The 230686-nt window shown below is 49.8% G+C and carries 191 protein-coding genes, 1 tRNA gene and 1 other RNA gene (2 of these 193 cut by a window edge); 59 read left to right on the forward strand and 134 right to left on the reverse strand.

Going from position 1 to position 230686, the window contains the following annotated elements; genetic code table 11:
• Nucleotides 1-285: the 3' portion of a glutathione peroxidase gene (locus ACO0K4_RS05500; RefSeq protein WP_422955619.1), read on the forward strand. Its footprint begins 198 nt before the window's first position; only the last 285 of its 483 coding nucleotides appear in the window; its start codon lies off the left edge, out of view; its stop codon occupies nucleotides 283-285.
• 124 nt (nucleotides 286-409) lie between these two features.
• On the opposite strand, the gene glcF is transcribed toward ACO0K4_RS05500, so the two are convergent.
• From glcF to ACO0K4_RS05570, 14 genes are all read right to left on the reverse strand, one after another.
• Nucleotides 410-1651: a glycolate oxidase subunit GlcF gene (gene glcF, locus ACO0K4_RS05505; RefSeq protein ID WP_422955620.1), complete on the reverse strand. Its 1242-nt coding sequence runs from the start codon at nucleotides 1649-1651 to the stop codon at nucleotides 410-412.
• 17 nt (nucleotides 1652-1668) lie between these two features.
• Nucleotides 1669-2745, reverse strand: a complete 1077-nt coding sequence (gene glcE, locus ACO0K4_RS05510) for a glycolate oxidase subunit GlcE (protein ID WP_422955621.1) — start codon at nucleotides 2743-2745, stop codon at nucleotides 1669-1671.
• Nucleotides 2746-3040: 295 nt separating this feature from the next.
• Nucleotides 3041-4606 carry an FAD-linked oxidase C-terminal domain-containing protein gene (locus ACO0K4_RS05515; protein ID WP_422955622.1) on the reverse strand — a complete coding sequence of 522 codons (1566 nt, stop codon included), beginning with the start codon at nucleotides 4604-4606 and terminating at the stop codon, nucleotides 3041-3043.
• A gap of 169 nt (nucleotides 4607-4775) precedes the next feature.
• Nucleotides 4776-5126 (reverse strand): iron-sulfur cluster insertion protein ErpA, encoded by a 351-nt coding sequence (gene erpA / locus ACO0K4_RS05520; protein ID WP_262835249.1) that lies wholly within the window; start codon nucleotides 5124-5126, stop codon nucleotides 4776-4778.
• An 85-nt stretch (nucleotides 5127-5211) separates the two neighbouring features.
• Nucleotides 5212-5601, reverse strand: coding sequence for a bactofilin family protein (locus ACO0K4_RS05525; RefSeq protein ID WP_422955623.1), 390 nt, complete (start codon nucleotides 5599-5601; stop codon nucleotides 5212-5214).
• Between the two features lie 10 nt (nucleotides 5602-5611).
• Nucleotides 5612-6334, reverse strand: coding sequence for a DUF6776 family protein (locus ACO0K4_RS05530; RefSeq protein ID WP_422955624.1), 723 nt, complete (start codon nucleotides 6332-6334; stop codon nucleotides 5612-5614).
• 1 nt (nucleotide 6335) lies between these two features.
• Nucleotides 6336-7373 carry an N-acetyl-gamma-glutamyl-phosphate reductase gene (gene argC / locus ACO0K4_RS05535; protein WP_422955625.1) on the reverse strand — a complete coding sequence of 346 codons (1038 nt, stop codon included), beginning with the start codon at nucleotides 7371-7373 and terminating at the stop codon, nucleotides 6336-6338.
• Nucleotides 7374-7506: 133 nt separating this feature from the next.
• Nucleotides 7507-7899, reverse strand: coding sequence for a 30S ribosomal protein S9 (gene rpsI / locus ACO0K4_RS05540; RefSeq protein ID WP_188566679.1), 393 nt, complete (start codon nucleotides 7897-7899; stop codon nucleotides 7507-7509).
• Between the two features lie 9 nt (nucleotides 7900-7908).
• Complete coding sequence (gene rplM, locus ACO0K4_RS05545; RefSeq protein ID WP_262835245.1) at nucleotides 7909-8337, reverse strand: 50S ribosomal protein L13; 429 nt, start codon at nucleotides 8335-8337, stop codon at nucleotides 7909-7911.
• Nucleotides 8338-8761: 424 nt separating this feature from the next.
• Entirely contained in the window at nucleotides 8762-9424 is a 663-nt protein-coding gene (locus ACO0K4_RS05550) for a prepilin-type N-terminal cleavage/methylation domain-containing protein (protein WP_422955626.1), read from the reverse strand.
• Between the two features lie 440 nt (nucleotides 9425-9864).
• The gene (locus ACO0K4_RS05555) at nucleotides 9865-10941 is read right to left on the reverse strand and encodes a sensor histidine kinase (RefSeq protein WP_422955627.1); all 1077 of its coding nucleotides are present in this window, start codon (nucleotides 10939-10941) and stop codon (nucleotides 9865-9867) included.
• Complete coding sequence (locus ACO0K4_RS05560) at nucleotides 10934-11545, reverse strand: response regulator (RefSeq protein ID WP_422955628.1); 612 nt, start codon at nucleotides 11543-11545, stop codon at nucleotides 10934-10936. The genes ACO0K4_RS05555 and ACO0K4_RS05560 overlap by 8 nt, the downstream gene beginning before the upstream one ends.
• Nucleotides 11542-12252, reverse strand: a complete 711-nt coding sequence (locus tag ACO0K4_RS05565; RefSeq protein WP_422955629.1) for a hypothetical protein — start codon at nucleotides 12250-12252, stop codon at nucleotides 11542-11544. Before ACO0K4_RS05565 ends, ACO0K4_RS05560 begins: the two co-directional genes overlap by 4 nt.
• A gap of 2 nt (nucleotides 12253-12254) precedes the next feature.
• Nucleotides 12255-13022 carry an ABC transporter permease gene (locus tag ACO0K4_RS05570; protein WP_422955630.1) on the reverse strand — a complete coding sequence of 256 codons (768 nt, stop codon included), beginning with the start codon at nucleotides 13020-13022 and terminating at the stop codon, nucleotides 12255-12257.
• A 237-nt stretch (nucleotides 13023-13259) separates the two neighbouring features.
• Between ACO0K4_RS05570 and ACO0K4_RS05575 the strand changes: the two genes are divergently transcribed.
• Nucleotides 13260-14264 carry a type II secretion system protein gene (locus tag ACO0K4_RS05575; protein WP_422955631.1) on the forward strand — a complete coding sequence of 335 codons (1005 nt, stop codon included), beginning with the start codon at nucleotides 13260-13262 and terminating at the stop codon, nucleotides 14262-14264.
• Complete coding sequence (locus ACO0K4_RS05580) at nucleotides 14245-15180, forward strand: hypothetical protein (protein ID WP_422955632.1); 936 nt, start codon at nucleotides 14245-14247, stop codon at nucleotides 15178-15180. The genes ACO0K4_RS05575 and ACO0K4_RS05580 overlap by 20 nt, the downstream gene beginning before the upstream one ends.
• Before the next feature lie 23 nt (nucleotides 15181-15203).
• On the opposite strand, the gene ACO0K4_RS05585 is transcribed toward ACO0K4_RS05580, so the two are convergent.
• The 8 genes from ACO0K4_RS05585 to ACO0K4_RS05620 form a co-directional block, all read right to left on the reverse strand.
• Nucleotides 15204-15650: a hypothetical protein gene (locus ACO0K4_RS05585; RefSeq protein WP_422955633.1), complete on the reverse strand. Its 447-nt coding sequence runs from the start codon at nucleotides 15648-15650 to the stop codon at nucleotides 15204-15206.
• 62 nt (nucleotides 15651-15712) lie between these two features.
• The gene (locus ACO0K4_RS05590) at nucleotides 15713-16423 is read right to left on the reverse strand and encodes a hypothetical protein (RefSeq protein WP_422955634.1); all 711 of its coding nucleotides are present in this window, start codon (nucleotides 16421-16423) and stop codon (nucleotides 15713-15715) included.
• A 14-nt stretch (nucleotides 16424-16437) separates the two neighbouring features.
• Complete coding sequence (locus ACO0K4_RS05595; protein WP_422955635.1) at nucleotides 16438-17994, reverse strand: hypothetical protein; 1557 nt, start codon at nucleotides 17992-17994, stop codon at nucleotides 16438-16440.
• 75 nt (nucleotides 17995-18069) lie between these two features.
• Nucleotides 18070-19275, reverse strand: a complete 1206-nt coding sequence (locus ACO0K4_RS05600) for a type II secretion system F family protein (RefSeq protein WP_422955636.1) — start codon at nucleotides 19273-19275, stop codon at nucleotides 18070-18072.
• The gene (locus ACO0K4_RS05605) at nucleotides 19272-20978 is read right to left on the reverse strand and encodes a GspE/PulE family protein (RefSeq protein WP_422955637.1); all 1707 of its coding nucleotides are present in this window, start codon (nucleotides 20976-20978) and stop codon (nucleotides 19272-19274) included. Before ACO0K4_RS05605 ends, ACO0K4_RS05600 begins: the two co-directional genes overlap by 4 nt.
• Before the next feature lie 108 nt (nucleotides 20979-21086).
• Nucleotides 21087-22808, reverse strand: a complete 1722-nt coding sequence (locus ACO0K4_RS05610; RefSeq protein ID WP_422955638.1) for a tetratricopeptide repeat protein — start codon at nucleotides 22806-22808, stop codon at nucleotides 21087-21089.
• Nucleotides 22805-24571 (reverse strand): type II secretion system protein GspD, encoded by a 1767-nt coding sequence (locus tag ACO0K4_RS05615; RefSeq protein WP_422955639.1) that lies wholly within the window; start codon nucleotides 24569-24571, stop codon nucleotides 22805-22807. The genes ACO0K4_RS05610 and ACO0K4_RS05615 overlap by 4 nt, the downstream gene beginning before the upstream one ends.
• A 238-nt stretch (nucleotides 24572-24809) precedes the next feature.
• The gene (locus ACO0K4_RS05620; RefSeq protein WP_422955640.1) at nucleotides 24810-26351 is read right to left on the reverse strand and encodes an AAA family ATPase; all 1542 of its coding nucleotides are present in this window, start codon (nucleotides 26349-26351) and stop codon (nucleotides 24810-24812) included.
• Nucleotides 26352-26654: 303 nt separating this feature from the next.
• On the opposite strand from ACO0K4_RS05620, the gene ACO0K4_RS05625 reads away from it, so the two are divergent.
• Entirely contained in the window at nucleotides 26655-28133 is a 1479-nt protein-coding gene (locus tag ACO0K4_RS05625) for a beta strand repeat-containing protein (protein WP_422955641.1), read from the forward strand.
• A 77-nt stretch (nucleotides 28134-28210) separates the two neighbouring features.
• Here ACO0K4_RS05625 and ACO0K4_RS05630 read toward each other — a convergent pair whose 3' ends face one another.
• Complete coding sequence (locus tag ACO0K4_RS05630) at nucleotides 28211-28927, reverse strand: ABC transporter ATP-binding protein (protein ID WP_422955642.1); 717 nt, start codon at nucleotides 28925-28927, stop codon at nucleotides 28211-28213.
• Nucleotides 28928-29104: 177 nt separating this feature from the next.
• On the opposite strand from ACO0K4_RS05630, the gene ACO0K4_RS05635 reads away from it, so the two are divergent.
• Nucleotides 29105-29560 carry an OsmC family protein gene (locus ACO0K4_RS05635; RefSeq protein WP_422955643.1) on the forward strand — a complete coding sequence of 152 codons (456 nt, stop codon included), beginning with the start codon at nucleotides 29105-29107 and terminating at the stop codon, nucleotides 29558-29560.
• A gap of 52 nt (nucleotides 29561-29612) precedes the next feature.
• Here ACO0K4_RS05635 and ACO0K4_RS05640 read toward each other — a convergent pair whose 3' ends face one another.
• From ACO0K4_RS05640 to ACO0K4_RS05655, 4 genes are all read right to left on the reverse strand, one after another.
• Nucleotides 29613-30395: a BPSS1780 family membrane protein gene (locus tag ACO0K4_RS05640; protein WP_422955644.1), complete on the reverse strand. Its 783-nt coding sequence runs from the start codon at nucleotides 30393-30395 to the stop codon at nucleotides 29613-29615.
• Nucleotides 30395-31357 carry a homoserine kinase gene (locus tag ACO0K4_RS05645; protein WP_422955645.1) on the reverse strand — a complete coding sequence of 321 codons (963 nt, stop codon included), beginning with the start codon at nucleotides 31355-31357 and terminating at the stop codon, nucleotides 30395-30397. The genes ACO0K4_RS05640 and ACO0K4_RS05645 overlap by 1 nt, the downstream gene beginning before the upstream one ends.
• 64 nt (nucleotides 31358-31421) lie before the next feature.
• On the reverse strand, nucleotides 31422-31910 hold the full coding sequence (locus tag ACO0K4_RS05650; protein ID WP_422955646.1) for a hypothetical protein: 489 nt from the start codon (nucleotides 31908-31910) through the stop codon (nucleotides 31422-31424).
• A 172-nt stretch (nucleotides 31911-32082) separates the two neighbouring features.
• Nucleotides 32083-32820, reverse strand: coding sequence for a TIGR00730 family Rossman fold protein (locus tag ACO0K4_RS05655; protein ID WP_422955647.1), 738 nt, complete (start codon nucleotides 32818-32820; stop codon nucleotides 32083-32085).
• 13 nt (nucleotides 32821-32833) lie between these two features.
• Here ACO0K4_RS05655 and polA point away from each other — a divergent pair, with 13 nt between their 5' ends.
• From polA to ACO0K4_RS05675, 4 genes are all read left to right on the forward strand, one after another.
• Nucleotides 32834-35665 (forward strand): DNA polymerase I, encoded by a 2832-nt coding sequence (gene polA / locus ACO0K4_RS05660; protein WP_422955648.1) that lies wholly within the window; start codon nucleotides 32834-32836, stop codon nucleotides 35663-35665.
• A gap of 283 nt (nucleotides 35666-35948) precedes the next feature.
• Entirely contained in the window at nucleotides 35949-36719 is a 771-nt protein-coding gene (locus tag ACO0K4_RS05665) for a hypothetical protein (RefSeq protein ID WP_422955649.1), read from the forward strand.
• Nucleotides 36720-37046: 327 nt separating this feature from the next.
• A complete protein-coding gene (locus tag ACO0K4_RS05670) occupies nucleotides 37047-37394 on the forward strand; it encodes a hypothetical protein (RefSeq protein WP_422955650.1) in 348 nt (115 codons plus the stop codon).
• 275 nt (nucleotides 37395-37669) lie between these two features.
• Nucleotides 37670-38434: a hypothetical protein gene (locus ACO0K4_RS05675; RefSeq protein ID WP_422955651.1), complete on the forward strand. Its 765-nt coding sequence runs from the start codon at nucleotides 37670-37672 to the stop codon at nucleotides 38432-38434.
• Between the two features lie 133 nt (nucleotides 38435-38567).
• On the opposite strand, the gene ACO0K4_RS05680 is transcribed toward ACO0K4_RS05675, so the two are convergent.
• From ACO0K4_RS05680 to ACO0K4_RS05695, 4 genes are all read right to left on the reverse strand, one after another.
• A complete protein-coding gene (locus tag ACO0K4_RS05680) occupies nucleotides 38568-39563 on the reverse strand; it encodes an alpha/beta fold hydrolase (RefSeq protein ID WP_422955652.1) in 996 nt (331 codons plus the stop codon).
• A 117-nt stretch (nucleotides 39564-39680) separates the two neighbouring features.
• A complete protein-coding gene (locus ACO0K4_RS05685; protein WP_422955653.1) occupies nucleotides 39681-39872 on the reverse strand; it encodes a helix-turn-helix transcriptional regulator in 192 nt (63 codons plus the stop codon).
• On the reverse strand, nucleotides 39869-40282 hold the full coding sequence (locus tag ACO0K4_RS05690) for a hypothetical protein (RefSeq protein ID WP_422955654.1): 414 nt from the start codon (nucleotides 40280-40282) through the stop codon (nucleotides 39869-39871). The genes ACO0K4_RS05685 and ACO0K4_RS05690 overlap by 4 nt, the downstream gene beginning before the upstream one ends.
• Before the next feature lie 408 nt (nucleotides 40283-40690).
• A complete protein-coding gene (locus tag ACO0K4_RS05695) occupies nucleotides 40691-41623 on the reverse strand; it encodes a LysR family transcriptional regulator (RefSeq protein ID WP_422955655.1) in 933 nt (310 codons plus the stop codon).
• Nucleotides 41624-41776: 153 nt separating this feature from the next.
• Between ACO0K4_RS05695 and ACO0K4_RS05700 the strand changes: the two genes are divergently transcribed.
• A complete protein-coding gene (locus ACO0K4_RS05700; RefSeq protein ID WP_422955656.1) occupies nucleotides 41777-42535 on the forward strand; it encodes an SDR family NAD(P)-dependent oxidoreductase in 759 nt (252 codons plus the stop codon).
• A gap of 470 nt (nucleotides 42536-43005) precedes the next feature.
• On the opposite strand, the gene ACO0K4_RS05705 is transcribed toward ACO0K4_RS05700, so the two are convergent.
• The 10 genes from ACO0K4_RS05705 to ACO0K4_RS05750 all read right to left on the reverse strand — a co-directional run bounded on the left by ACO0K4_RS05705 (nucleotide 43006) and on the right by ACO0K4_RS05750 (nucleotide 59801).
• Nucleotides 43006-44457: a DUF4139 domain-containing protein gene (locus tag ACO0K4_RS05705; protein ID WP_422955657.1), complete on the reverse strand. Its 1452-nt coding sequence runs from the start codon at nucleotides 44455-44457 to the stop codon at nucleotides 43006-43008.
• A gap of 153 nt (nucleotides 44458-44610) precedes the next feature.
• Nucleotides 44611-45885: an amidohydrolase family protein gene (locus ACO0K4_RS05710; protein WP_422955658.1), complete on the reverse strand. Its 1275-nt coding sequence runs from the start codon at nucleotides 45883-45885 to the stop codon at nucleotides 44611-44613.
• 282 nt (nucleotides 45886-46167) lie between these two features.
• Nucleotides 46168-48987 (reverse strand): M16 family metallopeptidase, encoded by a 2820-nt coding sequence (locus ACO0K4_RS05715; RefSeq protein WP_422955659.1) that lies wholly within the window; start codon nucleotides 48985-48987, stop codon nucleotides 46168-46170.
• A 228-nt stretch (nucleotides 48988-49215) separates the two neighbouring features.
• Nucleotides 49216-50460, reverse strand: a complete 1245-nt coding sequence (locus ACO0K4_RS05720) for a Zn-dependent hydrolase (RefSeq protein WP_422955660.1) — start codon at nucleotides 50458-50460, stop codon at nucleotides 49216-49218.
• An 83-nt stretch (nucleotides 50461-50543) separates the two neighbouring features.
• Nucleotides 50544-51983 carry a dihydropyrimidinase gene (gene hydA / locus ACO0K4_RS05725; RefSeq protein WP_422955661.1) on the reverse strand — a complete coding sequence of 480 codons (1440 nt, stop codon included), beginning with the start codon at nucleotides 51981-51983 and terminating at the stop codon, nucleotides 50544-50546.
• 57 nt (nucleotides 51984-52040) lie between these two features.
• Entirely contained in the window at nucleotides 52041-53522 is a 1482-nt protein-coding gene (locus tag ACO0K4_RS05730) for an NCS1 family nucleobase:cation symporter-1 (RefSeq protein WP_422955662.1), read from the reverse strand.
• Nucleotides 53523-53645: 123 nt separating this feature from the next.
• A complete protein-coding gene (gene preA / locus ACO0K4_RS05735) occupies nucleotides 53646-54929 on the reverse strand; it encodes an NAD-dependent dihydropyrimidine dehydrogenase subunit PreA (protein WP_422955663.1) in 1284 nt (427 codons plus the stop codon).
• Nucleotides 54929-56383, reverse strand: a complete 1455-nt coding sequence (locus ACO0K4_RS05740; protein ID WP_422955664.1) for an NAD(P)-dependent oxidoreductase — start codon at nucleotides 56381-56383, stop codon at nucleotides 54929-54931. Before ACO0K4_RS05740 ends, preA begins: the two co-directional genes overlap by 1 nt.
• Before the next feature lie 240 nt (nucleotides 56384-56623).
• Nucleotides 56624-58147: a CoA-acylating methylmalonate-semialdehyde dehydrogenase gene (locus tag ACO0K4_RS05745; RefSeq protein WP_422955665.1), complete on the reverse strand. Its 1524-nt coding sequence runs from the start codon at nucleotides 58145-58147 to the stop codon at nucleotides 56624-56626.
• A gap of 337 nt (nucleotides 58148-58484) precedes the next feature.
• Complete coding sequence (locus ACO0K4_RS05750; protein WP_422955666.1) at nucleotides 58485-59801, reverse strand: aspartate aminotransferase family protein; 1317 nt, start codon at nucleotides 59799-59801, stop codon at nucleotides 58485-58487.
• A gap of 289 nt (nucleotides 59802-60090) precedes the next feature.
• Here ACO0K4_RS05750 and ACO0K4_RS05755 point away from each other — a divergent pair, with 289 nt between their 5' ends.
• The 3 genes from ACO0K4_RS05755 to ACO0K4_RS05765 all read left to right on the forward strand — a co-directional run bounded on the left by ACO0K4_RS05755 (nucleotide 60091) and on the right by ACO0K4_RS05765 (nucleotide 63361).
• Nucleotides 60091-61590: a PLP-dependent aminotransferase family protein gene (locus ACO0K4_RS05755; RefSeq protein WP_422955667.1), complete on the forward strand. Its 1500-nt coding sequence runs from the start codon at nucleotides 60091-60093 to the stop codon at nucleotides 61588-61590.
• The gene (locus tag ACO0K4_RS05760; RefSeq protein ID WP_422955668.1) at nucleotides 61571-62257 is read left to right on the forward strand and encodes a TetR/AcrR family transcriptional regulator; all 687 of its coding nucleotides are present in this window, start codon (nucleotides 61571-61573) and stop codon (nucleotides 62255-62257) included. Before ACO0K4_RS05755 ends, ACO0K4_RS05760 begins: the two co-directional genes overlap by 20 nt.
• A gap of 99 nt (nucleotides 62258-62356) precedes the next feature.
• Complete coding sequence (locus tag ACO0K4_RS05765) at nucleotides 62357-63361, forward strand: LacI family DNA-binding transcriptional regulator (protein WP_422955669.1); 1005 nt, start codon at nucleotides 62357-62359, stop codon at nucleotides 63359-63361.
• Between the two features lie 7 nt (nucleotides 63362-63368).
• Here the strand turns inward: ACO0K4_RS05765 and ACO0K4_RS05770 are convergent, their stop codons facing one another.
• The 15 genes from ACO0K4_RS05770 to ACO0K4_RS05840 form a co-directional block, all read right to left on the reverse strand.
• Entirely contained in the window at nucleotides 63369-63917 is a 549-nt protein-coding gene (locus ACO0K4_RS05770; RefSeq protein ID WP_422955670.1) for a YggT family protein, read from the reverse strand.
• 87 nt (nucleotides 63918-64004) lie between these two features.
• The gene (locus ACO0K4_RS05775) at nucleotides 64005-64769 is read right to left on the reverse strand and encodes a histone (protein WP_422955671.1); all 765 of its coding nucleotides are present in this window, start codon (nucleotides 64767-64769) and stop codon (nucleotides 64005-64007) included.
• A 461-nt stretch (nucleotides 64770-65230) separates the two neighbouring features.
• The gene (locus ACO0K4_RS05780; RefSeq protein ID WP_422955672.1) at nucleotides 65231-66421 is read right to left on the reverse strand and encodes a ribonucleotide-diphosphate reductase subunit beta; all 1191 of its coding nucleotides are present in this window, start codon (nucleotides 66419-66421) and stop codon (nucleotides 65231-65233) included.
• A 114-nt stretch (nucleotides 66422-66535) separates the two neighbouring features.
• Entirely contained in the window at nucleotides 66536-69460 is a 2925-nt protein-coding gene (locus ACO0K4_RS05785) for a ribonucleoside-diphosphate reductase subunit alpha (RefSeq protein WP_422955673.1), read from the reverse strand.
• Between the two features lie 412 nt (nucleotides 69461-69872).
• Nucleotides 69873-70517 (reverse strand): 1,6-anhydro-N-acetylmuramyl-L-alanine amidase AmpD, encoded by a 645-nt coding sequence (ampD, locus tag ACO0K4_RS05790; protein WP_422955674.1) that lies wholly within the window; start codon nucleotides 70515-70517, stop codon nucleotides 69873-69875.
• Nucleotides 70504-72057 (reverse strand): sigma-54-dependent transcriptional regulator, encoded by a 1554-nt coding sequence (locus tag ACO0K4_RS05795; protein ID WP_422955675.1) that lies wholly within the window; start codon nucleotides 72055-72057, stop codon nucleotides 70504-70506. Before ACO0K4_RS05795 ends, ampD begins: the two co-directional genes overlap by 14 nt.
• Nucleotides 72047-73807: a two-component system sensor histidine kinase NtrB gene (locus tag ACO0K4_RS05800; RefSeq protein ID WP_422955676.1), complete on the reverse strand. Its 1761-nt coding sequence runs from the start codon at nucleotides 73805-73807 to the stop codon at nucleotides 72047-72049. The genes ACO0K4_RS05795 and ACO0K4_RS05800 overlap by 11 nt, the downstream gene beginning before the upstream one ends.
• Nucleotides 73808-73860: 53 nt before the next feature.
• The gene (locus tag ACO0K4_RS05805; RefSeq protein WP_422955677.1) at nucleotides 73861-74130 is read right to left on the reverse strand and encodes a PP0621 family protein; all 270 of its coding nucleotides are present in this window, start codon (nucleotides 74128-74130) and stop codon (nucleotides 73861-73863) included.
• Nucleotides 74127-74936 (reverse strand): cytochrome C assembly family protein, encoded by an 810-nt coding sequence (locus tag ACO0K4_RS05810; protein WP_422955678.1) that lies wholly within the window; start codon nucleotides 74934-74936, stop codon nucleotides 74127-74129. Before ACO0K4_RS05810 ends, ACO0K4_RS05805 begins: the two co-directional genes overlap by 4 nt.
• Nucleotides 74937-75052: 116 nt before the next feature.
• Nucleotides 75053-76390: a sigma-54-dependent transcriptional regulator gene (locus ACO0K4_RS05815; RefSeq protein ID WP_422955679.1), complete on the reverse strand. Its 1338-nt coding sequence runs from the start codon at nucleotides 76388-76390 to the stop codon at nucleotides 75053-75055.
• Nucleotides 76391-76575: 185 nt separating this feature from the next.
• Nucleotides 76576-78510 (reverse strand): sensor histidine kinase, encoded by a 1935-nt coding sequence (locus ACO0K4_RS05820; RefSeq protein WP_422955680.1) that lies wholly within the window; start codon nucleotides 78508-78510, stop codon nucleotides 76576-76578.
• Between the two features lie 56 nt (nucleotides 78511-78566).
• Nucleotides 78567-79367 carry an ABC transporter ATP-binding protein gene (locus ACO0K4_RS05825; RefSeq protein ID WP_422955681.1) on the reverse strand — a complete coding sequence of 267 codons (801 nt, stop codon included), beginning with the start codon at nucleotides 79365-79367 and terminating at the stop codon, nucleotides 78567-78569.
• Nucleotide 79368: 1 nt separating this feature from the next.
• Nucleotides 79369-80187, reverse strand: coding sequence for an ABC transporter permease (locus ACO0K4_RS05830; RefSeq protein ID WP_422955682.1), 819 nt, complete (start codon nucleotides 80185-80187; stop codon nucleotides 79369-79371).
• 107 nt (nucleotides 80188-80294) lie between these two features.
• Nucleotides 80295-81224 (reverse strand): ABC transporter substrate-binding protein, encoded by a 930-nt coding sequence (locus ACO0K4_RS05835; protein WP_422955862.1) that lies wholly within the window; start codon nucleotides 81222-81224, stop codon nucleotides 80295-80297.
• Between the two features lie 375 nt (nucleotides 81225-81599).
• Nucleotides 81600-82760: an ABC transporter substrate-binding protein gene (locus ACO0K4_RS05840; protein WP_422955683.1), complete on the reverse strand. Its 1161-nt coding sequence runs from the start codon at nucleotides 82758-82760 to the stop codon at nucleotides 81600-81602.
• Nucleotides 82761-83083: 323 nt separating this feature from the next.
• Here ACO0K4_RS05840 and ffh point away from each other — a divergent pair, with 323 nt between their 5' ends.
• A complete protein-coding gene (gene ffh / locus ACO0K4_RS05845; protein WP_422955684.1) occupies nucleotides 83084-84451 on the forward strand; it encodes a signal recognition particle protein in 1368 nt (455 codons plus the stop codon).
• Between the two features lie 219 nt (nucleotides 84452-84670).
• Nucleotides 84671-85054 (forward strand): SWIB/MDM2 domain-containing protein, encoded by a 384-nt coding sequence (locus tag ACO0K4_RS05850; RefSeq protein ID WP_422955685.1) that lies wholly within the window; start codon nucleotides 84671-84673, stop codon nucleotides 85052-85054.
• Between the two features lie 394 nt (nucleotides 85055-85448).
• Here ACO0K4_RS05850 and ACO0K4_RS05855 read toward each other — a convergent pair whose 3' ends face one another.
• The 3 genes from ACO0K4_RS05855 to ACO0K4_RS05865 all read right to left on the reverse strand — a co-directional run bounded on the left by ACO0K4_RS05855 (nucleotide 85449) and on the right by ACO0K4_RS05865 (nucleotide 88581).
• Nucleotides 85449-86093 (reverse strand): hypothetical protein, encoded by a 645-nt coding sequence (locus ACO0K4_RS05855; protein WP_422955686.1) that lies wholly within the window; start codon nucleotides 86091-86093, stop codon nucleotides 85449-85451.
• A 48-nt stretch (nucleotides 86094-86141) separates the two neighbouring features.
• Nucleotides 86142-86783, reverse strand: coding sequence for a lytic transglycosylase domain-containing protein (locus ACO0K4_RS05860; RefSeq protein WP_422955687.1), 642 nt, complete (start codon nucleotides 86781-86783; stop codon nucleotides 86142-86144).
• 64 nt (nucleotides 86784-86847) lie between these two features.
• A complete protein-coding gene (locus ACO0K4_RS05865; RefSeq protein ID WP_422955688.1) occupies nucleotides 86848-88581 on the reverse strand; it encodes a proline--tRNA ligase in 1734 nt (577 codons plus the stop codon).
• Between the two features lie 270 nt (nucleotides 88582-88851).
• Between ACO0K4_RS05865 and ACO0K4_RS05870 the strand changes: the two genes are divergently transcribed.
• Nucleotides 88852-89496 (forward strand): RNA pyrophosphohydrolase, encoded by a 645-nt coding sequence (locus tag ACO0K4_RS05870; RefSeq protein WP_422955689.1) that lies wholly within the window; start codon nucleotides 88852-88854, stop codon nucleotides 89494-89496.
• 28 nt (nucleotides 89497-89524) lie between these two features.
• Nucleotides 89525-90034, forward strand: a complete 510-nt coding sequence (locus ACO0K4_RS05875; protein WP_422955690.1) for a CNP1-like family protein — start codon at nucleotides 89525-89527, stop codon at nucleotides 90032-90034.
• An 83-nt stretch (nucleotides 90035-90117) separates the two neighbouring features.
• Here the strand turns inward: ACO0K4_RS05875 and proB are convergent, their stop codons facing one another.
• From proB to rplU, 4 genes are all read right to left on the reverse strand, one after another.
• Nucleotides 90118-91236, reverse strand: a complete 1119-nt coding sequence (gene proB / locus ACO0K4_RS05880; RefSeq protein ID WP_422955691.1) for a glutamate 5-kinase — start codon at nucleotides 91234-91236, stop codon at nucleotides 90118-90120.
• Nucleotides 91237-91499: 263 nt separating this feature from the next.
• Nucleotides 91500-92609, reverse strand: a complete 1110-nt coding sequence (obgE, locus tag ACO0K4_RS05885; protein ID WP_422955692.1) for a GTPase ObgE — start codon at nucleotides 92607-92609, stop codon at nucleotides 91500-91502.
• 250 nt (nucleotides 92610-92859) lie between these two features.
• A complete protein-coding gene (gene rpmA, locus ACO0K4_RS05890; protein ID WP_422955693.1) occupies nucleotides 92860-93117 on the reverse strand; it encodes a 50S ribosomal protein L27 in 258 nt (85 codons plus the stop codon).
• Between the two features lie 37 nt (nucleotides 93118-93154).
• Nucleotides 93155-93466, reverse strand: a complete 312-nt coding sequence (rplU, locus tag ACO0K4_RS05895) for a 50S ribosomal protein L21 (RefSeq protein ID WP_262835192.1) — start codon at nucleotides 93464-93466, stop codon at nucleotides 93155-93157.
• 350 nt (nucleotides 93467-93816) lie between these two features.
• Between rplU and ispB the strand changes: the two genes are divergently transcribed.
• The 7 genes from ispB to yacG all read left to right on the forward strand — a co-directional run bounded on the left by ispB (nucleotide 93817) and on the right by yacG (nucleotide 100713).
• On the forward strand, nucleotides 93817-94746 hold the full coding sequence (gene ispB / locus ACO0K4_RS05900; protein ID WP_422955863.1) for an octaprenyl diphosphate synthase: 930 nt from the start codon (nucleotides 93817-93819) through the stop codon (nucleotides 94744-94746).
• A gap of 448 nt (nucleotides 94747-95194) precedes the next feature.
• Nucleotides 95195-96916 (forward strand): type IV-A pilus assembly ATPase PilB, encoded by a 1722-nt coding sequence (gene pilB / locus ACO0K4_RS05905; RefSeq protein ID WP_422955694.1) that lies wholly within the window; start codon nucleotides 95195-95197, stop codon nucleotides 96914-96916.
• Nucleotides 96917-96928: 12 nt separating this feature from the next.
• A complete protein-coding gene (locus ACO0K4_RS05910) occupies nucleotides 96929-98161 on the forward strand; it encodes a type II secretion system F family protein (protein ID WP_422955695.1) in 1233 nt (410 codons plus the stop codon).
• Nucleotides 98161-99027, forward strand: coding sequence for a prepilin peptidase (locus ACO0K4_RS05915; RefSeq protein ID WP_422955696.1), 867 nt, complete (start codon nucleotides 98161-98163; stop codon nucleotides 99025-99027). Before ACO0K4_RS05910 ends, ACO0K4_RS05915 begins: the two co-directional genes overlap by 1 nt.
• On the forward strand, nucleotides 99027-99662 hold the full coding sequence (gene coaE / locus ACO0K4_RS05920; RefSeq protein WP_422955697.1) for a dephospho-CoA kinase: 636 nt from the start codon (nucleotides 99027-99029) through the stop codon (nucleotides 99660-99662). Before ACO0K4_RS05915 ends, coaE begins: the two co-directional genes overlap by 1 nt.
• Before the next feature lie 86 nt (nucleotides 99663-99748).
• Complete coding sequence (gene zapD / locus ACO0K4_RS05925; RefSeq protein ID WP_422955698.1) at nucleotides 99749-100504, forward strand: cell division protein ZapD; 756 nt, start codon at nucleotides 99749-99751, stop codon at nucleotides 100502-100504.
• A 14-nt stretch (nucleotides 100505-100518) separates the two neighbouring features.
• Nucleotides 100519-100713, forward strand: a complete 195-nt coding sequence (yacG, locus tag ACO0K4_RS05930) for a DNA gyrase inhibitor YacG (RefSeq protein WP_422955699.1) — start codon at nucleotides 100519-100521, stop codon at nucleotides 100711-100713.
• Between the two features lie 116 nt (nucleotides 100714-100829).
• Here yacG and ACO0K4_RS05935 read toward each other — a convergent pair whose 3' ends face one another.
• The 10 genes from ACO0K4_RS05935 to ACO0K4_RS05980 all read right to left on the reverse strand — a co-directional run bounded on the left by ACO0K4_RS05935 (nucleotide 100830) and on the right by ACO0K4_RS05980 (nucleotide 112982).
• A complete protein-coding gene (locus ACO0K4_RS05935) occupies nucleotides 100830-102386 on the reverse strand; it encodes a sigma 54-interacting transcriptional regulator (protein WP_422955700.1) in 1557 nt (518 codons plus the stop codon).
• 45 nt (nucleotides 102387-102431) lie between these two features.
• Entirely contained in the window at nucleotides 102432-103070 is a 639-nt protein-coding gene (locus ACO0K4_RS05940; RefSeq protein ID WP_422955701.1) for a hypothetical protein, read from the reverse strand.
• The gene (locus ACO0K4_RS05945) at nucleotides 103067-104362 is read right to left on the reverse strand and encodes a D-amino acid dehydrogenase (protein ID WP_422955702.1); all 1296 of its coding nucleotides are present in this window, start codon (nucleotides 104360-104362) and stop codon (nucleotides 103067-103069) included. Before ACO0K4_RS05945 ends, ACO0K4_RS05940 begins: the two co-directional genes overlap by 4 nt.
• A 47-nt stretch (nucleotides 104363-104409) precedes the next feature.
• Nucleotides 104410-105543, reverse strand: a complete 1134-nt coding sequence (gene alr / locus ACO0K4_RS05950) for an alanine racemase (RefSeq protein ID WP_422955703.1) — start codon at nucleotides 105541-105543, stop codon at nucleotides 104410-104412.
• A gap of 581 nt (nucleotides 105544-106124) precedes the next feature.
• Complete coding sequence (locus ACO0K4_RS05955) at nucleotides 106125-106532, reverse strand: NUDIX domain-containing protein (protein WP_422955704.1); 408 nt, start codon at nucleotides 106530-106532, stop codon at nucleotides 106125-106127.
• Nucleotides 106533-106645: 113 nt separating this feature from the next.
• Nucleotides 106646-107509 carry an ATP-binding protein gene (locus ACO0K4_RS05960; RefSeq protein ID WP_422955705.1) on the reverse strand — a complete coding sequence of 288 codons (864 nt, stop codon included), beginning with the start codon at nucleotides 107507-107509 and terminating at the stop codon, nucleotides 106646-106648.
• 35 nt (nucleotides 107510-107544) lie between these two features.
• Complete coding sequence (argJ, locus tag ACO0K4_RS05965) at nucleotides 107545-108783, reverse strand: bifunctional glutamate N-acetyltransferase/amino-acid acetyltransferase ArgJ (RefSeq protein WP_422955706.1); 1239 nt, start codon at nucleotides 108781-108783, stop codon at nucleotides 107545-107547.
• Nucleotides 108784-108892: 109 nt separating this feature from the next.
• On the reverse strand, nucleotides 108893-110023 hold the full coding sequence (locus tag ACO0K4_RS05970) for an acyl-CoA dehydrogenase family protein (RefSeq protein ID WP_422955707.1): 1131 nt from the start codon (nucleotides 110021-110023) through the stop codon (nucleotides 108893-108895).
• A gap of 23 nt (nucleotides 110024-110046) precedes the next feature.
• Nucleotides 110047-111243 (reverse strand): acyl-CoA dehydrogenase family protein, encoded by a 1197-nt coding sequence (locus ACO0K4_RS05975; RefSeq protein WP_422955708.1) that lies wholly within the window; start codon nucleotides 111241-111243, stop codon nucleotides 110047-110049.
• A gap of 146 nt (nucleotides 111244-111389) precedes the next feature.
• Nucleotides 111390-112982, reverse strand: coding sequence for a 3-hydroxyacyl-CoA dehydrogenase (locus tag ACO0K4_RS05980; RefSeq protein ID WP_422955709.1), 1593 nt, complete (start codon nucleotides 112980-112982; stop codon nucleotides 111390-111392).
• Nucleotides 112983-113352: 370 nt separating this feature from the next.
• On the opposite strand from ACO0K4_RS05980, the gene ACO0K4_RS05985 reads away from it, so the two are divergent.
• A complete protein-coding gene (locus ACO0K4_RS05985) occupies nucleotides 113353-114180 on the forward strand; it encodes an IclR family transcriptional regulator (protein WP_422955710.1) in 828 nt (275 codons plus the stop codon).
• A 19-nt stretch (nucleotides 114181-114199) separates the two neighbouring features.
• Here ACO0K4_RS05985 and ACO0K4_RS05990 read toward each other — a convergent pair whose 3' ends face one another.
• From ACO0K4_RS05990 to ACO0K4_RS06005, 4 genes are all read right to left on the reverse strand, one after another.
• Nucleotides 114200-115837: a CHASE domain-containing protein gene (locus tag ACO0K4_RS05990; protein WP_422955711.1), complete on the reverse strand. Its 1638-nt coding sequence runs from the start codon at nucleotides 115835-115837 to the stop codon at nucleotides 114200-114202.
• The gene (locus ACO0K4_RS05995) at nucleotides 115831-116616 is read right to left on the reverse strand and encodes a substrate-binding periplasmic protein (protein WP_422955712.1); all 786 of its coding nucleotides are present in this window, start codon (nucleotides 116614-116616) and stop codon (nucleotides 115831-115833) included. Before ACO0K4_RS05995 ends, ACO0K4_RS05990 begins: the two co-directional genes overlap by 7 nt.
• A gap of 311 nt (nucleotides 116617-116927) precedes the next feature.
• Nucleotides 116928-119783: a preprotein translocase subunit SecA gene (gene secA / locus ACO0K4_RS06000; protein ID WP_422955713.1), complete on the reverse strand. Its 2856-nt coding sequence runs from the start codon at nucleotides 119781-119783 to the stop codon at nucleotides 116928-116930.
• Nucleotides 119784-119979: 196 nt separating this feature from the next.
• Entirely contained in the window at nucleotides 119980-120930 is a 951-nt protein-coding gene (locus tag ACO0K4_RS06005; RefSeq protein WP_422955714.1) for a M23 family metallopeptidase, read from the reverse strand.
• A 91-nt stretch (nucleotides 120931-121021) separates the two neighbouring features.
• Here ACO0K4_RS06005 and ACO0K4_RS06010 point away from each other — a divergent pair, with 91 nt between their 5' ends.
• On the forward strand, nucleotides 121022-121525 hold the full coding sequence (locus ACO0K4_RS06010) for a DciA family protein (RefSeq protein WP_422955715.1): 504 nt from the start codon (nucleotides 121022-121024) through the stop codon (nucleotides 121523-121525).
• Between the two features lie 278 nt (nucleotides 121526-121803).
• On the opposite strand, the gene lpxC is transcribed toward ACO0K4_RS06010, so the two are convergent.
• The 19 genes from lpxC to rnpB form a co-directional block, all read right to left on the reverse strand.
• Nucleotides 121804-122742, reverse strand: coding sequence for a UDP-3-O-acyl-N-acetylglucosamine deacetylase (gene lpxC / locus ACO0K4_RS06015; protein WP_422955864.1), 939 nt, complete (start codon nucleotides 122740-122742; stop codon nucleotides 121804-121806).
• A 140-nt stretch (nucleotides 122743-122882) separates the two neighbouring features.
• Complete coding sequence (locus ACO0K4_RS06020) at nucleotides 122883-123389, reverse strand: peroxiredoxin (RefSeq protein WP_422955716.1); 507 nt, start codon at nucleotides 123387-123389, stop codon at nucleotides 122883-122885.
• A gap of 188 nt (nucleotides 123390-123577) precedes the next feature.
• The gene (gene ftsZ / locus ACO0K4_RS06025) at nucleotides 123578-124774 is read right to left on the reverse strand and encodes a cell division protein FtsZ (protein WP_422955865.1); all 1197 of its coding nucleotides are present in this window, start codon (nucleotides 124772-124774) and stop codon (nucleotides 123578-123580) included.
• Between the two features lie 145 nt (nucleotides 124775-124919).
• Complete coding sequence (gene ftsA / locus ACO0K4_RS06030) at nucleotides 124920-126152, reverse strand: cell division protein FtsA (RefSeq protein WP_422955717.1); 1233 nt, start codon at nucleotides 126150-126152, stop codon at nucleotides 124920-124922.
• Nucleotides 126153-126156: 4 nt separating this feature from the next.
• Nucleotides 126157-126936, reverse strand: a complete 780-nt coding sequence (locus ACO0K4_RS06035; protein ID WP_422955718.1) for a cell division protein FtsQ/DivIB — start codon at nucleotides 126934-126936, stop codon at nucleotides 126157-126159.
• 3 nt (nucleotides 126937-126939) lie between these two features.
• Nucleotides 126940-127914, reverse strand: coding sequence for a D-alanine--D-alanine ligase (locus tag ACO0K4_RS06040; protein WP_422955719.1), 975 nt, complete (start codon nucleotides 127912-127914; stop codon nucleotides 126940-126942).
• Between the two features lie 151 nt (nucleotides 127915-128065).
• Nucleotides 128066-129472, reverse strand: coding sequence for a UDP-N-acetylmuramate--L-alanine ligase (murC, locus tag ACO0K4_RS06045; RefSeq protein ID WP_422955720.1), 1407 nt, complete (start codon nucleotides 129470-129472; stop codon nucleotides 128066-128068).
• Nucleotides 129473-129507: 35 nt separating this feature from the next.
• On the reverse strand, nucleotides 129508-130602 hold the full coding sequence (gene murG / locus ACO0K4_RS06050; protein ID WP_422955721.1) for an undecaprenyldiphospho-muramoylpentapeptide beta-N-acetylglucosaminyltransferase: 1095 nt from the start codon (nucleotides 130600-130602) through the stop codon (nucleotides 129508-129510).
• Nucleotides 130599-131732: a putative lipid II flippase FtsW gene (gene ftsW / locus ACO0K4_RS06055; protein WP_422955866.1), complete on the reverse strand. Its 1134-nt coding sequence runs from the start codon at nucleotides 131730-131732 to the stop codon at nucleotides 130599-130601. The genes murG and ftsW overlap by 4 nt, the downstream gene beginning before the upstream one ends.
• Nucleotides 131733-131830: 98 nt before the next feature.
• Nucleotides 131831-133384 (reverse strand): UDP-N-acetylmuramoyl-L-alanine--D-glutamate ligase, encoded by a 1554-nt coding sequence (gene murD, locus ACO0K4_RS06060; protein WP_422955722.1) that lies wholly within the window; start codon nucleotides 133382-133384, stop codon nucleotides 131831-131833.
• A gap of 94 nt (nucleotides 133385-133478) precedes the next feature.
• Complete coding sequence (mraY, locus tag ACO0K4_RS06065) at nucleotides 133479-134648, reverse strand: phospho-N-acetylmuramoyl-pentapeptide-transferase (protein WP_422955723.1); 1170 nt, start codon at nucleotides 134646-134648, stop codon at nucleotides 133479-133481.
• A 1-nt stretch (nucleotide 134649) separates the two neighbouring features.
• Nucleotides 134650-136059: a UDP-N-acetylmuramoyl-tripeptide--D-alanyl-D-alanine ligase gene (locus tag ACO0K4_RS06070; protein WP_422955724.1), complete on the reverse strand. Its 1410-nt coding sequence runs from the start codon at nucleotides 136057-136059 to the stop codon at nucleotides 134650-134652.
• Complete coding sequence (locus tag ACO0K4_RS06075) at nucleotides 136059-137621, reverse strand: UDP-N-acetylmuramoyl-L-alanyl-D-glutamate--2,6-diaminopimelate ligase (RefSeq protein WP_422955725.1); 1563 nt, start codon at nucleotides 137619-137621, stop codon at nucleotides 136059-136061. Before ACO0K4_RS06075 ends, ACO0K4_RS06070 begins: the two co-directional genes overlap by 1 nt.
• Nucleotides 137621-139366, reverse strand: coding sequence for a peptidoglycan D,D-transpeptidase FtsI family protein (locus ACO0K4_RS06080; protein ID WP_422955867.1), 1746 nt, complete (start codon nucleotides 139364-139366; stop codon nucleotides 137621-137623). Before ACO0K4_RS06080 ends, ACO0K4_RS06075 begins: the two co-directional genes overlap by 1 nt.
• A gap of 14 nt (nucleotides 139367-139380) precedes the next feature.
• On the reverse strand, nucleotides 139381-139656 hold the full coding sequence (ftsL, locus tag ACO0K4_RS06085; RefSeq protein WP_422955726.1) for a cell division protein FtsL: 276 nt from the start codon (nucleotides 139654-139656) through the stop codon (nucleotides 139381-139383).
• Nucleotides 139653-140612, reverse strand: a complete 960-nt coding sequence (gene rsmH / locus ACO0K4_RS06090; protein ID WP_422955727.1) for a 16S rRNA (cytosine(1402)-N(4))-methyltransferase RsmH — start codon at nucleotides 140610-140612, stop codon at nucleotides 139653-139655. Before rsmH ends, ftsL begins: the two co-directional genes overlap by 4 nt.
• A gap of 7 nt (nucleotides 140613-140619) precedes the next feature.
• Entirely contained in the window at nucleotides 140620-141048 is a 429-nt protein-coding gene (gene mraZ / locus ACO0K4_RS06095) for a division/cell wall cluster transcriptional repressor MraZ (protein WP_422955728.1), read from the reverse strand.
• Nucleotides 141049-141645: 597 nt separating this feature from the next.
• Nucleotides 141646-144837, reverse strand: a complete 3192-nt coding sequence (locus tag ACO0K4_RS06100; protein ID WP_422955729.1) for an EAL domain-containing protein — start codon at nucleotides 144835-144837, stop codon at nucleotides 141646-141648.
• Between the two features lie 235 nt (nucleotides 144838-145072).
• Nucleotides 145073-145420, reverse strand: an RNA gene (gene rnpB / locus ACO0K4_RS06105) — RNase P RNA component class A.
• Between the two features lie 150 nt (nucleotides 145421-145570).
• Between rnpB and ACO0K4_RS06110 the strand changes: the two genes are divergently transcribed.
• From ACO0K4_RS06110 to ACO0K4_RS06135, 6 genes are all read left to right on the forward strand, one after another.
• Nucleotides 145571-147271 (forward strand): thiamine pyrophosphate-binding protein, encoded by a 1701-nt coding sequence (locus ACO0K4_RS06110; protein ID WP_422955730.1) that lies wholly within the window; start codon nucleotides 145571-145573, stop codon nucleotides 147269-147271.
• A gap of 13 nt (nucleotides 147272-147284) precedes the next feature.
• A complete protein-coding gene (locus ACO0K4_RS06115) occupies nucleotides 147285-147665 on the forward strand; it encodes a MerR family transcriptional regulator (protein ID WP_422955731.1) in 381 nt (126 codons plus the stop codon).
• Between the two features lie 80 nt (nucleotides 147666-147745).
• Nucleotides 147746-148144, forward strand: a complete 399-nt coding sequence (locus ACO0K4_RS06120) for a carboxymuconolactone decarboxylase family protein (protein WP_422955732.1) — start codon at nucleotides 147746-147748, stop codon at nucleotides 148142-148144.
• 249 nt (nucleotides 148145-148393) lie between these two features.
• Nucleotides 148394-149362, forward strand: a complete 969-nt coding sequence (locus tag ACO0K4_RS06125; RefSeq protein ID WP_422955733.1) for a hypothetical protein — start codon at nucleotides 148394-148396, stop codon at nucleotides 149360-149362.
• Between the two features lie 661 nt (nucleotides 149363-150023).
• Complete coding sequence (locus ACO0K4_RS06130; RefSeq protein ID WP_422955734.1) at nucleotides 150024-151832, forward strand: TonB C-terminal domain-containing protein; 1809 nt, start codon at nucleotides 150024-150026, stop codon at nucleotides 151830-151832.
• A gap of 330 nt (nucleotides 151833-152162) precedes the next feature.
• The gene (locus ACO0K4_RS06135; RefSeq protein WP_422955735.1) at nucleotides 152163-152708 is read left to right on the forward strand and encodes an STM3941 family protein; all 546 of its coding nucleotides are present in this window, start codon (nucleotides 152163-152165) and stop codon (nucleotides 152706-152708) included.
• A 261-nt stretch (nucleotides 152709-152969) separates the two neighbouring features.
• On the opposite strand, the gene ACO0K4_RS06140 is transcribed toward ACO0K4_RS06135, so the two are convergent.
• The 9 genes from ACO0K4_RS06140 to ACO0K4_RS06180 form a co-directional block, all read right to left on the reverse strand.
• Entirely contained in the window at nucleotides 152970-153449 is a 480-nt protein-coding gene (locus ACO0K4_RS06140; protein ID WP_422955736.1) for a hypothetical protein, read from the reverse strand.
• A 402-nt stretch (nucleotides 153450-153851) separates the two neighbouring features.
• Nucleotides 153852-155021, reverse strand: a complete 1170-nt coding sequence (locus tag ACO0K4_RS06145) for an ABC transporter permease subunit (protein ID WP_422955737.1) — start codon at nucleotides 155019-155021, stop codon at nucleotides 153852-153854.
• Nucleotides 155022-155219: 198 nt separating this feature from the next.
• Nucleotides 155220-155771 (reverse strand): helix-turn-helix domain-containing protein, encoded by a 552-nt coding sequence (locus ACO0K4_RS06150; RefSeq protein ID WP_422955738.1) that lies wholly within the window; start codon nucleotides 155769-155771, stop codon nucleotides 155220-155222.
• Between the two features lie 350 nt (nucleotides 155772-156121).
• Nucleotides 156122-156892 carry an enoyl-CoA hydratase gene (locus ACO0K4_RS06155; RefSeq protein WP_422955739.1) on the reverse strand — a complete coding sequence of 257 codons (771 nt, stop codon included), beginning with the start codon at nucleotides 156890-156892 and terminating at the stop codon, nucleotides 156122-156124.
• Between the two features lie 271 nt (nucleotides 156893-157163).
• Nucleotides 157164-158360: an acetyl-CoA C-acyltransferase gene (locus ACO0K4_RS06160; protein WP_422955740.1), complete on the reverse strand. Its 1197-nt coding sequence runs from the start codon at nucleotides 158358-158360 to the stop codon at nucleotides 157164-157166.
• Between the two features lie 14 nt (nucleotides 158361-158374).
• On the reverse strand, nucleotides 158375-160777 hold the full coding sequence (locus ACO0K4_RS06165) for a 3-hydroxyacyl-CoA dehydrogenase NAD-binding domain-containing protein (protein WP_422955741.1): 2403 nt from the start codon (nucleotides 160775-160777) through the stop codon (nucleotides 158375-158377).
• Between the two features lie 198 nt (nucleotides 160778-160975).
• Nucleotides 160976-162766, reverse strand: a complete 1791-nt coding sequence (locus tag ACO0K4_RS06170; protein WP_422955742.1) for an acyl-CoA dehydrogenase C-terminal domain-containing protein — start codon at nucleotides 162764-162766, stop codon at nucleotides 160976-160978.
• A 112-nt stretch (nucleotides 162767-162878) separates the two neighbouring features.
• The gene (locus ACO0K4_RS06175) at nucleotides 162879-163481 is read right to left on the reverse strand and encodes a TetR/AcrR family transcriptional regulator (protein ID WP_422955868.1); all 603 of its coding nucleotides are present in this window, start codon (nucleotides 163479-163481) and stop codon (nucleotides 162879-162881) included.
• 218 nt (nucleotides 163482-163699) lie between these two features.
• Nucleotides 163700-164077 (reverse strand): RNA-binding S4 domain-containing protein, encoded by a 378-nt coding sequence (locus tag ACO0K4_RS06180; protein ID WP_422955743.1) that lies wholly within the window; start codon nucleotides 164075-164077, stop codon nucleotides 163700-163702.
• 222 nt (nucleotides 164078-164299) lie between these two features.
• On the opposite strand from ACO0K4_RS06180, the gene ACO0K4_RS06185 reads away from it, so the two are divergent.
• The gene (locus ACO0K4_RS06185; RefSeq protein WP_422955744.1) at nucleotides 164300-164998 is read left to right on the forward strand and encodes a TetR/AcrR family transcriptional regulator; all 699 of its coding nucleotides are present in this window, start codon (nucleotides 164300-164302) and stop codon (nucleotides 164996-164998) included.
• A 65-nt stretch (nucleotides 164999-165063) separates the two neighbouring features.
• Here ACO0K4_RS06185 and ACO0K4_RS06190 read toward each other — a convergent pair whose 3' ends face one another.
• From ACO0K4_RS06190 to ACO0K4_RS06270, 17 genes are all read right to left on the reverse strand, one after another.
• A complete protein-coding gene (locus tag ACO0K4_RS06190; protein WP_422955745.1) occupies nucleotides 165064-165894 on the reverse strand; it encodes a DUF429 domain-containing protein in 831 nt (276 codons plus the stop codon).
• A gap of 7 nt (nucleotides 165895-165901) precedes the next feature.
• Nucleotides 165902-167068, reverse strand: coding sequence for a cardiolipin synthase ClsB (gene clsB, locus ACO0K4_RS06195; RefSeq protein WP_422955746.1), 1167 nt, complete (start codon nucleotides 167066-167068; stop codon nucleotides 165902-165904).
• Entirely contained in the window at nucleotides 167061-167864 is an 804-nt protein-coding gene (locus tag ACO0K4_RS06200) for an endonuclease/exonuclease/phosphatase family protein (protein WP_422955747.1), read from the reverse strand. Before ACO0K4_RS06200 ends, clsB begins: the two co-directional genes overlap by 8 nt.
• Nucleotides 167865-167897: 33 nt before the next feature.
• Nucleotides 167898-168356, reverse strand: coding sequence for a dihydroneopterin triphosphate diphosphatase (gene nudB, locus ACO0K4_RS06205; protein WP_422955748.1), 459 nt, complete (start codon nucleotides 168354-168356; stop codon nucleotides 167898-167900).
• A gap of 98 nt (nucleotides 168357-168454) precedes the next feature.
• On the reverse strand, nucleotides 168455-169270 hold the full coding sequence (locus ACO0K4_RS06210; RefSeq protein ID WP_422955869.1) for a CsgG/HfaB family protein: 816 nt from the start codon (nucleotides 169268-169270) through the stop codon (nucleotides 168455-168457).
• A gap of 252 nt (nucleotides 169271-169522) precedes the next feature.
• A complete protein-coding gene (aspS, locus tag ACO0K4_RS06215; RefSeq protein ID WP_422955749.1) occupies nucleotides 169523-171328 on the reverse strand; it encodes an aspartate--tRNA ligase in 1806 nt (601 codons plus the stop codon).
• A gap of 148 nt (nucleotides 171329-171476) precedes the next feature.
• The gene (locus ACO0K4_RS06220; RefSeq protein ID WP_422955750.1) at nucleotides 171477-172088 is read right to left on the reverse strand and encodes a DUF502 domain-containing protein; all 612 of its coding nucleotides are present in this window, start codon (nucleotides 172086-172088) and stop codon (nucleotides 171477-171479) included.
• A gap of 84 nt (nucleotides 172089-172172) precedes the next feature.
• Nucleotides 172173-172511 (reverse strand): FmdB family zinc ribbon protein, encoded by a 339-nt coding sequence (locus ACO0K4_RS06225; RefSeq protein ID WP_422955751.1) that lies wholly within the window; start codon nucleotides 172509-172511, stop codon nucleotides 172173-172175.
• A gap of 81 nt (nucleotides 172512-172592) precedes the next feature.
• Nucleotides 172593-174017 carry a sodium:solute symporter family protein gene (locus ACO0K4_RS06230; protein ID WP_422955752.1) on the reverse strand — a complete coding sequence of 475 codons (1425 nt, stop codon included), beginning with the start codon at nucleotides 174015-174017 and terminating at the stop codon, nucleotides 172593-172595.
• Between the two features lie 235 nt (nucleotides 174018-174252).
• Entirely contained in the window at nucleotides 174253-175407 is a 1155-nt protein-coding gene (locus ACO0K4_RS06235) for a diguanylate cyclase (RefSeq protein WP_422955753.1), read from the reverse strand.
• 138 nt (nucleotides 175408-175545) lie between these two features.
• Complete coding sequence (locus tag ACO0K4_RS06240; RefSeq protein ID WP_422955754.1) at nucleotides 175546-176394, reverse strand: M20/M25/M40 family metallo-hydrolase; 849 nt, start codon at nucleotides 176392-176394, stop codon at nucleotides 175546-175548.
• Between the two features lie 180 nt (nucleotides 176395-176574).
• Nucleotides 176575-177183 (reverse strand): methyltransferase domain-containing protein, encoded by a 609-nt coding sequence (locus ACO0K4_RS06245; protein ID WP_422955755.1) that lies wholly within the window; start codon nucleotides 177181-177183, stop codon nucleotides 176575-176577.
• Between the two features lie 8 nt (nucleotides 177184-177191).
• Complete coding sequence (gene ubiB / locus ACO0K4_RS06250; RefSeq protein ID WP_422955756.1) at nucleotides 177192-178748, reverse strand: ubiquinone biosynthesis regulatory protein kinase UbiB; 1557 nt, start codon at nucleotides 178746-178748, stop codon at nucleotides 177192-177194.
• The gene (locus ACO0K4_RS06255) at nucleotides 178748-179365 is read right to left on the reverse strand and encodes a ubiquinone biosynthesis accessory factor UbiJ (RefSeq protein ID WP_422955870.1); all 618 of its coding nucleotides are present in this window, start codon (nucleotides 179363-179365) and stop codon (nucleotides 178748-178750) included. Before ACO0K4_RS06255 ends, ubiB begins: the two co-directional genes overlap by 1 nt.
• A gap of 101 nt (nucleotides 179366-179466) precedes the next feature.
• Nucleotides 179467-180402 carry a Tim44 domain-containing protein gene (locus ACO0K4_RS06260; protein ID WP_422955757.1) on the reverse strand — a complete coding sequence of 312 codons (936 nt, stop codon included), beginning with the start codon at nucleotides 180400-180402 and terminating at the stop codon, nucleotides 179467-179469.
• An 11-nt stretch (nucleotides 180403-180413) separates the two neighbouring features.
• On the reverse strand, nucleotides 180414-181148 hold the full coding sequence (gene ubiE / locus ACO0K4_RS06265; RefSeq protein ID WP_422955758.1) for a bifunctional demethylmenaquinone methyltransferase/2-methoxy-6-polyprenyl-1,4-benzoquinol methylase UbiE: 735 nt from the start codon (nucleotides 181146-181148) through the stop codon (nucleotides 180414-180416).
• 119 nt (nucleotides 181149-181267) lie between these two features.
• Nucleotides 181268-182239 carry a LysR family transcriptional regulator gene (locus ACO0K4_RS06270; RefSeq protein ID WP_422955759.1) on the reverse strand — a complete coding sequence of 324 codons (972 nt, stop codon included), beginning with the start codon at nucleotides 182237-182239 and terminating at the stop codon, nucleotides 181268-181270.
• Nucleotides 182240-182335: 96 nt separating this feature from the next.
• Here ACO0K4_RS06270 and ACO0K4_RS06275 point away from each other — a divergent pair, with 96 nt between their 5' ends.
• On the forward strand, nucleotides 182336-183385 hold the full coding sequence (locus tag ACO0K4_RS06275; protein ID WP_422955760.1) for an NADP-dependent oxidoreductase: 1050 nt from the start codon (nucleotides 182336-182338) through the stop codon (nucleotides 183383-183385).
• Between the two features lie 4 nt (nucleotides 183386-183389).
• Complete coding sequence (locus tag ACO0K4_RS06280) at nucleotides 183390-184148, forward strand: hypothetical protein (protein ID WP_422955761.1); 759 nt, start codon at nucleotides 183390-183392, stop codon at nucleotides 184146-184148.
• 51 nt (nucleotides 184149-184199) lie between these two features.
• Here ACO0K4_RS06280 and ACO0K4_RS06285 read toward each other — a convergent pair whose 3' ends face one another.
• The 4 genes from ACO0K4_RS06285 to ACO0K4_RS06300 form a co-directional block, all read right to left on the reverse strand.
• A complete protein-coding gene (locus ACO0K4_RS06285; protein WP_422955762.1) occupies nucleotides 184200-184634 on the reverse strand; it encodes a gamma-butyrobetaine hydroxylase-like domain-containing protein in 435 nt (144 codons plus the stop codon).
• Nucleotides 184635-184749: 115 nt separating this feature from the next.
• Nucleotides 184750-185202 carry an HIT family protein gene (locus ACO0K4_RS06290; protein ID WP_422955763.1) on the reverse strand — a complete coding sequence of 151 codons (453 nt, stop codon included), beginning with the start codon at nucleotides 185200-185202 and terminating at the stop codon, nucleotides 184750-184752.
• A gap of 2 nt (nucleotides 185203-185204) precedes the next feature.
• A complete protein-coding gene (locus tag ACO0K4_RS06295; RefSeq protein ID WP_422955764.1) occupies nucleotides 185205-189179 on the reverse strand; it encodes a DUF3683 domain-containing protein in 3975 nt (1324 codons plus the stop codon).
• A gap of 598 nt (nucleotides 189180-189777) precedes the next feature.
• Nucleotides 189778-190269 carry a YqaA family protein gene (locus tag ACO0K4_RS06300; protein WP_422955765.1) on the reverse strand — a complete coding sequence of 164 codons (492 nt, stop codon included), beginning with the start codon at nucleotides 190267-190269 and terminating at the stop codon, nucleotides 189778-189780.
• A 174-nt stretch (nucleotides 190270-190443) separates the two neighbouring features.
• On the opposite strand from ACO0K4_RS06300, the gene ilvA reads away from it, so the two are divergent.
• From ilvA to ACO0K4_RS06350, 10 genes are all read left to right on the forward strand, one after another.
• The gene (ilvA, locus tag ACO0K4_RS06305; protein ID WP_422955766.1) at nucleotides 190444-191979 is read left to right on the forward strand and encodes a threonine ammonia-lyase, biosynthetic; all 1536 of its coding nucleotides are present in this window, start codon (nucleotides 190444-190446) and stop codon (nucleotides 191977-191979) included.
• Between the two features lie 315 nt (nucleotides 191980-192294).
• The gene (queF, locus tag ACO0K4_RS06310; RefSeq protein ID WP_422955767.1) at nucleotides 192295-193152 is read left to right on the forward strand and encodes an NADPH-dependent 7-cyano-7-deazaguanine reductase QueF; all 858 of its coding nucleotides are present in this window, start codon (nucleotides 192295-192297) and stop codon (nucleotides 193150-193152) included.
• A 32-nt stretch (nucleotides 193153-193184) separates the two neighbouring features.
• Nucleotides 193185-193781, forward strand: coding sequence for a hypothetical protein (locus ACO0K4_RS06315; RefSeq protein ID WP_422955768.1), 597 nt, complete (start codon nucleotides 193185-193187; stop codon nucleotides 193779-193781).
• A 66-nt stretch (nucleotides 193782-193847) separates the two neighbouring features.
• Nucleotides 193848-196550 carry an EAL domain-containing protein gene (locus ACO0K4_RS06320; RefSeq protein ID WP_422955769.1) on the forward strand — a complete coding sequence of 901 codons (2703 nt, stop codon included), beginning with the start codon at nucleotides 193848-193850 and terminating at the stop codon, nucleotides 196548-196550.
• A 325-nt stretch (nucleotides 196551-196875) separates the two neighbouring features.
• Nucleotides 196876-197550, forward strand: a complete 675-nt coding sequence (locus ACO0K4_RS06325) for a hypothetical protein (RefSeq protein WP_422955770.1) — start codon at nucleotides 196876-196878, stop codon at nucleotides 197548-197550.
• On the forward strand, nucleotides 197547-198227 hold the full coding sequence (locus ACO0K4_RS06330) for an ABC transporter ATP-binding protein (protein ID WP_422955771.1): 681 nt from the start codon (nucleotides 197547-197549) through the stop codon (nucleotides 198225-198227). Before ACO0K4_RS06325 ends, ACO0K4_RS06330 begins: the two co-directional genes overlap by 4 nt.
• Nucleotides 198224-199456 (forward strand): ABC transporter permease, encoded by a 1233-nt coding sequence (locus ACO0K4_RS06335; protein ID WP_422955772.1) that lies wholly within the window; start codon nucleotides 198224-198226, stop codon nucleotides 199454-199456. The genes ACO0K4_RS06330 and ACO0K4_RS06335 overlap by 4 nt, the downstream gene beginning before the upstream one ends.
• Nucleotides 199457-199469: 13 nt before the next feature.
• Complete coding sequence (locus ACO0K4_RS06340; protein WP_422955773.1) at nucleotides 199470-200240, forward strand: outer membrane lipoprotein-sorting protein; 771 nt, start codon at nucleotides 199470-199472, stop codon at nucleotides 200238-200240.
• A gap of 3 nt (nucleotides 200241-200243) precedes the next feature.
• The gene (locus ACO0K4_RS06345; protein WP_422955774.1) at nucleotides 200244-201539 is read left to right on the forward strand and encodes a hypothetical protein; all 1296 of its coding nucleotides are present in this window, start codon (nucleotides 200244-200246) and stop codon (nucleotides 201537-201539) included.
• A gap of 329 nt (nucleotides 201540-201868) precedes the next feature.
• Nucleotides 201869-203164, forward strand: a complete 1296-nt coding sequence (locus ACO0K4_RS06350) for an acetamidase/formamidase family protein (RefSeq protein ID WP_422955775.1) — start codon at nucleotides 201869-201871, stop codon at nucleotides 203162-203164.
• 170 nt (nucleotides 203165-203334) lie between these two features.
• Here the strand turns inward: ACO0K4_RS06350 and ACO0K4_RS06355 are convergent, their stop codons facing one another.
• A complete protein-coding gene (locus ACO0K4_RS06355) occupies nucleotides 203335-204456 on the reverse strand; it encodes a hypothetical protein (protein WP_422955776.1) in 1122 nt (373 codons plus the stop codon).
• Between the two features lie 145 nt (nucleotides 204457-204601).
• Between ACO0K4_RS06355 and ACO0K4_RS06360 the strand changes: the two genes are divergently transcribed.
• The 5 genes from ACO0K4_RS06360 to rapZ all read left to right on the forward strand — a co-directional run bounded on the left by ACO0K4_RS06360 (nucleotide 204602) and on the right by rapZ (nucleotide 209581).
• Nucleotides 204602-205288 (forward strand): response regulator transcription factor, encoded by a 687-nt coding sequence (locus ACO0K4_RS06360; RefSeq protein ID WP_422955777.1) that lies wholly within the window; start codon nucleotides 204602-204604, stop codon nucleotides 205286-205288.
• On the forward strand, nucleotides 205285-206718 hold the full coding sequence (locus tag ACO0K4_RS06365; RefSeq protein WP_422955778.1) for an ATP-binding protein: 1434 nt from the start codon (nucleotides 205285-205287) through the stop codon (nucleotides 206716-206718). Before ACO0K4_RS06360 ends, ACO0K4_RS06365 begins: the two co-directional genes overlap by 4 nt.
• A gap of 327 nt (nucleotides 206719-207045) precedes the next feature.
• Nucleotides 207046-207519, forward strand: coding sequence for a PTS sugar transporter subunit IIA (locus ACO0K4_RS06370; RefSeq protein WP_422955779.1), 474 nt, complete (start codon nucleotides 207046-207048; stop codon nucleotides 207517-207519).
• Nucleotides 207520-207634: 115 nt separating this feature from the next.
• A complete protein-coding gene (gene hprK, locus ACO0K4_RS06375) occupies nucleotides 207635-208579 on the forward strand; it encodes an HPr(Ser) kinase/phosphatase (RefSeq protein WP_422955780.1) in 945 nt (314 codons plus the stop codon).
• Nucleotides 208580-208717: 138 nt separating this feature from the next.
• On the forward strand, nucleotides 208718-209581 hold the full coding sequence (gene rapZ / locus ACO0K4_RS06380) for an RNase adapter RapZ (RefSeq protein WP_422955781.1): 864 nt from the start codon (nucleotides 208718-208720) through the stop codon (nucleotides 209579-209581).
• 209 nt (nucleotides 209582-209790) lie between these two features.
• Here rapZ and ACO0K4_RS06385 read toward each other — a convergent pair whose 3' ends face one another.
• From ACO0K4_RS06385 to mutY, 5 genes are all read right to left on the reverse strand, one after another.
• Nucleotides 209791-211710 (reverse strand): diguanylate cyclase, encoded by a 1920-nt coding sequence (locus ACO0K4_RS06385; RefSeq protein ID WP_422955782.1) that lies wholly within the window; start codon nucleotides 211708-211710, stop codon nucleotides 209791-209793.
• Nucleotides 211711-211901: 191 nt separating this feature from the next.
• On the reverse strand, nucleotides 211902-213065 hold the full coding sequence (locus ACO0K4_RS06390; RefSeq protein ID WP_422955783.1) for an ABC transporter permease: 1164 nt from the start codon (nucleotides 213063-213065) through the stop codon (nucleotides 211902-211904).
• On the reverse strand, nucleotides 213062-213877 hold the full coding sequence (locus ACO0K4_RS06395; RefSeq protein WP_422955784.1) for an ATP-binding cassette domain-containing protein: 816 nt from the start codon (nucleotides 213875-213877) through the stop codon (nucleotides 213062-213064). The genes ACO0K4_RS06390 and ACO0K4_RS06395 overlap by 4 nt, the downstream gene beginning before the upstream one ends.
• Nucleotides 213874-215382, reverse strand: a complete 1509-nt coding sequence (locus ACO0K4_RS06400; protein ID WP_422955785.1) for an alpha/beta hydrolase — start codon at nucleotides 215380-215382, stop codon at nucleotides 213874-213876. The genes ACO0K4_RS06395 and ACO0K4_RS06400 overlap by 4 nt, the downstream gene beginning before the upstream one ends.
• Before the next feature lie 388 nt (nucleotides 215383-215770).
• Nucleotides 215771-216895, reverse strand: coding sequence for an A/G-specific adenine glycosylase (gene mutY, locus ACO0K4_RS06405; RefSeq protein ID WP_422955786.1), 1125 nt, complete (start codon nucleotides 216893-216895; stop codon nucleotides 215771-215773).
• 648 nt (nucleotides 216896-217543) lie between these two features.
• Here mutY and rpoD point away from each other — a divergent pair.
• Both rpoD and ACO0K4_RS06415 read left to right on the forward strand, forming a co-directional pair.
• Nucleotides 217544-220258 carry an RNA polymerase sigma factor RpoD gene (rpoD, locus tag ACO0K4_RS06410; RefSeq protein WP_422955871.1) on the forward strand — a complete coding sequence of 905 codons (2715 nt, stop codon included), beginning with the start codon at nucleotides 217544-217546 and terminating at the stop codon, nucleotides 220256-220258.
• A 271-nt stretch (nucleotides 220259-220529) separates the two neighbouring features.
• Nucleotides 220530-221264: a substrate-binding periplasmic protein gene (locus tag ACO0K4_RS06415; RefSeq protein ID WP_422955787.1), complete on the forward strand. Its 735-nt coding sequence runs from the start codon at nucleotides 220530-220532 to the stop codon at nucleotides 221262-221264.
• A 101-nt stretch (nucleotides 221265-221365) separates the two neighbouring features.
• On the opposite strand, the gene ACO0K4_RS06420 is transcribed toward ACO0K4_RS06415, so the two are convergent.
• Nucleotides 221366-223300, reverse strand: coding sequence for a dynamin family protein (locus ACO0K4_RS06420; RefSeq protein WP_422955788.1), 1935 nt, complete (start codon nucleotides 223298-223300; stop codon nucleotides 221366-221368).
• Nucleotides 223301-223349: 49 nt separating this feature from the next.
• Entirely contained in the window at nucleotides 223350-224171 is an 822-nt protein-coding gene (gene mutM / locus ACO0K4_RS06425) for a bifunctional DNA-formamidopyrimidine glycosylase/DNA-(apurinic or apyrimidinic site) lyase (protein ID WP_422955789.1), read from the reverse strand.
• Nucleotides 224172-224574: 403 nt separating this feature from the next.
• Here mutM and ACO0K4_RS06430 point away from each other — a divergent pair, with 403 nt between their 5' ends.
• The 7 genes from ACO0K4_RS06430 to ggt form a co-directional block, all read left to right on the forward strand.
• Nucleotides 224575-226344 (forward strand): tetratricopeptide repeat protein, encoded by a 1770-nt coding sequence (locus ACO0K4_RS06430; RefSeq protein WP_422955790.1) that lies wholly within the window; start codon nucleotides 224575-224577, stop codon nucleotides 226342-226344.
• Nucleotides 226345-226532: 188 nt separating this feature from the next.
• Complete coding sequence (gene lolB, locus ACO0K4_RS06435) at nucleotides 226533-227099, forward strand: lipoprotein insertase outer membrane protein LolB (protein WP_422955791.1); 567 nt, start codon at nucleotides 226533-226535, stop codon at nucleotides 227097-227099.
• Complete coding sequence (gene ispE / locus ACO0K4_RS06440) at nucleotides 227096-227965, forward strand: 4-(cytidine 5'-diphospho)-2-C-methyl-D-erythritol kinase (protein ID WP_422955792.1); 870 nt, start codon at nucleotides 227096-227098, stop codon at nucleotides 227963-227965. Before lolB ends, ispE begins: the two co-directional genes overlap by 4 nt.
• 57 nt (nucleotides 227966-228022) lie before the next feature.
• A tRNA-Gln gene (locus tag ACO0K4_RS06445) sits at nucleotides 228023-228099 on the forward strand.
• A 129-nt stretch (nucleotides 228100-228228) separates the two neighbouring features.
• Nucleotides 228229-229191 (forward strand): ribose-phosphate pyrophosphokinase, encoded by a 963-nt coding sequence (locus ACO0K4_RS06450; RefSeq protein ID WP_422955793.1) that lies wholly within the window; start codon nucleotides 228229-228231, stop codon nucleotides 229189-229191.
• 112 nt (nucleotides 229192-229303) lie between these two features.
• Nucleotides 229304-229891, forward strand: coding sequence for a 50S ribosomal protein L25/general stress protein Ctc (locus tag ACO0K4_RS06455; protein WP_422955794.1), 588 nt, complete (start codon nucleotides 229304-229306; stop codon nucleotides 229889-229891).
• A 273-nt stretch (nucleotides 229892-230164) separates the two neighbouring features.
• On the forward strand, nucleotides 230165-230686 hold the 5' portion of the coding sequence (gene ggt / locus ACO0K4_RS06460; protein WP_422955795.1) for a gamma-glutamyltransferase. The gene runs 1284 nt beyond the window's last position; 522 of the gene's 1806 nt are visible here — the first part of the coding sequence; its start codon is at nucleotides 230165-230167; its stop codon lies beyond the right edge, outside the window.

Consider the following 230686-nt stretch of genomic DNA (forward strand, 5'->3'; position numbering starts at 1 on the left):
GGCCATCAGGAGCCGGGGACAGCGGATGAAATCGGCGCATTTTGCGAGAAAAATTATGGCGTTACATTTCCCTTGTTTGCCAAGATCGACGTGAACGGTAAGGATGCACATCCTCTGTATCAATATCTGAAATCCAAAGCACCTGGCTTGTTGGGCAGTGAAGCGATCAAATGGAATTTCACTAAATTTCTGATCAAAAAAGACGGCACGGTTTATAACCGCTATGCACCGCTAACAACACCGGCAGAACTGATTGCTGACATCGAAAAGCTGCTGGCAGAATAAACGTCGATCAACAAAAATAACAATCTGTGAATCTCTGTGTTGAGAAATTCTTGAGAGATTCACAGATTTTTTTTATGCTCATCGTCATGACTGGCTAGCCAGATTTGAAGAAAATCGTAAGCGCTTATTTGTCCTGCTCTGAATTAGACAAACTAACGTCAATCAACTCTACCCAATGCCGCACTGGCGTATCCGTACCGGATTGTAGATGGCTTAGGCATCCGATATTGGCGGACAAAATCATCTCTGCGCCCGTTGCTGCCAGATTCTGTAATTTATTGTCCCGCAACTGATAGGATAATTCTGGCTGCAATACCGAATAAGTCCCGGCAGAACCGCAGCATAAATGGCTGTCTGTACACAGTCGTACATCAACGCCGATTTGACGCAATAGTCCCTCAACCTTACCGCGAATTTGCTGACCATGCTGCAAGGTACAGGGCGGATGCCAGACAATCCTTGTCGCTATTTTCCCAGCTAATTTTTTGACGAGTTCGGTCTCAAAATCAGGCAAAGTCTCACTCAGATCGCGGGTCATCGCGGAAATACGCAGAGCTTTTTCCGCATACGCGTTGTCATGCGCCAGCAGATGCCCGTAATCTTTCACTGTGACGCCACAGCCTGATGCCGTCATGACAATCGCTTCAGCACCAGCCTCTACATAAGGCCACCAGGCATCGATATTTCGCCGCATATCGTCAAGCCCGCCGTCCTGATCATTCAGGTGAAAACGGATCGCACCACAGCAACCGGCTTTCGGTGCGACGATCAATTGCACACCCAGCGCATCAAGCACCCTGGCCGTCGCGGCATTGATATTGGGCGACATCGCTGGTTGTACGCAACCATCAAGCAACAACATCTTGCGCGCATGTTGGGTCTGTGGCCATAGGCCAGCAGGCTGTGCCGCCGGTACTTTGTTTTGCAACACCTTAGGTAACATCGGACGCATGACTTGCCCAAGCTTCATCGCCGGATTAAAAATCGAGGCACGTGGCAACACCTGTTTAAGCGCCGAGCGCATCAGACGCTGCGCCAGTGGCCGTGGCACTTGATCCTCTACGACCTTACGCCCGATATCCAGCAAGCGTCCGTATTGCACACCCGACGGGCAGGTAGATTCGCAATTGCGACAGGTCAGGCAGCGATCCAGATGCTGCTGCGTCTTTGCAGTTGCCTGCTTGCCTTCCAGCACTTGCTTAATCAAATAAATCCGGCCTCGCGGACCATCCAGCTCGTCACCCAACAATTGATAGGTCGGACAAGTCGCTGTACAAAAACCGCAGTGCACACACTTGCGCAGGATCTCCTCTGCCTCCAGGCCTTCACGGGTGTCCTTGATAAAATCAGCGAGATTGGTTTGCATAGAATAGGTCTGGAAAATTACAAATCAAGGTACATGCGTCCAGGATTGAAAATACCTGAAGGATCAAATGCATTTTTTAGATGACGGTGAATCTTGGCCACGGCCGGTGCCAGCGGTGTAAATACATCGGTCCGTTTATCGCCACCACGGAATAAGCTCGCATGACCACCGGCTTTTGTCACAACATCCCGGATATGCTGTGGCGCTTCGTCCGTAAATAACCAGCGCTGCGCCCCACCCCATTCGATCAGGGATTTTCCGGTCAAAGACAGAGGACTTGCACTGGGCGGCAGAGACAGTCGCCACAACCCATGTTCATCATCTTGGGCAAAAAATTCATGCTCTTGCTCGCGTAATGCTGACCAATACCGGCCTGCATCCTGAACCTCTTCGCCGCCTAATTTCTTTTTCGCCGCACGCACCGCGGCCTCTGCACCTGACAGGCGCAACATCAGGCGGCCGACGTGCCAGGCGCTGGCAGAGATGGGCAGAGGCTGGCCACCCCACTGATTTAATTTAGTCAAAGCATCCGCTTCAGACAGCGCAAATACCAGCGTCGTTTCTGCGAAAGGTTTCGGTAACACCTTGACGGAGATATCGGTGATCAAACCCAGGCTTCCCAGTGATCCGGCCAGCAAGCGCGAAACGTCGTAACCAGCAACGTTCTTCATGACCTGCCCGCCAAACGCCAGTAATTCACCGCGTCCATCCATTAAATGTGCGCCCAGAACAAAGTCCCTGACCGCCCCCACCGCAGCCCGACGCGGCCCCGACAAACCAGACGCTACCATGCCACCGAAAGTCGCTGTAGCACCAAAATGCGGCGGCTCAAACGCCAGCATCTGCTGCTGCTCCGCAAGCGCAGCCTCAATCTCCGACAGAGGCGTGCCGCAACGTGCAGTGATCACTAGTTCTGTCGGCTCATAAGCGACAATGCCGGTGTAAGTACGGGTGTCCAGCACTTCGCCGCATAAAGTCTGCCCATACCAATGTTTGCTTGCGCCGCCTTGTATGCATAGCGGTGCTTTCGTGGCCGATGCTGTCAAAATACGATCGCGAAACTCTTGCAGGATATTGTCCATATCAGCGTTCATTCATCATCCGGTGAGCGTTCTGTTTCTTCTTATCAAAATTCATTCAATTTAAAACCAATACCGCAATATCCATGCGGCTTTCCAGCCATTTTCATGCCAGAAGGCGCATAGAATATGCGTACTTGCATGTAGAAATTTCTAAAAATCCTTGGAATCAATATTCCATGGAGCTGCTTACTCCTCTGTATTTTCTCTGTATTTCCGCGTCTCTGCGGTGAACGTTCTTGGTTTTTACATCAGTCCTGTTGATTTGAATTTTCAATGTGGAAGCTTTTAGAAATCCCCATGCGTTTTTTTAAAAACGGGGTAAATCAGGGAATGCCAGTTGTCCGCGCTTGACGTGCATGCGTCCGTATTCAGCACAGCGATGCAACGTAGGAATAGCCTTGTCCGGATTCAGTAAAAATGCGGTATCGAACGCACGCTTCACCGCGCGGAAAGCATCAAGTTCAGCAGCCGAAAACTGGACGCACATCGAATTAATCTTCTCGATACCGACGCCATGTTCGCCGGTAATCGTGCCACCGACTTCGACACATAATTCCAGAATTTCCGCACCAAATAATTCAGCCTGATGAAATTCGCCATCCTTATTCGCATCGAACAAAATCAGCGGATGCAAATTACCGTCACCGGCATGAAATACATTCGCACAACGCAATCCATACTTTTGCTCCATCGCCGCAATACCAAGCAAGACCTGGGATAAATTTTTACGCGGAATCGTGCCGTCCATGCAGTAATAATCGGGGGAGATACGTCCTGCTGCGGGGAAGGCATTTTTTCGCCCCGACCAGAACCGTAAGCGCTCGGCCTCGGTCGTCGACACGGCAATCGCAGTCGCCCCTGCCTGCTCCAGAACCACACTCATGCGCTGAATTTCTTCTTCTACCTCGTCGTCGGTACCATCGGATTCGCATAACAAAATCGCCTCGGCATCGACGTCATAGCCAGCTTTGACGAAAGGTTCCACCATGCGCGACGAGGTCTTGTCCATCATCTCTAATCCTGCTGGAATAATGCCGGCAGCAATCACGTTCGCTACCGCATTACCACCTTTTACCACGTCGTCGAAGGACGCCATGATCACGCGCGCTGCCTGCGGTTTCGGCACCAGTTTGACTGTGACTTCTGTCACCACGCCCAACATTCCCTCCGATCCGATAAATACCGCCAGCAAATCCAGACCTGGCGCATCCAGGGATGCGCCACCCAGTTCAATGACTTCACCATCAATGGTCACCGCACGCACCCGCAACACATTGTGCACCGTGAGCCCATATTTGAGGCAATGCACGCCGCCGGAATTTTCTGCGACGTTGCCACCGATGGTGCAGGCAATTTGCGAAGACGGATCGGGAGCGTAATACAACCCAAGTCCTGCAACTGCATCAGAGATCGCGAGATTGCGTACGCCGGGTTGTACAATGGCCGTACGCGAGTAGGCGTCGAGCTTGAGAATTTTATTTAAGCGGGCGGTTGATAGCACAACACCATCAATGATCGGCATCGCGCCGCCGGACAGTCCTGTGCCTGCGCCACGTGGCACGATAGCTACTTGCAATTCGCGACAAATGTGCATGACCGCGATGACTTGCTGCTCGTTTTCAGGCAAGGTTACGACCATCGGCAATTGACGATAGGCGGCAAGGCCATCGCATTCATAAGGACGGGTATCTTCTTCCTGAAACAAGACGCTACGTTCGGGAAGCGCATTGCGCAGAGCTGCAACGACTTTTCGCTGTCTGTCCAGATAAGTCTGCACTTGCTCTGTCTGCGATAACGGTGATATTGGTGAGGCGGGCGGCATCTGAGGTGGCGGATTACTGTTCTGCTGACTACTATTGATCGTCTGTTCCATCGTAAATCCTCGTGTTGTACAGCGCTCGTCAAGATCGATGAGATCAGTTTTGATTAGTGTAATCAATGCAATCCGGTTTGTGATGAATTGTTGCGCAACCATGTACTGAATTTATTTCAGGCATAAAAAAAAGGACGCCTCAGCGTCCTTTTTTTATCAACTCTACCAATTACGCAGAGAATGAAGATCCACAACCACAAGTCGTCGTCGCATTTGGATTCTTGATCACAAATTGAGCGCCTTCCAGATCGTCTTTGTAGTCGATCTCTGCGCCAACCAGATATTGGTAGCTCATGGAATCGATCAGCAACTGCACGCCGTTTTTGGTCATGGCAGTATCATCTTCATTCACGATTTCATCAAACGTAAAACCGTACTGAAAACCTGAACATCCACCACCCTGGACAAAGACGCGCAGTTTCAAATCAGGATTACCTTCTTCTTCAATCAATTGCGCCACTTTGGCGGCCGCACTTTCGGTAAAAATAATCGGTGCTGGCATTTCGGCTACGGCATTCATTTCGTGCTCCTACTGTTCTGACAAGGCTTTATTATAGACCTATATCCGCCTCCGTGTTTTGGCAAGGATAAGTCTAGGGGTGAGTCTAGTTGTGAGACGAGGCAAGTTTTAAGACAGGCTCTGCAGCTTGATCATGGGTCAGTTTACCCGATACCAGGGCACCACTCATCATTTCCAGGGCTTTATAGTGCACATCACCTGAAATGCGCGCTTTTGGCTGAAGCTCCAGCAATTCGCTTGAAAATACCGGGCCATTGATTTCGCCATTGACAACCACGTGACCAGCACGGACCTCACCGTCAATTTTTGCCTGCTCAGAGATCACCAGCATACTGGATTCATCAGCATCAGCGATGACATTGCCTTTTACGTGACCATCAATGCGCAAACCACCTTTGAAATGCAGATTACCCTCGATACTACTGGATACGCCGATCAGGCTATCAATGGTATTTTTACTTTTACGACTAAACATAGAAAACCCCTTACAGATTGATCGATTGCTGGGCGCGTAACTGACCTTTGTCCATTACTTTGGCTTGTAGCGACTTAACCGTTGCGCCTTCCGGTAAGTTCACCACGCCTTCGAGTCGCTGATAATATCTGAATGACAATTTTAACTTACCAGCTTCGCCCGTCTTCGGATCGGGGAATTGCATCATAACAGGTTTGCCGCCTTGCGCCAGCGTCAGAGATAGTTGCAAATCACCAACAAAATCCCGCCCGCCTTTACCTCCCTGCATCACCAGAACACGGTAACGCATCTGGTTCGGTGTCACCATTTCTGCCTTGACTCTTTGCAGAGTAATTCCTTCTGGCCCCGTAGCAGATGGCATCAGGCTCTCAAAAAAAGCCAGGTCATCTTTTAGCTTCAGGTTTTCCGAAGTCAGATTTTTAACCTGATCCGTTAATTGCTTTTGCGTCGATTTTTCGATATTTTGCTGGCTGTCAGAGGTATTTACCTGTGCTGCAAGTTTATCGCGCTCGATTTTCAGTTCATCGACTTGCTTGTGCAGTGCTTCTACTTCTTCCGGTTTAATCTTAGGGCCGAATGCAAAACTGCGCCCCAGATCATAGGTCCATAAGGCGACCGCCCCCGCCAGACCGATAATGACGGCAACAATCACCAATTTGACAGGCCAGGGTTGGTCCTGGCGTATCGTCATTTTTGAAGCGACCAGGCGTCGCTGCCCTAAGCGTCGGCTCATCTTAAGGCATCACCGCAACATGTTTCAGGCCCGTTGTTTCATCTAGTCCGAACATGATATTCATACACTGCACCGCCTGCCCTGCCGCGCCTTTGACCAGGTTATCCTGGACCACCAGCACGACCACCGTTTTACCGTTATCAGGCCGGTGCAAAGCGAGGCGTAACATATTTGAACCTCGTGTAGAACGCGTTTCCGGATGACTGCCGAATGGCATGACATCGACGAAAGGCTCATCTTTATAGGCATCTTCAAACAAGGCTTGTAAGGCTTCATTGCTGATGTCGCTGGTCAAACGACCATACAGCGTCGAATGCATACCACGTATCATCGGCACCAGATGCGGCGTAAAGAGCAAATCGATCTTGTCGCTACTCATGGCTTGCAATTGCTCTATGGTTTCAGGGATGTGGCGATGACCAGAAACGCTATAAGCTTTAAAACTGTCACTAGCTTCGGAAAACAATAAGCTCATTTCGGCCTTACGTCCTGCGCCGGAGACGCCGGATTTACAGTCGGCAATCAGATTGCCGGCATCAATCACACCCGCTTTCAGTAAAGGATAAAAACCTAATTGCATCGTCGTCGGATAACATCCGGGATTACCAATCACACGCGCAGTCTTTATCCTGGCACGGTTTAGCTCTGGCAACCCATACACGGCTTCTTTAAGAATCTCAGTACAGCTATGTGTCATGCCATACCATTTCTCGAACTGACTAACGTCTTGCAGTCGAAAATCCGCGGCAAGGTCGATCACTTTGACACCTGCAGCCAGCAATTCCGGCGCCTGAGCCATGGCGACCCCATGCGGCGTCGCAAAGAATACAACATCACATTCGGTTAATTTTGCTTTATCGGGGGAAGAAAAAGCCAGATCAACATGACCACGCAAGGACGGGTACATATCAGCAACCGGTAGGCCATCTTCTTTACGTGATGTGATCGCCGTCAATTGCGCAGCGGGATGTGCGGACAGCAAACGCAGCAGTTCAACACCCGTGTAGCCGGTACCGCCGACTATACCTATTTTGATCATCGTATGTTCCTCGACAGAAATTTTGTTCGTATTCTAGCAGCAGAAAGAGTCCTCAATTGTAAATAAGACTCCAAAATGGAAAAAAGCCGCCAGGCTATTAACCTGACGGCTTTCAGAGACAGAGTCCGCGAGATTAACGCTTGGAGAACTGTTTTGCGCGACGTGCTTTGCGCAGACCAACTTTTTTACGCTCAACTTCACGTGCATCACGTGTAACGAAACCAGCTTTTGACAGCTCTGGCTTCAATGTTGCTTCGTAGTCGATCAAGGCACGAGTGATACCGTGACGAACTGCACCAGCTTGGCCAGATTCGCCGCCGCCGTGGACGTTAACCATGATATCGAAAGTTTCGAGGTGGTTAGTCAATTCCAAAGGCTGACGAATGACCATCAGGCCAGTTTCACGAGAAAAATATTCGTTTGCTGGTTTGCCGTTCACAACGATCTTGCCGCTGCCGGATTTCAGGAAGACGCGAGCAACTGCGCTCTTGCGACGGCCAGTACCGTAGTTGTAATTACCGATCATGGCTAATCCTTAGATGTCGAGTACTTGAGGTTGCTGCGCAGTGTGCGGATGAGTTGCCTCAGCATACACTTTCAGCTTCTTGATCATCGCGTAACCGAGTGGGCCTTTAGGCAACATGCCTTTAACAGCCTTCTCGAGTGCACGGCCTGGAAAACGCGCTTGCATTTTCTGGAAATTAGTTTCGTAGATACCGCCTGGGTAGCCAGTGTGACGGTAGTAAGTCTTGTTCAGAGCTTTAGTACCTGTAACACGCAGTTTACCTGCATTGATAACGACGATGAAATCGCCCGTGTCAACGTGAGGAGTAAATTCAGGTTTGTGCTTGCCGCGCAAACGGAGTGCCACTTCGCTGGCAACACGTCCGAGTACTTTGTCCGTCGCGTCAATCACGAACCAGTCGCGCTGCACTTCATGTGCTTTTGCGGAAAAGGTTTTCATGATGAATCCTAGTAAGAGTTAAAAACGCCCTGTAATCTTGGTTGCTTTGGTGGTTCTGCCGACCCTACCTGGCAGACTCTCCCTTGTAACTTCCCTCTTGGGCTAATAGAGAGTCGGAAATTATAGTATTTTCAAAGACTTAGTGCAAGCAGCGTTTTAACGTAGTGCGCAACTACATCAAAAATCAACGCATACGCAATACAGGCAAGAGGCGCAAGAATACTCGACGGCATATCGACTTAGGCGTCATAAATACTATTTAGACAACTCCAGATAATCATGTTTCCAGGACAATCCGATGGTCATAAAAAAGCCCGAAGATCTGGCTTCGGGCTTTTTTGAATGGCACTTAAATACTGATAAATACTGATGTTACCTGCTCTACTATATATCTCGCGCCATCAGTGATGGCTATCGTAATAGTTTACAACGACCGGCACAAAGTCCAGGTATTTACAATCGTAGTTTCATTATAAGCAGTAGCAGCTGGTGCGGCAGCGACTGGTGCCAAAGGATTTGCAGCACCGTTGATGCCGCGGGCATCACCCAGATTATTTGCTTCAGTTCCATCGATAATAGTATCAACACCACGAGCTTGCTTGGTTGTAAGACCGGAAACGCAACCCGCCACACCAGTCAGACCGTACGGCGCAACGGTGACCCCAATCAGCCCTCCTGTACCTGTCTTAGGCAATGCGGCTACACCTGTGGCAGCCGGGTCGCCCGTGGTAAAACCCGCTGCACGTAAAGCTTGCCATAGACCGGTTTGTTCACCCGCATTTGTAAAAGTTTGCGCTGGAGTGATGTTCAGCACATTATTGGCGTTACCAGCTGCCGCAGTTGCAGGCCAGCCACGCGCCGTCATTGTTGCCAGCAACTCATCACCTGGCAAGGCATGGAAGCGATCAACATAACTATTATAAGCAGCGGAAACACCACGCAAATCCGCAGCAACCGATTTAATTCTGGAGTTCTCTATCATCTCCTGCCCTTTGAGGACGCCTCCCAGTAACAGGCCAATAATCACCAGAACAATCGCTATTTCAACTAAGGTAAAACCAGATTGATGTTGTTGTGTCAGTTTCATACGGGCTCCCAAAAGACTGAATAAGCAGAATCACAATGCGACTCTGTACAGCGTCAAATTACCACAGATAAAGTATTTCGCAAGATGTCTAATTTATTTACATGTGGAAATAAATTTACGTCATCCTATTTCACGTCAGCCCAATGACATTTGGACTGTCGTCTGGCTATTATTTTGCCAATGCCAACGTCTGTGATCAATGAAATCGGGTGTCGGAATGCGTCTGAATCGGACCAGATCAGCTAAAGTAACACCCAGAGCAGCATATTGCGGGCATTGTCGGCGACTTGAAAACGCCATGTGCTTTTCACTTCCCCTGTTAAAACCGTTGCTGGAGGATCCATGTCGTACATCAATGGACTGCGTTACCAAGACCTCAGCAGCTATGCATGCAGTGTCATGCTGGATCCTGGTAATGAATACCGATTCAGATTTAATTATTAGCAACTCCTGGATGCGTCATCTTTGCAAATAACAATATGAAACTCCAGATGCCCTGCCGGAACCTGTACAACGTTTATCGTAGAGTTGCATAAAAACAACATTTGTTTCGCCTGATACAAGCCAATCCCCAGGCCCGCTGGATCACTGCTCCAGAATGGCTCAAACAGCCGCTCTATGTTCGTCACCATTACCGTTCCAGCGGCTGCTATAGTGACTTCCACCGTCTGCACATGGTCGCGGATATCAATCGTGATCAGCGGTTTTAATTTATCTTGCCGACCAGCGATATCGCTATAATTTTTTAAAACATTATCGAGCGCACTGTCTAAAGTATTGTCAGGAACCAACGCTGTTGCGGCTCCATGAATGACATGATCGAGTCGGTATAACTTGCAGATTTGTTCTACTTCATCTTGGATTTGTATAGCGCGGCGATGCACCTCGCCAACCGACTCCAGCGTTAGCCGGTTCACGATACGATCAGCACGGTGCAATACCATTGGTGCTGCCATTCGCAAATATTCCAGCAGCAGATGCTCCTTCTCAGTTGGTACAGTTGCCACCTGATCAGCCATCAACTGAATAAATTGCGCGAGGTTTTTCATATCATGCTGCAAAAACAGACTCAGTTTTGCCATGTGAGCGAAACTTGCATCGATCGTTCCTGCTTTGATCCACATATCTGTGCGCAATAACAGCATAAAAGTCTCTATCAGCGCCTCATCAAAATAACGGCGCTCTGTTATCCTTCCTTGCTGAAAAAATATAGCCAACTTCATTTCACCGACTTCGATATTTTTTTTTATCAAAGGCTCTGTCAATACACCAATCTGCCCCTCGCTCACCATCCCAAACCACGTAAGCTGCCATCGCATACCGTTTAAGCCAGATTTTGCCAACAAAGGCCAGGCATTGCGCAAAACAAGAGGCGCATCAAATTGATGGTGTTCATTCAACCGGATTAAAGCCAGGCTAAGATTGCTAGCTGAGCGGGCCTCTCGCCACAAATAGGCAAGCACTAAGCCAATCGTGACGCCAATTAAAATAAGAAGCTGGTAGAGCTGTTCAAGCATCGCGTTCAATACCAAATTTCTTCAAAAAATAGTAGATATTTTCTCGCTTGATTCCTAATCGCTTGGCACTTTTGTTCACATTAAAACCAGTCTCTTTCAACACTTGGCGAACAACGCGTTCCTCGGCATCCGTTCTGACTCCTTTTAACCCTTCGCCAGCTTGGGCATTGATCGCAATACGTGTAATGCCCTGCTCACCGAGTTCGCGCTCCTTCGTCAAAAACAAAGAGGCACGTCTGACCGCACTGAGCAAAGTATCTGCTGCTGCCGGTTTGGTAATGAAATCAAACGCACCTTCACGAATTGCTTGCAACGCTGCAGCATCCTGATCTTGCCCGGTCAGTACCAAAATTTTTACCGGCAAAATATCCGCCTGAATACTTTTCAGAGTGGCGATTCCCTCCTCTATCGTGTGCTCACACGGTGGCAAACCCAAATCCAGAACGACGATAGAAATATCAGGAAAACATTTCAATTTTGCCAATGCACTGAGTCTTGACTCTGCCTCGTCGACGCGATAATCGTTTAGCTCAAAGACACTTCGCAGCATCGTCCGCAAAGCTTGATCATCTTCAACAAGCAATATATGTGTTTGAATCCTCATGGAGCCGCCACTTTACGCTCCAACGCCAGCAAACGCTGCTCGAGAAAATGTAGTTCATGAGGGTCTGTAATTTGTCCGTTTTGCAGTAAGCTGCCCAACAATATTTGGGCACTTTGCAGCTCATTGATATCTTCCAACAAAAAAATTTCCATCTGCGTTACCCAATGTGGTGCTTTATCATGTCCAACATGAGTACGCAGCGCATTTGCATACTTCACTGCGAGGGGTAAATCATTCAGTCTATGCTTTGCCAAAAAAGTAGCATGCGCTAAAGCCGCCCAGCGACGGTCAGGATCTTGCAAAAATGCCTGATATACGAATTCCAGCATTAAGCGTTGTTTTGATTGGTCGGCAATTTCACCATACAAACGACTAGCTACAAACAAAGGATATTGTCCGGCAGGATCCAATTCCAGCGAGCGAGCAAGCCAGGCACGAACTACTGTGTAGTCAAACTGCGCAAGAGACACGTTGAGGCCCGCCTGATTATCAAACGCCTGCAAATACAGCGTCAGTGTTTTTGCCATTGCAATCGGCTCACCGGCACTCATGAGGTTGAGTGTTGTGAATGCAGGCGGTGCTAACAAAGTCTCAACCTGAGCCTGTCGTGACGGCTGAAAAAAACGCCAGGCTAGCTGCGAACACAGGACGCTAAGCAGCAAAACAATAACTAGTCCTGGAACCGAAGAAACAGGGCGTTCGCGCATGATCAGATATTTTTTCTGTAAAAATCAAACAAAGACGCAGCACCCAGCAAGAGTAAGGTCATTGCCGCCTGCAATAAGAGCGCAAGCAGCACCGACCAGCTACCGCTTTGGTATAGCAACCAGTCGGTGCGGGTGAACTCATCAAGGTGAGGTAATACTGCTGATAAACTATTAACTAGAAAACTGATCAGCTGTTGCGAATTTGACGGGATATTCACAGGATCATTCCCAATCAGCTGGATGGCGGAAATCGATCGCGTCAATACATAAAATCCTATTACAGCACTCAAGGCGCCCATCATCTGACTCAAGGTCAGCACACATAACATGCTGAACGCGGCGATTATCCACAATTCAAATAACAAAGAGATAGTCCACCAAATCACCGGCGAAAACGGTGCCAGGAAACTGATGATAGTACCAAATAGCAATGCGATTAAAATAGCAAGTGCAGCAAAACCTGACCACTTGCCCAATAAATATGCGGCGCGCGGCAAAGCAAGGGAGAGCAGCAATTCCAAGCCTTTATCATTAAATTCGCGCAACATACTGCTGACGACAAAGGTTGCCAACAAAAAAACAGCGGCAAAGCGAAAAAAAGCAGCCATCAAAGCCAGTTGAATCTGCCGGCTTTCAGTCAATGCGATTTCATTCAAAAACCCGCTGAAGCCTATACCAATCAATGCAATCAATATAACTGCCCAAATCAGCCGATTACGCAGAGCTTCGATAAAAGTATAAAAGCCGATGGTGGCAATTTGTTTATGCATAAACTCTTGAATACAAGGAAAGGAACGCGATCACCAACAAAATTTATCGAACGATTCCGTGGTCTTTAGCCTGAATATGAAATTTCATGTCGTTTTTTCACAGACTTTCGTATGCATTAAACAGACAATACCTTAGGGAAACGCTTAGATTCATTCTGCTTACATATTTTATCGCCTCAATGCGTAGATATTACCTGCTAAAATCAATTATGCAAAAGTAAGTAGAGACAGACCTGTATGCCGACACCTCATTCCAAGTTAAGCTCTGGTTTTACCCTCGTCGAAATGGCGATGGTGTTACTAATTATTGGCCTGATTTTAGGTTCCGTGCTGAGTGTCTCAGGCAGTATGCGAGAAAGCCAGAATCGCCAGTTAGTGCGAACCCAGCTTGATGCACTCGATACTGCGCTGGCAAATTTTGTGGCTCAAAATAAACGACTCCCCTGCCCAGCCAACGGAACACTTGCCAGCAACACGCTTAACGCCGGGATCGAAACCCTATCGGCCGGCCCGCCGCCTGCTGCTGCCGCACCGAAAGGGACTTGCGGCCCCGCCAATCAGATCAATGGCGTCATTCCTTGGGTGACCTTGGGGTTAAGCGAAAGCGACGCGACGGATCCATGGAATGGCAGATTCACTTACCGCGTCTATCCACCTCTGGCAATGCAGGCGCAGAGCGTAGGTATTTCCCCATTGACGCCTGTAACACCCCCTGCAGGCTTAATGGATATGACGGCTTGCGACCCGGCTAGTACTGTTTCAGGCTCCCCGGTACCGATCACCGGATTATGTGGCGGATTCAATGCGGCAACCGGATGCACGCAATGCAAACCCAATACCGCACCATGCAATACCGCCAACCTCGCCAACTGCGTGTCGCCGACCAATTATCTCGCAAACAAAGGATTAGACGTCTGGAATGGTGTAGGAGCATGGGCGACACGTCAGAATAATCCGGCAGCCGGTACAGGCGCAGCTTATGTGATCATTTCGCATGGACCTAGCGGTAGAGGTGCCTACAATAGTGCTGGCAACCTGCAGCCGGGATCAGCTGTAGCCGGTAGCAATGAAACTCCCAACCTCAATAATCAAGCGCTTGCCCTACCTTCGGCCCTTGGGACTACCTACCGAGATAGCGAACTCAACGATGTCGCCTCTGCAGCACATTTTGATGACTATCTGAGTCATCCGACTATTATGTCCGTTCTAAATAAGGCTAATCTTGGTCCTCGCGCGCATTAAGCAGCAAAGAGGTGTCACGCTGATTATAGTGGTTGGGGTAGTCGCGATTGTTATTCTTACAATGCTGGCAAAATGGGCAATGTCAGACCTTGAGCGAAAGTTGCTGGTACAAACGAATATGCAAAACAAGCTCGCCAAGATCGATAAGGCATTGCTTGATTTTGTAGTGCAGCGTAGACGCCTGCCCTGCCCTGCCGACGGCACCATCCCCAGCGGTGCAATCAATGCCGGGCTTGAAAGCCCATTTCCTGCCACAGGCACTTGTAATCCGGTCAATCAGATTCACGGAGTGATTCCCTGGGTCACACTAGGACTATTGGAAGGTGATGCGATCGATTCCTGGAATGGGCGATTTACTTATCGCGTTGACCCGGCACTGGCAGGCATTGCCCCATTGCTGATGGATATGAGCAACTGCGACAATTCCGGAACTGGTTCTGTTGCAGCTAGCGGTGCATGCAAAAGCCCGGTCTCAAACTGTGCGGCGTCACCATCGACTTGCACTGCGCCTTCCAATTTTTTAACCGGCAAAGGCATTGATGTCTGGGACGGTATTGGCGGTGCCGCAGGCTGGGCAGCAAGACAGAATAATCGCGCTACAGGTACTGGTGCCGCTTATGTCATTATTTCACATGGCGCGACGGGTGCAGGGGCTTACAACAGCAACGGAATCTATCAGCCGGGAACTATAGGTCTGATCGCAAAAATACCCCCCCCTGGCACCCAACTCGCGGGCGATGACGAAATCCCGAACCTGAATAATCAGGCACTTGCACTGCCTTCGTTGATGGCAAACACATATCGAGATGCCCCTTTTGACAAGAGCCGCAGCACAACAAATTTTGATGACTATTTAAGTCATCCTACGATTTCAAGTGTGCTAAAACAAGCCAATCTGGGTGCGCGCATACATTGATGCAATCTGACTCAATGAAGATTTTAATCGTTTTGAGGAGTGGGGGGTGTTTGATAAATATCCGTGATAACCCCCTTATTGATGTCATAGGTCTGACCCGCTTTTAATACCACTCTCTTTCCAGCAGGCGATAAAACGGATACTTCAGGTGATTTTGACTTTTGTTGACGCACTCTGAGAGTTTGCGCAATTTCATTTTCAGTGCGCGCCTCCTGATTAATCCAGGCTGTATTCTTTCCACTACTTCTTTTCACTACGCCGTCTATTGTCAGTTGCACCACCGGCTCTTTGCCTGCTTCAAGTTTCACAGGATCATTTAGCTCCGTTTTCAGGTTTGCAGCTTCGCCTTGTTGTCGCAAATGGTCGAGATTTGCACGCTCAGCAGGGGTGAGGAACAAACGACCCAATGTGACGACATCGGCGCCAGCTACCGGACCAGAAGTCAGTGCTGTTAATAGCAAAGCAAACATGCTTGTGGCTAAGTTCAGTGGAAAGAAAGCGGATCGTCGGATCTGATGCACGTCTGATCTTCCTATTGTGTAGCAGTTGCAGCCAAAGGCGCAGTACCGTCTGCGGCCACCTTTGGTCCTATGGTAATCCAATAAAGGGTGCATTCCGCTTGCAATTGTGCAGCAATTGCACTGTCACGCACACTATCGTTGGGTTTAATTGAACAGGATTGAGGGCTAAACACACCCCGACTATTTAAGTCGCTCACAAAATTCAGTAAATCCATCTCATGTAATAACCGCATACGCAACTGAATTTTACTCCCGTGTATTTCAAGCTCACCGGTCTGTATTGCCGGATCAACGACAGCAATTTGTTGCGGATAAATTTCATAAACAATTGGCAGTAATTTACGATTTTCCTGTATCTGATAAATCTGCTCTATCGTGTCAAGGCGCTTTTCTTGTGCGACAAATCCGCTTTGCACTAACTGTATGTATTTTTGCTGATAATCGCGGATATCATTTTTCTGATTTGTCGCTGCGGTGAATTTTGTCTGCGCATCCATCAGCTCTGTTTGTGCCTGTAGCTTATTCGCCTCCTGCAAAGACAGCACATAACGACTGACACCAAATAGTGACGCCGCTAATACCAGACTGACTCCCAGCGTGATGGCAGCTTTGCGCACAATAAGTAAATCCTCACGCGCGAATGAGGATCCGGGCGCGACCTTACCGGCAAGCTTTGCAGTGGATTGGTTCGACTGAGTCGTTACAATTGGTTTTTGTGCCATATTCAGTCCTGACCCTAGGGTTTCCAGAGCAATTTCAAATTGAATCTTGGCTTAGTCAATTCAGCATCGTTTCCCGCCTGACTCTCAAGTTTGACGCTTGTTCTTATATCTATCGCTGGCTTAACCACCTCAATCTGGAGATGGCTATTTTTTTTGAGTTCCGCAATAAATACATCAATCCGACTTAATGCATCTCGATAATCATTTTTAAACGGCGTTACTTCTGCGTCTAAAAGTACTATTTCTATCGCCTTTACAGGTACGCCCAGCAAGCTCGCATTAAGCGTTGCCAACTCTACGGGCGCAACTGCGGCTGCACCTTGATCAGTCGCTTCCGGCAAACTGGTTTGCCAGTTCAGTTCGTGTACTTTAATTTCAGGTACAGCATTCAATGCTTCAGCAATGCTACCTAGCATTAACGTCAATGACGGTCCATTTTGCCGTATCATTTGTTGTACATCCACCGCAGCTTTCATGTCGTGCGGATTGGCCGTAGTGACTGGCATACTGGTGAGCGTATTTTGATATTTCTTTAGTGTCTCACGTGTGTCCTGCTGCGCCTGCCGGGCGAGATTTGCCGCTTGCATAGCATCAAGGCCATTTTCCAACGCCATTAATGACCCGGCGCCTACCGAAAGCACGCTAAAAATATTGAACGCCGTGCGCAGTTGCCATAATTGATGAACCTTTGATTGCTCAAGTGTCGCGTAATGACTGGCGATGCGCTTATGTCCCAATAATTGCAAGAACAACGGATCTGCCAATGTGGCTTCTTCAAAATGTGAAAATTTGAATAGCTTTCCAGCTTCGGTCAAATCGATAAAGCGATGTTGCATACCATCGACATCAGGACATAGTGGTTGCAGGTATTGAAGAATATCCTTATCCGTTACCACCACAATACTGAGTTCCGTGTCACGCATAATCAGACGAGTACTCGCAAGAAATTGCCTGGTTTTGACAATTTCAGACGCTGCCACTTCCGCTATTGACTGAGCACTCCATGCAGTCTCGGGAGCCAGACGGCTAAAACGCAAGTAACCGTCCTGAAAAAAACTTTGTCGTAATCCGCTCGACTGATGAGTGACTAGCAGCGCAGGCGCCTTCCCCATATTCAACTGTTTAAACAGCAACGGTTTCAACAAGGCTAACGAATAAATTCCGACGATGTCGATTTTTTCCTTAATGAGAGTGTCAATCCAAGGCTTAAGAAGTTTGGGATTGGTTAAGGCGCTGAACAACATTTGATCATCTTTGCGTCCACTCTTATCCCTACCCTGAAATCTAGCCTCCCTATACGGCGTATCACGATATAAGTTAGTCAAGCGACGTTCAATCAAATTTTTACGCGCCGACCCATATACATGAGGCATGCTCTCGCGCTGAAAATCCTCTTCGACCAGATCAGTCAGAACTAGCAAGGGAATATCACGAAACGCTTTGATGTATTCTGCAAATTTTTGCCAGCCACTTGCATAATTATCAAACGACTGACCAACGGACAACGAGCCACCATGCCATATAGTCGCAGTCAGCTGATTATTCGTCAGATAAAGCAAATGCTTGGACAAATTGATTCCTCGGTCTTGGTACTAAAATAGCAAAGAGGTCAGATAGGGTGTGCCTCCCACCACCATGAGGCTCGCTTATGTTTTTAATTTGCTGATGGTGTCATAAATCGGCCCCAGCACTGACATCATGATCCATCCCAAAATCAACCCCAACACTACCGTCATGACGGGTTCTATCATCGCCTGTACTTTTTCTATCATTTCCTTGATATCGCGATTATAAAAATAACTGACATTGCGCAGTGCCGTGTCAAGAGAGCCTGTTGCCTCTCCAATTTTCAACATACGAATCACCAGCGGAGGAAATATATTAGTACTCTGAAAAGCAGTAGTCACGCTCTGCCCCTCGGAAATAAGGGCTCCAGCCCTGCGCAAACCAGTTGCGATAACTTCATTGTTGACGATATTTTCTGACAAACGTATGCATTCAAGTATTGTGATACCTGACTCATACATCAAGGCAAAAAAAGTGACGAACCGAGACAAAATAATTTTATGTAACACCGGACCTACCAGCCATATCCGCAATTTATATCCATCAGCCTTATAGCGGGCACGAGGACTACTCTTGAGCAGCAAGAGTACGCCAAACCAGATTGCAGGAGGTATCGCCAGCGCGATATACCAATAGTCGATGAACAACCCTGACACAAAAATCAGCACTTTAGTATGCAATGGTAATTCTTGCCCCATGTTCCGGATAAAGCCAGTCAATTGAGGAACCAGATAAATCATCAGAAAAAAAGTCACGCCCAGCACAACGGTGCCGACAAATAGTGGATACATCACGATCTTTTTTGTTTGTGCTGACAATTCATCCTGCCATCGCAAAGTCTCGCCAAGACTTTTAAACACATCGGATATTTTCCCGGTATTTTCGCCAGCCGTAATCAGACTAGTCAAGGTAAGATCAAAAATATTCGGATAACGCTCCATTGCCTCAGATAGTTGCGAACCACCTTCGATATTTTCGATCAAGTCCGCAACTACCCCCCGGAAACGCACATTCTCAGCACTGTCACGCAAATCGGTTAGTCCCTCAAGTATTGGCACACCAGCACTGGTCATCTGCTCCATATGAAAACAAAAATTGATTAAATCCTTGCGTGCCACTTTGACGCTGCCAAGCGCAAAAGTTTTTTCGACCTGCACCTTATAATCAATCAGATCCAGATCCATGCGCTTGAGACGTAACTCAAGCTCAGGAAGATTGGCCACATCCATCACACCGCGGACCTTTTTCCCTTCAGCGCTCATTGAACGGTAAGAATATACGGTCATGTCGCCAGCCTGTCAGTCAAATCGACCACGCGTGACACTTCATCCAGTGTCGTCAGTCCCTCAAGCACACGACGCATGCCATCCTCGACAATTGGCTTGAATCCACTGGCTATAGCCGCATTACGGATTTCGCGGGTAGTCGCGCGGCGTGCGATCAGGTCATCAAGATCAGCATTAATTTTCAATATCTCCATAATAGCCAAACGACCACTATAGCCCTGATGCGCGCAGCGATCACAACCAACTGCACGGTAAATTGTTACGGGCGGCTCGCCACTGTCAATCCCAAGCAAGGTGCGTTCAACCGGCTCCGCATGGCCGCTGACCTTGCAATGTGAACACAGTTTGCGAATAAGTCGCTGCGCCACAACACCAATAATATTCCCCGCCATCAAATCCGGCAGTATGCCGATGTCGAGCAAACGCGGTATAGCACCGATGGCAGAATTCGTATGCAAAGTTGAATAAACCTGATGCCCCGTCATAGCAGCGCTGAACGCCATTTCAGCAGTCTCCGCATCACGAATCTCGCCAACCAGAATGATGTCAGGATCCTGTCGCATCATCGATCGGATCCCGCTGGCGAAATCCATTTTTGCCGATTCGTTGACAGAGGTCTGACGTATCATATTCATAGGATATTCGACAGGATCTTCAAGTGTCATGATATTGACGCTCTCTGTATTCACGTGATTCAGAATCGAATAAAGAGTTGTCGTTTTACCGCTACCGGTTGGGCCGGTAACCAGAATAATGCCCTCAGGTCTTGCCAGCATCAACTTCAGCAACATCAGATCGTTATCTTCCAGACCCAGGCCATCCAGTGGCACTAGACTTTTTTGCCGGTCCAGAATACGCAAAACAAAATTCTCACCATGGGTCGTGGGTTGTGCTGCCGAGCGAAAATCGATCTGACGCCCTGAAAACTTAATCGAAATCCTGCCATCCTGTGGTGTCCGTGTTTCGGCAATATTCATGTTACTCATCACCTTGAGTCTGACCACCATCGCAGGCCAGTAGGTTTTGTGAAGACTACGAATTTGTCGCAAAATACCGTCAACCCGATAGCGTATCCGTAAAAAAAACTCTTCCGGCTCAAAGTGAATATCGGACGCATTTCTTTGTACTGCGTCGGCCAAAATAGCATCCATTAGCCGCACCAGTGGCTGGCTGTATTCGTTGGATACAGATTGCAGGCTCTTATAATTGATCTCGCCAGTTTCTATTTCTTGCAAAATACCGTCGATCGATAGTTCTAGTCCGTAATACTGATCAATGGCTTTACCAATCTCAGAATCGCTCGCCAGCATTGGTTTGACGGTAATGTCTTTACCCAACATCACGCCAATCTGATCAATCGCCACGATATTGGCCGTATCGGCCATCGCTAGCATCAATACATGCTGATTTTTGTCGTACACCATGGGAAATACGCGGTAACGCTTTGCGATTTCCTTAGAAATCATCTTGATGGCATTGACGTCGACAATGATGCTGGTCAGATCCGTGCTTTGCTGATTAAGATTTTCGCTGAGCGCCTCTCGCACCGTCGCGTCCGTCACAAAACCAAGTGCAATCAGCAATTTGCCCAGCGGGTCACCACGGGTTTTTTGCTCAATTAAAGCGATACGCAACTGATCTTCGCTGATAACACCTTTTTGTATCAGCAGCTTGCCTAAAGGAAGTTTTACCGGTTCTGCCATGACTCGCTAGCTGTCGCTACTCAAAATATATACGTTCATTTAACCTGGCAGAACCCCGTCTCTTTTCAAACATCTGCCCCCTGAATCTTCAACTACTTATACCTACACTTATTCACTGCCAGCAGAAGCCAATTCTTTCACCCGTCTTTGTACGTTTTCGCGACTAAAGTTTACGGCAGCCGTCTGTCCCAATGTCAGTGCGCGCAGGTAATATTCTTGTGCTAATTTGAGTTGATTCAGACGATCCAGGCTAACAGCAAGATTAAAGGCATAATCAGCATTTGCAGGGGCACTTGTATACGCTCTGAAATACGTTTGCTGCGCCTCATTCCAGCGTGCTTGCTGCGCATACAGATTACCCAATGCAAATAAGATCGGACCCGCCTGTGGATTCTGCGTCAATATTTTTTTGAGCCTGCTCTCACTCTGCTGCGGATCGCCTTGTTGCATACTGGTCAGTCCGGCGATTGCATCGGTATCAGTGGGATCCAGCTCCAGTAAGCGCGTATAAAAACTTCCTGCCTGTTCTGGCTGACGCTGATTCAACGAAATGACGGCCATGCCAAGCAAAGCATCACGATTATTCGGCTCTTGCTGCAAAACTTTCTGATACTGCGATTTAGCAGCAGGAGCATCGCCAGCAATAAACGACTGGTATGCGCCGAGCACACCAGGATGTATCTGGTTACCCTGGCTACCTTGTTTAATATGGATGCTGTTCAATTCTTGTATGGGTGAAACTGGTGCCATCTTGCCTTTAGCTGCCAGATTTCCCTTTGCCGTAGCAACCTCACCGGTATCAGTATTTGTCAACTTAGCTGTGCCTACCGGTATTGCAGGTGCTGCCGGTTTAGCAGGCTTTAGCTCGACATTAACTGGCATGTTGCCATCCGCAGAAACCGGCGGCGGGCTCTGAATAACAAGCGCGTTAGATGCAGGTACGGTGGCAAGCACTTTTTCTGGAGATACTGCGTTGCTAACACTTGCAACACCTGGAAGATTTCCAGTGGTACCCGCTACAGGATTCTCCACAGCACCTCCAGTACTAGCCGTGAGCGACGCGGGTGTAGCGTCGGTCTGAGGAGGCACGACCTGGGGAATTATCGGAGGACTACTTGCTGGCAAGTTAAAGGACGATTTGATAACGGTATTTTGCCAATACCAATAAGCAAAGGCCATTCCTGCCAATACAGCAAGAATGCCAAGGCTGACTAGTACCAAAGATCTGTGACCGGACTTATTTATCTTTGCGGAAAAAACAGATTTAGCTTTTTCCTGGGTGGCGATTCTTTCTTGTTCAACGGTCGGCTTACCAGTTGCTCGCGGCGAATTGTCGGCACTCTGCGCCGAAGAAAAATGATCCGGCATTTTGTGCGCTGTACCAACACTTTTATCATTATCTGCCGGCGCGGCGCCTCCCGTTGCCAGATGAGCAGCACCAGGAGGGTCCTGCTCAAGAGGGTTACTGGTTTCCTGCCGAAAATGTTCCGCTTTACCCTGCAGAGCGGCGGATTCAGCCCGGCTCAAAGGTGCCAACCCCACATCGTCCTCAAGCAAGTCCACAGGCTTGTCTTGTATCTGTGGCGTTTGTGGAGAGAGGCTTAAGCCAGAAACAGATGATTCACTAGCAGGCTGACCTGCGCCAGCACTCTCTGTTGATTCACTCATCGCCTGTGATGGCGGCACATACGTCAAGTCTGTGTGTTTGGGAGACAGCGTCAAAGCATCATCTGGTACCAGCGCCTTATTTGCTTCGGGTTCCGGCAATGACGACTCACCAGCTTGCTTGGAATGCTCAGCCTTCTTCAGCGCTTGCATCAATAAACTCATGGCCGACCCGCTTTACCTGAGCTCGCCTTGATCACGGGTTCAGTATATGGTTCGCTGTTTAAAGGAGTGTCGTTCGGCAACAAATAGCGATAATTTTTATAGTCCCCATTAATGCTCGCATCCTTAACGACAATGGGTCGCATAAAAATAACCAGTTCAGACTTGTTACTGGTTTCGTTCCTGAAATTCAGTGCATTACCAATGAACGGAATCTTGCTGGTACCGGGAATTTCATCTTTCAGATTATTGATACTGTCTTGCATCAGACCGCCCATCACTGCAATCTGACCACTGCTGACTTTCAGGATTGATTCCATTTCGCGAGTCTGTATCACAGGGACGTTACTGATAACCGGTACTACGGCACCCGCCAGCGCAGGGTTAGGATCTTGTACAAAACCGATAATTCGGGAAATGCTCGGCCGCACATTGATCGTCACTTCATCACTATCGGAAATCTGTGGCGTGACGCTCATCACGAAACCAACAGGTACCGTGTTCAGGCTTGAGGTATAGGTGGTGGTACTTGGCACGCCAGTAGTACCTTGCTGAGTGGTGGCAGTAATTGTGAAATATACGCGGTTGTCCACTACTTTAAGCAAAGCCGTCTGATTATTCAGTACGCTAATTTTCGGACTGGACAACACTTTCACTTTACCAAAAGATTCCAGCATTTGTATGGTCAAAGCGATGTTACCCAAACCGGTCAGCGGTTTGAGATAATTGAAATTCAACAGACCCTGACTGACACCAGGATTGATACCTGATGGCAAAGCTGCTCCCCCCACCTGTCCTTGCGTGATACTGGGACCTTCAGTCGCACTGGTGCGAAGCGACGACCAGTTGATGCCTTGCTGATACTGATCGTTGAGCTGCACTTCAATTACCGTCGCTTCAATCAACACCTGGCGCTTGGCACTAGACATGACCATATCGATAAATTCTTGAATTTTCTCGTGTTGTCTTCCGGTGGCGCGCACTGCAATCAAGCCCGTTTCGGGATTGGCGATGACGGAGGCTGCCTCGCGATAATTATTAATACGTGGCTGTATCGCGCCGGGCGCTACAGCCGATGAAGTCACTCCGTTTTTTGCACTGCCAGCAGCAGCTACTGGAGCACTGGCAGTATCAGCATTGGCAGCTGAGTCGGGTAAAATTTTATCGGTTTCGCGCAGGGTATCTTTAATGTTTGCTACCAATGTTGCCCAAAACCGGTTATTCGAGGTGTTCGATACCGACGTAGTTGAATTATTGTCGCCGCCACCGCCCCCCTCAGCGCCGCCGGTGGTCGATATCTGTGTTGCGATACTGACCTTGCTACTGGTATCGCGTGCAACATTTACATAGTCGATTTTATAGTTACGCAAAAACGGCACATCGGGAAGTACCACAAGGTTTGGACCATCAAGTTCAAACCGCATATCAACCTGTTTGGCAATCCGAGTCAACAATTGGGGCAAGGTCTGATCCAGTGCATTCAGCGTTACCTCACCTTCAATGCCGGGATGAATATCCACATTTAGCTTAGCATCGCGCGCCAGCGCAAATAAAAGTGATTGCACACCTACTTTGTAGACGGCCACGCTGTATGTCTCAACTTTGGGGGTAGGCTTAGGCGCGCTTAGCGTGGCACTCTGACGAACTGGCTCAGGAATAGTGCCGGACGGTCTGGCAGTTTCTTTAATGTGAGCAGGTGATGGGATAACCGGCTGTGTACCACATGCCGAAAGGAGCAAACAACAAAAAACGGTGTATTTAGTCATTGATTTATGTGGCGAATATCTCATCATAAAGTCAGGGAAATACGACAAAATTACATCATGAAAATGCACCATAGATTGCCGCAATCCGACACCAGACAGTAACAGCATTCATGCTTAACAATGATTCTAAGCGAGAACGCTCCCGGAAAGTCAGTCACAGGACGGATTTTTGTCGATTGTCAATTATCACCACCTGGCTGTGGCCAGCGCTATTGAATCCATGGCTCAATCAACACATCTATTTCACCCAAACATTCTCGCTATGCGAGCGAAAAATCTCAGCGCGCAATCCACCTACTGTACGTAACTGCCCGCGATATGTACGCTTGGCTTCAAGCCCGCCCAGACGAAGCTGAGCGGCCTCACGTGTCTTAAAATTCGCGTAGACCACGCCAAAACAAGGCTTCGCATTGATCGTTGTCGGATATAAAAATAAGTCGTCAATGCCGATTTCTGCACTAGCTTTCTTGAGAAACTGCTCAAGTTTGCTTTGGTTGTGCGCATCGATCAAGGCCAGTTGTATCGTGTAGTCATCACCGGCAGCACTGGCCAGCCAGGTCTTGGATGCCGTCAGGCGCTGACTCACGATGTCGGATAATAACAACGGTTTTCCGGTTTTACTGGCAGATTGTCTGGTTGGGGGAGCTTGTTCCGTCTGCGGCGCAGCCTGAGAAGCTTCCATCGACAGGGGTGACGCAACCGGCGTGGCGGCAATAGCAAGCGGCTTCGCCAATACTTCTGTTGCAGGCTTCGTGTCGGTTATCGAAGAGGAATTTTCAGGTATCGCTGTCGCTGTGACGGCGCCAGGTGTCGGCAATGACGCGATAGATTTTACTAATGCCGGTGTGACAGCCACAGCAGGCGCGCGATTCTGCCTTTGATACAGACCCCAGGCTAGCATGCTGACGAGAACCAGAACCAGCCCCGATATGGTTACCAGTATGATTTTTTTCTTGAATGCGAACTGACTCATGCCGATAAATTCGCTATCGCGGATAGCCGCCTTCATATGCGCAAGCTCAATCAGGTGCGTGTTGTCGGCAAACGCAGCAAGCAGGGCTTTGTCGGCCAGAATATTGATCCGCCTGACTATCCCCTCAGATACCGAACCTAATAACTGTATCGCTTTTTTGCTAAAAATATCGGGGCCATGATAACCGGCAGCACGCATACGAAACATCAGAAAATCGGGGATCACTGCCGTGGTTAGCGGTGGCATAGTAAAGCTGTGGGTTATCCTTTCTTTCAACTGCCGCATACGCGGCAAATTCAGGCTAACATCCAGCTCAGGTTGCCCGAACAGGACGATTTGCAAGAGTTTATGATGTGCCGTTTCCAGATTGGAGAACAAACGTATCTCTTCTAAAGTATCAAGAGACATTGCCTGCGCCTCCTCAATCAGCAATACCACCTGCTTACCTGCAATATGTTTTGCGATGAGATCGTGATGCAACTGGCGTAACACCTCGTCACCACGTCTGCCATTAACCGGTATTCCCAACTCTCCAGCAATCATGAACATAACATCTTCGCGTCTTAGCGTCGGATTGACCATGAAGATGACTTCCACATTGGCGGGCATACGACTCTCCAGCATGCGGCACAACATCGTCTTGCCGCTACCGACCTCACCGGTCACTTTGATGATCCCCTCGCCATGCTTCACTGCATAGACCAAAGCTTCCAGAATATCGCCACGCTGACTGCCAGAATAAAAAAACACAGGATTCGGCGTAATGCTGAAAGGCGCTTGATTCAGGCCGAAATGGGAACGATACATAAGGTGCTCAGTCTGATAGAGATATGGAATTATGTATAAATTGTTGGACTCATTGTCAACAGATTTTCTACAGAGACGTATCAACACTTATTTATATAGACCAGATCCAGTGTACTGAAATAAATGCGCTTGAGCGTCACAATTTACACTCCTGAGACATTCTGGTGATGTGCAGACTTGACGTCAGCATGTAACATGATTACGTCACACTGCTCAGTTCGTCGGCAATTATTGCAACATATCACTTTTCGGCGCAATAATAGATAGCGGTGATGCTACAGCCTTTCTTTTTCTGGAAAATTTATGACCTCTCATTTCAGCAATATGTCAGCCGGTCGATGGATGCAATACTGGATTATGATTTTGCTTGGTGTATTGAGCAGCGCTTGCGGTGGTGGTGCAGGCAGTGTCGGCATTGCCTCCGGTAAAGCATTATTCAGCTCAGCGCCCAGTGCCATTACCATCAATATCGAGAGCGTCAGCTATTCCATAGGTGGCGGTACAGCGCCTTATAAAGCGAGTAGTAGTAATCCCTCGGTGACAACTGCCGAGGTTAAAGGTAGCACTCTGGCCATTAACGGCATTGCTGCCGGCTCCGCGCAAATCACAATTACTGATGCAGTCGGCGCTACCATCGCGATTGCAACGACGGTAGGCTCTGGTAGTACGTCAACGGCCTTGTTCACCACAGCTCCTGGCATCACGACTGTCAACATAGGCAGCAGCACTACATTTACCATCGCTGGCGGAAAACCCGCTTACGTGGTCAGCAGCAATAATGCCGCCGTTGCCTCGGTCGGTATCAACGGTGCGACTTATATCATTTCAGGAAAAGCGGCAGGAACTGCACAAATCCTGATCTTTGACTCAACGGGAACCTCGATTTCAATTACCGTCAATGTGACTTCCGGCGGCGTTATCGCACCACTCTACACAACAGCACCCGGCGCTATCTCCATGGCCGCCAACGCCACCGACACGTTCTCAATTGGCGGCGGCGTCGCCCCCTATACCTCTACGACAAGCAATGCCAGTGTTGGCTCTTCCACTATTTCAGGCAACTCGATCAGCGTCCATGCTGTTGCAGCAGGTTCCGGCCAGATTCTCATTTTTGATGCAACCGGAGCTTCCGTCTCTATCAATATCACGGTAACTCAGACGGGTAATCTACAACTCGATGTACAACCAGGAGCAGCAACTGGCAATGTCGGCGATGCGCTGCAATTTGTGGTCAGCGGTGGCACACCACCATATGCAATTACTGTCAATAATCCGAGTATTGCCAGTGCATCGCCAAGCTCAGTCAGCGCAAGCAATGGAACATTTTCCACCTCTTTAATCAATGCTGGCAGCACCGCCGTCACCATCGTCGACGCCACAGGCGTCACAAAATCAGTCGCTTTAACAGTAAGTCAGCTGGCGGCGTCGCTGAGATTTTCGCCAGGCACGCTACTGATCGGCGAAGATAACATCGCTGATATCATCCTTAATGTGTATGGCGGAACTGGCCCTTACCGTGCATTTACCAGTGATCAGACTTTATCCTCGGTAACAGTCTCCGGTGCCACTGTCAAAATATCACTTGGCAGCAGTCTGAATCGCTGCATTAATCCAGTTGACTCCAGCGGTGTACGTATTCCTAACGGAACATTTGATGTGACAATTACTGTTCTTGATAGCTTGGGGGCCTCAGCAACCAGCATTATGACCATCAAGGATAACGGCGTTGGCAACGGTACCGTAACTACCCAACCGGCACCGTTCAGCGGAATTTGTAACTAAGTCAGCGTTGTTGCGATTATTGCGCCAGCAATAATCGCAACAACGCTCTCCGCCCCGCTCAGCTTGTTACTACCTGTTCAGGAAATACAACGCATAAATGCCTGCTCCAGCGTTTCTGCCGCATACGCCGTCCTGCACTCGTCTGGTGTACCTACAAAACGCAGCTGACCTTCATGCAAAATAGCCATGCGGTCGCATAATTCGTCGACATCAGCCAGTGCATGTGAACTAAAGAACAAAGTGCCGCCTGTCTCACGCAAGATCTGCAATCGTGCTTTCAGCAAAACACGCGCCTTCGGATCCAGACCACTCATTGGCTCATCCAGTACATACAATGCCTTGCGGGTTAGAAAGCACGCTGCCAAACCCAGTTTTTGGTTCATCCCTTTAGAATACGAACGTACAGGACGACTTAATACCGACGAATCCAGATCTAGCGATGTCAACATCGCATCGACATGCTCAGGGACTATAGGCAGGTCCTGCAATCTCAGCATGTATTTCAAAAAATCAGCGCCTGTCAGGTAGTACGGTGGCATGAAGCGTTCCGGCAAAAAAGCCATAGGCTGCCGCGCGACTGTCAGCAGATTGCTCCTCCCTAAGATCTCGATGCTGCCACCATCAAAAGCGCAAAAATCGAGCAGACATTTCAGCAGCGTCGTTTTGCCTGCTCCGTTCATACCGACCAGCCCAAAAAACTCACCTTGCAAAATATCCAGTTCAACGCCATGTAATACAGTGCGTTTCTGATAGCGTTTGACAACCTGGTTAAAGCGTATCGCGGGAATAGTCATGTTATGCATCAATCATTGATCTGAGGGACTTAAGCAAGAATAATGGCAATTCTTGGCTTTCGATATGCTGCGTTACAATATCCGTAAAACGCAATCTATTTCAATATTATTTTCCAGGATTTACGCAAAATTGTTTCAGCGATTTTGTCGAAATTTCCATTTTAAAAAGGCATCATCATGGAAGCAACTGTACGTTGGACCGGCCTGTCAGGCATGTCATTTTTAGCAGAAACTGGTTCAGGTCATGCGGTTTTGATGGATGGCGCACCCGATGGTGGTGGCCGCAATCTGGCTCCGCGTCCGATGGAAATGGTCTTACTCGGCACGGGTGGTTGTTCAGCTTATGACGTCGTACTGATCTTGCGCAAAAGTAAGCAAGACATCCGCGGCTGCGAAGTCAAACTCCAGGCCGAGCGTGCAGAAACTGAGCCTAAGGTATTCACCAAAATCAATTTCCACTTTATCGTTCGTGGCCGCAATCTGAAACCCAATCTGGTCGAACGTGCAATCAAACTCTCGCATGAAAAATACTGCTCGGCATCAATCATGTTGGAAAAGACTGCGGTCATGAGCCATACCTATGAAATTATCGAAGACATCGATATGCCATCTGAACACCAGATCACTGAGTAATCAGCGCTCGGCAAAAAAAAAGCGTAGTCATGATCGACTACGCTTTTTTGTTTTATTCTGGACTCGCCTGATCAGGCTTTCCAAAGACATGGGTATAAGGCGGATAAAACGAGCAATACATCACAACGGTTAATGCCAGCGACACCGGCATCATGATGACCACCACCGCAATCGCCTTGCCGACAATAATTGCCACCATCAGACTCAAGATCATGGGCAGCAATACGCCAAGAACCAGCCAGGCCAGACCATAGACGGTAAAGGCGCGCCCCTCGCGTCGCACGGCAAAAAAACTATAGAACACGGCTTTGCCAACGCCCATATTTTGCCAGGCAATCAGCGGTGCGGCAAACCAGAACGCCATTAAGGCTGGTAGATAAACGACGGCAGAGCACAGCATGCCCCAGAACATCGCCGTGTCCGGCATGCTTTTAGGGTCCTGAGGATTAATCGGTTTTTGGCTCGTCAAAAAATCCCAGAATGCACCGCCATCCACCAGTGCCGAAGTGCCGATTGCCACCATTGCAGCAAGCAAATACAGCAAGCCCAGCATCAGCAAGCGCGGCAAGGCTGGCGAGCGGAATCCCGTCAGCAAAACATTCGGATGTACTCGCTGCCCTGCTTCGATCTGGCGGCAAGCCTGCATGAAGCTCATGGAAAACGTCGGCACCAGTATCAAAGGCATCAATTGTCCCAGCACCGGAATCAAGCCTATTCCCATCGTCAGGAACATATAGGCAAAAAACAGCGCCAGCATCTCTACCGGTTGCTGACGAAATAGCTGAAATCCGTCTCTAATCCACAACCAGCCACTACTCGAATTCAGTTTCATCATCAGGCTACAGGTAAGGCTGGCGCATTGCGCGATTCACGCAAACGCAAAATCCGCTCAAAATGGCCGGGGTCGTGCGGCGTGAGCATCTCGGCATCACGCGGCAAATAAAAGTCATACAGGCGTGACAACCAGAATCTTAGTGCTGCCGCACGCAACATCGGCTGCCATGCAGCACGCTCACCGTCAGTGAAGGGGCGCACCGTATGATAAGCAGCCAGCAAAGCCGTCACCCGCGCATCATCGAGCTCACCTGTTGCCACATCAATACACCAGTCATTCACCGTCACAGCGACGTCAAAAATCCAGGTATCGCAACCGGCAAAATAAAAATCAAAGAAACCCGTCAGCTTATCGCCATCAAACATGACGTTATTGCGAAACAGATCCGCATGGACAGGACCGTTTGGCAACGCGTGATAAACCGCCGTACTCGCAAAGCTTTCCTGAAAATGCATTTCAGCACGCAATAAATGCTGGTTCGCATCCGATAAAAACGGCAACACCACAGGTGTCGTCACGTTCCACCAGTCGAGACCACGCAGATTGGGCTGACGTATCTCAAAATCCTGCGCAGCTACATGCATGCGAGCCAGCATCGCACCGACCTCAGCGCAGTGCAAAGGTGCTGGCGACATTTGCGAGCATCCCTCTAATTTACTCACGATTGCCGCTGGCTTGCCATGCAAGGCGACGACCAACTCACCCCGATCGTTCGCGATTGGCGCTGGCACTAATACACCGCGATCCGCCAGGAGGCGCATTAATTTCAAATAAAATGGCAATTGCTCGAAGCTCAGATTTTCAAAAATCGTCAGAACGAATTCACCGGATTCCGTCGTGATAAAAAAATTGCTGTTTTCAATCCCGGATGCAATCCCTTTGATTGCCGATGCCTGCCCCAGTGGGAATTGTGTCATCCATGGACGAAGATCATCCAGACTTACCGATGTAAATACTGCCATTTTGCGTAGAGTGATTAGAGTCTGATGAGGATCCGATGAGGATTTGATTGAGATCCGTTACGAGTTATTTTTTTACTGGCATGCTGGCCGCAGAGCTTGCAGCTGAACTAGCGGCAGCACCTGTGACAGTTGCCGCTGTTTTTGTGGGAGCAGGCGGCAAAGTAGGAACAGGTTCCACTTCCTTGCTTTCTTTTTTGCCGCCAAATTGCAGCACCGACCATTGCGCACCGCGGTTAGCGTCGCCCTGTACCGTGCCTTTAGGCGCATTACCGATTTCTTGATTCGGCTTGACTACGTAATTGCTCTTACCTGCTTTGACCTGGACTTCAGTGACTTTGCCGCCGACACGTTTTTCTGTCGTTTGATTTTGTTTTTCAGGTTTCGCGATCTTGACGCCGGTTTCTGGCACTTCTTCGATTTTTTCCAGTTTTGGCGGAGAAGAGTCTGGCTTGGAATCTGGCTTAGCCGCAGTCTGGGCAGCGACAGAAAAAGGCAACAAAACAGCGCTCAGGCAGAGCAGCGCAGCGGTAGATGTGTGGGACAAATTTTTCATGATAATCACTTTAAGCGTGTATGCATTGAATATACATCGGGGTTGCAACATGCCCCCATTGTAACAAAGCGGCGTGCGCGCTCCCAGCAATATTAGGGCTTACTTAGGACGTGCGCATCGCACGGAGACGGTTCAAACAGCAAAATTCTCGCTCCCATAGCGACTACAACAACTATAAATACAACATGCGCTGGCGTTCTTCATCCGAAGGTTCAATATCGCGCGCCTCGTAAAACGCAAAAATCGCATCGACAATATTCGCCGGCTCATCAATTAACTGCACCAGATTAAGGTCGCTATGCTCAATCATGCCATTACCCGCCAGCTGCGTATTGATCCACTCCAGCAAACCACGCCAAAAACTGCTGCCAACCAGAATCACAGGAATGTGACGCGTCTTACCGGTCTGTATCAACGTCAATACTTCACTCATTTCATCCAAAGTACCGAAACCGCCGGGAAACACGATATAGGCATCGGCATACTTCACAAACGCCACCTTACGTGCAAAAAAATGCCGGAAAGTCAGCGAGATATTTTGCCAGGGATTATTTTTCTGCTCATGTGGCAATTCAATATTCAAGCCTACCGACGCAGACGCTCCCTCATATGCTCCCTTATTTGCTGCCTCCATGATGCCTGGTCCGCCACCCGAAATCACCGCAAAACCCGCATCCGATAAGCGTCTTGCGACATCCACACAAGTCAGATAGTCCGGATGATCCACCGCCGTTCTGGCGGATCCAAAAATCGTCACTGCAAGCCCCACACCAGACAGACGTTCGGTAGACTCAATAAACTCTGCCATAATCGTGAACATATGCCAAGATTCGCGCGCCTTGAGCGCGGTGGCCTTATCGCCGGCAAGCATCTGACGTAATTTCACTATCCTTTTTCCGCTGTCACTCATTACCGTTATCCTTATGCAAAAAACCTTGTTATTAGTTGATGGGTCTAGTTACCTTTACCGCGCATTTCACGCCATGCCCGATCTGCGCAATCCGCAAGGTGAGCCAACCGGTGCTATCTACGGCATGATCAATATGTTACGCCGATTACGCTACGATTATCCGGCAGCGTACATGGCCTGCGTGTTCGATGCCAAGGGTAAAACTTTCCGCGACGATCTGTACGCCGACTACAAAGCCCAGCGCGCACCGATGCCCGATGACTTGCGTCTACAAATCGAACCCATTCACGAAGCCGTCCGCGCCATGGGCTGGCCGATCCTGATGGTCGAGGGCGTCGAAGCGGACGACGTGATCGGCACGTTAGCGGTCGAAGCTACCTCACGTGGCATGAATACCATTGTCTCTACCGGCGACAAAGATCTGGCGCAACTGGTCAATGCCAATGTCACCCTGATTAATACCATGAGCAACGAGAAGCTCGACGAAGCCGGTGTCCTCGCCAAATTCGGCGTACCGCCAAACCGCATCATCGACTATCTCACGCTGATCGGCGACACCGTCGATAACGTACCCGGCGTTACCAAGTGCGGGCCAAAAACCGCCGTCAAATGGCTAAGCGAGTTCGACAGTCTCGACGGCGTCATCGCCAATGCAGACAAAATCAAAGGCGTGGTCGGCGACAACCTGCGTCAGGCATTAGACTGGTTGCCACAAGGTCGCGTCTTGATCACGGTCAAAACCGATTGCGATTTATCCGGGCATCATGTCTCCATCGACCAGTCGCTGATCGCCAAAGAAGAAAGCAAAGAAGCCATGCTGGCGTTCTTCACCCGCTATGGCTTTAAGAGCTGGTTGCGCGAATTGTCCGGTGATCCTACGGCTGGTGCAACGCCGCTGCCCACTGCCAGCGCCAGCCAAAAACAAGCGTCACCACAAGGCGGCCTGTTTGACGCCAATAGCAACGATGGCGACGCTAACGACAATGCCACCAGCGATACCGCGTCTGGTACGACACCAGGCGCACCGACCACCACCGATGCTGCCAATTACGAAACCATACTGACCGAAGACGCACTCAATCGCTGGATCAATACCATTAATCAAGCCGCTCTCACCTGCATCGATACAGAAACAACGTCGCTGGAACCGATGAACGCACAAATGGTCGGCATCTCGCTTAGCTGCTCCGCGGGTTCCGGTGCCTACATTCCGCTCGAGCATACCTATCCGGGTGCGCCCGAACAGCTCGGCCGCGACTTCGTGTTAGGGAAACTCAAATCCTGGTTAGAAGATGACAGTAAAGCTAAAGTCGGACAAAACCTCAAATACGACAGCCACATTTTCGCCAATCACAAAGTACATTTGCGCGGCATTGCACATGACACCTTGTTGCAGTCCTACGTCTTTGAATCGCATAAATCGCACGACATGGACAGCCTGGCGTTACGCCATCTCGGCAAAAAAACGATCAGCTTTGAAGAAGTCTGCGGCAAAGGTGCATCGCAAATTTGTTTCGATCAAGTCGATCTCGACCGCGCCACCCATTACGCGGCAGAAGACGCCGACATTACCTTGCAACTGCATCAGGCGATGTGGCCAGAGATCGCACATGATGCCAAGCTGTTGCGGGTCTATCACGACATCGAATTGCCGACCTCGATTGTGCTGCAAAAAATTGAGCGCAACGGTGTCCGCATCGATCCAGACAAACTCAATGCGCAATCCCATGAAATCGGCCTGCGCCTGCTAGAGCTGGAGCAAAAAGCCTACGAACTCGCAGAGCAACCATTCAACCTGAATTCACCCAAGCAACTCGGTGAAATTTTCTTCGTCAAGCTCGGCCTGCCGGTCGTCAAAAAAACACCTTCCGGCGCACCATCGACCGATGAAGAAGTATTGCAAAAACTCGCCGAAGATTACCCGCTGCCCAAAGTGTTGCTCGAATATCGCGGCCTCGCCAAACTCAAGTCGACCTACACCGACAAGCTGCCCAAGATGGTCAATGCCAGTACAGGCCGGGTTCACACCAACTATGCACAGGCAGTCGCCGTCACCGGTCGCCTGGCATCGAATGACCCCAACCTGCAAAACATCCCCGTACGCAACGCCGAAGGTCGCCGCATCCGCGAAGCCTTCGTCGCACCGGCCGGCAGCCACATCGTCTCTGCCGATTATTCGCAAATTGAGCTACGCATCATGGCGCATATCTCCGGCGACGCCAGCCTGCTCAAAGCCTTTGCCGATGGCGAAGACGTCCACCGCGCCACCGCGTCCGAAATTTTTGGCGTCACGCTGCCAGAAGTCACCAGCGAACAACGCCGCTACGCCAAAGTCATCAACTTCGGCCTGATCTATGGCATGAGCGCATTCGGCCTCGCAGGTAACCTCGGCATCGAGCGCAGCGCCGCCCAAAGCTATATCGACAAATATTTTCAGCGCTACCCCGGCGTCGCACAATACATGGCCGACACCCGCATTCAGGCCAAAGCCCAGGGCTATGTAGAAACCGTCTTCGGCCGCCGTCTCTGGCTGGCAGAAATCAACAGCCCCAACGGCCCCCGCCGCCAGGGCGCAGAACGCGCAGCGATCAACGCCCCAATGCAAGGCACCGCCGCCGACCTGATTAAACTAGCGATGATCGCCGTACAAGGCTGGCTCGAAACTGACAAGCTCCACTCCAAAATGATTATGCAAGTCCATGATGAGCTCGTGCTCGAAGTACCGGATGCAGAGCTGGAATTGGTCAAACGCAAATTGCCAGAATTGATGGCCAATGTGGCAGAGTTAAATGTGCCGTTATTAGCGGAAGTCGGCGTAGGAAATAACTGGGAAGAAGCGCATTAAGCTTGATTGAATATCAAAACCGATCCCGCAATGCTGGTGCGGCTCTTGGCGGCATTTCAGGCTAAGAGCCGCATGGGGATTGCGGGTTTTGGTTTTAAACACATAATTTCTCACGATTAAAACTTGGTGAGTTTGTGGAATGAGTCATGCGCCCCCATGATGTGAATCAACGTCAATCGGTGCGCATGTTGCACCTTAAGAACTAACGGCATTTTCACCTAAGAGGACCTATACGTACAGAATAAAGTGTAAATTTAGACCAATTCTATTTTGACGAAAACCCATGGATTCGTACACATCTAAAAATAGTAACAATTGCTATTTGAGCTGCGATAACATTGATGACGCTATTCGCTCATTAGCCACATTCTACAAAGTAAAAGAAGAATTAATCATCGAGGTTTACCAACAAAATTGGCCGGATTTTCTTGGCCCTGGGATACTCAACAGCGAATTTACTCACGAGCACTTTAACTGGCTAATGCATAAGCATGTTGGAGCAAAAAATGAAATGTGCTGTGTTTTTCCTGCAGCTTATTATCATCGCAGTCTTTATGACGGCAAACCAAGTTGGTTTGACAACGGACTACTAAACTCGCTTGATGGCTCACAAGCTTTTTTGGATAAGCTATACCCTCATATTTCAAATAAAAAAAATTTTGACTTTATTGCAGAAAGGACTCGTGAAAACATATTAACTAGAACTTGCAATGAGGGATTTAATGGTGGGGGGCCACACGCATTTGACCGATTTGATGATGCTAGAAATGCTCAAATTAGTGGTTTAGATTACTCTGTTCCAGAGTTCTTTTTACACAGGACAGGTAAATGCGAAATTACAAATGAATTTATTAACATTTGCAAAAAACATTTGATCCCAGTAGTTGTAAAATTTGTTGGGAAACCCTCGAATGCCGAAAATTACATCAGTAATTTATGGCATTATTTATATAGTAGGCGATTTCAAATTCCTCTTGAACCTCTAGTTTATACATTTGTTGGGCGCAATGAATCGATTAAATCAGGTCAAATTCTAGAGCTTCTAAATTTATGAATTTCGATGCCGCATTTGTCCAACAAACGGAGATACAGCAAGTGTAGCCTGCGTACCGTTGGCGCAGAAAATGCCCAATCGTCGTAACGAACAAAGCTTCAATTCGTAGGGTGCGCCATGCGCACCGATGATGCAACAAGATGACAATCATCTGCACAAGAACGAACGGTGCGCATGGCGCACCCTACGGCCTGAGAGCTAGGAACCATCGTGTAATAACGTTACTTAATAACAAAAAGCGAGCAGTATTCGCTGAAAAAATTGTTGAACATAGTCTTATTCAATGGAACTTTTTTCTCATTATTCAATTCAATTTCAAACCCTAAAATGACAACAGACATCCAATTAAGCGGCCCGTTCAAAGCCACTGACTCCAGCGGCGCTAGCCACGACGTCAAAGCGATACGGATTTTTGATGAAGGCTACGGCATCATTGATGTCTACATCGACTTTGCTGCACCGATCGAAAATGGCTTGTATAACGACAAAGTGCTGCTCAGTCAGATCATGGCGAAGTTGCGTGAACTCGGTTATATCGGGCCTGACTTTGGGCATAGCGATCTGGGTCTGCAAGAGAGAAAACTGATCGTGCTGGAGGCACCGGAAGAATTCTGCGCGTTCGCTGCGCGTCATGGCTGGAAAAATCTTGCAGAAGAATTTGACGACGAAGAGTAATCCAAGGATATATGGTTAAGATGAAATCCAGATTTCCCATTAGTCCGTTATCACTTCAGAACAACGGAAATGATAGCTGGTATCCGAAGGAACAGCTCGATTGTGAACTGGGCGCACACCAGCGGTCTGCTGACCGGTGTTATGTGGGCTATCTGGATAAACGGCAGGCATGACGCACTGACTGGATGATGCATTACATCGACGCAATTTATCCTAGAATATAGTGCGTCAGCTTGATTGAATTCATTGAGATAACACAAACTCAGGTCATCGTTATGAAAACTATTCCATTACGTCTCCTCTTATCGGCAAGCTTGCTGCTGACAACTTTGAGCTACGCATCGGACAAAGAGCCCGGTGCCTTGCTTAAAATCGGTGAGTGGCGTCAGGATGTTGGTAGTTACGGTGTGCCGAAACAATTTGAACATCTGGTGCCCGCGAAATGGCCAAGGGATCAATGGTATAGCCTGCTCATCGAAGAAAATATCTTACATATCGAGGCGCAATCTCCATCTGACAAAAATCCGGAATGGCTGAATAAAATCGTTCGCCAGATACCGGAAGAAAACACCCCTCCGGCAAGTTCATCCGCTGAATTTACACAGCAGGAAAGTGACGGCATCTTGCATCTGCGCGTGCCCGGATCACCGATCAAAGCGGGTGAGCATCCTCTGTATGTGTTTAAAAATGGCGGACATATTCTCAACCCCGAACTCGATTATCAATACCGCTTAAAATTCAACGGGGTGCCGTTTGGCATGCGGATTCAAAATGGACTGAAGGGAAAAAACGGTGCGCCCTACGGTGAAGGTGCAACGTACTTTATTGAGTACGATGGCAAGCAGTTTGAGTATGCGCTTGGCTATTATGGCTGGGCCTCACGCATCGTCGGGATTACGGATATGGACGGCGATGGCTTCCCGGATTTCATTATCGAAATTGACGGCTCAAACAGCACCGCTGTGATTATTCTGATGTCATCCACAGCAAAGCCTGGTAAGAATGCGCCTACGGCGAGCTTGCATTCCTGGGGCTGCTGAGGGACTGTGAAGAGACTGTAAAAGCGTTGTGGCTTACAAGGCTCTGCTGGCGCTTCACCAGCGCAATATCTGGCTGATCAGGTGATAAAAATCCGCGCTGCTGCGGCGCGGATTTGATCAGAGCAGATATACATCAGTGAATTGAATTCACAAAACTCTGTAGCTTGTCATTAAAGATGGCAGGTTGATCGAGCATGACAAAATGCCTGGCATTACTTATTGAGATTATCTGCAAGTTCTTGGCTTCCGATAACAGCGATGCGTAATAAGCCGTTTTTTGATCCTCTGACATTGGAATCGATGCAAAGTCTTTTTCGTAATACGGCGATACAAGAGCTAAGGGAACAGTGATCGAAGGCAGATCTTTGCGTATATCTGTTGCAAATAATTCGGTCACGTAGTCAACAAATGCGGTACGGTCACTGGTCGCACTGCGGGCAGCCAGTTTTTTTGCAAGCTCCTGATCGATGACGCCCATCACTTGCATATATTTCAGTTGCTGATCGGCGAAAACCTCTTGAGTGACGCCGGACATTTGCGTTTTCATTCCCTGGCTCATGGCTTGTCTTTGTTCCGCAGTCAGATTTTCGGATCGTGGCATTACAGGCAGGCCGTCAACAGCAAAAACACCGCTAATCAGATTTGAATTCTCTTCCGCAAACCAAATCGATAAAGCCGCGCCTAAACTATGACCAATCAATACGGGTTTTTGGATATTCTTTGTTCGTATTAACTCAGCCAGTGATTCTTTGGCTTTGAGCAGTTTGGCACCGGGCATAGCGGGCTTTCCATTAAAGCCTGCGAGAGTAATCACATAAATACTGTGCTTATTTTGTAGCGCCTTGACTGTGTCGTCCCAGATGTAAGCACCGCTGGATAAGCCGGGGATCAGAATAACAGGCGCTCCTTGTGCCTTTGGGTTGAGATACTGTTCGACGTACATACTGCCAACCTGATATTCAGCAGGAGTAACGGGTGCCGACATTTCCTTAGCAACAGCGGACGTGTGAGTAGTCGCATCAGCAGATACGTCGGCCGCTTTACTGCTGCCGGATGAGATCGCCGCAACGATGGCGACAATGATCGCGAAATAGGATATTTTATTTTGGCAAAAAGATGGGACGCTCATGGTAATTCCTCTATCAATGATTGGCAGTTTATTAGACGTTGTTGATGAACTGAATTTCTAAAATCAGCTGAGTTCATCTCGGAGTACATTCTTTATCGGCTTATCGGATTATCTGGTTCAATCGACGAAGAAAATTTTTTCAATCGGTAATCCAAATAATTTACTGATCGTAAAAGCCAGTGGCAAGCTAGGGTCGTAACGACCGGTTTCAATCGCGTTCACCGTCTGCCGCGACACGTCTAGCAAATCAGCGAGCGCAGCCTGACTTAAGTCTCTCTGTGTTCGTAATTCTTTGACGATGTTTTTCATTTTTCACGCTCCAGAATTTTGCGAATACCGATAATCAGGCACCAGCACCCCATAAAAATGCCGTAGGTGACAAATCCGCTCAAGCGAGGAAAACCTATCCCCTCCAAGAACCCGTAACTGAAGCTAAAAAACGCGGTGATTGCACCGGAAATCGCCACCACCTCTAGCAACCAGACGCGGACATAATCGTCCATGCGCTTGAAATTACGTACGATCGCCCAGAGTGCCCCAAATGCTGGAATCACTGGCGTCATGACGATCAACGTGCGGAGCACACTGTCCGCCATCGGTTTTGCATAACTGATTGAAACGAGCAAAACAATCACGTACAGCACGACGGACAGACCTAATTCATTGCGGTATTTCCTTGCTATTTCTCTGTCTCTTTTTGAATATGCTGCCTCATTCATATGGATCTCCTTAAACAAAATGTAAAGCCTACTTGACACTAATGCCGTTAAAAAAAGCAGGGTGAATGCTCACCTTGCTGACTTTGTTTTTTACTGCGTTTTTACCAAATTTTTTACTACGCTGATGACTAGATTTTCATTCGCTTGCTCATATTTTTGTCGATCTGCATTCTACTGTTTTAAGTCAAGGAAGCTTGACATGATTCTGCAAAAAATAAGCAGCGATTCACACTATTTTTTCGCTGCTCAGCTTTTTTACCTCGATTACGATGTAAAGCATGTTTTACATATTAGGTCTCAATAAACCAGATGTCAAGCATGCTTTACAAATTATTTGAGTGGTCTGTGTTTTTTCCCAATTGGAGTCAGCTCGTATTACCTGTGCGCTATGGCAAACTCCTGATAACCCTAAGTGCCGCGCGATCCTGGCGACACCAGATATGGGGCCATTACCTCCGCGATCCAGTTCATCAGGCGCTGTGTGCGTTTGGGCAGGTGCCGCCGGTTGGCGTATAACAAAGAGACAGGCATGGCTTGTGCGGTGTAAGCGGGCAAAATCTCGACCAGCCTGCCCGCGGCAATCAGCTCGCGCTGCATGCCGATCACTGGCACCTGGATAATGCCAAAGCCCGCCAGGCATGCGGCCTGATAGGCATCGCTGTTATTCACCGTGATACTGCCAGTCATCTTCAGGGTTTTATTTTGTCCATTGTCGACATATTCAAATCCCACCGGCTTCCCGCCAAAGTTGGCGGTGTAATGAATCAGGCGATGCTGGCGCAAGTCGTCCAGCGACTGCGGTGTGCCAAAGCGTGCAAGATAATCAGGGCTGACGCAATTAATTTGCCGCAATTCGCCTAACTGCCTGGCGATCAGTGCGCTCTCGCCCAGACTGCTGAGCGCACCGATACGCATCACGCAATCAAAGCCCTCTCTGACCAGATCGACGCGGCGATCGGTGCTGCTGATTTCAACTTCCAGCTTAGGCAAGCCCTGTAAAAATTCCGGCAAACGGGGAATCAGAATATAGCGCGCTACACCAATCGGCAGATCAATCCGCAAACGCCCGCTGATCTCGCCCTCACCTTGCTGAAACATCGTCTGCAACTCATCCATATCGGCGAGCATGTCTTTGCTGCGCTCATAGAACAAGACACCGTCCTGCGTCATCTGCACTGTGCGCGTAGTGCGGTTAAGCAGCCGCGTGCCGAGCAAGCTTTCTAACTGTTTGATGGCGGTGGAGATGCTGGCTTTGGGCAGACCGAGACTGTCTGCCGCCTGCGTAAAGCTGGCCAGCTCGGCGACCCGCACATAGATTTGCATGGCTTCCAGTTGATTCATGGCAAGACTCCGTCTGTCATTTATTGTTCGTTATTTACGAACAGTGCAATCATTTTCACTGCCTTTATACCACTTAAATCAAGTTATACACTGCCTCCACCCCAAACAGTTTGGGTAATACACACTCAATACACATTAACCAGGAGCAGCAAAATGACTCAAAAAATCGCAATCATTACCGGTGGTAGTCGTGGTCTGGGCAAGAACGCCGCACTGAAACTCGCGGCCCAAGGCGTCGATATCATTCTGACCTATCAAAGCAAGCAATCAGATGCACTGGCCGTCGTTGCCGAGATCGAAGCGCTGGGCCGTAAAGCGGTTGCACTGCAACTCGATGTTGGCAAGGTAAGCAGCTTCGACGAGTTCAGCAATCAGGTACACGCGGCATTGAACCAGACCTGGCAGCGTCAGCATTTTGATTTTTTGGTGAACAACGCGGGTATCGGTATTTATGCGACGTTTGCCGAGACCAGTGAAGCGCAGTTTGATCAGTTGGTGAATATTCAGTTCAAGGGCGTGTTTTTCCTGACGCAGGCCTTGCTACCACTGATCGCAGATCATGGTCGTATTTTGAATGTCTCAACTGGCCTGACCCGCTTTGCCTTGCCTGGCTATGTCGCCTATGCGTCAATGAAAGGCGCGATCGAAGTCCTGACAAAATATCTGGCGAAAGAACTCGGACCACGCGGCATCTCCGTGAATGTCATCGCCCCAGGTGCAATTGAGACGGACTTTGGCGGCGGCGCTGTCAGAGACAACCAGCAACTGAATCAATTTATCGCGGGCCAGACAGCATTAGGGCGCGTCGGTTTGCCGGATGATATCGGCGGAGTGATCGCATCCTTGTTGTCGGATGGCAGCGGCTGGATCAACGCACAACGCGTCGAAGCATCCGGCGGAATGTTCTTGTGATGGGGTAAGACTGATGTCGAAATGCGGTAATGCGGTAATGCGGTAATGCGGTAATGCGGTAATGCGGTAATGCGGTAATGCGGTAATTAGTAGATCATTTTTTAAAACGAATCCGCAAGCAAGATGCGCCTTCTGGCCTGAAATGCCTTTGAAAGCCGCATGCAGCTTGCGGATTCTATTTTAAGAACTTCTAACAACCTTGAATCGATATTCGATGGGACCACTGACATCTGCTAATCCTATCCTGCGACTCCTGCCTTTTCCTTGTGTCTCAGTGCCTCTGTGGTAAGAGGTCTTAGGTTTTTGCGTCACTTATATCGATGTAATTTTCTAATTTGGCTGTTTTTAGAAGCGCCCTTTTAGTAATAACATTTGGTAACGACAAAAAACCGGAAATCGATTGCATCACGTCGTTAAAAATCTGGCCATAGCGACGCAATTCCAAGTCGAAGCAGTCCACTCAAATCAACTCAATACTTCACCAAGCTGCGATAAGTCAGCTTGGCATTCCCCTCGGCTGGCACAGTGATTTTCCATACTGCCGTGTTGCTGGCACTTTTGGTGAACGGATGACTGCTGTTCAGCACTTGCCAATCTCCTGGCATGGGTTCTTGCACAGTCACGACAACGGCTTCTTTTTTGGCATTTTTCAATACCAGCTCATAAGCGCTTTCAAATACATAGTTGTACTTGCCGGAGCCTGCCAGTTTTTTGAAGTCAGTCTGTTTTTTATCCGCGGTCACGTCAAAAGCATCACCCAGTTTAAGGCGGACTTTTTCATTTTTCGGTGTGTGATCGATACTGTCTTCACCAATGAACTGCGCGTTGCCTTTTCCATCTTTTTTGTAGACGCGCACGACACCTTTGGGCAAAGGCATACCCAATTGAGATGCCTCTTTATTGTCGAATTCGACAAAGACACCTATCTTCATTTTTTGACCAAGATCACCGTAACTGCTCTGGTAATAATAGTCATTGCCAGTCAATAGAAGTTCTTTGCGTGCCGGGACGCCTGCTGACGTCAGCAACGCCACCTGCTTGGTCTGATTTTCTGCAATCGTGGTTGGTCTGTCGAGTGTGTATAAATGATATTCAAACAAAGACTCTTCGGCCATAGCCGCCTTTGCCATCATCGGTTGCAGGCTATCCATTCTTTTTATAGAACTGCCAGTAATCTCAACTCTTTGCGTGACCTGATGCACGTCACCAGCCACCAGTTGCAGCTTGGCATTACGATATGTCGCTCCGCTGGTATTACCCAGTGTGACCCAGCCAGAAATATCGAGTTTATCGTCAGTGGCATTCAATTCGACAACATAGTCAGCCTTCCATGACAAACCGCCCGTCAGGTAACTGAGTTCGACATCTTGTTGCTGCGCGCCATTGTTATCTAGTACCATCACAAGGGTAGGGCGATCACGTAAATTTGCAGGAACATCCGGGTAAATAATGCGGCCAGGCAAACCAGTTTCTATGCGGTCGCCTATCTTTAATACTACGCCGCTATTGGCGGACAATACTTGTGCCGACTCGGTCGTCTCCGCTCCGGTTGCGGTGTTGGTGCGAATGATGCTGACGTTACGGCCCACATATTTTTCCAACAGTTTTTGTGGTGTCAGCAAATCAAAATTAAAATTCTGTTCAACGACAGACAAACTACCCGGTGCTGTCATGCTCCGTAACAAAGCCGTCTCTGGCCGCATTCTGGCGCTGACATCGCGAAAAGCAAGCGCCGATGCACCGCGCTTCAATTGCAACTTCCGCTGATCTTTTATCAGCGCGAGGTTCTCGTTATAAATCGTCACAGCAACTTCCTGCTGATCACTCAAGGTGCTGCGCTGCTCATCGTTTTGCACAGCTTGCGCATAAGCACCTCCGGCAATGGAGAGTAGTAATAAACTGGCTGAAATAGATCTGCGCATGAGAAGCCTCTCTTGGTAACTAGGATGAATGAGGGAACGATCAAAACAACGTGGCGTAGTGAGATGATGCAACATCACGTTATTACAAGATAGAAAATTAGAAGCAGAATATTGAGCAAAGTTCACATATGCCGGACTCCTTGTTGTAAGCATTTATGACCGAAGTCGGAAATCGGCTAATGCAGGTCGTCCTGACAAACTCAAACTTGCTGACGCGGCAGGACTCTGGCTGATCACCTTGCCGCGCCGTATCACGAAGCGGCGCGCCGCGCGCAGGCGGATGGCTTCGATGGTGCTGCCTGCATCGAGAATCACGAGGTCGGCGTTGGCGCCTGCGTAGATACCGTAATTATCCAGGCCCAGAATTTGTGCCGGCATCTCCGTCACCGCTGCGTAGCATTGCTGCATTGCCTGCTGTCCAGTCATTTGTGCGACATGCAGCCCCATGTGGGCGACTTCCAGCATGTCTCCTGATCCCAGGCTGTACCAGGGATCCATCGTACAATCCTGACCAAAAGCAACGGTGATCCCCGATGCCAACATCTCAGCCACACGGGTCATGCCACGGCGCTTAGGGTAGCTGTCGTGACGGCCTTGTAATGTGATATTGATGAGCGGATTGGCGATTGCAGATACACCGGCTTCGCGGATCAGCGGCAATAATTTACTGACATAGTAGTTGTCCATTGAATGCATGGATGTCAGATGCGAGCCAGTGACCCTGCCCTGCATGCCCAGTCGCTGGGTGTGAAAGGCGAGTGTCTCGATATGGCGCGACATGGGATCATCGGATTCGTCACAGTGCATATCGACACGATAGCCCTTTTGCGCGGCGAACTCACATAACAACCTGACCGATTCTGCGCCGTCCGCCATGGTGCGCTCGAAGTGCGGAATTCCTCCGACCACATCAACACCCATCGCCATAGCGCGCTGTAAATTACCGAATGCCGTTGCACTACGAAAAATACCATCTTGTGGAAAAGCGACCAATTGCAGATCAATATACGGTGCCACACGTTTTTTTACTTCTAGCAAAGCCTCGACTGCCAGTAAGCGATCATCACAAATATCGACATGTGAACGGATCGCGAGCAAGCCGCGACCCACCGCCCAATCGCAATACTGCATCGCCCGCTCAACCAAGGCATCTTGTGTGAGTAAAGGCTTGAGTTCTCCCCACAGAGCAATGCCTTCCAGCAAAGTGCCTGACTGATTAACGCGCGGCTGCCCGTAACTCAGCGTTGCATCCATATGAAAATGTGCATCAACAAAGGGAGGAGAGACCAGGTCACCGGCAGCATCAATCTCTTGGCTGGCTTGCATAGGAAGCGCGTGATCGACAGCAATAATGCGTCCGCCCTGTACAGCGATATCAATATCGCGGCGACCATCTGGCAAACTGGCATGTCGTATGATCAGATCCATGGATGTTCCTGTGATGTAAAGTGAAAATGTGAATAAAGATAAAGACGATGCTGCATGCAGTAATTAATGCACCATGCTAATCGCAGGATGTAAGAGATTCATTTTTTCTTCCAGACCCATACCAACAAAAAAAGAGCAGAGCGCAATCCATTCTGCACACTGCTCTATTACGACACCTCAGCAAAATAAGCGATAGTCATTTTTTGTTTACATTGCTTACATCGCTCACTTCGCCGTATCACTGAACTAATCACTATACGAATCAGTGCACGACTGTATTACTTACTTCTCAGGATACATCACGAGTTGCACATAATTGTTCGTATTAAAGTAGAGCTTGGCTGCTTCTTTTACATCATAGACGGTGACGTCATCGAGTCGTTTTTCGTAACTCAGCATCTCCGCCATGTCGGTTCCGTATAACACTGAGTCTTGCAAATTGCCCAACCAGTATCCATTAGTGCGCATCTGGGTCTGACGCTCTTTAAGCCAGTTCTGTTTAACCTTATTGAGATCGGATGGCAATGGTCCTTCTATTTTCATTTTTTCAATCTCGGCAAACATCGCCGCGATCACTTTATCTACGTTGTCAGGGCCGCATGGCAGCATGACACCGATGCGATAAGTTTGCGTCGGTGTACGACTAAGGCCGCCACTCATACTGCCACCATAAATCAAGGCCATTTTTTCGCGCAGAATATCGGTAATACGCAGATTCATGACTTCAATCATTGCGTGGAAACGTAAATTTTCTTCTTTAGAATAACGAGCATCGCCGTTAAACGTAATAGAAACCCGGCTCTTTTGCTCGCTGCCGACTCTCACCTCTTTTTTGATGACGCCTGATACTGCATGCAATCCCAGATCCTTGTATTTAATCGCGAGCTCAGGAGTCGGCAAATTTGCCAGATAGCTAGTAATCAGCGGTTTCATTTTATCGGTATCGAAGCTGCCAACGATGATAAAGGTTAATCCTTTTGCGCTGCTAAATCGTTCATTAAAAATCGCCATTGACCTGTCGAGATCGATTTTACTAAAGTCCTCTGGCTTTGCTGTACGCACCAGACGAGGATGGTCGTTAAAGAGAGTCGAGATCAGCGCGTCATTAAATATCGATTCAGGATTGGCCATGGTATTTTTTGTGGCGTCCTGACTTTTACTGACGAATGCTTTAAATAATTCCTCATCTTTACGGGGACTTGTCATTCTTAAATACAGTAACTGGAATAAGGCTTCTACATCGGCGGTGCCCGCATTACCGCTAAAGCTCTCGGTATAAAAACCGCTGCTGGTCTGCAAATTGGCTGATTTTCCTGCCAGCACCTTAGGAACATCCGTCGGTGAAAACGTCTTTAATCCCATATTCCATACAACCGCATTAGCGTAGCGGGCATTGTAATTATCCTTGTCACCATACAGAGACTGACCTCCGAAACGGGTGGCACTGATCAGGACCTGATCGTTTTTAAAATCGGTGGTCTTGAGAATCACCTTTACGCCATTTGATAATTCAAGCTCAAGAAGATCGAGTTCTTTATTTATTTTTTCTGAGACGATGCTACCCGGTTTTACAGGACGCTCCATCAGACTAGCTGCGACCTTTTTTTGTTCGTTCATCACGACGGGCATTTTTTCTGCGGCATTGACCAGTTGCAGTAATGTGCTCTCTGTTGGCGCAGGTACTTCTGTCTTATCCGAGCCCATGTACACCACTAATTTTTGTGTTGCGACGGGAATAGAACGGCGCACATAATCGTTCATCTCAGCCAGATTAATTCCGGGTAAAAGTTCATTGAAATAAGCGAATTCATTGACGATGCCGGGGATGGTTTCCTGCATCAGGAAATGACGAATATATTCAGAAGCATAGGTAACGGAATTGGTTTTATCACGCTCGTTATAGGCACTTTCTACATTGCGTAACTGCATTTTTTTTGCGCGTTCCAGCTCCTCCGTACTAAAACCATATTGACGCGCCTTTTCATTTTCTTGAACCACTGCACGGATCGCCGGCTCAACCCCACCGCGTCCCAGCACGGCGTAGGAAGAATATGACTCATAGCCGCGGACGATCATGCCCAGTGAGTTCGACGCCCCCAAAAACGGCGGCGTTGCCTGCAGTGTCAATTCTTGCAAACGCTGCGCCATCATATTAGCGACAAGTCTTTTTATCATGTTCTGACGATAATCCGCCATGGTCTTTTCCTGAGCGGATGTGCGGACAGGGTAGCGAATCAGTACGACATTATTGGTCGCCTCTTTATCCGTGACCACCAGGCTTTTTGATTCTGGACGATCGGGAATTCTGGCATAGTCGCGGACACGCTCTTTCGCCGGATTTTGTAAGCCTGAAAAATGTGCGACGATCATTTTTTCAGCCTGAACAGGATCAACATCACCGATCACAACAACTGCCATTAAATCAGGACGATACCAGTCAGCATAGAACCGTCTGATGGCCTCATATTTAAAATTTTTGATGATGTCTTCTTTACCAATCGGCAAACGCTCAGCATATTTTGACCCGTTAAATACCTCCGGCAATATAAGTTTATTCATGCGATCAGTCGCGCCTTTGCCAAGACGTGCTTCTTCCAGAATAATGTCGCGCTCTTTGTCGATATCAGCGTCATTCATCGAGACACCTTGCGCCCAGTCCTCCAGGACCAGGAATCCCGTTTCTAAATTATCTTTTTTATCTGTCGGGATCGGCAAGATATATACCGTCTCGTCAAAACCGGTATAGGCATTCAGATCCGCACCAAATTTCACACCAATGGACTGCAAATAAGAAATCAGTTCATGTTTTTTAAAATGGCGAGAACCATTAAACGCCATGTGCTCGGTGAAGTGGGCAAGACCTTGCTGATCGTCGTCTTCTAAAATAGAACCAGCTTTGACAACAAGCCTGAGCTCGACACGCTGTTCGGGTTTGGTATTTTTTTGGATGTAGTAGGTCAAGCCGTTAGCGAGTTTACCGATTTTCACTTGCGGCCCGACAGGGACTGGGTCAGACAGAGTGATCGCCGCTTGTACGGACCAGCTTAGTGCAAGCAGAAACACGGAGGAAAATACGCGCTGCATCGTTGTTGTGATCATCATCTGCTCAAATCAAAAGAAAGAGTAGCAATAATACAATAACAATGCTTGTGAGATGCGTGCTTTAGTAGCAAGTAGAACAAACTAATTACTGTTTCCGACCAGGTTGACACTCGCATTAGCGGCTCGACAGTCAACCAGGATCAGGATTTGAATCTGCATACATAGCGAGCCTGAGTGCTGGAGCTAAGCACTCATTACTCATTACTCATTACTCTTCACGCAACAGGATTACGCGACGACTTTAGCCCGCTCCAGCATCGCCAGCAGCAGAACGTTACAACCCGCCTCAAGATGCTCTGACTTTGCGTCTTCAATTTCGTTGTGGCTGATCCCGTCTTTGCATGGGACAAAAATCATACCGGACGGTGCCAAACGCGCTGTATAAATCGCATCGTGCCCTGCTCCCGATACGACATCCATCGTCGAATAGCCGAGTTTGGCTGTAGCACTGCGTACCGCGTCAACACAGTGGGGATGGAATGGGCAGGGCGGATAGTAGGACACTCTTTCAATCACGATATTCAGGCCGCTGTCGCTCGCCGTCTTGTCGACAAATGCCAGGATTTCTTCATGCATGGTATTGAGCAAGACGTCATTAACGTTGCGTAAATCGATACTGAATTTGACTTCCCCGGGAATCACATTACGGCTATTCGGAAAAACCTGCACCATGCCGACTGTGCCACGTCCGTAAGGAGGATAACGATTACCGATATTGACTACTTCCTGCATGATTTTAGTGGCGATTTGCAGAGCGTCTTTACGCAGATGCATTGGCGTCGGTCCTGCATGTGCCTCCATGCCGGTAACGACGCAGTCATACCAGGACAAGCCCATTACAGCAGGAACAACACCGATCACTTTGTCGGCATCTTCGAGTACCGGGCCTTGTTCGATGTGGGTCTCAAAATACGCACCAATGGGATGATCACCGGGTGTCTGCTTACCTAGGTAACCAATCCGTTCAAGCTCATCTTTAACAGTCTTGCCATCGACATCCTTAGCCGCATACGCATGCTCTAGCGAAAACGCGCCGCAGAACACTCCGGAACCCATCATCACAGGAACGAAGCGCGAGCCCTCCTCATTAGTCCAGAATGCGACCTCAATCGGTGCTTCCGTTTTGATCTGATGATCATTCAGTGTACGCACCACTTCCAGCGCAGCTAGCACACCGTAATTGCCATCGAACTTGCCGCCGGTTGGCTGGGTGTCAATATGACTCCCAGAAACAATCGGTGGCAAGGTATTGTTCGTTCCATCGCGGCGCATAAATACGTTACCGATCTTGTCCACGGTAACCGACATGCCTGCCTGTCTGGCCCAGCCAGTCACCAGATCACGGCCTTGTTTGTCGAGGTCCGTCAGAGCGAGGCGCTTCACGCCGCCTTTAGTGGTGGCACCGATCTGCGCCAGTTCCATCAGCGAGTTCCACAGACGATCACCGTTAATTCTTACGCCATCCGTATTCATACTTATTCCTTTTCTTTACTCTGATTAGAGCTTAGTTTTGAAGCTTGTTTTTACGGCAGTACTTACTGTCTGAATACCAAGTATTAGCGCTGCACAGCAATCGGTGCAGCATGCTGCGCCATACGTCCGAGGGCATCAAACATCGGGGAGAACGCCGGCCTGTCCACATGTTGTCCCGCACCTTCTACCGCGAATAATTCACCTTGTTTAAATACCAGCTTGCCGCCGCTGACTGTATGGCTAGGAATGCCGCGCACGGTACGTCCTTCAAATACATTAAAGCCGCCTTTCGCAAATTGTGTCTTGGCCGAAATCGTCCTTGAACCCTGTGGATCCCAGACGACGATATCGGCATCAGCACCAACCGCAACCACGCCTTTACGCGGGTAGATATTAAAAATCTGCGCCGCATTGGTTGATGTCACCTTAACGAATTCAGAAGGTGTCAGTTTGCCGCTGTTGACGCCGGCATCCCAGATGACCGCCATGCGATCTTCTACACCGCCACAGCCATTCGGGATCTTGGTAAAGTCATTTTTACCTGCCGCTTTTTGGCTGTCGCAAAAGGTGCAATGATCAGTCGCTGTCGTATGCAAGTTGCCGCCTTGCAGCCCTTGCCACAATGCGGCCTGGTGTTCTTTGGACCGAAACGGCGGACTCATCACATGACCGGCAGCAAACTCAAAATCGGGGTGACGATAGACGCTATCGTCAATCGTCAGATGCCCGGCCAATACTTCACCAAATACGCGCTGGCCTTTACTGCGGGCACGGGTAATCGCTTCCAGTGATTCGATGCAAGACACATGGACGATGTAGATGGGCGTGTTCAGGACATTTGCAATGGCAATCGCGCGATTCGCCGCCTCGCCCTCGACCATAGGCGGACGTGATAGCGGATGCGCCTCGGGACCGGTGAACCCTTTTTTCAGTAACTCTTGCTGAAGTAAAAAAACCAGCTCGCCGTTTTCAGCATGTACTGTGGGCATTGCGCCTAACTCCAAAGCTCGCTTGAAGCTTTTTACCAGGACCTCATCATCGGCCATGATGGCGTTTTTGTAGGCCATAAAATGCTTGAAACTATTCACGCCGTAGTCACGTACCAGCGTTCCCATATCGGCATGCACGCTATCGTCCCACCATGTCACGGCTACATGAAAGCTATAGTCGCCGGCTGATTTTTTCGCCCAGCCGCGCCATGTCTGATAGGCCTCCATCAGCGATTGCTGTGGATTCGGGATCACAAAATCAATAATGGTTGTCGTGCCGCCGGCCAGACCAGCAGCAGTGCCGGTAAAGAAATCATCTGCCGTGACCGTGCCCATAAAAGGCAGATTCATATGCGTGTGCGGATCGATCCCGCCTGGCATGACATATTGTCCGCCAGCATCGACAACCCGAGCACCGGCAGGCGCACGTAAATTCTCGCCGATAGCGACGATTTTTCCATCAGCACACAAGACGTCTGCCTTGAATTCACGGTCTGCATTCACGACGGTACCGCCGCGTATTAATATGCTCATATTTGTCTCCTGATGGTTCTGAAATAGCGTAACGATGCTTCAATCAATAGCAGTGCTTTATTGCGGTTGCGGAACGACCGGCACTTGATCTGGTTTGCCCTTCATCATGACCAGGTACACGACACCCGACAACACCAGGCCGACAAACCAGGCATAGGTGTAGATTGTTTTAAACAGGTCGGACGTATCAGGGAATGAGGTCGGGAAAGCCGCGTTCAAGAAACCTGGAATATTAGGTACCACACCGATGACGAAAGCAGCGATCGCCGCTATATTCCAGCCATTACCATAAGAATATTTGCCATTCTCCTGATACAGCTGATCAACGTCGAGCGTGGTTTTACGGATGAAGTAATAATCAATAATCAGGATGCCGGCAATCGGCCCCAGCAGAGCGGAATAGCCAATCAGCCAGGTAAAAATATATCCCTGTGTTGATTCCAGTATCTTCCACGGCATCATCGCAATCGCGATAAACGCCGTAATGTATCCACCGGTTTTATAGCTGATCAGTTTCGGACTGAGCGCAGAAAAATCATAGGCCGGTCCGACCAGGTTCGCAGCCAGATTTACGCTGACGGTATCGATCAGCAAAATCAGCAACGCAATCAGCACCGCCACACCTGTCATGCGGCTCGCCAGATCGACCGGATCCCAGATCGCCTTGCCATATAACACCACGGTTGCCGAAGTCACGATCACTGCCAGCATCGCCAGCAAACCCATGGGTACCGGCAAACCGACACTTTGTCCCAGCACCTGATCGCGCTGTGATTTAGCAAAGCGTGTGAAGTCAGGGATATTCAATGCCAGTGTCGCCCAGAAACCGATCATTGCTGTCAATGAGGGCCAGAATGTTGTCCAGAACTGCCCTGCTTTTTTCCCACCCTCGATAAACTGCGATGGCTGATCAAGGATAGGGCCAAAGCCGCCCGCCTTGTTATATACCCAGCCCAGCAAGACAAAACAGATCACGATTTTTAAGGGTGCCGTATAGGTTTCTAATTTGCGGATGGCATCCATGCCATGAAAGATGTACCAGAACTGGATCGCCCAGAAACCAAGGAAGCAGGCGAACTGTGCGCCATTGATGCCAAGACCGGCAATCTTATCGCCGCCGAGAGGATGCCCGAGCAATACACCTGCCAGCGTATAAATCATCATGCCGCCAAACCAGGTCTGGATACCGTACCAGCCACAGGCAACAATCGCCCGCATCAAGGCTGGCAGGCGTGCGCCTTTGGTGCCGAAGGAGCTACGCGCCAGTACAGCATAGGGAATACCGTATTTAGTACCAGCATGACCAATCAACAGCATCGGCAGCAGCACGATCGCATTCGCAAGGAAAACCGTCACCACGGCTTGCGATGCAGACATACCTCCCTCAATCAGACTTGCCGCCAGAGTATAGGCAGGAATGCACATCACCATACCTACCCACAGAGCCGCGAAATGATACCAGCGCCAGGTGCGCTGCGCCTCGCTGGTCGGTGCCAGATCTTCGTTCCAGAGTTCGCTGCTTGCCGCTGATTTGTTCACGTTTGCCTCTCCTTCGGTGGTTTATCTGTGCTGCCTGTGCTACCTGTCCTGCCTGCTCTAGCTATGAATGCAAAAGGATTGCGCTCTGGATCGAGCGCAATCCGTAGATTGATGGCGGCACTTTTATGCTTTGATCAAATTTTCTGCTCGCGGATTACGCGGATCCTGGGTCCAGTTCATATACGGTTTGCCAGTGTCTTCTGCGACCATCGTAATACAGTTTTCAACCGGGCACGTGATTTGACAGAGGTTGCAGCCTACACATTCTTCTTTAATCACTTCGTATTTGCGTTGGCCATTTTCTGCAATCAGCTGAGCGATCGATTGATGCGATGTGTCTTCGCAGGCGATGTAGCAACGGCCACATTGAATACAATTATCCTGGTTGATCTGTGCGATGGATTTGAAGTTCATATTCAGATATTTCCAGTCGGTCGTGTTAGCAACCGCCTTGCCACGAAAATCCTCAATCGTGGCATACCCTTTTTCATCCATCCAGCGCGACAAGCCATCTTTCATGTCGTCAACGATACGAAAACCATGCAACATCGCTGCTGTACACACCTGTACTGAACCTGCGCCGAGAGCAATGAATTCCGCCGCGTCGCGCCAGTTGCCGATGCCGCCAATACCGGAAATCGGTAAGCCCTGCGTCGCAGGATCACGAGCGATTTCTGCCACCATATTTAAAGCAATCGGCTTCACGGCAGAACCGCAATAGCCACCGTGTGTGCTCTTACCGCCGACGATAGGACGCGCTACCATGCTATCGAGGTCAATCGAGGTAATCGAGTTGATGGTGTTAATCAGTGAGACTGCATCGGCGCCCCCCTTATGCGCAGCGCGTGCAGGCATACGGACATCAGTGATATTGGGAGTGAGCTTGACGATCACTGGCAAAGAACAATATTGCTTGCACCAGCGCGTGACCATTTCTACATATTCCGGCACCTGCCCTACCGCCGCCCCCATACCGCGTTCTGGCATGCCGTGCGGACAACCGAAATTCAGTTCAATCGCGTCTGCACCGGTCGCTTCTACCAGTGGCAATACGGCTTTCCAGATTGCTTCCTCGCATGGATACATCATGGAGACGATCATGGCGCGATCCGGCCAGTCTTTTTTTACCTGAGTGATTTCACGCAGATTAATCTCCAGACTGCGGTCGGTGATCAGCTCAATATTATTAAAACCGATGACTTCACGATTTTTACCAAAATGCGCGGAATAGCGTGAAGACACATTCACGGGTGCAGGATCTTCACCCAGAGTTTTCCAGACCACGCCGCCCCAACCGGCTTCAAAGGCGCGGATCACGTTGTAGGCTTTGTCAGTCGGTGGTGCGGACGCGAGCCAGAATGGATTCGGTGCTTTGATACCGGCGAAATTGATGCTGAGATCGGCCATTATGCAACCTCCCTTTTTGTCGTTGAGCTGGATGATGGAGCGGGCGATGTTGTGGACAATGTTGCAGACAACAGGTTCTGATGAATCGCTGCAGCAGCAAGCTTGCCGTGCTGAACTGCCTGTACCGTCAGATCCTGCCCGGGAGCCACGCAATCGCCTCCCGCATAGACGCCGGAGAGTGAGGTACGGAACTGATCATCGACCGCAATTTTATCGCCGTCTTTTGATAAATCATGGGCTAGGGGATCACTGAGTGAGGCTGCATCCAGAGACTGACCGATGGCTTTGAAAATCGCCTGTGCAGGCAACTCAAATGTCTCACCGGTACCGATCAGGCGACTGCCTTCCATACGTGTTTTCTCAAATCGCATACCACGTACCTTACCGGCATCGTCCAGCAATACCTGCTGAGGCTGAGCCCAGGTTTTTAGTCTGACCTGGTGTGCTTTAGCGATCTCCTGCTCATGTCCGGTTGCTGACATCGCCTCTGTACCGCGGCGGTACACTACGGTGACATCCTCCGCGCCAAGTTTGGCGATCTGTACCGCCATATCAATGGCGGTATTCCCTGCGCCGATCACAAGACATGTTGAAGGGAGCGGTAATTTACTCAGATCATCAGCCTGACGCAATTCGGCAATGTAATCGACTGCTGCCAGCAAGCCGGGGGCATCTTCTCCTGTCAGGCCCAGCTGACGGCTAGCGCCAAGACCGATACCGAGAAACACGGCATCATATTTTTCGCGTAAATCGCTGAGCTGTAAATTACTGCCCAAGGTATGGCCGTATTGAATCGTGATGCCACCTATTTCAAGCAAAAACTGTACTTCACGCTGAGCAAAATCCTCAGTCAGCTTGTATTTAGCAATGCCGTATTCGTTCAGGCCACCCGGTTTCGCGTGGGATTCAAAAATAACGACGTCGTTGCCCAGCATCGCCAGACGATGCGCGCAGGACAAACCCGCCGGTCCCGCACCAACCACCGCGACTGTACGTCCAGTCGCGGCAGCGCGCTGAAATGGATGAGATTGAAAATCCATATGATCAATCGCATGGCGCTGCAACAGCCCGATCTTGACTGGCTGGGCTTCAGCATCGTGATTGCGCACGCAAGCTTGTTCACACAGGATTTCGGTCGGACAGACACGAGAGCAACTGCCACCCAGAATATTCTCTTGCAGAATAGTCTTGGCAGCGCCATTGATATTCTCATTGGCGATATTGCGGATAAAACTGGCAACATCAATATCGGATGGGCAAATACGGGTACAAGGCGCATCGTAACAATAGAGACAACGCTGGCTTTCTATCAGTGCCTGACGCATGGTCAGGGCGGGAGCCAGGTCGGTAAAGCGCGCCGCGAGTACTTCGTTAGCGGCATCTGGCTGAGTGAGATGTACTAGCTGAGACAATGGCGAACACTGTGTCAGCGGAGAGGAAGATTCAATCATCATGCATTCCTACTTATTATCTTGACTGGGAAAACAGCGGACATTCTCATTCCGCTATCCGTGGCTATTTTGAGTATCTGTGACGACTAACAATGCTGCTGGCACCCATTCGGTATTGCCTGAAACAGCTAGCAAACCCCGTGCCAATATTTACCACTTGGTAAAAACAAAAATTACCACTTTTACGCTGCTATTTGGCACATTTCTGATTTGCACTGCACCATTCCAGAACATTTCTACCCATTATTTCATTTGCGGAAAGGCAAATTCTGCACCGGCACTGCCATGGCTTTTTGCAGAATCAGGCCAGCGCTGCATGACTGCCTTGGTACGGGTATAAAAACGTACACCCTCAGGGCCGTAGACATGATGATCGCCAAACAGGCTGCGCTTCCAGCCACCAAAACTATGGAAGGCCATCGGCACAGGCAAAGGCACATTGACACCAACCATACCGACTTGTATTTGCCGGACAAATTCACGCGCCACACCACCATCACGGGTAAAAATCGCGACGCCGTTGCCATATTCGTGTTGATTGATCAGTTCAACCGCACTCGCAATATCCGGCACACGCATCACGCACAATACGGGACCAAAAATCTCTTCCTGATAAATCGTCATTTCTGGCGTTACGCGATCAAATAAAGTGCCACCTACAAAAAAGCCGTTCTCACGCCCGGCCACCTTGTGTCCGCGTCCGTCAACCACCAGGTCAGCGCCCTGCTCTACGCCCTGACCGATCAGTTTTTCTATACGCTGCTTGGCCGCGAGACTGACGACCGGCCCCATTTCAGCTCCGGCAGCCATGCCATCATTGATTTTCAATGCCCGTGTTTTTTCTGCCAGAGCAGCAACCAGTTCATCGGCCGCACCGCCCACAGCAACGGCGACAGAAATTGCCATGCAACGCTCACCCGCTGAGCCGTATGCCGCGCCGATCAGGGCATCGACTGCCATTTCCATCTCGGCATCCGGCATCACGACCATATGATTTTTTGCGCCGCCCAATGCCTGTACGCGCTTGCCATTGGCGCTGCCACGGGTATAAATGTACTCGGCAATCGGGGTAGAACCGACGAAGCTGATTGCTTGTACCTGCGGATGATCAAGCAAGGCATCAACCGCGGTCTTATCGCCTTGTACGACATTGAACACGCCATCCGGCAAGCCAGCCTGCTTCAGCAATTCGGCATGCAGAATCGATGGCGAAGGATCACGTTCTGACGGCTTGAGTACAAAAGTATTGCCACAGGCAAGCGCTACCGGAAACATCCACATCGGTACCATCGCCGGAAAATTGAATGGCGTAATCCCTGCGACTACGCCAAGTGGCTGGCGGAATGAGCAGGCATCAATACCACGCGCGATCTGGTCGCTGAATTCCCCTTTCAGAAGTTGTGGAATACCGCAGGCGAATTCGACCACTTCGATACCGCGGGCAACCTCACCTTGCGCATCGGCAAAGGTTTTACCATGCTCCCGCGTCAGCATTTCGGCAAAACGATCTGCATGTTCTTGCAGCAGTTGCAGATACCTGAACAATACGCGTGCACGCGTCAGTGGCGGCGTATTGGCCCAGGACGGGAACGCCTTAGCAGCGGCGGCAACGGCCTGATCGACCTCTTCAATCGATGCCAGTGCAACACGGGCAACCGGTACGCCCAGCGCTGGGTTGTAGACATCGGCATAATGCCCGCTGCTGGTATCCTGCTTCTCACCTGCGATGAAGTGGGGAATGGTGTCTCGGTTCATCAATGCACTCATAATGGGATTCTCATTTCATTCTTACTTATTTAGTAGTTAATAGCGCTTACGCAAAAACCAAGACCTCTCACCACAGAGACACAGAGAAAAACAGGAGTAAGCGTTTCCAGGGAATATCGGTAAAGAGTTTTTAAAAAAATCCAAAACGACTCCGCAAGCTGTATGCGCCTGTTGGCATGAAAAGCCTCTGTAAGCCGCATACAGCCTGCGGGTTCTATATTGATCATGGTAAGCAGCGTGTCGTTTTGCGTAAGTCCTGGTTCATTACTTATTTATTGAGTTAGTTGTCTGGGTTGGGTCTGATACACACGCATAGTTATTGAGTTGAAGGATGTACTCAATCGAGCGTTTTTAAAATTTTTGCCAGCTTGCCGAAGAGTTCATCGATATGTGATTTTTCTAAGATCAGCGGTGGTGATAAAGCGATGATGTCACCCGTGACACGGATCAGAATGCCATCGGCAAATGCGCGTTTGAACGCATCGAATGCTCTGGCTCCTGGCTTGCCTGGTATGGATGCCAGCTCAATCCCTGCGATCAGTCCCAGATTGCGCAGATCGATTACATGCGGCAAGCCTTTCAGCGAATGCACGGCATCGGCCCAATACTCTGTCATGCCACGCGCATGCTCCAGCACTTTTTGTTCTTCAAAAATGTCCAGACTTGCCAGTGCAGCGGCGCAGGCCAGCGGGTGTCCGGAATAGGTATAGCCGTGAAATAATTCAATACCGGCTGGGCCCTGCATGAAGGCATCATAAATATGCTGCTTAGAAAAAACTGCCCCCATCGGCACCACACCATTCGTCAAGCCTTTGGCCACAGTCACTAGATCCGGCTCAACATCAAAATAATCAAAAGCGAACGGTGTCGTCAGGCGACCGAAGCCCGTGATCACTTCATCAAAAATCAACAAAATACCGTGCTTGGTACAAAGCTCCCGCAACCGTTTCAGATACCCTTTGGGCGGTACTAATACACCAGTAGAGCCTGCCAGCGGCTCAACAATGACCGCCGCAATCGTCGAGGCATCATGCAAAGTCACCAGGCGCTCCAGCTCATCCGCGAGATGCGCACCATACTCAGGTTCACCGCGGGTGAAGGCGTTTTTTTCCAGATTATGGGTATGCGGTAAATGATCGACGCCTGGCAGCAAGCTGCCAAAAGTTTTGCGATTATTCGCGATACCACCGACAGACATGCCACCGAAGCCCACACCGTGATAACCGCGCTCGCGACCGATCAGGCGGGTCCGTGTTGCATCGCCGCGTGCACGGTGATATGCCAGTGCCATCTTGAGCGCCGTATCCACCGCCTCTGATCCTGAATTGGTATAAAAAACCTGACCGAAGCGATAATTGGTATAGCTCATCAAACGATCAGCGAGTTCAAAAGCGGATGGATGCCCCATCTGGAAGGTGGACGCAAAATCCAGTTGCGCTACCATGTCCTGCACTGCTTTCACCAATTTCGGCTGTGCATGCCCCAGCGGTACACACCATAACCCTGCCGTACCATCGAGAATGGTATTGCCATCGACATCGCGGTAATTCATTCCCTCGGCGGAGACCAGCAGGCGCGGATTACTCTTGAAATCACGGTTAGCAGTGAAAGGCATCCAGAACGGATTCATTTCTTCGGGACGGGATTCATACATGGGAAGCTCCTGTTATTGGAAAAACTATTTACCATCTGGTAAAACTATGTTGCAATAGCAGGCAGCAGCATAAGGACGGCAGCACAGATGGCGACATAGACAGATGCAGAAAAAATCAGCAACCGTATTGGTCAGCCAGGCACTACAGTTGGTAATCCAGCGGAATACAGTCAAATAATGTCGGCTCGTGGCTCGTGATCAGAGAAGGTCGGTTGATGCGCATCGCTATTGCGGCGTGTCATCACTCGCAATCAGATCGGACAATATGGAGTAAGGCGGAGGTGCACAGATGCAACAGGTAATAGAGAATGGCCATGTTGTTGATACATTGCCAGACAACCGGAAAGGTGATGACAAGGAAATGCGCTGGCCGGTACTGCAACTCGATCGCAGCAAGCGTGGCAGCCTGGTCGATCAAATTGTGCTGGCAATCACTGCCCTGGTGAATACGAGTGAACTAGGCATCGGCACGAAGATGCCCTCGGTGCGGCAATTTGCCAAATCGAATGGTATCAGCACCTTTACTGTCGTCGAATCTTATGACCGTTTGCTGACAACGGGTCTGCTATCGTCACGCCGTGGTTCGGGTTATTTTGTCGCGCGATGCGAAAGTGCCTCTATCCGCCCCGCACTGACTCAGCAAGTATTACCCATCAGTATCGATGCGTTGAGTCCTGATTTATATACCGGGGTATCAGATGCACTGCCTGCAGGTTCTGGCTGGCTACCGCCGGAGTGGTATGGGGAGTCCACTATTCTGGATGCCGTTCGACATGCGATGCGTATCCCGACCTGCCGCATGCGCGGTTATGGTAATCCACTGGGCTTTCCCAGTTTGCGGCAACATCTGGCAAGCAGCCTGGGAGATGCACTGTTTGCAGTTGAACCGGATCAGATTGTGCTGACACATGGCGCTACCCATGGGTTTGATCTGATCTTGCGAACGCTGACAAAACCGGGCGACTGTGTTTTTGTGGAAGATCCTGGCTATAGCAATCTGCTGTCGCTGATCCGCCATCATGGTTGCATCCCCGTCGGCATTCCACGTGGCGAACAAGGTCTGGATTTTGATGTTCTGCAAGAGAAAGCAGCAATTCATCAACCCAAGCTGATGTTTGTCAACACCGTATTACACAATCCCCTCGGTACCTCACTCAGCCATGCGCAAGCGCATCGCCTGCTGAGTATGGCGGAGCGTTTTGATTTCTGGATCGTTGAAGATGACATTTACCGGGACCTGAGCGCGCGCAGCGATCCTTCTTTGGCCGCGATGGATGGCTTACGCCGTGTGATACGGGTCGGTAGTTTTTCTAAAACATTGTCACCGGCGTTAAGAGTAGGCTCGATCACGGCATCAGCCTCCCTGGTAAGCGAATTAGTACGGATCAAGATGCTGGCCGGACTCACCACCTCAGAAATTAATGAACGTGCAGTGTTGTATGCGATTACGGCCCGGCCTTATCGGCGGATGCTGGAACAACTTATTCATCAGCTAGATACCGCACGGGAAAGCAGTATGCACATGCTGCAGCAGGCGGGCATGACGCCATTGGCAAAACCTCGTGGCGGCATGTTTTTCAGCGCTGGCTGGCATATCCCGTCCACGCCAGAATTCAACGCCAAACTGATTGCAGACCAGGCGTTAAAAGCAGGCATCTTACTGTCCCCGGGCGAATTTTTTTCGATCGCTCCCGCCGATACCGTCTGGTTCCGCTTCAATGTTGCCTATACACATTCCGAACAACTGAGTCACTTCTTACGCACCTGTCATGACACTATTGGACATTGAAAAAAATCTCCCCGGTAAAGCGCCCTCAGAAAAATCAGCAACGATTAACCGGCGTCTGCAAAATCGCGATAAATTAGAAGCAGAAATTCTGGAGCAAGCGGTACGTCTGTTTGCAGAGTGCGGTTATGAAGGCACATCAGTTGCCACGATTGCAGAACAGGTCGGTTTGTCCAAACAGAACCTGCTGTATTACTTCCCAAGCAAACAAGCGCTCTATCAGCGTGTGCTGGATGATGTATTGCATGTCTGGCTGGAACGTATGAATAGTCTTGCTGACGACCGCCGTGAGCCGGAAGAATTGCTGCGTGATTACATCGTGGCAAAACTCCGCTTTTCACGTGACCAGCCTTGGGGCTCGCGCGTCTATGCGATGGAAGTCATCGGCGGAGCCAAAGTGTATGGTGCTGATATCCGGAAAAAAGTTGTCCCTTTATTGCGCAAGGACATAGAAATTTTTGAAAAGTGGATTACCGAAGGTAAGATCGCCGCCGTAAATCCCACACATCTGCTGTTCGCAATCTGGGCAATGACGCAATCCTATGCCGATTTCGCAACCCAAATGAACCTTGTCATGAATCGCAAACAATTGAGTAAAAAAGATTTTGACGACGCAGAAAAACTGATCGTCGATATGGTACTGGCGGGACTGGCAATAAAACCCGCCTGAGGTATCAAAAAAGATCAAAACAACATTGTCAATTCTTTAAAAGTCACCTTTTTCTGTAATTCATGCGTCATAATTCATGCAGAGAAAGGATGAAATTTTATGGCAACAATGAAGCAGGTCGCTGAGAAAGCACGCGTGTCCACCACCACGGTTTCTCACGTCATCAACAATACCCGCGTCGTCAGCGAAGATGCCCGTGAACGCGTATTGTCCGTCATTCAGGAATTACGCTACATCCCCAGTGCTGTTGCACGTAGCCTGAAGAACGACAAGACCCATACTTTGGGTATGATGATCCCGAATAATTCGAATCCCTACTTCGCTGAGGTGATACAGGGAATCGAAGATGAAAGCTTCCGGCTAGGCTATAACATCATCCTCTGCAATTCCTATGATGATCCCAAAAAGCAAGCTGCGTACACTCGTGTACTGATGGAAAAACGGATCGATGGCCTGATCCTGGTGTCGTCTGGCATCGATCTGGAGCTCACTCAATTATTGGCAGACGAAGCAATTCCCAAGGTCTTGGTCGACAGGGAAGTCCCTGGTGTCGCGGCCGATTTTATTGAAGCCGACCATGAACAAGGTGGCTATCTGGCGACTAAATATCTGCTGGATCTGGGTCATCGCCGTATCGCCTGCGTATCAGGCCCAAAAACATTATTGCCGAGCGGAGACCGGGTATCCGGTTATCTGCGTGCACTAAAAGAAGCTGGCATCGATTTCAACAGTGAGTACCTTGCACACAGCGACTTTACCAGTCAGGGTGGCTTCAGCGCGTTTCAGCAGTTATTAGCCTTGCCTGACCGTCCTACGGCCATTTTTGCGAGCAATGATCTGATGGCAATCGGGGGATTGTGCGCTGCACAGCAAACCGGTATGCGGATTCCGGAAGAGCTGTCAGTAATGGGCTACGATGATATTGCCCTGGCGTCGTTCAGCACACCTCCGCTGACCACCATTGCACAGCCTAAATACGAAATCGGGGTATTGACTGCACGCGTTCTGGTGAACCGGATTATCAACGCAGAATTACCGCTGCGGCGTGAAATGCTGGAGACCAAACTGACCGTGCGTCAATCGACCGGACCAGCACCTGCTTAGAGTTTATTCACATCAACAACAGCCTTGGCAGCAACTCTACCAAGAGACGATTAAATACCTGAAGCAAGATTAACGCGGCCATCGGTGAAAAATCGATACCCCCAAGCGGTGGCAGCAATTTTCTTATCGGTGACAAGATAGGATCATTCAGGGTGCGGATAAACGGCGCAAACGGTGCATGAGGATTGACCCAGCTGAATACCGCCTCCAGCACGAGCAATGCCATCAGTCCATACAGAATCCATTGCAGCAATTTAAATAATGCCAGCAATGCGATCACTGGCAAGGACACCTGGGATACCACCAGAAAATCGGCCAGCGTCGACAGTAATGCGACGAAAAAAGCAGCAATCAAACTCGCCCAGTCGTAGCCTGCAAATCCTGGAATGACGCGTCTGATCGGATGCACCAGCCAGTCTGTTAATTGAAAGATAGATTGAGCAAGTCCCATTGGAGGCCGGACACGTTGCACCTGCATCCAGAAACGGAGTAAAAGAAAGCCCGCAAACAGGCCGGCAATCGTATCGATGACAAAAGTAAAAATTCCGTGCAACACAGGACGACCCCTAAAAAAAACCCACTGAGTGAACATCACGCAGTGGGTATTGTGCCTGAATAAGATCAGGCGTCCAAGCTATCTGAATTAAGCTGGACGTGTGCCTGTCGGGAAAGGCCAAGCTGCTGTTGGACTCACCACGGTTTTGGCATCTGGTGTAGCTGGCTTAGCTGCTGCTTTCGCTGCTGGCTTTGCCGCTGCTTTTTTTGCTGCTGGCTTCGCTGCAGGTTTAGCTGCTACTTTTGCCGCTGGCTTAGCTACTGCTTTTTTCGCTGCTGGCTTTGCCGCTGGTTTAGCTGCTGCTTTTTTCGCTGCTGGCTTTGCCGCTGGTTTAGCTGCTGCTTTTTTCGCTGCTGGCTTTGCTGCTGGTTTAGCTGCTGCTTTTTTCGCTACTGGCTTTGCTGCTGCTTTTTTTGCCGCTGGTTTAGCTACTGCTTTTTTCGCTGCTGGCTTTGCCGCTGGTTTAGCTGCTGCTTTTTTCGCTGCTGGCTTTGCCGCTGGTTTAGCTGCTGCTTTTTTAGCTGCTGGCTTTGCCGCTGGTTTAGCTGCTGCTTTTTTCGCTGCTGGCTTTGCCGCTGGTTTAGCTGCTGCTTTTTTCGCTGCTGGCTTTGCCGCTGGTTTAGCTACTGCTTTTTTCGCTGCTGGCTTTGCCGCTGGTTTAGCTACTGCTTTTTTCGCTGCTGGCTTTGCCGCTGGCTTAGCTGCTGCTTTTTTCGCTGCTGGCTTTGCCGCTGGTTTAGCTGCTGCTTTTTTCGCTGCTGGCTTTGCCGCTGGTTTAGCTGCTGCTTTTGCTGCTACAGGTTTTTTCGCAGCGGCTTTCTTTGCCTCTGGTGGTTTTGGTGCTGTTGCCATTTTGTTTCTCCTTCATTTGATGGAAAAAATTGATCAATTAAAATCCGCTCAATAAAGCTCTGAGACGAGCGGATTATTCATGGGCGCAAACAAACTGTTGGTTGCGCTAATGAATTCGGCACCGGCTGAACTGCTCCATCTCCTCGTATGATGCAGCACTTCAGCCATATGGCAGCTTGATCTCAAGCGTATCTACACAGAGTGTGTCTGCGTCGGATATCAGCTCATCCAGAATCAATCAGCCAAAAAAAACGCCCGCATTAAAAAATGCCGGCGTCGGTATCTTGTGTTTCGAGAGTTTTTCCAAAACCGAAAGCCGCGACACTTTCGTGGTGTCGCGGCACAAACAGAGTAGATCGATTCGGTCTATGACTGTCCATTCAGTTTGGTGAGGCCTCTCGCGTTTTTCACATCATGTGAACTTGAGTAGACATCCAGATGCATCTGAATGCTGCTGCGTTTTATTCCCAATTCAGGGCGCCGCCAGTTTGGTACTCAATCACACGGGTTTCAAAAAAGTTGCGTTCTTTTTTCAGATCAATCATTTCGCTCATCCACGGGAAAGGATTTTCTTCCTGCGGGAACAAAGTATCAAGTCCGATTTGTTGCGCACGGCGATTTGCGATGAACCGTAAATAACCTTTAAACATTGGCGCATTCAAACCAAGCACTCCACGCGGCATTGTATCCTCTGCGTAGCGATATTCCAACTCCACCGCACGCAAAAACAACGATTTAATTTCATCTCTAAATGTCGCGGTCCACAAATGCGGATTTTCCATCTTGATTGTGTTGATCAAATCGATTCCGAAATTGCAGTGCATCGATTCATCACGCAAAATATATTGATATTGTTCTGCCGCGCCCATCATTTTATTCTGGCGACCGAGCGCCAGAATTTGTGTGAAGCCGACGTAGAAAAATAAACCTTCCATCAGGCAGGCAAACACAATCAAAGACTTCAACAGCGTCTGATCCGTCTCCATTGTGCCAGTCTTAAATTCTGGATCGGTCAAGGCATTAATGAACGGAATCAAGAACTGATCTTTATCACGGATCGACTCAACTTCATTGTAGGCATTGAAGATTTCCGCTTCATCCAGGCCCAGCGACTCAACAATATATTGATAGGCGTGCGTATGAATCGCTTCTTCAAAAGCCTGACGCAACAGGTACTGGCGGCACTCAGGCGCTGTAATGTGACGATAAGTTCCCAGCACAATATTATTTGCAGCGAGTGAATCCGCTGTCACGAAAAAACCCAGATTGCGCTTGACCAGGCGACGCTCATCTTCTGTCAGACCATTTGGACTTTTCCAGAGTTCAATATCGCGTTGCATATTGATTTCTTGCGGCATCCAGTGATTAGCACAGCCTGCCAGATATTTATCCCACGCCCATTTGTATTTAAACGGCACAAGTTGATTAACGTCAGTCTGACCATTGATGATGCGTTTGTCAGCGGCATTGACGCGGCGGGCGATATCCTCCGGAGCCACTACGGCTGGTTTGGCGACCAGCGCAGGATTCAGTGCAATCTCCTGCGTGCGCAAGCTCAAGCCCGCCTGCACATGATCCGGCTGTTGAACAGATTTTGGCGATCCGGCTGGCGCAGCAGAGGCTGGTGCGACTTCATCATCCCAAGAAAGCATTTGGTATTCCTTACTTATTAAATAGATCGTTCTTTGCGACTAACAGAAAGAGCTCGTCGTCCGACAAAGCTCCTTCTGCTCGACATGTTGTCAGCTAGTGCTAACTCGTCCAGCTTATTGGCAAGCTTCGCACTCTTCAAAACCGGCATCACCGGGACGCAGATAGCATGCGGCACCGTCGGACTCAGGCGCTGCCGTCACCGGCGTATCAGAGTTTGCGGAGTAACCACCGCTACCACCATCAACCGCCACCGCGTTCAACGCACCAGTTTTGCTGGTGGACTTTTCAGTATGGGTTGCACCTATCGTACGCAGGTAATAGGTAGTTTTCAAACCACGCAACCAAGCTAGTTTGTAGGTTTCGTCCAGTTTTTTACCGGACGCACCTGCCATATAGATGTTCAGAGACTGCGCCTGATCTATCCATTTTTGACGACGGGATGCAGCTTCTACCAACCAGGATGGGCTGACTTCAAAAGCAGTTGCATACAGTTCGCGCAGATCTTCTGGAATGCGGTCGATTTTTGCCAGGCTGCCGTCAAAGTATTTGAGATCAGAGATCATGACCTCGTCCCACAAGCCACGTGCTTTCAGATCACGTACCAGATGTTCGTTGATCTCAGTGAATTCACCAGACAGATTCGACTTCACATACAGATTCTGGTAAGTCGGTTCGATACAGGCAGATACACCAATAATGTTAGAGATCGTTGCCGTCGGCGCAATCGCAACACAGTTCGAATTGCGCATACCGTATTGTTTGATACGGTCACGGATCACTGTCCAATCCATGGTTTCAGAATAGTCGGCTTCCAGATATCCGCCGCGCTCTTCTGCCAGCAGCTTCAGAGAGTCTTGCGGCAGGATGCCACGATCCCACAGTGAACCGCGATACGAGCTATAACGACCGCGTTCTTCCGCTAATTCTGTCGACGCCAAGTAAGCGTAATAACACACGGCTTCCATCGATGTATCAGCAAACTGAACTGCGTCCATCGAAGCGTAAGGGATACGCATCATGTGCAGGCAATCCTGGAAACCCATGATACCGAGACCAACCGGACGGTGACGCAGATTCGAGTCACGCGCTTTCTTGACTGCATAATAGTTGATGTCGATCACGTTATCCAGCATACGCATCGCTGTACTGATAGTTTTTTGTAACTTGATGTGATCCAGTTTGCCGTCTTTCATGTGTGCTGGCATGTTGACCGAACCCAGATTGCACACGGCGATCTCACTATCATTGGTGTTCAGGGTAATTTCCGTGCACAGATTTGACGAGTGAACTACGCCGACATGCTGTTGCGGTGAGCGGATGTTGCATGGATCTTTGAAAGTAATCCAAGGATGACCTGTTTCAAACAACATGGACAACATCTTGCGCCACAAGTCGAGTGCCGGGATTTTTTTCGACAGTTCGAGTTCGCCGCTGGCGGCTTTGGCTTCATACGCGGTATAAGCAGTTTCGAAAGCTTTACCGAATTTATCATGCAGATCCGGTACGTCAGATGGAGAGAACAGGGTCCAGTCACCTTTTTCCATGACACGCTTCATGAACAAATCAGGAATCCAGTTAGCGGTGTTCATGTCATGTGTACGGCGACGATCATCACCCGTGTTTTTACGCAGATCGAGGAATTCTTCGATGTCCATATGCCAGGTTTCGAGGTAAGCGCAAACCGCACCTTTGCGTTTGCCACCTTGATTGACCGCGACTGCTGTGTCGTTGACGACTTTCAGGAACGGCACTACCCCCTGTGATTTACCATTTGTACCTTTGATATGCGCGCCGAGCGAACGCACTGGTGTCCAGTCATTACCGAGACCACCGGCGTATTTCGCCAGCAAGGCATTTTCCTTGATCGCTTCGTAAATACCGTCGAGATCATCGGCTACCGTAGTCAGATAGCATGAAGATAACTGTGAACGCTGTGTGCCGGAGTTAAACAAAGTCGGCGTCGAGCTCATAAAGTCAAAGCTGGACAGGAGATTGTAGAACTCAATCGCACGGGCTTCACGATCGATTTCGCTGATCGCCAGACCCATCGCAACACGCATATAGAATGCTTGCGGCATTTCAATACGGGTGCCGCGCACATGCAGGAAGTAGCGGTCATACAAAGTTTGCAGACCGATATAACCAAATTGCAGATCACGATCGGCAACCAGCGCATCTGCTAATTTTTTCAGATCAAACTGACCAAGCTTGGCATCCAGCAAATCAGCTTCGATACCTTTTTTGATAAATTTAGGGAAATAATCCACATACTCGGCTGCCGCATCTTGCTGAGCAACTTCTTTACCGAATACTTCTTTACGGACTGTATGCAATAAGAGACGCGCAGTCACCTGGCTATATGCAGGCTCTTTTTCCATCAGTGCACGCGCAGCCAAGATTGCTGATTTATGCAGTTCTTCTACCGGTACGCCGTCGTACAGATTTTTCAAGGTTTCGGACAAAATCGCTTCCGGATCGGCCAGCTTGTCCAGGCCAACGCAGGCAGCTGTAATCAGCTTACGTACTTGTGCGATGTCGAGTGCGACGCGCTGTCCATCAACGACGACGTGAATTTGCGGTGCGGCGATATCTGTTTTGGAAGATTGTTGTGACTCTAATTGAAGGCGACGTTCTTCCTGACGCTTAGCCCGATACAGGACATAGGCACGGGCAACATCATGTTCGCCGGAACGCATCAACGCCAGTTCGACCTGATCCTGAATGTCTTCGATATGAAACGTGCCGCCAGTTGGCTGTCTGCGCACCAGAGCAGATACAACACTTGCGGTTAACTGCTCAACGAGCTCACGGATACGGGCCGATGCAGCACCCTGACCACCGTTAACTGCCAAAAAGGCTTTAGTCACAGCAATAGCAATTTTGGAAGGCTCAAAACCAACTACAGCACCATTACGACGGATGATGCGGTACTCACCATAGGCGGGCGTTTGCGTCGCTGGCGCATGATGGGCTGATGATGACTGTAAAGCGGACAGATCAGCGGTACTTGGTGTTGATGTTTCTAGAGAAGAGTGCATTTGGCCTCCGGGGTCAGCATGGGTTGAGACTTAATCGATTAACTTGAGCGATTACATGAATGACGCAATCCTTGATGTAGTCATTGATGTAGTGACTGAGTCAATCATCGATCTTTCATGTGATTTTTGGTGAGCGCATGGCGACCAAAAATCTTTTTTCTTGTATTGCACACTGCATAGTTCAGATCTAAAACCTTAGCCAAGTCTCTGTTTTTTAAATCATTTATCTCATTAAAACAGGATAAAACTTCATCACAGAGAATGACCATAAACTGGAATCAAACCACTATATGTAGTGCACAAGATTTGATTTGCACTAATTCTAGTGCCGCGCTGGCAGATACGCAATCGCTTTTTTTGTTAAAAAGAGAATATTTTTTATTGTTGCTACTAGCTTTGCGGATTGACAAAGTCAAAGCATGAAAGGAAAGCTAGGCAGCGCATGAGTGGGTACTAACATGGACTCATGCTGAGCAGCATGAGCGAGCAATTCTTTATATTGTTTCCAATTAAAAAATGGTCCGGGGTCGGTCTTGCGGCCGGGGGCAATATCCTGATGCCCGACGATATGTCGTATCGGACAGGCTTGTATCAGGGCCAAAGTCAATTTCTGCAGTGACCGATATTGCGCCTCCTCGAACGCCTGAAGATCGCTCCCCTCCAATTCAACCCCGACTGAAAAATTATTACACGCTGACAGCCCCTGAAACGACGAGACACCAGCATGCCAGGCACGCAAGCTGACCGGAACGAATTGCAGTACCTGACCGTCGCGCCGTATCAAGAAATGAGTGGAGACCCGGACACTCTGTAACGAGGTAAAACTGGGATGCGCCGTGACGTCGAGCTGGTTCAAAAACAAATCAGTAATGGCGCTACCGCCGAACTGGCCCGCTGGCAGGCTGATGTTATGAATGACCAGTAGTGAGATTTCTGCACCGTCGGGGCGATGATCATAATTAGGCGACGGCTTTTGTTCCGCCTGAGGGCAATGCCCGCCAGCATCGATAATCCATGCCGGTTGTGCAGAATGCAGAGCGGGTTTATTCCGGCTCATGAATCTTCAGTTTTTGTATCTGGTAGCGCAATTGCCGGAAACTGACTCCCAGCAACTCAGCCGCTTGGGTACGGTTATTCCTGGTCTTGACCAAGGCACGGCGTATCACCTCTTTCTCGATGCGCTCCAGATAATCAGGCAAAGAACAAGGTAATTCTGGCTCAGTGAAAATCGACATATCTGCATGAGCACCTGGCAATGTTGCCGCCTGACCGGTGCTGACTGCGTCCTGCAACAGCATTTTTTCTGCGGAGGCAGGACTAAAATCCGAATTTACTACCGTCGCAGGCAATGCTGCAGTCACCAGGCTGGTCTCGGAGACAGCGCTACTTACCGGCCTCGCCGAAGGACGCAAAGCCAGATCACTGACTTCGATACAGCCATCATTGGCGAATGCCAGCGCACGCTCCAGGATGTTTTCCAATTCGCGAACATTCCCGGGAAAATCATATTCGGCGAGTGCCTGGCGCGCACTGTCGGATAACAAGGTCGCACAACGATCAGGGTTCGTCTGGGCTGATGCAGTCAGGCGCTGTAAAATCCCCTCGGACAATTCGCCTATATCCGTCAGACGTTCGCGCAATGGCGGCAAATGCAACTCAATCACGTTCAGACGATAGTACAAGTCCTGACGGAATTTACCTGCGGTCACGCAATTCGCCAAATTCTGATGCGTTGCACTGATGATGCGAACATCAACAGGCTCTTCTGCGGTAGCACCGACCTTGCGCACCCGGCGCTCCTGGATTGCCCTCAGCAACTTGACCTGCATCGCCAATGGCAGATCAGCGACTTCGTCCAGCATCAGCGTGCCACCGCTGGCCGCCTGAAAAAATCCATCACGATCATCGTTGGCACCGGTAAAAGCACCTTTGCGATAACCAAAAAATTCGGCCTCCATCAATGCCTCAGGAATGGCACCACAGTTGACTGCAATAAAAGCCTTTTCAGCGCGGGCACTATTCAGATGAATTTCGCGGGCAGCCAGTTCTTTACCGCTTCCCGATTCGCCGGTAATGATCACAGGTGCCATGCTGCGGGCTAAACGGCTGATCTGAGCACGCACATGGCGGATTCCCTCAGATTGTCCGATCAGCGAGGATGCCGTGATTTTTTCTACCTGCGCAGTCTCTACGTTTTGCTTGCTTTGTACTTCACTGGTCTGCAATGCTGAGCGCACCAGTTTGCGCAGCTGATCCAGTGCGACTGGCTTGGACACATAATCAAATGCACCGGCTTTTAATGCTACAACCGCATTATCCGCACTGCCAAATGCGGTGATTACCGCAATCGGCGTATTTTTATAATATAAGCCGACTTCATGTACCAGTTCCATACCAGAACCATCCGGCAAGCGCATATCAGTCAGAACCAGCGAATAAGTTGTTTTGCTCAGATACTGGCGCGCAACCTCCAGGGTCTCGGCACTATCGACATCAAGTCCCATTTTAATGAGCGTGATTTCCAGCAACTCACGTAAATGCGCCTCATCGTCCACAACCAGAATACGCGGACTGCTTGGCAGGTCTTTAGTGCTCATGGGCAGATGACTCAGTCAAAGAAAAATTAATCACAAAGCGACCTCTTGATTCACCGAACATCGTAGTCGGATCATCGGCATGGTATTCATAATCGAGCAAAGCATGGTTATTCAAGCATAGTTCCCGTGCCATGTACAAGCCAAGCCCGGTTCCCTTGCTCGATGTTGTATAAAACGGCTCAAATAGATGGGATCGCACTTCAGCACCAATACCCGGCCCATCGTCCTGTATGTGCAATTCCATCCTGTGCATCGTACTGGCCTGAGCAAATATCTTGATACTGCCTGGTGCGCCGCTGGCATATCTGGTGGCATTCGACAACAGATTGACAATCACCTCGCGCAAATGCCCCACATCAAATACAACAGGAAATGTGATCGCACGATCGACATAAATCAGGTCTGGATCAAGTCCGCGGGTTTCAACAAAGTCCTGAACGATTTCAATCACCAGGGGTAGCAAAGAAAACGGCTTGGTATCGGCCTGGGCTTTGCGTGATAATTTCAAAATATCTTCGATCAGCTGATTCAGGCGCGCCACATTGTCGTCAACGATTTTCAATAATCGCTGGGTCTGTGCCGGATTGCTCATGTCTTCGTTTAGCAAGGACGCTGCATACGAGATCGAAGACAAGGGATTTCTGACCTCGTGCGCAATACTGGCAGTCAGCCGTCCCATCGACGCCAGCTTGAGTTGCTGTGCCTGATTCTCAATGTCTGAAACATCCTGCATAAAAATAATAGTGTAAGACGCCTGATCCTGACCAAAACCATCAATATCGGCGCTGTCCACGTCCATGAAGCGCAATTTAAGATGTGTCACAAAATCAGAGCGCAGATTATTTTCCGGCAAATTGCTGTCGAAGGTTGCATCTGCTGCATGACGAATCGAGATGAAGGAAATATTTTCCTCCGTTGCCCAGGGCATGATACCGGTATTCGTCATCGTCGTATTCAGAGTTGCGCCACTCCTGGTCGACAGCACTTCAGCAATCGGTTTTAAAGCCGGAATATCCCGCAAGCGCATATGGCTGACCTCCTTGATCAGATGCGCGCCCAGCATGCGCTCGGCAGCCGGATTCATCTCGACCAGATGATCTGCCTGATCGACCACCAGAATGCCGTCTCCCATATCTGAAATAACCAGACGATTAATCGTCTGCTGGATTGCCAGTGCGTGACCACGCTCGGCAGCCAGGGCTTCTTGCTGAATCAAATTCTTTGCCAGCCGGTTCACCACATACACGACGGCAAAATACGCAGCACCATATAAACCAGCCTGAGAACTCAGATTAATATCTTCTTGCTGCAAAATTCTGTAAAGACTTTCCAGCAGCAGGAACAAGGTCACAAACGCCGCAAAAAACAATCCCCACAATAAAGGCGCCAGAATTCCGACACCCGCCAGCGGAAATAAATACAGGATCGCAAGACCGCTTTTATTCCCTCCAGAAGCCAGATACATAATTGAGATCACGACGATGTCGAGAGCAATCTGTGCGGCCAGTTGTAACTTGAAATGCTTTTGGTAGCGATATTTCAAGACGACGAAAGCAATGGCAATCAATAGATATACCACGCAAGCCTCGCTCAGCAATAGCTGCTCGCTCAGCCACGAGTCCTTGCCATTACGTAAATTCAGGTAGGCGAGTAAGACAAGAGCCACGACCAGACGCGACACATTCAGCGTTTGTAAAGAACGCCAGAAAGTCGCGCTAGGCAACGCGGATAAGGAGTTTTCAGTCGACATGATCAATGATCATAGAATACTGCTCAAGCTGAGTAGTGCCGGCGCATGAAAGACTACGCATGCTGATCCGCATGGGCGACGCTGCAATATACATGCTGCTCACGGTAGACAGCCTCAGATGCGGGGAAGTGAATCTGGCATGCTTCGCAGCACACCATCGCCTCCGCGTTTTGGGCTGGTGCCTGCCCCATATTAGCCGGATTAGACGGATGACCAGAATTAAAGGCACCACCATCCTGCCCGGCCCCAGGCTGCTGCTGACTTTTTTTACGAATCGCCAGCACAACGAGTGCGGCCAATACCAGCCACATCAATAATTTCATGACAGGCTCCTGTGCAACAAAACTTCAAGAACAAAGCGACTGCCGACATATGCCAGCAGCAGTGTAATAAAACCGCTCAGGGTAAAACTCAGCACCGTCTTGCCACGCCAGCCTCGCCACTTGCGACCGATCAGCAAGACGCCAAACAAACACCATGAGAACAAAGACAATACGGTCTTATGATCCCACTTAAACGCAATGCCCAGCACCTGTTCAGAGAACACCACACCGGAGAGAACGGTCAAGCTTAGTAAAACAAAGCCGATGGTAATCAAGCGGAACAGAATTTTTTCCATCGTCAGCAAAGCAGGCAAGCGCTCAATCGCGGCATTTAGCCAGGCAGGCAGACTTTGATTATTCGGTTTATGTAAATGCGCATCCTGCAAAATCATCACAACCGCATGAAAAGCAGCAATCGTCAGTGTGCTATACGACAATAAGGCGATTCCCAAATGCCATGGGAACATGGTCGTCTTCCCCGTCAGAGTAACCAAGCTGCCCGAAAAAAAAACCGGCAGAATCACCATCAGGGCTGCATTCGGCAATAACAATACCTTCAGCCCGTCCAGCGAAAGATTGCGGCTCTCCAGCCAATACACAAGGACTGACACCCAGAGCGCGGAGGAAAGCATCACGGCAAAACCGACACGCAGCGCATCCGGCGTAAAGATCGTCAACCACAAGGCGGCCGCATGTATTAGCCATGCGGCAAAGGTAAAACCAGACTCAATCAAGCGACGCTGATTAGGGACGAAACTGCCCAGCACATAGAGGGCAGCCGCGAGGAAAGAAAGATAAGTTTGCATCACTTAAGTTTACACCATGTCAGCAAGTCTGTAGCCCGGGATTTGTTTCCATTGATGACAGACGATGTTGAGCAAGGTCTGTCGCCATATTCGGCGCGAATCAAACGCAGATGAAATCAGGCTGGGCGGGCAACCAACTGATATTTTTTTATTTTGTCGTACAGTGTTTTTTTCGGAATACCGAGCTGCTCTGCCGCCAGCGCGACATTGCCATCATGCGCTTGCAAGGCGTGCTGGATCAAGCTGGACTCATATTCATCGAGACGCCTGGGTAAACTTTCGACTCCCGCCGCATTTATATGAGCAACAGGGTCACGGGCAGATGCTGGCACCAAATCGGCCACGCCAAGCACCCATTTATCCGCAAAATTGCGGAGCTCCCGCACATTTCCCGGCCAGTCACGTTGCTGCCATTCCGTCATGTGCGCAGGTGTCCATGGTGGAACGGGCATCTGATAACGCTGCGCTGCGGCGTCGGCAAAATGCTTTAACAACAGAGGGATATCTTCGCGCCTTTGCTTCAGCGCAGGCAAGTCAATACTCACCACGCTGAGACGGTAATACAAATCTTCACGGAACTTTGCCTCTTCACTCAGTTGCAATAAGTCCACCTTACTCGCCGCGATCACGCGACAGTCGAGAACAATCTGGGCATTACCGCCCAGGCGCTCCAGACGTCGCTCCTGCAAGACGCGCAGCAGTTTCACTTGCAATGCCAGCGGCATGCTCTCAATTTCATCGAGAAATACCGTGCCTCCCTGGGCATATTCAAGTTTGCCGATACGACGTTTTTGCGCGCTGGTAAAAGCCCCTGCTTCATGACCAAAAATCTCGCTCTCAAACATCGTCTCCGGTAAAGCGCCGCAATTGATGGCGACAAATTCACCGCTGCGACCACTCGCCAGATGCAGTTGCCGGGCCACGACTTCTTTGCCTGAGCCCGTTGCACCATTAATCAGCACATCAACCGGACTCGGCCCGATAGCACGAATGAATTTGCGCACCTGCTCCATAACCGGCGCGTGTCCCAGCATTTCCGGTACTGATTTTTGACTGGCGAGTTGCTGTTTCAGTTGCCGGTTGTCCATGACCAGTTTGCGTTTTTCCTGCGCCCTCAGGCAGGTCTCAAGCAAGCGCTCCGAGGCAAATGGTTTTTCGATAAAATCATAAGCACCTACCCGCATCGCAGCGACTGCCATGCTGACATCACCATGTCCGGTAATCAGAATGACAGGCAAATCGGCGTCGAGTGCGCGTACTTGTGTTAGCAGCGCCAGACCAGACTGGCCCGGCAAGCGTACATCGCTGACGACAATGCCGGCGAAGGACGGATGCAGTGCTGACTGTGCCGCCTCGACGCTCGCATACGCATGCACCTTGAAGCCTCCCAGCTCCAGCGTCTGCGAAGTCGCCAGCCTGACCGCCTGTTCATCCTCAATCAATAGTGCTTCCAACGTCGTCTCCTGATGCTATTACTGTGGTTACACGAACATTCATAGTGCGTCTAAAATCATATACTCCCCCTATTAATCAAGAAAAATACCCTGATTGCGTAATGTTCTATTGGCGATATAAAAAATACTTGAGGGGAGTATATTATTTTTTTTATTCCTGTCACCAACGCCAGATCTGCCATCCATCAACCATCTGAGCTGTCTGACTTATCCATGCTACGAGGAAGACTAACCACGAATTCAGCACCTCCGCCAACGCGATTTGATGCGCTCAGACTGCCATTCATCGCCTGGACAATCGACGATGAAATCGCCAGCCCCAGCCCCAATCCCTGATCCGATGGCTTGGTCGTAAAAAACGGTTCAAACAAATGCTGAATCACATGATCAGGTAGTCCCGTCCCGGCATCGATAATGCGGATAATGATGTAATGCGCATCGGCATCAAGCTCAACATTAACCTGTTGCCGGCTGCCTGTAACGGGTATTTGTAGCGTCGCGTCCAGGGCGTTGCGTATCAGGTTGATCAATACCTGCTCTATCCGTACCGCATCTCCCAGTACCAGCATCCCGCGCTGATCCGGTAAGTTCAAACTCACTCCGTGCCGGTCAAAGTCGCTTTGCAACAGCAAGGCGGCGGTACGCAAAGACTGCGCAACATCCACGACTGCCACTGCTTCAGGGCTTTTTCTGGCAAATCCTTTTAGCTGCGCAATGATGCGCCCCATCCTGGCGCTAGCATCACTGATATGAGCGAGATTATCACCGGCTTGCGTCAGATTGCCACGCGCCAGAAAGGTCACTGCGTTATCCGCAAAAGCGCGAATTGCAGTCAGCGGCTGATTCAGCTCATGCGTCATGCCGGCTGCCATCTGCCCTAGCATGGCGAGTTTGCCGGTTTGCACCATCTCATCCTGGGTTGAGCGCAACAGATTTTCTGCGTCCTGGAGCTTGCTGTATTTACCGGCCAGTTGCTGATTCGCCAGCGTCAGTTCCTGCGTCCTCTGTGCGATACGCACCTCCAATTCGTCAGCGGCACTTTGTAATGCCTGACGCGCCAGCAGACCTTCTTTCATACGCTGGCGACGCTGATACACCACTGCGGCGGCAGTCGCACTCAAAATCACCAGCAACAAAGCAACCAGTGCGGCCTTGACGCCTGCTAGCCGGATTCTTGCCTCGGACGGAAACAAGATTAGTTGCCATGACAGGCGTCCCACAGGTCGGGCGACATAGCGACCAAAATCGAGACGCGCCGGTCTATTCAAGCTGCTGATCGTCGTAATCGCTTTACCACCGTATTGTAAAGTCGTCCCCAGGGCTTGCTGTGCAACCGGGTCGAGTACACGCAAACTATGGTATTGCCAATCGGGCCGATTGCTGAGAAACACCACGCCATATTGATCCGATAAAGCAATCGGCTCCTCACTGCTGCGCCAGGCTTGTTCGAACTCGGTCAGGCTGATTTTGACCGCGATGACGCCGATCGGCGACCGTTGAATAGGATTGGCAGGCGCTGCTGAACTTGCGGTCACCGATCCAGACGCTGAGATGTCCTGTGCCGAGGATCCTCTGGCAAACGGCCGTACACCTTCAGGATAGACAGCTTGCGCGATGAAATAACCGGGAATATTCGTCGTATTGCCGATGGCATAAAAACGTCCCGCCTGCCCCGTCATCGCCTGACGAAAATAGGGGCGGAAGCTGAAGTTCTGCCCCATATAGGTTTGCGGCGTGTCCCAGTTGCTGGCGGCAATCGTCTTACCCTGGGCATCCATCAAATAGATGGATGCCACTTTGGCCTGTAGCTGCAAGTCTCGCAACAATGCATTTAATTCAGAAACGAGTCCTTGGTTATCAGGCTGCGCCAGGAGCCTGGCAGCGAGTGGCAGATAAGATATAGAGTACGGCAAGGTCTCGTATTTTTCCAGCGCTGACTCCAGATCGAGGGAAATCAGTTTCAGCTGGCGATCACCACTACGATGCAACTCATCTCTGGCGAATGTCGTGGCAACCCAATACGTGGAACACACCAGAACAATCGCCAGCATCACCAATGCGGTCAGCACTGCGATACTGGCGAGCTTTGAACGGGTCAGAAAAAATCGGGCGGGTCTCATCAGTCGGTGACATTAGTTCCGTATAAGGCTGAGAGGCGGGATCAGACCTGCTGAAATCAATCCACCGCCGCCATTTTCAGTTCATCGGTGTGATGCCGTTGCTGCTCCTCCATCACGAGCTGCCCCAGTTCACGTTTCAAGGCATTGAATTCTGCCGAAGACGGATCGCGCAAACGAGGTAAGTCGACGATCAGATCTCGCTTCACGGTACCAGGGCGGTAGGTCATTACGATGATACGGTCCGCCAGATAAATCGCCTCCTCAATACTGTGTGTGACAAAGATAATCGTCTTTTTCAGCTCCGACCAGATACGCAATAACTCATCTTGCAGATTGCGACGCGTTAAGGCGTCCAACGCACCAAAAGGCTCATCCATCAGCATGATAGGTGAATCCAGTGCAAGTACGCGGGCAATCGCAACACGCTGACGCATGCCGCCCGACAGATCTTTCGGAAAACGGCTTTTGAAATCACTCAAGCCCAGCATCGCCAGTAAGTCTGCCACTTTTTTCTGAATCTCGGCCTTGCCAAGACCTTTGATTTCCAGACCGAAGGCGATATTTTGCTCGACCGTCATCCAGGGGAACAAAGCATATTCCTGGAACACCATACCGCGATCCGGACCAGGTCCGGAGACCAGCTTACCATCAGTGGTGATCGACCCTGAGCTGGGTAGCGAAAAACCTGCGACGGCATTCAGCAGTGTCGATTTACCGCAACCCGATGGACCGAGCAGGCAGACGAACTGCCCTTCCGGGATGTCCAGCTGAATATCTTTTAACGCGACGACTTCGCGGTCGCTAGTTTTAAAAATCTTGTTGACCGCGTTCACTTTGATTTGCGCTTGCTGTGTCATATTAATTCTCCAGACCGCGGTGCCAGCGCAGTAAATGATTATTCAGTTTATTCATTGCCAGATCAATCGCCAGACCCAGCATACCGATACTGATCATGCCGGCGATAATTTTGTCTGACCAGAAGTACTCACGCGCCTCGAGGATACGAAAGCCCAGACCATTATTCACGGCGATCATTTCCGATACGATCACCACGATAAAAGCCGTACCGATCCCGATACGTACTCCCGATAAAATATAGGGCACTGCAGCTGGCAGCATCACACGTACAAACAAGGTGGTCTGGCTGGCGCCAAGGTTGCGGGCCGCACGAATATAGATGCCGTCCACATGGCGTACACCGGCAATGGTATTCATCAACACAGGGAAAAAAGCACCGATCGCAATCAGAAAAATTGCCGGCGGATTCCCCAATCCAAACCACAAAATCGATAAGGGTATATAGGCAATAGGTGGAATCGGACGCAAAACCTGCATCAGCGGATTCATCCAGGCATAGGCGCGCTGGCTGGCTCCCATCGCCAGGCCCAGCGGCAATGCCAATCCGGCACCGACGATAAACCCGACTAGCACCCGGCACATACTGCCGATCGTGTCACGTATCAATTCACCAGAAAACAGCCAGCCCAGACGGGACATGCTTGCCGGATCAAATGCTTCCATCGGCGAAGCATACTCACACCATTTTTTCACAACTGCCCAAGGTGCAGGCAAGACCTGTGGATTCACCCACCCCATCGTAGTAACGGTATGCCAGACTGCAATCAATATGGCAGGCACAACCAGCCCCGCGCCAATTTCACGCCATTTCAGCTTCATCTAATGTCCTTTGAGAATATCCGCGCTGACAAGAAGAGAAGGATTTCATCTCGATCAATCTTGCCAGCGGATTTAGTGTGTTGTGATGCTTGTAGAGTCTTGACTACTTATTTGATGTTCAGGCTTTTCTTAGCCTGATCAAGCAGATCAGTTTTGACCCAGTCTTTGGCGACCGGAGGTTTGGCCATCTTGCCGACGCCGTATTTTTGCATCAGATCCGTGGTGATCTGAATATGCTCAATCGTCACATCGTAAGAGTAAGGGGAATTGCCGATAGCGGCGACGAAGTCATCTTTAGTAATTTGTCCTTTAAAAATAGTTTCGCGGACATATTTCTCAGCCAGGTCTTTGTTGTCGATAAAGGTCTTGGTCGCCTCGACAAAACAACGCATGAATTTTTCTGCAAGAGGACGGTTTTCTTTATAGAATTTTTCTGTCATCACCATGGTACGAACTGGCTCGCCGATAGGTGTGTCATAGGGCTTGAGCAATTCTGTACCAAAACCCTTGTTGATTGCTTGCGCAGAATACGGTTCGGACTGCATGATCGCATCGATATTTTTACCCAGCAAAGCCTGATTCAGATCCGGAAAGCCGAGATAAATAATCTGCACATCTTTACCTGGCTGATCGGAGTAGGTCAGACCATTCTGCGAGAGCTCTGCTGCCAGCAAAATATCCTGAATACCGCCACGGGTGACGCCGACTTTTTTACCCTTTAATTCTTTCATCGATTTGATACCAAGATCGGTACGCGTAACCAGACGCGCACCACCTTTGGCAAAACCTGCCACGATGAAAATCGGTGCACCGCTGGCACGGGCTGAAATCACGGCCTCTGAGGATACAGCGGCCACATCCAGTTCGCCGGCAATCACGGCCTGCATCGCATCGAGCCCTTTAGGGAAAACTTTTTCATCCACCTTGATACCGCATTTCGGGGCGATTTCTTTGATGTAGGATACCGCACCGTAATGGGCAAATTTGAGGTTACCAAGGCGTACCGTGTCATCGGCATGCGCCGCGCCCGTTAGCATACTGAGGGATGCCAGCAGGACAGCGCTGGCAATAGAGGCGATGGAGGTAACCGGTGATATTCTCCGGCCAGGTATGGCATGCAGAGTGTTGTTTACGGTGGGTGTTAACATTGTGGTCTCCGGTATTTTTAATTAGGACTTACGCAAAATGCTTCCGGCAATCTGACAGAAACGATTTCATGACAGTACATGTGATTTGTTACGTATCTATAGCAGACTCTGTGCCAACTCGACTGTTTTTGCAAGTACTTGATTTTTAATGGCTAAATAATTTCTCAGTTCGCACTCGTTCCGGAAAACCGGAAATTCTATGCTTGCCCCCCCGGCTGATTCCGGCTTCCCGCACAGATAGGCGGATCAAAGCTCCGATCGAATTTATCGCAAAAATTTGCCGTCTTTGCCTATCATAGTCAATTCAACGAATTCACTACCGGTATGATCTTTCTCGCTATAGCCAAGCATCACACCGCCAATATCGTAACGGCGTATCGATTCCAAAGCGCGGATCAAACCGTCGCGAGTCAGATTGCGACCGGCACGACGTAAGCCTTCTACCATGATCTTTGCAGCGACAAAACCTTCCATCGCGGCATACGACGCATTTACGCCTTGCGCAATAGCGATACTTTTAAATTCCTGACCCAGGACTGTCGAGACGGTATGCGGCGCCGGCATAATTTGCGACACCATCACACCGATACCTGCGCGCCCAAGAGAATCGACAAAAGACTGTGAGGCATTATTCGATAAGGTCATGATTTGCAATCCGGGATTCTGTGTCCGCGCCTCTTTAATCAGCTCCACCGTAGTGACGCCGGAACCGATAATAATGACGGCTTTAGCCTTACTGCCAATCACTGCTTTGACTGCGGCTGCGATATCCGGCTTGGCCCGGTCGAATGTCACGATTGCTGCCGATGTCAATTTATGTTGGGTCATGGCTTGAGTAAAACCGGCCAGTCCGTCGCGACCAAAAGTATCGTCAACATGCAATAAGGCGATCTCTTTCAGGCCGATGGTATTAAATTGCTCAACGCCACGCCGGACTTCATCTTGATATTTGGCGCGTACATTAAATACATAGTGGTTGACTGGTGCATGGAACAGAGAAGCACCAGTACTGGGCGCGATCAGCGGGACTTTGTTCTCTGCCAGCACCGGCAGCAGAGCTTCAGTATGCGGTGTGCCGCGCGACTGAAACAGCGCAAACACATGCTCTTTCTTGATCAGGGTCTCGGCATTTGTCGCAGCGGTAGCAGGATCAAACTTATCGTCGAGGATTTTGACTTCGATTTTTCGACCATTGACGCCGCCGTTTTTATTGATGTGCTCAAAATAGGCATTCGCCCCTGCGTTCATTTCCTTGACTGGTCCGGCAATCTGACCGCTCAGACCTACCGTTTGTCCTAGAAGAATCATGCTGTCCGTAACACCATCCTCGGCCATTGCAACGCTAGGCACAACACTAAGTGGGAATAACAGGCTGAGGCAGGCACAAAGCCTCAGCGCCAGGCGGCGCGAGCGATTGTTCAACATGATGGTCTCCGTATTTTTTATAGTTTGTTACTGTGTTTTAGCTGACTAAGCAGAAAACGTTCCTATTCTGCATCACAGTACAAGTCTCTGATTTAACATGAGTATTTCTCCTGAAGCATCGGTATTACTACTGATATGTGCGGATTTTCAGCTTGAGGCCGATAATTTTTCCGGCAATCCAGACTCTTCAGGCTCGCCAGGATTGGGGGACTGAACTAATTCAAGGTCTGACAAGGTGCGATCAGGTAAAATGTCAGGTTATAGCGCCTCAGGCGATTACTCTCTGCAATCTTGTTTTTCACTTACTCATATAGATTCTATCCATGCTTGATAATTTGACCCAACGCCTTGCCAAAGTGGTGAAAACCATGCGTGGCGAGGCTCGTTTGACAGAATCCAATACCGCTGAAATGTTGCGCGAGGTGCGCATGGCCTTGCTGGAGGCCGACGTCGCCTTGCCAGCCGTGCGTGAACTGATCGCCCGTGTGAAAGAAAAAGCGCTGGGCGAAGAAGTCATCAGTTCTCTGACGCCAGGGCAGGCCCTGGTCGGCGTGGTGCAAAAAGAACTGGCCAGCCTGATGGGTGCCGATCTCGGACCAGAGGCTTCACAACTGAGTTTTGCCACACAGCCGCCTGCAATTATTTTGATGGCTGGCTTGCAAGGTGCCGGCAAAACCACGACTGTCGGTAAGCTCGCCAAATATCTGCGTGAGCAAAAAAAGAAAAAAGTCCTGACTGTCTCTGCCGACGTCTATCGCCCTGCTGCGATTGGTCAGTTGCAGACGGTGACGGCACAGGTCGGTGCAGATTTTTTCCCGTCATTGCCAACGGATAAACCAGTTGATATTGCGCTGGCAGCGCTCGATTATGCAAAAAAACATTATCACGATGTCTTGATTATCGATACTGCCGGTCGCCTTGGTATTGATGAAGCGATGATGCAAGAAATCGCCGCCCTGCATGCTGCCGTCAAGCCGATTGAGACCCTGTTTGTGGTTGATGCGATGCTGGGTCAGGATGCCGTGAATACCGCCAAAGCCTTTAACGATGCGTTGCCCCTGACTGGCGTAGTACTCACTAAGCTCGACGGCGATGCACGCGGCGGCGCGGCTTTATCGGTGCGTCATATCACCGGCAAACCGATTAAATTTGCTGGCGTTGCTGAGAAGCTCGATGGCCTGGAAGCCTTTGATCCGGTTCGCATGGCGAATCGGATTTTGGGTATGGGCGATATTCTGGCACTGGTCGAATCCGCCCAAAAAGGCATGGATGTCGCAGCAGCACAAGATCTTGCCCACAAGATCAAAGGTGGCGGCAAGTTCGACATGAACGACTTTAAACTACAACTGAGTCAGATGAAAAAGATGGGTGGTTTGTCGAATCTGATGGACAAACTTCCGGCGCAAATGCAGCAGGCAGCAAGCGGCGCAAACATGGATCAGGCCGAAAAAAATGTACGCCGTATGGAGGGTATGATCAATTCCATGACCCCGCAGGAACGTGCAAAACCGGATTTAATCAAGGCGTCACGCAAACGTCGTATTGCAGCCGGTGCAGGTGTACAAATTCAGGAAGTCAATCGCATGCTGAATCAATTTGAACAGATGCAAAGCATGATGAAGAAGCTGCAAGGCGGTGGCATGATGAAGATGTTACGCAGCATGAAGGGAATGATGCCAGGCAAACGCTAGCGCCTGATCACATCGAAACCTGCCAGCCGGATCGACCTGAGCACGCTAAAATCAGGCCTGATCCGGTTTTTTTTCACTATGAAACGCTGTCCTCTGCGCATTACGATACATTTTCAACAAAAAGCCACAAAAAACACTTGCATCCCTCTGCAAAGCGCACCACTATTAGCGATGCGTGAAATGGCGCATTTTCCAAGATATTTGTGAAGGAGCCTCAATATGGCAACAGCACCAAAAAAAGCACCGGCTAAAGCAGCTCCAGCAGCTAAAAAGCCAGCAGCAAAAGCAGCAGCTCCAAAAGCAGCTGCACCAAAGAAAGCTGCTCCGGCAGCAAAAGCAGCAGCACCTGCACGTAAGCCAAATGCAGCGTTCATGAAGCCAATGACAATTTCTCCAGTGTTGGCAGCAGTCATCGGTGCAGCACCAATTCCACGTACTGAAGTCACTAAAAAAGTATGGGAATATATCAAGAAGCACCAACTGCAAGACGAAGCGAACAAGCGCAACATCAACGCGGATGACAAATTGAAAGCCGTTTTTGGCGGTAAAAAACAAGTCTCCATGTTTGAAATGACAAAGCTGATTTCCGGTCACCTGTCTTAAGCTGATCGTAGTCGCTTTGGGAGACTTATTGGGGCCATGTAAGTAACAGATGGCATCCCAATCCCAAACAAAAACGCCCGCATCGCGCGGGCGTTTTTGTTTTTAAACTCAATCTGTTTCAGTGACATGCTGAGCCATTAATCACACCCCTCACCCAATCAGACCAATGAGCCAGGATCAATCGGCTTCATCAGGATTTTTCAATCACCCCTTACCAGGCGCATCTTGCGAAATAGATGCCTAGTGGTGATGCGTGAGGCAGTGTTGTAGAGAGCAGTTGCCGGTTAGCGTTAGCAGTGAAGTCTGAATTCACATCGCGACGGCATGATTCCTTGGGAAGTCTTATTCCCTCTGCATATCACAAAGCGATAGCGGTCTAATAGAAAATCCGAGTTCAATAATTACCGCAACTCACAACACGGTTTGAGCGAGCTTCTCGCTGGATAACGGTTGCACCTCCCGCAGGATTAGGTGCGATCACGCAATACGATCCTCGCCCGCTCGTCACCTTGGTAATCAGGGTGCCATCTGCTGTGGTAAATGTTTTAAAAGAGACTTCACCCGGTATCGCCGCAGCGGCCATTTTGTCTGCCAATGTCGCAATCGCTGGCACCGCGGCCTTTGGCGCAAAGGGCAATGCACGTTGCTGTGCCTGCAAATCCTTGCTGATCTGACGTGTGTCAAGATTGAGGTTAAGCCCGGGTTCTGTACTGATGACAGGCGCGGTGATGGCGAAGGCAGATCCGGCGGGTGTTACAGGTCGCTCGGTATCGGCTTGAGTCGATTGTGGTGTTTTAGTGGCGGGCAATAATATCGGTGGCTTGGTAACTGGAGTCATTACCGTTGCGGCCGTGTTCAATGGGATGAGCTGCTGCGGTTTCGCTGGAAAAATTAATTCAACTAATAAAGCTGAGTTGCTTGATACAGAGATTCCCTGCTCGAGCCGCTTGCCAGTAGAGGACAAAGCGATGATACAAGCAATATGCGCCGCCACGATAAAGAGTAGCCATGGCCAGCGCGCCTCTCGCTGGTAACTCAAGCTGAATACCTCGCAACGCAGATTTTTGCAGATCGCATTGAAACCACCTTATCGTTTAAATTCCCAGTTCTTCCAGTTCGCCAGCACCGCATTCGGGTACTCGGGTCGTCCGCGACTACCGTTATAGCGCCCCAGAGCCAGATATAAATTGCCCGCCTCCATATCGATATACATACGCAGAATCGCACACCCATAGCGCAGATTTGACTGCATCTGAAATAGTTTCTGCGCGTCGCTGTCACCAATTACGCGCGACCAGAACGGCATGACCTGCATATAGCCGCGCGCACCGACAACCGAGGTCGCATATTTACGAAACCCCGACTCGACCTGGATAAGACCCAAGACCATTGCCGGCTCCAGGCCAGCACGCTTGGATTCGTACCAGACGGACTTCAGAAACTCCTGTCGAGTTTGCGGATCGGGCAAGCGCCGTTTTAAGCGATCGGACATCTCGCCCAGCCAATGCAAATAACTGATGCGCGCATTGATGTCATCAAAACTCGGAATCGGCGGCCGGGTATCGGTCACCGCTTTCGATAAAGCGAGACGAACCGAGTCCGCCATCGCTTCTTCTTTTTGATTACCCGCTTGCGCAAACCCCGCCTGTAACATGACAGCGCATATCACACCTCGCAACAAGGACGCGCGCACGGCCGATACACCATTATTTTTCGGGGGAGTATCCATCAAAAACCTACTCAACGCGCACAAAACACTGGACCTTAAAAACATACTCCATACCAGTATTTTATTAACCTCTTAACTTGGTCAAGACAAATTCCAGCATATCGGCAACGGGCAATTCACTCGCTTCAGCATCGCGGCGACCTTTGTATTCCAGCTTGCCTTCTTTCAAACCGCGATCGCCGATCACAATACGATGCGGCACACCGATCAACTCCCAGTCCGCAAACATCGCGCCCGGACGCTCACCACGATCATCGAGCATGACATCGACATTTGCATCTAGCAGTGCCTGATACAACTTTTCGGTCTCAACCTTCACTGCATCGCTTTTTTCCATGCCCATCGGGCAGATCACGACTTCAAACGGCGCCAGCGCGGCAGGCCAGACAATGCCTTTGTCGTCAAAATTCTGCTCAATCGCGGCACCCAGAATACGTGTCACACCGATTCCATAACATCCCATTTGCAAGAATTGCGGCTTGCCATTTTCGTCAAGAAAAGTCGCTTTCATATCTTCGGAATAGCGTGTTCCCAACTGGAATACATGACCGACTTCAATTCCGCGCTGAATTGCCAATACCCCTTTGCCGTCCGGCGATGGATCGCCAGTGACTACATTGCGCAAATCAGCAACCAGTGGCTCGGGCAAATCGCGTACCCAGTTAGCACCGGTGAAATGAAAATCTTCTTCGTTCGCACCGCAGACAAAATCACCCATCATCGCCACCGTACGGTCAGCAACAATCTTGACCGGCAACTTAGTATTGATAGGACCGAGGTAGCCTGGCTTAGTTCCGAAGTGCTCGACGATCTCGTCTTCGGTGGCAAAACGGTAGTCCGCCAGCCCCGGGACTTTGCTAGCCTTGATTTCATTCAACTCATGGTCGCCACGCAGCAGTAACAGCCAGACTTGTTTGCTGATTGTGTCTTTTTCTTCAGTCTCAACAGTAAGCACGATGGACTTGACTGTTTGCTCCAGAGGGATAGACAGCAAAGCAGCAACATCTTCGCATTTGGCTTTACCTGGTGTCGCCGTCTTGGTCAGTGCCTGTGTCGCAGCCTGACGCTCAGCGAACAGCGGCATTGCCTCTGCCGCTTCCATATTGGCAGCGAATTCAGAGCTTGGGCAATATACCAGTGCGTCTTCGCCGGTATCGGCAATCACGTGGAACTCATGCGAGCCGGAACCGCCAATAGCGCCATTGTCAGCAGCTACCGCGCGAAAATCAAGACCGAACCGAGTGAAAATACGGACATATGCGTCGTACATGACTTGGTAAGATTTTTTTAAACCTTCGACATCACGATCAAAAGAATAAGCATCTTTCATCGTAAATTCGCGACCGCGCATCAAACCGAAACGAGGACGACGCTCATCACGGAACTTGGTTTGAATATGATAAAAATTAATCGGCAACTGACGATATGAACGGATTTCCTGGCGCGCCACATCCGTGATCGCCTCTTCCGAAGTAGGCTGAATAATAAAATCACGACCATGCCGGTCTTTCACCCGCATGAGTTCCGGACCATATTGCTGCCAGCGACCCGTTTCTTGCCACAGCTCAGCAGGCTGAACTACCGGCATTACCATCTCGACTGCACCGGAGCGATTCATCTCTTCACGCACGATGGCTTCCACTTTACGAATCACGCGTAACCCCATCGGCATATAGTTATAAATGCCGGAACCGAGGCGCTTAATCATGCCTGCCCGCATCATCAGTTTGTGGCTGACAATTTCCGCATCGGCAGGAGCTTCTTTTAAAGTAGAAATAAAAAATCGTGTAGCGCGCATGACAATGATTCTTTTCAAAAATTGAGGGTTATAATCGACTCAATTTTAAAGGATTAGCTGGCTAATGCGCCCACTGTTTAGCAATTTGATGATGGAAAACCGCTCGATATGTTCGAAATCAACCAGAGATCGACATAAATAAGGATATTGCGCATAAAAAATGCGCAGATTGATCGATGATTATCACTGTCATTGATGAATTCCTGATGACAGAACTACGTCAAATTGCTGAAAAAGACGCTTGGCCGCAGAAAGTTTTGAGGTAGGGTCATGCTCGATCGTGAAGGCTTTCGGCCTAACGTAGGCATTATATTGCTCAACGCCAACAATGAAGTCTGGTGGGGCAAACGTGTACGCGAACACTCCTGGCAATTTCCCCAGGGTGGTATTAAGTATGGAGAATCTCCTGAGCAAGCGATGTTTCGCGAACTTGAGGAAGAGACAGGCTTATTGCCGGAGCACGTTAAGGTCATTGGTCGCACACGCGACTGGCTGCGCTATGAAGTTCCCGATCATTTCATTAAACGTGAAATTCGCGGGCACTATCGTGGACAAAAACAAATCTGGTTTTTGCTGCGCATGTTGGGTCGTGATTGCGATGTGAATCTGCGAGCCAGTAATCATCCGGAATTTGATGCCTGGCGCTGGCATGAGTATTGGGTCCCCCTGGATGTTGTGATTGAATTTAAGCGCGGCGTGTATCAACTGGCGCTCCAGGAGTTGTCACGTTTTGTGCATAGGGCAGAACATTCAGGCTCTGGACGTCAGGGGAATCGTCAATTGAAACAGAATCCTCAGGCAACGAAAGAGCATCATCATGGTGAGCAACCCGATGGACCGGTCGCCATCCCAACATCTGAAGCCATTAAAGTAGCGGATGCAGACTTGGTACCGCCCGCAGAAAAAACCGAATAACCGTGCCGCTTTTGCAGAATTTTTGACTATGTTAAAAAAAATTTACGCCGCTACTGCCTTATTACTGGCATCGAGCCTGTTACCGCCCGTGTATGCACAAACCGTGGACGACGAGGCTGAAAAGGAATGGAAGGAACTTGCATTGCAGCTTCCGGCAACACCAGAAACCATTAATATGGTCTCCTTTTATGACAGCGGCAGCCAGTCTTTTGCCATTGACAGCAAATCCATCACAATCACTAGTGACGGCATTATTCGCTACAGTCTGATCGCCGTAAGCAGTAATGGCGCTAAAAATGTGAGTTACGAGGCAATACGCTGTGCAACTTATGAAAAAAAGTTGTATGCCTTTGGCAGACCTGACGGAAGCTGGTCACGCTCACGTCGCAATCAATGGGACAACATTTCCGCATTGAGCGCCAACAAACAACATAGCACGTTGTTTAATGACTATTTTTGCGAAGGTAACTCCATCGCCGGCAAAGCAAGCGTCATAGTTGACCGGATTAAACGGCATCAGATTATCAAGCCGTATTGATCTGAATTGGTCTGAATGGATCTGAGCATTCCATGTTGAAATGACGAAGGCGATGACAAAGGGGCTGCTGTAATTTTAAGCAATCAAAGCAGTACCATGTTATCCCTGTGAATCAATTCAGGCTCCTCTACAAAGCCTAGAATCGCAGCAATATCAGAGGAGGGATGCCGCTTAATCCTTCGGGCTTCGGCACTGGCATAATTACTCAGACCTCTTGCAATTGCCTGACCAGCCTCGTTATAACAAGTCACGACAGCACCGCGTCCAAACTCACCGCGTACATCAAGTACACCAATCGGCAAAAGCGATTTACCCTCCGCGATTAGCTTTTGTACTGCGCCGGCATCCAACACGATTTGCCCCGCTGTCTGCAAATGATCTGCCATCCATTGCTTACGTGCCGCCAACGGCGCCATTTGCGAGATCAGTTGCGTACCAATCGCCTCGCCCTTAGCCAGGCGCACCAGCACGTTATCCTCACGGCCCCATGCAATGACTGTATGGGTTCCGGAACTGGCACCGCGCTTTGCGGCCAATATCTTGGTCAGCATGCCGCCGCTTCCCAGACTTGACCCTGCGCCACCAGCCATCGCCTCCAAAGCAGGATCACCAGCTCTGGCTTCGTGTACAAATTGTGCATCGGGATTTTTACGCGGATCTGCCGTGTATAAACCTTTTTGATCGGTCAGAATGATCAGCGCATCTGCCTCAATCAGATTGGCGACTAAAGCGCCTAAAGTATCGTTATCGCCGAACTTAATTTCATCCGTCACGACGGTATCGTTCTCATTAATCACAGGAACAACACCAAACCTAAGTAAGGTGAATAAAGTAGACCGCGCGTTGAGATAGCGCTCGCGGTCTGCCAGATCAGCATGTGTCAATAAAATTTGCGCGGTACCAAGTCCATGTGCACGGAAGCTGGTTTCATAAATCTGTGCCAGCCCCATTTGCCCCACTGCGGCGCAGGCCTGTAATTCATGTATCCCCGTTGGACGCTTATCGAAACCGAGACGCTGCCGCCCTTCGGCAATAGCGCCTGAACTGACTAACACCACCTCCTTACCCAGCTTACGCAACTCAGCAATTTGACCTGCCCATTTTTCAATCGCAACGCGATCCAAACCTTTGCCGTCATTGGTAACAAGTGAGGAACCTACTTTGATGATGAGTCGTTTAGCGCTTTGAATAACTGAGTGCATGAGATGATCGTTGATGTACGAATTTAATTGAGCGACAGGATGTCCAGAACACTCAAAATTATACTTTATATGGATAGAAATCATAAAAACTAAATTTCATTCCGAAAATGCAGATTAAATCCGACTAATCAAGTATTTTTCTATCCATCTCACTTCCAAGAAAAATTTCTTAATTCACAAAAACATTACTTAGATAATTTTCTAAAAATACAAATAAAAAAAGCCTGACAGGCAGGCTCTTTTTCACAAATACAATAATCAAATCAGTCCAACACTTTAAAGCGCGGGTCATCAGGATCAATCGACAAAATACCCTGCGCCTCTTCCGTCATCTGGGTTTCTTGAGAGCGCTGTTCTTGCAAGCGTTTTTCGGCAAGGTAAGCATAGATTTCAGTAACGAGATCCTCACAACCTTCACGATTCAAAGCAGAGATTTCGAACACAGGACCTTTCCAGCTAAAACGCTTGACGAAATCTTTTACTTTTTTCTTGCGCTCATCTTCAGTCAATACATCGAGCTTGTTAAGCACTAGCCAACGCGGCTTATCGTATAAGGCTTCATCGTATTTACGCAGCTCCTTGATGAGAGCTTTAGCATCTTTAACTGGATCGACACCATCATCAAACGGTGCGAGATCAACAATATGTAATAACAAGCCTGTACGTTGCAAATGCTTAAGGAATTGCACTCCCAGGCCAACTCCATCAGCAGCACCCTCGATCAAACCAGGGATATCGGCGATCACGAAGCTTTTTTCATGGCTAACTCGAACCATGCCTAAATTAGGATGCAAGGTCGTGAACGGATAGTCGGCAATTTTAGGGCGAGCATTGGATACTGCTGTGATAAACGTAGACTTACCCGCATTCGGCAAGCCCAGCAGCCCTACGTCAGCCAATACTTTCAGCTCAAGACGCAGTTCGCGGCGTTCACCCTCTTTACCATCACTACGCTGACGTGGCGCACGATTAGTGGAAGATTTGAAATGGATATTGCCCCAGCCACCTTCTCCACCTTTAACCAAAACAACCTGCTGTCCATGCTCCGTCAGATCGGCAATGATTTCATCCGTATTGCGATCTGCAATCTGTGTACCTACCGGCATGCGCAAGAAAATATCATCCGCACCTTTGCCGTAACAGTCCGCACCACGACCATTTTCACCATTTTTTGCTTTATGTAGCTTAGAAAAACGGTAGTCGACCAGCGTATTGATATTACGGTCTGCGACGGCAATAATACTGCCCCCTTTGCCACCGTCACCACCATCAGGACCACCGAAAGGTCTGAATTTTTCACGGCAGAATGAGGCAATTCCATTGCCGCCATCACCTGCAATTACTTCAATCCGTGCTTCGTCGATAAATTTCATTTGTATCACCTATAAATTCAGTGCGTCCGGGTAGGAACAATAAGCACTGCGATTCTCAGTTCCCGTGAAAAGGAAGAGCAGAATCTGCAATCTTGCCTGAAGACTGCCAAAACAAAAAAGAGCTTGTATAAATCGCCGTAAAACACAAAGGCTAACTTATACAGGACCTCTTGAAACTAAAAAGGCTCCACCAACGGCAGAGCCTTTTTCATCAGGCTTTCGCCTTATTCTACTAGCTGTAAGGCGTTAATTACGCCGCTACAACAATCGCATATTGGTGCTTGGCAGCACCTTTGATTGCGAACTGTACCTTGCCATTAACCAATGCGAACAAAGTATGGTCTTTACCCATACCGACGTTTTCACCTGGGTGAACACGTGTGCCGCGTTGACGAATGATGATACCGCCAGCGTTGATAGCTTGGCCGCCGTAAACTTTAACGCCTAAGCGTTTTGACTCTGAGTCACGGCCGTTGCGCGTGGTGCCGCCGCCTTTTTTGTGTGCCATTTATTAGCTCCTTGGATTGTCAGTTAAATCAACCGGCTTAGCCGTTGATAGAAACGATTTGCAGTTCTGTGTAATTTTGGCGATGGCCTTGACGCTTTTGGTAATGCTTACGACGACGCATTTTGAAAATGCGCACTTTGTCGTGACGACCTTGCGAAATTACCGTAGCCAGCACCGTAGCACCTGCGACCAAAGGAGCACCAAATTTAATGGTGTCACCTGCGCCCAATGCGAGCACTTGATCAATGGTGATTTCGGAGCCAATGTCTGCAGGTATCTGTTCTACTTTAAGTTTTTCACCAGCGACAACTTTATATTGTTTGCCACCGGTTTTTATGACCGCGTACATGTGAAACCTCATCAAATGATATGAATAATCGAATTTTTTAACCCGAATGAAGCAATGAAATCGGGAAAACCTCCAATTATACATAGACTTAGCGAGTCGGTCAAAACATTCCTTTAATTCCGCTTTTTGTGCGTCACAGAAGAATCGAATGCCTCTTCGCAATTTCAAGCTCTCAGACGAACGACATTATTTATGCGGCGCTGTACTGAAGTTCCCCTAAGATGCAGCGCGAAATAGCAAGGGCATCGTATAATCCCTGCTTCCCAAGCAATCACGCATTTTTTGCAGGTACCGCCTTGTCTGCCACAACATCTACTCAAAATAGTATTACAGAATCCATTGCCAGCGATATGGCGCTAGTTAATCAAGTGATACGCACCAAGCTTCATTCGGAAGTCCCTCTGGTCAATCAAATCGCTGAATACATTATTAGCGCTGGCGGCAAAAGAATACGCCCGGTACTGGTGTTACTGATGGCGAATGCTTACCAATACCAAGGCGTGCACCACCACGATCTGGCGGCAATTATCGAATTCATCCACACAGCAACGTTACTACATGATGATGTTGTCGACGAGTCTTCTATGCGTCGCGGCAGAAAAACGGCTAATGCACTATTTGGCAATGCTGCCTCAGTTTTGGTAGGTGACTTCCTGTACTCGCGCGCTTTCCAGATGATGGTCTCGATTAATCGCATGGAAATCATGGAAATCCTGGCAGATGCAACGAATGTCATCGCAGAGGGTGAAGTACTGCAATTGCTAAACATGCATGACCCTGATGTTACCGAAGAAAGATATTTACAAGTCATTCGCTCCAAGACTGCAAAATTATTTGAGGCTGCAGCACAGGTAGGTGCATTGATTTCCGGCGCTACAGTCCAAGAAATTGAAGCTGCAGCAGAATATGGCCGCTCACTTGGGACTGCATTTCAACTGATCGACGATGTACTCGACTACTCCGGTAATGCGCAAGAAATAGGGAAAAATGTCGGCGACGATTTGCGTGAGGGAAAGCCGACACTGCCGCTAATTTATTTGATGAAAAATGGCAGTGAACAAGAAAGGCATTTGGTTAAAAGCTGTATTGAGCAGGGCGACGAGACTCAGTTTGATGCGATATTGGAAGCTATTACCAAGTCCGGCGCACTTGACTACACGAGATCAGAGGCAATTAAAGCATCTCAGCGTGCCGCGTCATCAATACAAGCTCTGGCAGATAGTACATATAAAGACGCACTGCTTGCCTTATGTAAATTTTCAGTTGATAGAAATCACTAGCCACTAGCAGCCCGCGAATACGTCTTTATAAAAATACATGCGGCGTTTTTTGTTCCGTGGCACATACGTATCCCTTTGAACAAAGCGTCCGCACAAAATTGTTTCCAAGTGTAACTCTCCTTCTACCTGCGAATGTCATTCGCTATAGGCCAATTTCGACCTGGATTCCATCCAAAATCGTGGGTAATTTCACACGAAAAATCCAATTATCCGATTGAAGAATTAGTCGAAAAACAAGAAGCCCTTTATACTAAGAGAAGTTTCTTGTATGAAAATCATCTCAAGGACTTCAACATTAAGTACTACTTAAGTGTCGTGTATTTGTATATCGTTAAGTGGTTACATCCATGTTATCAAACGAATGAAACGCATTCCTTTACAAAAGAAGTGCTTGGTTGCATTATCTTAAGGCAATCATCGCCCGGACGAACTTTACGATAAAGAACTTATGTCAGCCGTCTTACCAAACATATCTCCATCGACATCGGGACTTGCCAGAGCTCTGATGCAAGGCAATGTACTACCGGCTGCACAAATTGATAGTGCTCTCAAAAAATCGCAGGCAGATAAAACCGCATTCATCGATAGTTTGATACAAAGCGGTGCGATGAGTGCACGTGACCTCGCGTCATTTTGCTCTGAGACATTTGGCTATCCTTTAGTAGACCTGACTTTATTTAATGAAAGCAGCCTGCCAGAGAAGATCGTCGATACTAAATTAATGCAGACGCAAAGGATTATTGCTCTTGCAAAGCGCGGGAATAAAATAGCGCTCGCGGTATCAGACCCAACAAACACTTCTGCACAAGATCAAATCAAATTTCAGACTGGTTTGGGCATTGAACTCGTCGTTGTTCAGCATGACGCACTGCTGAGGCTACTAGATAAACTGGGTAAAACATCGGAACAAAGCCTGAGTGACATTTCCGGCGACGATTATGATATTGAGTTCAAAGAAGAAGATATCTCCACCGCATCTGCTGACGCTCAGGCAGCGGAAGTTGATGATGCTCCAGTAGTCAAATTTTTACAAAAAATGCTGATAGACGCCATTAATATGGGCGCATCGGATTTACACTTCGAACCCTTTGAAAAATTTTATCGCATCCGTTTCAGGGTCGATGGAGAGTTACGAGAAATTGCTCAGCCGCCACTCGCGATCAAAGATAAATTAGTGTCACGTGTCAAAGTTATTTCCAAGTTAGATATTTCAGAAAAACGCGTGCCGCAAGATGGTCGTATGAAGCTGGTTTTGTCAGCGACAAAAGCAATCGATTTCCGCGTCAGTACACTACCGACTCTGTTTGGCGAAAAAATCGTTATGCGTATCCTTGACGGGTCGCAAGCACAAATGGGGATTGATGCGCTCGGATATGATCCGGACCAAAAAGAGATACTGATGAATGCAATTCAGCGTCCTTATGGAATGGTTCTTGTTACAGGGCCGACGGGTTCAGGTAAAACAGTTTCGCTTTATACCTGTCTCAATGTCATTAACAAACCCGGGATTAATATTTCTACTGCAGAAGATCCTGCAGAAATCAACTTACCAGGCGTGAATCAAGTCAATATTAATGATAGAGCTGGCTTAACTTTCCCAGTTGCCTTGAAGTCGTTTCTTCGTCAGGATCCTGACATCATTATGGTTGGTGAGATTCGTGATCTTGAAACTGCTGACATTGCCATCAAGGCCGCGCAAACCGGCCACATGGTCTTTTCTACCCTGCACACGAACGATGCTCCGTCAACGCTAACACGTTTGATGAACATGGGAGTTGCACCCTTTAACATTGCATCTTCCGTCATTCTCATTACTGCACAGCGCCTGGCACGACGCCTCTGCACATGCAAAAAAACCGCCGACGTGCTGGATGAAGTTTTGATACAAGCAGGTTTTAACGACGAAGAATTAGATGGCACCTGGAAACCCTACAAACCGGTAGGGTGTGACCGTTGCAGCGGGAGTGGTTATAAAGGACGGGTAGGTATTTATCAAATTATGCCGATTACCGAGGCCATTGAGCGCATTATTTTGGCAAACGGTAGCGCCTTGGAAATTGAAAAACAGTCGGAAAAAGAAGGCGTCAAAACCTTACGGCAATCCGGCCTTCAAAAAGTAAAACAAGGACTTACAAGCTTAGAAGAAGTTCTTGGATGCACCAACGAATAACAGGATAATTGTATGGCCACAGCTCAAAAAGTAGCCCCCAAAACTACGCAGGTTAAAGAACATGTCTATGCTTGGGAAGGTAAAGATAAGTACGGAAAAACCGTCCGTGGCGAGTTACGTGCCGGTGGCGAAGCAATTGTCAATGCTACGTTGAGACGCCAGGGCGTTACAATTACTAAATTAAAAAAGAAAACATATGCTTCTGGTAAAAAAATTACAGATAAAGATATCACTTTATTTACCAGACAGTTAGCAACAATGATGAAAGCTGGCGTTCCTTTGCTCCAGTCTTTCGATATTGTTTCAAAAGGAAATGCAAACCCATCCGTATCAAAATTATTACAAGATATACGAGGTGACGTTGAGACAGGTACTAGCTTAAACCAGGCATTTCGTAAATTTCCGCTTTATTTTGATCCTTTATTTTGCAATCTTGTAGGTGCAGGTGAGCAAGCTGGTATTTTAGAAGATTTATTAACTAGACTGGCGCTGTATAAAGAAAAAACGCTGGCAATTAAAGCAAAAATTAAATCTGCTCTAACCTACCCAATTGCCATTTTATCGATTGCATTTATTGTGACCGCAGTAATTATGATCTGGGTTGTGCCTGCGTTTAAACAGGTATTCAGCAGTTTTGGTGCAGACCTGCCTGCACCCACTTTATTTGTCATGGCAATATCTGATTTTTTTGTAAAAAACTGGTACATCATTTTTGGCGGCTTGTTCGGTGGCATTTATTTCTTCCTACATTCATGGAAGCGATCTCTTAAAATGCAACGCGTCATGGACAGATTACTGTTACAAGCCCCTATATTCGGTGATGTAATCAGAAAAGCGACTATTGCTCGATGGACGCGAACATTAGCTACAATGTTTGCTGCGGGTGTGCCTTTAGTTGAATCTCTGGATTCCGTTGGAGGTGCCGCTGGCAATGCGGTTTATTTAGATGCAACAATTAAAATACAAACAGAGGTCAGTACCGGAACAAGCTTAACGGTAGCAATGCAAAACTCAAATGTATTTCCTAACATGGTCACTCAAATGGTTTCTATCGGAGAAGAGTCAGGAGCTTTAGATCAAATGCTTGGGAAAGTAGCTGACTTTTACGAAGAAGAAGTAGATGACGCAGTAGCATCACTCTCAAGCTTAATGGAACCATTAATTATGGTTATTTTAGGTGTCCTGATTGGTGGCTTAGTTGTTGCAATGTACCTTCCGATTTTCAAACTGGGCGCGGTTGTCTGATGCTGGAAATATTTTTCTTTATGCCTGCAGAGTTCTGGCCAGGTACAATTTTGATCGGTGTCGTCGGATTATTAATAGGCAGCTTCCTCAACGTAGTTATCCATCGCATTCCCAAAATGATGCAAAGGGAATCGGATAACTATGTGGCGGGTGAGAGCGGTCATGAATTGCCTTATACTGACCGCTACAATCTCATGGTGCCACGCTCTGCATGCCCTCATTGCGGACATCAGATTACTGCCATGGAAAATATTCCGGTGTTTAGCTATATTGCAATCGGCGGCAAATGTACGGCATGTAAAGCACCGATTTCTATACGTTACCCATTGGTAGAGCTACTTACCGGCACACTCTCCGCTTATCTCATTTGGCACTTCGGTAGTGGCGTCGCGGGACTGGGGGCTGTCCTGTTCGCCTGGTTTTTAATCGCAATGACCTTCATTGATGCTGACACACAGCTACTGCCGGATGACCTGACTTTGCCTTTGTTATGGCTTGGGTTGCTAATTAATCTTCACGGTACATTCACGTCCGTGCATGATGCGGTGATCGGTGCGGTCACTGGCTACCTCGTTTTGTGGTCAATTTACTGGCTGTTCAAGCTCGTGACGGGCAAAGAAGGGATGGGCTACGGCGATTTTAAATTACTGGCAGCTCTTGGCGCCTGGATGGGATGGGCCATGCTACCTGTTATTATTTTACTATCTTCAGTAGTTGGTGCGATTGTCGGACTTAGCATGATTGCATTGGCAAAAATGGGCAAAAACAATCCTATTCCATTTGGTCCCTATCTCGCTGCCGCAGGCCTCATTGCGCTAATCTGGGGTAAAACTCTTTCGCAGCAATATCTGGGCATCCTTGGCTGATGGAGTTAACGCAGGTATTTAGCCTAGGACTGACGGGCGGAATCGGCAGTGGTAAAACGACTGTCGCCAATATGTTCGGCGAGCTTGGCGCCAGCCTGATTGATACAGACCTCATCGCCCACCAACTTACCATGCCACATGGTGTTGCCATACCCCTGATTCGCCAGCAGTTTGGCGATGCATTTATTCAGGCAGACGGTGCTATGGACCGTGCAAAAATGCGAGAACTGGTTTTTGCGGATACATTAGCAAAAATCAAACTCGAAACAATTCTCCACCCGCTTATCAGACAAGAAACTGAAAACGCGGCAAAACAGGCAACAGGCACCTATCCAATTTTCGTTGTCCCTCTCCTGGTCGAGTCTGGCAACTGGAAGAAAAAAGTCAGCCGGATTCTGGTCGTAGATTGCCCGGAGCGAGTGCAGGTGCAGCGTGTGATGGCAAGAAATAATTTAAATCAAGAGCAGGTACTCGCCATCATGCATCATCAGGCCAGCCGCCCACAACGACTAGCCGCAGCCGACGATATCATCGTCAATGATGGCGATCTGGACGTAATCCGCGAACAGGTCGCCGGACTGCATCGTAAATATTGTCAGTTAGCGCAAACATCGATAAAAAATCACAAACAATAAGCACGCAATGTTTGTAATTTTGCTCAGCATGGTTCAGAATCACGTGACACTTGCGCGTTAGCACCAATTTTGACAGGGATATTATTTTGATCGTTTACGAATACCCTTTTAACGAGCGTATTCGCACGTTATTGCGGCTGGAAGACCTGTACGAAAAATTCACTTTTTTCCTGCATCAGTCTGATCCTATGCAGCATCACGTTGCCCTCTCCACCATTTTTGAAATGCTGGAAGTCGCTGGTCGCGCCGACCTTAAGTCTGATCTCCTGCAAGAACTGGAACGACAAAAACACACACTCATCAGCTTCAAATCTAATCCGAATGTTCAGGCGGACATGCTGGATCAGATTCTTGATGAGGTAGATCGCGCCAGTAGTGCCCTGATGGCCTCCACCGGAAAAACTGGTCAGAACGTCCGTGATAATGAATGGTTGATGAGCATACGCGGTCGTACGATTATTCCCGGCGGGGCTTGTGAATTTGATTTACCTAGTTATCACGCCTGGCAAAAGAATCCGGCAGAGAAACGTTTCGCGGATATTGCCAACTGGTTTGCACCGATTGCCCCCTTATTTGATGCGATTAATATCGTCCTGCGGTTATTAAGAGAATCTGGCGTAACGACGAAAGTCATTGCACAGGCAGGTAGTTACCAGCAAATGTTGCAAGGAAAAATATATCAGCTGCTGCGCGTCAGCGTAGTTCGCGAGATGGGAGCCATCCCGGAAATCTCGGCAAATAAATACATGTTGTGGATACGCTTTATGTCCCAAGACGGTGATATGAAGCCCAAAGCTTTTGAAAGCGATATCCCGTTTGACCTGACACTCTGTAATTTTTAACGTAGTAGAGACTTATGAGCACAGTTGTAGATTGCCCGACTTGTGGCAAAAAAGTAGCCTGGACCAACGAGAATACCTATCGTCCGTTTTGTTCTGAACGTTGTAAAAAAATTGATCTGGGTGCTTGGGCAGAAGAAAAATACACGATCCCCGCTGTCAATTTGCCAGAAGATCCCGACGAAGATTTATCTCAATCAAGCCTGCAATAATCCTACCGTCAAAACCTGTTACAGAATCCGTTACCTGGTCAATGAGGTCAACAGGCTTAATAGGGTTGATTGCTATCTGTTAGCAATCGCACTTCTACTAGACATGTATGCAAATATTAGCGTTTGGGGATGCCGTATTTCCTGAGTTTGGCAGCAATCATCGAATGCGAAGTATCCAACCGGGCAGCGAGTTTGCGGCTCGATGGATACTGCAAATATAGCTTCTCCAGTAAACTTGATTCAAATGCCTGCACCGTCAATTCCCAGCTCTCTGCAGCATCGATATTCACTTCATCCGCAGTAATACTTCCCTCAGCCCAATCCAGATCAGCAGCATCCAGTACCCGCTGATCCGACATCGTAATTGCCCTGAAAACGACATTTTGCAGCTGTCGCACATTGCCCGGCCAACGGTTCGCCACGAGTGCCGCACAAGCAGCGGAATTCAATCGGCACACAGGCTTTTGCGCCTGTGTACAGGCGCGCTCAATGAAGTGTCTGGCAAGCGGCAAAATATCATCCGGACGCTCACGCAGGGCGGGCATTTCCAGATGCAGCACATTCAGGCGATAAAATAAATCTTCGCGGAACAAGCCCTCCTGGACCATCTTGCGCAAGTTACGGTGAGTCGCACTAATAATGCGGACATTCACCTTAACCTCCTTATCGCCACCAATACGCCTGAATTTACCGTCGTTCAAAAAGCGAAGCAGTTTCGCCTGCAGATATAAAGACATCTCCCCAATCTCATCCAGAAACACGGTGCCGCCATCGGCCATTTCGATCAATCCCGGCTTGCCTCCGCGTTGCGCACCAGTGAATGCGCCGGACATATAACCAAATAATTCACTCTCTGCCAGGCTCTCAGGCAATGCCGCGCAGTTCAGCTCAAGAAAAGGGGCATTGCATCGCGCACTGACGCCGTGACAAGCCTGTGCCAGCAATTCTTTACCGGTTCCCGTCTCACCCGTGATGAGCAACGGCGCGTCCACCACCGCCACCTTGGCAGCCTTGGCCTTGATCGCCCTGATTTGCTCGGACTCACCAATAATGAAATGAAAACCACTTCCTTCGGAGTGCTGTAATGCATGTATCCTGCCGCCGATACGACGGGGCGCATGCAGGGTCAATACGGCTCCCACGGTCTGACCGTTACGCGCCATGTCGTGAGTGATGGGTTCTGAAACCGGAGTGACGTCCATCCAGAACGGCTCGCCGTTCAAGATCACCTCACGACTGGGAACATGAAAAGAATTGGATATCAACTCCTCCTGAGCGGATGTATCCTCCAGCAAATCGACCAGACTTTTCTGGCAGAGAATTTCCTCTGACATGCCAGACACGGCCGCCGCTGCGGCGTTTGCCACGACGACTCGACCGTTTGCATCGATGGCCAATACCGGGTCTTCCATCACGGCCATCATGGTGTCAAGATTCAGGCGGCGCCGCTTGCCAGGCAAGATATCGAGAATATTGATTTTGCCTACGCCACGCACCTGATCACAATCCTGCTGCAAGGATGGCAGCATAAACTCAAGCAGTTCGGGGCTATCGATATAGATGTTCGGAGGATCGACTTCAACACCGACGACATTCAACCCGCGCAGGGCGAACACCGCCAGTATTTCATGCGCAATCCCTACTCGATCTTTAAACTGGATATTGATGCGCATCAGTCTTGCTTAGGTGAAAAGTGAGCAGGTTATCGTCTCAAATGATCAGTGGGGTTCGGGGATGTAACCGCGTGGTCGCGCATTGTGGCTGCGAAAACTTGTGGTTGACGCTAACCCGCGAAGACGGCCGAGATCAAATTGTTCTAATTGTTGAAACACTGCACGATTGACGGTCATTTTGACCTGCATCATCAACAGATCAACGCTTTGCTGGTTAGAGCTACGTGGTCTGGATGGACGCTCACGTTCTTTACCCGTGTCACTCGCCGCATCAGGGGACTCTACACCATTCTCTGCATCAATCTCTGCCTGCGCAGCTTTGGCATTCAATTCTTCGCGCGCTTTCTCTTCTGCTTTAGCAACCGCTTTTTCTTCCGCCAGACAGAAACAGCGATAGATGTCAGCGAGTGTGATGATGCCGTTACAAGAGCGGCAATGCCATGCATCTTTCTCTTTCACATCACGTGCGACCAGACCATCTTTACTCAGCGTAGACAGAATAGAACGTACCAGCCGCGGCGTTTTTCCGGTTGCCTGCACCAGTGAAGCGACCGTTGCTGTGCGTGGCATTACCATCACGATTTGCGCCAGCAATTCGATTGCTGTGTAGAAGCGCATGTTCAGCGTCGGGTCAGAAAATATCTCGGTCGTCGAGACCAGTTGTTCACGTTCGATCAAATTCATGCTTGCAACTCCTTGGCTACAATAATCGGACGATTCGCCTTGCCATAACGATCCATGAACAAGCCTTCGGTAGAAATCGCAGGACGCTTGTTGGATACAACATCAGCGATAAAGCGACCGGAGCCGCACGCCATGGTCCAGCCCAATGTTCCGTGGCCGGTGTTCAGATAGAGATTGCGGAACGGTGTAGGTCCGACGATCGGTGTGCCATCTGGTGTCATCGGACGCAAGCCAGTCCAAAATTCTGCTTTTGCGATATCGCCACCACCAGGGAACAGATCTGTAACCGAATGCACCAGCGTCGCCCTCCTCTCCTCGCGCAAGCTCAGGTCGTAACCGGTAATTTCTGCGGTACCACCGACACGGATGCGATCACCCAGACGCGTAATGGCGATCTTGTAGGTTTCATCCATGACCGTCGATTCCGGCGCTTTTTGCGCATCGATAATCGGTACTGTGATCGAATAGCCTTTAATCGGATACACAGGAATGTTTATCCCCAGTTCCCGCAGCATGACTGAGGAATAACTCCCCAAGGCCAGCACATAGGCATCGGCCTGCACGGTACCGGTCGAGGTTTTCACGCCGGTAATGCGATCACCCTCATGAAGCACTTTTTCGACACTCACACCGTACTTAAACTGAACGCCCAGCTCTTCAGCCAATTTGGACAGATTTTGGGTAAATTTAAAGCAATCTCCTGTCTCATCACCTGGCAGGCGTAAAGCACCGACAAACTTATTCGGCACATTTTTCAGTGCCGGTTCGACTGCCAGACAAGCTGCCTTATCCAGCACTTCATAAGGTACGCCATAACGATCCAAAATATCCGTATCGAATTTGGATCCTTCGAGTTGTGCCTCGTTACGGAATAACTGCAACGTTCCCTGAGTGCGCTCGTCGTAATGAATCCCGGTATCGGCACGCAACTGCTGCAAGGTATCCCGGCTATATTCCGCCATGCGCAACATACGGCCTTTGTTGATCTCGTACCGCTTAGTCGTGCAGTTCAACAGCATCTGTGTGACCCAGCGCCACATGTGCGGATCGAGGCTAGGACGTATAGCTAGCGGGCTATGCTTCATCATCAGCCATTTGATGGCTTTCATTGGAACGCCCGGTCCGGCCCATGGCGCAGAATATCCGGGGGATACTTCGCCTGCATTCGCGTAACTGGTTTCCAATGCAGCAGCGGGTTGACGCTCGATTACCGTCACCTCGTGTCCCGCTTTGGCCAGGTAATACGCAGATGCGGTACCAATTACGCCGGCGCCCAGTATGACTACTTTCATTGTGCTTCTCCCTTATTCCCTACATCACTGGAGTGACTTATTGGATGCTACTCAGATTCAGATTCTAGGTAATGGCGATGATAACGCTGACCCAGACTGGTCAGGATTTCATAGCCGATGGTATGAGCGAGTCTGGCGACGGTATCGACCGTATTTTTCGCTGATAACAGATCGACCGGCGCACCCGGATAAAGCTGCGCCGCATCGACATTGCTCACGTCGAGCGTAATAGTGTCCATGGATACATTGCCGACCATCGGTGCCGCCTGACCCGCGATATACGCGACGCCGCGATTGCTCAGGCTACGCAACCAGCCATCTGCGTAGCCCACCGCTACCGTCGCAATAGTGCGCTCAGCCGGTGCCCGGTAAGTCATGCTGTAACCAACGCCAGCCCCCGCAGCGATCGTGCGGATCTGGATAATTTTTGCCTGCAGACAGGCGACTGCCCGCATAGGATTCGGCTGACCAGCAACTGGTGCCACGCCGTACAAAGCCGCACCCGGGCGTGCCATATCGAAATGAAAATCGGAACCTAAAAATATTCCGGAAGAATTCGCCAGCGTTGCACCACATGCAGGCAATTGCGCCCTCAATGCCCTGAAGGTCTGCAACTGTTGCTGATTCATCGGATCTTGCTGATCCTCCGCACAGGCGAGGTGGCTCATCAGATGAGTCACCTGAATTCCCTGTGTAATCGCCGGGTCCGCCAGCCACGCCTGAACTTCTTGCGGCGACATCCCCATACGCGACATACCTGTATCGAGCTGCACAATCGCCGGCAAAGTCTTTTGCTGCGCGGTTGCGAGTGCGCGCCATGCCGCAATTTGCTCCAGACTATTTAAAACAGGGGTGCAATTGAATTCAAGGAATTCGGCTTCGTAGCCGACAGGGGAGCCGTGCATGACATAGATCGCACTCTCAGTCGATAAATGGGGACGCAGTGCAATCGCCTCATCGAGATGCGCGACAAAAAAATCACGGCAAGATTCTTGCTGCAAAGTCTGAGCGACCTTGATTGCCCCCAGACCATAGGCATCCGCTTTGACCGCCGCACCGCAGCGCGCCTTGCCTAATTTATTTTGTAAAAAACGATAGTTATGACGTAAAGCTGGAAGATTGATCGTCAGAATAGCGCCCGCGCGCCCCGCTGCCTCTGAGTTTCCCGTCATATGCCGCATTTACACATCTCCGTAGTGACCATCGCTATTCCATTTCCATATAAGGATGAATAACGCGTTATTCGCTCGTGCTGTCTGTAGTAGCCACACACCAACGTGCGCCCTTTTCTCTTATTCGCTGGAAACGACATTAGGGTTCGTATTAGCAATCGCCGTGCCACAAAATTTTATTGAAATAATTCAACGACTTAGAAAATATTCATCGGAAATACCGATAATCATATGTATCGCTTTCAATACACTCGAATGAATTTTGATGAAAATCTAGAGTTTCGCTTCTAGCATGTCCGATAAACTGGACGATGTATTGATAACGATACAGTGTATTGATTTTAGTACACATGACTTGATGGCACTAGCTGAAAGGACAAAAAATCTTAAGTGACGCATGATTTCAGCATTATATGACAGCGGCAATACGTGAAATTACGCACTGTAGCGGAATGCATACAGTGCTAAACGTCACATTCCGGTGGGACGAAGAGGAAAAATGATTGGTCAATGCGGAGAAAAACTAGCGCTCAGTATCAGCCATTTGTAATTAAGCTGACTTACATCCAGATATCGAGATCTATACGGGTTTATACAGTAGCTTCGGCGCGCCTGACGTCCAGCCACTCCAGCAACGGAATAGTCGCTGGCAATAATGGGGACACAGCCACACTTCCCTGCCAGGCAAACGCCTGACCTTCCAGACTTTGCGGCTGACCGGTCCACTCATGACTAATATAAAAATGCAGTCGCACATGCGCATGCGGATACACATGCTCGACGCCACACCAGGCTTCGGCCGTATCGATCTGTACACCGAGCTCCTCAACAAATTCCCGTTTCAAGGCGTCCAGGATACTTTCTCCCGCTTCGACCTTCCCCCCCGGGAACTCCCAGTAACCTTCGTAAGGCTTGCCCGCCGGGCGTTGCCCTAATAAGACATCGCCATTCGGCTTCATCAAAATACCGACTGCGACATCAATAGGGGCTGGTTTCATATCGTAAGGGAGTAAGAGAAAATAGAGTGAAAGGGGGAGTATTTTTTAAAGACCAGATAAAACCTGCGGATAAAGACATATAAAAGCATATACATCTACCCAGTATCATAAAATTACGCAAGCTTGCCAGCATAGTCACGAGCAAACTGCCATGCAACGCGCCCGGAACGGGAGCCGCGCTGCAAGGCCCAGCGCAGCGCATCTCCACGGGCAGCCGCTACCTGCTCCGCATTACAGCCCATACTGCCTAACCAGTGCGCGACGATATCCAGATAATCGTCTTGCTTAAACGGATAAAACGAGACCCACAAACCGAAACGTTCGGACAGCGAGATTTTTTCTTCTACCGTTTCACCGGGATGCAAGTCACCGTCCTCGGCATGCGTATAGCTTGCGTTATCAGACATTTTTTCCGGTAGCAAATGACGCCGGTTTGAGGTTGCATAGATCAGTACATTATCGGATTGCGCCGCGATGCTGCCATCCAGTGCGACTTTCAGCGCCTTATAGCCGCTCTCGCCTTCTTCAAACGATAAGTCGTCGCAAAAAATAATGAAGCGCTCAGGACGTTCAGCAACCAGATCGACGATATCCGGCAAGTCCGCCAGATCCGATTTGTCGACCTCAATCAGACGCAAGCCCTGATCAGCAAATTGGTTCAGGCAGGCTTTAATCAAGGACGATTTACCGGTACCGCGCGCGCCTGTCAGTAGCACATTATTTGCAGGCTTGCCGCGTACGAATTGCAAAGTATTTTGCTCAATCTGCTGCTTCTGGCTCGCAATATTATGCAAATCGCCGAGCGCAATAGAAGACGCATGACGTACCACTTGCAAATAAGCGACATTGCCGCGCTTGCGCCAGCGAAACGCCGTACCCAGGGCAAAGTCTGGCGCCGGTGCGGAAGCGGGCAATAGTTTTTCCAGTCGGCTTAATACCTGTTCAGCACTGACTAAAAACTGATCGAGTTGCGTCATGCTGTTTCCATGCACAGAGTGAAATGAAAGGAATATTAAGAACGGTAATCCGCATTAATCGATACGTAATCATGTGACAGATCACAGGTCCACACCGTCGCCTCGGCATCACCGCGAGCAAGTTTGACGCGGATCGTAATTTCGCTTTGTTTCATCACGCGCTGACCGTCCTCTTCGCGGTACTCTGGATTACGACCGCCATTTTTGGCGACCCAGACATCGTCGAGATACAAATTCAATTTACTCACATCCAGGTCACCGACACTGGCATAACCGATCGCCGCCAGAATACGTCCCAAATTTGGATCAGACGCAAAGAACGCCGTTTTAACTAAAGGAGAATGCGCAATCGAATACGCAATCTTGCGACATTCATCAATATCACGACCTTCTTCAACGGTAATCGTCATGAACTTGGTTGCCCCCTCGCCATCACGGATAATCATGTGCGCAAGTTTTTGCGACAAATCGATCACGGCTTTTGCCAGCAACTGATATTCCGGCGTATCGATTTCATTGACTTCGACATCGGACGCCCCGGTCGCTATCAGCATAAACGAATCGTTAGTCGAGGTGTCACCATCAATCGTGATGCAATTAAAAGATTTATCCGCCGCCTGCTTGACCAGGTGATCGAGTACCGGCTGGGCGACTTTCGCATCCAGTGCCAGATAGCCGAGCATGGTTGCCATGTTCGGCTTGATCATGCCCGCCCCTTTACTGATACCCGTCAGCGTCACGGTCTGGCCATTGATAACGACGGTCGCTGACGCAGCTTTTGGCTGAGTGTCGGTGGTCATGATCGCCTCGGCTGCTGCGTACCAGCTGTCGGCTTTTAAATTCGCAATCGCCTGCGGCAAACCTGCAACCAGACGATCCACGGGTAACGGCTCCAGAATCACGCCAGTCGAGAACGGCAAAATCTGCGACGCTTCGCACTGCAACAATTCAGCCAAGGCAGCGCATGTCGCATTCGCGGCAGCCAGGCCGGCGTCCCCCGTCCCCGCATTCGCATTACCTGTATTGATCACCAGCGCACGAATCGGTCCGGCCGACATATGCAAACCCTCCAGATGCGCCTTACTTACCTGCACCGGCGCAGCACAAAAACGATTGGTCGTGAATACACCTGCAACGGTCGCCGTGGGTGCCAGCGTCATAACCAGCACATCTTTACGATGCGGTTTTTTAATACCCGCCTCAGCATATCCAAGCTGGATACCGGCAACAGGAAGTAAGTCGGCGGCGACGGGAAGAGGGGAATTAACGGCCATGATCTGTCCTAGCGATGAAGTCAATCCAATATTGTAGGGTATTTTATGAGGGACTAAGCGACTAAAACTCACACTGGACGCGAATCCAATTGAGACTCATCAGAGGCAATTACGACACCAAGTGTTGCGCCACCACCTCCAGGTGATAATCCGTACTCCCGAACTGTAACTCTATCGCCATTAATCGTTTGAAGTAATGGCTGACATCGAGTTCATCTGTCACCCCCATACCGCCGTGAAGTTGGACTGCTTGCTGGCCGACAAAGCGGCAGGCTTGGCCTATGACTGCTTTGGCGGATGATAAGGCGATGGTGCGACTGGCCGTGTCGTGATCTTCGGATCTGACGGCGGCAAGGCAACTCATTGAGCGGGCTTGTTCTATGTGGAGCACCATGTCGGCCATCTTGTGCTGGAGTGCCTGAAATTTACCGATGACGACACCGAATTGCTGGCGATTTTTTGCATAGACGATGGTGGCGGCCAGCAGTTTATCGAGTGCGCCTACGGCTTCTGCACAGACGGCGGCGATGCCGAGATCGAGCGTTTGATTGACTGCAGCTCCGGCATCGGATTGGGCGTCGAGCAAGCAGTTTGCGGGGATGATCACCTGATCGAGATAGATTTCGGCGGCGGCAATACCATCGACCGTGGTGTAAGGCAGGATGCGCAACCCGGGCGTTGATTTTGCGACCGCAAATACCGACAAGCCGTGATCCGGCATGCGTGCTGTAACGAGCAACAGATCAGCAGAAGCGCCATGTGGTACTACGCTTTTATGCCCGTTCAATACATAGCCTCCGGTATCAACCGCTGGCTTGGCACTGGTGCTGATGTGCAGGCGATCGAACCGTGTCGTAGCTTCGTCGTGGGCGAGTACCGCGACCGCTGCGCCCCTGATCAGATCAGGCAAGTAGCGAGCGCGTTGTTCCGGATTACCGGACAAGCTGATCATCCTTGTCGCGAGCACGGCGCTGGCGAGATAAGGCTCAATCACCAAGCCTTCGCCCATTACACTCATAACGAGCATGGCATCGATCGCTGATCCGCCCAGGCCGCCATCCTCTTCGGCGACCAGCAAAGCCAGCAAACCAAGATCAGCAAATCCCTGCCAGATCTTGCTGCTATACCCATTGGGCGTTTTTTTAGACTGCTGACGTTGTTCAAAACTTGCTTCGTTACCGATGAAGCGGCGCGTGGCGTCTTGGAACATCGTCTGCTCTTCGCTGAAGGTGAAATCCATGGTGTACTCCGTATTTTTTATTTTTATAAACCGAGAATCATTTGGGCGATGATGTTCTTTTGAATCTCGTTCGATCCGCCGTAGATAGAGAGCTTGCGCATGTTCAGGTAATTGGCGGCGAGTGAGATGGCGTACTCGGGGCCGGCATGCTCTCCCTGATAGCCCGCCGCCATCGCATCACGCCGCAAAGGCAAGGCATACAGACCAACCGCCTGAGTCATGAGCTCGGTAATCGCCTGCTGGATTTGGGTCCCTTTGATTTTTAAAATCGAGGCTTCAGGGCCGGGGGTTCTGCGCTGCTCTTCGGCTGATAATACGCGCAGGTTGGTGATCTCCAGCGCAGTCAGATCAACCTGAATCTGGGCAATGCGCAATGAAAATTGCGGATCCTGAATGAGTGGTTTGCCGTTTTTAATTTCTTGACTGGCGATCCGTTTCAGGCGCGTTAGTTCACGCTTGGCAATCCCGATTCCCGCGATATTGGTGCGCTCATGGCCAAGCAAAAACTTGGCATAGGTCCAGCCCGCATTTTCTTCACCGACCAGGTTCTCTGCCGGTACGCGTACCTGATCGAACCAGACTTCGTTCACCTCATGTGCGCCGTCCATGGTGATAATAGGACGCACGGTGATGCCCGGCGTTTTCATGTCGATCAGCAGAAAGGAAATCCCGCGTTGCGGTTTGACTTCCTGATCGGTACGCACCAGACAAAAAATCCAGTCGGCATACTGGGCTTGCGTGGTCCAGGTCTTCTGACCATTGACGATGTAGTAGTCACCATCCCGCTGCGCTGTCGTTTTGACAGAGGCGAGGTCGGAACCTGAACCGGGTTCGGAATAGCCCTGACACCACCATTCTTCACCCGATAAAATATTAGGTAAAAAGCGTTGCTGTTGTGCGGGCGAGCCAAAAGCCATGATGACCGGAGCCACCATCTTGACACCGAAGGGAATAATTCTTGGCGCACCGGCGGCGGCGACTTCTTCTTCAAAAATATATTTCTGTACCGCTGACCAGCCGGTACCACCGAACTCGGTTGCCCAGGATGATCCACCCCACCCTTGCGCATGCAGGGCCTGTTGCCAGCGTACATAATCGTCCCTATCCAGGATCAGTCCGTTGACAACTTTGTGCTGAATATCGGCGGGCAAAGCGCGGGCGATAAAGGCTCTCACTTCTTGCCGGAAGATCTGATCCTGCTCACTAAAATTGAGATTCATACTGGGTTCTCGCGATGACGATGTGCATGTTGAACATTGATGCAATATATACATACTCTACCCCTGTATATTTTCAAACCGCAATAAAAATAAGCGCAATCAAGATTATTTTTATATGAATCAGGGGGAGTATCTATAAATTGTCCTTATTTTTCTGTCTGATGCAAGGATAAATGGAGCTGTGCGCGGCGCTTCAGCCAGGGACTAGGGCGGTACCGCGGATCGCCGGTATGCTGCAATAGGCGTTCAAGAATATGCAGCACCGTGCCAGCACCCAGCTGGTCACCCCAGGCCAAAGGACCTTGCGGATAACCGAGGCCAAGTTTGACGGCGCGATCGATATCTTCAGGCAAGGCAATATGCTGCTGGGCGATGTCGCAGGCAATGTTAATAATATGGGCAACGACTCGCTGTGCGACCAAGCCATAGCTGTCGCGGATCACACTGACCGCAGCACCATCGGCACTGAAAAAACTGTCAGCCATGACGCGATACATATCGCTGGTCGCGGGCGTCGTCATCAACACGCGACGGGTTGTGAGATTAAACAGCACATCCATCGCCAGCGTGCGTTGCGGATCAAGACCTTCGTTGATGCAGCAGGTACTGGCGTCATCACCAATGGGCGTGACGATGCATAAACTATCCGCACCGGGGCACTCACCCTGATCAAATTCAACACTGGCGCTGCTTGCCAAAGTCGCGATCAATTCCCGTAAGCCCTCACTAGGTCCGGACTGAGCGCGACTGAGCCATATCGCACGAGGTAAATGGGCCGGTGGTGTGGCGTCTGCCTGCGGCGACGAAGCGATGTGACTGAGCTTTTTACCCGCATTGTCGTAGCGATAAAAACCTTGTCCTGTTTTCTTACCCAGTACGCCCGCCGTCAGCATCTGACGTGTCAGGCCTTGCGGGCGGAAGCGCGGCTCTTCGTAGTATTGCTGATAAATCGACTCCATCACCGGATGTGAGACATCCAGTCCGGTCAAATCCATCAGTTCGCAAGGGCCTAGTTTGAATCCTGCACACTCACGCAAAATATGATCGAGATGCGCGATATCCGTCGTATTTTCCGCCAGGATGCGCAAGCCCTCGGTACCATAACCACGCCCGGCGTGATTGACGATGAAGCCTGGTGTATCTTTGGCACGCACCGTTGCATGACCCCAATACGTACCTAATGCAATCAGGTAATCCACAACCTCTGCGTCGGTCAGCAAGCCACCAATGGCTTCGACGATTTTCATCAGCGGCACAGGATTGAAAAAATGAAATCCGGCGACACGCTGCGGTACTTGCAAGCCAGCAGCAATGGCGGTCACGGATAAAGACGAGGTATTCGTCGCCAGGATGGTTGTTGGCCCGACGATGGATTCCAGCTGCTGAAGCAAGGATTTTTTTGCTGCGAGATCCTCGACTATCGCCTCGATGACGATATGCACATCAGCCAGATCCCGGATATCGCCGGCAATCAACAGTCGCGCGGCCGCGGCATCAGCCACACTCTGCGTGAGGCGGCCTTTCTCCACCAATTTAACGAAGGTCGCCAGCAGATCCTGACGTGCGGCCTGTGCGGCACCGGCACGACTGTCCATCAACCGCACCTGCGTCCCTGCCAGAGCGGCAATCTGGGCGATCCCGCGCCCCATCACGCCACAACCGATCACACCCAATATCAGGTCAGGAGAATTATAGGCGGGCCGCGGTGAGGCGGCTCCTTGTAATTGATGTTCGTTCATTGCGTCATCCCTGTGACTTGGTTTGCGGGGAATTCGGGCGACTCCCTGCTTTGCTGTATATCGCGTTGTCCATCAGATCACGCATTGAAGCAGAGGTCTGCCTGCATCGCCATACTGCTGATCAACTTAGCAGCACGCTTATTAGTTCATCGCGGCTTGCCCGGTATTTCGATGTCATTCGCGACTGCATGATTGTGAGCTTTTTATGTACTTTTTACTTGCCTGCTCATTAGACAGCGCTCGCGGCATCCCACTTTTTTATCCTGCCGACTTTGCGTTTTATCCGATTACTGATAAGCTAGTTCTGCAATGCAGAATTAAGTTCCGCACATTCTATTTACTGTATTTCGTCTATCGCACCAAGTCAAGAATGATCAAAAAAAACACCCCTATTTCCACGGTATCAGAGCAATCTACTCAAGCTGGCGGGAATGCCAAAGAAGACCGGCATTTCGTCACGGCACTGGCACGAGGTCTGGAGTTGCTGGCATGTTTTCGCTCAGGTGATAAGGCCTTAGGAAATCAGGAATTGGCGGAGCGCTGCCAGCTACCCAAATCGACAGTATCGCGCCTGACCTATACGCTGACTAAAACAGGTCATCTCGATTACGTCGATTCACTGGGTAAGTATCGCCTGGGCTCTGCGACTCTGGCGCTCGGCAGTGCGATGCTGGCAAGACTGGATGTGCGTCAGCTAGCGCGTCCGCTGATGCAGGAGCTGGCAGATTTTTCTCAGGGTATGGTGTCGCTTGGTATGCGCGACCGGCTCAGTATGATTTATGTGGAGAATTGTCGTAGCCAGACCGCGCTGACACTGAGCCTTGATGTTGGCTCTCGTATCCCGCTGGCGAACACCGCGATGGGCCGGGCGATTCTGGCAGAAATGCGCGCTGATGAGCGTGGCCATTGGCTCACCCAGATACAGCAGGCAGATGAGGCGCACTGGCAGACGGTTGCCAAAGAGATTCAGCTCTCCATCAGCGAATATCAGGAACTGGGTTGCTGCACTTCGTTCGGTAGCTGGCAAAAAGATGTGAATGCGATCGCAGTCGCCTTTTATCCGGGAAACGGCATGCCGCCGGTCTCGATTAATTGCGGCGGACCAGCCTTCACTTTATCATCGTCTTTTTTGCTGGCTGAAGTACGTCCGCGCTTGCTTGATCTGGTGCGACGGCTAAAGCTGTCCCTGGGAGTCTGAACCGCCTCAAATCATACAATCAGGATGGCGTAAATACCTGCACCATATCGCGTCCCAATTCTTTGGCACGATACATCGCAATATCAGCATGACGCGAAAGCTCAATATCATCCTGCGCATGCTGCGGGTACAACGCAATACCAATGCTGCACGACACATGCAGCAGATGACCACCGGCGACCTCGAATGGCTCGCACAGTGCCTGCCGGATTTTTTCCGCGACCAGCAAAGCGTCCTGTTCGTGCTCGATAACGGGCAAAAGTACGACGAATTCATCACCGCCCATACGTGCAACGGTGTCGGACTCACGAACACAGCGCAGCATTTTTTCGGCAACGGCGCGCAATAATAAATCACCGACGTGATGCCCGAGGCTGTCGTTAATCGGTTTAAATTTGTCCAGATCCAGATACATCAATGCAAGCAGGTGTTTATCACGCTTGGCGACGGTGATGGCGTGTTGCAGACGGTCACGAAACATCGCGCGATTCGGCAAACCCGATAACTCGTCATACTGCGCCAGATAACGGAAGCGCGCTTCACTCTCACGCAGTTCTCTGGTCATCTCGCGTGCCAGATTCAATGCACGTTCACGACCGGAAACCAGTTGCCAGGTCAGCAGACACATCAACATACTCAACGTAACGCCGATCACGGCGATCAGCCCGGATTTGTCCTTGCCGAGATGCTCTTCAAAACCAGGTAAGGCCGTAATCACGACCGACCAGGAGCGTCCGCCGTTCGCGAGATATTCGGTTACCTCAATGGTCTGATCACGTGAAGAGAACAAGGCCATCGCAGCGGACAATCCTGATTTGACTGGTGCCATGTTCAACGATTCAAGCCGCAAGGATTCGTACATCAGATTACCGGCTGAGGTCTCAACTCCATCGTAAATCCGGACAGCGGTTGCGCGTGGCGTCTCACCATACAGGCTCGCCATCAGATCATCCATACGAAAAGGGGCGAATACCCAGCCGACCAGATTACTATGGCGTGCTTCGGGACTATCCGGTACGACACCGTCTTTGTAGACAGGCAAGTACACGTAAAAACCTTTGTGCAGACTGGCTTTATCCTCATGAGACAGATTCAGCATACCTGTAATCGCCAAAGTACCGGCATCACGGGCGCGCTCCAGGGCGGCTCTGTGCACAGGGTCGGACATAGCGTCGAAGCCTAGTTGGCGACGATTCCGCTCCAGTGATGGCTCGATCTGTATGAACGGTGCCATCCAGGTCTGAGTAGAACGTGTCGCCGTCGCCAGCGGATACAATTGATAATCAACGATACCTTGCTGCCGCATGGCGAGCACATGTGGCTCCAGTTTGCCGGACTCGACCGCCAGGGCGATGCCTAGCCCTTCCATGCCCACATAATCAGCACCTAATTGCAGTGAATTGACGTAGTTGGCGAAGTCCTTGCGCTTGACGACATCCGACATACCGAATACCGCCTGCGCACCACGCAGAACTTGCTCACTGGCGGCAAGCCGTTGTTCGATGCGACTCGCCACATCACGAGCACTGAAGTCCAGTGTGGTACGGGTATCGAGCCAGGCATTGGTTTTTTCGTGACGCCAGAGTGCATAGGTGACGCCCAGCGAAATGCACAGGACGGCGGCGACAGTCAGGCGGCGGCTGAGACTGCTTACCATGATAGATAGAAGTTAACCATTGCATTAGCCAATTCTGGCTTGAAGTATTTTTCAAAAATCGCCAGCACCGTGCCGTCGTCACGCATGCCCTTGATCAGACTGCGCCACTTTTCCTGCTCTGCGATACTCAAGGATTTTTTCGACATGATCAGACCGTGCGGAATCGGCGGGTCATTTGTTTCTATGATGGTAGTCAGGTCGCGGATTGACATGGTTTCGACCTGAGAATAATCGAAAGGCTCGATGATCATGCCATGAATCCGCTTGCTTGCCAGCGCTTGGTATAAAGGTTCCAGCGCAGAGGCATAGGTCACGCGCTGTCCGGCGTGCAATTTATCCACCAGCCGGTTGGCACTTGGACCATATCTGAATGAGCGTATCGCGCCCAACTGCAATGCAGGATTATCCTCAAAATCCGCAAGCTGTTTGACCTGTACGTCTTTACGCACCAGCAAGTAATATTTATTTGAAAAATACCAGGCAAAGGCCGCGTAGCGATCACGCTCGTCATTACGGATACCAGACAGGCTGAAGTCGAGCGCCCCCGATTCGATCAACTGCCAGATGCGGGCTCGCGGCAACACACTGATTGTAATTTTGCAGCCGCTACGTCGCGTCAGTTCATCGGCAATATCTTTGTCAATTCCTGCACCAGTTTGCGATGAGTACAGCAAACCGTGCTCATGCAGAGCCAGCGTCAAAGGACGCGAGCAATCGAAGGCTACCGCCGCAGTTGCGTTGAGTGTTGCAGCCAACGCCACCAATCGGAGCAGTAACATGAATTTTGGGATAAACGGTGTATTCACATGCAAACTTTATAAAAACTGCAAAGCCTGAAAAGCGTTTAACCATGGAGAAAACCTAGCTGATCTTATTGTATAACAGGCAAAGAACAATACTGTGTTTATCGTTGTTCTTGTGTGATTCTCCGACTTTAGGAAAAGTGACGTGTCATCCTTAGCGCAGACAGAATGGATACGAATAAATAACAAACACACAAACAAACTAAGAGACGAAAAAAAGGCGGATATCTCCGCCTTTTTGTTGATACTAGCTAAAACTTTACGATGCTTTTAACTGCCTCGTTGGTTCAGGCTAACTTGCCGTGGCATTGTTTGAACTTTTTACCGCTGCCGCAAGGACATGGATCATTCCGACCAACGGAGAAGGCGTACTCGCCCTGAGCCTGGTCAGGATTCAGCTTGCCGTGGCATTGTTTGAATTTTTTGCCACTGCCGCACGGGCAAGGATCATTACGACCAACTTTGAGAACATATTGGGTCTGACCAGATTCCGGATTTGCAGTAGGAGCTAGCATTTCTTCCGGTGAAGCATTCGCATCAAAATCGGCGTGCTGATAATGCACGTTTTCGACTTGCGACTGCGCCAGTTGCTGCTCGGCTGCTTCGATCTCTTCGCGCGACTGGATACGCACGGTAACAATCGTACGCACCACTTCATTTTTAATCAGATCAAGCATCTGGCCAAATAATTCAAATGCTTCGCGCTTGTATTCCTGTTTAGGATTTTTCTGTGCGTAACCACGCAAGTGAATACCTTGGCGCAAATGATCTAAGGCAGCCAGATGTTCGCGCCAGTGCGAGTCAATACTTTGCAACATGATGCTGCGCTCAAAACCTGCGAATGCATCTTTACCGACCAAAGCCACTTTTGCTTCGTAGGCCGCATCTGCTGCTTTTTGTACGCGCTCCAGAATGTCTTCGTCATTCAGATTCGGTTCCGCTTCGAGCATGCTTGCCAAAGGAATATCCAGAGCCCATTCACTGGCCAGCACCGATTGCAAAGCCGGAATATCCCATTGCTCTTCAACAGATTCGGCTGGAACGTGGGTACGCACAACATCGTAGAACATACCGGCACGCAAAGACGAAATCAGCTCAGACATATCCTGTGCTTCTAACAATTCATTACGCTGCTGATAGATGACTTTACGCTGATCATTGGCGACGTCATCGTATTCCAGCAATTGTTTACGTACGTCGAAGTTACGCGCTTCTACTTTGCGCTGAGCGGATTCGATAGAGCGCGAGACAATACCTGCTTCGATCGGTTCGCCTTCTGGCATCTTCAAGCGGTCCATGATGGCACGTACGCGATCACCTGCAAAAATACGCAGCAACTGATCATCCAGCGACAGATAGAAGCGGGAAGAACCGGGATCACCCTGACGACCGGAACGACCACGCAACTGGTTATCGACGCGACGTGATTCATGACGCTCTGTACCGACGATATGCAAGCCACCGGCATTGACCACATGTTCATGGAGCGATTGCCATTCATCACGCAATTGCTGTGCTTTTTCCTGCTTGACTGCGTCGGACAGTGTTTCATCCGCCTCGATCAGTTGTACCTGTTTGGCGACGTTACCACCCAATACGATATCAGTACCGCGACCGGCCATATTGGTCGCAATCGTGATGCCTTTTGGACGACCCGCCTGGGCAATGATTTCCGCTTCGCGTGCATGCTGTTTTGCATTCAGCACGTTATGCGGCAATTTAGCTTTATCCAGAATGCCGGATAACAATTCAGAATTTTCAATCGAGGTAGTACCGACCAATACCGGCTGACCACGCTCGTAGCAATCCTTGATATCAATCAGCATGGCATTGTATTTTTCTTCGGCGCTCTTGTAGACCTGATCCTGACGATCTTTACGCTGCGAAGGACGGTTCGGCGGAATCACGACGGTTTCGAGGCCGTAGATTTCCTGGAATTCGTAGGCTTCCGTATCGGCTGTACCGGTCATGCCGGACAAACGGTTATACATACGGAAGTAGTTCTGGAATGTAATCGATGCCAGCGTCTGGTTTTCGTTTTGAATCTTGACGCCTTCTTTGGCTTCCACAGCTTGATGCAAACCATCTGACCAGCGACGGCCCGTCATCATACGGCCAGTGAATTCATCGACAATCACGATTTCATTGTCTTGCACCACATAGTGCTGGTCGCGGAAATACAGTGCATGAGCGCGCAATGCCGCATACAGATGATGAATCAGCGTGATATGTGCTGCGTCGTACAAAGATGCGCCTTCCGGCAACAAACCCATCTGGGTCAGGATACGCTCGGCATTGTCGTGACCAGCTTCGGTCAGCAAAACCTGATGCGATTTTTCATCTTTGGTGTAGTCACCCGGAACTTCAATCGTGCTCTTGCCATCCGGTGTTTCTTCACCAATCTGCAAGGTCAGCAGCTTCGGCACTTCATTGATTTTGTAATACAGCTCAGTGTGATTCTCCGCTTGACCGGAGATAATCAGCGGTGTCCGTGCTTCATCGATCAAAATGGAATCGACCTCATCAACCACTGCGAAATTCAGACTGCGCTGGACGCGATCCTTGGCTTCGTACACCATATTGTCACGCAGGTAGTCAAAACCGAATTCGTTGTTGGTACCGTAAGTAATATCAGAAGCGTAAGCGACCTGTTTCGCATCATGTTCGAGCTGAGACAGATTGACGCCCGTACTCAGGCCGAGCCAAGCATATAATTTGCCCATCCACTCTGCATCACGTTGCGCCAGATAATCATTCACGGTGACAACGTGCACGCCCTTGCCCGACAATGCATTCAGGTAGGTCGGCAATGTCGCCATCAAAGTTTTACCTTCGCCGGTGCCCATTTCAGCAATTTTGCCGTAATGCAGCACCATGCCGCCTATCATCTGCACATCAAAATGGCGCATTTTGAGAACGCGCTTACTGGCTTCGCGGCAAACCGCAAATGCTTCCGGCAAGATCGCATCCAGGGTTTCACCATTCTCGACGCGGGTTTTGAACTCCGCAGTCTTGGCCTGCAAGGCCTCATCCGACAAGGCTTCCAGCTTGGGTTCCAATGCGTTGATGTCACGCACGGTTTTTTGGTACTGCTTCAAGAGCCGCTGATTGCGACTACCGAATATTTTGGTCAGGAATGACATGCTATGAATGGATGAATGAATTCTGAAAAAAATTGCCGCTTGATCAACAATAACTCAAAAAATTGATTTTGCAACAACAATAAGCTAACACAAGTAAACGTCGGATTTTAACATGGCAACGCTGGTCACTAGCAATTGCTCAATGACAAAGTGACATATGTAGGAGGATTTGGAGGCAAATTTACCAAAAACAAGTTTATTTTTGGCTAATCGCTGCCATGTCAGCCTGATTCGCACCCGCGTTCAGAAATTTGCTTGGGTTTTGCGGCACGCCTTTGACGTGAACCTCGAAATGCAGATGCGCCCCTGTAGAGCGTCCGGTGGAGCCAATATCAGCAATGTGCTGACCCCGCTTGACGATATCGCCGACTTTGACGTACACCTTCGATGTATGCGCATAGCGGGTCATGATTTCGCCGCCATGATCAATTTCGATCATGTTGCCGAATTGCGGATGAAACTCCGCGGCAATCACCACACCACCTGCAGCAGCGACAATCGTGGTTCCGGTTGGCGCAGGAAAATCAATGCCTTCATGAAATGCACTGCGACCGGAGAAAGGATCCAGCCGCCAGCCAAACGTAGACGCGTTGTAGCTCGCGTTCACCGGAGAAATCGTCGGCAATAATTTTGACTGCACTTTAAAGCCCATCAATTTCGTCTCGACCACGTTCATATAATCAGAACGAAGCTCGACGTCTTTTGCCATGGCATCCATTGCTGCCTGAAACTCCGTCATAGTCAATTCCCGCGGTGGGACTGAGGACATTTCTGCGCCGCCACGCCCTGGCAATTCGCGGAAATTAAACTCCTCCGGCTTGACACCAGCCAGACCCTGCACCCGCTCGCCAAGTGCATCCAGACGTATCAGCTGAGCCTGCATTTCGCCAAGCTTGACGGCCATGGCAGCGATATTTTCTTTGACGTAGCGATCCTTCGCATTCGGATCATTCGCCACGGCAACCGGTACAAAATCTCGTAAAAAAGGGATGTCACCGCTGGCCAGGCGCAAGGTTAAGGCGGCCATCACGGCGGAACAAATCATGGTCAGCATCAAGAAACCAAGAATGCCGAAAATCAGGTGGTTGGAACTGAGGGTAATAGACTTTGCTTTGGTGAAGCGCGAATGCATAATGATAATTTGCATCAATTCACTCCTGAAAAAGTGACGCCACCATAGCAACGTGAGCAGATGCTGAGGGCGAACAAACCAGGCAGTTTGTGGTAAGGTTCCATCCATGCAAGCATCTTCACCACCTCCCTATCGAATCAACATCAAACGCGGACGAAAATTGCCGGAAACCAGCGGTGCCGCCGATTTCTTGCGTAGCAACGAACAAATTTCGCCTCTCTTACCTACGATCAGGCGCAATGCCAAATTGCAAAAAGACTGCGGGAACCTGCTCCCCGCGATGTTTGAAGCCTGCGATGTACTGCAGTTAGAAGAGGGTCAGCTTACCCTGTCTGCACCCAACGCTGCCCTAGCCACCAAACTCAAACAACAGTGTCCAAAATTGCAAGACGGTTTACTACAGCGGGGATGGCAGATTAACGCAATCCGTATCAAAGTACAAGTCAGGCGAAAAGTCGAGCCTAAGCCCTATGTCAAACAATGCAGCCTGTCTGACCGCGCTGTCAAAGCCTTTGATAGTCTGGAAAATGCCTTAGAAAATACACCACAAAATGCAGAGTTGAGAGCGGCCTTGCATAAACTGGTGAAGCGGCATCAGTCAGGCACATAGCCTGACATTGCTCTGATAAAAGTAGAATCGGGGGAGTATTTTTCAATCGCGCCGTAAAATAGGCGGATTAAGCAGAATTTTTACCTATACTCACCCTGAGTATAGGGCTTACAGCAAATCAGTTTGGGTGTATTCCAAACCCGCCGCTGTCGAGATGCAGACAGTTCACAAATAGTTGCGGACTCTGACTGCGAAATGGTGGCTTTGCATGCTGCTCAAGGCTTTTTTGCCTGGCGCTATTACTAATATTTTCCGGCAAACTTGCATCGCCAACAAACTTAGGAAGACAACGCCCATTCACGCTGCTCTTGCAAACCGTAAGAATCCGGCGCATTTTCAATCGCATCAAAGCTCACAATTTCATAAGCATCAGGTTGTTCCAGCAAGACCCGCAATAACTGATTATTTAAACCATGACCAGATTTATGCGCGGTATAACTCGCCAGCAAAGGATGACCGATCAGGTAGAGATCGCCGATCGCATCCAGAATTTTGTGGCGGACAAATTCATCATCAAAACGCAGGCCATCTGCGTTCAGAATCCGGTATTCATCCATCACGATGGCATTTTCCATCGAGCCGCCGCGTGCCAGACCGATCCCGCGCAGCATCTCTACATCTTGCATAAACCCGAAAGTACGTGCCCGGGCGACATCTTTGCTATATGAGACTTTGGCGAAATCAACTTCGGCCGTTTGCGTTGTTCCATCCACGGCTGGATGATTAAACTCGATAAAAAAATGTAATTTAAAACCGTCGAAAGGTTCAAGGCGCGCCCATTTTTCAGACTTACCTGTGCCTTCACGAATTTCGACGGGCTTTAACACACGAATGAATTTCTTGGCAGCTTCCTGCTCTTGCATGCCTGCCTGCTGCAACAGGTAGACAAACGAGGATGCAGAGCCATCCATGATAGGAATTTCTTCTGCGCTGATATCGATATATAGATTATCAATACCCAGTCCTGCGCATGCTGATAACAAATGCTCTACCGTAGAGACCTTGGCGCCATCGACGTTCAACGTCGATGCCATACGCGTATCGCCGACATTCAAGGCGGTTGCCGGAAACACCACCGGAGGCACGAGATCGGTGCGTGTAAAAATAATACCGGTATCAATAGCAGCAGGCCGCAGCACCAGGTCAACCCGGGTACCGGAATGCAAGCCGACGCCGACGGTTTTAACAGTTTGTTTGATTGTTCTTTGTTTTAGCATCCCAGCATTATAACGGTTGCTCAAAATCTTCGGTGGCAGTGGCTTGCTTTACAACAAAGCCTGTCTTCATAAAAAAAGCCATAGGATCGCTATGGCTTTTTTTGCCGGAACCTGGAGTCCCGTAGTAAAACTGAGGAGTCTTAACTCAATTGCGCCAGCAGAGTCTCTGCATTTGACACCTCAAACTTGCCGCCCTCTTCCACATTCAATTGCGTCACCACACCATCGACTGCCAGTAAAGAATAACGCTGGGAACGCACGCCCATACCGAATTTGCTGAAGTCAGCATCCAGACCTAGTGCTTTGCTAAAGTCAGCATTACCGTCAGCCATCATGCGTACAGTGCCAGTCGCTTTCTGATCACGGCCCCATGCGCCCATAACGAACGCATCATTGACAGAGATACACCAGATTTCATCAACACCTTTGGCTTTTAAATCGGCGGCGTGCTGAATATAACCAGGAACATGTTTCGCGGAGCAAGTTGGTGTGTAAGCGCCGGGCAAACCAAAAATCGCAATCGTTTTACCTTTAGTCAGATCTTCGACCTTGAAGGTATTTGGTCCTAAAGAACAAGCTTCTGATTCGACTTCGATAAATTCTGCGAGGCTGCCTGCTGGCAATTTGTCACCGATCTTGATGCTCATGTTGTGCTCCTGATTTGTATGGGTTGATTCACGATATTCCCTCAGCGCCGCATTAAAAAATGGATTCCTGCTGCGCTCACTGAGGCTGGTGCGTCAGTATGCCTGAGTCTGCTATTTCGTGCAGAAAGCAAAACGCCAGCACAGAGGCTGGCGTTTTTTTTGATACTGACCTTCAGATACGACGGATCTTAGTCAGCTTGCTTACGCAGGAAAGCGGGAATGTCGTAAGTCTCCATTCCATTTTTTTCCAAAGCACGCACAGTATCAGAGGCTGATTCACGACGCCATACTGCTGGCTTGCTCAAACCGTCAAACGCAGGCGCAGCTATACCCGTTGTGGTTGTCGCAGCAGACGCCATCACTGGAGATGCCATCATGGGTTCATTGTGCGTACCGGTACGCAGCATCGGTGTTTGTACCAGCTGGATATTTTTCTTGCCACGACCCAGACCGGTTGCAACGACGGTCACGCGGATGTCGTCACCCATCGTATCGTCATACGCAATACCTTGAGCAATCGAAGCATCTGGTGCAGCGAATGCGCGAACTGCCGCCATGACTTCCTTGATCTCTTTACCCTTGAGACCACGACTGGCTGTCACATTGACCAGGACACCGCGCGCGCCTGACAAGTCGATACCGTCCAACAATGGTGAAGCAACTGCCTGCTCGGCAGCGATACGCGCACGATCAACACCGGATGCTGTTGCCGTACCCATCATCGCTTTACCTTGTTCACCCATAATGGTTTTCACGTCGTTAAAATCGACGTTGATGTGACCAGGTACATTGATGATTTCGGCGATACCGGCAACTGCATTGTTCAACACATCGTCGGCGTGTTGCAGCCATTCAATCATGCTGTCGTCTTCATAGATCTCTTCGAGTTTTTCGTTCAGGATGATGATCAGTGAATCAACGTGCTGCGACAAAGCTTCCAACCCTTCGTCGGCGATGTCCATGCATTTTTTACCTTCGTAAGAAAATGGCTTGGATACGACGGCCACGGTTAACGCACCCAGTTCTTTTGCCACTTGTGCGACTACGGGTGCGGCACCAGTACCAGTCCCGCCGCCCATACCGGCAGCGATAAACACCATGTGCGAACCACGCAATGCATCTTCAATCCGTGCGCGTGATTCTTCTGCAAGCTGGCGACCCACTTCAGGTTTCATGCCTGCGCCCAAACCGGTCTCACCGATCTGAATCACGTTATGTGCTTTGGACTGCAACAAAGCCTGTGCGTCAGTGTTAGCAGCGATGAACTCAACTCCTGCCACACCTTTATTAATCATGTGCTGCACAGCATTGCCGCCTGCGCCGCCTACGCCCACGACCTTGATTACGGTGCCTTGGGTAGCGTTATCAACCATATCGAACTCCATCATGACTCCTTTAGGTAGGCAGTTTTCAGTCGATAATCATCACGATTCCTGCATGTGCGTGACGACTAGCGACTAATAACTGCAGATAAGAACATTATAAAATGATTACTACTATTTCCACTACAGTTTTCACACCAATTACCACTTAAAAATTCCCTAAAAACCACTCTTTCATACGCTGCCACACTGCTTTTGCAGAACCTTCTTGCCGTGTGACGATATGACCGCGCATATACTGCTTCTTCGCTTCCAACAACAAACCTAAAACTGTCGCATAACGAGGACTGCGAACGACATCCGCTAACTGTCCGGAATACACCGGCATACCCAAACGCGTTGGTTTTAAAAAGATATCTTCTGCCATTTCAACCATGCCTGGCATGATCGCTGAACCACCGGTTAAAACGATGCCGGATGACAGTACATCCTCGTATCCTGATTCACGGACGACTTGATGAACCAATGCGAATAATTCTTCAACACGCGGTTCGATCACAGCAGCCAGCGCCTGGCGGGATAAAGAGCGCGGACCACGATCACCGAGGCCGGGTACTTCGAGCGTATCAGACGGATCAGCCAATACCTGCTTCGCTACACCAAAACGAATTTTGATTTCTTCCGCTTCGGACGTCGGTGTCCGTAATGCCATCGCGATGTCATTCGTGATCTGATCACCGGCAATAGGAATCACCGCAGTATGGCGAATCGCACCTTCACTAAACACCGCCACGTCGGTAGTACCGCCGCCGATATCGATCAGCACAACCCCAAGTTCTTTTTCATCTTTGGTCAATACTGCCTCAGCAGAAGCCATCGGTTGCAGTATCAGATCGGAGACCTCAAGGCCACAACGACGTACGCATTTGACGATGTTCTGTACCGCAGACACGGCACCAGTAACGATATGTACTTTGACTTCGAGACGAATACCGCTCATGCCTATCGGCTCGCGCACATCGTCCTGACTATCGACAATAAATTCTTGTGGCAAGGTATGCAGCAATTGCTGATCAGTAGGAATATTGACGGCTTTAGCCGTCTCGATCACGCGCGAAACATCCGCAGCAGTAACTTCTTTGTCCTTGATCGCCACCATACCGCTAGAATTAAAACTGCGGATATGGCTGCCAGCAATGCCGGTATACACATGACGAATTTTGCAATCAGCCATCAGCTCAGCTTCTTCCAAAGCGCGCTGAATCGATTCGACGGTGGCTTCAATATTAACGACCACACCTTTTTTCAGGCCCTTGGAATCATGCTGACCCAAGCCGATCACTTCATGACGACCATCGGGCATCACCTCGGCTACCACCGCAACAATTTTGGAGGTGCCAATATCGAGGCCGACTATCAGGTTTTTTGCATCTTTTGTCATGTACTTACTTTCGTTTAACCTTAAGCTTTGGATTAATTCCAAAGGCATTGTGACTGGACTTCAGCGCAAGGCCATTGGGATAACGCATATCCACACTTTCAATACTGTCCTGCAAACTGGCGACTAACTGCGGGTACACAGTCAGCAAGCGATCGACCCGATTCTTTAAAGTCTGATCATCCTGCAACCTGCCCAACTCCACCTTCATACCGTTATTTAATTTCAGACTCCATGCATAACGGCTTGAATACTGTACGACCTCAGGTGCCAGACTAATATTGGCAAACCATTGCTTAAAATCGAGGTAGCGTGCCAGCACTTCTTTTTCACTACCTTCTGGTCCAGCAAACGCAATCAACTCGGCGTCTTCTTCCGCTTCCGCCAGATTGGCAGTAAACACATCGCCCTTGACTGACATCAAGCGACCATCTTCACCCCAGGTACCGAGTGCCTGATGTTCTTCCAGGGTCACGATCAGTTTGTTTGGCCATTCTCTCTGCACACTGGCTTTGCTTACCCAAGGTACCGATTCAAAAGCCGTCCTGACATTGTCCAGATTCGTCGTAAAAAAATTCCCGCGCATCTTTGGCAGTGCCGTATCACGAATCGTGAACGCATTTACATGCCGCAAAGCCGCTTGTTCGACACCCTCAACCCTGATCACTTTCAGCGTAAACATCGGCCGCTGCACTACCCACCAGATACCTGACATCAGCAATGCAAGTATAAAAACACCGAACAAAGCATTCGCTGTTGCATTCATTGACCTGATGTCTTGCCACATAACTTACTTATTACCTTCTTTACTGCCCTTGGACATTTTCAATCTTGCCGACCGCAAAATCGTGACGCATAATTCTTCATAACTCATCCCGACAGCGCGCGCAGCCATTGGCACCAGTGAGTGCCCCGTCATACCAGGTGAGGTATTAATCTCAATCAAAAATGGTTCGTTATCAAGTTTACGCAATAACACATCAACTCGCGCCCAGCCCTCGCAATTTACGGCACGATAAGCGTCAACACACATCGCTTGTATTTTTGCCGTCAAGCCTGCGTCCAAAGGGGCGGGACATAAATATTGCGTATCGTCGGTGAAATATTTGTTCTGATAATCGTAGTTGCCATCCGGCGCAACGATCTCGATAATAGGTAAGGCATATGCGTGCTTACCTGTGCCAAGAATCGCAACGGTCAGTTCACGACCTACGATAAATTGTTCAGCCAATACTTCGTCATCGAACTGCGCTGCCAGTGCATACGCCTCCTGCATATCCGAATAGCCATTCACCTTCGTGATACCTATTGTCGATCCCTCATGCGGCGGTTTCAAAATCAAAGGCAGATTCAAACGATCAGGGACCAGGCGCAATTCCGTTTCGGCATTTAGCACTTCATAAGCCGGGGTAGTTAATTGATGGTTCTGCCAGATCTTTTTTGTAAAAATCTTGTCCATCGCAATCGCCGACGCCATCACGCCACTGCCTGTGTAGGGGATACCCAATTGTTCCAGCACACCTTGCAAACTACCATCTTCGCCAAAGCGCCCATGCAAGGCGATAAACACGCGATCAAATTGTTGCTCAGCCAATTCCGCCAGACTGCGCTCACCCGTATCGAACCCGTGCGCATCAACACCTTTGCTTCGCAGTGCTGCCAGCACACCAGTACCAGACATCATTGATACCTCGCGCTCAGCGGAACGCCCGCCAAACAGCACGCCAACCTTACCTAATTCTTTTACATTCTCAATGTCATTCATGACGGCATCTCTGCTTAAGTTCAATCTGTAGATTCAATGTTTTTTATATGACCTGCTATTACTATTTTTTTGCCTGTTTTTTATTCTGCCTGCGTGCTGCGTATATTGATTTTGATTCGGATCTGGTTAAAATTTGATTCTGATTTTTAGCTTACCTGTCACCGGCATTAGCCAGCTTGGCCGGTACAGCACTGATCGATCCAGCTCCCATGACGATTAATACGTCGCCATCTTTCAGTACATGCAAAATATTGTCCGGCATATCTTGTATTGCCTCGACAAACACGGGTTCTACCTTACCGGTGACACGCAATGCTCTTGCCAGAGCACGACCGTCAGCGGCGACAACCGGCGCTTCGCCGGCGGCATAGACTTCAGCCAGAACAACCGCATCGGCAGTTGAAATCACTTTGACGAAGTCCTCAAATAAATCACGGGTACGGGTATATCGATGCGGCTGAAATGCCAGTACCAGGCGGCGACCAGGATAAGCACCGCGAGCAGCTGCAAGTGTTGCTGCCATCTCTACCGGATGGTGACCATAGTCATCGACCAGCGCAAAGCTGCCTACTGACTTACCATCGGCGTCAGCTAAGTTAATCTCGCCATAGCGCGTGAAGCGACGGCCAACACCATGAAATTCACTCAATGCTTTTTGCGTTGCCTCATCTGCCACGCCGACCTCACGTGCAATCGCAATCGCTGCGCAGGCATTTTGTACATTGTGCATACCGGGTTGATTCAGGCTAACCTGCATAGCTTCATAGCCATCCTGAATTACCGTGAACTGCATTACGCCACCGACGGCTTTTGCATCAACAGCGCGGATATCAGCTTCCTCATGAAAACCATAAGTCACGATGGGTTTAGAAATAAACGGCATGATTTCACGCACATGCACATCGTCGAGACACAACACCGCAACGCCGTAAAACGGTAAGCGTTGTGTGAATTCAATAAATGCTTGTTTCAACTTACTAAAATCATGCTCATACGTTTCCATATGGTCGGCATCGATATTGGTAATGACTTCAATCACCGGTAATAAATTCAAGAACGATGCGTCGGATTCATCGGCTTCCGCAACGATAAAATCACCACTACCAAGTTTGGCATTAGCGCCAGCGCTATTCAAACGGCCACCGATCACATAAGTAGGATCGAAACCGCCCTCGGCTAAAATACTAGCGACCAAGCTAGTGGTCGTTGTCTTGCCATGGGTACCTGCAATTGCGATGCCACTTTTCAGGCGCATCAGTTCCGCCAGCATCACTGCGCGCGGAACGATAGGTATATGTTTTTCACGGGCGGCGATGACTTCTGGATTATCTGCCTTGACGGCTGTAGAAGTGACGATCGCATCGGCTCCGGCAATATTGTCAGCTGCATGGCCGAGCATGACCTTGGCACCCAAATTTGCCAATCGCTGTGATGCCGCATTTGTCCCCAGGTCAGATCCGGAAATCGTATATCCCAGATTCAGCAATACCTCTGCGATACCGCTCATCCCGGAGCCGCCAATACCGACGAAGTGAATATGTTTAACTTTATGTTTCATAGTTTATGTTTCATAGGTCGATCTCATCTAGCTTACTAACTCGCTAACTCGTTAGTACTCGCCAGTTGTTCTAATACTTGTGCAATAGTGTCGTTGGCTTGACGCTGTCCTAATGCATATGCAGTCTCAGCCATGGACAAGCACTGCGCTCTGCTCATGCTCTGTAATTTTGCTGCCAGAGTTGCTGCACTTAATTCACTTTGCGGTAAATAAATAGCGGCCTTCTGTTCCGCCATCCATTGCGCATTGTCTTTTTGATGCGAGGTACTTGATGCGACAAAAGGCACCAGAATACTTGCCACGCCTGCGGCAGTCAGTTCAGACACCGTGATTGCACCGGCACGGCAAATCACCAGATCCGCTTCTGCGTAGCGACGCGGCATATCATCAATAAAATCCAGCACTTCCGCTACAACGTTCTCAGCCACATAACGTGCACGCAAAGCATCAATATGTTTTTTTCCGGACTGATGCGTAACTTGTGGCCTGTTCTGTTCAGGAATCAACGCCAACGCGGCGGGTACGCTATCGTTTAAGGCCTGCGCACCAAGACTACCGCCAACAATTAATATTTTTAAAGCGCCACTTCTGTTTGCATAACGCTCTGCAGGCGTTGCCAGGGCGCATATTTCCTTGCGAATCGGGTTCCCCGTCACCTGAATTTTTTTATCTTGCGCGAGATCACTGGAAGGCAGACCAAACAAGACGCGCTTTGCAATCGGACGCAATAATTTGTTCGACAACAGTAAAGCAGCATCGGCATTCATCAGCACAACAGGTTTACCACGCAACGCCGCCATCACTCCGCCAGGCACCGTTACATAGCCACCCATGCCGAGCACGACATCAGGTTGGCGCTTTCCTACAATACGCAAGCACGTGAAAAAACTGGCTAGCAATTTAAATCCACCAGTCAGACTATGCAGCAGTCCTTTTCCACGCATGCCTGAGAAAGCAATCGTATCCATCGTCACACCATGCTTAGGCACAATCTGATTTTCCATTCCCGTAGTCGTACCAAGCCAAGACACTTGCCAGCCGCGCGCCTGCATCGTTTCGGCAATGGCCAGACCGGGGAAGATATGACCACCAGTTCCTGCGGCCATAATCAATAATTTCTTGGTACTCATATCCGTCCCCCGCGCATCAGGACACGGTTTTCATAATCAATTCGCAGCAGGATCGCCAGACCGACACAGTTAATCAGGACACCGGAGCCACCGTAGCTCATCAAAGGCAAGGTCAGACCCTTTGTCGGCAGCAAACCCAGATTCACTCCCATATTGATGAAAGCCTGAACACCGATCCAGATGCCAATACCTTTCGCAGTTAAGCCTGCAAAAGTTAAGTCAAGAGCAATCGCCTGACGACCAATTTCAAACGCGCGTTTCAGAATCCAGTAAAACAACAGAACTACTGTCAGAACACCGACAAAACCCAACTCTTCACCGATCACGGCAAGTAAAAAATCAGTGTGCGCCTCCGGTAAATAATGCAATTTCTCGACACTCGCACCAAGGCCAACGCCAAACAATTCACCACGACCAAATGCAATCAGAGAATGCGTCAATTGATACGCCTTACCCAGCGCATGGTCATCATCAAATGGACTGAGATAGGCGAAAATCCTCTCCCGACGCCACGGCGACAACATGATCACCATACTAAAAATTCCCACCAGGGTCGCCGCAATGCCACCAAACCAAATACCATTGATACCACCCAAAAACAAAATACCCATGGCGACACAAACGATCACACCAAAGGCACCGAGATCCGGCTCCAGTAGCAGTAGTAAGCCAACCACGCCAACTGCGGCCGCCATCGGCAAAAAACCTTTGGTCAGTTTATGCATATATTCCTGTTTGCGAACCGTGTAATCTGCGGCGTACAAAACAACAAAAAGCTTCATCAATTCGGACGGTTGCAAATTAAATACTTTAAAAGACAACCAACGTTTGGCACCATTCACACCTTTACCGAGTCCCGGAATCAGGACGGCAATCAGCAGAATCAAGGTCGCCACAAACAGATATGGCGCAATTTTTTGCCAGGTTGAGATACGAATCCTGAATACAAATAATCCAGCGATCAGAGATACGACAACAAACATCGCCTGCCGCATCAGGAAATGGGTGTTTTTGTAATTCGCATATTTAGGTGAATCCGGCAGTGAGATCGATGCGGAATACACCATAACCATACCGAATACCATCAGAATCAAAGTGACCCACACCAGAGGCTGATCGTATTCCATCATTGTCGAGCGTTTCGCCAAATGTGCCGCAGCAGCTGGCTCTGCCGAAAATGGCAACCACTTACTTGACGATGCTGCGAGTGACAGAATGGCTTGCTTCATCAGAACACCTCACCGCTGGAGAGGCCGATTTCTTTCACTGCGTCGACGAAAACCTGTGCACGATGCCCATAGTTACGGAACATATCCAGACTAGCGCAGGCAGGTGACAGCAAGACGACATCACCCTCATTTGCCAGCGCAGCCGCTGCCTGCACAGCCGATTCCAGCGTTGCATAATTGATGATGGCATCCTGCATCATTTCACTATTGAACTGAATTGCCTGACGAATTGCCTCGGCATCTTTGCCTATCAGTAAAACTGCTTTAGCAAACTGCGTAACCTGAGAGGCTAAAGGAGAAAAATCTTGTCCTTTGCCATCACCACCAGCGATCAGAATGATGCGCTTATTAAAGTCCGTACCTGCACTGAGCTCCTGGCCCAGTCCTTTCAGGGCTGCGACTGTCGCGCCTACATTCGTCCCCTTGCTATCATCGACATAGGTGACGCCAGCAATTGTCGCCACGACTTCGACACGGTGCGGTTCGCCTTGATATTCACGCACGCCGTGGAGCAAAGGCGCGAACGATAAACCAATCGCCCGACAGAGCGCCAACGCAGCGAGGACATTACAGGCATTGTGTTGTCCGCGAATTTTTAATGCATCGACCGGCATCAGGCGCGCAATCGTGAAGGGGATTTCTTCAACTTCTTTTTTCTTGCGACGACCTGTTACAGGCGTGACGTCCTCGCTGGCAACTGCTGCAGCCAGCCAGGTCATGCCATGCTCGCTTAGCAAACCCAGATCGTTTGCATGTTCTGGAGCAGAAATACCAAAACTGATCGTACTAGTATCTGGACGCGCCATCGCCATGACCAGAGCATCATCACGGTTCAGCACCTGTACCGCCTGCGTGCCAAAAATGCGCGCCTTATCCGCACAGTAAGCAGCCAGATCGCCATGCCAGTCCAGATGATCCTGTGTGATATTCAATACCGTCGCAACATCTGGCTCAAGACTAAAAGTCGTATGTAACTGGAAACTCGATAATTCGAGCACCCAGACCTGCGGCAACTCACCGCACTCCAGACCTTCATGTGATAAAGCTTCGCGCTCTAATTCTTCACGTAATACATCGAGCACAGCCGGACTGATATTGCCAGCAACTTTAGTAGATAGACCAGCACGTTCACACAGCAAACCCACCAGGCTAGTTACTGTAGTTTTGCCATTTGTACCTGTGATCGCAATAATTTTCGGGGAGTAATCACGCTCTGCTTTTAAGTCAGCCAAGGCTTGTGCGAATAACTCAATCTCACCCCATACCGGAATATTTTTTTGCTTTGCCTCGGGTAACAAACTTGCCATTTCACGCAGAGGTGACAAACCTGGGCTAACGGCAATCGCATCAATTCCATCTAGCAAAGTCAGCGTAAATTCACCACTGACAAATTCAATCTCAGACGACAAGGCATTGAGTATTTCGAGACGATCCGGCTTGGCGCGGGTATCGGCAATGCGTAAACGGGCACCACAACGCAATAACCATTGCGCCATAGCTAGACCGCTCTCGCCCAGACCTAATACCAACACGTGTTTGCCAGAAAAATTCATGGTGCTCTTTTTAATTATGTCGCTAATTTTGCTTCTATTTTTTACTAATTCTGTACTTCATGATGCGCCGGATCAGTTACCGTTTCAGCCAAGGCTAACGTAACTTGAGTGAAGACAAACCGACCAGAACCAACATCATCGAAATAATCCAGAAACGCACAACAACCTGCGTTTCTTTCCAGCCCTTTTGTTCAAAATGATGATGCAGGGGCGCCATCAAAAACAATCTGCGACCAACTCCGTAGCGCTTCTTGGTAAATTTAAAGTAGCCGACTTGCAAAATAATCGATACAGTTTCCACCACAAAAATACCGCCCATAATGAACAGGACGATTTCCTGACGGACAATCACAGCAACCGTACCAAGTGCGCCACCCAATGCCAACGCGCCAACGTCCCCCATAAAGACCTGTGCAGGATGGGCATTAAACCAAAGGAAAGCTAAACCGGCACCTGCCATGGCACCGCAGAAAATTAATAACTCACCGGCACCGGGTATGTGCGGTATCAACAGATATTTAGCGTAGCCGACGTTACCCGTCAGGTACGCAAATAAGCCCAGTGCAGAACCGACCATAATCGTCGGCATGATCGCCAGGCCATCAAGACCATCGGTAAAGTTCACGGCATTACTGGTGCCCACAATGACACAGTAAGTCAGCCCGATAAAACCCCATACACCCAGGGGATAGCTGATCGATTTAAAGAACGGCACAATCAGATCGGCTTTCGGTGGCAGATCCATACTGAAACCGGATTGCACCCAGGCGATGAATAATTCCAGCACTTTCGTATTCGATGGAGCTGATACGGTAAATGCGAGATAAAAGGCGGCAATAATCCCGATCACTGATTGCCAGAAATATTTCTCTCTGGAGCGCATTCCTTCCGGATCTTTATAAACTACTTTGCGGTAATCATCCGCCCAGCCAATTGCGCCAAACCCCAGAGTCACGATCAAGACAATCCATACAAAGCGATTACTCAGATCCGCCCACAACAAAGTCGAGATACCGATAGAAATCAAAATCAGTACGCCACCCATCGTCGGTGTGCCCGATTTAATCAGATGTGTTTGCGGACCATCGGTGCGTACTGCCTGACCGACCTTCAGACGGGTCAGCATGCGAATCACCGCGGGACCAGCAAAAATACCGATAGAGATCGCTGTCAGAGTTGCGAACACTGCGCGAAAAGTAATAAATCCAAAGACCCGCAAAAGGCCAAAATCTTGTTTGAAAAATTGTGCTAACCAAAGCAACATGTTAATGACTTCCTATTGATTGTTGTTTAGTCAGATGGGCAACGACGCGTTCCATTTTCATGAAACGGGAACCCTTGATCAGGATGGTGCTATTGCTGTCAATCGCGACATCAAGCGCGGAACACAGTTCAGCCACATCAGAAAAGTGTTGCGCACCAGCGCCATAAGCCTGGGCCGTGTGTTGTGCCAATTCACCTAGCGTCAGCAACTGCGCAATGCCGCGCTCATGGGCGTAATGTCCAATTTCTTCATGAAAAGCGACGCCATCATCACCAACCTCACCCATATCGCCAAGCACTAAGACGCTCGATTGTGTCGCGGGTGCCAGCACATCGATTGCGGCTCGCACCGAATCCGGATTTGCGTTGTACGTGTCATCAATAATGCGTGCATTGTTATGGGCTTGCTTACTTTGCAAACGCCCGTTGACGGGACTAAACGCTTGCAAGCCTGTAGCAATCACCTCGTTCGGCACACCAATACTGTGGCAGCAAGCTGCGGCGGCTAGCGCATTACGTACGTTATGAACTCCGACTGCGGCAAGCTTGATGGTGATGTCACTGCCGCCAATACGCATCTGTAGTTCACTACCAAAATCACTACCGACACTTTGTACCTGATAAGTCGCGCTGACATCGGCGTCTGCGCTCAAGCCGAATGTCACGATCTTGCGTTGTCCAGTCTCAGCTGCATAAGCACGCCATAAATCCGAGTAAGTATCGTCTGCCGGAAATACGGCGACGCCATTGGCGGGTAACTGCCGTAACACAGTTCCATTTTCTTCAGCCACTGCCTGCACGGTCTGCATGAATTCCTGATGCTCACGCTGCGCATTATTGACCATGGCTACTGTCGCTTGCGCCACCGACGCCAGTACTGCAATTTCACCAGGATGATTCATACCGAGTTCGAACACAGCGGCCTGATGCGCCTTATTCAAACGCAATACCGTCAAAGGTACGCCGATCTCATTATTCAGATTGCCGCTGGTCGCAAGCGAATGTTCTTCGCCGACATAGGCAGTCAAAATCGAAGCGATCATTTCCTTTACAGTAGTCTTACCGTTACTGCCTGTGACCGCGATGACAGGCAAGCTAAATTGCTGCCGCCAGTAACGGGCGATTTCCTGCAATGCCAATAAAGTGTTTGGTACGATCAGTGCAGGCACACCCAGATCCGCCGGCACGTGTTCGGCCACAACGGCAACAGCACCTCTTACCACGACATCCGTCAAAAAATCATGTGCATCGAAATGTTCCCCGCGCAAAGCAACAAACAAATCGCCCGCCATCACTTTACGGCTGTCAGTCGTTAATCCTGTCAGCACGACATTGTCTGCATCGCTCGTAACCGTGCTGTGCAAACGTGCATGACTCACTACGGCACATAATTGTTGAAGAGTTACCTGCATCAGCTACTCCTCTTCATATTGCCGCTGGTAGCAACGGTTGCCAATGCCAGGGCTGCGTGTTCTTCATCTGAAAATGGCCATTTTTTGCCATTAATGTCTTGATAGCTCTCGTGCCCCTTACCTGCGAGCAGGACAACATCATTGTTGCCCGCATGTTTGATCGCATACAGAATTGCAGATGCCCGGTCTTCGATTGCATGCGGCGTACCACTCATTCCCTGAAGTATCTGAGCAATGATGCCGGCAGGGCTTTCTGTTCGCGGATTATCACTGGTGACGACAGCATGATGTGCCTGTTCGGCAATCTTGCCCATCTGCGGACGCTTGCCCGGATCCCGGTCACCACCACAACCAAACACACACCACAATTCGCCATGACGCTCTTCCGCCACCTGCAACAAAGTCTGGATAGTCTTTTCTAACGCATCCGGTGTATGCGCATAGTCGATCACCACCATCACATGGCCGGCAGTCCCCAATTGCTGCATACGTCCCGGAACCGAGGTCAGTTTTTCAATCACGCTCAGTGCCTTGCTCCAGGTCACACCCGTTGCCAATAACACACTCAATACGCCGAGGACATTACTAACATTGAAGCGACCGATCATCTGCGTCTTTACCTGTCCGGATCCGAACGGAGAATCAACATGGAAGCTGGTTCCCGCATGGTGAGTGCGGATGTTGCTGGCATAAATAACCTCAGCAGCATCATGCTGTTTTTGCTCAAGACTGTAAGCAAGCACACGGGTCTTTACTCGCTTGGCTGGCTCATTCGCTTTCAGATGCTGTATCAGTTCGAGGCCATAAGCGTCGTCCAGATTAAGTACGGCAACACCTAAATCAGGCCAGTCGAACAAGGCTGTTTTAGCTGCCGCGTAAGCATTCATGTCGCCGTGATAATCGAGGTGATCACGAGTCAGGTTCGTCAGCAAAGCGACGTCAAAATGTAAACCGTTCAAACGACCTTGATGTAAGCCTATCGACGATGCTTCGATCGCCAGGGCTTTTGCTCCTGCATCACGTAAATCTGCCAGCCGGCGTTGCAGCTGTATTGCATCAGGCGTTGTAAAGCCAGTCTCAACCAGATTCGCCAGTGCACCGTCTCTATAATTGCCGACACCCAGAGTACCGATGACCGCACTGGTTTTACCCGTCAGTGACAGCGCCTTTGCCAGCCATTGCGAGCAAGAGGTTTTCCCGTTAGTGCCAGTAACTGCGATCGTCAGCATGTCATGGTCAGGCTCGGCATACCAGGCATTCGCAACCGGACCGAGTTGATCCTGCAATCCGGTTACTGCAAGATGTGGGACAGCCAAACTCATATCCCAGGAAAAATTATTAGATTCGTAGACGACTGCAACGGCACCATTATCAATTGCGCTTTGAATGTGGTGACGACCGTCACCACTCACCCCATGAGCACCACTGATAGGGAAGGCAAAAAACACATCGCCCTTGGCGATCGCACGAGAATCTGAACTCAGGTGCGAACGCGGTGTTACGGCTGGAAGCTGACGCAGCCATTTTAAAATTTCTGTCATTGGTTCTTTATGCTTGGTCATCACATACTCTCCTGCACACTGTTGTCAGGAATAATGTTGAGGACACTGGAATCTGGGGGAACGTTCATCGAACGTAAAATATTCGCAGTAATCGCGGCGAATACTGGTGCAGCGACTGTGCCACCGTAGTAGCCACCAGTTGTCGGCTCATCGATCATGACGGCAACGATGACACGGGGATTCGATACCGGCGCAAAACCGACGAAGTCACCGACGTATTTATTCACATACTTACCGCCTTCGATCTTGTGCGCGGTACCGGTTTTACCCGCCACACGATAGCCGGCGATACGCGCCTGAGTAGCGGTGCCGCCAGGCTCTGTCACGGTCTCCATCATCATGCGTAATTGCTGGGCAGTTTTTTCCGAAATCACACGATGGCCGACGGGCTGATCCGATGATTTCTGAAACGTCAAAGGAATCATGTCCCCGTTACGGGCAAAAATCATATAAGCCCGTGCCATCTGGATCAACGACACAGAAACACCATGCCCATAACTCATGGTCGCCTGCTCAATCGGACGCCAGGTCTTAAAGTTACGCAAACGCCCGGCAACCGCACCGGGAAAGCCAAATTTTGGCTGCTGACCGAAACCAACAGTCGTGAACATTTCCCACATTTCTTGTGGCGGCATTTGTAATGCCATTTTTACCGTACCGATATTCGATGATTTTTGTATGACCTGGGCGACAGTCAGTACGCCCTGTTTATGCGCATCATGGATAGTCGCCGTGCCAATCGTCATGCTGCCTGGCGCTGTCTGGATTGGCGTATCCGGCGTAACCCGACCAGTCTCCAGGGCCAATGCGACGGTGAATGGCTTCATCGTCGAGCCAGGCTCAAAAGTGTCGGTCATGACACGATTGCGCAATTGCGCACCCGTCAATACTGAGCGGTCATTCGGGTTATACGAAGGCAAATTAACCAGTGCCAGCACCTCGCCGGTTTTCACATCCAGGACAACTGCGCCACCGGCTTTGGCTTTATGCTTTTCTACAGCCTCTTTCAAATGCGTATAGGCAATGTACTGCACCTTACTATCAATAGAGAGAGTTAAATCTTTGCCATCATGCGGCTCACGGATCGATTCGATATCTTCGACGATGCGGCCAAGGCGATCTTTAATGACACGGCGATTGCCTGTCTTGCCCGCAAGATTTTTTTCCGACGCCAGCTCAATACCTTCCTGACCGATGTCTTCCACATTCGTAAAACCTACTACGTGGGCCATGACCTCGCCCTCCGGGTAGAAGCGTTTATATTCTTTACGCGTTTCAATACCGTTGATACCCAGCGCTACGATTTTTTCCGCGACATCAGCCTCGACCTGACGTTTCAGGTAGACGAACTGGCGGTCGGAATCCAGTTTTTTGCGCAATTCGGATTCAGGCATATCGAGTAAAGCAGCAAGCTGACGCAGCTTCTCTTTTGGCGCTTCCAGAACATCGTCAGGAATTGCCCAGATCGCTTTAACAGGCACGGATGACGCAAGTACCTGTCCATTCCTGTCGGTAATACGGCCGCGTGTCGCTGGCAACTCTAGCGTGCGGGCATAGCGACTCGCACCTTGTTTTTGTAAAAATTCGGTACTCATTCCCTGCAGCCACAAGGCGCGCGTAATCAGCGCCAGAAATGCAGCGAATAAGAAGAATAGCACCAGACGCGAGCGCCATACCGGCAACTTCACCGCCAGTAACGGGCTTGAGGAGAAGGGAACGCCTTTAGCAGCAGCGGTGCGTGACATAGTGGAAGCGCGACTCACTTTGTCCCCACCGCAGTCAAATATTGGGTGCGATCAGGCGTCACCGGCACCATGTTCAGCTCTTTGCTGGCGTTCGCCTCGATACGAGAATGTTTCCCGAATGTGGACTGATCCAGCTTGAGTTGCGTCCACTGTAATTCATATTGACGACTTTGCGTTTGCGCACGCTCTAGCTCGATGAACAGCCGACGTGCCTGATATTGAGAGTTAATCAGAGACAGCGCACATAACATCAGAATCACGCCGAGTAAAAAATTCAGTCGCGTACTCACCGCACCACTCCCGGCAAACGTTCCGCTACGCGCAGGATCGCAGAACGTGCTCGCGGGTTCGCCGCGACCTCTGCATCCGATGGCTTGATCTTGGCAATCAGGCGCATCTCTGGCTGCGGCAAATCAACTGAGCGGATTGGCAAGCGACGATCCGGCTGGGTCAGCGTCACTTTCGATGCAAAGAATTGTTTGACGATCCTGTCTTCCAGTGAGTGGAAGCTAATCACCGACATCCGGCCATATGGTGCCAGACGCTCATAAGCACCCGCCAATCCTATTTCGAGATCTTCCAATTCCTTATTGATGAAAATCCGTATAGCCTGAAAGGTGCGAGTTGCCGGGTCTTTGCCCTTCTCGCGAGTTTTGACGGTGTTTGCGACGATCTCGGCAAGTTGTCGAGTACTTGAAATGGGCTCGATCGCCCGGCGAGCAACAATCGCCTTTGCAATCTGAAAAGCAAACCGTTCTTCCCCATAATTTTTTATAACCTCCCTGATTTTTTGTTCATCTTCGGTCGCCAGCCACTCTGCTGCCGAAATACCACGCGTGGTATCCATGCGCATATCCAGCGGACCATCGGCTCGGAAACTAAAGCCACGTGCAGCATCATCCACCTGAGGCGAAGAAATCCCCAGATCCATCAAAATACCGTTGACACTGGCAATCCCCATCTCTGCTAATGCGTCCGCCATCGTGGCAAAACTATCATGCACGATGACAAAGCGAGGATCATGAATTTGCTGCGCATTGGCGATGGCCTGAGTGTCTTTATCAAAAGCAATCAGACGACCGGAAGGATTGAGATGCTCTAAGATTTTGCGGCTATGACCACCGCGGCCGAACGTGCCATCGACCACGATACTGGCAGCGCGATCGCCACTCAGATCAAGTGCATCGACGGCCTCGTTCAACAACACCGTCTGGTGTGTTAACTCTTGCGCTGGACTATCTATCATGTGCCGCTCAGAAGGAGAAATTGCTGAGCGCATCAGGCGCACCGCTGGCGATGGCTTTCGCCTCATTTTCAGCAAGTCGTGCTGCATCCCATATTTCGAAATGCGTACCCATGCCAAGCAACATTACATCGCGTTGCATGCTGACGGCGCTACGTAATTCCGGCGCCACCAAAATGCGACCCGCGCCATCCATCTCGACATCAGACGCATTGCCAAGAAAAATACGTTTCCAGTCACGTGCCTGAATCGGCCAGGCGGCGATTTTTTCGCGATGCGCTTCCCAGGTAGGACGAGGGAAAAGCAGGAGACAACCATCTGGATGGCGGGTCAGGGTAATGCGCCCTTCACATTGCAAGCTCAGGGCGTCGCGATGCCGGGAAGGCACAGTCATTCTGCCTTTTGCATCGAGATTAAGTGAGGACGCCCCTTGGAACACGCTATGCCTTTTACCCTGAACTTGAGAATTATTTTTTCATGGAAATAAAAAATATTCACCACAAAAATACACTTTTTCACACTATTGCCCACTTTAGAGGATCAGTTAAGCCGGGTCAAGCGAATTCAGGAGTGAAAATGTGAAATTCTTTAATGAAGTCAAGGACTTAGCGCAGACTCCTCAAGCAATAAAAAGAAGAATATTCCAATAAATTAGGCACTTACGATGCATACTGAAAGTAGCTCCTCATATATACCCATGTGTTTCGTGAAAAAACACTTTGCTTGAAAATACCTTACCTCCCATGACCACGAAGAAAATGTAAGTCCCCACTAACGCCTGAATGCCGATGCCATATAGAAATATTGATTGACCAAAAGAGTGTCAGAGAAATGTCGGAAGCATGCAAAGGACAAAAAGCGTCGCCAGCCCAAGTGCAAATGACTTGAGCTAAATCCAGGCAGTATGTGAGAAAAATCGGCTAAGCAGAGGCAGAATTGCCAGAGAAACTTGAGGGAAACGTGAAGGAAACGTGAAATAAGCGATAAGCAATGAAGGATAAAGATGAAGGACAAATTACGCACAAACCTGCTCTTATTACGTCTCCGCCACATATTGACGTTGTAACAGCTGCAAAAATTCGCTCTCAGGGACCGCTTTACTAAAATAAAAACCTTGGTATTCATCACAGCGATTGGCCTGCAACGTCTCTAATTGCAATTCGGTCTCTACCCCTTCGGCGATGACCTTCAGGCTCAGGGTGTGCGCCATCGCCACAATTGCCAGTACAATCGCCGTGTCGTTCGGATCACCTGGGATATCCTTAATGAAGGATCGATCAACTTTGACGCTATCCACAGGGAAACGCTTCAGGTAAGCCAGGGATGAATAACCCGTCCCAAAATCATCGATGGACAATGTAAAGCCGGCTTCTTTCAAGCCGTCCATCAGGACAATCGCCTGGTCGCGGTTATGCATCACCATACTCTCAGTGATTTCAAACTCTATCCAGCTGGGATGCACCCGCCAGAAATCGACCACGCTTTTCACTTCTTCCAGCAGATGCACATCATTGAACTGCGCCCCTGATAAATTGATGGCGACCCTGCCAAAGGACTTATCTGCAGCACGGAACGCCAGCACATCACGGCAGGCGATATCCAGCACCAGCATCCCGAGGCGGGCGATCAGGCCAGCCTCTTCTGCCAGCGTAATAAAATCCCCGGGGAAAAGAATGCCACGCTCAGGATGATTCCAGCGTACCAGCGCCTCGGCACCGACGATTCTGCCCGACGCAACATTCACTTTAGGCTGGTAATACACAACAAACTCACGCCGCTCCAGCGCACGTCTGAGTCTCGCTTCAAATGCCAGGCGTTCGACCGTATGTACATTCATTTCAGATGCGTAAAACTGATAGTTATCCTTGCCTTTGTTCTTGGCACGATACATCGCGATATCCGCATTCTTAAGCAAAGTTTGCGGATCACGTCCGTCATCGGGAAAAGTCGCGATCCCGATACTGGCGCTCAACTGACATTCCTGCCCATGCAGATCAAACGGATAAGACGCCTCAAACAAGAGCTTATCAGCGATGTCACCCAAATCTTTCGGATCACTGAACTGATCAATCAGCAAAATAAATTCGTCGCCGCCGACGCGGGCAATAATGTCCGATTCACGCAAGCATTGTTTGAAACGCTGTGCAATATTACGCAGCACGGTGTCACCTTCATCATGCCCGAAGGTATCGTTAATATTTTTAAAGCGATCCAGATCCAGGAAAAAGACAGCAAGGCGACTGCGATTGCGCTCGGCATGTGCAAGAGATTTACTTAAATGCTGGCTATATAAAAACCGATTAGGTAATCCAGTCAGTTCATCATAATGCGCCAGTTTGAGTATCTTATCTTCCGAACGGCGACCTTCAATCGCGATACTCGCAATATCTGTCGTAATACCGATTAATTTAAAATGTTGCTCGTCCAACGCATCCGCAGAATAAGAAAATAAAGTGAAGCTACCCAGCAACTGACCTTTTTTTCCCATAATCGGCCAGGCACCGCAACTGGGAAATTCCGTCAACATCTCAAGCTGATTAACAAACTGCATCGATGTCGATTCTTGCGGCTTACTTATCCATACTGGCGATGCATTTAAAATTGCTTCACTCCAGACACCATTACCAAAAGTAACGGACATGCCATTCAACTGAGATCTCAGCACCTCCGGGAAATTTTTACCAACCGACATAGCAAAACTATGCTGCTCATTTCCCAGTAACTGAATCCCGCAACACCAGTTTGGCGACAACTTTTCGGCAAATTGACAAATCGACTCTAGAATAATCAGCATGTCCTCACTGGTCGCAATCAATTGTAATAATTGATTTTGTCCTTCGAGTAGCAGCTCTACCGATTTTCTGGCACTGACATCGCGCATCACACAGAAGATCAGGCTCTCATCACCGATCTCAACTCTACTCATCGTCACTTCGCTATACAGCAAAATACCTTTGCGTGTCACGATCCAGTCAAAGTGCTGCACCTCTCCATTGAACGCTGCGTCCACCAGAGTCTCGATAAGACGGTCTCTCTGCAAGCTTGGTAAATGCCTGACCGGCTGGATCTCAGGTGAGTAACGGCCAGCCCGCTTGCCCAGTAATTCGGTGCGATCGGCTACGCCAAACATCTCCAGTGCAGCCGCATTGCAGTCAACATAGATGTAGTCGCGGTTAATCAGCAGAATCGTGTCTTCGGCATCCTGGAACAACATCCGGTACCGGTTTTCACTCGCACTCAGCTCCTCGGACGAACCACGTAGACGACGAATTTTTCCTATCAATAAAAAAACAAAAGTCAGGATGCAAATAATCGTCAATATCGTAAAAATTAGTTTTTGTCTGGTGCGGTCCCACCAGTTTGCCAGAATCGTATCCACGTCTTTGGCGTAAACCAGAACAATAGGAAAATCCATGGTCTTACGGTAGGTATAAATCAACTGCGCATCACCGCCAGTTAAAGGACCAGCCTGAACACTTCCCTCTACCGTATTTGAGCGAATCTTATTTGCCAGCAAGGAGTTGGCGACATTGAGTTCAAGGTACTCGGGATCGTTGGGGGCACGGATGTACATATTGCCCTGATCATCATGCAGAGAGATGACAGCGCCGCCATCTCTTGCCAGACGCTCATAAAACTCGCGCAGATAGCCCAAACCGATATACGCCTGCAAAATGCCGACATGCTGGCCATGCTGATTAAAAATATTTTTCGCTACCGGCAATACCCAGCGACTGGAGGCAGGCAACTGCATCGGCTTACCCGTAGCGATCTCATGATTCTCCGGATGGTCCAGCAACTCCCTGACATACGGAACACTGCGCATATTTTGAGGTTCGGCCGGATATTGGAATGAGGTGCCCCACAAGATGCCTTTGGTATCGATAATGGAAAGCGATTGCAAAAAAGGAGAATCCTGCCTCTGATTGATCAGGATTTTACGGACATCCGCTTCGTCGTGTGGCGCCGGCTCCATATCGCTTTGGATTTCTTCCGCAGCGGCATTGATAGCACGGCTGGCGTCATGCAGGATACGATTGGCATGCTCCTCCAGAATCCGCACAGTTAAATAGCTATTTTCTTGTGCACCGGCAAGCGTTAACTGCCGATCCTGAACAATCGACCACCAGGTCTGCGCCATGATCGCGACCACAATCAAACTGACAAACACCAAAAAAGCCAGCGTCGGCAAATCATGCCATTGACGATTACTTGCTTTTCTCTCCATGCGCTACCTTAGGGTCGGTTAACAATTTCATCGGGAGTGCGAATGAGTCTAAACGGGTACAGAGCTATTATCAGTGTAACACTGGATTTTTATCAATAGTGCGCCAAGGGCAGCGAATTGCCAAGCGGTCTGAGCATTTTTGTACGCTACGCCTGGCATTCAAAAACCATACCGGTATATGCAAGTGTGCGAACCTGCTCGCAATGTGTGGGGATATAAATGGATGTGAGATAAAAAATGAAGCAGGCCGGTAGGCCGGATTCTGTTACGGCACTGCGCATTACTGCCTCGTGCTATGACAATCATTCCTCTAGGCGACGGATTACTCCGCCGCTCAAGCTTTCTACCCGCACGCTCCGCGAGCCGCCTCAACGCGTGCCTATTTGAAATTGCTCCGGGTGGAGGTTACCGCGTTTCACCGTAACTAAATACGCTCGTCTCTGTGGCCCTATTCCTCGCCTTATACCTCGGCTTTCGCTCTGGCTTTCAACGTACGGCCGTTAGCCGTCACCCTGCTCTATGGAGTCCGGACCTTCCTCCCGCTTTGGCTCACACCAAAGCCAGCGATTGTCTGGCCTGCTTCGGGCGCTATTGTACCAGCTACAGAGATGATGCGACGCAACATCGAAATACCCTGATCCCGCACAATACCCACTCTATTTCCTGCGCAAAGCCAGCACGACGCGGGCGCTTTCTGCTAGCGTATGGGTTTTTCCGAACTGGTCTTATTGTCATGATTAAATCGCGTTCTGGTGGTCAGCTGGTCGTCAATGCTTTAGAAGTGCATGGGGTCGATACGATTTTTGGTGTGCCGGGCGAAAGCTATTTACCGGTGCTTGATGCGTTGCATGACAGCTCCATCCGCTTCATCATCAACCGCCAGGAGGGTGGCGCGGCATTCATGGCAGACGCCTACGGCAAAATGACAGGCAAACCCGGCATCTGCTTTGTGACCCGCGGTCCCGGTGCCACCAATGCCTCCATTGGGGTACACACGGCGTATCAGGATTCGACGCCGATGATTTTATTTATCGGCCAGGTTGGAAATGACTTTGTTGAGCGGGAGGCGTTTCAGGAAATCGACTATCGCCGCATGTTCGGTCCGATGGCGAAATGGGTAGCGCAAATTGACCGCGCCGATCGCATTCCCGAATACATCGCGCGGGCTTTTCAGGTTGCTACCAGCGGACGCCCCGGCCCCGTCGTTTTGGCATTACCAGAAGACTGTCTGTCAGCCATTGCCGACGTCGCTGACACCCGCCATTACACTCCGATACAAGCCTCAGCCTCCGGCAGTCAGCTCGCGCAATTTCGTCGTCTTCTGGCAGGGGCGCAACGACCGCTCGTGCTGCTCGGCGGCAGTGGCTGGAATAAGCAAGCCTGCGAGCATATTGCCAGCTTCGCCGTCAGCAATCAGTTGCCGGTCGCCTGCGCTTTTCGCTTTCAGGATCTGATGGACAATACCCATCCCCACTACATCGGCGATGTTGGTATCGGCATCAATCCCAAGCTCGCAAAACGCGTGCAAGAGGCGGATCTGATCATCGCCATCGGCCCGCGTCTCGGCGAAATGACGACCAGCGGTTACACCATCCTGGAAGCGCCAATCCCGCGCCAGACACTTATCCACATCCACAGCGACGCGCTCGAACTCGGCCGCGTGTACCAGGCAGATCTGATGATCAATAGCGGCATGCAAGAGATCGCTGAATGCCTGGCCGAAATGGCAGCACTCGATGCCAGTGCCTGGCAACATACGGTTGCAGAAGCGCGCGCCGAACTACTAGCATGGCAACAAGAACCGGCGATTTTTAAGAACGAGCAAGCACCGCTGAATCTCTGGCAAGTGGTGCAAGACATCATGCAGTCAGCCCCCGCCGACACCATCATCACCAACGGCGCGGGCAACTACGCTACCTGGGCGCACCGCTATTTTCGTTATGGCGGCTGGCGCACACAACTGGCACCGACTTCCGGCGCCATGGGTTACAGCGTCCCCTCCGGTATCGCCGCTAAAATCATCGATCCTGCGCGCACCGTGATTACTTTTGCCGGTGACGGCGAATATCTGATGAACGGCCAGGAGCTGGCCACCGCTGTGCAATATCAGGCCGGTGTGATCATCATCGTGTTTAACAATGGCATGTTTGGCACTATCCGCATGCATCAGGAAAAAACCTTCCCGGCACGCGTCTCCGGTACCGACTTGCACAACCCCGATTTTGCTGCGCTGGCACGCGCTTACGGCGCCAGCGGCGAAGTCGTCAGCACCACGGCAGAATTCGCTCCCGCCCTGCAACGCGCGCTCACCCATACCCGTACTCATCAGCTACCGGCACTGATCGAATTGCGTTACGACGGCAACCTGATCACTCCAGGTATGAGTCTGGCTCAAATGCGCCAGGCCGCACTGGATAAGCAATCAGCACAATGATACGGGCGCAGTGATGAATGTTCAGGAGTTCGCCAGTCGCACCGGCATCAGTCCGCACACCGTTCGCTATTACGAAAAAATCGGCTTACTCCCCGATATACGGCGAACGGCAAGCGGGCATCGCGACTTTAGCGACAGTGACATTCTCTGGATGGCATTCATCACACGATTAAAAAATACCGGCATGGCGCTGGCCGACATCCTCGCCTACGCGACTCTGAGATCACAAGGCGCAACAACACTGACAGCGCGACAGCAGATGCTGGACGTTCATGCACAGCGACTGGCATCGCAAATTCAGACACAGCAAGAACACTACACCCAGCTACAAGAAAAAATTCGCTGGTACCACGATGAAATCATCGCGACGACCAACATCTCGAAGAAAAAATAATACGATACCTATTGACTGAGAGTCCGCTCTCAGATCTACGCTGCTGTTTTCCCCAACATCCTCTTCATCAGGAGAACAGCATGACTGACAGTACTTCAAGCGCAGATACCAGCCGGTATCAACGCGGACTAAAAAAGCTTGCAGAAATCGATGGCGACGCCGGTCAAAAAGTCATCGATGCACTCAGCGATATTGCACCCGATCTAGCCCGCTACACCATTGAGTTTCCGTTCGGCGACATCTATTCGCGACCCGGTCTGAATCTCAAAAGCCGGGAGATCGCCACCGTCGCCGCATTGACAGCAATGGGCCATTGTCAGCCCCAGTTAAAAGTCCACATTCACGGCGGGCTGAACGTCGGCTGCAGCAAAGAAGAAATTATCGAGATCATCACCCAGATGGCGGTCTACGCAGGCTTTCCCGCGGCATTGAATGGGATGTTCACAGCAAAAGAAGTCTTTGCCGAGCGGGCGATATAAATCATCTCTGGGTTACATAGCTTCTCATTGTGACCCGCAGCACTGGCGGGCCTTACCAGGTGTTTTAGGCCTGGGAGGCGCATCAACATTGCGGCATCGCATTGAGAACTACTAAAAAACCCTCACCATCCACTGCAATAATGCCCGCCACCAAGATTTATCTAGCAAATAAAAATCATTGATAATTGCAAATTTATTAATATAATAGTAATCACTGGCGCCTTCTGATCGCGCCTCAAAGGACATGTCATGCGAACCAGATTGAGCTTGCTTCTGTGCCTGCTGAGCGCGCTCAACGGTTGCGCATCCGATGCACCTCCAATGACTCGTACTGCTGGAGAATCTACACCAGCACCAGCACATGCCTCACCGCCGCCACCGTCGCCTCCCCCGCCACCTCCGTCTCCGGCATATCCAGCACAAGCTGCGCCACATCGCGACACCGCTAAGCCGCCCGCTCAGATGCCAGACTTAGAAGCAGTCACCGTCACAGGTGTACGCGCCACCGTCAACCAGCAACACAAAAAAGCACACAAAGCGACGCTGGCCACAGTTGGTGCAGAGTCAGGCACGCCTGCAGCCGCAGGCGCTGAGCGCGATGACAAGCTCGGTCCTGCTACCAACCCAGCCACCAACCCAAGCTCAGCCAACGACGACGCACTTTATCTGGCGCGTGTCAGAGCCGATACCAGGATTCCGATGAAAAGCTCAGGCGAGATGCAGGTATGGGTAGGACTGGCGAGCAATGTGCCCGCCAAAGAAGCGGGTCAGGCAGAAACGCAAAAAACCTTCAGCGTCGATCCACAAAAAAGATCAGCAAAGATCGTTCCGATTGCGCCCGATTTTGAATGGAAAGCGATAGGCAAAGATTGCACCGAACTCACGCCGTCCGGTTCCGAAATCCCATTCTCATTAACCCCAAAAAGACTAGGCAAGTTTAAAGTCAGCGCCACGGTCGAACTATATAAATCCGAGGACTGCAGCGGCACACCAAAGTCCGTGATCTCTCAGGACACAGAGATCACCGTGAGCGTCGACATCAAGAACAATGTGCAAAATGGTTTCTGGGATCTCATCAGCCAAACCTGGGATGAGATCAACAAACTGTATTTAGGCATACTCGCCGCGATCAGTGCAGCAATACTGGTCGCCGCAAAAGAGAAAATAAAAACCCTATTTGGCCTGAAAAATACGGATGATCAGGGAAAAACCAAGTAAGCATATGCCTGGTGAAAATGCCAGATTTATGCATACTGCAGGATGCCAGAAAATAAGATGAGAGCCATATACTCCCTTACTTACCTCAATAAAAATGCCTCATACCGCATTATTTACTTAGGTAATGAAAATATACTCCCTATGAGTAATTGATATTTGAGGCTGTATTCAGATTAAATATTGATGTTAGTCAAATCAATCTACAAAAGAAGTAGCGCGCCATTGTAATGTGTATTTTTCCGAATTGATGCGATGCCTGTTCGCGCTACCTTTAAGTGAGATCAGCGATTTCCTTCGTCAGGATAAGGACACGGAATTCTGCTTAAAAAACACGCCCGAATTGCATGGAAGCACAATAAGCTATCGACTGAATATGCAATTTCAAATGACGTAATTTTTTCATTTACCACGCCACTGCCTGTAAAATACATGTAATCGAAATTGCAACATATCTTACGCGACAATAGTGCTGTTTTCACCGACGGTGATATCGACATAAGTTAGCGTCGCATGAACCAATTATGAGCTGACAGAAATGCGAGGAACCTCATTCGCATCTGCGCAAAGGGTTTGACATTTGAGAACTGATCTTTTCTTTCAGAATGAACCCTCGCGATTGAGTGCTGCGCTGCTGCTCTCTCTAGTAGCTCATGCGCTGCTGTTGAGCATCACTTTGGGTGGTCAGGCGTTCGGGCTTCCCGGACTTAACTTTCCCTGGAAAGAAAGGCGGCTAGGAGCCAATGATTTACTCATCCTGCTTCTGCCAGCGCAGCCCACGACCTCGACATCAGCACCGGAACCAGCAGAACGCCCCAAGGAGATGCTCAGTGCGGTCAACACGCCCGCCGTGTCGGGTAAGCCCACATTAATGACCACGTCAGATCCCGCAGTGGAGCACGGCGAGATCACTACTGCAGTGATCCCGCCGCCAATACCCGCGACGACACCAGTAATCGCCACTGCCCCGCCGGTGGAGACGGTCATAACATCGCAGAAAAGACTCGACCCGCAACCAACGGCAGTAGAGATGACTTCTGTGGTGCAAAACACGCCTGCCCAAGTTCATAAAATTTCTTTACCCAACAATGCGGACAGCACACCGCCGAAACCGGTTAAACAAAATATCCAAGAGCAAGTACCTGAACAAATCGCACTTGAGCGCGAAAAGCAGAACACCGAAGAATTGAAACAAGCAGAACTGATAGCAACCGCTCAGCGAGAAAACAAGCAGCAAGAGCAGGTAAAACAGGACGCTGCACGCGCTGAGCAAACTGCAAAAAATACAGCTGCGCAAGTAGAGCTAGAGCGTCAGAAAGTCGAACGTCAGGAGCTTGCCCGGCAGGAGGAGTTGCGACGAGAGGCACTGCAAAAAGAGCAGGCAAGGCAAAACGAAATGACTCAACAAGAGCTAGCCCGCGCTGATGCCTCAAGAGCAGAAGCGAGCCGCAAAGAAACTGCACGACAAGAACAAATCCGACAAGCCCAGCTCAACGCAGCGCGGCAAGAGCAATTGCGACAAGATGCTGCACGCGCTGAACAAACTGCTAAAAACGAAGCTGTGCGCAAAGAAGCTGAGCGCCTTGAAGCCCAACGTCAGGAACTTGCGCAGCAAGAAAAGCTGCGACGAGACGCCGCACAAAAAGAGCTGGCAAGACAAACCGAACAGGCTAAGCAAGAGACGGCTCGACAAGAACTTGCCAAAGCTGAGGCAGCCAGACTGGAAGCTGGTCGCAAAGAAGCCGCACGACAAGAACAGATCAGACAAACCCAGCTCGACACAGCAAGGCAAGAGCAGCTACGACAAGACGCCGTGCGTGCAGAGCAAGCAGCCAAAAGCGAAGCCGCACGTAAAGAGACCGAACGTGTAGCCGCCGAACGTCAAGAGCTTGCCCGGCAAGAGGGCCTGCATCAAGAGAGTTTGCGAAGGGAGGCGCTACAAAGAGAGCAGGCAAAACAAGAGCGGGACAAACTGGAGCAAGTACAGCGGGAACGGGCGGAATATGAGACGGCGCGTGAAGAGCGGCTGCGCGCCATCGGGAAACAACTCAACGAAGAGGCAGCTCAGCGCGATGCCGCTTTGAAAAATCCGTCACGCACACTACTGCCCTCGGTGAGTAGTCTTCGCCGAGGTTGGCTACTCGGACGCGCCGACGCAAACGCCGATCTCGTCCTTTACGCAGAAGCGATGAGCCGCAAGATCGAGAGAAACATGGCATTTGACATGATTCGCGAAGTGGTAAAACAATCCCACGTCCAGCCTTTAGTGACAGTCGCCATCCGCGCAGACGGCTCTGTAGAGAAAGTAACTTTTGTCGTCTCCAGTGGTGTCGCCGCTATCGACGACGCAATACGAAAAGTCGTGGCCAGCCAGGCGCCTTATCCCGCGTTCACGCCCGCTCTGGCGCGCCAGTACGACGTGATCGAAATTCGCCGCACCTGGATATTCGACGTCACCATTCGCCTGCAGTGATGGTGACGTCTATTGGAACCATATTCATCACTGGGTCGCATCTCACGCAGATGAGTGAATGCATTCTGATTGACGATCTGGCAGAGTGAGATTCTTCGCGATAGCGTTTTTCTGTATCGTTGCCAACCGTCAGAAAATATGACCTCACCTCCGGGCGAGCGTATTATGTTCACAAACAAACTGAATGGGCTAGGGACTGCCAGATACGTCAGGCAAACCGGGAGTAATTGCGCAGGCGATTTATTCGTGGCAGCATGCTACATGTAGTATTGATTATCAGAAAAGCGATAACCACGTCGGACAAAATTCCCTCACTTTTCAGGATTGATCATGTACGGTACTGACGAAAAAATTATTGCCCTCGACAAGAAAAAACTACGCTCCACAGTCATCATCTCGTACAGCTTTATAATCGTAATTTTTCTTACGTTTTTCCTCGAAGATCGCAAAATACCATGGCTAGGGCAATATATCAGCCCATTCATTTTGCAAGCACTTGGCGTGCTATGTGCGCTGTTTTTTATAGCATGCGCCGCAATAGGCAGTATTAAATTGACCGATAACAAACCCGGTCTGATTTTAAATTCGACAGGCTTACTAGATAACTCTAGCGGACTCTCAGCAGGCATTATTCCGTGGCACGAAATAGTTGGATTTGATGTATTTCAATTACAGTCACTGAAAATTCTGATCATCAAAGTAAGGGATCCACAAAAATATATTCTACGTGGCAATCCGCTACAACGTCTTTTTAACTGGATAAACTTCAAACTGTGCGACAGCCCGATTTCTATCACTCCAGAATCATTAAATTTGAATTTTGAAGAATTGGAAGAGATGATCACACGCTACCACACTAAATATGGAGTGAAGTGACCGAAATTAAGACGACACATGATTCGTCTTATAAAAGATGGCGAATTCCAGGATCAAGACTCACATCGTACATATGTTCAGCTTAACAACCGTCTGTACAGCTCAGGGAACATTCTCCGAGAAATCGTTCAATCACAAGATAAGTTCCAAACCCATTACGCAGCAACAATTCTTCAGCAATATCCAAAAGCCCCCTAACATTCAAAGTCAACTGTAAATTGTAGCGTGCTGAAGTTTGTCAGCTTGCTTGAGTTTTGATCATCAATTCTCGGGCGGAACTCTGGCGAAGATTGAGGTAATGACGACATCCGAGGAGCGACGAACTCCTGGCTTTGCTGGCGGCTGGAACTTCGCTGCCTCCGCCGCAGTTTGAACCGTGATCAGGTTCAGGCGATTATTATCAACTCGCACCTGCTTGCGCGAAACGGTTCCAACCTGAATTGCAAGACCGGACTCCAGCGTTGTCGTTTCCAGCTCGCCGGATTCCAGCCACTTGTAGGTGCCTGCAGATTTGTTATTCGGACTGGTTAACTGCCAGGTATTGGAATTGGTAAACTCAAGTAATCCACTCCCATCAAAATGCTGTGGTGCCAGCGTTGTTCCGTCCACAATTCGAACCAGAGTCATATGACGCCACCGCCCGACCAGCAAAGATTGAGGCGACGTCTGGTCTTGCGAAATAGCAGGCTGCGCCACGGCTAGCAAGGCAAGACAAATGAGGAAGTTGCGTTTCGACTTCATAGTGACTCCTAAAAGGAACAGATAAATAAAGAAATTGAGAAAGAAATCATTAATGCATAAAACGTGAACTTGATTCTCTTCACCTTTGGCTTACCTTGTTTCTCCAAATCTAAGATCACACTATATAGAGAATTTCGCGTTCTAAATTCATCTCTATAAGGGTGAGCAAATACCAATAAAATCATCAACAATAGTAAAAATGTAATTCCACTTATTTCTTTTGCATAAGGAAATAATTTTAAAAATTCAGTCATTTATTTGATCATTCCAAAAATCATAAAAAATGCTAGTCCACCGATCATAAAAATTTTGGTGTCTTTTACCAACTGTTGAATTTCTATGTCGCCCTCTTTTGCTTTTTGTATTAACACAAGTTATCGCAACTAGAAAATTACTGCTATCCTATTCCAAAGCATCCTCATGTCTTGGCGACGGCCACAATCCTGCCGGTCGGTTCAGCATAATTAATACTAAGGCCGAGCCGAGCAATAATTGCCGTAGCACTTCTGGGGGCATCAAAATTTGTCCGAATAAAACCTGTTGCAGGGGATTAGCCATATGACGCAAGATTTCAGGGAGCACTGTGAGTATCAAGGCTCCTAATATTACGCCAGGAACGTGTCCCATTCCACCCAAAATCACCATGGATAGTACTGAAATCGACTCTGTTAGCGAGAATGACTCTGGTGATATGTAGCCCTGAAAAGCGGCAAACATTGCCCCTGCCACGCCACCAAAAGAAGCCCCCATCGTAAATGCCAGCAGTTTGATTTTGCTGGTATTGATTCCCATCGCCTTGGCGGCAATTTCATCTTCTCGGATCGCAACAAAAGCGCGGCCCAGACGTGACTTTTGTAAACGCACGGTTACAAAAATTATCCCGATGCATAGTATGAGAAACAGAAAATAGTAGGCATTTACTGACGGCATCGAAAAACTGCCCAAGTACACCGTGGCGTTAGAACCCGCCTCGCCGTGTAGCGATACGCCAAAAATCCGGATTGGATCAATCATGTTGATCCCTTTAGGCCCATCTGTGATATTGACCGGATCGTTGAAATTAATGATCATGATACGGATAATTTCACCAAAGCCGAGTGTCACGACTGTCAGGTAGTCGCCGCGTAACTTGAGTGTCGGAGCGCCAAGCAGAATGCCAAAAAATCCCGCCAGTGCAGCACTGAGCGGAACGATAAACCACACAGACAAATGAATCCCATTTTGAGCGACTTCTGATCCGAAGATCGCTATTAGCCAATTTCCGATAGCTGGGTAATGATTTACCAATGACTCCAGCACCACTGCAAATTGTGGTGATGCCAGCAAACCACTCATGTATGCGCCTAGCGCGTAAAAAGCGATATATCCCATATCAAGCAAACCGGCAAATCCGACGACAATATTCAGCCCGAGCGCTAGCATGATGTATAGAAGGGCAAAGTCCATTATCCGCACCCAGGAATTACCGAAATTGGAGGCGACAAACGGAAAGATCACTATAACGATTCCGATCAAGGCCAGGCGCGTATAAGCTTTTTTGGGATTACTGGCCGTATCAAAATAATTAGTCATGGCTATCAGGTTCAAGTCCAAAGAGCGGCATTCCATTTAACGCAGAGCAATATCCGGGTTGGTATCGTTTGCCTAAATTAGTGATTTTTTTCTTACTGTTGAAAGCCTTTTTTGCCCGTAATTAGTTGACTTACTACTGCTATCAAACTGAGCGCTCTTTAGCTTAAATGTATTGGCTGAGCTAACGTGGGCATGTGGCTATTCCGGGTGACAGCTCATACTTGCATAGCGGGCAGCAATAGGTCCGGGGCACCTAAAATGAGCCGCACCGCGCATATGAAATCGTAGACAATCGCCCTGCGTTAAACGATATTCCGTGCCATCAATTTTCAATTCCAGTACGCCATCAAGCATCCACAAATGTTGCTCTGTACCGTAGACGGTAGGGGCATCGTAGGTAACAACGCCACCCGCGGGGAGTATGATCTCGACCATCTCTATTTTGAAATCGCGCGACGGAGGAGAAACAGTTCGCCGATGAAAGCCGGACTCTGGGTCAACCCAAATTGACTGCGAACTATAGGGAATAAAACTTACCAGTTGCGGCTCAACACCTGCAAGTAGTCGTGACATGCTGATCCCGTACACCGCACATAACTTGCCAAGTAAGCTTGCCGTCGGGCTGGTTTCCCCGCGCTCAAGGCGCGATAAAGTGGCACGACTAATGCCACTGGCAATGGCAAGCCCGTCGAGTGACTGGTTATGCTCGGTTCGCAAACTGGCGAGCCGGAGCGCAAGTCGCATATCCATTGAGCTAAGCAATTCCGAGGCAGTTGACTCTGGAATATTTGTAAAAGTGTTGACGGTCTTTTTTCTCATATTTGAGAATATAGACCAAATATGAGATAACCACAAACATTTTTAATACATAAACTGATAGCCCCGACTTTGTTTGTAAAATCTCACATTGAAATAAATGGGCTGAGACTTAGAATTATTTCAGATGCATGCAAGCTAAGACTTTCATGAAATCCTGGCGACATACGCATCAAAAATAGTCAATGATGTAGATAAGCTTAATTTTTCGTATAAAAAAAGTCCGCGATCATGCGGACTTTTTAACAAACACTGCGATCTCTTACGAAACAGCTACCATTAGATTAAGAAAACTGTGAGAAATCAGGTTTACGCTTTTGGAAAAAAGCCATGAATGCTTCTTTGGCTTCTGGTGCTGTCAGCATCGTACGGAAGTATTTATTTTCTTCACCCATCTTCGCAATAATGGCCTCGTGCTGATTGCCTTTCATTAAACGCTTGGTTGCGCGGATGGAGGCGGCTGGCAAGGCGACTAATTTCGCGGCTTGTTTCTGTGCGTATGGCAGCAATTCGTCCAGCGGCAATACTTTGTTGACGAAGCCGATCTCATAGGCCTCCTGAGCGCTGAATGCTTCGCCTAGCATTAATTTTTCTGCTGCACGCTGGTAGCCAACGATTTGCTGGAAAATCAGACTGGAGGCGAATTCCGGACACAAACCTAATTGCGTGAATGGCATTGACAGTTTAGCGTTATCGGCCAGATACACCATGTCGCAATGCATGAGCAAAGTCGTGCCGATACCGACTGCTGCGCCAGAGACTGCGGCAATCACTGGTTTGCTGGTATGACTCAATGCGTGCATGAACTGATAAACGGACGGCACGCCTTGTTGCTCTGCGGTGGCATTTTTCATGAAATCTTCGAGGTCATTACCCGCAGTAAAAATCTCTGGCCTGCCGCTAATCAGGATTGCGCGTACGGCAGTATTGTCTTCTGCTGCGGTAATTGCGTCGGCCATCGCCTGATACATCACGGTGGTGATGGCATTTTTCTTTTCGGGACGATTGAAGGTGATCGTCAAAACGCCATTCTCGATGTGGGTCAAAATATCCATGTGATCTCCTGAGTTTTGATTAAATTTGTGCTGTACAGATTATGCTGGAATTTACTGAATCAAGCTGACTATCCATTTTTAGCTTGATCGATCAATAAAAAACCGCATAGAAAATTTCATATGCGGTTTTTTATTTGCATCGGGATTTGGAAATGCTGAGGCAGCGTAGCGAGCGACTCAAGGTTCAGTTGAGAAACGCAGCCGTACGAAAGTACGGTGAGCATCGCCGACTGAAGATTGTGTCGCGCAGTAACTGAATCAGTAGTTCCATTTACATACGTTCGAAAATGCCTGCTGCCCCCATGCCGGTACCAACGCACATCGTCACCATACCGTACTTCAAATTATTACGGTGCAGAGCATGGATCGTAGTAGCAGAACGGATTGCGCCAGTTGCACCTAATGGATGACCAAGAGCAATCGCGCCGCCCATCGGGTTGACTTTGGCTGGATCGAGGCCGAGGTCTTGCACCACTGCCAGAGACTGTGCTGCAAAGGCTTCGTTCAATTCAAACCAGTCGATCTGATCTTGCGTAATACCAGCGGCACGGCATGCTGCCGGAATCGCTTCTTTAGGACCGATACCCATGATTTCTGGTGGTACGCCGCGCACTGCGAAGGATGCGAAACGTGCCAGCGGAGTCAGGTTGAATTGCTTCAAAATCTTTTCGCTAACCAATATCAATGCGCCAGCGCCGTCAGACGTTTGCGAGCTGTTACCCGCAGTCACACTACCTTTGTTTGCGAACACCGGGCGCAGTTTTGCCAAGCCTTCCAAGGATGTATCTGGACGTGCGCCTTCGTCGCGGCTGACGGTACGAGTTTTTAATTCGATTTCGCCAGTCAACAGATTTGGTACGCGGTCAATGATATCGACCGAGGTGGTTTCTGCATCAAAGTAACCTGCGTTTTGCGCAGCGATAGCACGTTGATGAGATTGCAGAGCAAACGCATCTTGTGCTTCACGCGAGACTTTCCATTGTTGCGCAACCTTCTCTGCAGTCAGTCCCATACCGTATGCCATGCCGACGTTTTCGTCTTTCAGAATCGCCATGTTCATGGATGGATTGTTACCCATCATTGGTACCATGGACATTGATTCAACACCGCCTGCGATCATGACATCTGCCTGACCGACGCGGATACGATCTGCCGCCATCGCCACTGCGGTGATACCGGAGGCGCAATAACGATTGATGGTGACGCCACCGATGGTGTTTGGCAAACCTGCCAGCAACACGCCCATACGAGCGAGATTCAGGCCTTGCGGACCTTCGGGGAAGGAGCAACCGATGATGGCGTCTTCTGCTAGTTTCGGATCGAGATTAGGGACTTGAGCAAATGCCGATTGCAATACGCGCACTAGCAAATCGTCAGGACGTGTATTACGGAACATGCCGCGACCAGATTTGCCGATCGGGGTCCGTGTTGCTGAGACGATGTAAGCGTCTTGAAGTTGTTTAGTCATGTTGTGTACTCCGATTAGTTTCTAACTGGCTTGCCAGTTTGCATCATGCCCATGATCCGCTCTTGCGTTTTTGGATGATTCAGCAATTCCATAAACGCTTTGCGCTCCAGGTCGAGCAGCCATTGTTCGCTGACCAGACTGCCGTTATCGATATCGCCACCGCTGACGACTTCAGCAATCATCTTGCCGAGCTTGTAATCATGCGCAGAGATGAAACCGCCATCACGCATATTGATCAGTTGTGCAGCGATTGATGCGATACCGTGACGACCAGTGACTGGCACCAGCTTACGCATTGGTGCGCGATAGCCAGCATCAAACATGGCACGAGCTTCGACTTTCGCTACATGCAACAATTCATAGGCATTGAATACGATCACGTCGTCTTGCGACAGGTAACCCATTTTTTGCGCTTCTAATGCAGACTTAGATACGGCGGCGGTCGCGGCATTAGTGAAGTAGTTTTTGAGGAATTGCAGCAAGTCAGTACCTTTGGCATCTGATGCGGCACGAACTGCGGCTTCTTTCAAACCGCCACCGCCTGGCACCAGACCCACGCCGACTTCGACCAGACCAATATAGGATTCGATAGAGGCAACACGTTTCGCAGCGTGCATCATCAATTCGCAACCACCGCCGAGTGCCAGACCGGCAACCGCAGCGACGACAGGAACATTAGCGTATTTCAAACCTTGATGCGCTTGTTGGAGACGTGAAATCGCTGGCTCGATGGCCTTGACGCCACCCGACATAAACAGCGGCAACATCGCTTGTAAATCAGCACCAGCAGAGAAGGCACCGCCCTCGGCAGCATCCGCATTCCAGATTACCAGACCTTTGTAATTCTTCTCGGCTTCGGCAATTGCTTTTTCCATACCTTCGATTACACCAGGGCCAATTACGTGCATCTTGGTCTTCATGGACAAGATCAGCACGTCATCAGGCTTCTGATCAGTACCTTGGTGCCAGATACGAACGGAGTCATCTTCAAAGAAAGTCGTGCCTGCAGTTGCACCAGTCAGAGCACCAGCGCCCAATACAGGGGCACGGAAAGCCTGACGGTCATAAACCGCTAATGTAGAGCGTGGCACATAGGTGCTGCTCGCGGCAGACCAGGAGCCTTCTGCTGTATGTACACCGGTGCGTCCATCAAATACCCAAGCTGGCAACGGTGCATTACACAGCGCTTTACCCGCATCGATATCTTCCTTAACCCAGCCAGCAACTTCTTGCCAGCCGGATGCTTGCCATGTCTCGAAAGGACCGACGTTCCAGCCAAAGCCCCAGCGCATCGCGAAATCGATGTCGCGTGCATTGTCGGCAATCGTCGCGCCATGCACAGCGATGTAGTGGAAAGCATCACGGAAAATCGCCCACAGGAACTGTGCCTGTACATTGGTCGACTCACGCAAGGTTTTCATTTTCTTGACGGGATCTTTTTCTTTCAGCATACGGGCAACGACGTCATCCGCTTTCGCGCCGCCAGTCACATATTGTGCTGTAGCGAAATCCAGACGCTGAATATCTTTGCCGACTTTTTTGTAGAAACCTGCACCAGTCTTGGAACCCAGTGCACCGGCGGCAACTAGTTTGGCCAATACTTCTGGTGTTTTGTAGACGGCGAAGAATGGATCATCAGACAAATTATCTTGCATCGTTTTGATGACATGACCCATGGTATCCAGACCTACGACATCGGCAGTACGGAAAGTACCGGACGAAGCGCGACCAAGTTTTTTACCTGTCAGATCATCGACAACATCGACGGACAGGCCGAATTTTTCTGCTTCATAAATCGTAGCGAGCATGCCGAAAATGCCGACACGGTTGGCGATAAAGTTCGGTGTATCTTTGGCGCGTACAACGCCTTTACCCAATGAGGTAGTCAGGAAACCTTCGAGCTGGTCGATGATTTCTGGACGGGTTGCTACTGTAGGGATCAACTCAACCAGATGCATGTAACGCGGTGGATTGAAGAAATGCACACCGCAGAAACGGGCTTTTAATTCAGCCTCGAAACCTTCGGACAAGGCCGTGATCGACAGGCCTGATGTATTTGATGCGAAGATCGCATTTGGTGCAATGTACGGGGACACTTTCTTGTACAGGTCGTGCTTCCAGTCCATACGTTCAGCAATCGCTTCAATGATCAGGTCGCAACCTTTGAGCAATTCCAGATTGTCTTCGTAGTTGGCGACTTCAATCAAGGCAGCGTCATCTTTGTTGCCGAACGGAGCAGGATTAAGTTTTTTCAGGTTCTCGATAGCACGCAAAACGATACCGTTTTTCGGGCCTTCTTTGGCGGGCAAATCAAATAATACGACAGGTACTTTTGCGTTGATGCAGTGCGCAGCAATTTGCGCACCCATTACACCGGCACCAAGAACGGCGACTTTTTTAACGATGAAATTGGTCATTTTTAACCTCATGTGGAATTCGTAGAACAACGAAAAGCAATTTCTTTGAACCCTCTCTCAACGACGAGAGAGGTTTAGATTTCGTAGGGTGCGCCATGCGCACCGCTTGAAATTGAAGAGAGGCAAAAGATGCACATATTGCGCGCCAGAAGAATTGTACCCAGCGATAAGTGCACCCTACACCTGCTCATTATTTCATCAGAACAAATCCGCTTCGAGCGATAACAGATTTGCAGAACCAGAACGTGCTTGACGAATCAGCATCGCTGTTTCCGGATACAGACGGGCGAAGTAAAAACGTACGGTCGCCAGTTTTGCTTTATAGAAGGTGTCGCTTGAATCTTGTTTTTCCAGCGCGATTTTTGCCATTTGTGCGAAGAAATAGCTGTACACCAAATGACCGACAACACGCAGATACGGTACAGCAGCAGCGCCGACTTCATCTGGATTCTGGAAAGCCTTCATACCGATTTCCATGGTCAGCTTAGTGACCTTATCACCCAGCTCAGCCAACGGCGTAACGAACTCGCTCATTGCTTCATTGGTGCCATTGGCTTCAACAAATGCTTGTACTTTTGCGCCGAATTTACGCAGCTTGGCACCGTTATCACCCAAGATTTTACGGCCTAACAAGTCCAAAGACTGGACGGTGTTGGTACCTTCGTAAATCATGTTGATACGTGAATCACGTACATATTGCTCCATGCCCCATTCGGAGATAAAGCCATGGCCACCATATACTTGCATACATTCGGATGTGGCTGTCCATGCGTTGTCAGTGATGAAGGCTTTGATCACCGGTGTCAGCAAAGCGACTTCGTCAGCACATTCTTTACGCACTTCTTCGTCAGGATGATTCAGTTCTTTATCCAGTTGCAGCGCTACATAGGAACAGAATGCACGGGCGCCTTCTGCGTAGGCTTTTGCAGTGAACAACATACGACGCACATCAGCATGGACGATGATAGGATCGGCTGGCTTGTCCGGTGCTTTTACGCCAGACAGGCTGCGCATCTGGATACGGTCTTTTGCGTAGACCAAGGCATTTTGGTAAGCGATTTCGGTCAGACCTAAACCTTGCATACCTACACCCAGACGTGCCGCGTTCATGAACACGAACATCGCGTTCAGACCTTTGTTCGGTCCGCCGATCAACCAGCCTTTTGCGCCGTCCATATTCATCTGGCAAGTTGAATTGCCGTGGATGCCCATTTTTTCTTCAATCGCGCCGCAAAAAATTGGATTGCGTGCACCGACGCTACCGTCTGCATTTGGCAAGAATTTAGGCACGATAAACAGGGAGATACCTTTGGAGCCTTCTGGTGCGCCAGGCAAACGTGCCAGCACCAGATGCACGATGTTATCAACCATATCGTGTTCACCAGCGGAGATAAAAATCTTCGCGCCGGAGATCATGTAGGAGCCATCTGCTTGTGGTTCTGCTTTAGAACGCAGCATGCCGAGATCGGTGCCGCAATGTGGCTCGGTGAGGCACATTGTGCCAGTCCATTCGCCGCTGATCAGTTTTGGCAGGTACAAATCTTTTTGCTCTTGAGTACCGTGTTCGTGGATACATTCGTAGGCGCCGTGTGACAAACCTGGGTACATCGTCCATGCCTGGTTGGCAGAATTCATCATTTCGTAGAATGAATTATTCAGTACCAGTGGCAAGCCTTGACCGCCGAATTCCGGATCACAAGAGAGTGCTGGCCAGCCGGCTTCTACATATTGTTTGTAGGCTTCTTTAAAGCCTTTTGGTGTGGTCACAGCATGCGTTGTTTTGTCGTGATGACAGCCTTCGCGGTCGCCGGAGTGGTTCAAGGGGAACAGCACTTGCGACGTAAATTTACCGCCTTCTTCCAGCACTTGATTGATGATATCGGCATCAATTTCTTCGTATTTTGGCAAATGCTTTAATTCGCCTTCTACGGCTAACAGTTCATGCAGAACGAACTGCATATCACGCAAGGGAGCGACGTATTGACCCATGATTTTCTCCTGAAGGCTAAAAATAAAACAAAATTAAGACGGTGGTGTGACAAACTTTCTAGTGTTCTTTGATGCCTGCGTCCGACCTGCTCCAATGCCTTTTCAACACTGATTAAGCGATGACCGATTCTGGCGCATAGCACTCGATTAATCGTTCAAATCCTGCTTCTGCACGCTCTACACTACCCGGCTTGCGCAAAAAACGTGCATCGTGGTGTAACGCCAGAATCAGTCCATACATTTCATACACGATCTGCTCAGAGTCGACATCATGATGCAAATGTCCAAGCTGGATTGCCTGGGTCGCGGCACGGCGCAACGCACCCTGCCATGCATGCACCATACCGACCAGCTCATCGCGGATCGGGCCCTGACGGTCATCGTATTCCGCTGCACCACTGATATAGATGCAACCAGAGGCAATTTCAACGGTGACACGTTTGACCCATAGGGCAAACATCGACTGCAAACGCGGCAAGCCACGCTCTTCTTTCATACTTGGATAAAACACTTCTTGCTCGAAATGGTGGTGATACAGCTTCAACACCTCGATCTGCAAATCTTCACGCGAACCAAAATGGGCGAACACGCCGGACTTGCTCATGTTCATTTTGTCAGCCAGCAAACCGATGGTTAAACCCTCGATGCCATCACGGCTGGCTGCATCCAGTGCAACATCCAGAATGGCGGCGCGGGTTAGCTCGCCTTTACGCATGAATTTCGATGTCATATTCATAATACATTTAATCGTGTTGAAATGATTCATGTTTGCACAGATTTGATGCAAACATGTGAATTAATCGAACGCTCGTACTATTAAGCACAGCGCACTAAAAGTCAAACCAGAAAGCGCCTTTAGAGGAGAGTATCTATTTAGAGGCTCACTCACTTGAACCGTTTTGAGGCACACACTGCTGCCTCGTTGTACCGTCTTTAGCTTCTACTAAAATCAAGCAACCGCCGGTCGCGTTTAGTCGGGCGACCGCTAAGCGCTGCACTCGGTTCCTTAAAATATTTTTTATCTTGCGCCGACTGAGCGCGACGTTCTGCGCTGGCAGCAGTTTCCTGATACATGGTTTGAGCAATGCTGGCAGAGCCGCGTACATCGGATATTCGCAGAATCTCAATTACCCAGATCTGATCGGCATGATGAATCTCAAGAACATCGCCGGACTTGACACTGTGCGCAGGTTTGACCCGTTGTTCATTCTGAAGCACGCGTCCCAATTCAACCGCGTTAGTGGCGAGCGTGCGTGTTTTGAAAAATCTGGCGGCCCAGAGCCACTTGTCGATACGGATGGAGTCAGTCATTTGTCCCGGGTGGCGAATGGCAGCAGAACTGCGCGCCTGGTTTTAACACGTTCATTCTATTTTCTTGCAATGTATTTCAGCCCCATGACAAACACAAGATATTTATAGAACATGAACCCTGGTTTGCACAGATCAGGTGCAAATGTTGCGGCGCGCATAGACAAATGCTTGTACGGTCGTACAATCAGCGCACCAAGCAATTGCTTTCTACCCTATCGTACTATGAGCTCATTGGATGATTTAAGCGGACGAAAGCGCGCGATCCTGATCGCCGCCGAAAAGTGTTTTGCAGAACAAAGCTATCAGGGTGTGTCGATACGTGACATCGCCCATGAAGCTGGTGTGCCCGTCGCCTTGGTGGGTTACTACTTCGGCGCCAAGAACGAGTTGTATCATGCGATCTACGAGCACCATAGCAGCTACATTGCAGAACGCTTATCAGAGCTGCGGCGCGCGCGCTTGCATACAGATCCGGCGATCGCCCTTAATGCGATTATCGCGGCGTTTATCAGTCCGGTGCTCAAACTCAATGAACAGGATCACGGGGTGAATTTTTCACGGATTGTGATGCGCGGCGTGGTTGACCGACATGAGGCAAGTGACAGGATTACCCGCGAATTCTACGATCCGATGGCACGCGAATTCATCGACGCACTGAGTGGCGCGCTACCGTCTGCGCCGAAAGCCACGGTATTCTGGTGCTATCAATTCGCCCTGGGTGCCTTACTCCATCACGTGGTGGATACGCGAATGGAGCGCCTGTCTGAAGGCTTATGCCCGGCACGCAACGCCGAGGTTGCGACGCCCCATTTGCTGCGCTTCATCACCGCAGGAATTTTAGCCGCAGCGCAGACAGGACAAACTACTCAGATGGTGACGCTCACCGATACTCCCCCTGTTCGCACTGAAAATACCCATTAATCCGCTTATTCCGCCTAGGCAATTAAAATATACTAGGTAGTAGTATAGATTACCCTTCTATCCAATCACGCTTGATCGAGGGCATTCACGTCTGCACCAACGATCCAACCTTCAAGCGGGTCGAAGGCAGGCAAGCCAAAATTTTCATCGCGCCGCTGCCATCCCCACGCCGCCAGAACGGCACACAATAAGGCATCCAGCAAGTCACCACTACCATCATCGAGCAAGGGTTGGCGAAACCCGGCGCAGTCCACAGCAATACCCCAGGGGGTAGCGCCGCGTTCAAGTGCGGCGATGATGGATCGCCTTGCCTCGAAGCGTTCCGGCGTTTGCTTGCGCCGGTCATCGCTTTTATACGATGCCGAGGTGATGCTGCGCGCCAGCATTCCGGGATACGCCTCCAGTGCAATCCTGGAATCTGACTGAACAATGCCATGTATGCCGGGCAAAACCAGTCCACTATGCAGCAGACGTGGCGCACCTGCATGCAGCATATAGGCCACTGGCGGATTCACCCATTTCATGGACGGCGACGAACCTGCTGGCTTATCCGCAGCGCGATGGGCAAATTTATTGCCCACAGGTCTGGCGTCGCAAAATGCTTTAAATAACTCGCGCATTCCGGCCCGTGAGATGCTGTTTAGCTGCTGCATCAGCGCAGGCCAATCCTGTGGCCAGCCGAGATGCACAATCAATTCTCGCGGCAACGAAAACGGCAAATCAAAACCCGCAACCCAAGGACCGGGGCGCATCAGCCAGTCATCAAACGCGGCGAAGTCATCCAGCACCGACAGCGATTGCAATACCAGTGTCTGATCACGCAACACTGCACCCGCAATGGTGATCCCCTTACGCTTGCAGGGTGCCGAAGTAAAATCAACGCCATACAATCTCATGACGGCCTCATGAGGTATAGCTACCGAAGGTCACGACCCGCATCAGGAAGCGATAAATAAGATAGGCAATACCGTACCAGACGCGTTTGTACCAGGGATGATTGGCATAATCCTCGGCGACCACGGTGACACCATCAGCAATACCCTGCTCCAGATGCAGGATTAATTGCTCTGCAAATTCCTGATCACGGATGACAATATTCGCCTCCTGATTCAGGAACAAACTGAGCCCATCAAAATTACTCGATCCTACCGTAGCCCAGTCGTGGTCGATCACGGCGACTTTCGCATGCAATTGCGTCTTGCGATACTCGACGATTTTGACGCCATGCTTCAGCAGTTTAGGATAAAAAGAATGAGTGACCGCATCCTGCAACTTGAACTGACCGACTCCAATCAGCAAGGTAACATCCACACCGCGGCTGGCAGCCGAAATCAGTGCTGTGCGCAGCTTGCGACCTGGCGCGAAGTACGGATTAGCGAGAATCGCGCGTTTTCTTGCCAGACCAAGCGCCTGCAAATAAGCGCGCTGTATCGTGGTGCGATTACGCAGATTATCCCGCACCACATAACTCGCCAGCATCGCCTGATGCGAACTGGGATGAATATCTTCATGCAGATGACGCATGAGCTGAAAGCGTGATTTTAAATTCAAGCGCCCAAGCCGCATCCATTGCGCGCACACCTCCAGATGGATATGCGGCACCAGCGGTCCGGCAATGTGTACGGCAAAATCCCAGCGCGGAAACTGAAGCGTCTCTCCGGACCCGTCATCGGCAATCAGATCATCAATAATATTTAAGCCGCCAACCAAAGCGCAGCGCTGATCAATCACACAAATTTTTCGGTGCGTCCTTACCAGACCACGCTTGAACCAGGGATTAAAATTGCGGCACTGTATACCTTGTTGAAGCATGATGGCTACCAGGGGTTCAGACTGTTTTCCACCGCTACCCAGCCAGTCAATAATCACCCGGACGACAACGCCACGGGCGACCGCACGCACCAGTGCCTGCTGCACCTGAAGCGCCGTCGCATCATCGGCAAAGATGTAGGTCTCCAGATAAATTTCCTGTGTAGCACGATCAATTTCACCGATCAGCGCACAAAAATACTCATCGCCGCAAAATAGTAAGCGAATCTGATTTCCGGCGACAAACTGAAGCTTACGCATGATCCGAAATCACAGGCGAAAGAAATTCCAGCGTCGCGACGATGGGCACATGGTCCGATAACTTGTTCCATGGCGCCCCTGACAATACCTGTGCCTGCTCTACCGAAAAACCGCGCACATAAACGCGATCCAGACTCAGCCAAGGCAAGCCGGCAGGAAAGGTCCGTCCGGTTTTAATGGTGTTTTTACGCATCGGAAGCAAGGCTTGAAACGCGCGGTGTTGTCCATCATCAAATACTTCCCTGACACCGAGATGTTCGTACAGGCTGCTACTTAAATGATTGCGCCAGTCATTAAAATCACCGGCAATAATCAAAGGCGCATCGGGCGGCAAACTGCTTTGTATCTCCGTGATCAATGCCTGCACCTGACGCCGGCGACTGGCCGCAAATAATCCCAGATGAATCACAAAGCAATGGACATCTGCAGCAGGTGTCTTGATGACAGAATGCAGGATGCCGCGCTGCTCATAAGCATGGTCAGATACATCATGGTTAGTCGATGCGGCAATCGCATACCGGCTAAGCAAAGCATTCCCATGATGGCCGTGATCATAAACCGCATTCATACCGTAGCTGGAATGATGCGAATCACCTGCCAAAAAATCATGCTGTGATTGTCCAGGCCAGTGCGGATGACGGATCGCATGAAGGTCGTGCTGCCCTTGCACTTCCTGTAAAAAAATCAGATCTGCATCCAATAAATCAATCGCCTCTTTGATTGCATGGATGCGGGCACGCCGTCCAAATGCGCTAACCCCTTTATGAATATTGTAGGTGGCAATGCGCAGTTTCATTGGGTTTCCGGTGATTGATGAGTAATTAGTGAATTATTGATGAACGGGTGTCAGCATGGCAGGCAATTGCAAAATTGCCTCAGCATTCGACGCCGAAAAACAGGTGTCAGCCGCGTCGCGATATGGCAACCATTTATATTGCAAATGCTCACGCGGAGCGAGCTTTACAGGGACCTGTCGCGATACACATAAACCAAATACGTGCTCCGTATTTTGCGTCACACCGGGCGCATAACGATGACGCCAGACCGGATAAATTTCATAGATATTGGAGAGCTGCCAGTCACTGAGGCTAAATGCATTCGCATCGATCCCGGTTTCTTCCATGACTTCACGGATGGCGGTCTCCCTCAGAGTCTCATCCAGACTATCTTTAGACCCTGTGACGGATTGCCAGAATCCTGGCCGGTCAGCACGCTCGATCAACAGCACATCCAGATCTGTCGTATAAATCACCACTAATACGGAAACAGGAATTTTAAATTCGCTCATCACTTTTTATCTGTATTTGCCGATCCCTAATGATACGCGTAAATACAGACCGCCAATGTCCTGACCCGGAGTAAACAACGCCTTAGTGTTTTAGTGCATTAGTGCTTGCTACCAGACTTGACAGGAACCGGTGGCGGCAAGTCTTTGGCTTGTAATTGCTGAACTTGTGTGACCAACTTGTTATGCGCATCCAGAAACGCTGCGACGATCACCTTCGCCTCATTGGTATTACTCCAGCCGGCGCCAAGACCGCCGCCTGCTCCGCCGAAGCTAAAACCAACCAGACCCAGATCTGTTGTCTTGGCAGAGCCAGTTGATGCGGCGAGCTGCTCGGTTGTCTCATTATCTGTCAGTAATAATGCAACCTGAGCTTCTTTAAAACTGACCTTCTCAGCGAGTCCGGTGAAGTTACGTAAAAATGGAATCATTGCCATGATCGCTTCGACCGTACCACCTGCATGATTTTCAGAAAACGTCAGGCTGGGTGTTAAGGAATATTGCGCTTCGTAGCCCTTGCCTTTTGACACCGTAGAATTTTTGCGGATGATGCCCTGGTCTTGCAACTCCTGCTCTTTGATGACCGCCTTCAATCCGGCAGAGCGGTCGACGACGCGGAAGCAGCCACTCTGCTGTGCAAGCAAACGGATCAGCGGTACGGGCGATGCCGGAAGATTATATTGAGTCTGTACGGTGTAACCGTTAGGATTTTCGACCAGCGCCATAGTCGCTACCGGCGCATCACACTTCACCAGACTTTTGCTCGCAGCGGTCGCACCGGCAGGGCCTGCGGCACCGGTGACAACAGTACTCCCCTGACCCAGCTCGGTTTTCTTCTCGCCACAAGCGCTGAGCAGGAAGCCCGATACGATCAGTGGAATCCACAGGTTTTTATTGCCAGCCGCTTTGTTGAACATCATAAAATTACTCTCTGAGGACATTAAAAATAATTGCCATAATTTACACGATTTTAAATTGTGCAACACAACAAAGATGTAACTGCCGTAACAATTGATCTACTGATCGCACATGACACTCAGGCATATCAGATGCGCATTAAATTCAAATCAACATTCAAATTAACATGCAGATCACTGCCGATCACAAATGAAAAGACGAAAAAAAACGCGGAGTAGCCATCCGCGTTTTTTAAAAAGAGTTCATTACATTCAGGCCTTGATGACTGGCTCTGCGGCACGCAGGCGAATATGCAATTCTTTCAATTGCTTCTCATCGACCGCGGACGGAGCCTGAGTCAACAAGCATTGTGCACGCTGTGTTTTCGGGAAAGCGATCACGTCACGGATGGACTCTGCACCAGTCATCATCGTCACGATACGATCCAGACCAAATGCCAAACCACCATGCGGTGGCGCACCGTATTGCAGAGCGTCCAGCAAGAAACCAAATTTCAATTGCGCTTCTGCATCATCGATCTTCAATGCGCGGAACACTTTGCTCTGGACATCAGCACGGTGGATACGGACAGAACCACCGCCCAGTTCCCAACCGTTCAAGACCATGTCGTAAGCTTTCGCGATACATTTACCCGGATCCGTTTCCATCAGATCTTCATGACCATCTTTTGGTGCGGTAAAAGGATGATGTGTAGCTGTCCAGCGATCATTTTCTTCGTCATGCTCAAACATCGGAAAGTCGATGACCCACAATGGTTTCCAGACGTCGTCAAACAAGCCATTTGATTTACCGAATTCGCTATGACCGACTTTGACGCGCAAGGCACCAATCGCGTCATTCACCACTTTCGCTTTATCTGCACCGAAGAAAATCAGATCGCCATCTTGTGCACCGGTTTTTTCCAAAATCGCTGCCAGCGCTGCGTCATGGAGATTTTTCACAATAGGGGATTGCAGACCGTCACGACCTTGTGACTTGTCGTTGATCTTGATGTAGGCCAGACCTTTGGCGCCATAGATTGCGACGAACTGCGTGTAAGCATCAATCTCGGAACGAGGCATGTTCGCACCACCCGGTACGCGCAAACCAACTACGCGACCATTGTGCATGTTGGCAGCACCAGAGAACACTTTGAAATCCACATCCTTCATGACATCAGTCAATTCAGTGAATTGCAGCTTGACGCGCATGTCTGGTTTGTCGGAACCATACAGGCCCATGGCTTCAGCAAAGTCCATTACCGGGAACGGATCTGGCAAATCGATGTCCAGTGTGTTTTTGAACACCAGGCGTATCATGCCTTCAAACATATCGCGAATTTCTTGCTCATTCATGAACGAGGTTTCGCAATCGATCTGGGTAAATTCTGGCTGACGGTCAGCACGCAAATCTTCATCACGGAAGCATTTAGTGATCTGGTAGTAACGATCAAAGTTAGCCACCATCAGTAATTGCTTAAACAATTGCGGAGACTGTGGCAAGGCAAAGAAGTTACCGGCATTCACACGAGAAGGCACCAGATAGTCACGAGCGCCTTCTGGCGTGGACTTGGTCAGCATCGGTGTTTCGATATCGATAAAGCCGTTCGCATCGAGGAATTTACGCACTTCCATCGCGACTTTGTAACGCAGGCGCAGGTTGTTCTGCATTTGCGGGCGACGCAGATCGAGTACACGGTGCGTGAGGCGCGTGGTTTCTGACAAGTTGTCGTCATCCAGCTGGAAAGGTGGCGTAACAGAAGGATTCAGCACTTCAACATTGTGCGCCAGCACTTCGATCTTGCCTGATTTCAGATTGGCGTTGCTGGTGCCTTCGGGACGGTTACGCACGATACCGGTGATACGCAGACAGAATTCATTACGCACCGATTCTGCCGCCTTGAATACATCAGCACGATCTGGATCGCAAACAACCTGCACCAGACCTTCACGGTCACGCAAATCGATGAAAATCACGCCGCCGTGATCGCGCCGACGATGCACCCAGCCGCACAGGCTGACGGTTTGGCCGAGTAATTCCTCAGTAGTGAGGCCGCAGTAGTGGGTACGCATGGACATAATTTCTTACCTGTCTAAATTCAAAATAAAATTAATGGATATAAGTACTGCTTGTTTTATTCATTTGCACCTGCCTCCGCACTCAAGTTAGCTCAAGTTAGCGCAGATTGAGATTGAGTAAGAGGCATTGCAACACCTGCTTTGAGTACTATTTTGTTTTTTCTGCGACGACTTGTTCTGGAGCGACGACACCCATAGAAACGATGTATTTCAATGCAGCATCCACGCTCATATCCAGCTCAATTGCATCCGCCTTTGGCACCATCAGGAAAAATCCTGATGTCGGATTTGGCGTCGTCGGCACATAAATACTGACGTAGTCGCCGTCGAGATACTGAACAACATCACCGCCCGGCACACCGGTCAAAAACCCTATCGTCCACGAACCCTGACGCGGATATTGCACCAGTACCGCCTTACGAAATGCATTGCCGGATGAGGAAAATAAAGTGTCAGAAACTTGCTTTACGCTCGAATAGATCGAATTCACAATAGGAATGCGATTCAACAAGGCCTCCCAGATTTTCACTACATAATTGCCGATAAAATTTTGCGTCAGCAAACCCGTGACGAAAATAATCAGCAAGGTCAAAATTGTTCCCAGACCAGGAATCTTAAAGCCAAACAGGGCTTCGGGACGCCACTGCACAGGCAACAGCAATAGCGACTGATCCATCGTACTGATAATCGCATGCAGGACCCAGAGGGTAATTGCGAGCGGGACCAGAATCAGCAAGCCGGTAATAAAATATTTACGCATTGGTTTCTGCAGTCTGATAAATAAATTCGGTGGCAAGGTTGTCAACTGAAAAGTGTTTTGGCACAGATCAGCGCATAGTCGTCATTAAGACGTCGTTGGCGAGCTTGATGGCGTCGCCGTCGACGTAGTTGCAGTATCAGTTGCCGTGCTGTTGGCCGACGTCGATGCCGACTCGCTGGCCCCGGCGCTAGCACTGGCCCCACTCTCAGCGCTTGCTGCCGGTGCAGACGCTCCGCCCGAACCGCCTCTGAAATCGGTGACATACCAGCCTGATCCCTTCAACTGAAAACCAGCCGCAGTCACCTGCTTTTTAAAACTTGATTTGCCACAAGATGGACAATCGCTCAGAGGGGCATCCGACATTTTTTGCAAAACGTCTTTGGCAAAACCACACTCTTCACAACGGTAGGCATAGATAGGCATCTTTGTTTATCCAGAAAAACGTGTAAAACCCTGAATTATAAAGCTTTTCCGTGACATGTTGCGTACAAAGCCAGGCATTGCTTAAATCGCTGCGGTTTTCCGTACCATCTGCGGCAGCAAAGAACCAAAGACCATACCGGCCATACTCATCAGCACGCCGACCAGTTGCGGCGGCCATAAGCCTTCCGGACTCAATACCTCCAGAGCAATCCATGAAGCCAGACCGAATAATATTGATGCCAGAGCGCCCTGAGTCGTTGCACGCTTCCAGTACAATCCGAAAGCCAGAGGTACAAACGCCGCCACCAGAGTGACTTTGTAGGCGTTTTCTACCATTTTATAAATACTCGACCCGGTATTCATGGCAAACAGGGTGACAATCGCCGTAAACACCAAGACCACGGCACGCATCATAAACAGGAATTGTTTATCACTTTGCTTAGGGAGCAAGGCTTTCAGAATGTTTTCTGAAAACGTGACTGAGGGTGCGAGCAGGGTTGCGCTGGCACAGCTCTTGATCGCCGATAACAAAGCACCAAAAAACATGACCTGAGCCAGCATAGGCACTTTAGTCATAATCAGGGTTGGCAGGATAAGTTGCGAATCCTTGTCGATCAGACTTTCTACCATTTTGGGGTCAATCAGGGTCGCCGAATAGGCCAAAAACATAGGAATAAAAGCGAAGAAAAAATACAAGACACCGCCTAATACGGAGGCATTTCCTGCAATTTTTTCATTCTTTGACGAGGCGACGCGCTGAAACACGTCTTGCTGAGGAATCGATCCTAGCATCATGGTAATCCAGGCCGCAAAGAACCAGAGCGCCTCCTTTGCGGTCGGCGCTGGCCAGAATTCCAGCTTGCCGGCATTCGATGCGTGGGCAATCACTGCACCGGCACCACCAACCATGCCTGATACTTCCCATCCGATATACAACATACCGATGACGATGATAATCATCTGCAAGAAGTCGGTAATCGCGACCGACCACATACCGCCCATCAAGGTGTAAATTAAAACACTGCCGGCACCGATCATCATGCCGAGATCCATCGAGATAGCGCCGCCGGACACAACATTAAAAACCAGTCCCAGCGCCTTGATCTGCGCCGCAACCCAGCCCAGGTAAGAGACCACGATACATAAGGTAACCAGCACCTCGACAGTACGGCCGAATTTATTGCGGTAGTAATCACCAATCGTCAGTAAATTCATGCGGTACAAAGGCCGCGCAAAAAATAAACCGACGAAGATCAGACATAAAGAAGAGCCAAAAGGATCGGCAACTACGCCCTTTAAACCCTCTTTGACAAAGGTTGATGAGATGCCAAGTACGGTCTCGGAGCCGAACCAGGTCGCAAATACCGTGGCAGTCACTACATACATAGGCAAAGAGCGGCCTGCAATCGCATAATCTTTAGAGTTATTGACATATCGCGCTGCATACAAGCCTATGCCAACGGAGATAACCCAATACAGGATAACGAACCAGAGAAGTGTATTCATGAATGTGCTAGTGCGATTGAGTCAATAAAAAACCCGCAATGATTTACTGCGGGCATTATAGCGGCAACTTAATCGAGGATAGCAACGGATAATTGACTTTTAGAAGTTTCGCTCACGCTTAGCGTGCACTCGCACACGATGAATGCACGTTCAACGCTAATTTATTGCGAATTAAATATGAATGTAGTAGCACAGACAGTTGAAAAATCTACATCATTTTGACCAATGTGGAAAATTACTCGTCTTCAGGAATTGCCTTGTCCGCAACGGGAACCGGCTCCTCAACTACCACTTGATTTCTGCCGCCCTCTTTCGCCATATACATCGCTGTATCGGTTCTTGAGAATAGTTCAAGAACCGATTCGCCGGGAATATATTGGGTTACACCTATCGATACCGACACACGTCTTTGCGACACGCTGTCCCAATGATGGGACTCCACCTGAGAGCGGATTCTCTCGCAGGTATTGAGCGCCGGGAGCAGAGAAGTTTCGGGGAAAACCAGTAAAAATTCTTCTCCGCCGTAGCGGCCAAATATATCTCCGGCACGAATATACTCCTGAGCCAGACGGGAGAAAGTACGCAAGACCTCATCACCACCTAAGTGGCCGAGTTCATCATTGATTTTTTTAAAGTGATCAATATCCAGTACGGCCAGACACAAAGGCGTACCGTTTTCATCGGCGAGCTGTTTTTGCTCTTCGAGTGCTGCAACGGTATAGCGGCGGTTAAAGCAGCCCAGCAGATTATCCCGCTGCGCATCTTCCTGAATATTTTTGATTTTTCTGCTGGCACGATGCAACACTCTATGCAAAAGCTGCACTTTGCCAGTTTGCGAGATGAACGCTGGCAGCGCCAGTGCCAAGGTCAGCAGATGCATCATCTCAAGTTTTAACAGTGCCGGATTATGCCAGTTGTGATAGTGCATGCCCGCGATGCCAGCAAACGCAAATACAATCACCGCCGCCATGATCATAGCCGAGTGGCGCGAGATGCGGTACATACCATAAGCCATCGCAATGAAACAAAACGGGGTAAATAGTATGTGTGAAGCCGGATCGAGATAACAAATGACCAGCATCGAGGCGATAGCGCAGGACACAATAGGTAATTTCAAGCGCTTTTCTTCAAACTGCAAATGCCACTTTGCTTTAAAGATGACGAAGAACAGCGTGAGAAAAAAAGCGATCAGACCAACCAGCACGATTACCGTCGATTGCTGTACCACACCAAATTGCCAGAACATCAGAATGCCCAGCACATAGAGCCCTATTAAAACGGTCGCAATCAGCCATTTTTGTGCATGCGTACGCCTGGCAAGTGTTTTAACAGGGTCGCTCTGGCGACGTGATTTCCTCTGCACAACAGGCAAAGTATCATCGAACTCCATTAACGTATCGGTTAATGGAAAGACATCTGTATTCGAAAATGGATTTTTTTTTCGTCCGAATAACATGAAAGGAATTATTTAAGTGCTGGAAAATCCTTGTGATCCTAACACGATAACAAGTCCCCTTAAGATATCACGTCAATTCTTCTGTCGAAAATCGATCGTTAACAGGGCTTGATCAAAGGTCTGGCTCGCCTTCACAATCAAATCAATTACCCCAAGGAAAAACTCGGGTTTAATTTTATCGGCAGTATCCGTTGGCTGATGATAATCAGGGTGATCCTCCACGCCGAAATAAATATACGGTACACCGGCTTTAAAAAATGCATAGTGATCTGATTGCTTAGTCCAATCGTCTTGTCCTTGTTCTGGCCTGTCATGACCGAACAGTAGTTTTACGCCGTTATTGCCGCCTAGTGGCGCCAACAAAGTTTTTAAGACTGGCACATGATAAGAGCCGCTGGCATAAATCTCGCCTTTATCGCCGCGGGCAATCATATCGAAATTCATATTCAGACCGACCCGCTTTAAATCAATCAACGGCTTGGCAGTGAATGCGCGTGACCCGTTCAGTTGCTGTTCTTCCGCATCAAAAAATACATAGATCACGTCATGCTGCGGAGGATTCTTTTGCATTGACTCGGCAATTGCAAGAACCCCGGCAACACCAGATGCGTTATCGTCTGCGCCAAAATAAATCTTGTCACCACGCATGCCGAGGTGATCATAATGGGCAGAAACCACGATTGATGGCGCAGTCGCATGATCGCTCAGAGAGCCCGGCTGGCAAGCGAATATATTGCGGCCTTGTATGGTCTCAGCACTGCGATTCGTAAAACTGAACTCATGAATCAGTTCAGTACCGCAAGCTTGCAGACCCAAAGCATTAATACGTCCAATGATATAGCCGCGCGCCAGATCACTGCCCTTCGTACCTGTTGCACGACCTGCCATGTCGACGCTGGCGAGTGCACGAACATCCCGCATTGGCTGAGCATCCGTTGGACTCGCACTAGCACCAGTAGGGCACAACAGGGATAAAAACAAACAGCTCAAAACGGATAAAGACAGATGGATTGACGCCATAAAATTAGATATAAAATTTAGTACAAAATTTAGATATAAAATATAGTGAGTAACTACAGGCATCCGCTGTACTGCCCAATGCTAACGCCTGCGCCAGACCTGCCAGCGCTCTTTTCCTTTAAACACAGGAATAGAATCGCTGACATCACTATCTTCCAGCAATGCAAAGTCCTTGCTCATCAGATTTTGCCAGTCATCGCGCCTGATACTAAACGGTGGTCCCTTGGGTGAAGCGTTGATAGCATCATCGAAAAAGAAGAACCCTGCAAGCAAGGCACCTGAAGGTAATAACTCCGCCCAGCGAGCGACGATGTTATCGCGCGATGCAGGTGGCAGGGCACAAAAAAACGCGCGCTCATAAATCAGACCAAGAGGCTTTATGGGGGCAAAAGCAAAAAAATCCGCTTCCAGCACACGGGCACTCCACTCGCCGACTGCGGCTTTGGCGCTCTTGACGGCGGCAGAAGAAAAATCGATCGCCGTCACATCCCAGTCATTTTGCGCAAAAAAAGCCAGTTCATACGCATTACCGCAACCGGGAATCAAGGTTGTCAATGGCACAAATGTACGTTGAACAAAATTTTTAACCTCCTGCGGCACACCACCTTTATCCCAGGGCGTAAAAGCATGGTCAAAACGTTCGTCCCAAAACTGGGTACTGGTCGGATCTTTGCTAGCGAAATCTGGCATGTTGCTCGCTATAGAAAATATAACGCGAACTGTGCTAACAAGGCGCCGGCAATCATGCCACCACCAAAGTAAATAATCGTACGCAGTAATTTATTCGTGCTGCGCTGCTCGGCCAGTAATGCCGCCAGCATCTCACTATTTTCGGAAGGAACAGCAGCCCTGCTCAGTGCCTGATGAGCGAGGCGAGGTAATTGCGGAAAAATATGGCTGTAACGTGGTGCTTCTGCCTTCAGCTTATCCAGCAAACCGCGCCACCCTACCTGGTCACTCATCCAGCGTTCAAGATACGGCTTAGCGGTTTTCCAGAGATCGAGGTCAGGATCAAGCTGGCGTCCCAAGCCCTCAATATTCAACAAGGTTTTTTGAAGCAGGACTAATTGGGGTTGTACTTCGACATTGAAACGACGCGAGGTCTGGAATAAGCGCAATAACACCTGACCAAAAGAAATATCTTTTAACGGGCGATCAAAGATCGGTTCGCAGCACGCTCGTACGGCAGCCTCCAGCTCGTCAATACGCGTATCCTTAGGTGCCCATCCTGATTCGATATGCGCTTCTGCTACACGCTTATAATCGCGCCGGAAAAATGCCAGGAAGTTTTGCGACAGATAATCTTTGTCAAAATCATTCAGCGTACCAACGATCCCAAAATCAAGAGCGATGTATCTGCCAAAAGTCGCAGGTTCTGTCGAAACCAAAATATTCCCGGGATGCATATCCGCATGAAAAAATCCATCGCGAAATACTTGCGTGAAAAAAATCGTCACACCATCACGCGACAGTTTCGCCATATCGACACCAGCCTCCTGGAGCTTGTCGATTTGTGAAATAGGAATGCCTTTCATACGCTCCATCACAATCACCGACGAGGAGCAATAATCCCAAAACATTTCAGGCACCAGCAGCAAATCAGAATCCGCAAAGTTGCGGCGCAACTGGCTACCATTGGCAGCCTCGCGCATGAGATCGAGTTCGTCGTGCAAATATTTATCAAACTCGGCAACCACCTCACGTGGTTTCAGGCGCTTGCCATCGGCCCACAAGGTCTCCAGCCATCCGGCAGCAATCTGCATCAGCGCCACGTCTTTGTCGATCGTCTCTTTCATACCTGGACGGAGAACTTTGACCGCGACTTCGCGACCATCTTTCAAGATCGCAAAATGCACCTGCGCAATCGATGCTGACGCAACCGGAATACGCTCGAAACTCGCGAATAATTGATCTGGCGGTGCGCCGAGTGATTTAGTAATCTGGGCAATCGCCAGATCCGGATCAAATGAGGGAACTCTATCCTGCAATTTGGCAAGTTCGTCAGCGATATCGGGCGGCATCAGGTCACGACGCGTCGACAGGACCTGGCCAAATTTTACGAAAATCGGCCCCAAATCTTCTAAAGCCTTACGCAAACGCTCACCGCGCGGCGCAGACAAATCGCGCCAGAATAATAAGGCTTCTAACAACTTAGTTGTGCGTGGTACAGACAGACCGGAGATCGCTATTTCGTCGATACCATAGCGAACTGCAATACGGATAATTTTTATGAGACGCAAAAATTTCAACAACATCAACGCGACCTTTCCAGTTTCTCTAAGCGCTTGATGAGACGTTCTGCATCATCACGTAATTTATTAATCTCGGATCCCATCGCGCTCACCGCTACAGGGCGCACCAGCATAGGATTTTCTTCTAAAAAGTATTCTGCCAGGTTTTCTTGTATTTTTTGATGGGTATCTTTGACAGTCTGCACCAGACTATGTGCACCGGCAACCATGCGGACTGCCGCCACGTCACCAAACATCTTACTCAGGTCTTCCTCTGCTTCCCAGCGCAGATTCTGGCTTACATGCGAAATCGTGTTGGCAAAATCGGCATCGCCCTCGATCTTCACATAGGAAAAAGCACGTTCGCGATTTTGGGCAATCAAAGGCAGATCACTCAGTTGAATACGGATGGTGACATTTGCCACCTCCTTGCCAACCGGACTACTACCATCATCACCAGCAAGCTCGGCTGTTCCGGCCTCTTCTACCAAGCCGTCCGGGCTTACTTTGACCCGAATACTAAAGGCTTGCAAATCGATGCAGGCGATTTTGCCCGCATGCGGCATTAACTTATGTTTAGCCCAGCTTTCCTGAGCCAACAAGTGATTAATAAAAAGAACAATGGGGAGAATTGGTGTCATGGTCATATAAAAAAACCGCCCATGGGGTGATGGGCGGTTTTCAGTTTAACATTTTATCTCAGATGACATACCTGAGATTAATCAAAGCGGTTGTTCGTTTATTAAACCTGCTGGATACCTGCCAATACCCACCCACCCTGACCATTTAGCGGTTTTGATAAATTCCAGACTTCGTTGAAGGCTTCTGCTGGCGCATTGACCGCTTCTTTGATCATGCCACTGAAGCGCACGCTTGCCAGATGATCGTTACCGACTGTTTCCAGTCCAAGCAAATCCGCATCAATAGACACAACATCCGTCACATTCGCACTGGCACCGCGCTCCTGAATTTGCAGCTTGATTTCGGCATACATTTCTGGCGTCGTAAATTCACGGATATCATTGATGTCCGCCTTATCCCATGCGGCTTGCAAGCGGATAAAGTAAGTTTTTGAATTACGCAAAAACGCTGGCACATCGAAATCAGCAGGAACACCCCAAGGCGCAGCAGGCGCTGCCGGAGCCGCATTAAATGATGATGAAGATGAAGTCGCTGGTTCAATGCGTGAACCGATTTCTGGCGTGCCCGATGGCATGCCCGCATACGATGGCTGTGAAAACGCTGTTGGGGTTGCACCATTACCGGCAGTATTGCGACGGAATAAACGAACAATGAACAGTACAGCAAACGCCAGCAAAGCAATCGTCAGGATAGAACCTAATGCACCGCCCAATGCGCCACCCAGACCAAAGTGAGAGAACATGGCGCCCAGCAAAGCACCGCCGATCAATCCGCCGACGATTCCTTTCCAGGGACTGGCAGGTTTAGGTGGTGTCACCGCAGCGGGTGCTGCTGCCGGAGCCGCAGGCTTCGCCTGATTGAAATTACTATTCGGGCTATTCGCCGGAGGTGCCGCCTGACGCGACACATTATTCGATTGACGGCCAATCGAGCCGCCACCGCCAAGACGCTTGGCATCAGCATCGGATACGGTCATTGCCAGTGCACCAGCAACCAGCATGATGGAAACAATGGCTTTATTAAAAATCTTGTTCATACCTGCAACTCCTAGAGTTTAATTCCGGTGTGGAGAGCGGCCACACCTGCCGTTAAATTGAAATACTCTACACGATCCAAACCGGCATCCTGCATCATCCCTTTCAAGGTTTCCTGATCGGGATGCATGCGTATGGACTCTGCCAGATAACGATAACTGTCTGCATCATTGGCAATCTTTTGCCCCAGCCACGGTAATACCTTAAACGAATACACATCGTAAGGCTTTTGCAATACGTCCGGCACTTTAGAAAATTCCAGCACCAGCAGTTTGCCACCCGGCTTCAGTACACGTCGCATTTCTGCCAGAGCCTGATCCTTGTGGGTCATATTGCGCAAACCGAATGCCACACTGACACGATCAAAATAATTATCCGGGAAAGGTAATCTTTCCGCGTCACATAGTAAGGTGGGGGTAATCAGGCCTTTATTCAAGAGCCGGTCACGTCCGACGCGCAACATCGACTCATTAATGTCGGTATGCCAGACCTCACCCGTCTTGCCAGCTTGCTTCACGAACTCTTTTGCCAGATCGCCCGTTCCACCCGCAATATCGAGTACCTTAAAGCCAGGGCGTACACCTGCCTGAGCAATAGTGAAGACTTTCCAGACGCGGTGCAGTCCTGCCGACATCAGATCATTCATGACGTCATATTTAGCGGCTACCGAGTGAAAAACTTCTGCAACTTTGTGAACTTTTTGATCTTCTTCTACGGTGGTATAACCGAAGTGGGTGGTGTTGCTCATAGTAATTACCTTTTTTTGATCCGTTTTTTTACTTATTTGCTGCCATCTAGTGCCAAATCTTTCTCTGGATCGGATTGTAGCCTAAGTCAGACCAAAAACCTGTGCGTCAGCCGGGAACCTCAGTCAGTGTCTTTACCGGCGACACACATGAATTCAGCCAGTGTCCGCTGCCAGTGCGGTGCGTTTTTTGCATTCGAAACCAGCCAGACCTGTTCGTAGCAATGGAAAGTGCAATCGCTAACCTCGATACGCAATAACTCCATATCCGTTAAGGCGAATTCTGGCAGGTAGGCAAGAGCCTGTCCCGATTTCACCATAGAGAGCAGCAATTGCAGGTCGTCGATCCAGTAACGTATCTTGCGCGGCAACTGATCGTCCCGCCAGCCGTCTGAGCGGCTACCGCGCTGCTCGCCACAAAATAGTGAGCGCGAAGGGCTGACAAAATCGTATGCCAGAATCTGTGAAGAAGATGCCCGTAGTGCAGGCTGCGGCAGCGTTGCCTTGCTTAGCTCAATAGTGGAGGCCGCCTTCAGACCAGGAGATAAACTGATTGCAAGCGGATGAAGTTTGCCTGCCACGAGTTGCAAATGTACATCCCCTAGCGAAGTGACTTGCCAGTCCGGCGACCAGTGCGCACCACGTCCCTCGATAACCTCACCAGTCACTATGGCATGATTGACCTCACCGCGCAGCAATGCCGCCAATGCATCATCCTCGAACATCGTCTGCATACTCAGACTGGCATCAGGGTAAGCCTGCATGGCTCGTGCCAGTACCGGCGCATGCCGCCATAGCAAAATTGCCGGTGCAGCGACCTTACACTCGATCACCGCCCTGCTTCCCATGATGTCGGCTTTTGCCTGATCCGCCAGAGTCAGCATGGACTTTGAAAAATCCAACATGCGCTGACCACTGGCATTCAATACCAATTGCTTCGCAGAGCGATCAAATAACACCGTATCGAGATCTCCCTCAAGCCGCCGCAAGGCCTTGGACACAGCGGAAGGAGTCAAATGCAGCTCTTGCGCAGCCGCACCCAAGGAAGGATGTCGTGCAACACAGGCAAAAATGCGTAAATCGACCAGATTCATTGTTTCCAATCAGGACATTAAAAATGAAAATAAATTGCTTTACCAGACATTTTAATCTATTTACCATCCGTACATTCATCTCTATAGAAACCCGCCATGTCCCTGCCCAGCGCTCCTGATTTTCCCGATACCGTTCATCAGCAATGGATTTATCAACAGCATCCGACCCGGTTGGTAGGAGCGGAACATTACGCGCTGAAAACACAGCCGCTGGACACCAGACTGGACCGGGATGAAGTGCTCGTGGCAGCACGCTACATCAGTGTTGATCCCTACATGCGTATCAATCAATCGGCCAAACCTACCTACAACCCGGAACCGCATCCGCTAAATACCGTCCAGTCAGCAGGCGTAGTTGCTCAGGTCATCGCCTCAAATACGGCCAGCCTGCATGCTGGCGACTGGGTATTCGGCATGACCGGATGGCAAACCCATGCCCGCGTGCATGTCAGCGCATTGACTAAAATCGATCCGGCTATCGCACCGGTCAGTACCGCGCTCGGTGTCCTGGGTATGCCTGGCCGGACGGCCTGGTTTGGCCTGACAGAAGCCGGCAAACCACATGCAGGCGACATCGTCGTCGTATCCGGTGCAGCCGGTGCCGTCGGCTCCCTGGTGGTGCAATTCGCCAAGCGACAAGGCGCGCGGGTACTCGGCATCGCAGGCGGCGCTGCCAAGTGTGCGTGGCTGACCGATACCCTGGGCGCAGACTGGGCGATTGATTACAAAGCCTTCGATAATGCAGATCGTTTAAGCGCAGCGATACAAGCACTGACTGGTGGTGTCGATGTGTATTTCGATAATGTTGGCGGCATAGCGACTGATGCAGTGATACCGCTGATCAGGCGCCGTGCACGCATCATTATCTGCGGACAAATCAGTCAATATAACGGAGGGCTCGATGTGCCTGAAATGGGCCCTCGCCTGCTGCACCATATGTTGTACCAACGGGCAACGATCCAGGGAATTCTGGCTCGTGACTACCTGCACCGCATGGATGAAATGCTGAACATCGTCGCCCCCTGGGTGAAGTCGGGTGAACTGGTTTTTGAAGAAACCTTCATCGAAGGCTTTGAACAATTACCAGACGCACTGAATTCCCTGTTCACAGGCGAGCATCGGGGTAAATTAATCGTCAGGATCTAAACGTATGCCACCCATGAACCACATTCTGAAACGCAGCCTCAGTCCCCGTCTTAGCCTAGGACTCAGAACGACTCTGATCATTTTTCTGGCAGGGTTTAGCCTGTGTCACAACGTCCTGGGACAAACCATAACACCACACAGCCCTGCCTATGGGCTGCATGGCATGCTGTTATTTGGAAATAATGAAGGCCTGTATGCTTCGCATCTGCCGATGTTTCATACGCCGCATGATTATCAGGTCGTACTGCAAATACGCATCGCCAATCAGCAACTGGATGCGCAGATTAAAAAAGACCTGACGCAAAAAATTCGCCTATGGACGATAGAACCGGAACAGTTTGACATCACTACATTAGCACCGGGAGCCAATCCCGCATTGCGTCAGTTCAAAGCAAATATCGTGTCCGGCCATTTTGAACAGGGCGGGAAAGTGCGCTATAAAAGTATCACTGCTATCGTTGAGCGCGCACTGATTTTTCGCCAGCTATCACCTGAACTACATCAAAGTGACACGGCAACTTACCGACAGATCGGGCACGGTTCCCATCGTTTTTTATTAAAAGAAATCGACAGCCGCCCTGACTATGATCATGTGCTGGCGATCAGCACCAACGCCAGATCATCCAGGCAAAATATTCTGATCAAAAAGTCCGGCATCAGTGAACCAGATCCGCAAACATTGCAGTCGGCGCTGCGCTCCATCAATGGAGCAGATGCTCGCCTAGAAGGAAACGTATATTTCGATCACGCCGATCTGGAGTGATATAGGGAGTAAGATTTAGAGCGGAATACGTGTTTGACGCATCAGTGGTGGTCAGTGGTGATGGCCGCAAGCACCTGCAGCCTTACCCCGCATAGGCGCGTCACGTCCGGTGTCGCCGGCAAATCCTGCAGCATGCAAGCGATCTACATAATCTTGCCAGAGCGACGACTGATTCTCACCTAACCAATACAGATAATCCCAGCTAAATATGCCGCTATTGTGTTCATCTGAAAAATGCGGCTGGACAGCGTAATTTCCTACCGGTTCTAAAGCCGTGAGTGTGACTTCACGTTTACCCGTTTGCAGCGTCTCTTGCCCTGCACCGTGGCCACGTACCTCCGCTGACGGAGAGTACACGCGCAACATCTCAAAGGGTAAAGAAAACTCCTTACCGTCATCAAAACTGATCTCCAGTACGCGTGATTGGGTACGCACATTCAATGCGGTTGGCATCGGCCCGGGAGCCGTCTGTTTAGAGCCCGTCATAGTTTTATTCCATCAACATAGGTAAGAGCCTGGCACTTAGCCAGAGCAACATGCAGGGCGTCCGGCGCCGGAAAAACAGCAACATACGGACAGCCTGAATACGATGCGCATCAATTTAACGCAAACGTGCGATCAGTGCAGTACGTAACTGGGGCAATAAAGCACGCCGTGCACTGGTATCAGCCCACTCCGGCTTTGCCTGCGCCCAGATCGGGCTAGGGAAATGCGCATCGTCCTGATAACGCGGAATAATATGCCAATGTAAATGCGGCACCACATTACCGAAACTAGCCACATTCACTTTATGCGGCTGCATCACTTCACGCAGCACCAGCTCCACTTTCCAGACGACGGACATCAGTGTGTCACGGTCTTGCTCGGATAAGTCTGTCATCTCTTTGACATGCTGATTCCAGACCACGCGGCAAAATCCCGGATACTGCACATCATCCACCAGAATCAGACGCCAATCCTCTGCCTGCGCAATGACTTCGCCACGACTGGCATCACATAATTCACAGGTGGCAACGCGCTCATTCAGCTCACTAACAAGTTTGACAGGCATCATGATTACACCAAAACCCGTTCAATACCGCCGTTATTAGCACGTGCAACATACTCAGGCAACCAGTTGTCACCCAGTACATGCTTCGCCATCTCGATGACGATGTAATCAGCAGTCGTGTCGCTATCCTCGTTGTATCGCGTCAAGCCCTGCAAACAAGCCGGGCACGAGGTCAAAATTTTCACATCGCCCGTAAATCCGTCAGCACGCAATTTATCAGCGCCTTTGTGCATCTCTTCTTCTTTGCGGAACCGTATCTGTGTCGAAATATCCGGACGCGATACCGCCAGCGTACCGGCTTCACCGCAACAGCGATCGTTCTTCTCAATCTTGACATGATCGACCGTCGTAATCAGTGCGTTCACCGTTTTCAAAGGATCCTGCAACTTCATCGGCGTATGGCAAGGATCGTGATACATATAGCGCGTCCCGTTAACACCTTCTAGCTTCATGCCTTTTTCCAGCAGGTATTCATGAATATCAATGATGCGGCAACCCGGGAAAATTTTATCGAACTGATAGGTCGCCAATTGGTCATAACAGGTACCGCACGACACCACGACCGTTTTAATATCCAGATAATTCAGCGTGTTTGCCATGCGATGGAACAGCACGCGATTATCCGTGATCATCTTCTCCGCTTTGTCGAACTGACCGGCACTGCGTTGCGGATAACCGCAACACAGATAGCCCGGCGGCAGCACCGTTTGTACACCGACATTCCACAACATGGCCTGAGTCGCCAAACCAACTTGCGAAAACAGACGCTCAGAACCACAGCCAGGGAAATAAAATACAGCCTCTGTATCGGCAGTCGTCGTTTTGGGATCGCGAATAATCGGTACGATTTTATCGTCTTCAATATCGAGCAATGCGCGCGCCGTTTTTTTCGGCAAATTGCCTGGCATTTTTTTATTGATGAAGTGAATCACCTGCTCTTTCATCGCCGGTTTTCCTAACGAGGCAGGCGGTGCTTTGGTCTGTTTCTTCGCAAGTTTTTGCAAGACCGAATTACCTAACCGCTGAGCGGCAACACCCCAGCCGAAAATTACCTGGCGTGCCGCCTTGATGGTCGCCGGATCTTTGGCGTTCAGGAAAAACATGGCGGAGGCCGTGCCGGGATTAAAGGATTTTTTATCCATTTTGCGCAAGAGATTGCGCATATTCATCGAGACGTCGCCAAAATCGATATCGACCGGACACGGCGTCACGCATTTATGGCAAACCGTGCAGTGATCCGCAACATCTTCAAACTCTTCCCAATGCTTGATCGAGATACCGCGCCGGGTTTGTTCCTCATACAAAAATGCTTCAACCAGCAACGATGTCGCCAGAATTTTATTCCGTGGCGAATACAGCAAATTCGCACGTGGCACATGAGTCGCGCAGACGGGCTTGCACTTACCGCAACGCAGGCAATCTTTCACACTATTCGCAATCGCACCGATGTCGCTCTGCTGCATGATCAGGGACTCATGTCCCATCAAACCAAATGACGGCGTGTAGGCATTGCGCAGATCGGCAGCAAACTCAGGCAGATTCAGCAATTTGCCTTTATTGAAGCGCCCCTCTGGATCAATCCGGAGTTTGTACGAACGAAAATCTTTGATCTCATCTTCCGTCAAAAATTCGAGCTTGGTAATGCCGATACCGTGTTCACCAGAGATCACGCCATTCAGCGAACGTGCCAGTACCATGATGCGGGCGACGGCGTGATGTGCGACCTGCAACATCTCGTAGTCATCAGAATTGACCGGCAAATTCGTATGGACATTACCGTCACCGGCGTGCATATGCAGCGCTACGAAGACGCGGCTGCGCAGGACTTTTTTGTGAATTGCGGTACATTCATCGAGGATCAGTTTAAACGCACCGCCATTAAATATCTGACGCAGATGTGCACGCACTTCCTGCTTCCAGGACACGCGTATAGTTCTGTCCTGCACGATACTAAATACGCTGGTCTCTGGCTGTTGCTGCAGGCGTTCGTCAAACACAAATGCGAGTTTATCCAGCTCCAAAGCAAGCAGCTCGTCACGTGCATCACGCAAAGGTTTATCGAGCTGCGTCAGTAAATAAGTCCAGCGGGCATGTGTGGCATCGAGCAGGCTTTGTGCCTGCAACACACGGTCTTCCAATAATTCATTGGCAGAAATATCGTCGCCGTCCGCATCCTCGCTCTTGCCCAGAGGCAGATTGCCTTTCGCAAAAAAAGCCTGTAACTGCTCAAGCATCGCGAGTTTATTCTGGATCGACAATTCAATATTGATACGCTCGATACCGTCAGTGTATTCTCCCATGCGATCCAACGGAATCACCACGTCCTCATTGATCTTGAAGGCATTGGTATGCTTGGAAATCGCGGCCGTTTTGGCACGATCGAGCCAGAATTTTTTACGTGCTTCAGGACTCACGGCAACGAAACCTTCACCGACCCGGGTGTTGGCAAGGCGTATCACTTCGGAGGCGGCTTGCGCCACTGCGTTTTCATCATCACCGACGATGTCACCGAACAAGGCCATCTTTGGTAAGACGCCGCGTTTGGATTTCGTCGTATAGCCGACGGCACGCAAGTAGCGTTCATCGAGATGCTCCAGACCTGCCAAGATCGCGCCGCCTTTTTTGGTTTCGCCATCGAGATAATCTTTGATCTCGACTATGCTCGGTATCGCGTCACGTGCCTGACCAAAAAACTCCAGACACACCGTGCGCGTAAATTTAGGCATCTTGTGCAAGATCCAGCGCGCCGAGGTGATCAGACCATCACAGCCTTCTTTTTGTACGCCGGGCAATCCTGCAAGGAATTTGTCGGTAACGTCTTTGCCCAGTCCCTCTTTACGGAAAGTACGACCCGGGATATCCATCTGCTCGGTTTTAAACGGTGTCTTTTCGCCAGGATGCGTCCACTCCAGTCTGAACTTGGCAACGGCAACATCATGAATCTTGCCGAGGTTATGTTCCAGACGCGTGACCTCCAGCCAGTCACCGTTCGGGTCCACCATGCGCCACGATGCCAGATTATCGAGCGCAGTTCCCCACAGGACGGCTTTTTTTCCACCGGCATTCATGGCAACATTGCCACCGACGCAGGAGGCTTCTGCCGACGTCGGATCGACGGCAAACACAAAGCCCGCCTTATCTGCCGCATCAGAGACACGCTTGGTCACCACACCGGCACCGGAATAAATCGTCGCATATTCCCGGTCAACGCCAGGCAGCATCGTCATTTCGACGGCACCCAATTGTTCCAGCTTTTCGGTATTAATGACTGCCGATAAAGGCGTCAGGGGAATCGCTCCTCCGGTATATCCAGTACCGCCGCCGCGCGGAATGATCGTCAGACCCAGTGTGATACAACATTTCACCAGCCCTGCCATTTCATCTTCGGTGTCCGGTGTCAGTACCACAAACGGATATTCCACACGCCAGTCGGTCGCATCGGTCACATGTGAGACACGTGACAGGCCGTCGAACTTGATATTATCTTTGGCTGTGTATTTAGCCAGCAGCTTGTTTGCACGCTTGCGAAGGTCGTAGGTATCACGGAACTCCTTGGCGAACTGCGCAACGGCTTTACGCGCGGCTTGCACCAGAATTTCCACACTGCTGCTGCGCTCACCATCGTCATCGCTAGCGGTATTCAAACGACGTTTTTCCACCTCGGCCAATCGATGATTCAAGGCATCGATCAGATCCTGACGACGCTTGGGATTGTCGAGCATATCGTCTTGCAGATAAGGATTGCGGCGCACGACCCAGATGTCGCCCAGCACTTCATACAACATGCGTGCGGACCGTCCGGTCTGGCGTTTGCCACGTAATTTATCGAGTAAATCCCAGGCATCCTCACCGAGCAGACGGATCACGATCTCGCGATCCGAGAACGAGGTGTAGTTATAAGGGATTTCGCGCACGCGGGTGGGTGTCGCGCCGGGCGTGGCATCTGCGAGTAAAGCCTGAATTTGTGCTGGAGCGTTCATCAGTGGGGTCTTTGAAACTCATAGGTGACGACTGTGCCAGACACTTCTGTGCCTGAAGCGAATCGTCAGATTTTAAAATGCTAAGGGATTGCAGAGCATTCTAGCCTATTGCGACGCAACACGCGGCAACAGCCTTACGCTTACTACGCCTAATCGACGATGCAAATAAGGAAAATTCCAGTTTTCACCTAAGAATATTTGGCTAACAGTAATTAGAAAATATATTTAATCTATGGGAGTATAGGTAAAAATAGCACCTTAACCGCACGTATTTATTAGTGTATTAAAATATACACCAACCAGTATATAAACATATCCTGACCAATGGGCTTGAACTGGTATTGAAATTGGTATTACCATCAATAAAGCGACAATCACCTCAGAATGAAGACTGCAAAGGACGTATTCACTGAAATTCTGCGCGAGGATTTGAGATGATGGCGGAGGCACTTGTCGAAGTTGCCCTGGTATGACTCATGTATAGCTAAGGCATCACTAAGGCGCTCATGACAAACCATCAGCAACGAGTGGCGCCAAAATGACCGGCAATGATGGCGAGAACAACGGGGACACCCGGAGGGCGATAAACAAGCCTGGTTCAACCCAGCATTTCTGCCAGTCCGCGCCAAAAACCGTCAGGCACACTGAGCAATAGCCAGGACATACACAGATAACGCAGGCATTTGCCGATCGCCATATACGCCACGCTAGGCCAGAAGGGCAGCTTCAACCAGCCTGCCAGTGTGCAGATAGGATCACCGATCACCGGCAGCCACGCCAGCAACATCGTTTTTGCGCCAAAATGACTAAGCCAGCGAAACCAGGCCGTCTCGCGCTCGGCAGCAAAAGCTTTTTTGGCGCAATAACCCATCCAGTAATCGACTACGCCACCAAGCGTATTTCCGACAGTGGCAACGGCAATCACAGACCAGAATAAGTCAGGATTTGCTTTAATCACCGCAAAAACGGCAGGCTCCGATCCCAGCGGTAATAGCGTTGCCGAAATAAAGCTGATCACGAATACCGAACTCAATCCCACTTTGGGCAGCGCTAACACGCCCAGTAACCAATGCACACCCGCTTCTATCATGCTATTCCAATGTCACTTAATGTCATTTGATGCCACTCGATGTCGTTTCAATGCTCATCACTATGGCATCCATTATAATGAGTGCTCGCCATAAAACTTGTCAGGCCTGACATTTCTGTCGTTCTGCGCACTTTTTGCGAACTTTTTCCACCGTTTGAACCACATTCAACCTCCATGACGACCGATTATCTGAAAAAAATCCTGACGGCCCGCGTCTATGACGTGGCTTTTGAAACACCGCTGGAATTTGCGTCCAGCCTGTCAGATCGCATGGATAACCGAATTTATTTTAAACGCGAAGATATGCAGAGCGTCTTCAGCTTCAAGCTGCGCGGCGCTTATAACAAGATGGCACATTTGACGGCCGCGCAACTCAAGCGCGGTGTGATCTGCGCCTCGGCTGGCAACCATGCCCAGGGCGTTGCCATGTCCGCGGCCAAACTGCAGTGCAAAGCCGTAATCGTCATGCCGACCACGACACCGCCCGTTAAGATCGATGCAGTGCGCGCTTTCGGCGGCGACAATGTGCAGATTGTCCTGCATGGCGACTCCTACAGCGATGCTTATGATCATGCGGTACTGCTGGAAAAAAAACAGAAACTGACCTTTGTTCATCCATTTGATGACCCGGATGTCATCGCCGGACAAGGTACCGTCGGCATGGAAATTCTGCGTCAGCATGCACAACCAATTCATGCGATTTTTGTCGCCATTGGCGGCGGCGGGCTGATCTCTGGTGTGGTTGCCTACGTCAAGGCCGTACGCCCGGATATCAAAGTCATCGGCGTACAATCCGTCGACTCCGACGCGATGGCGCGCAGCATCAAGGCTGGCCGTCGCGTGGCGCTGACGGATGTCGGCCTATTCTCGGACGGTACCGCAGTTAAACTGGTGGGCGAAGAAACCTTCCGCATCACCAGAGAACTCGTGGATGAAATCATTCTGGTCGACACTGATGCCATCTGTGCAGCGATTAAGGATGTTTTTCAGGATACGCGCAGCATTCTGGAGCCCGCAGGCGCATTGGCTGTCGCAGGTTGCAAAGCCTATATCGAACGTGCTAAAGCAGCAAAGAAACCGCTAAAAAATGAAACGCTGGTGACCATTGCCTGTGGTGCGAATATGAACTTCGACCGGCTACGCTTTGTCGCCGAACGTGCCGAAGTCGGTGAGGCACGTGAAGCAGTTTTTGCCGTCACAATTCCTGAGGAACGCGGCAGCTTCCGGCGTTTTTGCGAATTGGTTGGCCCGCGCAATGTCACAGAATTCAACTACCGCATCAGTGATCAAAGGGCTGCCCATATTTTTGTCGGCATTCAGGTAACGAATCGCGAGGATTCAGGAAAAATCGCTAAAAATTTCATCAAGCACGGCTTCCCGACGCTGGATCTGACGCATGATGAACTGGCTAAATTACACATCCGTCATCTGGTCGGCGGCAAGAGTGAACTGGCTGAGAATGAATTGCTATATCGCTTTGAGTTTCCTGAGCGTCCCGGTGCGCTGATGCGCTTTTTGAACAGCATGGCACCAAACTGGAATATCAGCCTGTTTCACTATCGCAATCACGGCGCCGATTATGGCCGGACTCTGGTCGGCTTACAGGTTCCGAAAAAAGAGATGAAGGCGTTCAAAGAATTCCTGAATTCGCTCGGCTACCGGTATTGGGATGAAAGCAGCAATCCGGCGTATCAATTGTTTCTGGGCTAAATTTTTTTAGCGTAGTGCGTTTAATTAAACTGGACTGACGCAAAAACCAAGCCCGCTTACCAAAGAGACACTGAGATACTGAGACACGGAGAAAAGGCAGGAGTAAGCGGCTCCACGAAATATGGATTAAAGAATTTTTAGGAATTCCAAAAACGAATCCGCAGGCTGGGTGCGCCTCCTGGCATGAAATGGCTCTACAAGCCGCATCCAGTCTGCGAGTTTAATGCATAAGGGATGCATAAGGCGATAAGAAAATCGTTTTATGTCAGCTCTATAAAGCAATAAATAAAGTAATTTGAAAAAATTTAAAGCATCATGACAGAACCAACACAAACACCCGACTCACCCGAACACTCACTGCTCGGCAAACCCGCAAGCTACCAGTCTGAGTACGATGCAAGCTTGCTGTTCCCGATTTCACGCGCTGGCAAACGTGCAGAAATCGGTATCAGCGGCGCGGGGACCTTACCATTTTTTGGTATGGATATCTGGAATGCTTATGAAGTGTCCTGGTTGAATTTACGCGGCAAACCGCAGGTCGCGATTGCCAGCGTCTATGTGCCTGCCGATTCCCCGAATATCGTTGAGTCCAAGTCATTCAAACTGTATCTGAATTCCTTCAACCAGACCCGGCTCGCTGGCACGGACGCGCTGATCAGTTTATTGCAAGCCGACCTGTCCGCAGGTTTCGGCGCACCGGTACAGGTTGCGCTGACAACGGCTGATCAGTTCGGACAATTGCGCCTGCAAGAACTCGACGGCGTGTTACTAGACCGGCTGGATATTGAAGTCAGCAGCTACAGCCCGAATCCCTATTTATTAAAAGCCGATCAGCAAGCGGCAGCGGTAGAAGAGACGCTACTGTCACATCTGCTCAAATCAAATTGTCTGGTCACAGGACAACCCGATTGGGGCAGTGTGCAAATCCGCTACGTCGGTCCCGCCATCGATCAGGAAAGCCTGTTGCAATACTTAATCGGTTTTCGCGATCACAATGAGTTTCATGAACAATGTGTGGAACGGATTTTTACCGACATCATGCAACACTGCAAACCACAAAAACTCTCGGTCTATGCACGCTATACCCGTCGCGGCGGACTCGACATCAATCCATGGCGTAGTAATTTCAGTACAGGTCAAAAACCCTCTAACGCCAGAAATGCACGTCAGTAATCCTGATTCCATTTACCTTTTACTTTTTAATTATGTTGAAATCCTTTTTTAAGCATTACCTCACACCTTTTTTTATTGCCAGCGCCCTGTTAGGTAGCAGTTCACTCGCCTCGGCACAACAGGCAGAAGAAACCTCCTGGTGGCAACAGACGAAATCTGATGCTGTGGCAAAAGGCAATAAGTTCATGGATGATGGCCAGTTATCGATCATGCTGTCAGGCTATGCCCATCATGGTCGAGGTACGTACACGGCAGAACGCATTGCTGAACTGAATGAGCGTGCCTGGGGCATGGGTTTCGCTAAAACGTTGCGCGACACTAAAGATAATGAAGAATTTTTGTACGGCATGGTGATTTCTGACTCTCACTTCAAGCCGCAATGGATGGCAGGTTACGCTTACGAATGGATGCGCCCGCTAGGTGGTAATGTCGAAGCAGGTCTGGGCTATACTGCCCTGCTGATCAGTCGCACCGATTACTTCTCTAATGTGCCCTTCCCGGCCGTGTTGCCGGTAGCCTCGATTGGCACAAAAAGCAGTAAACTCATGGCAGCTTATGTACCACGATTTTCCAAAAACAAGGGAAATGGCGACGTGTTGCTGGTATTCGTCCGTTTTGATCTGAATTAGTTGTGACCGCGTGCTGCATGGGGTACAGTACGCGAACCCTTATTTTATCGCTAAGATTTTATTGTTGTGAGTGCCATAGCCAAGTTGAATCGTTCACCGGAAACCAGCGTCAATCAACGCGATTGGCATGCAGAATTGTTACAACACAATCCTGATGCCATTTATGTGTTTGTTGACAATGTGCTCATGTACGCGAATCCGGCTGGCCTGAGCTTATTAAAAGCCACAGCGAGCAGTCAACTGCTAGGACAACAGGCTGAAAATCTGTTTTCCATTCCTGGCGATATCGATCCACTGTCACCTGTTCTTGACTGCCTGTTGGCTCAGCAAAATACAACGGCCACTCAGCACTGTCACTGCCGTCAGATGGATGGCGAATACCGACAGGTCGACGTACGCGGTAGCCGTTTTATACAAGATGGCAGACAAACGACGCAATTGACGGTCAGGGAACTTAGCGCATCTGCTCTCGCAAGCGATACAGCCAGTGCGCTCAGTGCCTCGAACGCCATCGGCACGCCGCATTACGTCACCCGTCAGAAATCCAGCCGCGTCCACGAAGCACTGCATCACGAGAAAGAAATTCTCGAGATGATTGCGCTGGACAAACCTCTTGCTCATATTCTCGAAGACGTCTGCGACCGCATGGAGCGCTTGCTAGACAACGACGGCATGTGCTCCATCATGTTGTATGACGCCCATAATCAGCGCCTGACTTTAGGTGCGGCACCATCGCTGCCCGTCAGTTTCTGCACTGCATTGGAAAGCGTTCCGGTGGGACTCGAATACGGCTCCAGCTCAGCGGCAATTCATTTCAACCGTATTATCCTGGTACCGGATATTGCAGAGAGTCCGTTGTGGGTAAAAGACCGGACGCTAGCCTTGCAACATGGTCTGCACTCCTGCTGGTCGGTACCGATCACAACGGCATTCAATACGGTATTAGGCACTGTCGACGTCTATCATCAGACCACCCGCAGTCCGAGTGAGGATGAGCAGGCGCTGATCAAAGATGCGACCGATCTGATCGCGCTGGCGATCGATAAAAAGAACATGGAGCAGAGTCTGGAAGAGAGCGAGGAGCGCTATCGCTCTGTCGTGACCAACCTGACCGAGGGCATTATGGTGGTAGCGCCGGGTGGCCAGATCCTGACCTGTAATCCCAGCGCAATGCGCATTTTGAAAATTAGCGATGATGATGCAAAAAATGCCGGCCGCCGTCATCGCTACTTCAAGCGCATCATCAACGAAGATGGCAGCGAACAAAAGATGGGGGACGATCCCGCCTCCAAAGTCTTCCGCACCAATGTCCCTATCCTGAATTTATCCGTCGGACTGGAATTGCGTGACCGCTCCATCGCCTGGTTACTAGTCAATGTATTACCGATCAGTCAGGTCAGTAATAACGCCACAACAGCCGTATTGATTTCGTTCACGGATACGACGGAAGTCAGAGAAACCCAGCGTCAGTTGCAATACATTGCCGCACATGATGCCTTGACGGGATTACCGAACCGGCATCAGTTGAACAACCGCTTACAACATGCCTTGTTTAATGCGCGTCACAGCGAGCACAAAGTCGCCGTTCTGTTTCTCGATCTCGACCGTTTTAAAAACGTCAATGACACAGCAGGACATGCTGCGGGCGATACCCTGCTCAAAGATGTCGCCACACGCCTGAATTCGTGTATCCGTACTACCGACATGCTGGCACGTCTTGGCGGTGATGAGTTTGTGATTGTGGCAGAAGCATTTGATAACGCCCTGCATCTGAAAGAGCTGGCAGAGCGGGTATTGGCAAGAATGCGCGAACCCTTCCTGATCGATAACAACGAATACCATTTAGGTACATCCATCGGTATCAGTATTTTTCCGCATGATGCAGAGGACGCACCGACCTTACTGCGTTGTGCCGACTCGGCGATGTACCATGCCAAAGAATCAGGACGGAATAATTACCAGTTCTTTACAACGGAACTCAACGTACGCGCGCAGCATCGCTACACTCTGGAAAAAAATCTGCGCCGGGCGCTGGCTGAAAAAGAATTCCTGGTTTATTACCAGCCAAAAATCAGCCTGAACACCTCCAGAATCGTCGGTGCTGAAGCACTGATACGCTGGCAGATGCCAGAGATGGGGTTGATCCCACCGAACGACTTTATCCCGATCTCAGAAGAAATTGGCCTCATCTTGCCGATCGGACGCTGGGTGCTGGAACAAGCCTGCCAGCAGACGAAGCAATGGCGCGATACCTTGATTCCCGATCTGGTTATCAGCGTCAATATCTCACCGAGACAATTCCAGGACCCGGGATTGGCACGATTTATTCAGCAAGTGTTGGACGAGACAGGCTTGCCTGCCCATGCGCTACAACTTGAAATCACCGAAGGTTTGTTAATGGGTGAAATCGATGTATTACGCCCGGTCTTCAATGCGATTAAAAAATTAGGTGTCAGCATCTCACTGGACGATTTTGGTACTGGCTTCTCATCTCTATCGTACTTGCAGCGCTTCCCTATCGACAATCTGAAAATCGATCGTTCATTTATCCGCGATATTCCGCAAAATCAGGATTCCGTGATTTTGACGCGTGCAATTATTGCGATGGCGAACGCGCTCGGTATGAGCGTCACTGCCGAAGGTGTGGAAAAAGCGGATCAGATGTTTTTCCTGACCGATTCTGGTTGTCAGGAAATGCAAGGCTACTACTTCAGCAAACCCTTGCCTAAAGACGAATTCGAAAAATTGTTGCAAACCCACGCGATTTAATCTGCAACGATACTTCAGCCGCATCGTCTCTGCCTTAAGCATTCCTCTCCCTAAAGTTCACACACAGTACAGACGCGGAAACGATACATCTGCACTGTGTGATGCGTCTGATTCCGCATCATGAAGCATCCGTGATTCGCCACACGCTCGTTCACCAGTTCACTTAGAAGCTCATGTAGAAGCTTGTCTGCAAGCGCATCTCGCGCCGTTTTTTACCCCATCCACACCATACTCCTGCCTTTAATCGCATACGAATTGTCCACGCTGCTGCCTCTGCTTAGTCTATGCATATCGCTTCACTTACCCATGCACAAAGGAGACCATCATGTACATCACACACAAAAATCATGTCACGAAATCCGTTCTGCCTTGTACCTCGTTGTCGAAGATAGCGCTATCTACCTTGCTCGTGCTGAGTATCAGCAGTACTGCAGCAGCTTATTCAGAACCGCAATTTCAATCGGCCTTTCAGCATTTCATGGCACCCTCGGGTCAGGGTAACGAAGAAAAAGCCGCAGAAGCTTTTAACACCCTGCTCAAGCAAGAACCTGCGAATCCTCTGTTAATGGCCTACACCGGTGCTGCCACCAGCAAATTAGCAACGACGACTATCTTCCCCTGGAAAAAAATGTCGTATGCCGAAGAAGGTCTGGCAATGCTGGATAAGGCATTGCAAATCGCCGCCAATAGCACGGCTCTGCATGACAGCACGCCGGTGGTGCTGGAAGTGAAACTTGTCGCCGCCAATACCTTCCTCGCTGTACCCGGCTTCATGAACCGCAATGTGCGCGGCAGCAAATTACTGTCTGAAGTCATCGACAATCCTCAGCTGGAAAAAACGCATGTGGGCTTTCGCGGTGCCGTCTGGATGCGTGCCGCAGCTCTCGCCCTTGAGCAAAAGCGACCTGATGATGCGAAACGTTTTCTCAACAACATCATCCAGAACAACGCGCCACAAGCCGAAGCAGCCAAGGGTATGCTGAAAGGAGTATCGCAATGAGTTTGCCAGCGGCTGTCATCGAGTTAAGGAATGTGCATAAATCCTACCAGCTCGGCTCGCATATTGTCCGCGCTTTACAAGGTGTCAATCTGACCGTACAGCGGGGCGAATTACTCGCCCTCACCGGACCATCTGGTAGCGGTAAAAGCACGATCCTCAATCTCTGCGGCCTGATTGATCAGGCCGATGCAGGCGAAGTACTATTGAACGGCACACCAGCAGATCAATGGACCGAAACCGAACGTACTTTACAACGACGTGATGGCATCGGTTTTATCTTTCAGAGCTTTAATCTGATTCCTGTCATGACGGTCGCCGAGAATGTCGACTACCCCCTGTTTTTAACGGGAGTTCCGCTGAACGAGCGGCACGACCGGGTTGCCGCACAACTACGTGCCGTCGGCCTGCACGAGCACGCACAGCATCTGCCAGACGCACTCTCTGGCGGACAACGTCAACGCGTTGCCATTGCGCGCGCACTGATTAAACGACCTAGCCTGGTGATTGCGGACGAACCGACCGCAAGTCTGGATTCGCACACGGCGGATCAGGTTCTCGATCTGATGCGCGAACGCGGCCATGCCGAAGGTGCGGCGTTTGTGATTGCAAGCCACGACGACAGACTGACACGTCGCAGTGACCGCATCGTCTCTTTATTGGATGGGCAACTGCAATGACTACTTTTCCTATTGACCTGACCTGGGTGCGCTTCGCTTTTTATAATACTTTACGCAATCGCCGTCGCTCCAGCGTCACAATCGCCATCGCAGCAATAGGTACCGCAGCGATTTTACTGGCCGGTGGGTTTGCCTATTCAACTTACGAGGGCCTGACGCAAGCGGCAGCCCGCAGTACCGGACATCTGATTGTCGGTCAGCCGGCACATTTCACTACGGATGAAGATGTCCCTCTACAACATGGCATCACAGATGCCTCAGCGATACAAGCACAGATCCTGAGCGATCCTGCTGTGCGATATGTTCTGCCGCGCGTCGATCTGACTGGTCTGATCAGCAACGGCGAAAAATCGACCATCATGCTCGCAATCGGCATCGATCCTGACGCAGAATTTTCAGTTAAAGGACCATTTCTGAAAGTCATCGAGGGCAGTATTTTAGAAAACAACGCGCAGCAAGCAGAGATCGTACTCGGCGATGCCCTGGCCCGCAGCCTGAAAGCCAAAACAGGAAGCAACCTGACTCTCATGACCAGCACCACGGATGGGGCATTAAATGCGCTGGATGTCATCGTCAAAGGTATCGTTTCCACCGGCATTCCCGACATGGATAAGCGCCTGGTGTACACCGATATCAAGACTGCACAGAAATTATTGAATACAACCAAAGTATCGAGCCTCGGCGTCTTTCTGAATACGATGGATGCCACAAGACCGGCACAGCAACGGATTGCCACGTTATTACCAAGCATGACCGTACAAAGCTGGCTGGAGCAAGCATTTTTTTATAAGTCAGTCCGTGATTTATACAACCGCATTTTTGGCGCTTTAGGATTCATCATCAGCTTCATCGTTGTGTTCGTGGTGGCGAATGCGATGGCCATGGCGATCATCGAACGCACCCGTGAAATTGGCAGCCTGCGGGCGATGGGGACCTTGCCCGGGCAACTGATACGCAGCTTCTCTTTCGAAGGTATGTTTCTTGGCGGCGCCGGTGCGCTCGCCGGTGCTGCACTTGCTTTGATCATTGCCCTGCTGCTGACAATATTCCCGGTAGAAATGCCACCACCACCGGGGCGCTCAACTGGTTATCCGCTGATGGTCAGCATCGATATGACGCTCTATGTCACCACGATCGTGATGATGATTGTGTTAGCGATGCTGTCGTCCGCCTGGATCGCCCGCCGCACCATGCGTCAGTCCATCGTTGATGCGCTGGCTCACAATTAATCTGGAGACGATAATGAAAAAGAATCCCTTAATCCGTACTGCGATCAGCAACTTGATCCGGGCAAGCTCGCTTGCACTGCTTGCCGCATCGTCTAGCGTCATGGCGGACGATGTGAATAGCTTGCTAAAAGCTGCCGACCAGTTCCGGCTGAATAGCGACAACATGCAAGTGGAAACACAAATCACGACATTTAACCGCGACGGCAGCAAGGAAAAAGAACGACGCTATATTGTGTTTGCACAGGCAAAACGTCAGTCACTGGTATTGATGCAAAGTCCCTCAGAGCAAGGCCAAAAAGTGCTGATGCTGGGCGATGATTTCTGGATGCTTTTACCTGGCAGCCAGCGCCCTCTGCGCATCACTCCCATGCAAAAACTGCTGGGGGATGCATCGATCGGTGATATCGCAACCACCAGCTGGGCGCAAGACTATGACGGCAAAGTCGTTGCCGAAGAACGTTGTGATGACAAACCATGTCTGCATTTAACATTAAATGCGAACCGTAAAAGTGTCGCCTATCAGCGCATCGAATTATGGCTTGGCAAATCGCGACATGAGCCTGTCAAAGCAGAGCTTTATGTGCAGTCGGACAAACTTGCCAAGCAGACGAGCTTTATCATGGATAAACCAGCTGCACCTACAAGCGTGGTCGAGATGGTGCTGCAAGATCAGTTAAGCAGTCACAAAGAAACCCGCATGCGTTACCTGAGTCGCAAGGAGCGCAGTGTGCCGGAACAATGGCTCAATCCCATGTATCTCGCCAAAAATCCATCTCTGGAATAAGCAATGCATTTTTCTTTTTCATTCCGCGCCCCAAGACCTGTATCGATATTGGGTATGATCGTCGCCATCGCGATCCAGACCGGTAACGCCGTTGCAGACGGTGTTCAATGGACTGGCCAGGTCAGGGGTTTGGTATCCGCACAATCGGACAGCATGTACAGCCCATTGACTCTGGCCGGACAACTCGCCCCCGGCTTGATCCCCGCCTCCGTCAATACCGCAGCGTTGGAGACAGAACTACACCTCAGTAATCGTCATCTGTCGGTCATCGCTACGGTACAGGGCCGGATTGATGATATTGCGCAGACCAATACCAGTGCGTCATCCATCTGGGTAAATGAGCTGGTGAACAGCATTGACCGAGGCCCCTGGCAATTCAGTGCAGGCAAAAAAATTGTTGGCTGGGACGTCGCTTATGGCTTCCGCCCCAATGACGTGGTTCAGCAAGAAAAACGCCGCTCGCTCATCAGCACGACAGTGATTGGCCGGCCACTATTGATGGCGGAGTATTTCAATGCCGATACCGCAGCTTCTTTCGTCTGGGTCAATCCCCTGCGATCCCGCGACACCATCAGCAATAACGCAGACATCGCCGAAGAGCAGGCGCTTGCAACACGGCTCTACTATCGCGCCGGCAGTCTCGATCTGCATGCATTTACACGCCTGGGTCAGCACACGGGAGCTAGTGTCGGCGCCGCCGCTGCATGGGTCGCAACAGAGTCTCTGGAACTTCATACGTCTTTACGCTATCTGCAACGCAGCCCCGTCAGTACCGTCGAAGTGGAAAACAGTCCGATACAGCATAGCTCTCCCTGGAGTAGCAGTGTAAAAAAAAATGTGGGTCAAGCCCTCCTGGGCGGAACCTGGACCAGCGAAAATCAGCATAGCTTTTTGCTCGAAGCCTGGTGGGATGGCAGCGCGCTGTCCGGCCAGCAATGGCGCGCGTGGACCAGGAAGAATCAGCAACTGCGTAGCAGCATCAATACCTTGCCACAACTCAGCCGCGAAATCGCTTATAACCTGGCATGGCAAAGTCAGCCTTTGTCCAGCAGCGCAAATCTGCGGCGCAATAATGTCTTCGCACGCTGGAGCTGGCAGACCTCGACCTGGCAACCCGCGATTGACCTACTCTGGACGCCCGAAGATGGCGGGCGCATTGCGACAGCCTCACTCGGCTGGCAGGGCGACCAGTGGCGTATCGATGGCGGTTTCCGTCAATATGGCGGCCCGTCCACCGCCGTGCTGGCACAATTACCGGCACGGCAAACGGCCTACGCCTCCGCCAGCTGGTCGTATTGAAATACAACTGGAGCGATCAGGGAGCGAATGTTTACGGCCCCTGTTTCAAAGCGCATTCATGAACGCCTTGCGTATCTGACGACCGTATTTAATAGAAACGACATAGGCACCGGTTGACCTGTCATGGCGTGACAAGATGCCATAGTACTTTCTGCCAAACTAAATTCATCCATAAAACTTTCTTTACCAGAGCCAAGACTGACGTCGCCGTCACCTATTCCTAGGATATGCAGCTTGGCAGCATTAATTCGCAGTTGGTCGCATTTAACGAGACTTGTTTTAGCATTGCTTTACAGTACACCGCATATTCTTTTGTGATTGGAAAAAGCATGATGTTGCGAACCGCGATGTTGTTGATATACCTGATGCCCGGATGGGTGCTGGCGGCAGGAGAGGAACAATGGCTATTGCAGCTCGATCTCTGGGGTAACATTTCTTACCAGGCCATGACTCTGAAAGCAGCGGGCAATACCATCAGCGGTCAAATCGATGGTGACAGAATGACTGGCACCCTCAGCGCGGGCCATATCAGCTTTGCCGTGATCGACAAGGACAAGGCCAGCTATACCTACAGCGGCACGGTGACGCAGGATGCGATGCAGGGAGTGGGCGATTTTCCCGATACGAATAATCCGCAGGCCAGGGCTAGCCATACCTTTAGTGCCCGCCGCTTGCCTGAACGCCCGGCGGGACCGGCGCGTGTCTACGACTTCCAGCCTAAGGATTATTCGAATGAATTCAGCCCGCATCGCTTGCCGGTGCTGACGGTCTGGCCCGGTGATACGGTGCATACCAAGACCATCGATTCTGGCGGTGTGGATGAACATGGCATGACCAAAGCTCTGTATGGTAACCCGCAGACCGGACCATTTTATGTGGCTACGGCAGAGCCGGGTGACACCCTGGTGATCCACCTTAAGCGTCTGCGCCTGAACCGCGATTATGCCGATAGCCTGGATAGTATCGTTGATCGGGCAATGGCCCCTGGTCTGGCAGCTAAAGCAGGTGAGCTTGGCAAGCCCATACGCTGGAAGATCGACCGTGAACGTGGCTTGGCCAGCCCGGAAAAGCCGACAGCAGGCTTGCAATCGTTCAGCCTGCCGGTCCGGCCCATGCTGGGTGGCCTGGCAGTCGCGCCTGGCAATGATTCACCGCCCATTTCAACCGGCGACACCGGCCGTTTTGGTGGCAATATGGATTTCAATGAAGTGGTAGAGGGCAATACCGTCTACCTGACGGTGCAGCAACCGGGTGCCTTGCTTTACTTGGGTGACGCCCATGCCTTGCAAGGTGATGGCGAGACTTCACAATATGCGCTGGAAACCTCCATGGAGGTAGAATTTACCGTTGATGTCATCAAAGGTAAGTCAGTTGCATCACCCCGGGTAGAGTCCCCAACGCAGATCATGGTGCTGGGGCAGGCCGGTTCACTGGATGATGCCCTGCGTGCAGCCATCAGCGGCATGGTGCAGTGGCTGCAACAGGATTACGGACTCAGCCTGTCTGAATGCGCCCAGATACTTGGTAGTGCCATTCATTTCAGTATTCCAAATCTGGCGGGACGCAGCGTCGGCGTAGCCGCCAAAATCGACAAGACCGTACTGGCAACTTTGCGTCGTCAATAAATCAGGTGCAAGCGATACATGATCATGTATGCTAGACCTAACCCCAAGATTATCTAACCAGAGGACACGCTGATTGACGAAGCCTATCTCATCAATGCCCTAGCCTCCTAAGCAGAACGGCAATTTGTCGCCGTCCCGGTGGAAGTCATCTAGAAAGTTGATAGCAACAATTACAGCGCACTTATGAAAGCCTTGCGTATCTGACGACCACATTTGACGGAAGCGACATAGGCACCGGTTGACCTGTCGTGGCGCGACAGGATGCCGTAGTATTTTCTGTCAGGCGATACCCAGGGGTAAAAACCCCATTTTCCGGGACTGGAATAGGCGTCAATACTGCCCTTGCCCTGTTCAGATTCTACCCAGTGGTTATATGAATACGTCCAGGGTTCGTTCAGCAACTGGATCGGGGAATACACTACCTTGCCGGGACAGGCAGATGCCAGTGCGCAAACAGCCTGATCACCAAGATAGCGGCCGATTTCCAGTTCCTGTTTCATGATTTTTTTCAGGAATAGGGAATAATCGGTCGCCGTACCCAACATGCCACCCGCCATCAGCGGGTCTAGCGGTGCCATATTAAAGCCCTTGCTCAGACCTATGGTATTTTGATATTCGGTATCAAGCTGGGCGGCAGTGAAATTGCCCAGCCCCAGATCCACGCTGGCCAGCTTCTGATCATGTCCGCTGTCATAATCAAACAGGTTGACAGTCGTCGGATCAGGCTGGCTGGTCTTGCCGCTGGTGCCGTCCATGCCAGCAATAAAGCAGCTATTGATACTGAGTTTTCCTGTGCACGCTTCTTCATCAAAGCCGGTATAACCGGACATAAAACGCAGACCATTACTAAGTGAGGTATTGCTGCGCACCTGGTCTATACCCTTCTTTTCCAGCACATAGGCACCAAAAATCCATTTCGATGCAGAGGCGATATTGAAATACGTTGTGGCCGTAACGCTGCCTGCACCTTGCGAACCGGATACCACAGGCGTGCTATCCGTCGCATTACCGATTTCCCAGTAAAAATCCCCAAGCTTATCAACGCTGCACAGCGGGTCGGTGCTGGCGGCAGTTTTGGCGGCGGCAATCGCAGCAGTAATCCTGGAGTTAGTATTTCCGGTGCTGGTGCCGGTTGTTGTTCCAGTCGTGCCTATATTGTTTGTAGTACTCGACGCTGCCGGTGGCGTGGTGGCATCTGTACTACCGGATCCGCCTCCACAAGCACTGAGCAGACTGCTGGCGGCGGTAATCGTAGAAACAGTCAACACGATAGAAAAAGAGGGATAGTGCATAGTCATCTCCAGTAACGACAAAGCGTGAGTGAAATCTTGTGGTTACTGTAAACAGCAATTCTGTAATTTTGATGGAAGTCATCCTGAGGAGATTCGCTATGGCAAAATGAAGGCACATTATTTGTTACCACTTGTTTCAACATCCATGATTTCAGCAATTCACGTTCTGTTTGTCGAAGACGATCCTATGATCGCGCGCACCTTAAGTATGGGCTTGCGATATGAGGGTTTTGTGCTCAGTCATGCAGCCAGCGTGGCCGCGGCTATGCAACTACTGCAACAACAAACATTTGAATTACTCTTGCTGGATGTGGGCTTGCCTGACGGTGATGGGATAGCTTTGTGTCAGCAATTGCGGGGCCTGCATCCTACTACGCCGATATTGATGCTATCCGCCAGAACGGATGAAAGCGCAGTAGTTGCCAGCATAGAAGGCGGGGCGGACGATTACATCCGCAAACCCTGCGGGCTGCGTGAACTCAGTGCGCGTATGCGACGTTTGCTAGAACGTCGCCAGCCTACCGCCTTAAACAGGCCAGTGATCAGTTTTGACAGCATTCAGATGGATATTCAGCGCCGTACGGCGAGTGTCGCCGGTACCTTACTGCAATTGGGTAAGAAAGAATATGAGGTGCTGATGCTACTGGTGCAGGCCAATGGTGATGCCATTACCCGCGAACAGATACTGAATCAGTTTGAAGACAACAACGCTATTTACGACCGTACCATCGATTCTCATCTCAGCCATTTACGTCGTAAATTAAAAGATGCCGGTGCCATCGAACGTATCGTTGCCATCTACGGCGTGGGCTACAAACTGGAGTCAGCATGAGTCGTCCTCTTTGGTTACGTTTTTTGGTAATCAGTGTATTTTTTTCCGTGCTACTGAGCCTGCTGTATCTGTGGATGATCAGGGAGGTAACGACGCGACCGGGAGATGAAGTCCAGCGCAGTATGTATCTGTTTATCGCGCGCATTGTCGAAGGAGATAATTATGCAGAGGGTCTGCGGCGAGTACAGACATATCGCAGTGAATCGCCGGCAATCTCACTGGAAATGTGGGTCGTCAATACGGACAATCAGGTGCTGGCAAGTAGTGTGAAAGATGCACCGCCCGCCAGCATACTGGAACGTAAAAAACCTGACCTCATCCATCAGGTGCTGACCCGGGGGCGCTTCTTTTCAGGTAGTGCGGCATCCGGCATCGTGCGCCTGCAATCAGCGGAACCGGCTTACCTTCTGGTGAACAATCCGGGTACACTGGCCCGAGGTGCGGTTTTGACGATGGGAATCCTGTTTGTGGTGACGTTAGTTACCGCTATTTTGCTGGGATTATTATTACTGACTCTGTATTTGCGCGGACGCTCTGCCGAAGCACGGCAGGTGATACACAGCATAGAAGCAGGTGACCTGACAGCTAGGTTCACCTCAGGTCGGCTGGATGCTATAGGTGGCCTGATGCAGCATTTTAATACCATGGCCGACGAAATACAGCGGCTGGTAATCCAGTTACAGACGAATGAAAAAACACGACGGGAATTACTACAGGAGCTAGGGCATGATTTGCGCACGCCACTAACAAGTTTACGTACGGCAATTGATACGATCGCCGTACATGGCGAAAGCATGGAGCAGCAGGAGCGCCAGGATTTTTTTAATGTCATTACGAGCGAACTGGATTATTTCACCCGCCTGATCGACGATCTGATTTTTATCGCACATATTGATGAGCCCCGTTATCGCAACCTGGCTCATCTGGCTAGCCGTCTGGATTTATTCGAATTGTTGAAAACCGAAACTAGCCATTCACTGCACGCACAGCAGCAGGCAGAGCGGCCGATTACTTTCGAATTACAGTTAAGTGCCGCCTGCGCTCATGCTTGCCACATCAATGGTGATGCCTATCTGATCACCAGGTTGTTGCACAATGTGTTTGATAATGCGGCCAGATATGCACAAAGCCGGGTACGCATACGATTGCAGCCGGTTGCCGATACGCTGGAGCTGATCGTTGAAGATGACGGCCCCGGGTTGTCCGCCGATGGCATTGCCCGCTTTGGACAAAGGCGAGATACGCGACTGATGTTTGCTGGTTTACCGAGCAGACAGACCGGCATTTCCTTAGGTTTAGGCTCAGTCATCATCAAGACGATTATCGAGCTGCACGGCGGTGATTACGAGATCAGTAACGGCGAGGCACCTCAAGATTTCCCCGGTGCCCGCCTGAGACTGGTTTTTCCTACGCGCCCGTCAGACTCTTAGCCGATTAAGCGAGTTTGCGTATTTATCTGCCCGACAGGATCACCGTGTCGCTTAGTAAATTTGCTTCATTGAATCAGGCCAGACCTCGTTTTACCAGGCTAAGTGACTTCATAAATGAATCAAAATTTGAAGATAAATAAACATAAAAACCATCAAAATTTCATAAAAATAAGAGGTTATTGTGTATTTATTACATTTTCAGCAGATATTTTGTGGTTTCTGTTTCTCGCTCCCTGGAGGTTTACGCAGACGGTGAAAAGAAGCCTATAATTTGTCAGCTTTGCGCCGTGCGCCGGGCATTTCCCGCTGTAACACTGATCTTGTGTCATGACAAATATTGCAAAAATACTGCCTCTTGCTAACGTCCTTCTGGATCTTGAAGTTTCCAGTAAAAAAAGAGCCTTCGAACAAGCTGGCTTGTTATTTGAAAACAACTGCAGCATTGCCCGCTCTACGGTCTCCGATAATCTGTTCGCCCGCGAACGTTTAGGATCAACTGGTCTGGGTCATGGCGTCGCGATTCCACACGGTCGCATCAAAGGTCTTAAAGCACCAATTGCTGCGTTTGTACGTCTGGCAGAACCTATTCCTTTCGAATCTCCCGATGGTGAGCCGGTTAGCATTTTGATTTTTCTTCTGATGCCCGACAATGTCACACAACAGCATCTGGAAATCTTATCTGAAATTGCCGAAATGCTTTCTAACGAAAGCTTCCGCGACACCTTGAATACGGAACCCGGTGCAGGAGCGATTTATGAAAAAATCGTCACCTGGCAACCGAATCCCGAGTCAGTATCCTGATGAGTAGCGGCTGGCGCAGTGATGCTTGTTTCGGACGGACGATATAAGTCCCCTGCGCGCCTCATCACCATTGATCGCATCCCCCACTATTTCTCATCAGATTGTGTAAGCCGCCATGCCATTACTGACCGAACTGACTATACAAAAAATCTTCGACGACAATCGTGATGCAATGCAGTTGGGATGGTTTGCCGGTTTCTCTGGCGGTGACAAACAAATTACCGGCGATGCAACCTCATCTGCGGATCAGGTTGGCCATCTGAACTTTATTCACCCGGGACGTATCCAGGTGCTAGGTCATCAGGAGCTCGCTTACTATCATCGCCTGTCTACCGTTTCACGCGGCAATTTGATCAAAGAACTGATTGCCGGTGCGCCACCAGCTCTGATCGTAGCGCAAGGCTTAGAAACACCGCAAGCGATTCTGACCGCTTGTGACGATCACAATATTCCACTGTTCTCTACACCGCTGCCATCTGCGCAGGTCATCGATTTTTTACGCGTCTATCTATCCAAAAAACTCGCACAGCGCACCACGATGCACGGCGTATTTATGGACGTACTCGGCGTCGGCGTCCTGATCACGGGAGAATCGGGTTTAGGTAAAAGTGAATTGGGGCTGGAGCTGATTTCACGTAGTCATGGTCTGGTCGCTGATGATGCCGTCGAATTCTCGCGAATCGCGCCAAACATGATTGAAGGTCGCTGTCCTGACTTGTTACAAAATCTGCTGGAAGTACGCGGCCTGGGCTTACTCGATATCAAGGCAATTTTTGGTGAGACCGCAGTGCGTCGCAAGATGCGTCTGAAACTCATCGTGCATCTGGTCAAACGCAGCACATTGGAAGAACATTACGAACGCTTGCCGATTGATTCGCAGAGTCAGGAAGTGCTGGGCCTGCCGATACGCAAAGTTGTCATCCCGGTCGCTGCCGGTCGCAATATCGCGGTGCTCTTAGAGGCAGCAGTACGTAATACGATTTTGCAATTACGCGGCATCAATACTCTGGACGAGTTCATGGAACGCCAGCGACGTGCAATGAACGAAGATGCGGAATAAGTGGCAAAATAAGGTCTGGTACTTTTTTCCTTATTCTCGTTCTACATCATCAGTGTTCAGGCTGCAGCAACAACGGCACTCGTCATGCAGAAACGCCATTAAACGCTCTTATCGTTTTCATCGTTCTCATTCCACATCATGCGCATATTACTGATCTCAGGTATTTCCGGTTCCGGCAAATCAGTGGCACTGAATGTTGTCGAGGATGCGGGCTTTTATTGTGTCGACAACCTGCCACCCAGCCTGCTACCGGAGCTGGTCAAAACACTGATCAGCGAAGGCATCCAATCTGCCGCGATGGCAATCGACTCGCGTAGCGCACATCTGTTGACCAGCTTACCAGACACGGTGCAGACCTTGCGTGCAGAAGGTCACGAAGTCAAAATTCTGTTTTTAACCGCCAGCACCGAATCACTGGTCGCCCGTTTCTCTGAGACGCGCCGCAGTCATCCTTTATCACACCGGCTGCAAAAAGATCAGCCCATGGGTGATCGCCTGAGCCTGACCGAATGCATACAGGAAGAACGTGAAATTCTGGCGACGATACAATTCCTTGCCCATGTCATCGACACCTCCAATCTAAGTGCCAACAAACTACGTGAGTGGGTCAAAAATATCATTCAGATTCAGCACTCACCGCTGACGCTGATGTTTGAATCCTTCGCATTTAAAATCGGTGTCCCGCTGGATGCAGATTTTGTATTCGACGTCAGGATGCTGCCGAATCCCTACTACGACCTGCAACTGCGTCCGCTGACAGGGCGCGATCAGCCTGTGATTCACTTTTTGGATGAGCAGGCGATGGTGCAGGAGTTGTATCGCGACATCCAGCAATTCATCGAGAAGTGGCTGCCAAATTTCAAACACGACAACCGCAGCTATCTGACCGTTGCGATTGGCTGTACCGGAGGCCAGCATCGCTCGGTATTTATGGTGGAAAAACTGGCCGAATATTTTGAAGATAAAGAGCAGGTATTAGTCCGGCACCGGCGTCTGGGTTAATTCCGTCGTCAAGATAGCAATATTACATACCCCACCCTGTATGTTTTCATACGGCTTTAAAAGAAAGCGGGTTAAGGCATATTTTTTAAAAAATAAGGGGAGTATTGGTAATCGCAATATCTTCGACGGCCTCATTTAAGCGGTCTGGCGAGAAAAAACTCAATGACGTACCAGGATCACCCGTCATGTCATTTGATTGTTAACAGACCCTAGACTTCTTTGGCGATTTCGATACGGTTACGGCCATTTTCTTTCGCCCTGTACAGCGCCATATCACTGCGAGATAACACCGCATCCGCACTGGCATCATTGACGCTCATGGCGGCAACACCGACGCTCACAGTGATGACGATCAGCTTGTCATCAACCAGCAAGGGTGTATCGGCAATCTGCTGTTGAACACGCCGGGCAAAAATAGCTGCTTCGTTGATGGATACATCAGACAAAATGACGGCAAACTCCTCTCCGCCAACTCGCCCGACCATATCGTTATTACGTAATTGGGCGGACAGAATTCCGGCAAAATGCTTTAGTACCAGATCCCCGACGGCATGACCGTGACTATCGTTGATTATTTTAAAGTGATCGAGGTCGCACATCAGAATCGCCGTGCGGGTACTGGCAATCCGCTTGATCCGTGCCAGCTCTTCCTCCATACGCCCCATGAAGTAACGACGATTCGGTAGCTGCGTCAAAAAATCGATGGCCGCGAATTCTTTCAGTTCAATTTCAATCCGCTTGCGTTCGGTCACATCACTGATAAAACCGTGCCATAGCGTACTCCCGTCAACCAGGCGACGTGGCTGCGCGCTGCCATAGCACCAGCGCAATCCCTGACGCGGCAAGATCACACGGTATTCCAGTTGCCAGGGAGTCAAATGCACGGCAGACATCTCCAGAGAACTGCGGTAATTCGTTAAATCTTCAGGATGAATACGCTGATACAGCAAGGACATATCGCTGGCAACCTGTTCCGGCATGAGTTCATAAATCTGCTCCACACCTTCACTGACATAAGAAAAAAATGACACTCCGCCAGGCAATAAGCGATGCTGATAAACCAGTCCGGGAATTTCATTCGTCAATGAGGTAATGAGATCAACGCTTTGTTGCAAACGATCTGAAATCGCCCGTATCGCACTGATATCAGTGGTCGTACCGATCATGCGTAATGGCGTGCCATGCGCGTCGCGGCTCACGACTTTGCCACGGCTAGATATCCATTTATAACTACCATCTTTGCAGCGAATGCGGTGATCGACTTCGTAGCTGTCCGTTTTCTGATCGAAGTGATTTTGTATCGCAGTTCGTACAAAATCCAGATCATCGGGATGCAAGCGGTGATAACTTTCTTCGATTTTATTCGACAAGATATCGCTATCGGCATAACCCAATATCGCTTTCCAGCCTGAGGAGTACCGGATTTCGTTCTTGCTGATATCACGGTCCCAGATACCTGTCCCGCTCCCCTCAATCGCCTGTGCAATGCGGTATTTGCTGGCCTCGCTTTCAGCCAGTTTTTTTTCAGCTTGCGCCAGCCGGAGATTCGCCTGTTCTCGCTCTATCGCTATCGCAGTCAGATGGATGAGTTCGTCAACGCCTTGGACACGTTCGGCAGGCAGCGCAATATCCTGATCATGATCCCGGTTATACAAAACAAAAATTCCCGCCAGACTCCCGTCGACAAGGCGGACAGGTGCAATCAATCCGGGATAAAGCCCATGCGCAGAAGCATGGTCATAGAAGTGACGCCTGATACGATCAGCAGAAGTATTCCTGGCGGTCTGGCTATCAATACGCTGCACATTAATCCATAATTGTGGATCGATACTCAGTGCCGTCACCGAGTCCAGATAAGCGCGCTCCAATGCGGATGCAGCGCCGACTTCCATACCGCCAGTATCCTGATCGATGAGATAGACGGCACAGCAAGTAAGAGGGAGCCAGCGTTCACATTCCGATGCGATACCACGCAGGATTTCGCCCAGCGATACACCGCGGGCGATACTGGCAATCAACATGGAATGAGAGGAATGCGGGGCGTTTGACACACATGCGTCCCGCACGACGATAGCAGCCTGGGAGGCATGAGCGCTATCTACTGGAATCTGATCTGATGTCATAGTCATAGCAATAGTCGTAAGCAAGTCGCATTCAGCAGCCGGCATAATGAAAAAGTCACAACATCAACAATCTGAATCCAGAGTATCACAAGCTTTAAAAATTTACCTGCCTGTCACACAGGCCAACATATAGCCTGTATCCGCAGCCAGGGTGCAAAACTCATTTCACCTGATCCCGGGTTCGACGTCTGAGCAACTCAACTCATGACGACTCTGCGCATTTTTTGCGCCACATAGGCCAGGCTTACGGCAGTCATACCAGTACATACCAGTAACGCAGTGGTCACCGCTACCACGCTGACGGTTTCGCCTTTCAGAACCTGATTCATCATCTGATTTTGTGCCAGTACAGGAACCCATTGGAACCAGGCGGGCTCACGTCCGGGAAAAATAATCGGCATCAGCGTAATCATCGGTACAAACATACTGATCATCTGATTACGGACTTGCGCCTCTTTATACCCTTTACAATCGAGCGCAATCGCAATCTGAATTGCCGCAAGGCTGGCGGCAAGCGGCAGCAATACCCACAAAAATCCGAGCGCATCATGAATCCCAAACTGAAATTCAGCACGCAGTGTCTCGTTGCGTATCAGCCATTGCGACGGGAAAAAACTAAAAATAGTCAGTACCACGACGCCCATACTCACTGCCGCGACCGCCCCCCACTTGCCAACGGCCAGTTGCCAGCCAGAGACGGGGTTCATCATCAGCGGCTCCAGCGAACCACGTTCGCGTTCGCCCGCGGTGGTGTCGATTGCGGCATACATGCCACCCAGAACAATCGCCATCAATACCATCATCGGCAACATCGTTGTGATCGTGGCCTTGCGTTCGTCTGCACTTTGCAAATGATGCTCCTTCACTTCCATCAATTGCAAAATTTCTGGCGACACACCACGCATCATCAGGCTTAGGGACGCATTCTCCTGCGAATAGCCATCGAGTATCCGTTTCAATGGCCGCAAGCCAAATTCGGCCTGACGGTTCGAGGTATCGTAGGCAATCACCAGAGTGACTTTTTCACCGGCAGATAACTTCTCCTGAAAATGCTCCGGGATTAATAAGACAGGCTGATCAATTTCTTTGTTTCTGGATTTAGCTTCATAGTCAGCGGGGGCCTGTTTGATCTGATACCCCTGGCGAAGAATAAAATTCTCCAGCGTAGGCGCATGCTGCATACCGACCACCAATACGCTGCGCTTTTCCTCCTGCGACTCTACCTGAGAGAGTACGACTGAAAAAATAAACAAAATCAAAGGTACGCCGAGCAATGATCCAAGCAGAGCAACCAGCAAAGTGCGGCGATCGCGCAAGGCATCCTTAATCTCTTTACGAAAAATAGCAAACATAGCGTTCATCCATTGCCTCCTGTGATGGTTGTGGCTGGAGTCAAAAATGCCAGTTTGACGAATGCATCTTCAAAATTCGGTTCAGCCGCGTGTTGCAATAATTCGGATACCGTACCACTCGCCACATTACGTCCCTGTGCAACGATCACGACCTGATCGCAGAGACGCTCAACTTCTTGCATGATATGCGTAGAAAAAATAATACATTTTCCGCCACCCTCCGGTGACCTGAGCCAGCGCAAAAACTCACGCAAAGCGCGGGTAGCAACGACATCCAGTCCGTTAGTCGGCTCATCGAGAATAATATTTTTAGGGTCATGAATCAAGGCACGTGCCAGCGCTGTTTTCATCCGCTCGCCCTGACTGAAGCCTTCGGTACGCCGGTCCAGCAAGGCATGCATGTCCAGCCAATGTGCAAGCTGATGCGTGCGTTGCTCGATCAGGCCGTGTTCCATACCATGCAAGCTGCCGTAATACTGAATATTTTCCCGCGCAGTCAACCGTGGGTATAAGCCGCGGGCATCTGATAACACCCCCATTGTTGATTGCGTTCCCTGCTGACCCGCTTTGACTTGAACGCCATCCACCGTGATGTCACCACGATCCGGCGCCAGTAACGAGGCAATCATCCGTAGACTGGTTGTTTTGCCCGCACCATTCGCCCCGAGCAAACCAGTAATCGCACCGTCTTCAGCGCGAAAACTTACACCATCAACAGCCTTCACCGATTCTTGTTGTCGCTTGCCAAAATTCAGATTGAGCTTAAATACCGGTTTGCCCTGACGGATAAAAGCCTTATGTAAATCGTTCACGATAATCATGGCTTGACTCCCGATTGTGTCGCAGAGGAGGTGTCAGGCGTGCTGGCTGCGCCAGTCACAGACTTCGCTTTGGGCAGTTGCCATGCCAGCGGTCGCGGAATCTGACGGACACAAGTCGCATCCACTTTGAGCGCATCGACATCTTCTTTTGCATTCAGATAGCGATACACGACATCCCGGACACAACCTTGCGTCAGCAAGCCATGTCCGGCGTTATCAATACTCAGATGCCGCGCATTAGCTCCCAGCGCTTTCGCAACGCTCTCGCCGTGGCGGGTTGGTGTGACAGGATCAATCCCCCCGCTCAGCAACAAGACGGGTGTCGGGCTGACAGGGACCGTATAAAAACCTGCCGGAATAGCTGCATGCGGCCAGGCACTGCAAACGGATTCATACAGTTGTTCCATGGCTTTTTCAAAATCATCGGCAGCAGACTTACTGGCTGGCCGGCCAAATGCTTCACCACACCAGACAGAGAAATGCATACCGTAAGCGATACCTACCGGCGAGGGCAATCCGAAGGAGCCGCTGAGTGTGACTAGCGGCGAGTAATTCCCTTGCTCGGCCTGCGTCAGTGCATATGGCAAAGCCGATACGCTGGTCGGAGCATATAAGGTTTTATGCACCATCCCCAATAACATATCCTGCGTCACCGTTGCAGAAACCGTCGATCCCAAACGGGGATGGATAAACGATGTTTTCTGCGGTAGGCTGGCTAATAATTTTTTCCAGCGCAGCGCCAGATCAGGATATGCCGCGTTACAGGCACTATCTTTAGCGCAATAAGTAAAGAGTCCATCAAGTCCCTTCTGGGCATCTTCCGCCGGAAGGCGCATATCCGGCGGTACCACGCCATCAATCACCATACGCTTCACCGATTGAGGATATTGACGTAAAAATTCCAGACCAGCACGGGTGCCGTAAGAGGCGCCAACCAGATTGATCTTGCCGTAGCCCTGATGTAATCGCACAGCTTCTAAATCCTGTACTGCGATACTGGTACTGAAATACCGCAAATCTCCGTAAGGCAGTGCTTGCAGGTTTTTCATGCAGCTCAGCGTTAATTGCAGTGATTGTTCTTTGCTGATTAATTCACTGCCGTTTTCTAATTCAGGGCATCGCAAAGGTGCGCTACGCCCGGTGCCGCGCTGATCGACAAAGACCAGATCACGGCGACGGTTCAGGCGTCCCAATACAAGCTGCCCCCAGGACGCGACGTTGATCGCACTCTGACCGGGACCACCGGCTAAAACAAAGACGGCATCAGATAATTTATTTTTATCTTGCGATGGCACCACAACAAAATGAACATCGATTTTCTTCCCGTCTGGTTGTGCGGGATCAAGCGGTCGCTGTATCTGTCCGCACTGCACTTCCTGGGGAAAATCCGGAATCCGGCATGGCTTGGTCGCCGCCTGCTTGGTTGCTGCTTGTACTGCCAGAGAAACACTCAGGCTCAATGCCAGACTCATGCCAGCCATTCTGACGATATTAGTGAAAAACAAATCCGTCTCCTTTTAATAAATTTTTCTGCAACGTCATCGGATCTTGCCAGTTTTATTCTTTGTGATGCAAACCTGCGACGGAACACTGCCTCATGCGACGAACCAACCTAAATCGACGACTAAAATAATCAATCAGGACTTAAGCAATACGACAAATTGTTTATCAATAACCATATTGAATCCGCAGGCTGGATGCGGCTTGCAGAGGTTTTTCGCGCCAGAAGGCTTACGCTGCTTGCGGACTCGTTTGGGTTTAATATTTCATACAGACGCTTACTCCTGCCTTTTCTCCGTGTCTCCATGTCTCTGTGGTGAGAGGCATTAGTTTTTTGTGTAAGTCCATCAATATTCAATGACCCGACCACAGTCACCTCTCCGGCATCCGGTATCACATCGACAGCAAATATTTTTTCACAGGTGCGGGTAATGCAGCCTGTTCTACCTGCGCCATATCAAGCCAGACCCAGCGTAATTCAGCGACTTGCGAACTGAGGTGAGCCACATTAAATTGCAACACAGACGCGTGTAGCTTGAAATGGGTAAATCCATGCGAAAACCCTGGCAATTGCTGAATTCCTTCGATATCACCAAAGCGAGCAGCATAATTTTTTGCCGCCAGGCTTTGCTCAGGCAAATCATGCGCCTCGTCAGCGGACATATCAGGATCACGCTCCTGCATACCATCCAGCTCTGGCAAAGATAGCAAGCCGCCCCAGATGCCGCTATCAGGCCGCTGCTCTAATAACACCTTGCTCTGATACCGCAATACCAGCATCAGCGTATGTTTTTCCCTGGATTCTTTTTTTGGTTTACGTGTTGGCAGTTCGACGGTGCGCTGTTCTGCATAAGCCACGCAACGCTCCTGCATTGGACAGCGTCCGCACGAAGGACTACTACGCGTACATAAAGTCGCTCCCATATCCATCAATCCCTGGGTATAGGATTCGATATCCGTCTCCGGCAACAGCGCCCGCGCCCGCAACCACATATCGTCTTCAATTTTCTTCATTCCGGGATAACCGGCAATACCAAAAACCCGGGCGAATACGCGTTTGACATTCCCATCCAGAATTGCCGCACGGGTGCCATAAGAAAATGCCGCAACCGCTGCTGCGGTCGATCGTCCTATACCTGGCAGTTGCTGTAATAGCTGAGGGTCGGCAGGGAAGCGTCCCGCGTAGAGCGCAACGACTTGCTTGGCACATTGATGCAAATTGCGCGCGCGGGTGTAATAACCAAGCCCGCTCCAATGCGCCATCACGTCCTCTGACGCTGCCTCAGCGAGCGCAAAAACATTAGGGAAGCTATCAAGAAAACGCTGATAGTAGGGAATCACTGCCGCTACCTGAGTTTGCTGCAACATGATTTCAGAGAGCCAGACACGATAGGCGTCGCTGGTATTCTGCCAAGGCAGCTCGTGACGCCCGTATTGTTTTTGCCATTGAATTAATGCAGCAGAAAAACTGGGATCGGCATACGCAGATTCTGGCAACGCACTAACTGCATGGTTCAAGGAGACTGCTTTTGCGGTGCCGAACTTAATAGGCCTTGCTGCATCACTCTTCGCCACACTTGTTTTGGAGGTGCTTGATTTCATTAAACACAAACAGAAAAGAAAGTGCATTAAGTATAAAGGTAATTTTGTCAATTGGATGACAGAAATACCCGAGATTCCCGCCTCAATCCCGCAAGCTAAGAATCAATTCAGCATTCTATTAAGATGAATTTTTACCATCGGATTCCACTGCAAAATTCAAACGCGGATAAGCACCGGACTAGCGCAAAAAATGTGCAACTTAACTTGCAAAGAAAGCCGAAGCCTAGGATAATCGCGTCCTCTGTTCATCCTTGAATAAAGATGAAGAAAGCCCGCTTTCACCAGCGGGCTTTTTTCATCTTTGATTGAGGGACGCTCGCTGATTGGCTTTCAAGCTCCCTACGCGTATTAATTTGTTGCCGTACTAGATTTCGTTACATGAAAAATAATTCAACTGACTCCACTGGCTTACCTCTTCAAAAAAGCGCATCAACTCTTACTCTTGGCATTAAAAAACGTCTGAGCATAGGAACGACAGAAGCTAAAGAACCCGCTCACTCTGCGATCGAAGCAAAAACAATTGCGGTGCAAGCTGTCGTGCATGAGCAAATCATGGCAGATGCGATGCCCGTTGTATCTGCTCAGGTTACCGTCATCACCAAACGCCGGTCCAAGCTCGCCCCCGTGCTGACGCCAGCCCTGCAATCCGAACCGGAATCCCCGGCAGACACCGAGCTTGACACGCCAGTAATGCTGAGCGAAAAACGCACAGAGACGCAGCCAGAAATAAGCACTGAAAAACAGGCAGAAGAAGCGGCAAAAGAATCAATAAAAGAAACCGTACAAGAGACTGTACAAGAAACTGTACAAAAAACAGCGCAAGAACAGTTAACAGAAATCGCCGCAGCGGAAGTCGCGTGGTCAGGAGTTTCTCCCAGTACAGAGACCGCAGCAGATCCGGTCAAACAGGAAATCCTTTCGCCGGTGTCGGCGAAAGCGGCAGAAAGTGAATTCACTGATTACACCGTTGGCAGTGTTAACAATGTCGCAGCACCGGTTGTTGTCGTGAAAAAATCGAGTTCACGCTTAAGTAAAAAATTGATCGTAACGCCTGAAACCAACGCGGTATCGCCCGCGTCTTCTGTTTCAGTTTCAGCACCATCGGCTGCAGCAAACATCATACAAAGCACGACGCAAAGCGAGCCAGAGCACATTGAATCCAGCACCGTCACTAAACGTGCACCTCGCGTCTGGAAACAAGAAGCGGCGCCGGTTGTCAAAGTCAATGTCGCGACTGTGGATACCTCCGCTTACGTATTGCCAATGGTGAGAGAAGCCGCCAAACGCGGACGCAAGCCAAGTGAATTCCAGTTTGAAAATGACGAAATCCGCGCGCTGAATGCAGTGGAGTCTGCCGAACTGAAATCCGTTGCCAGAGCCAAGGCGAGAAAAGCATCAACAGGTACGGCAAGTGCAACATCCGCCGAACAATTGGAGCAATATCGTAAAAAGCTGACCAAGCTAATACAGATCGGTAAGGACCGTGGTTATCTGACGCATGCAGAAATCAATGACCATTTACCGGAAAACGTCTCCGATCCTGAAATGGTACAAGGCATCATCAGCACACTCAACGATATGGGCGTCGCTGTGTATGACCAGGCACCGGATGCCACGATGCTGCTGCTGACTGACAGCGTCGTGACGGCAGTCAGCGATGATGAAGCCGAAGCTACCGCGGCGGCGGCACTATCAACCGTCGATGCTGATTTTGGCCGCACTACCGACCCGGTACGTATGTATATGCGCGAAATGGGTGGCGTCGAATTATTAACCCGCAGCGGTGAAATCGAGATTGCTAAACGCATCGAAGACGGTTTGAAAGATATGCTGCAAGCCATCTCGGCCAGCCCAAGTACGATTGCAGAAATGCTGGCGATCGCCGACAAGATCGCTAAGGATGACATCAAGATTGATGACATCATTGATGGTCTGATCGATCCTGACGCCAAGGAGGATAGCAGCCTGACCAGTATCGCTGCGGCTCAGGATGATAGCGATGAAGCAGATGAAGAAGACGAAGAGGATGCCGTCAGTGCAGACGCTGTCAGTGAAGAGCAATTATTGCAATTAAAAAATGCGGCACTGCTCAAATTTGCCGTCATCGGCCGCCAGTTTGAAAAGATGCGCGAACTGGAATCTAAAGAAGGCTATCAATCGTCCAATTATGTAAAAGCGCAAGAGCGTATTTCGCAAGAGTTGCTGGGCATACGTTTTACCGTAAAGACGACAGAAAAATTATGCGATACCTTACGCAAGCAAATGGCAGAGCTGCGTCAGATCGAGAAAAAAATGCAGGATTTGCTGATCAATAAATGCGGCATGCCACGCCCGCATTTCATCGCTAAATTCCCTGGCAATGAAACCAATGCTATATGGTTGAGTAACGAGATCGACAGCAATCAGGCATATAGCGCGGCCCTGCAACGCCATATCCATGCAGCGAATGAGTTGCAGCAGAAGTTCGTCGCACTGGAAGAAAAAGTATCCATGCCACTCAGCGATTTGCGCAAGACCAATAAGCAAATGGTGGCAGGCGAAAAACGTGCGGCAGATGCCAAGCGTGCCATGACTGAGGCTAATTTACGACTGGTGATTTCGATTGCAAAGAAATATGTGAATCGCGGACTGCAATTCCTTGATCTGATTCAGGAAGGTAATATCGGCTTACTCAAAGCCGTTGATAAATTTGAATATCGTCGTGGTTATAAATTCTCGACCTATGCGACTTGGTGGATACGTCAGGCGATTTCACGGGCGATTGCCGATCAGGCCAGAACCATCCGAGTCCCTGTGCATATGATAGAGACAATCAATAAGATGAACCGTATCAAGCGTCAGTTGATGCAAGAAAGCGGTGTAGAACCTGATCCGGCAATCATTGCGAAGAAGATGGAAATATCTGAAAGCAAAATCCGTGAAATCATGAAGATCGCCAAAGAGCCGGTGTCCATGGATACGCCTATCGGTGACGACGGCGACTCTCAGCTCGGCGATTTCATTGAGGATAGTCACACTTTGTCGCCAATGGCTGCGGCAATGCAGGCCTCTGTTCAGGAAAAGTTGAAAGAGGTACTGGACTCACTCAGCCCGCGCGAAGCAAAAGTATTACGTATGCGCTTTGGTCTGGAAATGGTCAGCGACTATACACTGGAAGAAGTCGGTAAACAATTTGAAGTGACGAGGGAGCGAATACGTCAGATTGAAGCGAAGGCAATGAAAAAATTGCGCCACCCTTCTCGCTCGGACCAATTGAAGAGTTTGCTGGAAAATCACTAATTATGGAAACCAACTCACGCCAGATAAGACTGCGCGTGAGTTGGCTTGGCGGATATTCTGCACATTTATGTACGATCTTTGATATCAACAGCATCGCTTAGCAGAAGTCAAATACTCGCATAGCGCTGTGAGCGGTATTTTAGACAAGCCCTCGTTGCAAAATCGTATTGATTTATACGATATAAACGACATTCCGGCTTGCAAGACACGAGAGCTTTATTTAGCATCAACGCTATCAGTATTTTCCTCAGAACTGCCGATGCAGTCTCCCATGAACAAAGCTTTTTTTGCCGGCACCTTCCTCAGTCTGAGTCTTGCATCGGCCTATGCGCAAGACCCTGTTTATCTGATTTATTCAGACCGCATCCCCTATACAGAAACCAGCAAAAACGGGGATGTTCAAGGGGTTATTGCAGATCCGGTTAAACAAGTTTTTCGGCGGGCAAATATCGACTACCAGTGGAGAAATGTACCGATCAACCGGCAGTTGCAACTCATAGAAAACAATCAGGAAAAAGCCTGTCTGGTTGGCTTTTTTAAAAACCCTCAGCGCGCATTGCAAGGTAAATTTACCCGTGCCATCTATCAGGACGGGCCGACCATCGCTGTCGTTGCCAGCGATAATCCACAACTGGGTGACATCAGGACAATCGACGATCTGCTCAGTAACCAAAAGCTGATTTTACTTAATAAATCCAGTTATTCTTACGGTGCACAGGTTGATAAAAAAATTAAGCAATGGGATCCAACGATAGAGTTGACCACCGCCGACAATCTGCATTTGTTTCAGATGATTTCGTACCGCCGTGCAGATTACTTTTTTCTGACGCTCGACGAGGCCATGCAGTTAGTAGGGCGATTCGAGCTTAATCCCAATGCGTACCGCTACCTGTCTTTTCCGGAGTTAGGTCCAGGCAATCAGCGCCACATATGGTGTACCAGGCAAGTCAGTGATACGACCATCGAAAAACTGAACAAAGAAATTGAAAAGCTCACCAATAAATAATTGGTGAGCTTTTTTTATGTGATTTGATCTGCTTTGAACTACAGATAAACTTGAAGAAAATTAAAAAAAACTGATGTGCGATACGATCAAAAAATAGACTATTAAGCCGCCTTGAGCGCACTCAACTCGGCTGACAAAGCATTTTTCAATTTCGCTTCCATCTCATTCAATTTGCTCTTCTGTGCATCCATTTCTGCCTGAATCGCCTCGAAAGAATTAATTTTTTCTTCCAGACTATCCGTTGCCACATGAATCCGCTGTATCGATTGCATACGGTTTTTCAACTGACCTTTGTGTTCGCGGATCTGTGCCTCTAACGGTGCCATCACAACTTTTTGCCAGGCTTCGACATCACGGTTCGCTTGCAAGAAACTTTGTTTTACACGCGCAGCAATCGAATCAAAAAACTTTTGCATGACCACCACACGGGGTTTGGTCAGCAAAGTCGTAGCACTGAATTGCTTTTGAAATACCGCTTCTACCGCATTGACTTCCTGTATGTATTTTTGTAGAGAAAACGGCATCGGCGCAGTCAACGCCAGGCCGTGTTCTGTCGAAAATTTACGGTACATGATCGTCATCATCTCCGAAATTTCGTCGGTCTTTTTATTTGAGGCCTGGAGATTAAATTTGATATTGCTAAAGAATTGTTTGACCGCATCCTTCAGTCCGGATGAAAAATTACTGCTTTCCATTTCATCACGTGCTTTACGGATCTCTTCACGCAGAATATCCATACCCAGACTTGTATAGACCTCAGTAGAGAGACGAGTGAAAACTGCGCGCGTTCCCTGCATTTTGATCAGGCTGGCATCAAATTCTTTTTTCTCTGCATCGATACGACGCATCATGTGTTCGATCACATTGACGTTCTTGCCGCGCAAGCTTTTCAGCTCCATCATCTGTTCAACAACACTGCGGCTGCGGGCAGAGAGAATGGCCTGCTGTCCGCCTGTGATTTCGTTGATATCAGACGACATCTGGGCACGAATAATTTCCTGCTTCGACGGGATCAATTCTTTAGACAGCGCATATTCCAGGGTCGGCAAGCGGCTCTTGGCAAGTAACGGTGCATCTTTGTTGATTTTAGCAACCAAGCCTTTTTGTGCAGAGACCGGGAAAATTTGTTTTTCATCGATAGACAAATTATGTGCCACCGTCGAGATTTGATGCTTGATCTGACTCTCTATCTCTTCGGGTGTGCGTAACTCGTCCCACATGCTATCGATCTTGTTCAGGACAACCATGCGCCCCGGACCGCCACCGATATGATTGCGCCAGACATCGATGTCGCTCTTGGTCACGCCAGTATCCGCTGCCAGAATAAACAAAACCGCATGCGCATTTGGAATCAGATTCAGCGTCAACTCAGGCTCGGTACCAATCGCATTCAAGCCCGGCGTATCAACGATGATCAAACCTTCTTTGAGCAAAGGATGCGGGAAATTCACAATCGCATGACGCCATTGAGAAATTTCGACCATGCCGTTTTCATCGATTTCTAACGGCGCATCGGGATCATCTTCATCAAACAGTCCATAGGATTTTGCTTCTTCTATGGATACTTTTTTCGTCAGGCTAACTTGCTTAAACGCTTCGAGCATACCGTCGCCGGAACTGATATTCAGCGGCAGCACGGTCCAGACGTTATGCTGACCTTTGTAGTCGCTGGTCGATTGCGCTTCTTTGCGAGTTTCAATCGGCAGCAGGCGGATACAAGGCGGGATTGTTTCGTCATACAGTAACTCCGTCGGGCACATGGTGGTGCGACCGGCTGATGACGGCAAAATACGCTGGCCATAATCTGCGAAGAAAATCGCGTTAATTAATTCAGATTTGCCACGTGAAAATTCTGCAACAAAGGCGATAGATAATTTGTCATCCACCAGTCTTTCCAACAAACGCGAAATACGCTGATCGCTGGCGGCATCGGCCATATCCGATCCACTTATCCACTCGCGATATTGCTCAAGCGCGTTCACGACACCTTTGCGCCAATCGCTGTATTCCTGGAATTTTTGAACCAGATTACTCATGTTGCCCTCAAATAATATTTTTAGTATCCGGAGAATCTAGCATTTTGGCCTATTTTTGACAATTTATGCAGTAAAAAGTGCTGCGTCGGCCCTGTTTGATCTGTCGTATTGTTGTTCCGCAGAGCCGACATTGCTCACCAGCACGATCATATACGAAATATGACTGCTGAAAATAGCCTGTTTGTCCGTCAACACCAATGAAATCACGCAAAGTACTGCCACCTTTCTCGATAGCAGCCCGCAAAGTCAGGCGAATTTCTTCTGCTAACAGACGATATCTTGCCAGACTGATACGATGGGCCGAGATTTTTGGGTTGATTTTTGCCCGGAACAGACTTTCGGATGCATAGATATTGCCAACCCCGACCACAATATCGCCAGCCAGCAAGACCTGCTTGATCGCCGCCTTACGCTGGCGTGTCTGCTTGTACAGCAATTCAGCATTAAATACATCTTCCAGCGGTTCAACGCCCAAAGCACGCAATAAGAGATGCTGATTCACGTCACCATCCTCAGCGTCGTGCCAGAGTACCGCACCAAATCGCCGTGGGTCCGTCATGCGTAAGGCCTGTTTGCCAACAACGATATCAATATGGTCGTGTTTTTGCGCTGGCGTCGTGGCGGGGATGATACGCAAATGTCCCGACATACCCAGATGAATTAAGACCGTCCCGTGATGAAATTCCAGCAACAGATATTTACCGCGCCGACTGGCAGCGAGAACGGTTTGCCCCAGGAGCAATTCCGGCAAATTTGCCGGAAAAGGCCAGCGCAATCCCGCACGCCGCAGAACTACTTGCGTAACTTGTTGTCCGATCAGATGCGGTGCGACACCACGGCGGGTAACTTCAACTTCGGGGAGTTCTGGCATAAATTTATAGGCTGATTAACTAACCGCCATGTGCAATCGATCAATGAAAAAATCGCGCGCCACCATAATTGGCAGGCGCGGCAACGAAGAACGGACAAATGAGTATTACAAAAAAATGCCCTCATCAGGGCGTTTTATATTAAGCCTGCGTGATTACAATTTGACACAGAGTCCCTGCACCGAAGGTCCCACGCAGATACGGCTTCAGCGTAAAATCAAGCATCGTCAGTCAAATTTGGATATTGTTTTGAAAACTGTTTCGCACACTCACCGCAGCAAAGTTGCATCACCTTCCGCAACATCCTTCAATTCCAATCATGGCAAGGCCGCGTCTATTGTAACGGCTCTGCGGACAATTGCTCCGGCACTTGCCATTTCATTCCTGCTCTCGGCGTGCAACGGTATGTCTCCACTGCAGTCTGGCATGTCAGAAGACGCGCATCAGGCCGCCGGTGCAACGGATGCGGCGCAAGCAGCGCTGGCGGCAGAGCATGCGATGGGTGAAGATCAGATCAGCAAACGTGGTGAAGAGAATTTGCCTTCAGTCGCCCTCACTGACGAATTGCTATATAAGATATTGACCTCCGAAATCGCTTTTCAGCGCGGCAACTGGCAGGCTGCCTATGTCACCATCCTTAGCGTTGCTCAGCAAACCCGCGATCCCCGCCTCGCCCGGCGTGCATCTGAAATGGCGCTTGCCGCCAAACAACCAGGTGAATCACTGACGGCAATCCGCCTCTGGCGCGAATTTGCCCCTAACTCCAATGAAGCGACGCAGTATTACCTTGGCTTCATGGTGATGAATAATAATCTGGCCGAAATTCAATCGGTCTTTGCCGACAAACTCCGTAGCGCCGAGCCTAAACAATACGCCTTGCTCATGTTGCAGGCACAGCGCCTGTTAGCACGTGCGCGCGATAAGAGCGCCGCATTTGACACGCTGGAAGAAATTGTCGCCCCCTACAAAACCACGCCCGAGGCGCATCTGGCGCTGGCTCAGGGCGCTTACGCCAGAGGCGACAACAAGCGTGCGGTAGCTGAAGCCGAGCTGGTGCTGCAGGCAAAACCTGATTCTCAACTGGCCGTACTTACGATCGCGCAAGCATCCAAGCAAGGCGATGCGATGAAAGCGATGGCAGCATTTTTGCAAAAAAATCCAAAAGCTCGTGACGTACGCCTGGCCTATGGCAGCATCCTGATCGATCAGCGTCAGATGGATAAGGCCACGCAAGAATTTGAACAACTGCTGCGCGACAAACCCGACGATATTAATGTGCTTTACACCCTCGGCATCCTGACCATGGAAGGCAAAAAGAAGCCCGGCAATAATCAACTCGCCGAACAATATCTGAGCCGCTACCTTACCGAACTGGAAGCCAACCCGACCGAGGAACGTGACCCGACGCCAGCGCTACTGAACCTGGCACAACTCGCCGTCGAGCGCGACGACTATCCTGCGGCACAAGCCTGGCTGGCGAAAGTTGAATCCTACGATGGCCGCAATGCCGCCTATTTCAACACCCAAATCCGGCGCGCTCAGTTGATGGCAAAAGAAGGAAAACTGGCAGATGCAAGGCAGTTTTTACGCGATTACAAAGCTGCTAATGACACGGAACAAGCGCAACTCGCACAAGCTGAAGCACAACTGCTACGCGAAGCGAAACAAGCTGACGAGGCAAATCGCGTCATGGAAGCCGCCTTGCAACGCTATCCGGACAACACCGACCTGCTGTACGACTACGCCATGCTGGCAGAGTCCCAGAAAAAAAATGAGGCGATGGAAACCGCGCTGCGTCGCGTCATTGCACTGGCACCGAATAGCCAGCATGCGTATAACGCGCTTGGCTATTCATTTGCGGATCGTAATATTCATCTGGATGAGGCGCTGACGCTGATTGAAAAAGCCTCCAGCCTGGCACCAAATGACGCCTTTATTCTTGATAGCCTGGGCTGGGTAAAATTCCGCCTGGCGAGATTGGACGACGCAGAAAAAGATCTGCGCCGCGCCTATGAACTGCGTCAGGATGCAGAGATCGCAATCCACTTAGGCGAGGTGTTATGGATGCAAGGTCACAAAGAAGATGCAAAAAAACTCTGGCGCGAAGCCAAGGCTAAAGACCCTGAAAACGAAACCTTGAAAACGACCCTGCAGCGCTTAAACGTCAAACTGTAACCAGAAAAACTGCATCAACCAGCGTTAGCAACCGAAAATGAGCGCCAGTTTATGCAGCTGATTTCCAAGACATACTCTACCCCAGCATAGATAAATTACATCAAATGCACCAAGAAAACAGTGCGGGATCACCGCACATACCAAGATACTCCCCTATTTTTCTGTTATTACTATGTCTGAGCATGTGCATGAGCATTTGCCTAAGCGGTTGCGCCAGCGTACCACGCAAGCCCGCAGACAATGCGCCGGAACGCAGTTATCACAGCAACATACAGATCAATGGTCGCATCCTGGTTCGCTATCAGCAGAACGACAAACCACAAAGTTTGCCTGGCAGTTTTGAATGGCAACAAACAAGTAGCGACCTCACCATTACCCTGCTCTCTCAGCTAGGACAAACGATCGCCACCGTCAAGCAGTCAGCGACAGGCGCCAGCCTGCAACAAGCAGGCCAGGAAACCCGTTATGCCAACGATATCGACAGCCTCCTGACCGACAGCCTTGGCTGGTCGCTCCCCGTCAGCGGCCTGCGCGACTGGCTACAGGCATTTAGCCGCAACCCGCAGGGGCAGCGCACCGCACTGGCCACGCAAGACAATACAGAACTCGACACTGATGGCTGGCACTTGCGTTACGCGACCTGGGATAAGGATGGCAATACGGTACATCCTAAACGCATCGACCTGCAACGCACTACGGTACAGGCAGGAGAACTGTCCTTACGCATCGCGATAGATCAATGGACGCCGCAATGATCCGCAACATGGTTAATTGCGCGGCACCGGCCAAACTCAATCTGTTTTTGCATGTTACGGGGCGTCGTGCGGATGGCTACCATTTGCTGCAAACGGCATTCCAGTTACTCGACCATGGCGACTCCCTGGATTTCGAGGTACGCGATGACGCGCAGATAGTGCGCGTCAACGACATCCCCGGCGTTCCCGCCGAGAGCGACCTGATTGTTCGCGCAGCAAAATTATTACAAACCAATACAGGAACACAGCTCGGCGCCAATATTACTTTGCACAAAAAACTTCCGATGGGTGGCGGACTTGGCGGTGGCTCCTCTGATGCCGCAACAACATTAATCGCACTGAATCATGCATGGCAATGCGGACTGAGCCGTACCAGGCTCATGGAACTTGGCCTGCAACTGGGCGCCGATGTCCCATTTTTCATCTTCGGACAAAACGCTTTTGCTGAAGGCATCGGCGAAAAACTACAAGCAATCGACACTCCCGATAGCTGGTTCGTCGTCATCGAGCCGGGAGTACAAGTCCCGACACCAGCAATTTTTTCGGCAAAAGAGTTGACACGAGACACAAAACCCATCAGAATAGCGGACTTTTCCAGCCATTCAAAAATGGAATGGAAAAACGATCTGCAAACAGTTGCTTGTTCTTTGTTTCCAGAAGTTGACGCAGTCATTCAATGGCTTAAAACTTTCGGTGACGCCAGAATGACCGGATCGGGAGCTTGTGTATTTTGTGCATTTTCTGATGAGGCAAACGCCGATCAAGTGCTGACGCAAGTACCTGACAGATGGACAGCATGGAAAGCAAAAGCAATTCGTCAACACCCGATGACGCATTTGCTGCAGAGTGAAAAAAATTTGGTTTGATGTTGAAATCCCGCTAAAATAGCGGCTCAGAATTTAGCATCAGATAAACGGTTGTGTAGGGGATTCGCCAAGCTGGTTAAGGCACTGGATTTTGATTCCAGCATACGAAGGTTCGAATCCTTCATCCCCTGCCATTAAATATAAAGCCGCCGCATAAAATGTGCGGCGGCTTTTTTCAATTTTACCAGCGGCGTTTTTGCTAAAACACTAAGCAAAGTTTGAGTAAAAACGTCTGACCCTCAATTAAGCCGATAGGTCCTGCCATGGCAAGTGCGCGCGCAAATGACAATATGATGGTGTTCACAGGCAACGCCAATCCTACTTTGGCGGCAGGGGTAGCCAAGCAATTAGGAATTCCACTCGGTAAAGCCGACGTATCCAAATTCTCTGATGGCGAAGTCATGGTCGAGATTAATGAAAACGTCCGCGGTAAAGACGTTTTTGTATTGCAATCGACTTGTGCACCGACTAATGACAACCTGATGGAAATCATGCTGATGGTCGATGCACTGAAACGCGCATCTGCTGGCCGCATCACCGCTGCGATCCCTTATTTTGGTTATGCGCGTCAGGATCGTCGTCCACGCTCTGCCCGTGTTGCGATCTCGGCAAAAGTAGTTGCCAATATGCTGGAAGAAGCGGGTGTTGACCGCGTACTGATCATGGATCTGCACGCAGATCAAATCCAGGGTTTCTTTGACATTCCTGTTGATAATATCTACGCATCGCCTATTTTGCTTGGCGATCTGGTTGCAAAAAATTACGAAGATTTGCTGGTTGTATCGCCTGACGTCGGCGGCGTAGTTCGCGCCCGTGCATTGGCAAAACGCCTGGGTTGCGATCTGGCGATTATTGATAAACGCCGCCCAAAAGCAAACGTATCCGAAGTCATGAACATCATCGGTGAAGTCGAAGGCCGTAACTGCGTGATCATGGATGACATGGTTGATACTGCGGGTACTCTGACCAAAGCCGCAGAAGTATTGAAAGAGCGTGGCGCGAAAAAAGTATTGGCATATTGCACACATCCAGTACTGTCTGGCCCTGCGATTGCACGCATCTCCAGCTCGCCATTGGATGAACTGGTGGTAACCGATACAATTCCGTTGTCGGATGCAGCAAAAGCCTGCACCAAGATACGCCAGTTGTCCTGCGATAGCTTATTGGCTGAAACCTTCCGCCGCATTACCAAGGGCGAATCAGTGATTTCACTGTTCACCGACTAATTTTTTCTGCGCACTGGTGTATTTGTAAAAATACATCAGTGCGTTTTTCTGTATCTCTGGTCGCGGAGATACAAAACCGCAAGTTGAGTCTTGCATTTTTTGGAGTAACACCATGAAAGTAATCGCATTTGCACGCAAAGAACAGGGGACCGGAGCGAGCCGCCGCCTGCGCAATGCTGGCCAAACACCTGGCATCATTTACGGTGGCACAGAAGCCCCTGTATCTATCACTTTGGATCACAATGCGCTGTACCATGCATTGAAAAAAGAAGTGTTCCACTCCTCCATTCTGGATCTGGAAGTTGATGGCAAAGTAGAAAAAGTATTGTTGCGCGACTTCCAAGTCCACGCATACAAACAATTGGTATTGCACGCTGACTTCCAACGTGTTGATCCTAATAAAAAGATCCACGTTAAAGTGCCTCTGCATTTCATCAATGCTGATGTATCTCCAGCAGTAAAATTGAACGCAGCTGTTATCAGCCACGTTGTAGTTGAACTGGATATCTCTTGCTTGCCAGCAGATTTGCCAGAATTCGTCGAAGTTGACCTGTCCAAACTGGAAGCCGGTCAATCTATTCACGTTTCTAGCCTGGTATTGCCAAAAGGCGTATCCGCAGTTGTACACGGTGATGACGCAACTGTCGCTATCGCTGTTGTTCCAGCTGGTGCAACATCCGCTGAAGCAGAAGCGAAGTAATTTTCTGCTCTCCGTAAAAAAACCGCCTTCGGGCGGTTTTTTTACGTCTGCAGAACGGACATCAATCGATACTAAGCCCAGAATCTCCGTTAGGACAGCGGCGATGGCGCTTCCACGAAAGGATAGCGGTCTAACGGAAAATCCAGGCTAAGTGCTGCACGATAAAATTATATAAATTAAATCGGATAATTTATCCTTACAATTCTTGCGATAAAGTTAAAATCGTATGATGTATTACGCTTTTCACGAAACGATAACTTAACTGAGGCATGTATGCGAATCAAGATAAAGTCTGATAAAAATCCTCATCCCGCAATACTCGCCTGCCTGCCGAAAGCACTGTTTATATTAATAGCCTTATCTGGTCTGGTAACACAGATATCGCCCTCATCTGCGGCATCCGCATCACCGGCCACGCCAGTCAATCCCGTCATCAGATACGATATCGGTTATGACATCGTCAGCCCTGTCCATGCACAGCATGGAATGGTTGCGAGCGAGCAGGGACTGGCGACACAGGTCGGCATTGACATTTTAAAGCGCGGTGGAAATGCGATTGATGCTGGTGTTGCGGTCGGTTTCGCTCTCGCCGTAGTGCTGCCCAATGCAGGTAACATCGGTGGTGGCGGTTTTATGTTGATTCATGATGCCAAATCCGGCAAAGATGTCGCCCTCGATTTTCGTGAAATGGCGCCGATACGTGCAACACGCGATATGTATCTCGATCAGGCAGGCCAGGTCATCCCTGGCAAATCCTTATATTCCCACCTGGCGGTCGGCGTACCGGGCACCGTT

This window comes from Undibacterium sp. RuTC16W, from assembly GCF_049339445.1.
In the GTDB taxonomy this organism is placed as follows: Bacteria; Pseudomonadota; Gammaproteobacteria; order Burkholderiales; family Burkholderiaceae_D; genus Undibacterium.

Excerpts from the sequence above, each read along its gene's own strand:
- glcF (WP_422955620.1), bottom strand. The coding sequence starts at position 1,651 with ATGCAAACCAATCTCGCTGATTTTATCAAGGACACCCGTGAAGGCCTG.
- glcE (WP_422955621.1), bottom strand. The coding sequence starts at position 2,745 with ATGAACGCTGATATGGACAATATCCTGCAAGAGTTTCGCGATCGTATT.
- ACO0K4_RS05515 (WP_422955622.1), bottom strand. The coding sequence starts at position 4,606 with ATGGAACAGACGATCAATAGTAGTCAGCAGAACAGTAATCCGCCACCT.
- erpA (WP_262835249.1), bottom strand. The coding sequence starts at position 5,126 with ATGAATGCCGTAGCCGAAATGCCAGCACCGATTATTTTTACCGAAAGT.
- ACO0K4_RS05525 (WP_422955623.1), bottom strand. The coding sequence starts at position 5,601 with ATGTTTAGTCGTAAAAGTAAAAATACCATTGATAGCCTGATCGGCGTA.
- ACO0K4_RS05530 (WP_422955624.1), bottom strand. The coding sequence starts at position 6,334 with ATGAGCCGACGCTTAGGGCAGCGACGCCTGGTCGCTTCAAAAATGACG.
- argC (WP_422955625.1), bottom strand. The coding sequence starts at position 7,373 with ATGATCAAAATAGGTATAGTCGGCGGTACCGGCTACACGGGTGTTGAA.
- rpsI (WP_188566679.1), bottom strand. The coding sequence starts at position 7,899 with ATGATCGGTAATTACAACTACGGTACTGGCCGTCGCAAGAGCGCAGTT.
- rplM (WP_262835245.1), bottom strand. The coding sequence starts at position 8,337 with ATGAAAACCTTTTCCGCAAAAGCACATGAAGTGCAGCGCGACTGGTTC.
- ACO0K4_RS05550 (WP_422955626.1), bottom strand. The coding sequence starts at position 9,424 with ATGAAACTGACACAACAACATCAATCTGGTTTTACCTTAGTTGAAATA.
- ACO0K4_RS05555 (WP_422955627.1), bottom strand. The coding sequence starts at position 10,941 with ATGCTTGAACAGCTCTACCAGCTTCTTATTTTAATTGGCGTCACGATT.
- ACO0K4_RS05560 (WP_422955628.1), bottom strand. The coding sequence starts at position 11,545 with ATGAGGATTCAAACACATATATTGCTTGTTGAAGATGATCAAGCTTTG.
- ACO0K4_RS05565 (WP_422955629.1), bottom strand. The coding sequence starts at position 12,252 with ATGCGCGAACGCCCTGTTTCTTCGGTTCCAGGACTAGTTATTGTTTTG.
- ACO0K4_RS05570 (WP_422955630.1), bottom strand. The coding sequence starts at position 13,022 with ATGCATAAACAAATTGCCACCATCGGCTTTTATACTTTTATCGAAGCT.
- ACO0K4_RS05575 (WP_422955631.1), top strand. The coding sequence starts at position 13,260 with ATGCCGACACCTCATTCCAAGTTAAGCTCTGGTTTTACCCTCGTCGAA.
- ACO0K4_RS05585 (WP_422955633.1), bottom strand. The coding sequence starts at position 15,650 with ATGTTTGCTTTGCTATTAACAGCACTGACTTCTGGTCCGGTAGCTGGC.
- ACO0K4_RS05590 (WP_422955634.1), bottom strand. The coding sequence starts at position 16,423 with ATGGCACAAAAACCAATTGTAACGACTCAGTCGAACCAATCCACTGCA.
- ACO0K4_RS05600 (WP_422955636.1), bottom strand. The coding sequence starts at position 19,275 with ATGACCGTATATTCTTACCGTTCAATGAGCGCTGAAGGGAAAAAGGTC.
- ACO0K4_RS05605 (WP_422955637.1), bottom strand. The coding sequence starts at position 20,978 with ATGGCAGAACCGGTAAAACTTCCTTTAGGCAAGCTGCTGATACAAAAA.
- ACO0K4_RS05610 (WP_422955638.1), bottom strand. The coding sequence starts at position 22,808 with ATGAGTTTATTGATGCAAGCGCTGAAGAAGGCTGAGCATTCCAAGCAA.
- ACO0K4_RS05615 (WP_422955639.1), bottom strand. The coding sequence starts at position 24,571 with ATGACTAAATACACCGTTTTTTGTTGTTTGCTCCTTTCGGCATGTGGT.
- ACO0K4_RS05620 (WP_422955640.1), bottom strand. The coding sequence starts at position 26,351 with ATGTATCGTTCCCATTTCGGCCTGAATCAAGCGCCTTTCAGCATTACG.
- ACO0K4_RS05625 (WP_422955641.1), top strand. The coding sequence starts at position 26,655 with ATGACCTCTCATTTCAGCAATATGTCAGCCGGTCGATGGATGCAATAC.
- ACO0K4_RS05630 (WP_422955642.1), bottom strand. The coding sequence starts at position 28,927 with ATGACTATTCCCGCGATACGCTTTAACCAGGTTGTCAAACGCTATCAG.
- ACO0K4_RS05635 (WP_422955643.1), top strand. The coding sequence starts at position 29,105 with ATGGAAGCAACTGTACGTTGGACCGGCCTGTCAGGCATGTCATTTTTA.
- ACO0K4_RS05640 (WP_422955644.1), bottom strand. The coding sequence starts at position 30,395 with ATGATGAAACTGAATTCGAGTAGTGGCTGGTTGTGGATTAGAGACGGA.
- ACO0K4_RS05645 (WP_422955645.1), bottom strand. The coding sequence starts at position 31,357 with ATGGCAGTATTTACATCGGTAAGTCTGGATGATCTTCGTCCATGGATG.
- ACO0K4_RS05650 (WP_422955646.1), bottom strand. The coding sequence starts at position 31,910 with ATGAAAAATTTGTCCCACACATCTACCGCTGCGCTGCTCTGCCTGAGC.
- ACO0K4_RS05655 (WP_422955647.1), bottom strand. The coding sequence starts at position 32,820 with ATGAGTGACAGCGGAAAAAGGATAGTGAAATTACGTCAGATGCTTGCC.
- polA (WP_422955648.1), top strand. The coding sequence starts at position 32,834 with ATGCAAAAAACCTTGTTATTAGTTGATGGGTCTAGTTACCTTTACCGC.
- ACO0K4_RS05665 (WP_422955649.1), top strand. The coding sequence starts at position 35,949 with ATGGATTCGTACACATCTAAAAATAGTAACAATTGCTATTTGAGCTGC.
- ACO0K4_RS05670 (WP_422955650.1), top strand. The coding sequence starts at position 37,047 with ATGACAACAGACATCCAATTAAGCGGCCCGTTCAAAGCCACTGACTCC.
- ACO0K4_RS05675 (WP_422955651.1), top strand. The coding sequence starts at position 37,670 with ATGAAAACTATTCCATTACGTCTCCTCTTATCGGCAAGCTTGCTGCTG.
- ACO0K4_RS05680 (WP_422955652.1), bottom strand. The coding sequence starts at position 39,563 with ATGAGCGTCCCATCTTTTTGCCAAAATAAAATATCCTATTTCGCGATC.
- ACO0K4_RS05685 (WP_422955653.1), bottom strand. The coding sequence starts at position 39,872 with ATGAAAAACATCGTCAAAGAATTACGAACACAGAGAGACTTAAGTCAG.
- ACO0K4_RS05690 (WP_422955654.1), bottom strand. The coding sequence starts at position 40,282 with ATGAATGAGGCAGCATATTCAAAAAGAGACAGAGAAATAGCAAGGAAA.
- ACO0K4_RS05695 (WP_422955655.1), bottom strand. The coding sequence starts at position 41,623 with ATGAATCAACTGGAAGCCATGCAAATCTATGTGCGGGTCGCCGAGCTG.
- ACO0K4_RS05700 (WP_422955656.1), top strand. The coding sequence starts at position 41,777 with ATGACTCAAAAAATCGCAATCATTACCGGTGGTAGTCGTGGTCTGGGC.
- ACO0K4_RS05705 (WP_422955657.1), bottom strand. The coding sequence starts at position 44,457 with ATGCGCAGATCTATTTCAGCCAGTTTATTACTACTCTCCATTGCCGGA.
- ACO0K4_RS05710 (WP_422955658.1), bottom strand. The coding sequence starts at position 45,885 with ATGGATCTGATCATACGACATGCCAGTTTGCCAGATGGTCGCCGCGAT.
- ACO0K4_RS05715 (WP_422955659.1), bottom strand. The coding sequence starts at position 48,987 with ATGATGATCACAACAACGATGCAGCGCGTATTTTCCTCCGTGTTTCTG.
- ACO0K4_RS05720 (WP_422955660.1), bottom strand. The coding sequence starts at position 50,460 with ATGAATACGGATGGCGTAAGAATTAACGGTGATCGTCTGTGGAACTCG.
- hydA (WP_422955661.1), bottom strand. The coding sequence starts at position 51,983 with ATGAGCATATTAATACGCGGCGGTACCGTCGTGAATGCAGACCGTGAA.
- preA (WP_422955663.1), bottom strand. The coding sequence starts at position 54,929 with ATGGCCGATCTCAGCATCAATTTCGCCGGTATCAAAGCACCGAATCCA.
- ACO0K4_RS05740 (WP_422955664.1), bottom strand. The coding sequence starts at position 56,383 with ATGATGATTGAATCTTCCTCTCCGCTGACACAGTGTTCGCCATTGTCT.
- ACO0K4_RS05745 (WP_422955665.1), bottom strand. The coding sequence starts at position 58,147 with ATGAGTGCATTGATGAACCGAGACACCATTCCCCACTTCATCGCAGGT.
- ACO0K4_RS05750 (WP_422955666.1), bottom strand. The coding sequence starts at position 59,801 with ATGTATGAATCCCGTCCCGAAGAAATGAATCCGTTCTGGATGCCTTTC.
- ACO0K4_RS05755 (WP_422955667.1), top strand. The coding sequence starts at position 60,091 with ATGCAACAGGTAATAGAGAATGGCCATGTTGTTGATACATTGCCAGAC.
- ACO0K4_RS05760 (WP_422955668.1), top strand. The coding sequence starts at position 61,571 with ATGACACTATTGGACATTGAAAAAAATCTCCCCGGTAAAGCGCCCTCA.
- ACO0K4_RS05765 (WP_422955669.1), top strand. The coding sequence starts at position 62,357 with ATGGCAACAATGAAGCAGGTCGCTGAGAAAGCACGCGTGTCCACCACC.
- ACO0K4_RS05775 (WP_422955671.1), bottom strand. The coding sequence starts at position 64,769 with ATGGCAACAGCACCAAAACCACCAGAGGCAAAGAAAGCCGCTGCGAAA.
- ACO0K4_RS05780 (WP_422955672.1), bottom strand. The coding sequence starts at position 66,421 with ATGCTTTCTTGGGATGATGAAGTCGCACCAGCCTCTGCTGCGCCAGCC.
- ACO0K4_RS05785 (WP_422955673.1), bottom strand. The coding sequence starts at position 69,460 with ATGCACTCTTCTCTAGAAACATCAACACCAAGTACCGCTGATCTGTCC.
- ampD (WP_422955674.1), bottom strand. The coding sequence starts at position 70,517 with ATGAGCCGGAATAAACCCGCTCTGCATTCTGCACAACCGGCATGGATT.
- ACO0K4_RS05795 (WP_422955675.1), bottom strand. The coding sequence starts at position 72,057 with ATGAGCACTAAAGACCTGCCAAGCAGTCCGCGTATTCTGGTTGTGGAC.
- ACO0K4_RS05800 (WP_422955676.1), bottom strand. The coding sequence starts at position 73,807 with ATGTCGACTGAAAACTCCTTATCCGCGTTGCCTAGCGCGACTTTCTGG.
- ACO0K4_RS05805 (WP_422955677.1), bottom strand. The coding sequence starts at position 74,130 with ATGAAATTATTGATGTGGCTGGTATTGGCCGCACTCGTTGTGCTGGCG.
- ACO0K4_RS05810 (WP_422955678.1), bottom strand. The coding sequence starts at position 74,936 with ATGCAAACTTATCTTTCTTTCCTCGCGGCTGCCCTCTATGTGCTGGGC.
- ACO0K4_RS05820 (WP_422955680.1), bottom strand. The coding sequence starts at position 78,510 with ATGAGACCCGCCCGATTTTTTCTGACCCGTTCAAAGCTCGCCAGTATC.
- ACO0K4_RS05825 (WP_422955681.1), bottom strand. The coding sequence starts at position 79,367 with ATGACACAGCAAGCGCAAATCAAAGTGAACGCGGTCAACAAGATTTTT.
- ACO0K4_RS05830 (WP_422955682.1), bottom strand. The coding sequence starts at position 80,187 with ATGAAGCTGAAATGGCGTGAAATTGGCGCGGGGCTGGTTGTGCCTGCC.
- ACO0K4_RS05835 (WP_422955862.1), bottom strand. The coding sequence starts at position 81,224 with ATGCTAACGGGCGCGGCGCATGCCGATGACACGGTACGCCTTGGTAAC.
- ACO0K4_RS05840 (WP_422955683.1), bottom strand. The coding sequence starts at position 82,760 with ATGTTGAACAATCGCTCGCGCCGCCTGGCGCTGAGGCTTTGTGCCTGC.
- ffh (WP_422955684.1), top strand. The coding sequence starts at position 83,084 with ATGCTTGATAATTTGACCCAACGCCTTGCCAAAGTGGTGAAAACCATG.
- ACO0K4_RS05850 (WP_422955685.1), top strand. The coding sequence starts at position 84,671 with ATGGCAACAGCACCAAAAAAAGCACCGGCTAAAGCAGCTCCAGCAGCT.
- ACO0K4_RS05860 (WP_422955687.1), bottom strand. The coding sequence starts at position 86,783 with ATGGATACTCCCCCGAAAAATAATGGTGTATCGGCCGTGCGCGCGTCC.
- ACO0K4_RS05865 (WP_422955688.1), bottom strand. The coding sequence starts at position 88,581 with ATGCGCGCTACACGATTTTTTATTTCTACTTTAAAAGAAGCTCCTGCC.
- ACO0K4_RS05870 (WP_422955689.1), top strand. The coding sequence starts at position 88,852 with ATGCTCGATCGTGAAGGCTTTCGGCCTAACGTAGGCATTATATTGCTC.
- ACO0K4_RS05875 (WP_422955690.1), top strand. The coding sequence starts at position 89,525 with ATGTTAAAAAAAATTTACGCCGCTACTGCCTTATTACTGGCATCGAGC.
- proB (WP_422955691.1), bottom strand. The coding sequence starts at position 91,236 with ATGCACTCAGTTATTCAAAGCGCTAAACGACTCATCATCAAAGTAGGT.
- obgE (WP_422955692.1), bottom strand. The coding sequence starts at position 92,609 with ATGAAATTTATCGACGAAGCACGGATTGAAGTAATTGCAGGTGATGGC.
- rpmA (WP_422955693.1), bottom strand. The coding sequence starts at position 93,117 with ATGGCACACAAAAAAGGCGGCGGCACCACGCGCAACGGCCGTGACTCA.
- rplU (WP_262835192.1), bottom strand. The coding sequence starts at position 93,466 with ATGTACGCGGTCATAAAAACCGGTGGCAAACAATATAAAGTTGTCGCT.
- ispB (WP_422955863.1), top strand. The coding sequence starts at position 93,817 with ATGGCGCTAGTTAATCAAGTGATACGCACCAAGCTTCATTCGGAAGTC.
- pilB (WP_422955694.1), top strand. The coding sequence starts at position 95,195 with ATGTCAGCCGTCTTACCAAACATATCTCCATCGACATCGGGACTTGCC.
- ACO0K4_RS05910 (WP_422955695.1), top strand. The coding sequence starts at position 96,929 with ATGGCCACAGCTCAAAAAGTAGCCCCCAAAACTACGCAGGTTAAAGAA.
- ACO0K4_RS05915 (WP_422955696.1), top strand. The coding sequence starts at position 98,161 with ATGCTGGAAATATTTTTCTTTATGCCTGCAGAGTTCTGGCCAGGTACA.
- coaE (WP_422955697.1), top strand. The coding sequence starts at position 99,027 with ATGGAGTTAACGCAGGTATTTAGCCTAGGACTGACGGGCGGAATCGGC.
- yacG (WP_422955699.1), top strand. The coding sequence starts at position 100,519 with ATGAGCACAGTTGTAGATTGCCCGACTTGTGGCAAAAAAGTAGCCTGG.
- ACO0K4_RS05935 (WP_422955700.1), bottom strand. The coding sequence starts at position 102,386 with ATGCGCATCAATATCCAGTTTAAAGATCGAGTAGGGATTGCGCATGAA.
- ACO0K4_RS05940 (WP_422955701.1), bottom strand. The coding sequence starts at position 103,070 with ATGAATTTGATCGAACGTGAACAACTGGTCTCGACGACCGAGATATTT.
- ACO0K4_RS05945 (WP_422955702.1), bottom strand. The coding sequence starts at position 104,362 with ATGAAAGTAGTCATACTGGGCGCCGGCGTAATTGGTACCGCATCTGCG.
- alr (WP_422955703.1), bottom strand. The coding sequence starts at position 105,543 with ATGCGGCATATGACGGGAAACTCAGAGGCAGCGGGGCGCGCGGGCGCT.
- ACO0K4_RS05955 (WP_422955704.1), bottom strand. The coding sequence starts at position 106,532 with ATGAAACCAGCCCCTATTGATGTCGCAGTCGGTATTTTGATGAAGCCG.
- ACO0K4_RS05960 (WP_422955705.1), bottom strand. The coding sequence starts at position 107,509 with ATGACGCAACTCGATCAGTTTTTAGTCAGTGCTGAACAGGTATTAAGC.
- argJ (WP_422955706.1), bottom strand. The coding sequence starts at position 108,783 with ATGGCCGTTAATTCCCCTCTTCCCGTCGCCGCCGACTTACTTCCTGTT.
- ACO0K4_RS05970 (WP_422955707.1), bottom strand. The coding sequence starts at position 110,023 with ATGGATTTCACCTTCAGCGAAGAGCAGACGATGTTCCAAGACGCCACG.
- ACO0K4_RS05975 (WP_422955708.1), bottom strand. The coding sequence starts at position 111,243 with ATGAATCTCAATTTTAGTGAGCAGGATCAGATCTTCCGGCAAGAAGTG.
- ACO0K4_RS05980 (WP_422955709.1), bottom strand. The coding sequence starts at position 112,982 with ATGAACGAACATCAATTACAAGGAGCCGCCTCACCGCGGCCCGCCTAT.
- ACO0K4_RS05985 (WP_422955710.1), top strand. The coding sequence starts at position 113,353 with ATGATCAAAAAAAACACCCCTATTTCCACGGTATCAGAGCAATCTACT.
- ACO0K4_RS05990 (WP_422955711.1), bottom strand. The coding sequence starts at position 115,837 with ATGGTAAGCAGTCTCAGCCGCCGCCTGACTGTCGCCGCCGTCCTGTGC.
- ACO0K4_RS05995 (WP_422955712.1), bottom strand. The coding sequence starts at position 116,616 with ATGTTACTGCTCCGATTGGTGGCGTTGGCTGCAACACTCAACGCAACT.
- secA (WP_422955713.1), bottom strand. The coding sequence starts at position 119,783 with ATGTCATTCCTGACCAAAATATTCGGTAGTCGCAATCAGCGGCTCTTG.
- ACO0K4_RS06005 (WP_422955714.1), bottom strand. The coding sequence starts at position 120,930 with ATGCAAATTATCATTATGCATTCGCGCTTCACCAAAGCAAAGTCTATT.
- ACO0K4_RS06010 (WP_422955715.1), top strand. The coding sequence starts at position 121,022 with ATGCAAGCATCTTCACCACCTCCCTATCGAATCAACATCAAACGCGGA.
- lpxC (WP_422955864.1), bottom strand. The coding sequence starts at position 122,742 with ATGCTAAAACAAAGAACAATCAAACAAACTGTTAAAACCGTCGGCGTC.
- ACO0K4_RS06020 (WP_422955716.1), bottom strand. The coding sequence starts at position 123,389 with ATGAGCATCAAGATCGGTGACAAATTGCCAGCAGGCAGCCTCGCAGAA.
- ftsZ (WP_422955865.1), bottom strand. The coding sequence starts at position 124,774 with ATGGAGTTCGATATGGTTGATAACGCTACCCAAGGCACCGTAATCAAG.
- ftsA (WP_422955717.1), bottom strand. The coding sequence starts at position 126,152 with ATGACAAAAGATGCAAAAAACCTGATAGTCGGCCTCGATATTGGCACC.
- ACO0K4_RS06035 (WP_422955718.1), bottom strand. The coding sequence starts at position 126,936 with ATGTGGCAAGACATCAGGTCAATGAATGCAACAGCGAATGCTTTGTTC.
- ACO0K4_RS06040 (WP_422955719.1), bottom strand. The coding sequence starts at position 127,914 with ATGAATGACATTGAGAATGTAAAAGAATTAGGTAAGGTTGGCGTGCTG.
- murC (WP_422955720.1), bottom strand. The coding sequence starts at position 129,472 with ATGAAACATAAAGTTAAACATATTCACTTCGTCGGTATTGGCGGCTCC.
- murG (WP_422955721.1), bottom strand. The coding sequence starts at position 130,602 with ATGAGTACCAAGAAATTATTGATTATGGCCGCAGGAACTGGTGGTCAT.
- ftsW (WP_422955866.1), bottom strand. The coding sequence starts at position 131,732 with ATGATGGAATACGATCAGCCTCTGGTGTGGGTCACTTTGATTCTGATG.
- murD (WP_422955722.1), bottom strand. The coding sequence starts at position 133,384 with ATGAATTTTTCTGGCAAACACGTGTTGGTATTAGGTCTGGGCGAGAGC.
- mraY (WP_422955723.1), bottom strand. The coding sequence starts at position 134,648 with ATGTTGCTTTGGTTAGCACAATTTTTCAAACAAGATTTTGGCCTTTTG.
- ACO0K4_RS06070 (WP_422955724.1), bottom strand. The coding sequence starts at position 136,059 with ATGCAGGTAACTCTTCAACAATTATGTGCCGTAGTGAGTCATGCACGT.
- ACO0K4_RS06075 (WP_422955725.1), bottom strand. The coding sequence starts at position 137,621 with ATGACCAAGCATAAAGAACCAATGACAGAAATTTTAAAATGGCTGCGT.
- ACO0K4_RS06080 (WP_422955867.1), bottom strand. The coding sequence starts at position 139,366 with ATGTCACGCACCGCTGCTGCTAAAGGCGTTCCCTTCTCCTCAAGCCCG.
- rsmH (WP_422955727.1), bottom strand. The coding sequence starts at position 140,612 with ATGATAGATAGTCCAGCGCAAGAGTTAACACACCAGACGGTGTTGTTG.
- ACO0K4_RS06100 (WP_422955729.1), bottom strand. The coding sequence starts at position 144,837 with ATGGAGAGAAAAGCAAGTAATCGTCAATGGCATGATTTGCCGACGCTG.
- ACO0K4_RS06110 (WP_422955730.1), top strand. The coding sequence starts at position 145,571 with ATGATTAAATCGCGTTCTGGTGGTCAGCTGGTCGTCAATGCTTTAGAA.
- ACO0K4_RS06115 (WP_422955731.1), top strand. The coding sequence starts at position 147,285 with ATGAATGTTCAGGAGTTCGCCAGTCGCACCGGCATCAGTCCGCACACC.
- ACO0K4_RS06120 (WP_422955732.1), top strand. The coding sequence starts at position 147,746 with ATGACTGACAGTACTTCAAGCGCAGATACCAGCCGGTATCAACGCGGA.
- ACO0K4_RS06125 (WP_422955733.1), top strand. The coding sequence starts at position 148,394 with ATGCGAACCAGATTGAGCTTGCTTCTGTGCCTGCTGAGCGCGCTCAAC.
- ACO0K4_RS06135 (WP_422955735.1), top strand. The coding sequence starts at position 152,163 with ATGTACGGTACTGACGAAAAAATTATTGCCCTCGACAAGAAAAAACTA.
- ACO0K4_RS06140 (WP_422955736.1), bottom strand. The coding sequence starts at position 153,449 with ATGAAGTCGAAACGCAACTTCCTCATTTGTCTTGCCTTGCTAGCCGTG.
- ACO0K4_RS06145 (WP_422955737.1), bottom strand. The coding sequence starts at position 155,021 with ATGACTAATTATTTTGATACGGCCAGTAATCCCAAAAAAGCTTATACG.
- ACO0K4_RS06150 (WP_422955738.1), bottom strand. The coding sequence starts at position 155,771 with ATGGATATGCGACTTGCGCTCCGGCTCGCCAGTTTGCGAACCGAGCAT.
- ACO0K4_RS06155 (WP_422955739.1), bottom strand. The coding sequence starts at position 156,892 with ATGGATATTTTGACCCACATCGAGAATGGCGTTTTGACGATCACCTTC.
- ACO0K4_RS06160 (WP_422955740.1), bottom strand. The coding sequence starts at position 158,360 with ATGACTAAACAACTTCAAGACGCTTACATCGTCTCAGCAACACGGACC.
- ACO0K4_RS06165 (WP_422955741.1), bottom strand. The coding sequence starts at position 160,777 with ATGACCAATTTCATCGTTAAAAAAGTCGCCGTTCTTGGTGCCGGTGTA.
- ACO0K4_RS06170 (WP_422955742.1), bottom strand. The coding sequence starts at position 162,766 with ATGGGTCAATACGTCGCTCCCTTGCGTGATATGCAGTTCGTTCTGCAT.
- ACO0K4_RS06175 (WP_422955868.1), bottom strand. The coding sequence starts at position 163,481 with ATGCGTAAAGGCGAGCTAACCCGCGCCGCCATTCTGGATGTTGCACTG.
- ACO0K4_RS06180 (WP_422955743.1), bottom strand. The coding sequence starts at position 164,077 with ATGACTGACTCCATCCGTATCGACAAGTGGCTCTGGGCCGCCAGATTT.
- ACO0K4_RS06185 (WP_422955744.1), top strand. The coding sequence starts at position 164,300 with ATGAGCTCATTGGATGATTTAAGCGGACGAAAGCGCGCGATCCTGATC.
- ACO0K4_RS06190 (WP_422955745.1), bottom strand. The coding sequence starts at position 165,894 with ATGAGATTGTATGGCGTTGATTTTACTTCGGCACCCTGCAAGCGTAAG.
- clsB (WP_422955746.1), bottom strand. The coding sequence starts at position 167,068 with ATGCGTAAGCTTCAGTTTGTCGCCGGAAATCAGATTCGCTTACTATTT.
- ACO0K4_RS06200 (WP_422955747.1), bottom strand. The coding sequence starts at position 167,864 with ATGAAACTGCGCATTGCCACCTACAATATTCATAAAGGGGTTAGCGCA.
- nudB (WP_422955748.1), bottom strand. The coding sequence starts at position 168,356 with ATGAGCGAATTTAAAATTCCTGTTTCCGTATTAGTGGTGATTTATACG.
- ACO0K4_RS06210 (WP_422955869.1), bottom strand. The coding sequence starts at position 169,270 with ATGTTCAACAAAGCGGCTGGCAATAAAAACCTGTGGATTCCACTGATC.
- aspS (WP_422955749.1), bottom strand. The coding sequence starts at position 171,328 with ATGTCCATGCGTACCCACTACTGCGGCCTCACTACTGAGGAATTACTC.
- ACO0K4_RS06220 (WP_422955750.1), bottom strand. The coding sequence starts at position 172,088 with ATGCGTAAATATTTTATTACCGGCTTGCTGATTCTGGTCCCGCTCGCA.
- ACO0K4_RS06225 (WP_422955751.1), bottom strand. The coding sequence starts at position 172,511 with ATGCCTATCTATGCCTACCGTTGTGAAGAGTGTGGTTTTGCCAAAGAC.
- ACO0K4_RS06230 (WP_422955752.1), bottom strand. The coding sequence starts at position 174,017 with ATGAATACACTTCTCTGGTTCGTTATCCTGTATTGGGTTATCTCCGTT.
- ACO0K4_RS06235 (WP_422955753.1), bottom strand. The coding sequence starts at position 175,407 with ATGGAGTTCGATGATACTTTGCCTGTTGTGCAGAGGAAATCACGTCGC.
- ACO0K4_RS06240 (WP_422955754.1), bottom strand. The coding sequence starts at position 176,394 with ATGCGGGATGTTCGTGCACTCGCCAGCGTCGACATGGCAGGTCGTGCA.
- ACO0K4_RS06245 (WP_422955755.1), bottom strand. The coding sequence starts at position 177,183 with ATGCCAGATTTCGCTAGCAAAGATCCGACCAGTACCCAGTTTTGGGAC.
- ubiB (WP_422955756.1), bottom strand. The coding sequence starts at position 178,748 with ATGTTGTTGAAATTTTTGCGTCTCATAAAAATTATCCGTATTGCAGTT.
- ACO0K4_RS06255 (WP_422955870.1), bottom strand. The coding sequence starts at position 179,365 with ATGACACCAATTCTCCCCATTGTTCTTTTTATTAATCACTTGTTGGCT.
- ACO0K4_RS06260 (WP_422955757.1), bottom strand. The coding sequence starts at position 180,402 with ATGAACAAGATTTTTAATAAAGCCATTGTTTCCATCATGCTGGTTGCT.
- ubiE (WP_422955758.1), bottom strand. The coding sequence starts at position 181,148 with ATGAGCAACACCACCCACTTCGGTTATACCACCGTAGAAGAAGATCAA.
- ACO0K4_RS06270 (WP_422955759.1), bottom strand. The coding sequence starts at position 182,239 with ATGAATCTGGTCGATTTACGCATTTTTGCCTGTGTTGCACGACATCCT.
- ACO0K4_RS06275 (WP_422955760.1), top strand. The coding sequence starts at position 182,336 with ATGTCCCTGCCCAGCGCTCCTGATTTTCCCGATACCGTTCATCAGCAA.
- ACO0K4_RS06280 (WP_422955761.1), top strand. The coding sequence starts at position 183,390 with ATGCCACCCATGAACCACATTCTGAAACGCAGCCTCAGTCCCCGTCTT.
- ACO0K4_RS06285 (WP_422955762.1), bottom strand. The coding sequence starts at position 184,634 with ATGACGGGCTCTAAACAGACGGCTCCCGGGCCGATGCCAACCGCATTG.
- ACO0K4_RS06290 (WP_422955763.1), bottom strand. The coding sequence starts at position 185,202 with ATGATGCCTGTCAAACTTGTTAGTGAGCTGAATGAGCGCGTTGCCACC.
- ACO0K4_RS06295 (WP_422955764.1), bottom strand. The coding sequence starts at position 189,179 with ATGAACGCTCCAGCACAAATTCAGGCTTTACTCGCAGATGCCACGCCC.
- ACO0K4_RS06300 (WP_422955765.1), bottom strand. The coding sequence starts at position 190,269 with ATGATAGAAGCGGGTGTGCATTGGTTACTGGGCGTGTTAGCGCTGCCC.
- ilvA (WP_422955766.1), top strand. The coding sequence starts at position 190,444 with ATGACGACCGATTATCTGAAAAAAATCCTGACGGCCCGCGTCTATGAC.
- queF (WP_422955767.1), top strand. The coding sequence starts at position 192,295 with ATGACAGAACCAACACAAACACCCGACTCACCCGAACACTCACTGCTC.
- ACO0K4_RS06315 (WP_422955768.1), top strand. The coding sequence starts at position 193,185 with ATGTTGAAATCCTTTTTTAAGCATTACCTCACACCTTTTTTTATTGCC.
- ACO0K4_RS06325 (WP_422955770.1), top strand. The coding sequence starts at position 196,876 with ATGTACATCACACACAAAAATCATGTCACGAAATCCGTTCTGCCTTGT.
- ACO0K4_RS06330 (WP_422955771.1), top strand. The coding sequence starts at position 197,547 with ATGAGTTTGCCAGCGGCTGTCATCGAGTTAAGGAATGTGCATAAATCC.
- ACO0K4_RS06335 (WP_422955772.1), top strand. The coding sequence starts at position 198,224 with ATGACTACTTTTCCTATTGACCTGACCTGGGTGCGCTTCGCTTTTTAT.
- ACO0K4_RS06340 (WP_422955773.1), top strand. The coding sequence starts at position 199,470 with ATGAAAAAGAATCCCTTAATCCGTACTGCGATCAGCAACTTGATCCGG.
- ACO0K4_RS06345 (WP_422955774.1), top strand. The coding sequence starts at position 200,244 with ATGCATTTTTCTTTTTCATTCCGCGCCCCAAGACCTGTATCGATATTG.
- ACO0K4_RS06350 (WP_422955775.1), top strand. The coding sequence starts at position 201,869 with ATGATGTTGCGAACCGCGATGTTGTTGATATACCTGATGCCCGGATGG.
- ACO0K4_RS06355 (WP_422955776.1), bottom strand. The coding sequence starts at position 204,456 with ATGCACTATCCCTCTTTTTCTATCGTGTTGACTGTTTCTACGATTACC.
- ACO0K4_RS06360 (WP_422955777.1), top strand. The coding sequence starts at position 204,602 with ATGATTTCAGCAATTCACGTTCTGTTTGTCGAAGACGATCCTATGATC.
- ACO0K4_RS06365 (WP_422955778.1), top strand. The coding sequence starts at position 205,285 with ATGAGTCGTCCTCTTTGGTTACGTTTTTTGGTAATCAGTGTATTTTTT.
- ACO0K4_RS06370 (WP_422955779.1), top strand. The coding sequence starts at position 207,046 with ATGACAAATATTGCAAAAATACTGCCTCTTGCTAACGTCCTTCTGGAT.
- hprK (WP_422955780.1), top strand. The coding sequence starts at position 207,635 with ATGCCATTACTGACCGAACTGACTATACAAAAAATCTTCGACGACAAT.
- rapZ (WP_422955781.1), top strand. The coding sequence starts at position 208,718 with ATGCGCATATTACTGATCTCAGGTATTTCCGGTTCCGGCAAATCAGTG.
- ACO0K4_RS06385 (WP_422955782.1), bottom strand. The coding sequence starts at position 211,710 with ATGACTATGACATCAGATCAGATTCCAGTAGATAGCGCTCATGCCTCC.
- ACO0K4_RS06390 (WP_422955783.1), bottom strand. The coding sequence starts at position 213,065 with ATGAACGCTATGTTTGCTATTTTTCGTAAAGAGATTAAGGATGCCTTG.
- ACO0K4_RS06395 (WP_422955784.1), bottom strand. The coding sequence starts at position 213,877 with ATGATTATCGTGAACGATTTACATAAGGCTTTTATCCGTCAGGGCAAA.
- rpoD (WP_422955871.1), top strand. The coding sequence starts at position 217,544 with ATGCCCGTTGTATCTGCTCAGGTTACCGTCATCACCAAACGCCGGTCC.
- ACO0K4_RS06415 (WP_422955787.1), top strand. The coding sequence starts at position 220,530 with ATGAACAAAGCTTTTTTTGCCGGCACCTTCCTCAGTCTGAGTCTTGCA.
- ACO0K4_RS06420 (WP_422955788.1), bottom strand. The coding sequence starts at position 223,300 with ATGAGTAATCTGGTTCAAAAATTCCAGGAATACAGCGATTGGCGCAAA.
- mutM (WP_422955789.1), bottom strand. The coding sequence starts at position 224,171 with ATGCCAGAACTCCCCGAAGTTGAAGTTACCCGCCGTGGTGTCGCACCG.
- ACO0K4_RS06430 (WP_422955790.1), top strand. The coding sequence starts at position 224,575 with ATGTCTCCACTGCAGTCTGGCATGTCAGAAGACGCGCATCAGGCCGCC.
- lolB (WP_422955791.1), top strand. The coding sequence starts at position 226,533 with ATGAGCATTTGCCTAAGCGGTTGCGCCAGCGTACCACGCAAGCCCGCA.
- ispE (WP_422955792.1), top strand. The coding sequence starts at position 227,096 with ATGATCCGCAACATGGTTAATTGCGCGGCACCGGCCAAACTCAATCTG.
- ACO0K4_RS06450 (WP_422955793.1), top strand. The coding sequence starts at position 228,229 with ATGGCAAGTGCGCGCGCAAATGACAATATGATGGTGTTCACAGGCAAC.
- ACO0K4_RS06455 (WP_422955794.1), top strand. The coding sequence starts at position 229,304 with ATGAAAGTAATCGCATTTGCACGCAAAGAACAGGGGACCGGAGCGAGC.